This window comes from Streptomyces sp. NPDC021212 (assembly GCF_044332925.1).
Taxonomy (GTDB): Bacteria; Actinomycetota; Actinomycetes; order Streptomycetales; family Streptomycetaceae; genus Streptomyces.
Genome location: NZ_JBIRPZ010000014.1, coordinates 57,672 through 244,236, shown reverse-complemented (window position 1 = coordinate 244,236; position 186,565 = coordinate 57,672). Strand labels below are relative to the sequence as shown.

At 69.2% G+C, this 186,565-nt stretch carries 166 protein-coding genes, 1 tRNA gene and 18 pseudogenes; 90 read left to right on the top strand and 95 right to left on the bottom strand.

Going from position 1 to position 186,565, the window contains the following annotated elements; all coding sequences use genetic code 11:
- Positions 1-558: 558 nt before the first annotated feature.
- Together ACH4SI_RS33195 and ACH4SI_RS33190 are read right to left on the bottom strand one after the other, a co-directional pair.
- Complete coding sequence (locus ACH4SI_RS33195) at positions 559-1,008, bottom strand: hypothetical protein (protein ID WP_398302278.1); 450 nt, start codon at positions 1,006-1,008, stop codon at positions 559-561.
- A 254-nt stretch (positions 1,009-1,262) separates the two neighbouring features.
- A complete protein-coding gene (locus tag ACH4SI_RS33190; protein ID WP_398302276.1) occupies positions 1,263-1,454 on the bottom strand; it encodes a DUF6194 family protein in 192 nt (63 codons plus the stop codon).
- A 92-nt stretch (positions 1,455-1,546) separates the two neighbouring features.
- Between ACH4SI_RS33190 and ACH4SI_RS33185 the strand changes: the two are divergent.
- Positions 1,547-2,136 (top strand): annotated as a pseudogene (locus ACH4SI_RS33185) (MerR family transcriptional regulator).
- A gap of 1 nt (position 2,137) precedes the next feature.
- On the opposite strand, the gene ACH4SI_RS33180 reads toward ACH4SI_RS33185, so the two are convergent.
- Positions 2,138-2,590, bottom strand: coding sequence for a GNAT family N-acetyltransferase (locus tag ACH4SI_RS33180; RefSeq protein ID WP_398302274.1), 453 nt, complete (start codon positions 2,588-2,590; stop codon positions 2,138-2,140).
- 61 nt (positions 2,591-2,651) lie between these two features.
- Between ACH4SI_RS33180 and ACH4SI_RS33175 the strand changes: the two genes are divergently transcribed.
- The 6 genes and pseudogenes from ACH4SI_RS33175 (at position 2,652) to ACH4SI_RS33150 (ending at position 13,977) form a co-directional block, all read left to right on the top strand.
- Positions 2,652-9,938, top strand: a complete 7,287-nt coding sequence (locus tag ACH4SI_RS33175) for an SDR family NAD(P)-dependent oxidoreductase (protein WP_398302272.1) — start codon at positions 2,652-2,654, stop codon at positions 9,936-9,938.
- Complete coding sequence (locus ACH4SI_RS33170) at positions 9,935-10,747, top strand: thioesterase II family protein (protein ID WP_398302270.1); 813 nt, start codon at positions 9,935-9,937, stop codon at positions 10,745-10,747. The genes ACH4SI_RS33175 and ACH4SI_RS33170 overlap by 4 nt, the downstream gene beginning before the upstream one ends.
- A gap of 132 nt (positions 10,748-10,879) precedes the next feature.
- Positions 10,880-12,019, top strand: a pseudogene (locus ACH4SI_RS33165) (FGGY-family carbohydrate kinase); the annotation flags it as partial.
- Positions 11,970-12,938 carry a glycoside hydrolase family 3 C-terminal domain-containing protein gene (locus tag ACH4SI_RS33160; RefSeq protein WP_398302268.1) on the top strand — a complete coding sequence of 323 codons (969 nt, stop codon included), beginning with the start codon at positions 11,970-11,972 and terminating at the stop codon, positions 12,936-12,938. The pseudogene ACH4SI_RS33165 and the gene ACH4SI_RS33160, both read left to right, overlap by 50 nt.
- Positions 12,939-12,968: 30 nt before the next feature.
- The gene (locus ACH4SI_RS33155) at positions 12,969-13,106 is read left to right on the top strand and encodes a fibronectin type III-like domain-contianing protein (protein WP_398302266.1); all 138 of its coding nucleotides are present in this window, start codon (positions 12,969-12,971) and stop codon (positions 13,104-13,106) included.
- Positions 13,107-13,281: 175 nt separating this feature from the next.
- Positions 13,282-13,977 carry a type 1 glutamine amidotransferase domain-containing protein gene (locus ACH4SI_RS33150; protein ID WP_398302263.1) on the top strand — a complete coding sequence of 232 codons (696 nt, stop codon included), beginning with the start codon at positions 13,282-13,284 and terminating at the stop codon, positions 13,975-13,977.
- A gap of 49 nt (positions 13,978-14,026) precedes the next feature.
- Here ACH4SI_RS33150 and ACH4SI_RS33145 read toward each other — a convergent pair whose 3' ends face one another.
- The gene (locus tag ACH4SI_RS33145) at positions 14,027-15,016 is read right to left on the bottom strand and encodes an ArsR/SmtB family transcription factor (RefSeq protein ID WP_398302261.1); all 990 of its coding nucleotides are present in this window, start codon (positions 15,014-15,016) and stop codon (positions 14,027-14,029) included.
- Between the two features lie 233 nt (positions 15,017-15,249).
- Between ACH4SI_RS33145 and ACH4SI_RS33140 the strand changes: the two genes are divergently transcribed.
- Both ACH4SI_RS33140 and ACH4SI_RS33135 read left to right on the top strand, forming a co-directional pair.
- Complete coding sequence (locus ACH4SI_RS33140; RefSeq protein ID WP_398302259.1) at positions 15,250-15,645, top strand: peptidase inhibitor family I36 protein; 396 nt, start codon at positions 15,250-15,252, stop codon at positions 15,643-15,645.
- Complete coding sequence (locus ACH4SI_RS33135; RefSeq protein WP_398302257.1) at positions 15,621-16,283, top strand: L,D-transpeptidase; 663 nt, start codon at positions 15,621-15,623, stop codon at positions 16,281-16,283. Before ACH4SI_RS33140 ends, ACH4SI_RS33135 begins: the two co-directional genes overlap by 25 nt.
- Before the next feature lie 209 nt (positions 16,284-16,492).
- Here the strand turns inward: ACH4SI_RS33135 and ACH4SI_RS33130 are convergent, their stop codons facing one another.
- Entirely contained in the window at positions 16,493-16,837 is a 345-nt protein-coding gene (locus ACH4SI_RS33130; RefSeq protein ID WP_398302255.1) for a hypothetical protein, read from the bottom strand.
- A 630-nt stretch (positions 16,838-17,467) separates the two neighbouring features.
- Between ACH4SI_RS33130 and ACH4SI_RS33125 the strand changes: the two genes are divergently transcribed.
- Positions 17,468-17,824 carry a hypothetical protein gene (locus ACH4SI_RS33125; RefSeq protein WP_398302253.1) on the top strand — a complete coding sequence of 119 codons (357 nt, stop codon included), beginning with the start codon at positions 17,468-17,470 and terminating at the stop codon, positions 17,822-17,824.
- Here ACH4SI_RS33125 and ACH4SI_RS33120 read toward each other — a convergent pair.
- Positions 17,767-18,564 (bottom strand): alpha/beta fold hydrolase, encoded by a 798-nt coding sequence (locus ACH4SI_RS33120; RefSeq protein WP_398302251.1) that lies wholly within the window; start codon positions 18,562-18,564, stop codon positions 17,767-17,769. The genes ACH4SI_RS33125 and ACH4SI_RS33120 overlap by 58 nt on opposite strands.
- On the bottom strand, positions 18,548-19,537 hold the full coding sequence (locus tag ACH4SI_RS33115; protein WP_398302249.1) for a LysR family transcriptional regulator: 990 nt from the start codon (positions 19,535-19,537) through the stop codon (positions 18,548-18,550). Before ACH4SI_RS33115 ends, ACH4SI_RS33120 begins: the two co-directional genes overlap by 17 nt.
- Before the next feature lie 130 nt (positions 19,538-19,667).
- Here ACH4SI_RS33115 and ACH4SI_RS33110 point away from each other — a divergent pair.
- From ACH4SI_RS33110 to ACH4SI_RS33100, 3 genes and pseudogenes are all read left to right on the top strand, one after another.
- A pseudogene (locus tag ACH4SI_RS33110) lies at positions 19,668-20,623 on the top strand (CaiB/BaiF CoA transferase family protein).
- 45 nt (positions 20,624-20,668) lie between these two features.
- On the top strand, positions 20,669-21,835 hold the full coding sequence (locus tag ACH4SI_RS33105) for an acyl-CoA dehydrogenase family protein (RefSeq protein WP_398302247.1): 1,167 nt from the start codon (positions 20,669-20,671) through the stop codon (positions 21,833-21,835).
- A gap of 12 nt (positions 21,836-21,847) precedes the next feature.
- The gene (locus ACH4SI_RS33100; protein WP_398302311.1) at positions 21,848-22,378 is read left to right on the top strand and encodes a hypothetical protein; all 531 of its coding nucleotides are present in this window, start codon (positions 21,848-21,850) and stop codon (positions 22,376-22,378) included.
- Here ACH4SI_RS33100 and ACH4SI_RS33095 read toward each other — a convergent pair.
- The 3 genes and pseudogenes from ACH4SI_RS33095 to ACH4SI_RS33085 form a co-directional block, all read right to left on the bottom strand.
- Positions 22,373-22,498, bottom strand: a pseudogene (locus ACH4SI_RS33095) (MFS transporter); the annotation flags it as partial. The gene ACH4SI_RS33100 and the pseudogene ACH4SI_RS33095 overlap by 6 nt on opposite strands.
- Positions 22,499-23,060: 562 nt before the next feature.
- Positions 23,061-23,192: pseudogene (locus ACH4SI_RS33090) on the bottom strand (ATP-binding cassette domain-containing protein); the annotation flags it as partial.
- A 208-nt stretch (positions 23,193-23,400) separates the two neighbouring features.
- The gene (locus ACH4SI_RS33085) at positions 23,401-24,114 is read right to left on the bottom strand and encodes a TetR/AcrR family transcriptional regulator (protein ID WP_398302303.1); all 714 of its coding nucleotides are present in this window, start codon (positions 24,112-24,114) and stop codon (positions 23,401-23,403) included.
- 169 nt (positions 24,115-24,283) lie between these two features.
- Here ACH4SI_RS33085 and ACH4SI_RS33080 point away from each other — a divergent pair, with 169 nt between their 5' ends.
- The 3 genes and pseudogenes from ACH4SI_RS33080 to ACH4SI_RS33070 form a co-directional block, all read left to right on the top strand.
- Complete coding sequence (locus tag ACH4SI_RS33080) at positions 24,284-25,777, top strand: APC family permease (RefSeq protein ID WP_398302245.1); 1,494 nt, start codon at positions 24,284-24,286, stop codon at positions 25,775-25,777.
- A gap of 75 nt (positions 25,778-25,852) precedes the next feature.
- Entirely contained in the window at positions 25,853-27,508 is a 1,656-nt protein-coding gene (locus ACH4SI_RS33075) for an amidohydrolase (RefSeq protein ID WP_398302243.1), read from the top strand.
- A 173-nt stretch (positions 27,509-27,681) separates the two neighbouring features.
- A pseudogene (locus ACH4SI_RS33070) lies at positions 27,682-28,020 on the top strand (WYL domain-containing protein); the annotation flags it as partial.
- Between the two features lie 1,116 nt (positions 28,021-29,136).
- Here ACH4SI_RS33070 and ACH4SI_RS33065 read toward each other — a convergent pair.
- On the bottom strand, positions 29,137-29,430 hold the full coding sequence (locus tag ACH4SI_RS33065; protein WP_398302241.1) for a hypothetical protein: 294 nt from the start codon (positions 29,428-29,430) through the stop codon (positions 29,137-29,139).
- A 77-nt stretch (positions 29,431-29,507) separates the two neighbouring features.
- Between ACH4SI_RS33065 and ACH4SI_RS33060 the strand changes: the two are divergent.
- Positions 29,508-29,588 (top strand): annotated as a pseudogene (locus tag ACH4SI_RS33060) (hypothetical protein); the annotation flags it as partial.
- A gap of 209 nt (positions 29,589-29,797) precedes the next feature.
- Here the strand turns inward: ACH4SI_RS33060 and ACH4SI_RS33055 are convergent.
- The 9 genes from ACH4SI_RS33055 to ACH4SI_RS33015 are packed head-to-tail and all read right to left on the bottom strand — an operon-like array spanning position 29,798 to position 38,906.
- Positions 29,798-30,100 carry an NIPSNAP family protein gene (locus ACH4SI_RS33055; RefSeq protein ID WP_398302239.1) on the bottom strand — a complete coding sequence of 101 codons (303 nt, stop codon included), beginning with the start codon at positions 30,098-30,100 and terminating at the stop codon, positions 29,798-29,800.
- Positions 30,097-31,791 carry a bifunctional 3-(3-hydroxy-phenyl)propionate/3-hydroxycinnamic acid hydroxylase gene (locus ACH4SI_RS33050; RefSeq protein WP_398302237.1) on the bottom strand — a complete coding sequence of 565 codons (1,695 nt, stop codon included), beginning with the start codon at positions 31,789-31,791 and terminating at the stop codon, positions 30,097-30,099. The genes ACH4SI_RS33055 and ACH4SI_RS33050 overlap by 4 nt, the downstream gene beginning before the upstream one ends.
- Entirely contained in the window at positions 31,788-32,654 is an 867-nt protein-coding gene (locus tag ACH4SI_RS33045) for an alpha/beta fold hydrolase (RefSeq protein ID WP_398302235.1), read from the bottom strand. Before ACH4SI_RS33045 ends, ACH4SI_RS33050 begins: the two co-directional genes overlap by 4 nt.
- A gap of 1 nt (position 32,655) precedes the next feature.
- Positions 32,656-33,258, bottom strand: a complete 603-nt coding sequence (locus ACH4SI_RS33040) for an amino acid synthesis family protein (protein ID WP_398302233.1) — start codon at positions 33,256-33,258, stop codon at positions 32,656-32,658.
- Positions 33,259-33,300: 42 nt separating this feature from the next.
- Positions 33,301-33,864 carry a VOC family protein gene (locus tag ACH4SI_RS33035; protein ID WP_398302230.1) on the bottom strand — a complete coding sequence of 188 codons (564 nt, stop codon included), beginning with the start codon at positions 33,862-33,864 and terminating at the stop codon, positions 33,301-33,303.
- Positions 33,864-34,886, bottom strand: a complete 1,023-nt coding sequence (locus tag ACH4SI_RS33030) for a WD40/YVTN/BNR-like repeat-containing protein (RefSeq protein WP_398302228.1) — start codon at positions 34,884-34,886, stop codon at positions 33,864-33,866. The genes ACH4SI_RS33035 and ACH4SI_RS33030 overlap by 1 nt, the downstream gene beginning before the upstream one ends.
- Positions 34,887-34,931: 45 nt before the next feature.
- Positions 34,932-35,726, bottom strand: a complete 795-nt coding sequence (locus ACH4SI_RS33025) for an SDR family NAD(P)-dependent oxidoreductase (RefSeq protein ID WP_398302226.1) — start codon at positions 35,724-35,726, stop codon at positions 34,932-34,934.
- A gap of 22 nt (positions 35,727-35,748) precedes the next feature.
- A complete protein-coding gene (locus ACH4SI_RS33020; protein WP_398302224.1) occupies positions 35,749-37,299 on the bottom strand; it encodes an aldehyde dehydrogenase family protein in 1,551 nt (516 codons plus the stop codon).
- Positions 37,300-37,310: 11 nt separating this feature from the next.
- Positions 37,311-38,906: an acetolactate synthase large subunit gene (locus tag ACH4SI_RS33015; RefSeq protein WP_398302222.1), complete on the bottom strand. Its 1,596-nt coding sequence runs from the start codon at positions 38,904-38,906 to the stop codon at positions 37,311-37,313.
- Between the two features lie 268 nt (positions 38,907-39,174).
- Between ACH4SI_RS33015 and ACH4SI_RS33010 the strand changes: the two genes are divergently transcribed.
- Complete coding sequence (locus ACH4SI_RS33010) at positions 39,175-39,918, top strand: IclR family transcriptional regulator (RefSeq protein WP_398302220.1); 744 nt, start codon at positions 39,175-39,177, stop codon at positions 39,916-39,918.
- A 30-nt stretch (positions 39,919-39,948) separates the two neighbouring features.
- On the opposite strand, the gene ACH4SI_RS33005 is transcribed toward ACH4SI_RS33010, so the two are convergent.
- Positions 39,949-40,896, bottom strand: a complete 948-nt coding sequence (locus ACH4SI_RS33005; protein ID WP_398302218.1) for a hypothetical protein — start codon at positions 40,894-40,896, stop codon at positions 39,949-39,951.
- A gap of 62 nt (positions 40,897-40,958) precedes the next feature.
- On the bottom strand, positions 40,959-41,921 hold the full coding sequence (locus tag ACH4SI_RS33000) for a helix-turn-helix domain-containing protein (protein WP_398302216.1): 963 nt from the start codon (positions 41,919-41,921) through the stop codon (positions 40,959-40,961).
- A 487-nt stretch (positions 41,922-42,408) separates the two neighbouring features.
- Here ACH4SI_RS33000 and ACH4SI_RS32995 point away from each other — a divergent pair, with 487 nt between their 5' ends.
- The 4 genes from ACH4SI_RS32995 to ACH4SI_RS32980 all read left to right on the top strand — a co-directional run bounded on the left by ACH4SI_RS32995 (position 42,409) and on the right by ACH4SI_RS32980 (position 47,105).
- Positions 42,409-43,833, top strand: coding sequence for an APC family permease (locus tag ACH4SI_RS32995; RefSeq protein ID WP_398302214.1), 1,425 nt, complete (start codon positions 42,409-42,411; stop codon positions 43,831-43,833).
- Positions 43,834-44,040: 207 nt separating this feature from the next.
- Positions 44,041-45,978 (top strand): primary-amine oxidase, encoded by a 1,938-nt coding sequence (locus tag ACH4SI_RS32990; protein WP_398302212.1) that lies wholly within the window; start codon positions 44,041-44,043, stop codon positions 45,976-45,978.
- Complete coding sequence (locus ACH4SI_RS32985) at positions 45,971-46,477, top strand: hypothetical protein (RefSeq protein WP_398302210.1); 507 nt, start codon at positions 45,971-45,973, stop codon at positions 46,475-46,477. Before ACH4SI_RS32990 ends, ACH4SI_RS32985 begins: the two co-directional genes overlap by 8 nt.
- A 40-nt stretch (positions 46,478-46,517) precedes the next feature.
- The gene (locus ACH4SI_RS32980) at positions 46,518-47,105 is read left to right on the top strand and encodes a TetR/AcrR family transcriptional regulator (protein WP_398302208.1); all 588 of its coding nucleotides are present in this window, start codon (positions 46,518-46,520) and stop codon (positions 47,103-47,105) included.
- A gap of 303 nt (positions 47,106-47,408) precedes the next feature.
- Here ACH4SI_RS32980 and ACH4SI_RS32975 read toward each other — a convergent pair.
- From ACH4SI_RS32975 to ACH4SI_RS32965, 3 genes and pseudogenes are all read right to left on the bottom strand, one after another.
- Positions 47,409-47,732: pseudogene (locus ACH4SI_RS32975) on the bottom strand (transposase); the annotation flags it as partial.
- Between the two features lie 356 nt (positions 47,733-48,088).
- Positions 48,089-49,210: an epoxide hydrolase family protein gene (locus ACH4SI_RS32970; protein ID WP_398302206.1), complete on the bottom strand. Its 1,122-nt coding sequence runs from the start codon at positions 49,208-49,210 to the stop codon at positions 48,089-48,091.
- Positions 49,211-49,262: 52 nt separating this feature from the next.
- Entirely contained in the window at positions 49,263-50,594 is a 1,332-nt protein-coding gene (locus ACH4SI_RS32965) for an MFS transporter (protein ID WP_398302203.1), read from the bottom strand.
- Positions 50,595-50,759: 165 nt separating this feature from the next.
- Between ACH4SI_RS32965 and ACH4SI_RS32960 the strand changes: the two genes are divergently transcribed.
- Positions 50,760-51,344 (top strand): CGNR zinc finger domain-containing protein, encoded by a 585-nt coding sequence (locus ACH4SI_RS32960; protein WP_398302201.1) that lies wholly within the window; start codon positions 50,760-50,762, stop codon positions 51,342-51,344.
- Positions 51,345-51,442: 98 nt separating this feature from the next.
- On the opposite strand, the pseudogene ACH4SI_RS32955 reads toward ACH4SI_RS32960, so the two are convergent.
- Positions 51,443-51,748 (bottom strand): annotated as a pseudogene (locus ACH4SI_RS32955) (hypothetical protein); the annotation flags it as partial.
- 72 nt (positions 51,749-51,820) lie between these two features.
- Positions 51,821-52,651, bottom strand: coding sequence for a phytanoyl-CoA dioxygenase family protein (locus ACH4SI_RS32950; protein ID WP_398302199.1), 831 nt, complete (start codon positions 52,649-52,651; stop codon positions 51,821-51,823).
- A 129-nt stretch (positions 52,652-52,780) separates the two neighbouring features.
- Between ACH4SI_RS32950 and ACH4SI_RS32945 the strand changes: the two genes are divergently transcribed.
- The 4 genes from ACH4SI_RS32945 (at position 52,781) to ACH4SI_RS32930 (ending at position 56,192) form a co-directional block, all read left to right on the top strand.
- On the top strand, positions 52,781-53,599 hold the full coding sequence (locus ACH4SI_RS32945) for a helix-turn-helix domain-containing protein (RefSeq protein ID WP_398302197.1): 819 nt from the start codon (positions 52,781-52,783) through the stop codon (positions 53,597-53,599).
- Positions 53,600-53,998: 399 nt separating this feature from the next.
- Positions 53,999-54,523, top strand: a complete 525-nt coding sequence (locus tag ACH4SI_RS32940) for a hypothetical protein (RefSeq protein ID WP_398302196.1) — start codon at positions 53,999-54,001, stop codon at positions 54,521-54,523.
- A 28-nt stretch (positions 54,524-54,551) separates the two neighbouring features.
- The gene (locus ACH4SI_RS32935; protein ID WP_398302193.1) at positions 54,552-55,094 is read left to right on the top strand and encodes a hypothetical protein; all 543 of its coding nucleotides are present in this window, start codon (positions 54,552-54,554) and stop codon (positions 55,092-55,094) included.
- 303 nt (positions 55,095-55,397) lie between these two features.
- Positions 55,398-56,192 carry an SDR family NAD(P)-dependent oxidoreductase gene (locus tag ACH4SI_RS32930; protein ID WP_398302191.1) on the top strand — a complete coding sequence of 265 codons (795 nt, stop codon included), beginning with the start codon at positions 55,398-55,400 and terminating at the stop codon, positions 56,190-56,192.
- A 382-nt stretch (positions 56,193-56,574) separates the two neighbouring features.
- On the opposite strand, the gene ACH4SI_RS32925 is transcribed toward ACH4SI_RS32930, so the two are convergent.
- The 3 genes from ACH4SI_RS32925 to ACH4SI_RS32915 form a co-directional block, all read right to left on the bottom strand.
- On the bottom strand, positions 56,575-57,120 hold the full coding sequence (locus ACH4SI_RS32925) for a DoxX family protein (protein WP_398302189.1): 546 nt from the start codon (positions 57,118-57,120) through the stop codon (positions 56,575-56,577).
- A 266-nt stretch (positions 57,121-57,386) separates the two neighbouring features.
- A complete protein-coding gene (locus ACH4SI_RS32920; RefSeq protein ID WP_398302187.1) occupies positions 57,387-59,096 on the bottom strand; it encodes an IPT/TIG domain-containing protein in 1,710 nt (569 codons plus the stop codon).
- A gap of 201 nt (positions 59,097-59,297) precedes the next feature.
- Positions 59,298-60,050, bottom strand: a complete 753-nt coding sequence (locus tag ACH4SI_RS32915; protein ID WP_398302184.1) for an IPT/TIG domain-containing protein — start codon at positions 60,048-60,050, stop codon at positions 59,298-59,300.
- An 846-nt stretch (positions 60,051-60,896) separates the two neighbouring features.
- Here ACH4SI_RS32915 and ACH4SI_RS32910 point away from each other — a divergent pair.
- The 4 genes from ACH4SI_RS32910 (at position 60,897) to ACH4SI_RS32895 (ending at position 64,115) form a co-directional block, all read left to right on the top strand.
- Positions 60,897-62,261 carry a rhodanese-like domain-containing protein gene (locus ACH4SI_RS32910; RefSeq protein WP_398302182.1) on the top strand — a complete coding sequence of 455 codons (1,365 nt, stop codon included), beginning with the start codon at positions 60,897-60,899 and terminating at the stop codon, positions 62,259-62,261.
- Positions 62,262-62,297: 36 nt separating this feature from the next.
- Complete coding sequence (locus tag ACH4SI_RS32905) at positions 62,298-62,663, top strand: rhodanese-like domain-containing protein (RefSeq protein WP_398302179.1); 366 nt, start codon at positions 62,298-62,300, stop codon at positions 62,661-62,663.
- Entirely contained in the window at positions 62,660-63,403 is a 744-nt protein-coding gene (locus ACH4SI_RS32900; protein WP_398302178.1) for a sulfite exporter TauE/SafE family protein, read from the top strand. The genes ACH4SI_RS32905 and ACH4SI_RS32900 overlap by 4 nt, the downstream gene beginning before the upstream one ends.
- 136 nt (positions 63,404-63,539) lie before the next feature.
- Positions 63,540-64,115 (top strand): rhodanese-like domain-containing protein, encoded by a 576-nt coding sequence (locus ACH4SI_RS32895; RefSeq protein ID WP_398302176.1) that lies wholly within the window; start codon positions 63,540-63,542, stop codon positions 64,113-64,115.
- A 116-nt stretch (positions 64,116-64,231) separates the two neighbouring features.
- Here ACH4SI_RS32895 and ACH4SI_RS32890 read toward each other — a convergent pair whose 3' ends face one another.
- Positions 64,232-64,513 carry a metal-sensitive transcriptional regulator gene (locus tag ACH4SI_RS32890; protein WP_398302173.1) on the bottom strand — a complete coding sequence of 94 codons (282 nt, stop codon included), beginning with the start codon at positions 64,511-64,513 and terminating at the stop codon, positions 64,232-64,234.
- A 333-nt stretch (positions 64,514-64,846) separates the two neighbouring features.
- On the opposite strand from ACH4SI_RS32890, the gene ACH4SI_RS32885 reads away from it, so the two are divergent.
- Positions 64,847-65,884 (top strand): recombinase family protein, encoded by a 1,038-nt coding sequence (locus tag ACH4SI_RS32885; protein WP_398302171.1) that lies wholly within the window; start codon positions 64,847-64,849, stop codon positions 65,882-65,884.
- Positions 65,885-66,404: 520 nt separating this feature from the next.
- Here the strand turns inward: ACH4SI_RS32885 and ACH4SI_RS32880 are convergent.
- Positions 66,405-66,737: a hypothetical protein gene (locus ACH4SI_RS32880; RefSeq protein ID WP_398302168.1), complete on the bottom strand. Its 333-nt coding sequence runs from the start codon at positions 66,735-66,737 to the stop codon at positions 66,405-66,407.
- 143 nt (positions 66,738-66,880) lie between these two features.
- Here ACH4SI_RS32880 and ACH4SI_RS32875 point away from each other — a divergent pair, with 143 nt between their 5' ends.
- Positions 66,881-67,297: a hypothetical protein gene (locus ACH4SI_RS32875; RefSeq protein ID WP_398302166.1), complete on the top strand. Its 417-nt coding sequence runs from the start codon at positions 66,881-66,883 to the stop codon at positions 67,295-67,297.
- A 68-nt stretch (positions 67,298-67,365) separates the two neighbouring features.
- Here ACH4SI_RS32875 and ACH4SI_RS32870 read toward each other — a convergent pair whose 3' ends face one another.
- The 4 genes and pseudogenes from ACH4SI_RS32870 to ACH4SI_RS32855 form a co-directional block, all read right to left on the bottom strand.
- A complete protein-coding gene (locus ACH4SI_RS32870) occupies positions 67,366-67,941 on the bottom strand; it encodes a hypothetical protein (protein WP_398302164.1) in 576 nt (191 codons plus the stop codon).
- Between the two features lie 39 nt (positions 67,942-67,980).
- Positions 67,981-68,295 (bottom strand): annotated as a pseudogene (locus ACH4SI_RS32865) (transposase); the annotation flags it as partial.
- A 303-nt stretch (positions 68,296-68,598) separates the two neighbouring features.
- Entirely contained in the window at positions 68,599-69,702 is a 1,104-nt protein-coding gene (locus ACH4SI_RS32860) for an IS701 family transposase (RefSeq protein ID WP_398302301.1), read from the bottom strand.
- A gap of 280 nt (positions 69,703-69,982) precedes the next feature.
- Positions 69,983-70,555, bottom strand: coding sequence for a helix-turn-helix domain-containing protein (locus ACH4SI_RS32855; protein ID WP_398302162.1), 573 nt, complete (start codon positions 70,553-70,555; stop codon positions 69,983-69,985).
- Positions 70,556-70,658: 103 nt separating this feature from the next.
- On the opposite strand from ACH4SI_RS32855, the gene ACH4SI_RS32850 reads away from it, so the two are divergent.
- From ACH4SI_RS32850 to ACH4SI_RS32830, 5 genes are all read left to right on the top strand, one after another.
- On the top strand, positions 70,659-71,516 hold the full coding sequence (locus ACH4SI_RS32850) for an EamA family transporter (RefSeq protein ID WP_398302160.1): 858 nt from the start codon (positions 70,659-70,661) through the stop codon (positions 71,514-71,516).
- Between the two features lie 55 nt (positions 71,517-71,571).
- Positions 71,572-72,060: a prolyl-tRNA synthetase associated domain-containing protein gene (locus ACH4SI_RS32845; RefSeq protein WP_398302158.1), complete on the top strand. Its 489-nt coding sequence runs from the start codon at positions 71,572-71,574 to the stop codon at positions 72,058-72,060.
- Between the two features lie 172 nt (positions 72,061-72,232).
- A complete protein-coding gene (locus ACH4SI_RS32840) occupies positions 72,233-72,664 on the top strand; it encodes a hypothetical protein (RefSeq protein WP_398302155.1) in 432 nt (143 codons plus the stop codon).
- Between the two features lie 386 nt (positions 72,665-73,050).
- Positions 73,051-73,491: a VOC family protein gene (locus ACH4SI_RS32835; protein ID WP_398302153.1), complete on the top strand. Its 441-nt coding sequence runs from the start codon at positions 73,051-73,053 to the stop codon at positions 73,489-73,491.
- 136 nt (positions 73,492-73,627) lie between these two features.
- Positions 73,628-74,521, top strand: a complete 894-nt coding sequence (locus ACH4SI_RS32830; RefSeq protein WP_398302151.1) for an NAD-dependent protein deacetylase — start codon at positions 73,628-73,630, stop codon at positions 74,519-74,521.
- A 758-nt stretch (positions 74,522-75,279) separates the two neighbouring features.
- Here the strand turns inward: ACH4SI_RS32830 and ACH4SI_RS32825 are convergent.
- On the bottom strand, positions 75,280-76,107 hold the full coding sequence (locus ACH4SI_RS32825) for a calcium-binding protein (RefSeq protein WP_398302149.1): 828 nt from the start codon (positions 76,105-76,107) through the stop codon (positions 75,280-75,282).
- A 617-nt stretch (positions 76,108-76,724) separates the two neighbouring features.
- Positions 76,725-77,453 (bottom strand): 3-keto-5-aminohexanoate cleavage protein, encoded by a 729-nt coding sequence (locus tag ACH4SI_RS32820; RefSeq protein ID WP_398302147.1) that lies wholly within the window; start codon positions 77,451-77,453, stop codon positions 76,725-76,727.
- A 656-nt stretch (positions 77,454-78,109) separates the two neighbouring features.
- Between ACH4SI_RS32820 and ACH4SI_RS32815 the strand changes: the two genes are divergently transcribed.
- Together ACH4SI_RS32815 and ACH4SI_RS32810 are read left to right on the top strand one after the other, a co-directional pair.
- On the top strand, positions 78,110-78,640 hold the full coding sequence (locus tag ACH4SI_RS32815) for a GNAT family N-acetyltransferase (RefSeq protein WP_398302145.1): 531 nt from the start codon (positions 78,110-78,112) through the stop codon (positions 78,638-78,640).
- A 514-nt stretch (positions 78,641-79,154) separates the two neighbouring features.
- Complete coding sequence (locus ACH4SI_RS32810) at positions 79,155-80,090, top strand: LysR family transcriptional regulator (protein WP_398302142.1); 936 nt, start codon at positions 79,155-79,157, stop codon at positions 80,088-80,090.
- 249 nt (positions 80,091-80,339) lie between these two features.
- Here the strand turns inward: ACH4SI_RS32810 and ACH4SI_RS32805 are convergent, their stop codons facing one another.
- Positions 80,340-80,561 carry a helix-turn-helix domain-containing protein gene (locus ACH4SI_RS32805; RefSeq protein ID WP_398302140.1) on the bottom strand — a complete coding sequence of 74 codons (222 nt, stop codon included), beginning with the start codon at positions 80,559-80,561 and terminating at the stop codon, positions 80,340-80,342.
- A complete protein-coding gene (locus tag ACH4SI_RS32800; RefSeq protein WP_398302138.1) occupies positions 80,561-81,052 on the bottom strand; it encodes a DUF2975 domain-containing protein in 492 nt (163 codons plus the stop codon). Before ACH4SI_RS32800 ends, ACH4SI_RS32805 begins: the two co-directional genes overlap by 1 nt.
- Positions 81,053-81,177: 125 nt before the next feature.
- On the opposite strand from ACH4SI_RS32800, the gene ACH4SI_RS32795 reads away from it, so the two are divergent.
- On the top strand, positions 81,178-82,119 hold the full coding sequence (locus tag ACH4SI_RS32795; protein WP_398302136.1) for a hypothetical protein: 942 nt from the start codon (positions 81,178-81,180) through the stop codon (positions 82,117-82,119).
- 132 nt (positions 82,120-82,251) lie between these two features.
- Positions 82,252-82,998: a phosphotransferase family protein gene (locus tag ACH4SI_RS32790; RefSeq protein WP_398302134.1), complete on the top strand. Its 747-nt coding sequence runs from the start codon at positions 82,252-82,254 to the stop codon at positions 82,996-82,998.
- Positions 82,999-83,340: 342 nt separating this feature from the next.
- Here the strand turns inward: ACH4SI_RS32790 and ACH4SI_RS32785 are convergent, their stop codons facing one another.
- From ACH4SI_RS32785 to ACH4SI_RS32755, 7 genes and pseudogenes are all read right to left on the bottom strand, one after another.
- The gene (locus ACH4SI_RS32785) at positions 83,341-83,523 is read right to left on the bottom strand and encodes a hypothetical protein (RefSeq protein ID WP_398302132.1); all 183 of its coding nucleotides are present in this window, start codon (positions 83,521-83,523) and stop codon (positions 83,341-83,343) included.
- A gap of 320 nt (positions 83,524-83,843) precedes the next feature.
- On the bottom strand, positions 83,844-84,149 hold the full coding sequence (locus tag ACH4SI_RS32780) for a hypothetical protein (protein WP_398302130.1): 306 nt from the start codon (positions 84,147-84,149) through the stop codon (positions 83,844-83,846).
- 122 nt (positions 84,150-84,271) lie between these two features.
- A pseudogene (locus ACH4SI_RS32775) lies at positions 84,272-84,954 on the bottom strand (IS5 family transposase).
- A 4-nt stretch (positions 84,955-84,958) separates the two neighbouring features.
- Positions 84,959-86,491: a bifunctional 3-(3-hydroxy-phenyl)propionate/3-hydroxycinnamic acid hydroxylase gene (locus ACH4SI_RS32770; protein WP_398302128.1), complete on the bottom strand. Its 1,533-nt coding sequence runs from the start codon at positions 86,489-86,491 to the stop codon at positions 84,959-84,961.
- Positions 86,488-88,383, bottom strand: a complete 1,896-nt coding sequence (locus ACH4SI_RS32765; RefSeq protein WP_398302126.1) for an acyl-CoA synthetase — start codon at positions 88,381-88,383, stop codon at positions 86,488-86,490. Before ACH4SI_RS32765 ends, ACH4SI_RS32770 begins: the two co-directional genes overlap by 4 nt.
- Positions 88,380-89,321 carry a fumarylacetoacetate hydrolase family protein gene (locus ACH4SI_RS32760; RefSeq protein ID WP_398302124.1) on the bottom strand — a complete coding sequence of 314 codons (942 nt, stop codon included), beginning with the start codon at positions 89,319-89,321 and terminating at the stop codon, positions 88,380-88,382. The genes ACH4SI_RS32765 and ACH4SI_RS32760 overlap by 4 nt, the downstream gene beginning before the upstream one ends.
- A complete protein-coding gene (locus ACH4SI_RS32755; protein ID WP_398302122.1) occupies positions 89,318-90,463 on the bottom strand; it encodes a VOC family protein in 1,146 nt (381 codons plus the stop codon). The genes ACH4SI_RS32760 and ACH4SI_RS32755 overlap by 4 nt, the downstream gene beginning before the upstream one ends.
- A gap of 140 nt (positions 90,464-90,603) precedes the next feature.
- Between ACH4SI_RS32755 and ACH4SI_RS32750 the strand changes: the two genes are divergently transcribed.
- On the top strand, positions 90,604-91,251 hold the full coding sequence (locus ACH4SI_RS32750) for a TetR/AcrR family transcriptional regulator (RefSeq protein WP_398302120.1): 648 nt from the start codon (positions 90,604-90,606) through the stop codon (positions 91,249-91,251).
- 305 nt (positions 91,252-91,556) lie between these two features.
- Entirely contained in the window at positions 91,557-93,104 is a 1,548-nt protein-coding gene (locus tag ACH4SI_RS32745; RefSeq protein ID WP_398302118.1) for an MFS transporter, read from the top strand.
- A 265-nt stretch (positions 93,105-93,369) separates the two neighbouring features.
- Here ACH4SI_RS32745 and ACH4SI_RS32740 read toward each other — a convergent pair whose 3' ends face one another.
- On the bottom strand, positions 93,370-94,671 hold the full coding sequence (locus ACH4SI_RS32740) for a cytochrome P450 (RefSeq protein ID WP_398302116.1): 1,302 nt from the start codon (positions 94,669-94,671) through the stop codon (positions 93,370-93,372).
- 1,666 nt (positions 94,672-96,337) lie between these two features.
- On the opposite strand from ACH4SI_RS32740, the gene ACH4SI_RS32735 reads away from it, so the two are divergent.
- Positions 96,338-96,520, top strand: coding sequence for a hypothetical protein (locus tag ACH4SI_RS32735; RefSeq protein ID WP_398302114.1), 183 nt, complete (start codon positions 96,338-96,340; stop codon positions 96,518-96,520).
- 199 nt (positions 96,521-96,719) lie between these two features.
- Here the strand turns inward: ACH4SI_RS32735 and ACH4SI_RS32730 are convergent, their stop codons facing one another.
- Complete coding sequence (locus tag ACH4SI_RS32730; RefSeq protein WP_398302112.1) at positions 96,720-97,100, bottom strand: hypothetical protein; 381 nt, start codon at positions 97,098-97,100, stop codon at positions 96,720-96,722.
- A 361-nt stretch (positions 97,101-97,461) separates the two neighbouring features.
- Between ACH4SI_RS32730 and ACH4SI_RS32725 the strand changes: the two genes are divergently transcribed.
- Positions 97,462-98,316 (top strand): arylamine N-acetyltransferase, encoded by an 855-nt coding sequence (locus ACH4SI_RS32725; protein WP_398302110.1) that lies wholly within the window; start codon positions 97,462-97,464, stop codon positions 98,314-98,316.
- Positions 98,317-98,563: 247 nt separating this feature from the next.
- On the opposite strand, the gene ACH4SI_RS32720 is transcribed toward ACH4SI_RS32725, so the two are convergent.
- Positions 98,564-99,163 (bottom strand): TetR/AcrR family transcriptional regulator, encoded by a 600-nt coding sequence (locus tag ACH4SI_RS32720; protein ID WP_398302108.1) that lies wholly within the window; start codon positions 99,161-99,163, stop codon positions 98,564-98,566.
- Positions 99,164-99,278: 115 nt separating this feature from the next.
- On the opposite strand from ACH4SI_RS32720, the gene ACH4SI_RS32715 reads away from it, so the two are divergent.
- Entirely contained in the window at positions 99,279-100,100 is an 822-nt protein-coding gene (locus ACH4SI_RS32715; protein ID WP_398302106.1) for an SDR family NAD(P)-dependent oxidoreductase, read from the top strand.
- Between the two features lie 498 nt (positions 100,101-100,598).
- Here ACH4SI_RS32715 and ACH4SI_RS32710 read toward each other — a convergent pair whose 3' ends face one another.
- The 3 genes and pseudogenes from ACH4SI_RS32710 to ACH4SI_RS32700 all read right to left on the bottom strand — a co-directional run.
- Positions 100,599-101,105, bottom strand: a complete 507-nt coding sequence (locus ACH4SI_RS32710) for a hypothetical protein (RefSeq protein WP_398302299.1) — start codon at positions 101,103-101,105, stop codon at positions 100,599-100,601.
- Between the two features lie 650 nt (positions 101,106-101,755).
- Positions 101,756-101,836 (bottom strand): annotated as a pseudogene (locus ACH4SI_RS32705) (hypothetical protein); the annotation flags it as partial.
- A 289-nt stretch (positions 101,837-102,125) separates the two neighbouring features.
- A pseudogene (locus ACH4SI_RS32700) lies at positions 102,126-102,389 on the bottom strand (YncE family protein); the annotation flags it as partial.
- A 756-nt stretch (positions 102,390-103,145) separates the two neighbouring features.
- On the opposite strand from ACH4SI_RS32700, the gene ACH4SI_RS32695 reads away from it, so the two are divergent.
- The gene (locus tag ACH4SI_RS32695; RefSeq protein ID WP_398302104.1) at positions 103,146-103,286 is read left to right on the top strand and encodes a hypothetical protein; all 141 of its coding nucleotides are present in this window, start codon (positions 103,146-103,148) and stop codon (positions 103,284-103,286) included.
- Between the two features lie 144 nt (positions 103,287-103,430).
- Here ACH4SI_RS32695 and ACH4SI_RS32690 read toward each other — a convergent pair whose 3' ends face one another.
- Positions 103,431-103,595 (bottom strand): hypothetical protein, encoded by a 165-nt coding sequence (locus tag ACH4SI_RS32690; protein WP_398302102.1) that lies wholly within the window; start codon positions 103,593-103,595, stop codon positions 103,431-103,433.
- A gap of 163 nt (positions 103,596-103,758) precedes the next feature.
- Between ACH4SI_RS32690 and ACH4SI_RS32685 the strand changes: the two are divergent.
- Together ACH4SI_RS32685 and ACH4SI_RS32680 are read left to right on the top strand one after the other, a co-directional pair.
- Positions 103,759-104,166, top strand: a pseudogene (locus ACH4SI_RS32685) (transposase); the annotation flags it as partial.
- Between the two features lie 741 nt (positions 104,167-104,907).
- A complete protein-coding gene (locus tag ACH4SI_RS32680; protein ID WP_398302297.1) occupies positions 104,908-105,435 on the top strand; it encodes a GNAT family N-acetyltransferase in 528 nt (175 codons plus the stop codon).
- A gap of 152 nt (positions 105,436-105,587) precedes the next feature.
- Here the strand turns inward: ACH4SI_RS32680 and ACH4SI_RS32675 are convergent, their stop codons facing one another.
- Both ACH4SI_RS32675 and ACH4SI_RS32670 read right to left on the bottom strand, forming a co-directional pair.
- Positions 105,588-105,971 (bottom strand): hypothetical protein, encoded by a 384-nt coding sequence (locus ACH4SI_RS32675; protein ID WP_398302100.1) that lies wholly within the window; start codon positions 105,969-105,971, stop codon positions 105,588-105,590.
- Positions 105,972-106,068: 97 nt separating this feature from the next.
- On the bottom strand, positions 106,069-106,554 hold the full coding sequence (locus tag ACH4SI_RS32670) for a Ku protein (protein ID WP_398302097.1): 486 nt from the start codon (positions 106,552-106,554) through the stop codon (positions 106,069-106,071).
- Between the two features lie 357 nt (positions 106,555-106,911).
- Here ACH4SI_RS32670 and ACH4SI_RS32665 point away from each other — a divergent pair, with 357 nt between their 5' ends.
- On the top strand, positions 106,912-107,301 hold the full coding sequence (locus tag ACH4SI_RS32665) for a nuclear transport factor 2 family protein (protein WP_398302095.1): 390 nt from the start codon (positions 106,912-106,914) through the stop codon (positions 107,299-107,301).
- Between the two features lie 211 nt (positions 107,302-107,512).
- Positions 107,513-108,637, top strand: coding sequence for a hypothetical protein (locus tag ACH4SI_RS32660; protein ID WP_398302093.1), 1,125 nt, complete (start codon positions 107,513-107,515; stop codon positions 108,635-108,637).
- Positions 108,638-109,557: 920 nt separating this feature from the next.
- Here the strand turns inward: ACH4SI_RS32660 and ACH4SI_RS32655 are convergent.
- The 10 genes and pseudogenes from ACH4SI_RS32655 to ACH4SI_RS32610 all read right to left on the bottom strand — a co-directional run.
- A complete protein-coding gene (locus ACH4SI_RS32655; RefSeq protein WP_398302091.1) occupies positions 109,558-110,283 on the bottom strand; it encodes a hypothetical protein in 726 nt (241 codons plus the stop codon).
- Between the two features lie 23 nt (positions 110,284-110,306).
- The gene (locus tag ACH4SI_RS32650; protein WP_398302089.1) at positions 110,307-111,464 is read right to left on the bottom strand and encodes an NAD(P)/FAD-dependent oxidoreductase; all 1,158 of its coding nucleotides are present in this window, start codon (positions 111,462-111,464) and stop codon (positions 110,307-110,309) included.
- Complete coding sequence (locus ACH4SI_RS32645) at positions 111,461-113,476, bottom strand: LodA/GoxA family CTQ-dependent oxidase (RefSeq protein ID WP_398302087.1); 2,016 nt, start codon at positions 113,474-113,476, stop codon at positions 111,461-111,463. Before ACH4SI_RS32645 ends, ACH4SI_RS32650 begins: the two co-directional genes overlap by 4 nt.
- Before the next feature lie 533 nt (positions 113,477-114,009).
- On the bottom strand, positions 114,010-114,360 hold the full coding sequence (locus ACH4SI_RS32640) for an SCO4225 family membrane protein (protein WP_398302085.1): 351 nt from the start codon (positions 114,358-114,360) through the stop codon (positions 114,010-114,012).
- Between the two features lie 205 nt (positions 114,361-114,565).
- Positions 114,566-115,249: a response regulator gene (locus ACH4SI_RS32635; protein WP_398302083.1), complete on the bottom strand. Its 684-nt coding sequence runs from the start codon at positions 115,247-115,249 to the stop codon at positions 114,566-114,568.
- The gene (locus ACH4SI_RS32630) at positions 115,246-117,675 is read right to left on the bottom strand and encodes a histidine kinase (protein WP_398302080.1); all 2,430 of its coding nucleotides are present in this window, start codon (positions 117,673-117,675) and stop codon (positions 115,246-115,248) included. The genes ACH4SI_RS32635 and ACH4SI_RS32630 overlap by 4 nt, the downstream gene beginning before the upstream one ends.
- 151 nt (positions 117,676-117,826) lie before the next feature.
- Positions 117,827-118,459 (bottom strand): cation:proton antiporter, encoded by a 633-nt coding sequence (locus ACH4SI_RS32625; RefSeq protein WP_398302078.1) that lies wholly within the window; start codon positions 118,457-118,459, stop codon positions 117,827-117,829.
- A gap of 4 nt (positions 118,460-118,463) precedes the next feature.
- On the bottom strand, positions 118,464-119,906 hold the full coding sequence (locus tag ACH4SI_RS32620; protein WP_398302075.1) for a cytochrome P450: 1,443 nt from the start codon (positions 119,904-119,906) through the stop codon (positions 118,464-118,466).
- Positions 119,903-120,466, bottom strand: a complete 564-nt coding sequence (locus ACH4SI_RS32615) for an alpha-hydroxy acid oxidase (RefSeq protein WP_398302295.1) — start codon at positions 120,464-120,466, stop codon at positions 119,903-119,905. Before ACH4SI_RS32615 ends, ACH4SI_RS32620 begins: the two co-directional genes overlap by 4 nt.
- Before the next feature lie 74 nt (positions 120,467-120,540).
- A pseudogene (locus ACH4SI_RS32610) lies at positions 120,541-121,809 on the bottom strand (NAD(P)-binding domain-containing protein); the annotation flags it as partial.
- Between ACH4SI_RS32610 and ACH4SI_RS32605 the strand changes: the two are divergent.
- On the top strand, positions 121,768-122,091 hold the full coding sequence (locus ACH4SI_RS32605; protein ID WP_398302073.1) for a transposase family protein: 324 nt from the start codon (positions 121,768-121,770) through the stop codon (positions 122,089-122,091). The pseudogene ACH4SI_RS32610 and the gene ACH4SI_RS32605 sit on opposite strands and share 42 nt — an antisense overlap.
- Positions 122,092-122,294: 203 nt before the next feature.
- On the opposite strand, the gene ACH4SI_RS32600 is transcribed toward ACH4SI_RS32605, so the two are convergent.
- Together ACH4SI_RS32600 and ACH4SI_RS32595 are read right to left on the bottom strand one after the other, a co-directional pair.
- Positions 122,295-122,663: a hypothetical protein gene (locus tag ACH4SI_RS32600; protein ID WP_398302071.1), complete on the bottom strand. Its 369-nt coding sequence runs from the start codon at positions 122,661-122,663 to the stop codon at positions 122,295-122,297.
- Between the two features lie 704 nt (positions 122,664-123,367).
- Positions 123,368-123,985 carry a TetR/AcrR family transcriptional regulator gene (locus tag ACH4SI_RS32595; RefSeq protein ID WP_398302069.1) on the bottom strand — a complete coding sequence of 206 codons (618 nt, stop codon included), beginning with the start codon at positions 123,983-123,985 and terminating at the stop codon, positions 123,368-123,370.
- 125 nt (positions 123,986-124,110) lie between these two features.
- Here ACH4SI_RS32595 and ACH4SI_RS32590 point away from each other — a divergent pair, with 125 nt between their 5' ends.
- Together ACH4SI_RS32590 and ACH4SI_RS32585 are read left to right on the top strand one after the other, a co-directional pair.
- On the top strand, positions 124,111-124,659 hold the full coding sequence (locus ACH4SI_RS32590) for a hypothetical protein (RefSeq protein ID WP_398302067.1): 549 nt from the start codon (positions 124,111-124,113) through the stop codon (positions 124,657-124,659).
- An 11-nt stretch (positions 124,660-124,670) separates the two neighbouring features.
- Entirely contained in the window at positions 124,671-125,102 is a 432-nt protein-coding gene (locus ACH4SI_RS32585; protein ID WP_398302065.1) for a hypothetical protein, read from the top strand.
- Positions 125,103-125,420: 318 nt separating this feature from the next.
- Here ACH4SI_RS32585 and ACH4SI_RS32580 read toward each other — a convergent pair whose 3' ends face one another.
- Entirely contained in the window at positions 125,421-125,558 is a 138-nt protein-coding gene (locus tag ACH4SI_RS32580) for a hypothetical protein (protein WP_398302063.1), read from the bottom strand.
- Positions 125,559-126,364: 806 nt separating this feature from the next.
- Between ACH4SI_RS32580 and ACH4SI_RS32575 the strand changes: the two genes are divergently transcribed.
- From ACH4SI_RS32575 to ACH4SI_RS32550, 6 genes are all read left to right on the top strand, one after another.
- Complete coding sequence (locus ACH4SI_RS32575) at positions 126,365-126,856, top strand: hypothetical protein (RefSeq protein WP_398302061.1); 492 nt, start codon at positions 126,365-126,367, stop codon at positions 126,854-126,856.
- A 218-nt stretch (positions 126,857-127,074) separates the two neighbouring features.
- Positions 127,075-127,686 (top strand): RICIN domain-containing protein, encoded by a 612-nt coding sequence (locus ACH4SI_RS32570; protein ID WP_398302059.1) that lies wholly within the window; start codon positions 127,075-127,077, stop codon positions 127,684-127,686.
- A gap of 260 nt (positions 127,687-127,946) precedes the next feature.
- The gene (locus ACH4SI_RS32565; protein WP_398302057.1) at positions 127,947-128,324 is read left to right on the top strand and encodes a Tn3 family transposase; all 378 of its coding nucleotides are present in this window, start codon (positions 127,947-127,949) and stop codon (positions 128,322-128,324) included.
- A gap of 114 nt (positions 128,325-128,438) precedes the next feature.
- Positions 128,439-128,699 carry a hypothetical protein gene (locus ACH4SI_RS32560; protein ID WP_398302055.1) on the top strand — a complete coding sequence of 87 codons (261 nt, stop codon included), beginning with the start codon at positions 128,439-128,441 and terminating at the stop codon, positions 128,697-128,699.
- Positions 128,700-128,740: 41 nt separating this feature from the next.
- Entirely contained in the window at positions 128,741-130,288 is a 1,548-nt protein-coding gene (locus tag ACH4SI_RS32555) for a helix-turn-helix domain-containing protein (RefSeq protein WP_398302053.1), read from the top strand.
- Positions 130,288-130,872: a transcriptional regulator gene (locus ACH4SI_RS32550; protein ID WP_398302051.1), complete on the top strand. Its 585-nt coding sequence runs from the start codon at positions 130,288-130,290 to the stop codon at positions 130,870-130,872. The genes ACH4SI_RS32555 and ACH4SI_RS32550 overlap by 1 nt, the downstream gene beginning before the upstream one ends.
- A gap of 200 nt (positions 130,873-131,072) precedes the next feature.
- Here ACH4SI_RS32550 and ACH4SI_RS32545 read toward each other — a convergent pair whose 3' ends face one another.
- Entirely contained in the window at positions 131,073-131,777 is a 705-nt protein-coding gene (locus ACH4SI_RS32545) for an HNH endonuclease family protein (protein WP_398302049.1), read from the bottom strand.
- 191 nt (positions 131,778-131,968) lie between these two features.
- Between ACH4SI_RS32545 and ACH4SI_RS32540 the strand changes: the two genes are divergently transcribed.
- On the top strand, positions 131,969-132,544 hold the full coding sequence (locus tag ACH4SI_RS32540; RefSeq protein ID WP_398302047.1) for a hypothetical protein: 576 nt from the start codon (positions 131,969-131,971) through the stop codon (positions 132,542-132,544).
- 203 nt (positions 132,545-132,747) lie between these two features.
- The gene (locus ACH4SI_RS32535; protein WP_398302045.1) at positions 132,748-132,891 is read left to right on the top strand and encodes a hypothetical protein; all 144 of its coding nucleotides are present in this window, start codon (positions 132,748-132,750) and stop codon (positions 132,889-132,891) included.
- A gap of 118 nt (positions 132,892-133,009) precedes the next feature.
- Here ACH4SI_RS32535 and ACH4SI_RS32530 read toward each other — a convergent pair whose 3' ends face one another.
- Positions 133,010-133,582: an HD family hydrolase gene (locus ACH4SI_RS32530; RefSeq protein ID WP_398302043.1), complete on the bottom strand. Its 573-nt coding sequence runs from the start codon at positions 133,580-133,582 to the stop codon at positions 133,010-133,012.
- A gap of 14 nt (positions 133,583-133,596) precedes the next feature.
- Positions 133,597-134,589 (bottom strand): XRE family transcriptional regulator, encoded by a 993-nt coding sequence (locus tag ACH4SI_RS32525; protein WP_398302041.1) that lies wholly within the window; start codon positions 134,587-134,589, stop codon positions 133,597-133,599.
- A 198-nt stretch (positions 134,590-134,787) separates the two neighbouring features.
- Here ACH4SI_RS32525 and ACH4SI_RS32520 point away from each other — a divergent pair, with 198 nt between their 5' ends.
- Positions 134,788-135,657 carry a hypothetical protein gene (locus ACH4SI_RS32520; protein WP_398302039.1) on the top strand — a complete coding sequence of 290 codons (870 nt, stop codon included), beginning with the start codon at positions 134,788-134,790 and terminating at the stop codon, positions 135,655-135,657.
- 410 nt (positions 135,658-136,067) lie between these two features.
- Here ACH4SI_RS32520 and ACH4SI_RS32515 read toward each other — a convergent pair whose 3' ends face one another.
- Positions 136,068-136,916, bottom strand: a complete 849-nt coding sequence (locus ACH4SI_RS32515; protein WP_398302037.1) for a hypothetical protein — start codon at positions 136,914-136,916, stop codon at positions 136,068-136,070.
- A gap of 194 nt (positions 136,917-137,110) precedes the next feature.
- Positions 137,111-137,587: a hypothetical protein gene (locus tag ACH4SI_RS32510; protein ID WP_398302035.1), complete on the bottom strand. Its 477-nt coding sequence runs from the start codon at positions 137,585-137,587 to the stop codon at positions 137,111-137,113.
- A gap of 630 nt (positions 137,588-138,217) precedes the next feature.
- Here ACH4SI_RS32510 and ACH4SI_RS32505 point away from each other — a divergent pair.
- Entirely contained in the window at positions 138,218-138,787 is a 570-nt protein-coding gene (locus tag ACH4SI_RS32505; RefSeq protein ID WP_398302033.1) for a TetR/AcrR family transcriptional regulator, read from the top strand.
- A 202-nt stretch (positions 138,788-138,989) separates the two neighbouring features.
- Here ACH4SI_RS32505 and ACH4SI_RS32500 read toward each other — a convergent pair whose 3' ends face one another.
- The 6 genes from ACH4SI_RS32500 to ACH4SI_RS32475 form a co-directional block, all read right to left on the bottom strand.
- Entirely contained in the window at positions 138,990-139,475 is a 486-nt protein-coding gene (locus ACH4SI_RS32500) for a hypothetical protein (protein WP_398302031.1), read from the bottom strand.
- Positions 139,476-139,635: 160 nt separating this feature from the next.
- Positions 139,636-139,989 (bottom strand): peptidoglycan-binding protein, encoded by a 354-nt coding sequence (locus ACH4SI_RS32495; protein WP_398302029.1) that lies wholly within the window; start codon positions 139,987-139,989, stop codon positions 139,636-139,638.
- Between the two features lie 257 nt (positions 139,990-140,246).
- Entirely contained in the window at positions 140,247-140,822 is a 576-nt protein-coding gene (locus tag ACH4SI_RS32490; RefSeq protein WP_398302026.1) for an IS630 family transposase, read from the bottom strand.
- A complete protein-coding gene (locus tag ACH4SI_RS32485; protein WP_398302024.1) occupies positions 140,819-141,253 on the bottom strand; it encodes a winged helix-turn-helix domain-containing protein in 435 nt (144 codons plus the stop codon). Before ACH4SI_RS32485 ends, ACH4SI_RS32490 begins: the two co-directional genes overlap by 4 nt.
- Positions 141,254-141,387: 134 nt before the next feature.
- Complete coding sequence (locus tag ACH4SI_RS32480; RefSeq protein WP_398302022.1) at positions 141,388-141,936, bottom strand: CHAP domain-containing protein; 549 nt, start codon at positions 141,934-141,936, stop codon at positions 141,388-141,390.
- A gap of 210 nt (positions 141,937-142,146) precedes the next feature.
- Positions 142,147-145,929 carry a helix-turn-helix domain-containing protein gene (locus ACH4SI_RS32475; protein WP_398302020.1) on the bottom strand — a complete coding sequence of 1,261 codons (3,783 nt, stop codon included), beginning with the start codon at positions 145,927-145,929 and terminating at the stop codon, positions 142,147-142,149.
- Positions 145,930-146,240: 311 nt separating this feature from the next.
- Between ACH4SI_RS32475 and ACH4SI_RS32470 the strand changes: the two genes are divergently transcribed.
- The 3 genes from ACH4SI_RS32470 (at position 146,241) to ACH4SI_RS32460 (ending at position 148,426) form a co-directional block, all read left to right on the top strand.
- The gene (locus ACH4SI_RS32470) at positions 146,241-147,380 is read left to right on the top strand and encodes a GH25 family lysozyme (protein ID WP_398302293.1); all 1,140 of its coding nucleotides are present in this window, start codon (positions 146,241-146,243) and stop codon (positions 147,378-147,380) included.
- Between the two features lie 100 nt (positions 147,381-147,480).
- Positions 147,481-147,987 (top strand): hypothetical protein, encoded by a 507-nt coding sequence (locus tag ACH4SI_RS32465; protein ID WP_398302291.1) that lies wholly within the window; start codon positions 147,481-147,483, stop codon positions 147,985-147,987.
- Positions 147,988-148,021: 34 nt separating this feature from the next.
- Positions 148,022-148,426 (top strand): DUF2690 domain-containing protein, encoded by a 405-nt coding sequence (locus ACH4SI_RS32460; protein ID WP_398302018.1) that lies wholly within the window; start codon positions 148,022-148,024, stop codon positions 148,424-148,426.
- 235 nt (positions 148,427-148,661) lie between these two features.
- Here the strand turns inward: ACH4SI_RS32460 and ACH4SI_RS32455 are convergent, their stop codons facing one another.
- A complete protein-coding gene (locus ACH4SI_RS32455) occupies positions 148,662-149,672 on the bottom strand; it encodes a pentapeptide repeat-containing protein (protein WP_398302016.1) in 1,011 nt (336 codons plus the stop codon).
- A gap of 509 nt (positions 149,673-150,181) precedes the next feature.
- Positions 150,182-151,363: a helicase associated domain-containing protein gene (locus ACH4SI_RS32450; protein ID WP_398302014.1), complete on the bottom strand. Its 1,182-nt coding sequence runs from the start codon at positions 151,361-151,363 to the stop codon at positions 150,182-150,184.
- An 863-nt stretch (positions 151,364-152,226) separates the two neighbouring features.
- Between ACH4SI_RS32450 and ACH4SI_RS32445 the strand changes: the two genes are divergently transcribed.
- The 5 genes from ACH4SI_RS32445 to ACH4SI_RS32425 all read left to right on the top strand — a co-directional run bounded on the left by ACH4SI_RS32445 (position 152,227) and on the right by ACH4SI_RS32425 (position 156,958).
- Positions 152,227-152,697 (top strand): hypothetical protein, encoded by a 471-nt coding sequence (locus tag ACH4SI_RS32445; protein ID WP_398302012.1) that lies wholly within the window; start codon positions 152,227-152,229, stop codon positions 152,695-152,697.
- Positions 152,698-152,781: 84 nt separating this feature from the next.
- Entirely contained in the window at positions 152,782-154,245 is a 1,464-nt protein-coding gene (locus ACH4SI_RS32440; RefSeq protein WP_398302010.1) for an ATP-binding protein, read from the top strand.
- 61 nt (positions 154,246-154,306) lie between these two features.
- Positions 154,307-155,440: a tetratricopeptide repeat protein gene (locus ACH4SI_RS32435; protein WP_398302007.1), complete on the top strand. Its 1,134-nt coding sequence runs from the start codon at positions 154,307-154,309 to the stop codon at positions 155,438-155,440.
- A 522-nt stretch (positions 155,441-155,962) separates the two neighbouring features.
- Positions 155,963-156,292, top strand: a complete 330-nt coding sequence (locus tag ACH4SI_RS32430; RefSeq protein ID WP_398302005.1) for a hypothetical protein — start codon at positions 155,963-155,965, stop codon at positions 156,290-156,292.
- Between the two features lie 42 nt (positions 156,293-156,334).
- A complete protein-coding gene (locus ACH4SI_RS32425) occupies positions 156,335-156,958 on the top strand; it encodes a hypothetical protein (RefSeq protein WP_398302003.1) in 624 nt (207 codons plus the stop codon).
- Here the strand turns inward: ACH4SI_RS32425 and ACH4SI_RS32420 are convergent.
- Entirely contained in the window at positions 156,943-158,163 is a 1,221-nt protein-coding gene (locus ACH4SI_RS32420; RefSeq protein ID WP_398302001.1) for a hypothetical protein, read from the bottom strand. The two genes, ACH4SI_RS32425 and ACH4SI_RS32420, sit on opposite strands and share 16 nt — an antisense overlap.
- A 4-nt stretch (positions 158,164-158,167) precedes the next feature.
- Positions 158,168-159,274: an ImmA/IrrE family metallo-endopeptidase gene (locus ACH4SI_RS32415; protein ID WP_398301999.1), complete on the bottom strand. Its 1,107-nt coding sequence runs from the start codon at positions 159,272-159,274 to the stop codon at positions 158,168-158,170.
- Between the two features lie 1,065 nt (positions 159,275-160,339).
- Here ACH4SI_RS32415 and ACH4SI_RS32410 point away from each other — a divergent pair.
- The 5 genes from ACH4SI_RS32410 to ACH4SI_RS32390 all read left to right on the top strand — a co-directional run bounded on the left by ACH4SI_RS32410 (position 160,340) and on the right by ACH4SI_RS32390 (position 163,988).
- On the top strand, positions 160,340-161,110 hold the full coding sequence (locus ACH4SI_RS32410; protein WP_398301997.1) for an RNA polymerase sigma factor: 771 nt from the start codon (positions 160,340-160,342) through the stop codon (positions 161,108-161,110).
- Between the two features lie 123 nt (positions 161,111-161,233).
- A complete protein-coding gene (locus tag ACH4SI_RS32405) occupies positions 161,234-161,455 on the top strand; it encodes a hypothetical protein (RefSeq protein ID WP_398301995.1) in 222 nt (73 codons plus the stop codon).
- A gap of 149 nt (positions 161,456-161,604) precedes the next feature.
- Complete coding sequence (locus ACH4SI_RS32400) at positions 161,605-161,973, top strand: hypothetical protein (RefSeq protein ID WP_398301993.1); 369 nt, start codon at positions 161,605-161,607, stop codon at positions 161,971-161,973.
- Positions 161,974-162,973: 1,000 nt separating this feature from the next.
- On the top strand, positions 162,974-163,156 hold the full coding sequence (locus tag ACH4SI_RS32395) for a hypothetical protein (protein ID WP_398301991.1): 183 nt from the start codon (positions 162,974-162,976) through the stop codon (positions 163,154-163,156).
- A 10-nt stretch (positions 163,157-163,166) separates the two neighbouring features.
- Positions 163,167-163,988, top strand: a complete 822-nt coding sequence (locus ACH4SI_RS32390; protein ID WP_398301989.1) for a helix-turn-helix domain-containing protein — start codon at positions 163,167-163,169, stop codon at positions 163,986-163,988.
- Positions 163,989-164,164: 176 nt separating this feature from the next.
- On the opposite strand, the gene ACH4SI_RS32385 is transcribed toward ACH4SI_RS32390, so the two are convergent.
- From ACH4SI_RS32385 to ACH4SI_RS32370, 4 genes are all read right to left on the bottom strand, one after another.
- A complete protein-coding gene (locus ACH4SI_RS32385) occupies positions 164,165-164,359 on the bottom strand; it encodes a hypothetical protein (protein ID WP_398301987.1) in 195 nt (64 codons plus the stop codon).
- A 593-nt stretch (positions 164,360-164,952) separates the two neighbouring features.
- Positions 164,953-165,927 carry a hypothetical protein gene (locus ACH4SI_RS32380; RefSeq protein WP_398301985.1) on the bottom strand — a complete coding sequence of 325 codons (975 nt, stop codon included), beginning with the start codon at positions 165,925-165,927 and terminating at the stop codon, positions 164,953-164,955.
- Between the two features lie 288 nt (positions 165,928-166,215).
- Positions 166,216-166,875 (bottom strand): TerD family protein, encoded by a 660-nt coding sequence (locus ACH4SI_RS32375; RefSeq protein WP_398301983.1) that lies wholly within the window; start codon positions 166,873-166,875, stop codon positions 166,216-166,218.
- Between the two features lie 639 nt (positions 166,876-167,514).
- Positions 167,515-168,147 (bottom strand): hypothetical protein, encoded by a 633-nt coding sequence (locus tag ACH4SI_RS32370; protein WP_398301981.1) that lies wholly within the window; start codon positions 168,145-168,147, stop codon positions 167,515-167,517.
- A gap of 526 nt (positions 168,148-168,673) precedes the next feature.
- On the opposite strand from ACH4SI_RS32370, the gene ACH4SI_RS32365 reads away from it, so the two are divergent.
- From ACH4SI_RS32365 to ACH4SI_RS32355, 3 genes are all read left to right on the top strand, one after another.
- Positions 168,674-168,750 (top strand) — tRNA-Met (locus ACH4SI_RS32365).
- Positions 168,751-169,546: 796 nt separating this feature from the next.
- Entirely contained in the window at positions 169,547-169,750 is a 204-nt protein-coding gene (locus ACH4SI_RS32360; RefSeq protein ID WP_398301979.1) for a hypothetical protein, read from the top strand.
- Between the two features lie 589 nt (positions 169,751-170,339).
- A complete protein-coding gene (locus tag ACH4SI_RS32355; protein WP_398301977.1) occupies positions 170,340-170,462 on the top strand; it encodes a hypothetical protein in 123 nt (40 codons plus the stop codon).
- 361 nt (positions 170,463-170,823) lie between these two features.
- Here the strand turns inward: ACH4SI_RS32355 and ACH4SI_RS32350 are convergent.
- Positions 170,824-171,019 (bottom strand): annotated as a pseudogene (locus ACH4SI_RS32350) (IS701 family transposase); the annotation flags it as partial.
- Positions 171,020-171,061: 42 nt separating this feature from the next.
- Between ACH4SI_RS32350 and ACH4SI_RS32345 the strand changes: the two are divergent.
- Positions 171,062-171,196, top strand: a pseudogene (locus tag ACH4SI_RS32345) (IS701 family transposase); the annotation flags it as partial.
- 350 nt (positions 171,197-171,546) lie between these two features.
- Here ACH4SI_RS32345 and ACH4SI_RS32340 read toward each other — a convergent pair.
- Positions 171,547-172,581, bottom strand: coding sequence for a hypothetical protein (locus tag ACH4SI_RS32340; RefSeq protein WP_398301975.1), 1,035 nt, complete (start codon positions 172,579-172,581; stop codon positions 171,547-171,549).
- A gap of 189 nt (positions 172,582-172,770) precedes the next feature.
- Here ACH4SI_RS32340 and ACH4SI_RS32335 point away from each other — a divergent pair, with 189 nt between their 5' ends.
- The 4 genes and pseudogenes from ACH4SI_RS32335 to ACH4SI_RS32320 form a co-directional block, all read left to right on the top strand.
- Entirely contained in the window at positions 172,771-173,034 is a 264-nt protein-coding gene (locus tag ACH4SI_RS32335) for a helix-turn-helix transcriptional regulator (protein ID WP_067078083.1), read from the top strand.
- A gap of 169 nt (positions 173,035-173,203) precedes the next feature.
- Positions 173,204-174,043: a DUF6083 domain-containing protein gene (locus ACH4SI_RS32330; protein WP_398301972.1), complete on the top strand. Its 840-nt coding sequence runs from the start codon at positions 173,204-173,206 to the stop codon at positions 174,041-174,043.
- A 129-nt stretch (positions 174,044-174,172) separates the two neighbouring features.
- The gene (locus ACH4SI_RS32325) at positions 174,173-175,636 is read left to right on the top strand and encodes a UvrD-helicase domain-containing protein (RefSeq protein ID WP_398302288.1); all 1,464 of its coding nucleotides are present in this window, start codon (positions 174,173-174,175) and stop codon (positions 175,634-175,636) included.
- A 179-nt stretch (positions 175,637-175,815) separates the two neighbouring features.
- A pseudogene (locus ACH4SI_RS32320) lies at positions 175,816-176,967 on the top strand (IS701 family transposase); the annotation flags it as partial.
- 481 nt (positions 176,968-177,448) lie between these two features.
- On the opposite strand, the gene ACH4SI_RS32315 reads toward ACH4SI_RS32320, so the two are convergent.
- Genes ACH4SI_RS32315 through ACH4SI_RS32300 form a run of 4 tightly spaced genes read right to left on the bottom strand, consistent with a single transcriptional unit; the run spans position 177,449 to position 179,991 of the window.
- Positions 177,449-177,745 (bottom strand): MTH1187 family thiamine-binding protein, encoded by a 297-nt coding sequence (locus ACH4SI_RS32315; protein ID WP_067078085.1) that lies wholly within the window; start codon positions 177,743-177,745, stop codon positions 177,449-177,451.
- Positions 177,746-177,773: 28 nt separating this feature from the next.
- Positions 177,774-178,913 carry an MAB_1171c family putative transporter gene (locus ACH4SI_RS32310; RefSeq protein WP_398301970.1) on the bottom strand — a complete coding sequence of 380 codons (1,140 nt, stop codon included), beginning with the start codon at positions 178,911-178,913 and terminating at the stop codon, positions 177,774-177,776.
- Positions 178,898-179,497: a hypothetical protein gene (locus ACH4SI_RS32305; protein WP_398301967.1), complete on the bottom strand. Its 600-nt coding sequence runs from the start codon at positions 179,495-179,497 to the stop codon at positions 178,898-178,900. The genes ACH4SI_RS32310 and ACH4SI_RS32305 overlap by 16 nt, the downstream gene beginning before the upstream one ends.
- 14 nt (positions 179,498-179,511) lie before the next feature.
- Positions 179,512-179,991 (bottom strand): XRE family transcriptional regulator, encoded by a 480-nt coding sequence (locus ACH4SI_RS32300; RefSeq protein ID WP_398301965.1) that lies wholly within the window; start codon positions 179,989-179,991, stop codon positions 179,512-179,514.
- Positions 179,992-180,889: 898 nt separating this feature from the next.
- On the opposite strand from ACH4SI_RS32300, the gene ACH4SI_RS32295 reads away from it, so the two are divergent.
- The 4 genes from ACH4SI_RS32295 to ACH4SI_RS32280 all read left to right on the top strand — a co-directional run bounded on the left by ACH4SI_RS32295 (position 180,890) and on the right by ACH4SI_RS32280 (position 185,295).
- Positions 180,890-181,246: a hypothetical protein gene (locus ACH4SI_RS32295; RefSeq protein ID WP_398301963.1), complete on the top strand. Its 357-nt coding sequence runs from the start codon at positions 180,890-180,892 to the stop codon at positions 181,244-181,246.
- Between the two features lie 86 nt (positions 181,247-181,332).
- On the top strand, positions 181,333-181,500 hold the full coding sequence (locus tag ACH4SI_RS32290) for a roadblock/LC7 domain-containing protein (RefSeq protein WP_398302286.1): 168 nt from the start codon (positions 181,333-181,335) through the stop codon (positions 181,498-181,500).
- A gap of 147 nt (positions 181,501-181,647) precedes the next feature.
- Positions 181,648-181,782, top strand: coding sequence for a hypothetical protein (locus ACH4SI_RS32285; RefSeq protein ID WP_398301961.1), 135 nt, complete (start codon positions 181,648-181,650; stop codon positions 181,780-181,782).
- Positions 181,783-183,024: 1,242 nt separating this feature from the next.
- On the top strand, positions 183,025-185,295 hold the full coding sequence (locus ACH4SI_RS32280; protein WP_398301959.1) for a tetratricopeptide repeat protein: 2,271 nt from the start codon (positions 183,025-183,027) through the stop codon (positions 185,293-185,295).
- Here ACH4SI_RS32280 and ACH4SI_RS32275 read toward each other — a convergent pair.
- Positions 185,273-186,253, bottom strand: a complete 981-nt coding sequence (locus ACH4SI_RS32275) for a nucleoside hydrolase (RefSeq protein WP_398301957.1) — start codon at positions 186,251-186,253, stop codon at positions 185,273-185,275. The genes ACH4SI_RS32280 and ACH4SI_RS32275 overlap by 23 nt on opposite strands.
- Positions 186,254-186,565 lie beyond the last annotated feature (312 nt).

Below are 186,565 nucleotides of genomic sequence, written 5' to 3'. Positions count from 1 at the left end.
CGCTGGACGACCGGGAAGCCGCCTAACCCGACTACGAGGCCCGGTCGCGGGCCCCGATGGGGTACGCCGGCGGGTCGTGCGCCTCGAATTTGGCCCGGGGGGGGGGGGGGGGGGGGGGGCCCCCCCCAGCACGCCTCGACGATCTCCCGGCGGTGCGTCCCGAGGACGCGCGCGCAGGCCGCCGTCCGGTGCACCGCGCTCCGGCTGGTCCATGATGAGCGTGCGCGGCAGATCCGCCACCAGCGCGGCGGCTTCCGAGAGCGGCACCTCGGGGGTGCACAGGGACATCGCGGTACGCAGCCGCCCGTCGGCGAAGCGGACCTCCGCGACGTTTGATCAGCGCAGCCCCGCGGCGTGGGCGGAGGCTTCGGTGATCCGCCGGACGGTGTGCAACTCGTTCGGCAGGATGAAGCCCAGTCGGCTCGCCTCCTTGAGGGTGACGGCGTCACCGCGCCTTGCGACGGGCGCAGCGCGAGGAACATGGCGAAGGTGTAGCCCATGATTCGCGCGCTTTCAGGCCGAGGATCGCGAGGGTGGGAAGCATCGCGTCAAGCGGAACTAGTCGTCGTCGTTCTCATGGTCGTCTTCGTCCTCATGGCCGACTTCGCGTTCGTCCTCGTCGTCGCTCGCAGACGGGCTCGCTGTGTCGCTGGTGGGCGGCGGTTGAGGAGTGGTGGAGGTGGTGGAGTCGGCCGGGGGGGTTCCCTCGGGGGCAGATGAGGGGGTGAGCTCGTCCTCCTGGCCCGGCGGGGCGGTGACCGAGACTTCTCCTCCGGAGGGCCACCTATCGCCAGAAGAGGAGGAAGCCGAGTCGATGATCGTCGACATGGCCAGGAGACACCCGGTGAGGACCAGAACGGCAGCGACCGCGGTGAGAGCCGTGGTCTTGCGGCTCCCTGAGCGGTCCCGGACGCTTGCGTCGTCGTGTATCTCCTCGTCGGGTCCGTTGTGCGCCTCGGAGGAGTTGCTGGTCCTCCACGCGTGTGTGACAGCTCGGTCATCGTCCACGTGGTGGTCCGCCGACGGTGACGACGGGTTTCGGGCTCCGGGATCGGGTGGCACATCTCCTCCTGGTAGCCGATGTCACGTCGCTGTGCGCTTCGGCCTTCTCCGGTTCCCTCGCGGTCCGGGACGTCAACGCCACGGCGGATGGGGGGGCGGGGCCGCAGATCACCCTAGGAGGCACTGGTTCAGGGCAGGGACAGCGTTGCTCCAGCGCCGGTTAAGGCAGGACTAATTTTCGGTCCCAGCCGCTACCCGGCTCAGGTCCTGTCCGGGGGATCACACCTCTGCGGGGTCCGTCCTCCGCCGTCGGCGGCGGAACGTCGCCGCGCGAACCGGGCACGAGCGGCGTCGTGGGCACCTCTCAGTGGCTGCACGACTGTGTCCGTTGTCCTCTCGCCTGGATTGACGACAGAGATCCAGCTGAGCGCGCCGTATGCCGGATGCGGCATCACACGGTCGGCTGATGGGCGAGCCGATGAGCGGTGCGCAGCGAGCACCGCTCCGAACAGTCGACATCGCCGCAGAGTAGTCGGGGTACTCAGTGCAACAGGTGCGCGACCTGGAGCGGCTGGGAGTCATTCCCCCAGCCGCTCGATCAAGCAACGGCTACCGCTCCTACACAGCTGTTCACGTGCACGCTCTTCGACGCCTATCGAGGACTCGCGGGTGCCGTTGGGCCTGTCGCAGCACGGCAGATGCTCGCGCAACTGCGGACAGAGACGATCGCGACGGCAGCCTCGGCGATCAACGCGGTGCACGTTCGGCTCGCAGGCGAACGAGACGAGGTTACGGCTCTGGGAAGACGAGGGACTCCCCGAGCGAGTGACGTCTCTGCGAGCACGTCGCTACGGGCTTTCAGCGATCAGAACGGCCAGAATCGTCGCCGCCCACCGCGGCACCGGCTACGGCATTCCCGCAGTCCGCGAGATCATGGACTCGCTGCACCGGCTCGACGGCCTGGAAGAGACCCAACGCATCCTGCGGCAACGTCTTGACCAGATCGCCATACGGACCGTGGCGCTACTCCGCGCGGGTGCGGACCTGGCAGCCGTCGTTACGTCCGCTCAGGAACCGAGCTTGGCGCGGCCCTGGCGCCGCCCGCTGCTGACCACGCCGCGCCTTCGCCCGTGAATCACGCACGGGCGAAGGCGGGCTCGCGCACCATGAAGACGTCCACCGGGTCCTCGGATTCCGGCGAGAATCCGTGCCGCTCGTACAGCCGCCGGGCCGGACTGCCGCGCAACACGTTCAACCGGACCAGGGCGCCCTCGCGGTCGCACCGCTCCAGCAGCCCGCGCAGCACGGCCGTGCCGATGCCGCTGCCTTGGAGGTGCGGGGCGAGGTAGAAGTGCTCCAGCCAGTGGGCGTCCTCAGCCGGCCGTAGTGCCACGCAGCCTCCGAAGGCGCCCTCCACCTCGATCACCCACGTGTGTGCCGGCGCGAACCCGTCCCGCAGCCGCTGCCGCACCCGCTGCTCGTCGTACCGCCCGAGCCGCTCCAGATCCGCCCGCAGTACCACGGCCCGCAATGCGGCCACCGCCTCGACGTCCGCTGCCGAAGCCGCTCTCATCTCCCAGTCCGCCATGACCGGCAGGCTACTCACACAACCCACTGACCAGGCGCTGTCATTGGTAGGCTCGGCGATGATGGCGCAACAGGAGGTCTCCACGCTGCCCGCCCCGTTCGTCCGTGAAGAGCAGTCCGGCGATATCGCCATCGTCGGGCTCAGTTGCCGATTGCCGGGTGGCATCACGGCGCCCGAGGGGCTGTGGGCCGCGCTGGCCGACGGGCGCGATCTGGTCGGTGAGATACCGGCGGACCGGTTCGACACGCGCCGGTTCGTGGACCCCGATCCACGGCGGCCCGGCAAGGCGTACTCGGCAGCGGGCGGATTCCTCGAGGACATCACCGGATTCGACGCCGCGTTCTTCGGGCTGTCGCCCCGTGAGGCGAGCCGGATGGACCCGCAGCAGCGGCTGCTGCTGGAGATGGCCAGGGAAGCCCTCGACGACGCGGGTATCGACCCGGGGACCCTCGCAGGGTCCGGCTCAGGGGTCCATGTGGGCGTGAGCAACGGCAACTACGGCCAGCTCCAGTACGCCCGCCCGGAGGCGATCACGGCGTACACGATGGCGGGGGCGGCGCTGTGCAACACCGCCAACCGGATCTCACACCAGTTCGACCTGCGGGGGCCGTCCATGGCGGTGGACACCGCCTGCTCCTCGTCCCTGGTCGCCCTGCACCAGGCTTGCACACAACTGCATGCGGGAGACGGCGGAGTGGCGCTCGCGTGCGGAATCAACCTGCTGCTGAGCCCAGGGGATTTCATCGGGTTCTCCAAGGCATCCATGCTCTCCCCAAGCGGTCGTTGCCGCTCCTTCTCCGCGGACGCCGACGGATACGTCCGCGCCGAGGGCGGCGCGGTGGTGGTGCTCAAGCGCCTCGCCGACGCCAAGGCGGACGGGGACACCGTGCACGCCGTGATCCTCGGCACGGGAGTGGGGGCCGACGGACGCACACCCGGGCTCTCGCTGCCCAGCGCACAGGCCCAGGAGCATCTGATGCGCCAGGTGCACCAGCGCGCCGCGGTGCGCCCCGAGGACGTGTCCTATGTGGAGGCCCACGGCACCGGTACGCAGGCGGGTGACCCGATCGAGTGCCGGGCGCTGGGGCATGCGCTCGGCGCGGGCCGGCGTACTCCGCTGCCCATCGGCTCGGTGAAGTCCAACCTCGGCCACCTGGAGTCCGGGGCAGGCATGGCCGGTCTGCTCAAATGCGTGCTGATGCTGCGCCACGGTGTGATTCCGGCGTCGCTGCACGCCGAACCGCTCAACCCCGCGATCGACTTCTCCGCGCTGGGCCTGGAGCCGGTGACCGCGCCACGACCCCTCGCCCCCGGGGCCCTGGCGGTCAACTCCTTCGGATTCGGCGGGGCCAACGCACACGCCGTCCTCGGCCCGCCGCCCCTACCCTCCGTCACCCCGCCGCCGGAGGTGACGTCCTTGCCGGTGCTGGTCTCGGCGGCCACCCCGAAGGCGCTCACCGAGGCCGCCACCCGCACCGCCGCCCGGCTCAGGGACACCACCGACGCGTTCTACGACGTCGCCTTCACCAGCTGCCTCCGGCGCGGACACCACCGCGAACGGGCCGCCGTGGTGGCGGACAGCGCCGACCAGGCCGCCGCACTGCTGGAGACGATCGCCGAGGGCACCCCCGTGAGCGGGGGAGCGGCGGCGAGCGCGCGCCCGGGGCCGGTGGCGTTCGTGTACTCCGGCAACGGCGCCCAGTGGACGGGCATGGGCGCCGAACTGCTGGACAACGAACCGGTGTTCCGTGACGCCGTCGCCGAGGTGGACGCCGAACTGGCCGGACAGCTGGGCTGGTCGGTGCTGGCCGAGCTGAGGTCCGCCGAACCGGAGCTGCACCGGACCGAGATCGCCCAGCCGCTGCTGTTCGCCGTGCAGCTGGGGCTGACCGCACTGCTACGGGAGCGTGGCATCCGGCCCGCCGCGGTGGCGGGACATTCGGTGGGCGAAGTGGCCGCGGCGTACGCCTGCGGGGCGCTGGATCTGGCGGCGGCCTGCCGGGTCATCACCGAACGCTCCCTCGCACAGGCGGACACAGCCGGTGGCGGCCGGATGGCGGCAGCGGGGCTCCCCGCCGACGAGGCCACCGCGTTGATCGCCGGCCGGGACCTGGAGCTGGCCGCGGTGAACAGTCCCACCGATGTGACCCTCTCCGGGACCGCCCCGGAACTGTCCGCGCTCGGCGACGAGTTGCTCCGCCGCGACGTGTTCTTCCGGGAGCTGGACCTGGATTACGCCTTCCACAGCCGGTCGATGGAGCCGGTCCGGGACCGGCTGCACACATCGCTGGCCGGGCTGTCGCCACGAGCCGGTACCGCGGCGTTCGTCTCCACGGTCACCGGCGGGACACTTCCGGGCACCGAATTGGGCGCCGGATACTGGTGGCGCAACATCCGGGAGCCGGTACTGTTCGGACCCGCCGTCACTTCGCTGGCGGACGAGCACGGGTGCGGCACGATCGTGGAGATCGGCCCCCATCCGGTGCTGCTGGGCTATCTGCGCAGGCAGTGCGCGACCATCGACCGGCCGGTGACCACGGTCGCCACGCTCTCCCGCGAGGCGGCGGGCGCCGACGCGGTGCGGACCACCTGCGCGGCCGTGCTCGCCGCCGGGGCCGACGTCGACTGGGACACCTGGTTCCCGGTACGCGGCCGGGTGGTTCCGCTCCCCGCCTACCCATGGCAGCGCGAGCACCACGTCAACGGCGCCCCGCACTGGTGGACGACGGGACAGGGCGGCGGTGGGCAGGAGTCGGGCCACCAGTTGCTCGGCGAACGGTTGCCGACCGTGGAACCCACCTGGCAGACACCCCTCGAACCGTCGCGACACGGCTGGATCGGCGACCACCGAATCAGCGGGTCGGTCGTGATGCCGGGGGCTGCGTATCTGGAGATGGCGCTCGCGGCCGGCCGGACCCGCCACGAGGGGGCGGTGGAGGTCTCCGGCCTGGACATCGGCAAGGCACTGGTGCTGCCGTGGGACGACCCCGACATGGATGTCACCGTGCAGACCGACCTCGCCGGAGAAGTACTCCGCGTGGCCTCCCGCCGGGGCGACGAGGACTGGCAGGAACACGTGAAGGCGCGGGTGCGCCGACTCCCCGGCGAGCCTCCGGCACCCCTCGACGTGGCGGCCCTCCGCGAGGCCGCCCACGCCGAGATCTCCGGCGAACGGCACTACGCAACGATGCGGCAGGTCGAGCTGGCGTACGGGGAGGCGTTCCGCGGTGTCCAACGGCTCGCCGTGGCCGACGACACGGTGCTCGCCGACTACGCCAACCCTGCCGGGACGCAGGGGTTCCATGCCCACCCGGCCTTGATCGACTCCACGCTGCAATCCATCGCGGCGCTGCTTCCCCACGCCGAGAACGGGCAGGTCCACCAATTCCTCCCCGCCGAACTGGAACGGGTCCGGTTCTGGCGCACCCCCGCCGACCGGGGTGTGGCACTGATCCGGGCGCGCGAACTGTCGCTGCGCGAGGCGGTGGTGGACATCACCGTCGCCGACCAGGACGGCACCGTCGTCATGGAGTTGTGCGGCGTCCACGTACGCCGGAACAAGGGCGCGGCGAGCGGCGTCGACCGCATCGTCAGCACCCTGCGGGCCGCTCCGCTGCCCGGGGCCACCGGCCCGGCCGGGCTGCCGGCGGCCACCGCGCTCGCCGCCGCGCGAGCCCAGGAAGTGGCGGCGCTGACCGAGGCGTTCCGGCGCCACGACGGTCCCACGTTCCTCCACCGGGTCAAACAACTGACCGGCCACTTCGTGACGGCCGCACTCGCCGAACTGGAGGCGCGGGGCGCCCGGCCCGTCAACCGGAGGCTGTACGAGAACCTGCGGGCGCTTGCCGAAGGGGAAGGCGCGCTCGACCGGACCCCGGAACCGGACCGCATCCTCACCGGTCTGCTGCGCGACTTCCCCGCCATGGCGCCGGATCTACTCCTGTACGCGCGGTGCGGCCCACAACTGGCCGGGGTGCTCACCGGGGACGTGGATCCGATGCGGTTGCTCTTCTCGGACACCGAACGCCTCGCCGAGCTGCACTACACGACCTCCGTGGTGCACCAGCACCTGAACCGGGTGGCCGGGGAACTGCTCACCGGGCTGGTCGACGCCTGGCCCGCGGACCGGCCGCTGCGGATCCTGGAGGTCGGCGCCGGCACCGGGTCCACCACCGCCTGGCTCCTGCCCCGGCTTCCCGCCGATCGCACCACCTACGCCTATACGGACATCTCCAGCGCGTTCTTCCCCCGCGCCCGCCACCGGTTCGCCGACCACCGTTTCCTCGACTACCGGACCCTGGATCTGGACCAGGATCCCGCAGAACAGGGCTTCGCCCCCGCCTCCTTCGACCTGGTGATCGCCGCCAACGTCCTGCACGCCACCACCGACGTGCGCCGGTCCCTCGGTCACATCACCGAACTCCTCGACAGCAGCGGCCGCCTGCTCGCCGTGGAATTCCACGACAACGACCTCTTCGCCCCCTGCTACGGGCTGCTCACCTCGGCGAACGCCTTCACCGACACGGACCTGCGCGAGGACACGCTGCTCACGTATGAGCAGTGGCCCGAGGTGCTGCGCTCCGCAGGGTTCACCGACGTGGCGCAGCTCGGTCAGGAGCCCACCTGCTCGGTGCTCCTCGCCGACCGGGACGAACGCGAACAGCCCACGGCGACGCCCGCGGCCACCGCGCCCGGCCGCTTCCTGGTGGTGACCGACGGCCTCGACGACCTGGCCGAATCCGTGGTGGCACAGCTGCGCGGGCTGGGCCGCACGGCGCGCCACACCGACGCCTCCGACCACGCCGCGCAATGGGGCGCCGCACTGAACACCACCGAGGAGAGCACCGGGATCCTGGTCATGCTCGGTGACGAAAACGCCGGGAATGCCGATGACCAGGTCGGCCTGGTCGTCCGGCAGGCGGCGATCCTCAGAGCGATGGTCACCGCCTGCCGGGCGCTGCCCGAGACCCGCGAGGTACGCGCCTGGGTGCTGACCACCGGCGAGCACACCGCCGTCCCCGAACGGCCCGCCCCGGCCGCCGCCTGGGCGCAGGCGCGCACCCTGACCAGCGAAAACCCTTTGCTGAGGGTCCGCAGGATCGCGGTGGCCCCCGGCGCGACCGCGGCGGACGTCTGCGCCGAACTGCTCGCCGGGACCAACGAGGACGAGGCCGTGCTCACCGCGGGCGGACGCTTCGTCCCACGGATCACCGAGCGCCACCCCGTCACCCACGCCGTCCGTCCCTTCGCCCTGGCCGTGGCGGACGACGGACCGGCCTGGACGCTGGTGGCCGCACCCGAACCCGCACCGGGAGAAGTGGTCATCGAGGTGCGGGCGGCGGCGCTCAACTACGCCGACATCATGATCTCCCGGGGGCTGGTGCCGCCCATGGCCGAGACACCGGACACCGGAACCCCGCTGCTGGGCCTCGAATGCGCCGGAGTGGTGACCCATGTCGGCGCCGGTGTCACCGATCGGACCGTGGGCGACCGGGTGATGGTCGCCCAGTCCGGAAGCCTCGCCTCGCATGTGCGCTGCCCGGCCCGGCTCACCGTCCCCATCCCCGAGGGCATGCCGTTCACCGAGGCGGCCACCATCCCGACCGTCTTCGCCACCGTGCACTACGGTCTCGACTACCTGGCCCGGCTCCGCCAGGGAGAGACGATCCTGGTGCACGGGGCCGCCGGCGGGGTGGGGCTGGCCGCGCTGCGGTACGCCGAACACGCCGGGGCCACCGTCATCGCCACCGCGGGCACCCCGGCCAAACGCCAGCTGTTGCGCCTGCTCGGCCACCAGCACGTACTGGACTCGCGCAGCCTCGGCTTCGCCGATGACGTCCTCGACATCACCGACGGCCGCGGGGTGGACGTGGTGCTCAACTCGGTGGCGGGGGAGGCGCAGGGCCGAGGCATGGAACTGCTGCGCCCGCACGGCCGGTTCGTGGAGCTCGGGAAGCGCGACATCCTCGCCGACAACGCGCTCGCCCTGCGGCCGTTCTCTCGCGACCTTTCCTTCTTCGGGGTCGACCTCACCAGTCTGCTCCAGGGCGACAGCCCGGTGGCCGGGCAGGTGATCGACGAACTGGCCGAGCACGTCGCATCCGGGGTGTACCGGCCCCTGCCGCATCTCACCTACCCGGTGGACCAGATCGCCGACGCCATGGCGCTGCTGCGGGACTCCCGGCACATCGGCAAGATCGTCATCACGCTCGACCCCGCGGAACCGGTCCCCGTAACCGTTCCGCGGCCTCCCCTGGCCCTGGACCCGGAGGCCACATACCTCGTCACCGGTGGGCTGGGCGGCTTCGGCGCGGCCACCGCCGTCTGGCTCGCCCGCTGCGGGGCGCGCCACCTGGCGCTGGCCTCCCGCAGCGGCGCCGCCCACCCGGAGGCCGGTGCGGTGCTCGCCCACATCGCCGAGGAGGGGGCGCTGGCGACCCCCTACGCCACCGATATCACCGACCCCGCGGCCACCCGGGAACTGGTGGCCGCGATCGACGCCACCGGACATCCGCTGCGCGGTGTCATCAACGCCGCCATGGTGCTCGACGACGTCCTCGACGACGCCACCGCGGTGGAGCTCGACGACGAGCGCACCCGCGCCGTGGTGAGCCCGAAACTCGAGGGGACGGCACACCTGGACCGACTCACCCGCGACCGGCCACTGGACTTTTTCGTCTTCTACAGCTCCATCTCCGCGCTCGCCGGAAACCTCCGGCAGAGCACCTACGCCGCGGGCAACCTGGCGGGCGAGGCGATCATCCGGCAGCGCCGGGCCGCTGGACTGCCCGGACTGGCCGTGCAGTGGTGCGCCATCTCCGACACCGGCTACGCCGACCGGACCGGCATGGTCGACACCATGCGGCAGGCCGGATTCGGGGAACTCGACTCCACGACCGCCACCCGGGTTCTCGGCGAGCTGATCACCGATCCCGACGCGGACGTCGTCATGGTGGGGAACACGGACTGGGCGCAGACCGCGAAGCTCCTCCCCGCCGTCGCCGCGCCGCGCTTCGCCGAGATCCTGCCCGCGCCGGACGCCGATCCCCATGACGCCGGCCGGAACATCCCGGAGCTGGTGCGCTCGGCGGACGAGCCGGAGGCGCTGGGCATCATCACCGAGGTGCTGGTCTCGGCGCTGGCCACGGTGTTGCAGACCACCCCGGAACGCATCGACCCGGACACCCGGCTCGACCAGCTCGGCCTGGAGTCGTTGATGGCGGCTGAGCTGAGTTCCGTACTGCAGCGCAGGCTGGACTGCGTCGTCCCGACGATGGAACTGGCCACCGCGGCCGGTGTCCGGCAGCTGGCCCCGCGTCTCCTCGGACGGGTCAGGCGAGGCGCATGACATCGCGAGCGCAGTTCCCCGCCCCGGAGCTCAACCGGCTCACCGACCGGCAGACCGCGCGGATCCGGCTGTACTGCGTGCCGCCGTCCGGCACCGGATCGGAGTTCTTCCTGCCCTGGGTCGCCGCATTCTCCGAACTGTTCGACCTGGCGGCTGTCGACCTGCCGGGCCGCGGCACCCGTGCCGGGGAACCGTCGATCACCGATATCGGCTGGGCCGCCACGGGCATCGCGGAAGCGATCGCCGCGGACCTGCGGCACCGGCCACTCGCCGACGGCTTCTACGCCGTCTTCGGCCACAGCTTCGGAGCGCTGCTCGCCTACGAGGCCACCCACCGGCTGCGCTCGGAGTCGCGCACCGAGCCGGACCTGCTCGCGCTGTCCGCCGTTCCGCCACCGAACCGCGACGGTCTCGACGCCCACATCGCGCGCAACCTCGGCTCCGGAATCGCCGCCATCACCGAGGTCATGGGCTGGGAGGCGCCGACCGACGACGCGCTCACGCGAACCGTGTACACCCCGTTCCTCGCGGATGCGGTGGCCCTGCTGCAACATACGCGGCAGCCATGGCCGCCGCTGCGCGCCCGGCTGAGCGTCTTCGGCGGACTCGACGACCCGATGGTCGACCCCGAGTCGCTGCACGAGTGGAGCGCCTGCGCGACTGCCGATGCCCGGGTCCACCGCTTTCCCGGCGGCCACCACTATCTGCGCACCCAGGTGGCCGAGGTGGCCGGCCGGCTCACGGACGATCTGCTGGCCGCGTACCGGAATCCGGCGGGCAGTTCGGCTCGCGTCCACCGCGGCACGTAGACGACGGACTGGATCAGTGGGGCCGTGCCGCCTGGGAGGTCAGGGCGATCGGTCGTGGACAGCAGGTCGCAGGCGGCCACCAGGGCGCACCCGGCGCAGGTACTCGTGCGGCGTCGCACCGAAGTGCACCTCCCCGGCCGTGTCGTCGGGATCGGCACCGATTTCACCGCCTGCACGATGCTGCCCGCCCTGCGGGACGGCACTCCGCTGTGCCGGCTCCCGGAGTTCAGGGACCGTCCGCACGCCCGGCCGAAGCTGTGGAAGCACCACGCGGCGCAGCCCCGGGCCGAGCGGATCAACAACCTCGCGCACGAGAGCGGCGAACCGTGGATCGGCCGCTACGGCGGAAAGATCCCGGCCGAGTGGCAACTCGCCAAGGTGCTCCCACTGCACGCCGAGGACCCGGTGGTCCATGCCCGGACCGAGCGCGCTGGATCGAGGCGGCCGGGTGGACCGGGCTCGGGGAGGGCATCGCCGTCGCGGTCGGAAATGTCGACGCCCACGTCACCGCGGCCGCGGCGGACACCCTGGGAGCCGGGCAGCTGCTGGCCGTGATGGGCACGTCGACATGCCCCGTCATGAACGGCGACCGGCTCGTCGAGGTCCCGGGTGCCTGCGGAGTGGTGGCCGGCGGCATCGTCGAAGGGGCGTATGGCTACGAGGCCGGGGCAGAGCGGTGTCGGCGACATCTTCGGCTGGTGGGTGGACAACTGTGTCCCGGGCGACCACCGCGCCCGGGCCGGCGCCCGCCGGGAGACGGTGCACGAGGTGCTCACCGATGTCGCCGCCCGGCAGCGTGTCGGCGAGCACGGCCTGCTCGCCCTGGACTGGATGAACGGGAACCGCTCGGTGCTCGTCGACCACGAACTGTCCGGCGTCCTGGTGGGCCTGACCCTCGCCAGCACGGCCGCCGATGTCTACCGGGCCCTGCTGGAGGCGACGGCCTTCGGGACCCGCCGGATCATCGACGCCTTCGCGGCCGCGGGCTCGACGTCACCGAGCTGACCGTGGCCGGCGGGCTGACCAGGAACCGGCTGCTCATGCAGATCTACGCCGACGTGACGGGCCGGCCGCTGAGCCTGGTCGGTTCACCGCAGGCCCCGGCGCTCGGCTCCGCCATACACGCCGCCGTCGCGGCCGGAGCACCGCCGGGTCTACGACGCCCTGTACCGCGAATACACCCTGCTGCACGACCACTTCGGACGGAACGAGGACGGCGGCAATGACGTCCTGCACCGCGGAACGCGTCCGCAACGGCGACTGCCCGGTGGAACTGACGGACCGGGCCGTCCGCCGGATCCTGCGCCAGAAGCTCGACCTCGGCGTGTTCGCCGAAGCCGTCGACCCGGCCGAACCCGCCGACCTCGACCCGGCGGCCCACCGCGCGGTGGCGCGGCGGCTCGCCGAGGAGTCGGTGATCCTGCTCGCCAACGCTCAACAGGCCCTCCCGCTGCGCCCGGACGGACAGCTGGCGCTGGTCGGGCCGAACGCCGACTCCGCCGAGGCCATGCCCGGCAACTACAGCTTCACCAACCATGTCCGGACCCCGCCCGGTACGCCGATCGGCATCGCGCTGCTCACCGTGCTGGACGCCCTCACAGCCGAGCTGCCGGAGCAGACGCGGATGGTCCATGTACCCGGCTGCGCGGTCCGGTCCGACGAGGAGACCGCGGCCGCCACCCGTGAAGCCGACGTGTGCGTCGCCGTGGTCGGGGCCGCGCCGGCCTGTTCGGGCGCGGAACGGTCGGCGAGGGCAGTGACGCGGCGGCGCTGCGGCTGCCGGGACGGCAGCAGGTCCTGCGACGCGGTCCTCGACTCCGGTACCTCGGTGGTGATCGTGCTGGTCACCGGCCGGCCGTACCCGCTCGGGGCGTTCGCCGACCGGGCGGCGGCGGTGGTGCAGGCGTTCTTCCCCGGCGAGGAGGGCGCGGCCGCGATCGCGAGTGTTCTCACCGGACGGCTCAACCCGCGCGGGCGGCTGCCGGTGAGCATGCCACGCGACCTCGGCGGCCAGCCCCATGTCCACCGCAGCCACGGCTCGGTGGGCGCAGCCCGGTGTCCAACGTGGACCCGACACCGCTGTTCCCCTTCGGCCACGGCCTGTCCTACACCACCTTCCGTTACGGGGGCCTGGACGTCACCGGCGACCGGCTGGACACCGGCGGCACGCTGCGGATCCGCTGCCAGGTGACCAACGACGGCAACGCGCGCCGGAACCGAAATGGTGCAGCTGTACGTACGCGACCTCGTGGCTTCGGTGACCCGCCCGATGCGGCAGCTGCTGGGCTGGGCACGGGTCGAACTGGACATGGGCGCGACGGCCACCGATGATCACCGACTGCGCTGGCGCGAGCGATGACGCTGCGTGTGACCACCATCAGGCTACGGTGAGCCACTGAGTGCTGACAAAGAGCGATCGTCATCCCGGGCGTTGTCGCGCCGGCCCCTGCCCGTGAGCGCCACATGCGTCTGCCTCGTCGTGTACCTACGCTTTGGAGAGAAGGCGCATCACGCGAGGCCGGGAGGTGGGCCTGATGGCGACGGTGCTTTTCGTCGTGAGCGGTGCGACGTATTGGGTGCTCAAGGACGGCACCAGGTATGCGACCGGGTACTGGGCCGAGGAGTTCGCGGTGCCGTACAAGAAGGTCACGGAAGCCGGTCATGAGGTGGTCGTGGCAACGCCGGGCGGTGTCGTCCCGAACGTCGACATGATGAGCCTGCGCCCCTCGATGGCGGGGGGTGAGGACGGCGCACTGGAACTCGAGGCGATCATCCGTTCCGCTGAGGTGATGCGGCGTCCACTGGCGCTGTCGAACGTCCGCCTCGAGGACTACGACGCGGTGTACCTGCCGGGTGGCCACGGCCCGATGGCGGATCTGGCGTGGGATGCCGACGTCGGCCGGTTGCTGACGGCGCAACTCTCTTCTGGTGATCCGCTCTTCATCGTGTGCCACGCGCCTGCCTCGATGCTGGCCACCCGGATCCACGGTGAATCGCCCTTCAAGGGCTACCGGGTCACGGGCTTCACCAACGAGGAGGAGGAAGCCGTCGGGCTGGCCTCCAGGGCGACCTGGCTGCTCGAGACGGAGCTCAAGGAGAAGGTCGGCGTCGACTACAGCCGCGGCCCGATCTGGGAGCCCTACATGGTCGAAGACCGCAACCTTGTGACCGGCCAGAACCCACACTCTTCCGCGGTGCTGGCCGACCGGCTCCTGGAAGTTCTGAAGTGAAAGAACCCTGAACGGTTCAGGACGAGATCGACCCCGCGACACATGAGGCTCAGGTCTTGACAGGGCCGCCGTCGAGGAGCGCGGCTCCCAGCGGCGTGACCATGTGGATGATCGCGTTGCGGTGGCGCTGGCTGCGGACCAGACCCGCCTCCCACAGGACCGAGGCCTGCTGACTCGCCGTCGGGAGGGGCACCCGGGCCCGCTGGGCGAGTTCGGTGGTGCTGCACGCTCCCACGGCGACGGCCTCCAGGACACGGGCCCGGGTCGCGCCCAGCAGGGCGGCCAGCGCGTGGCGCCCGGGTGTCCCGCGCGGTGCGGCCCAGTCGAGGTCGCGTTCGACCGGGTAGACCAGCGTGGGCGGCAGCCCGATGTCGAGGAACGTCGTGGGAGCGCCCCAGCAGAAGAAGGACGGCTGGAGCGTCAGTCCGCGCCCGCCCAGATGGATGTCGTGGTTGGCGGGGAAGGTCAGTTCGAGGACGGGGTAGCTCCAGCGGGCGGAGGGGTGCAAGGTGGCGAGCACCGTCTCCCAGCCGCCCTCGGCCAGCGTGCGGAGGCGGGCGGCGCGGTCGCGGGCCACCTGGGACTGGATGCGATGCCACACCGGGTCCAGCGCGGTGCCGAAGTACCCGCCGACCGCCTTCGCCACCCGGTCCACCGACTCGGGCGTGCCCTGCGCCAGCTCGCGCGCCCAGCCCGGCAGGGGGCGGCCGGGGTGGCGTACCCCCAGCTCCTCCAGATCCCCGCGCAACCGGGCGCGGGGCGTCCTGCGCAGCGCTTCCAGTCCCTCCGGCAGGGACTGGCCGGCACCCGCGGGGGTCAGGAAGTCGACGGCGTAGCCGACGGGCGGCGCCAGGGTCGAGAGCAGCCGCACCTCCGGGCCCATGTCCAGACGGAGCCGTTGTTTCCACTGGCCGAAGACCACCGTCCCCTGTCTGTGCCTCAGCCGGTAGAGGCTGAGCAGCGTCTCCCACATCGGATCGGCTCCCGGAGCCAGAGTGATCCGGGCCAGGTCCTCGACGCCGAAGTGGATCCTGAGCACGGTGCTACCTGCCTGTCCCTCATCCCGCGTGACATGTCTACCGCGATGCCCAACCGGATCGTGAGGACTGTTTCTGCCAATACCGCGCAAGGTTTCCACCGGGGTATGCAGCGACATTTCACCTGGATGGAAAGGCCGTGCGCGGGGCTCCCGGCCTCGGCGAACCTCGTGTCGGTGCCGCCGGACACGGAGGCCGGCGGTCGTCCACATCCACACGGACAAAGGAGACAGCCATGCGCACCACACGCCTCGCCCTGGCGGCCGCCAACGCGGCGGCGGTCGTCGCCGTCCTCGCCCTTCCCGGCGCGGCCTCGGCGACCGAGACCCCCCACGTATGCCCCGAGGGGTACTTCTGCGCCTACCCCGAGAAGAAGTGGGAGGGCCAGGAGTGCAAGTGGGACGTCGCGGACCCCGACTGGACCTCGGGTACCTACACGTGCTCCTGGGCCGCGACCAAGCCCGTGAAGTCGGTCTGGAACAACGGGACGTCCAACGCGACCGGCGTGGCGTTCTACCTCAACAAGAACTACGGTCACCGCGTCGGCTGCACCCGGAAGCACTCGGGCGGAGACCTGGTCGGCGACTACAAGGTGAAGTCCCACAAGTGGATCAGCGGCTCCTGCGGCTGACCGGATCCGCGCAGCGAGGGGAATCGACCATCATGTCCGTACGTCATCACACCGTCCTCGTCGCGGCGGCCGCGGCGCTCGGGAGCGCCCTGGCCCTCACCACCCCGGCGCACGCCTCCTCCCATGAGGAAGCCGGGGCACGCCACGGGGCTGTCGCGGCCGCCGACCACACGTACCTGCAGTTCACGAAGCGCTCCAGTCCGCAGAACTCGCGGCTGAGTCTCGTGCTCGTCAAGGCGTCGGACCCGAGCCATCCCCGGACCCTGGGAAGCTGGCGCGCCGGGTCCGGCAACGGCAGCAAGGACACCTGTGCGAGCAACGCCGGGTGGCTGCCGAACGGCACGTACAAGATCAAGCAGTTCTTCAACCACCACAACGGCGGATCGCGTGGTATCAACGGCATCTCCTGGTGGATAAGTGACCACAAGTGCCACAGCGGTCGCTCCCGCACTGAGCTGTTCATCCACAGTGAGATGCTGCCCAGCGGCGGTGCCGGAAGCTCCGAGCCCTACCGGTGGGATGGGGACAGCGACTACAAGTCGAACGGCTGCATCAAGCTCAAGCCCTCCGACATCCGGAAGCTCCGCAGCCTGTACACCTCGGGCTCCCCGAAGCCCACGGAGCTCTACGTCCGCTGATCGCGGCACTCATGCCGACGCGCCGTTCCCGGTCGGTCAGCCGATCGGGAACGGCGCGGGTGTACGGGCTCACGGCCGGTGCCGGGCGACTCCTGGGGCCGACACTGTTCTCGTCGCTGTCAGCGATGGCAACCGGACCGGTCCGGCCGAGCCGAAGGATCAGCGGGCCAACCGCCGGCGCCGGGGGAGCCGAGGAGCCCGCGTCGTGCTCAGTCTGCTTGCAGAGCGTCGGCCCGCTTCATCATGTCGGCTGCGATGTCGTCCCAGTCCGGGCCATGCATCCACAGGCTCTCGGCAGCCTCTCGCAGCAGAGTCGGCTCGTCCGGCCGTTGCAAGAGCACCAGCCGATGGGCCAGATTCCTGATCCATACCGGCAGGTAGCCATCGGCCACATGCGGGCAGAGCTCATGCAGCATGGCAAGGATCGAATCCGCGTCGGCGAAAGTCAGCTCCTCGACGAAGTAGTGCTCCCGGTGCTCGAGACGACACTCCGGGGTGGGCCGGTACTCGTCTCCAAAGAGACACCGAGCGTGCTCCGTCAGGGTGGTGTGCATGACTTGGACACTACGACGCCGGAGGTCGCTTTGGATGGTCCGGTCCAGCCGGACCGGCCACCCGGGAGTTCGGCGCTGACACCGAGGGATTCCATCGCGGCGACGTGCGTGTCGAGGGCCAGGCAGGCGTGCCTTCCCCGGAGTGCGGTTCCACACGGTCGCCGGGTGCCCGGCGCGCTGGAACGCCCCGGCCAGCGGGATGGCCACGCACCCCTCGTCCGTGAGCCCGCTGGTCAGCCGCTCGCCGTCGCGCCCCAGTCGGCTACCGGGGGTGTCTTCGTGAGCTGGCGGACACCTACGTGTTGTAGGGAGTGTCCGGTGCGGATCGCGCCAGGATGTTTCGGGCGCGTTCCAGTACCGGTCTGTCGACCATGTGGCCGTCGACGGTGGTGACGGATCCTTCGCTGTCCAGGATCGCTCGTGCCCAGCGGAGTTCGCTTTCCGAGGGGGCGAAACCGTCGGCGACCAGGTCGAGCTGGGCTGGGTGGACGCAGAGTTTGCCCGTGTAGCCAAGCCGGCGGGCGTGGGCCGTGTCGGCGGTGAGGGGCGCGGGTCTCGTACGGCGGTGGTGACGCCGTCCACCGGGGAACTGACGCCCGCCGCCGAGGCGAGGACGAGACGGGAGCGGGCGTGGGTCAGGGCGAGGGTGTCGTCGTGCGCGACGCCGAGCTGCGCCGCAAGGTCCACATTGCCGAACGCGGCGCGTACGACGCCCGGCACCCGGCACACCTCATGGGCCCGTTTGATGCCGAGGACGGCGGGGTCCTGCATCGGCAGCGCGGCGCGCTGCCCGCCGAGCCACGCCCCGCTGACGACGGCGACCCGCTCCTCCTCGGTGGTGAGCGCGACGTCGTGGATGACGGGATCCCGCCGCGCCTCCCGGATGGCGTGGGAGTGCCCGGCGTCCGGGAGGGTGCCGGCCTCGGTCCTCAGCCGAGGAACTCGCGGACCAGGGCGTCGGCCTGGTCCCGGCACTCCTCGAAGTAGGCGTGCCGGGCTCCGGGGAAGAGGTGGGTCCGGGTGTCGGGGATGCGGGACGCGAGCAGCGGGACGTTCTCGGGCGGGGTGAGCCGGTCCTGCTCGCCGTGGAGGATCAGCGTGGGTGCGCCGATGGAGGGCAGAGCCTCCCAGGCGTCGTGCTCGTTGCTGGCGATCAGGTGGCCGCGTTTGGCGTGCGCGGGCATGTGGGGGTCGCCGAGGGTGCGGTACGGGCCGGGGTGCCGGGCGAGCCAGCCAGGGCTGTACATCAGGTCGATCAGGGCCTGCCGTGCGGCATCCGGGTCGGGCTGGGCCAGGGCCCGTCGTACCGAGGCGTCGCGTTCGACGGCCTGGCGCCCACCGGGCGAGGTGCACCCCAGGACGAGGCGCCGAACGCGCTCCGGGTGGCGGGCCGCGAGCCACTGGGCGACCCGGCCGCCCATGGAAGTGCCGTACACATCGGCCCGTTCGATGCCCAGGGTGTCGAGGACGGACACCACGTCCTCCGCGAAACGCGGGGTGGAGTAGCCCGATCGCGGTTTGTCGCTCGCGCCGGTGCCGCGGCAGTCCAGCGTGATCGTGCTGTGGGTGCCGTGGAAGTCGTCGCGTATGCCGTCCCACCAGTGATGGTTGTTCGCCTGCCCCGCCAGCAGGAGGAGCGGTCGGCCGGAGCCGCGGCGCTGGTACGCCACCGCGACCCCGTCGTCGGTATGGGCGAAGGCATCGGGGCGTTCAGCGGTGTGTGTCACAGGAGTCCTCGCGGAGAGGGAGCGCGGTGTTGTCCGGTTCGTCCGTCGCGTGCAGTTGGGCGGACGGCCATCGCCCCAGGCAGACGGCCGCATTGATCTGGCGGACCAGCTCCTGTGCGACGATCTCGACGGCCGGCGGCACGCGGCCGTAGCGCGAGGTCGCCAGGACGATCGACCGCCATACGTCGGGCTCGGACAGGGGAGCGGCGCTGAGGGCGCCTTTCGCGATGTCGTCGGCGATGCCGAGGCCGGGCAGGATGGTCCAGCCGTGTCCGGCCAGGACGAGCTGTTTCTGCACGCGCATGGAGTTGGTCTGCACCGTGACGTCCATGGTGTTCCCGGAACGGGACGCCGCGGCGTCGATCAGGGTGCGCAGGGCGTGGCCGGAGGCGGGCATCACCAGGGGGTGCGCCGTCACCTCAGCGAAGGCCACCGGGTGGTCGGCACACAGCCCGGCCGCCGGTGGGGCCACCGCCCACAGGCGCTCCCGCACCAGGGGGCGGGCGTTGAGGGACGGGGTGCTGTCCCGGTTGTACAGCAGGGTCAAGTCCAGGTCGCTGTCGTCGAGCCACTGCTGGAGATGGCCGGAGTAGCCGGTCATCAAGCGCAGCTCCACGCCTGGATGGGCCTGGCCGACGGCCGACACCAGCGGCTCGGCGAGCAGGTCGAGTGTGCTCTCCAGCAGCCCGAGGGTGACGATGCCGGTCACCTCACCGGGGCTGGGCTGTACCTCGGCGCGTGCACGCTCCAGTTCGTTCAGGGCCCGGCGCGCACGGTCGACCATGATCTCGCCCGCCTCGGTGGGCCGCATGCCCTGTCTGGTGCGCTGGAAGAGAGGGGCGCCCAGCTCCTCCTCCAGGGTGCGGATCTGCCGGGTGACGGCGGGCTGCACCAGGTGCAACAGCTCCGCGGCGCGTGTCACGCTGCCCACTTCGGCGACCGTGATGAGCGCCCTGAGTTGCTTGACGTCCATCGACGCTTCCCTTTCCTCACCATCCAGGGTCCGCAGGGCGGCATCACCGATGGTTATTCTACTCGGGACAACATAAGCGCCCATGATGTTACGCCGACCCGGGTCACCCACATCTGCCGGAGGTCAACACATGGCCGAACACACAGCGCCCGCCGATGGCCTGCCGCTGTCGGGCATCACCGTCGTGAGCGGCGAGCAGGCGGTGCGGCACCCTTCGCCACCCGCCAGCTCGCCGATCTGGGAGCGCGGGTGATCAAGGTGGAGCGCCCGGCCGGCGGCGACTTCGCCCGCCGGTACGACACCACGGTGCACGGTAAGTCCAGCTACTTCGTCTGGCTCAACCGCTCGAAGGAATCGGTGACCCCTGGACTTGAAGTCGAAGCAGGGGCGCGGAGTGCTGGAGCAACTCCTGGCGCAAGCTGATGGGTTCGTGCAGAACCTGGCCCCCGGCGCCGCCGCCCGCCTGGGGCTGGGCCGCCGGAGCGCCGGCCGAGCGGTTCCCCTCGCTCATCCCGTGCTCGATCTCCGGCTCCGGCACGAGCGGGCCATGGGCGGACCGTAAGGCGTACGACCTGCTGGTGCAGTGCCAGACCGGCCTCGTCTCGCTGACCGGCAGCGCCGAGGAGGCGGCCCGGGTGGGGGTGTCGATCGCCGACATCGCCGCCGGCATGTACGTCTACAGCGGCATCCTCACCGCCCTGCTCACCAGGGCACCCGGGGCCGCGTCCGGGCCGTCGAGGTCTCGCTGTTCGAGGCGCCGGCCGAGTGGATGGGCCAGCCCGCCTACTACGCGAATGGGCCGCCCGGTGCGAGGGCTTCCTGCGAACCCCCGGTCTGATCGGACACCATCGGCATCGCCAACGCACCGGTCAACGACGTCAAGGGGTTCCTGGAGCATCCCGTGCTGACCGGCCGGGACCGCTGGCGGCAGGTGCGGATCCCCGGATTAGAGGCGGTGTCGTGCCACCCGTGGACCTGGCCGGTGCCACCCCCCGGATGGATGCCGTGCCCTCCCTCGGCGAGCACACCGGACGCATCCTGACCGAGCTGGGCTACGAGCCCGACCGGATCGACGGCGCTGCCTGACCCCTCCGACCCCGACCAAAGACCGCAGCAAGGAGAAGCCCTTTCATGAGCACTCTCGACATCCTGCCGGAAGACGAGCAGTTCATCGTCCGCACGGTGCGCGACTTCGTCGACAGGGACGTCAAGCCGGTTGTGCAGGAGCTGGAGCACACCAACACCTACCCCGAGGCCCTGATCGAGCAGATGAAGGAGCTCGGGATCTTCGGCCTCGCCGTCCCGGAGGAGTACGGCGGCACGCCGGTGTCGACGCCGTGCTACGTCCTCGTCGCCGAGGAACTGGCCCGGGGCTGGATGAGCCTGGCCGGGGCCATGGGCGGGCACACCGTGGTCGCCAAGCTGCTGTTGCACTTCGGCACGGAGGAGCAGAAGCGGCGGTACCTGCCGAGGATGGCCACCGGTGAGGTCAGGGCCACCATGGCCCTGACCGAGCCCGGCGGCGGCTCCGACCTGCAGGCCATGCGCACCGTCGCGCGCAGGGACGACGGAGGGTATGTGGTCAACGGCGCGAAGACCTGGATCACCAACTCCCGCCACTCGCAGCTGATCGCCCTGCTGTGCAAGACGGACCCGCAGGCGTCCCCCGCGCACCAGGGCATCTCCATCCTGCTGGTCGAGCACGGACCGGGGCTCACCGTCTCCCGCGATCTGCCCAAGCTGGGCTACAAGGGCGTGGAGAGCTGCGAGCTGTCCTTCGAGGACCATCGCGCACCGGTGGACGCGCTGCTCGGTGGCGTCGAGGGGGAGGGGTTCGCCCAGATGATGAAGGGTCTGGAGACCGGCCGCCTCCAGGTCGCGGCCCGCGCGCTCGGCGTCGGCCGGGCCGCGCTGGAGGACTCTCTCGCCTACGCGCAGGAGCGCGAGTCGTTCGGCAAGCCGATCTGGAAGCACCAGTCCATCGGCAACTACCTCGCCGACATGGCGACCTCGCTCACGGCGGCCCGGCAGCTCACCCTCCACGCCGCCCGCGAGGCGGACGCGGGCCGCCGCGTGGACATGGAAGCCGGGATGGCCAAGCTGTTCGTCTCAGAGACGGCCATGCAGATCGCCCTCAATGCCGTCCGCGTCCACGGCGGTTACGGCTATTCCACCGAGTTCGACGTGGAGCGCTACTTCCGCGACGCGCCACTGCTGATCGTCGGTGAGGGCACCAATGAGATCCAGCGGAACGTGATCGCGAGCCAACTGGTCAAACGAGGAGGACTCGACGTGTGAACATCGTGGTGTGTGACGTACGTGCCGGTCAACGAGGTCACCGAGGCACGGCGGCCGACGCAGCGACAGTGTTGGTGCACTGCGTGGTGGACGGGGTTTCTGGCAGGAGCGTCGTCGATTTCGGTCAGTGATTCCTTGCCTGTCTCCGGCGCCCATGCCGAGCAGATGAGCCCGCCGAGAGTGAGAACGGCGACGCCGACTCCGGATGCCGCGGACTTCCGTCGGGAAGAGTTCCGGCGGGTAGACGAATTCGAGGTTGACCGCGGCGGCCAATACGAGCGCGAACAGTGCGAAGAGTGCGACGGCGATCACCGGGCCGGCGTCGGCGAAGGCGATGAGGGCTGCGAGCAGGGCCGCAGGGCAGACGTAGAACAGGGCGCCGACGGCGGTGTGTCCACGGTGTTTCGCGGTGATCAGCTCGCGCATGCCGCCCCGCCAGGCCCTGTTGACGTCCGGGCGCGGCAGGATACCGGGGCCGAGGTGGCGCCTGATGATGGCTGCGGCTTCCTCGGTGCGGCCGTACTGGGCGAGCCACGGCGGTGATTCGGGCACACCGAGCCGGAAGTCGAACGTCAGCAGGGCGGGGATCGCGCTGACGGCGAGCATGTACCGCCACGACTCGCCACCGGCCTGGCTGAGCAGGGAGCCGACGAGGTAGGCCACGACGTAGCCGGCGGGCCCAGACCACGGCGAGCAGGCTCATGAGGCGGCCGCGGGACTCCCGGGCCGTGCCGGGTGGGGGGTGGGAGTGCCACAGCGATACGCCGCTGCATCTCCGTGTCACTGCTGGGGGGTCGGCTGCCAGCCCTTGCGGGGGAGGGCCGCCAACAGATTGCGTGTGCAGGGGTGTTCATGCGCGGTCAACACCTGGTCGTCCGGGCCACGGTCGTCTTGCCGGAGCCGAGCCGGACTCGCCGACCACTCCCATCGAGCCGCCGGGCGGCGGGGTCAGGGACACGTCGTCGACGGCCACCCTGTCTCCGGGGAACTCCTTGCGCAGACCGTGGCTTCCAGAAGGGGGAAGGGTCGTCTCGGTCATGAGGTCGCCTCCAGGAGCCTTCCGTCGGCGGTGAGTTCGGCTGCGCGACGGCGTGCGACCAGGGGGGCGTGCGCTTCGAGCCGTGGGCGTTCCGTGCGACGCGCTCTTCGGCGAAGCCGCAGCGGTCGGCGAAGACGCGTCCCGGCCCGGCCTCGAAGGCCGACAGAGGTTTGGGCATCCCCCCTGCCGCGTGGTCACGTCAAGCGCGGTGGTGGGCTCGTCGGCGAACAGCAGCCGGGGTTCGGCGGCCAGGGCCGCGGCGATCATCACCCGTTGGAGCAGACCGCCTGACAACTGGTGCGGATGCCGCCGCAGCCGGGCCGGGCCAGTCGGCGGTGGCCTGCCGGGCACGCTCCTTGTCCTCGGCGGCGACGGCGTCCTCCAGGTCGACGATGACGAGGTCGGCGCCGGAGCCGCATCAGCTCCGGTGCCTGCACCTCCCATCGCGCGCCGCCCCTGCTGTGCTGGCGGCCACCGCCCAGTGCGGGTGACCGGCGGCCCGGTTCCGTCTACGCCTGGGGTGCGCCTACGCCCCCGGGCGGGCGGGGACCTGTGCCGCGAGCGCGGACAGCATCAGTTCGAGGGCGGGCTCGAAGGAGCTTTCCGCCAGCGCGTACAGGTCCTCACGTATGGCGGCCAGCATCGGATAGCTCTCGGCGGAGACCGTCTGATACGCCCGGGTGGACGCCTGGCTGTCGCCCTCCCGTTGGGCGGGGGGCAGCGCGAGAGCGGCCGCGTCCAGGGCGGCGTGACCGAGGACGGTGTCGATGAAGGCCAGATAGAGGCGGAGGGCGCGGGCGGGCTCGAAGCCCGCCCGTACGAGGATGCCGACACCGGTCTCGACCGCCCGGAACTCGTTCTCCCGGCGGGTCACCCGGTACGAGGCCAGCACCGCGGCGCGCGGATGGGCGCGGTAGGCGTCGCGGACCCTCAGGGCCATCTCCCGCAGCGAGGCCACCCAGTCCGGGCCGGGGACAAAGCCGTCCATCGAATCGCCGATAATCCGGTCGGCGACGGCGAGCAGCAGATCGTCAGTGTTGTGGAAGTAGCGGTAGACCGCGCTCGGATCGCAGCCCAGGGCCGCTCCGAGGCGGCGCACGCTGAGCGCCTCCGGGCCGTGCTCGCCGATCAGCCGTAGCGCGCAGTCGACAATCAGCTCGGCGGACAGCAGCGTGCCCGAGCGGGTGGGCCGACGCCGTCTGCGCTGATGAGAGACCCGGTCTCCCGCCGCACCGGTCATGGTGAACCCCTCTCCGCCGCCGTGTCGCTGGTTCGCGTCGTTGTTCATGGCAGTGAAGGGCGCCCGCAGTCTTATGTCAACACCATTGACGCAAGGTGGGTGGCCGTTATTCGATGCGCGGCATCCGTACGGCTCTTCCCCGTCACCTCCCTCAGTGAGGAGCCCCGACATGTCGCATCACCCCGCCGAGCTACGCCGTTCGCTCGGCGTCGTCGACGGCGTCGCCATCGCTGCTTCGAGTACGGCGGCCACCACCAGCATCGCCATCGGCATGGGCACTCTCGCCGCGACCGTCGGGCTCCAGGCCCCCATCCTCCTGCTGCTGGCCTTCCTGCCCATGCTCGGCATCGCCTGCGCGTACGCCCGGCTCAACCGGTCCGAGCCGAACTGCGGCAGCGGCTATGTGTGGGTCGGCACCTCCCTCGGGCCCTGGCCGGGCTTCCTCACCGGCTGGGTCAACATCGTCGGCGTGATCGTCTTCCTGGCGTACACCAGCGCCGTCACCGGCTCAGTGATCATCCAGTTCGCCCGCAAGGCGCATGTCACCAGCGTCGCCGGGATCGCCCTGGACCCGAACTCCACCGCCACGAGCACCGTCATCGGGCTGGTGGTCCTCACCGCCGTGACCGCCATGGCCGTCACCGGGGTGCGCAGCGCCACCCGTCTCCAGGCGGGCCTACTGATCTTCGAATACGCGGTGCTGCTGATCTTCTGCGGCTGGGCCCTGATCACCGGTGAGCACGAGCTGTCGCTGTCGTGGTTCAACCCCTTCGCGATCAAGAGCGGCACGGCGTTCGCCCAGGGCCTGGTTCTGGCGGTGTTCTTCTTCTGGGGCTGGGACGCGGCGTTCAGCCTCACCGAGGAGACGAAGGATGTCGGCAACCCGGCCCGCGGCGGCTTCATCGCCCTCTTCGCCATGCTCGGCCTGTTCGTCTTCGCCTCGGTCGCCTTCCAGCGGGAGATGAGCCTGCCCGAGTTGATCGGGAACGGCCCGCAGGCGCTTCCGTATCTGGGCGCCAAGCTGGCCGCCGAACCCTGGGCCGGTGTGCCCCTGCTCGCCCTGATGTTCTCGGCCGTGGCGTCCGTCCAGTCGTCGGTCATTCCCACCGCCCGCGGGCTGCTGGCCATGGGCCGCGATCGCACGATGGGGCCGGTGTGGACCCGTATCCACCCCCGGTACGGAACGCCGGCCATCGGCACCGTCCTCGTCATGGCCGTCGCGACCACCGTCGCCCTGCTCGCCCTGGCCATCCCCAAGCTGAGCGACATGATCCTGGCGGCCGTGAACTCCATCGGCCTCGTCGTCGCCCTCTATTACGGCCTGACGGCGATCGCCTGCGCCGTACGCTTCCGCTCCACCCTCCGCGCCGGGGCGCGCGAGGCGCTGCTCGCGGTGGGGGTGCCGGCCGCCTCCGGGCTGGCGCTGTTCGCCATCGGCGGTTATCTCGGCTACTCGTATCTGACCGGGACCGACCACTTCGAACTCAGCCCGGACAACGGGTGGTTCATGTTCTCCCTGCCCTGCGCGATCGTGGCCTCCGGCCTGGCCATGGCCGCATGGGCCAAGTACCGGCGGCACTCACCGTACTTCGTCACCGGGCGCGGCACGGATGCGGAGGGGCTGCGGCTGCCGATGGACCACCCTGCCGGGACCGCTTCCTGACCCCTTCGCCTCTCCTCGGGTCATGCCGGCCCCTCCGGCATGACCCGACAACCCTCGATCCCTGGAGCACATCTGATGTCCGACACCACCGCCGATCTCGTCTTCACCGGTGGCCCGGTGCACACCGTCGATCCGGAGCGCGGCCGCGCCACCGCCGTTGCGGTACACGGGGAGCGTGTCATCGCCGTCGGCCGGGAGGAGGTGCACGATCTGATCGGCCCCGGCACCGAGGTGGTGGACCTCGCCGGGCGGCTGCTGCTGCCCGGCTTCCAGGACGCCCATATCCATCCGCTGGGTGCCGGTATCGAACTCGGACAGTGCCATCTCGGGGACTCCACCGACGCGCAGGAGTATCTCCGGAGGGTGGCCGCCTACGCCGATCAGCACCGGGACGCCAGGTGGATCACCGGTGGCGGCTGGTCCCTGGAAGCCTTCCCCGGCGGCACGCCGACGGCCGCTATGCTCGACACGATCGTCCCCGATCGGCCGGTCTATCTGCCCAACCGCGACCACCACGGCGCCTGGGTCAACACCCGCGCCCTCCAGCTCGCGGGAATCGACGCCGGTACCCCCGATCCCGTGGACGGCCGGATCGAGCGGGACGAGCACGGCAACCCCACCGGCATGCTCCAGGAAGGCGCGGCCTCCCTGGTCGGCACGCTGCTGCCCGAGGTCACCCTCGCCGAGCAGACCGCCGCGCTGCTGCGCGCCCAGTCCGTACTGCACGCACTCGGGGTGACCGCCTGGCAGGACGCCATCGTGGGCTCATACGCCAACATGGCCGACCCGACGCCCGCGTACCACGCCGCCCTTGACGACGGCCTGCTCACCGCCCGGGTGGTCGGCGCGATGTGGTGGGACCGGGCGCGCGGCGACGAGCAGATCCCGGAGCTGCTCGCCCGCCGGGAGGCGACCGAGCGCGGCCGGGCGCTGCGCGCCACGACCGTGAAAATCATGCAGGACGGCGTCGCCGAGAACCACACCGCGGCGATGCTCGGCCCCTACCTCACCGGCTGCGGCTGTGCCTCCGACAACTCGGGCATCAGCTTCGTCGATCCGCAGGAGCTGAAGAAGTACGTCACCGCGCTGGACGCACACGGCTTCCAGGTCCACTTCCACGCGCTCGGCGACCGGGCCGTACGGGAGGCGCTGGACGCGGTGGAGGCCGCACGGACCGCGAACGGCCACCGTGACACCCGCCCCCATCTGGCACATCTCCAGGTGGTCCACCCATCCGACATCCCGCGCTTCGCAACGCTCGGCGCCACCGCCAACATCCAGCCCCTGTGGGCCGCGCATGAGCCCCAGATGGACGAGTTGACACTGCCCTTCCTCAGCGTCGAGCGCGGCGGATGGCAATACCCCTTCGGGGGACTGCTACGGGCCGGGGCCACGCTCGCCGCGGGCAGCGACTGGCCGGTCAGCAGCCCGGATCCGCTGGAGGGCATCCATGTCGCGGTCAACCGCCGACTGCCGGACGCCCCGGAGGGGACCGCGCCCTTCCTTCCCGAGCAGCGCCTAGGCCTGGAGGCGGCCATCGCCGCGTACACAGCGGGCAGCGCGTATGTGAACCACGCGGATGACACGGGCACCATCGCCCCCGGCCGCCTCGCCGATCTGGTCGTCCTCGACCGCGACCCCTTCGACGGGCCTGTTGAGGAGATCGCCGACTGCCAGGTGCTCCAGACGTTTGTGGGGGGTGAGCGGGTCCACGCGGCGGCCGACGCGTGATGGGCGCCTTTGACGTCGGTACGTCGACCAGGCCGTGGTGAGGTCGAGTTCCGGATCGCGCAGCGGGCCGCCCAGGTGTCGATGCTCGATCTGCTGGTCCACCCCGCTCCACCCCGCATAGAGGGATGGGCCGTACGCAACGCGGTGGATCTGTGTGACACGGTGGCGGTGCACGGCGGGTTGCGCCCGCCCACCATCTGGCCACCTGGCGTCAACGCTGGTACCTCGTGGCCTGGGACCTCGACCGTGAGGACCGGCGTACCTTCCGCGTCGATCGCATCCACCCCCGCACACCCACCGGCCCCCGCTTCACCCCTCGCGAACTGCCCGGCGGCAACGTCGCCACCTTCATCACCAGCCGATTCCGCGGCAAGGACGGCACCGCCACCGACTGGTCCCGCCTGGGCGAAGTCATCGGCTCATCCCAACTGACCACCGCATTCGCAGACCTCGCCGCCCGCTACGCCCGCGCCGCGGGCACCACAAGATCAGATACCGGTGCGACGCCGTGAGAACGAAATCCACCGCGCCGCGCAAGCCCTTCCAACGCGGCCTGACCTGGGGCCGGTGGGGCGGAAGAACAGCTGGCAGTTGGCCGAGCATGCAGGTCACCGCACTCCCGCCGGGTTGCAGCATTTGCTGAGCCGGGCCTGCTGCAACCCTGACGAGAGAGACGATGCCCTGCAACAACCGGACGCACTGAGAACTGCCAGACAGGCGTCTTCGCCGCCTACGCCTCGCCCAGGGGCCGAGCACTGGCTGTCCCGGTCATTGCATGTCCATCTGCCAGCGGCGTGCAGCGCGGCGACCGGCGTAGCGCACCTTGCGGTTGGCAGCCCTCACCCACCCCTGCCATTCCTTATACGCTGAGCGCTCCTGGGTGCGCGCACAGCATGCCCATGGGGAGGCCATTCCGGTGACGGTGGCCCATCGGCAGCGGGTGCCGGTGTCCTGCCGGGGCGGGTGTGGCGGAAGGTCGCAGGGACCGCGCCGGTGGTCGTGCAGGGGCAGGCCACCGTGCTCGCGGTGGCGTACCCACGATGGTTTCGTCTTGTCCGTGCGGGACATCTCGTTCCTCCGGAACCAGCCGCCCCGGGGTCCCGGGCTCTCCGGGCGGGCGGCTAGTGCAACTGCGTCATCACCATTGCCATCACCTGCTCTGTGCCTGTGCCGAGCAACGTAAGCGTCGGCCTGCTTCTTCCAAGACTAAGGCTGGTCTTCGCGCATTCCCAGGTGGCGTTCCGGTCGGGCGCCGGGATCGAGGTCGCCGCCGCACGGGGTTCACACCGCGCCGGCCAGCCCTGTCCTCCGTTCAACCAGCTGTTGTCTGTGTACATCGGTCTCAGGAACACTGGTTTGGCCGTTGCCTGGTCGGCGTAGTGCTTCTCTTCGCACTCGACCGGGCTGAGATAGCTGAGTCGTTTCTGGTATCCACGGAAGACGTCCCGGATGGCCGACAGCCACGAGGGTCCGCCGAGAAGTCGTGTTTCACCAGGTCCGGGGGCAGGTCAGCGTCTGGGGCACGGCGGGTGAAGCCCTCGCCTGAGCGGGGGCTGATCCCGGCCGGCCGGACTCTCGCATGAGCCGTTCGACTCGCTTTTCTCCCGCGTAACTGCCGCAGTCGCGGCTCACCTCCCCGCCCGCTCCAGCGCCCCGCGCAGCTCCGCCGCGCTCGCGCAGCCGATCTCGGGGTGCTCCCGCAGTGCCGTGTCGATGACCTCCGCGAGGCGTCGTGGGATGGCCGGGTCGCGGCGGCGAATCGGGATCGCCGGTTCCTGCAGGACGACCTGCCAGGGGTCCTTGGCGCGCGGAAACTCGCGCGGGGTCCTCCCGGTCAGCGTGTGGTAGATGCAGGCGGCAAATGCCCAGACGTCCGCGGCGGGGGAGGCCTTGCGGAAGTCGATGACCTGTTGGCGTGGCATGAACATCGGTTTGCCCACTGCGGTGCCGGTGCGTGTCAGCCCGCTCTATCACCGTCGACACGTTGGGCCTGCCCGTGATGATCACGGTGACGCTCGCCGACATCCAAGACCGCGACGCCGCCCGCGACGTGTTCTGGCGGCTGCGTCTCGCCCAGCCGCAGATCACCCAGATCTGGGCCGACCGCGGCTACGCCGGCGAACTCGTGGACTGGGCCCGCGAAACGCCTCTGGCTCACCCGGCGCATCCATGTCCTGGGTGCCACCGCCCAGCCAACCGGCGCATGGGGGCACCCAACTCGCCCGCAATCTGCTCATGGACCTCGGCGACAGAGCCGGGTGCTGCTCGATATGCCACCACTTGGGTTGCCTATGGCATGGCCGGCGTGAGGATCCGGCTTCTCTGGCGAATCAGCAGATCTTTGACCTGGCGGCGGAAGGCGGCGAAGTCGGGGTCGGCGGCGAGCTCGGCGCGCCTGTTGGCGCGGTCTTCGAAGCCGTCGTAGCGCCAGAGGTAGATCAGTGTGTTCAGCTCGCCCACTTCAGTGGCGTAGAAACCGAGCAGGTCGCCGAGGATACGGGTTTGTGGCTCCCTGCCGAATTCGTCCCACAGGCGGGCGTATTGGGCTGCCGTGCCTGGTTTGAGCAGGTACTCGCGTTCTTCGATGATCACGAAGCCCCCCGGGCGGTGGGCAAGGAGCTGAGGCGAGATACGGGCTGGTCCGCGCTGGCCTCCGGATTCACGGACGGCATGAGCAGGCGCTCGAACTCCCCGCTCACGGCGCTGAGTTCGAGAGGTTCGGCCACTGCCGCCAGATAGCGGTCCGGGCGGACTACAGCCACCGTTCCGGGCTGGTCCGCGAACCAGTCGCGCAGGGAGCCGTCGATGTCCTCCACCACGACCGAGTCTGTACCGGAGCGGAGACGCTCGCTGCGGGAGCGGCCGGAGCGGGATTCCACGACGGTGACGTAGCGGGTGCCGATGCGGTCCCAGAAGGCGCGGGATGCGGCATCAAGATGGATCAGCGGGTCAGTGCCATAGCCGAGGAGGGTGAACCAGGTGCCGAGCGCGTCGTCGAGGAGGACGGCGCGGCCGTCGGCGGTTTCGACCTCGGGCTGGATGAGCATCCGGCCCACCGTTGTGTTCTTCGCGGTGGGCCGGCCGCGGTGCAGGACGATGCCCCGGCTGTAGAGCGGCATCGGCTTGAAACGCATTTGGAGGAGCCAGTCGCGCACCGACGGGGCCCAATTGAGGCTCCGGAAGAGAATGTCGCGTGGACGGGCCATCCATGGTCTGGTCGAGGACAGGATCCGGCCGAGGGTGTCGGAGAGGTCCACCATCGCCTTGGCGTGCGTGCGTCGTTCGGTGTCGTAGGTGGACAGGATGCGGGGGTGAGCGCGACCGGTGACCGCCGCGGCGAGTTTCCAGGCCACGTTGGTGGCGTCGCGGATGCCGGTGTTCATGCCCTGCCCTGCCCATGGCGGCATCAGGTGAGCAGCGTCTCCGACGAGACAGATTCGGCCCTCCACGAAGCGGCCCGCCACGCGCGAGTGGTGGGTGTAGACCCTGGCCCTGATGATGTTGAGGGCGGTCGGGTCCGGTACGTGTCCGGTCAGCAGTTCACGCACCTTGTCGGGCCGGAGCATCGCCTCGGCGTCCTCGCCGGGGAAGAGCATGAACTCCCAGCGGCGGTAGTTGTAGGGGAGGTCCAGGCAGACGTAGGGCCGCTTCGGATCGCAGTGCAAGCCGGTATAGGGGGCGTCGAGCGGATCGTTGTCGCATTCGATCACCACCCACTTGTGCGGGTGTGTGTCCCCGGTCAGCGGGATGCCCAGCTGAGTCCGGATCGTGCTGCGTCCGCCGTCGGCCGCTACCGCGTAATCGGCGCGGACGAGGACGTGTTCTCCGTCCGGGCCGGTCAGGTGCAGGCGCACCTCCACGCCGTCCTGTTCCAGGCGGACGAGTTCGTGGCCGTACAGTGACCGGACCCGCGGATAGCGTTCCAGTCCCTTGCGCAGGGTCTGTTCGGCGAGCTGCTGCATGAAGATGTTCCGTCGCGGCCAGCCGAACTCCTTCGTGGCCGGGCGGATGTCGGCGAAGCAGTGACCGTCCGCCGCGAACATTTTCAGGGGCATGTTCTGCAACATGTCGGCGAGCATCTCGTCGGCGAGGCCGATGCCCTGGAAGCTGCGCAGGCTTTCGTCGTCCATGCCCACCGCGCGAGGGTAGTCGACGATGTCCGTGCTGCGGTCGATGAGCAGGGCCTGTACGCCGTAAAACCCCAGGTAGTTGGCGACGGTCACTCCGCAGGGGCCGGCGCCGACGATCGCCACTTGAGTGCGGAGCTCGGTGCGTGTGCTCATGCGGCGGCCTCCAGACTGATCAGGAACTCTTCGAGGTGGTCGTGGAAGGCGCCGGGTGCGTCGTCGTGGACGTAGTGGCCGGCGCCGGGAATCTCCACGGTCCGCACGCGCGGGTTGCGTGTGGACATCTCCGCGGCGGTGGCTGCCGGCAGGAAGTCGGAGGCGCCGCCGCGGACGACCAGGGTCGGGCAGCGCAGCGCCTCGACGCTGGGCCAGAGGTCGACCTGGCGGGCCGGGTCGGCATCGAGGCGGGCCGCCGCGATACCGGCGAGGTCGAACTTCCAGAACCAGCGGCCACACGCGCCCGGCCGCAGCGTGTGACGGATCCGGGACTCCAGCGCCTCGGCAGTGATGGAGGGGCGGATGGTGCGCCAGTACGCGCGGGCGGCGTCCAGCGAGGGGAAAGCGGGGGGCGTCCTGGCGACCTCGCGCTTGATGCGCTCCGCTCCCGCTCCGCTGAGCGACGACCCCGGACCGATGTCCTCGATGACCGCCGCGGTGATCTGCCCGGGGTGGCGGGCGGCATGGACGTACGCCGTGGCGCCGCCCATGGAGTGGCCCAGGATCACGAAGCGGTCCAGGCCCAGCTGGTCGGCGAACTGCTCGAGGTCGGCGACGTACGCCGGTGTGTAGTACTCGCCGTTCGGGTCCCAGTCGCTGTCGCCACGGCCGCGAGCGTCCAGGGCGAGGACCCGGTAGCGGTTCATGAGCCGGGTGGCCAGCGGCTCGAAGGTACGGGCGTAGCTGCGCAGGCCGTGCAGCATCACGATGGCCGGGCTGCGCGGGTCACCCCACTCCACATAATGGGCGCGCAGCCCGTTCAGCGTGATGAAGCGATCGTGGCCGATGATGCTGTCGGTCATTTCAGCGCAGCCCGTCCTGGCCCTGGATCTCGTCGGCCTTGATGCCGCCGAGCCGCGCGTGCAGCCGGCCCCGGGTGGCGAAGGCGAAGATGACGACGACCTCGTCGGGGCTGGGGGTGTCGGTGAAGGTCACCGTGACCGTGTCGTAGTGGGAACGGACGTAGAGCGCGTCCTTGTGCGCCAGCGGTATGTCGATGGCCGCACCCGGGGCACCGCGCTTCCCGGTCGAGGGCACCCAGGACGCGCCGCCGCCGACCGCCTCGCGTACCGGGTCGGCGAACACGGCGGTGAGGAAGGCGTTGCCATGTTCGTACTCACCGTTCGAGCCTACGAGGCACGCCTTGCCGTAGCTCTCGATCGGCCGGCCCGCGGCGGCCTCGGCGATCCGCCGGCCGAACTCCTCGCCGAGCTTGGGCGAGTCGGTGATGATCAGGTCCAGGTCCTCGCTGAACCGGCCGGCGTAGGGATTGTGGACGGCGGCAGCGATGACGATCTTGTGGATCGGTTCGCCGTCGGCGAGCGCGCCGGTCTCGTTGGCGAGGGTGCTCTCGAACTGGGTGTACCACTTGCGGACGTGGTAGGAGGCGAAGTTCGGCGTGCGCATGGGCGTACTCCATGAGGTGATGGCGGGCGGACGGGGGCGTGGTCAACCGTGCAGGGGTTCGACCTCGAACGGCTCGCTCGGGGCGCCGTGGAGGCCGAGGACGCGCTTGCCCTCCTCGTCGTCGGTGACGGTCTCGTGGAAGAACTCGAAGCGGTTGCCGTCCGGATCGGTGAAGTAAAGACCGAAGCCCACCTTGTGGTCGGTGGTCTTGATGACGTGCACGCCCTTGGCGAGGAGCATGCCGTACAGCCGTCGCCACTCGTCCAGGTCACCGGCGACCTCCAGGCCGTAGTGCTGGAGACCGACGCCGCCCGTCGTCGCGCCCTCCTCGGCGCGGATCAGGGCGATGTCGTGATGCTTCACGCCGAAGGACAGGAAGACCCATTGCGGCCCTCGTGCGGTGACCTCCATGCCGAGCACGTCCTGGTACCAGACGGCCGAGGCCTCGGGGTCGCGGACGAACAGAGACAGGTGCGTACGCACCACCCGGGGCTGGATGGTGCGGGACGCGTCGTCGCGCAGTGGCGTCGGCTCCTGGTGTTCCGCCAGGGTCCGTTCATCCGGGTCGATGCCCTGCTTGTCGGGGGTCTTCCGGTGGTCGCTCATCAGCGTCCTTCCGGGGCCGGGGCGGTGGCGGGGGTCCAAGCGACGTCGGTGATCTCGCTGAACTCGCGCCATTCCTTGGTCCAGGTACGTCCCGAGTCGGTGGAGCGGAACAAGTTGCCGTATTTGGTGCCGGCGAATGCGAGCCGTGCGTCGGCGGGGTGCACGCCGAAGGCCCACACGGTCGAGTTCGCGGGGGTGTCGAGAGACGACTCCTGCCAGGTCCGGGCCAGGTCGGTGGAGCGGAAGATCTTCGTCAGGGTGCCCGGCGTGGCGTCGCCGATGCCGAGCAGGAGCTCATCGGTACCGGGGATCTGCTTGACCAGACGGGTGTAGTAGACACCCCACTGCTTTCGGGTGTCGGTACGGGTCCACGTCCGGCCGTCGTCCTGGCTGACGAAGAGCGCGTTCACCACCGCGACCACGATCGTCTTGGGCGGTCCCTGGAGGACGAGGACGCAGTGGATGTCGGAGTTGGTGACGCCCTGCGGGAGGCTCGCGGGGGTGCCGTCGATCCGGGTCCAGCTGTCGCCGCGGTCCCCGCTGCGCCACAGTCCGCCCTCCTCGATGCCGAACCAGAGGTTCTTGGGGTCATGCCGGTCGACGGTGGCGGTGAGGACGCGGGGCTTGCTGACTCCGGCGCAGAACTCCGGTATCTCCGGGGGGAGCCGGTCCCACGTGGTGCCGCCGTCGGTGGTGCGGAAGACCGCGGCGCGGGACGGTGCTCCGGTACCGGTGATGAGGAAGTCGGGGTCGCCCGGGTCGATGGCCAGGGACCAGATCGTCTGGTCGTTCATCGGGGAGTCGACGCGGTGCCAGGTCGCGCCGGCGTCGTCGCTGCGGACGAGGCCCGCGTCGGCGCCCGCGTAGACCACATTCGGCTGCTCGGGGTGGACCGCGAGGCAGCGGACCACGGCGTCGAACTCAATGTCCTGCCCGAGGCCGAGGCGGTACCAGGTGCGGCCGTCGTCGCTGCTGCGCAGCACCCCCTGGCCCGCGGTGGCGACGAGGATGGTTCCTTCCATGGTGGGGCTCCTGTCCGATGTGTGGGGTCCGGTGCGGCGGACGGGTCAGAGGAAGATGCCGCGGGTCAGTCCGCCGTCGATGCCCAGCGACTCCCCGGTGATCGCCGCAGCCCGGGGCGAGGCGAGGAAGCACACGGCCTGGGCGATCTCGGTGGCCTCCAGAATCCGCCGGATCGGGGTGCGGGCGGCGAAGTCGGCCTCGACGGCGGCAGGTGTGGTGCCGCGTTTGGCGGCCTCCTTCTCGTACAGCTCGTGGATGTGCTCGGTTTCCACCACGCCGGGGTGCACGGTGTTGACGGTGATCCCGGACGGGCCGAGCTGGTCGGAGAGGGCCTTGGTCATATGGACGACGGCGAGGTTGCGCAGGCCGGACAGCGCGTGGCTGGAGCGGCCGGTGAGGCCGCCGATGTTGAGGATCCGGCCGTAGCCGTTCGCCTTCATATGCGGCGTGACGGCCTGCGCGCAGCGGAAGTAGCCCACGACCTTGGTGTTGATGTCGGTCAGTAGCAGCTCGGGGTCGGCGTCCTCGATGGAGTTGCGCACCAGGCCGGAGGGGGCGGCAGCGCCGTTGACGAGGATGTCGACGCGCCCCAGCTCGGCGGCGGCCGCGTCCATCATGCGCCGTACGGACGCGGTGTCGGTGGTGTCGGAGGCGAGGGGGATCACCCGGCGGCCGGTTTCGGCTTCCAGCTCCTTGGCGGTCCGTTCCAAGGCGGCCGGTCGGCGCGCGGTGATCACTACATCGGCGCCCTCTCGGGCCAGTTCGCGGGTGACGGCCCTGCCGATGCCGAGGCTGCCACCGGTGACGACGGCTGCTCTGCCGGTGAGTTCCAGATCCATGATGCTCCCAAATGACGAGGTGTCAGGCGAGGTTGACCCAGACGCTCTTGACCTCTGTGTAGAGATCGAGCACCTTGCGTCCCATTTCGCGCCCCCAGCCGGACTGCTTGACGCCGCCGAAAGGAGACGCGGGATCGGTGAGGTTGAAGCAGTTGATCCAGACCGTGCCGGCCTGGAGGTCGTCGGCGATCCGGTGGGCGTGACCGAGGTCGGAGGTCCAGATGCCGGCCGACAGTCCGAAAGGCGAGTCGTTCGCCTTGGCGACGAGGTCGTCCACGTTGTTCCAGCGCATCGTGGCGAGTACCGGGCCGAAGATCTCCTCGCGTACGATCCGCATGCCGTGGTCGGCGTCGGCGAAGACCGTCGGCCGCAGGAAGTAGCCCTCCGCGTAGGGCCCGGCCACCTCGGGCGGTCCGCCGCCGGCCGTCAGCCGTGCGCCCTGCTGCCGTCCGGACGCGATGTAGCCGGTCACCCGCGCGTGATGGTGGGCCGAGACCAGCGGGCCCATCTCGGTGGCGGGGTCGTCCCCCGGCCCGACCACGATCCTCTCGGCGCGTTCGGAGACCGCTTCGAGTACGTCGTCGTACAGCGCGTCGTGCACGTACAGCCGGGATCCGGCGGTGCACACCTGTCCCTGGTTGAAGAAGATCGCCTGGGCGGCGGCCTCCGCGACCGCCTCCGGGTCGGCGTCGGGCAGCACGATGTTGGGTGATTTGCCGCCGAGTTCGAGGGAGACCTTCTTCAGGTTCCCCGCGGCGGCCTGGACGATCGCGCGGCCCGTCTCGGTGGAGCCGGTGAAGGCGATCTTGTCCACGTCGTCGTGCGCGGCGAGGGCCGCCCCCGCGGTCGCACCTCGGCCGGTGACCACGTTGACCACCCCGTCGGGGACTCCGGCTTCGACCAGCAGCTCGGCCAGCCGCAGCGTGGACAGCGGGGTCTCCTCGGCAGGCTTGAGGACGACAGTGCAGCCGGTGGCCAGCGCGGGCGCCAGTTTCCAGCAGGCCATCGACATGGGGAAGTTCCATGGCACGATCAGCCCGACCACCCCGACCGGCTGATGGGTGGTGTAGTTCAGCACCCGCAGTCCGCCGCGTGGCGAGACCGGGATGGTGCTGCCTTCCAGCTTGGTGGGCCACCCTGCGAAGTAGCGGAACAGCTTGACGCTGGTGCCGACGTCGACCGCCCGGGCCACGGAGACCGGCTTGCCGTTGTCGCGGGACTCGAGCAGCGCCAGTTCGTCGGCGTTGGCCTCGATGACGTCGGCGACGTGGTGCAGCAGCCGGCCGCGGTCGAGTGTGCTCAGGCGGCGCCAGGACGGATCGGCGAACGCGCGGCGGGCGGCGGTGACCGCGCGATCGATGTCCTGACCGTCACCGTCGGGGACTTGGGTGAGCACCGAGCCGGTGGCCGGATCGACGGTGTCGAAGACGTGTCCGGAGACCGCTGACTCCCAGACACCGCCGATGAGCATCCTGCGCGGCGCGGACAGGAAGTGCCGCACTCTGCCCTCGGCCGTGGCGGTGGACGTGGTTTCGTCGAGGACGGGCGGTGTGTGCCGGGTGCTGGAGAACACAGGGGTTCCTTTCACAGGACCATCTCGATGAGCTGTGGACCACTCGCGGCCAGGGCACGGTTGAGCGCATGGGCCAGTTCGGTGCCGGTCTCGGCGCGCTGGGCCGGTACGCCGTAGCCCGTGGCGAGGGCCGCCCAGTCCAGTGGCGGGCAGTCCAGGCTCGTCAGGGCGGCGGACGCGGCTCCCACGGCGCTCTGGCCATGGCGATTCAGCTCCGTGCGCAAGATGCCGTACCGGCGGTTGGACGCGATGAGCGTGACCACGGACGCCTGCTCACGAGCCATGGTCCACAGCGCCTGGATCGTGTACTGGGCGCTGCCGTCCGACTGCAGGGCGATCACCTGGCGCTCGGGGGCCGCGATCGCCGCGCCAAGGGCGGCGGGCAGTCCTTGGCCGATCGCTCCGCCGGTGTTGGTCAGCGTGGTGTGGCGGGCGGCCTGTGCCGAGGCGGTGAAGAAGGGGTATCCGCAGGTGCCGCCCTCAACGGAGACGATCGCTCCCTCGGGCAGCAGGGCGGAGACGGTCCGGCCGACCACGGCCGCGGTCAGCGGGCCGGACGGGAGGCCGGTGTCATCAGCGATGTGCGACTGACGGCGCGGCGGTGCGGCCGGAGCGCCGAGCGCGTCCGCCAGGTCCTCCAGCGCCTGCTCGGCGTCGCCGCCCGGCTCGGAGAGCACCCGCACGGTTCCGGGCTCGGCCAGCACACTGGGCAGGCCCGCGTAGCCGAAATAGGCAACCGGCTCCAGGGCCCCGGCGAGGACCACGGTGTGTGCGTCGGCCAGAGCCTTGCACGCCGCTTCGGGGAAATAGGGCAGCCGGTCCAGGGCGGGCAGGTCGCCGCCGCGCTCGGCCGCTGCGGGGAAGGTCTCGCTGTAGAGGGTGGCCCCGGTCGCCTCGGTGATCCGGTGGGCTGCCCGCTGTCCGCGTTCGGTCAGCGCGGAGGCGCCGAGCAGTACGACGGCGGGCATACCGCCGCGCAACCGCTCGGCGATCTGCTCCACCGCCTCCGCGTCGGGCCGCGCCGGGGCAGGGCGCGGCGGTACGGTGGCGAGCGGCGCGTCGATCGTCTCCTGCTGGAAGTCCGCCGGGACGATCAGCGTGGCGCCGCACCCGGGCGGTGTCCGAGAGGCCGTGAGGGCCTCGGCGGTCGCCCGGCTCATCTGCGCGGCGGAGCCGACGGTGCCGACCCAGCCGGAGACAGGGGTCGCCAGCGAGACGATGTCGCTGGTCAGTGGGGCGTCGTAGGGAAGGTGCCAGCTGGCGTGGTCCCCGACGACATTGAGGACGGGGGAGTGGGCCCGACGGGCGTTGTGCAGATTGGCGAGTCCGTTGGCGAGCCCCGGGCCCAGGTGCAGCAGCGTCATCGCCGGCTTTCCGGTGATCCGCGCGTAGCCGTCCGCTGCTCCGGTGCACACGCCCTCGAACAGTCCGAGCACGGGACGTACGGCGGGGACTGCGTCGAGCGCGGTCACCAGCGGCATTTCCGTGGTGCCGGGATTGGCGAAGCAGACCTCGACACCGCCGTCGGCGGCGGTCTCGACCAGCACCCGCGCACCGCTCCTGCCGGCGGTGTCGCCCTCTGGCGCGTCGGTGACGGGATCGGTCATGAGGCGTGACTCCTCTCGTGGATCGCCCGGATCCTCCAGGCAGTGGCACAGGGGCCGGCCGTGGTACGCGGCTGGGGTCCGTCCCGGAGCCCAGGACCAGAGGCCAATACGTGCGCTTAGTGCACACTCGCTGTGCGCTTGATGCACACAGCTTGAGTGGTGTCGGCGTTCCCGTCAAGAGCGAGCCCGCGCATTCCTGAGGCGCGAGCCCTGCCTGTGAGCGCGGAGGCCGACCGCGTCGGCGGGCACGCCTGGCTAGACTCTTGCCATGAGTGGAAGTGCGCAGAGCGCAACGGAAGCGGGCGATGCCGGAGTGGTAGCGGCGAAGCGTCCCAGCCAGCCGGCCGCGCAGACCCTGGTCCGTGGTCTCACCGTCCTTCGCGCGGTGGCACAACGCCCGCAAGGACTGACCGCGACGGAGATCGCGACGCAGACGGGGCTGCACCGCACCGTGGTCCATCGCCTGGTCAACACGCTTACGGCGGAGGGGTTCGTCGCCAGGGACACCGCCGGGCACTACCGTCCCGGTCCGGAGCTGCACAGCCTCGCGAACATGTCGCAGCCCACGCTCGTCGAGTTCGTCCAACCCCATCTGCAGCGGCTGGCGGACCAGCACGGTGGTACGGCCGTCGTGTTCGTGGCCGAGCAGGACAGTGTGGTCGCCGTGGCCACCGCCGTCCCCTCCCAGGCCGACTACCACCTCGCGTACCGCAAGGGCAGCCGTCAGCCGCTGGACCGCGGAGCCGCACCGTGCGCGATCCAGGCCGGGCGCCCGGCCACCCCCGAAGACCCGGACGCGGTGCGTGAGGCCCGTCGCCGCGGCTGGGCCGTCAGCCATGGCGAGGTGGAGCCGGGAGCGCATGCTGTCGCCGCGACCGTGGCCCGCGACGGCGACGTCCTCGACGCGTGTGTCACGTTCGTCTCACACCGGCGTGATCGCGTCGAGGAGGCCACCCGCGAAGTTCTGGCGGTGGCCCAGGCGATCCGTGCCTTCTGTCTCGGGGCGAGGTGAGGGAAACCGGCTCTCGCCGCGGGGCGGCCGTCACCGGACCGCGCGTGCCCGTTCGTACGCGAACGTGCTGATCGGATCGCCGCCGAGCCGCCATGGCCAACCGGTCACCCTTCCCTCGAGCGTCGTGAAGACGCGAGCGGCCTGGTCTCTCCGCCCGGCGGAGACCAAGGCGTAGGCGAGGACGTTCAGGTCCGCCAGTGCTGCGGCGTGGCGCAGGTAACCCGGCCTCGGCCAGGTCTCGCCGGCCCTGCCCAGGGCCTGGGAGACCGGCCCGTGCTTCCAGAAGTCCCGGGCCATGAGAGCCTCGACTCCACCTCTGGCCACGACGCTCCGATACTGGCCGACGGCGGCGGTGAGTTCCACACCGGCCGTCGGGGCGTTGCCCGGTGCCTGCCCGCGCAGGGAGTCGACGAAGTCGAGGACCTGTATGAGCGAGCCGCCCTCCTCCGGCGAGAGGTAGCCGAGCATCTGCAGGTGGGCCTCACGATTCCAGCGGTCTCGCGCGATCGCCTCATGCCATACCGCCCGAACCCTGCGCGGTGCCCAGCGCGCCAGACGCGACGCGTCGAGCACGATCACCCAAGGGGCCGGGTCCTCGGGGCTCAGGTCCGCCGCCCGGTGGCAGGACGTGACGACGGCGTCCGTATCGCCGAGCCCTCCGGATGACCGGCCCCGTACCACCCGCGCCCAGGCATCCAGGAGCAGCGCATCGGCACGGCGCGGCTCGCGGGCGACCCAGGTGGACGGAACGCCCGAGTGGGCCGTGGTCTGTGCGAGTACGGACAGCCGATGGATGCGGCGGTCCCAGTCCGCGCCGGTATGCCTCAGCAGGTCGGAGACGCGTGACGCGTGGAGGTCCGTCATGCCGATCATGCCGGGGCGGCGTACGTCGTGCAGGGCCTTCACCACACGGCCCAGCTCGCCGTCGTCGAGTGCGGGAGCGAGATGTGGCTTGTGGCGGCTTGAGAACAGGGACATGAGAGCGGAGAGTATGAGCGTCGTAGGGGGACCAGTGTCCGGTGGGGACTGCCGCCCCGGGGTCAGGACCCGGGTCCATCGGCCAGGGCCCGTCGCCGGAAGTCCCGCGGTGTCTCGCCGTACGCCGCCTTGAACTGCCGGCTGAAGTGACGGCAGTCGAGGAGTCCCCAGCGCGCGGCGACCATGCTGATCGGCCGCTCGGCCGCGCCCGTGACCGACAGGTCGCGGGCACAGCGCTCCAGGCGCCGCATACGGATCCAGCCGCTGACGGTCGTGTCCTCGGAGGCGAACAGCTTGAAGAGATAGCGGCGCGAGATGCCATGTGCTTCGGCGATCGAATCCGGAGTCAGCGTGGGGTCGGAGAGCCGGGTTTCGATGTACGCGCGGACGCGGAGCATCATCGCCTCTTGCGGAGTGCTGGGTACGGTTCGTGCCAGCCGCTCCGTGACGAGGGCGGTGACGAGGGAGACGGCGCCGTCCATGAGGCTCCCGGTCGCCGGGCCCGCATGGCCGTGGCTCTGTTCGCCCAGCGACCGCAGGAATGGCCCGACGATCGCTCCGACGCCGCCGTCGGCAGTGATCCGCTGAGCGGTGAGGCCGCGCAGGGCATCGGCACGAACGGGCAGCATCGGACGCGGCAGCGCCATCAGCACGGTCCGGAAGTCGGTGGTGTAGGTGAACGAGTACGGACGTGAGGTGTCGCAGATCGTGAGGTCTCCGGGGCGGAGCGTACTGCGCACGCCGTCCTGTTCGACCATGGAGGTGCCGGCGAGTTGGAGGGCGACTTTGTAAAAGTCATCGTCGTGCCGGGCGACCAGCTGCTCGGTACGACGGACGCGCAGCGGGCCCGCGCTGATCGAACTCAGATGGAGCAGACCGATCTCCTCGGTGGCGGCGTTGCCGTGGAAGGGGGTCCGCGAGAGAGGCACGGTGTCAAGGCCGTGGAACACCTTGGACATCTCGAACGTCCAGTGATCGAAGCGTTCCGTCCTGGCGACGGATTCGGTGGTCACGATGGTTCGCATGGCGTGCTTCACCCGCTAGAGGTCTCTCGGTCACCAATGGCTCGCGTGCATTCATCGTCAGCTTCCTGAATGTTTCCTCACGCCATTCTCGATGGGAAGGTGTACGCACGGGCAGAGAACGACGAAACCTCTCCCGGCTGTGGCCACTGCCGTGCATGCGATGGCGGGAACGGGTGCACCCCACCGCACTCCGGCGGCCCGGGGCTGGCGCAGAGTACTCCGCATCAGGCTGAGGAGACTGGTGCCCGCTTGGCGGGCACCGCCCCCCGGCGGCCCGTGTTCTTCACTCGCTCGCGGGGTTCCGCAGGCCTCCGCTCCTGGCCGCCGACGAGCGGTCGAAACCCGCGGACGGGCCGGACCACGACCATCCGGCCCCGATCGCCCGCAGATGTCACCCTGCCTTTGCCCCGCCTTCCAGGGAGTTTTAGTGACCCGACAGTCCCCGAGCCCGGAACATCGCACCCACCTGCGGCAGGGAGCCGTGGGGGTGACCGGGATCCTGTTCTTCGTGCTGTCCGCGCAGGCGCCGCTCACAGGTGTCGCCGGAACCCTTCCCGTACCGCTCGGTCTGGGCAACGGCGGCGGAGCGCCCGCCGTCTACCTCGTGGTCGGCGTCATGATCGGCCTGTTTTCGGTCGGTTTCATCGCGATGAGCCGGCACGTGACCGATGCCGGAGCCTTCTACGCGTACGTGTCCCGCGGACTGGGGCAACCCCTCGGCGTCGGCGCGTCCCAGGCCGCCGTGCTGTGTTATAGCGCGACCCAGGCCGGCATGTACGGACTGTACGGCGTGGTGGTCCAGGGACTGTTCCAGAAGTATGCCTTGCTCGACCTGCCCTGGTGGTTCTGGACGGTGGCGACCGTCCTCCTCGTCCAGATGCTCGGGTCGCTGAACATCGAGTTCGGGGCGAAGCTCCTCGGCGCCCTCGTGGTGGCCGAGACGTCCCTCCTGTTGGTGTTCGCGGTCTACCAGCTGCTGTCGGGCGGCGGCCCCCAGGGACTGGATCTCGCCGGCTCCTTCACGCCCACGGCGTTCTTCGCCGGGGCGCCGGGGGTCGCGCTGACCTTCGCGATCGCCTGCATCCTCGGCTTCGAGTCCACCGCCATCTATGCCAAGGAGGCGAAGGACCCCGGCCGTACCGTGCCCCGCGCCACGTATCTCTCCGTCGCCGTGATTTCGCTCTTCTTCGCCTTCGTCTCCTGGATGTTCGTCAGCTACTACGGGTCGGACAAGGTGCAGGGGGTGGCGCTGAACGCACTGCGGAAGGGCGACGCCACCGCAGTGGTGTTCGACGCGGTCTCACACACCCTGGGGGGCTGGGCCACCGACGTCATGCAGGTGTTGCTGGCCACCTCGCTGCTGGCCGGAGTGCTGGCCTTCCACAACGGGATCAACCGCTACTTCCACTCCCTCGGCGCCACCGGCATCCTGCCCGGTTGGCTCTCCCGTACGAACCGCCAGGGCGCCCCGTACACCGCGAGCCTGGTCCAGACCCTTGTCACGATCGCGATCGTGATCCCGTTCGCCATGGCCGGAGCGGACCCGGTGATCACCTTGCTGACCTGGGGCGGAGGCGTCGGCGTCCTCTCGCTCTTGCTCCTGTACCTGCTCACCTCGGCCTCCGTCATCGTGTTCTTCCGCCGGACCGGTCTCGATCGCAGGCCCTGGAACACGCTGATCGCGCCGCTCGCCTCCATCGCCCTGCTGCTGGGTGCCACCGGGCTGGCGCTGTACAACTTCACCACCCTGATCTCCGCCTCCGGCACCACCGCGCTCGCCCTCGGACTGGCCGTCGTCGCCGTATTTGCCGGTGGGGTCGCGCTGGGGTACGCACGGCGTGGCGCGGACCCGGCACACTCCGGGAATCCGGTGCCGGGTGACAGCGTCACGGGCGTGTCGGCGTCCGCCTGACTGCCGAGGCCGGCGTGTGGGTGCCCGCTGGGGCAGGAGGCCCCCACAGGTCCGCCGGCGCGTGCACCCCGTTTCTCCTGTCCGTGCACCGGCCCGGGCCGCCGCGCGGAAAGTTCCCGCCGGGGGATGGACGGGGAACACGTCTCGGCTTTTTCCTCTACTGACGTAGAAAAAACCGCACCTCTGAGCGAATGCCTGGAGAGCACGATGACCGCCACAGTTCACCCGCTCGACCAACTGACCGCCGACGAGATCACGGGTGTCCGCTCGGTACTCGACGAGGCTGGGTACCTCCGGGACACGACACGCTTCGTCTACGTGGGGCTCGATGAGCCCACCAGGAGCGACCTGCGCGCCTTCGCCGAGGGGGCCCCGGTGGACCGTCGGGTGCGCGTACTGCTCCTCGACACCGCGGGTGCTCCGGACCGTGACGTCATCCTGTCCCTGACGGAAGGCGTCCTTGCCGACCGGACGGTGGATGCCGTCACGGACGGCCAACTACCGGTTCTGGAAGAGGAGTTCGGCGTCGTCGAGGAGGTCCTCGCGCAAGACGAGGAGTGGCTCGCCGCGCTGAGCGGACGGGGCCTGGACGTGACGAAGGTGCGCGTCGCCCCGCTGTCCGCCGGTGTCTATGCCGACGAGTACCCGGAGGAGGCGGGCGTCCGGATCCTGCGCGGCCTCGCGTTCGTACAGGAACATGCGGCGGACCACGCCTGGGCCCATCCCGTGGACGGGCTGGTCGGCTACGTCGACGTCCTCAACCGCAAGGTTCACCGCATTGTGGACCTCGGGCCGGTCCCGGTGCCCACCGGGACCGGGAACTTCGACGACCTCTCCGTCGCCGGTCCTGCCCGCACCACGCAGAAACCCATCGAGATCACCCAGCCCGAAGGCCCCAGTTTCACACTCCGGGGCAACCTTCTCAGCTGGGAGAACTGGTCCCTGCGGATCGGCTTCGACGCCCGCGAGGGCCTGATACTGCACCAACTGGCCTTTTACGACCGGGACAAGGGTCGCGAGCGCCCGATCATCCACCGCGCCTCGATCGCCGAGATGGTCGTGCCCTATGCCGATCCCTCCCCGGTGCGGTCCTGGCAGAACTACTTCGACACCGGCGAGTACCTGATCGGCCGGTCGGCCAACGCCCTGCAGCTCGGCTGCGACTGCCTCGGCGACATCACCTACCTCGACGCCGTCATCGCCGACGAGTCCGGCCACCCGCGGACCCTCCCCAACGCCGTCTGCCTGCACGAGGAGGACTACGGAATCCTCTGGAAGCACACCGACCTGTGGGCCGGCTCCAGCGAGACCCGCCGTCAGCGCCGCATGGTGCTCTCCTTCTTCACCACCATCGGCAACTACGACTACGGCTTCTACTGGTACCTCTACCTCGACGGCACCATCGAGTTCGAAGCCAAGGCCACTGGCGTGGTCTTCACCTCCGCTCACCCGGGCGACGACTACCCGTACGCCGCCGAAATCGCCCCGGGCCTCGGCGCCCCCTACCACCAGCACCTGTTCTGCGCCCGCCTGGACATGGCGCTCGACGGTACGGCGAACCGGGTCGAGGAGGTCGACGCCGTACGGGTCCCGATGGGGTCCGGAAATCCGCGCGGCAACGCCTTCACCTACCGTCGCACACCCCTGACCCGGGAGAGCGAAGCCCAGCGCACCGCCGACATGGCGGTCGACCGGGTCTGGCACATCACCAACCCCACTTCGCTCAACGCCCTGGGGCAACCGGTAAGTTATGTCCTCCACCCCGAGGGCAAGCCGACCCTGCTCGCTGACCCGGACTCCTCCATCGCCGCTCGGGCCGCCTTCGCCACCAAACACCTGTGGGTCACCGCCTACGACCCGGCCGAGCGTTACCCGGCCGGCGACTTCGTCAACCAGCATCCGGGAGGTGCCGGCCTGCCCGCCTATGTGGCGGCCGACCGAGACATCGACGGGCGGTCCCTGGTCGTCTGGCACACCTTCGGCCTCACTCACGCGCCCCGCCCGGAGGACTGGCCGATCATGCCGGTCGACTACACCGGCTTCATGCTGAAGCCGACGGGCTTCTTCGACCGCAATCCCACCCTCGACGTTCCCCCGAACACCTCCGGCGCACACGGTTGCTGCGACCACGGTGGCCATGAGTGAGTGGCTCGCGGTAGCCGGTCTGGCAGGGGCGGCTCTCTGCCTGGCCGGCCACCTGCCCGGTCCGGTGCACCGCTGGGGACCGCAACTGCTGGCGCTGAATGGCATGGTGCTCATGGCTGGTGGCAGGGCAGTGCCCGGTACCTGGATGGTGGCGGCGGCCTGCCTGTGGACTGCTGTCCGGGCTGTCGGGGACCGGCGCAGCCGGGCCGCGGCGGTCGACCTTGCCGCGATGACATTGCTCATCCTGGTCAGCACCGGCCACTCCGGCTCCGGGGCTCACGCCCACATGGCCAGCATGGCCGGCGCCCCGGCGGCGGGCCCCGCCGTACTCATCGTCGTCGTCTGGATTACCGCCAGGGCCGGTGAGATCATGCTCCGGCAGCTGGTGCACGCTCCTGCCCCCGCGGAGGGAGCCGCCCCCGCGGCACGCCGGGGCCAGGTGTGCCGGGAGTCCGGCGCCACACTCATGATCATCAGCATGGCGGCCATGCTCGTGTGACGCCGCACGACGGAGAGACGGCGGAGCGGGGAGCGACTGCATGCCGAAGATCGTTGATCACAACGCGCGCCGACGTCTGATCGTCAAGTCGGTCTGGGCACTCATCGGCCGCCGCGGCCTCGCCGCCGTGACCATGCGGGAGCTCGCGGCCGAGGCCGGCTTCGCCAACGGCGGGCTCGCGCCGTACTTCCGTGACAAGGACGAGATACTGCTGGCCGCATTCCAGTACGCGTGCGACGCCACTGAATGCCGCCTGGAGCCGGCCATCGCCGAGTCCCGCGGGCTGGCCGCCTTGCGCGGTCTCTGCCATGAGCTGATGCCGCTGGATGACACCCGGCTGCTGGAAGCCAGGGTGGTCATCGCGTTCTGCGACCGCGCGGTCTACGACCCGCGCATGTCGGCAGCATACGAAACCACCATGGACCGGTGGCGGACGCTGATGCACAACTGCCTCGCCCAGGCGCGGACACTCGGCGAGGTCACCACCGAAGCGTCGGACGTGCACATCGTCGAAACGCTGTTCGCCGTCGTATCCGGTTTCCAGGTCAACGCCGTACTGACACCGCAGGCCACCACGGCGACACGTCAACTGGAGGTTCTGGAGAGCCTCCTGGTCTCCTACGCCTGACGCGGCCCTACTCGCACCGCCCTCGCGGTGCACGCGTTGGAGGCACCCCGTGCACGCGCTGCGGACCGCGCGTCCGGCCGCCCACCTATCGCTCTTCCGTGTGCCACCCCGCCGAGCAACTGTGTTCGTCCCTGGCCTGGTTGCTGCACCGATGCCGAGTCGCTCCTCGCGGTCTTCGCCCCGGACCGTCCCGCCTGTCTGATCTTGGACCTACGGATGCCGCATACCAGCGGGTTCCGGGGGCTGGAGGGGCAAGGCGCGATGCCGGCCCGACTCGCTGCGCACCGGGCCCGCGGTCCCAGGCCACCGCGTGGGCGGTGCCGTGCGGCCGTGGATGGGCGGTCGCCCGTCCTGGGGATAGGACAGGGCGTACTCCTTGAGCGAGGGCGTCGGCCGTCGCATGACGCGGTCGGAGCGCATCCGCCCCAGCACCTCGACCGGGAGGCCGTCGAGGAGGTGGGTCATGCGCGGGGCGTCGTAGCCGGCGTCGAAGACGACGAGGATGTCGCTGTCCCCGATGCGCCAGCGGCCCATCTCGATCAGGTCCGTGACCACCCGGCGGAGCTGGGCGGCGGTGACCTCGGCGACGTCGTCCTCGGGCCCGAGACGAACGGCGTCCAGGAGCTGGCGACGACCCCGGCACGGACGGATACGGCCAAGCGGCCTGACTCCGCCCCTGCCGGGGCCGCAGCCCTTGACCTCCGTCAGCGCCGTGAGTGCCGGGCCGTTGGATCTACTCCATCTGGCTGAACCAGTGGCTGTTTGCCCTGGTTGGCGCCGCCCCTGACGCCATGACGGGCCGCTATGAGTACACGACGTGTCTCGCACCGTAGTGCTGTTCCGTCATTCGAAGGCCGACTCCTCGTTCGAGGGGGATGATCACCAGCGTCCGCTCGCCGAGCGCGGCCGTCGTTTTGCCGGTAACCCGGGGGACGGACAGGACCATCCCCTGGGCGCGGGCTTCCCAGGGGTGGCACGGACAGTCAGCGGAACAGGCGGAAGAACCCGCGCACCTGCTTGACCAGCGACTCCGGCTGCTCCAGCGCGGCGAAGTGGCCACCATGCGGCAGCTCCTCGAACCAGCGCAGGTCGGTGAACCGCAGTTCGGCCTCCCGCCTCGACGGGCGCGTTATGTCGCGCGGGTAGACCGACAGCCCGGATGGCACGGTCACCTTGTCCCGGAAGTTGGCGAAGCTCTCCCAGTACAGGCGCGCCGACGACGTGGCCGACGCAGTGAACCAATAGACCGAGATCTCGTCGAGGATCGTCTGCCGCGACAACGCGTCCTCGGGATGGCCGTCGTTGTCCGTCCACGCCCAGAACTTCTCGGCGATCCAGGCGGCCTGCCCCGCCGGGGAGTCGGTGAGGCCGTAGCCGAGCGTCTGCGGCCGGGTCGCCTGGATCGTCGAGTACCCCCGGCCGGTGCGCTGCATCTCCTTCTCGGCCTCGAGATTCGCCAGCTCCGCGGGCGTCGGGTCGTCGAACGTGCCCGCCGCCACGGATCCCAGGTTCAGGTGCACGCCGGCGACCCGCTCGGGCGCCACCTCGCCCAGCACCGCGGACACCGCCGAACCCCAGTCACCGCCCTGCGCGCCGTACCGTTCGTAACCCAGCGAGACCATCAACGTGTCCCAGGCGCGCGCGGTGCGAGTGATGCCCCACCCGGTCGTCGACGGCTTGTCACTCCAGCCGTACCCGGGCAACGACGGCGCGACCACGTGGAACGCGTCCGCCGGGTCACCGCCGTGCGCGCGCGGGTCGGTCAGCGGGCCGAGGACCTCCAGGAACTCGAGCACCGAACCCGGCCACCCGTGCGTGAGCACGAGCGGGAACGCGTCCGGCTCCGGCGAGCGGACGTGCAGGAAGTGGATGCCCAGCCCGTCGATCGTGCCGCGGTACTGCGGGAACACGTTCAGCCGCTCGGCGAACCCGAAGTCGTAGTCCTCGGCCCAGCTGCGGCACAGCTCCTGCGCATACGCCAGCGGCAAACCCTGTGACCAGTCGTCCACCGGCTCGCGCTCGGGCCACCGTGTTCGTCGCAATCGTTCACGCAGGTCCGCGATCTCGGCTTCGATGATGCTGACCTTGAACGGCTCGGCGGACATGGCAAGGCTCCTTACTGGTCAAGGCGTTATCGGATCAGATGCAGGTGGACCGTCATCGCGGGCTCCCACGCATGGCGTCGGGTTCGGGGCGGCGGTCGGCGGTAGGGCGCCGGGTCAGGCTGAGGACGAGTCCGGCCAGGGGGAGCGCTGCGAGCACGGCGAGGGCCACCGGCACCGGCACGATGCCGGACAGACCCGCGACAGCGGCCGGACCGATCCCGCCACCCAGGGCGTTCATGAAGTTGAGAAGGCCCTGTGCGGTGTCGCGGTCGTCCGCGGCGACCAGGTCCGGCGTGAGGCTTACCAGTACGGCTTGGGCGCCGGCGAACCCGCACACGGTCAACGCCGTGCCGACGACAATCGGGATCGGCCCGGTTAAGATCGCGACCACGAGCACGCCGACGACGGTGAGTGCCGCAAGCCCGGCCGACACCTGCCAGCCGGTGAACCGGTCGGTCAAGGTGCCGACCAGCCGCCCGGCCAGCACCGAGCAGGCGGCGGCCGGGACCAAGAGCACGCCGGCTTCCAGGGGGCCACCGCCCGTGGCCTGCTCGATCAGGGACGGGGCGCGGAACAGCACCCCGTAGTAGCCGGCGAAGACGGTCCCGCCGATGAGCCCGGCCGCCAGGAAGCCGCGGGATGCGATCACCCGCCGAGGCACGAACCCGTCGGGCGTGCTTCGCAGGCGCCACCACATTCCCACGGCGGCGAGCGCCCCGGCGGCAGCCACGACGAGAGTGACCGGAGCGGGCAGGCCGACCGAGTGTGCCTGCAGCAACGTGATCAAGGAGCCGGCGAGTACCGACAGCACGGCCGCGCCGACGATATCGAGTCGCCCGGTCGAGCCGTTTCGCTCGCCGCTACCGCTCCGCGTCAGCGCGCGCCTACTCGGCAATGCGGCCAGCAGGAGGGGCAGCGCGAGGACCGGGATCGCGAGCACGGCACGCCATCCGAGCCATGCGGTCACCGCCCCGCCCAACAGTGTCCCGCACCCCGACGCCGTCGCGCTGGCGGCCGCGATGATTCCCAGGGCGCGGATCCGTTGCCGCCCGGGAAGGGCGGTGGCCGCGGCAAAGACGGCGATCACGGTCGCGCCCGCCCCGGCGCCGCCGATCAGTCGGCCGACGATCACGACGGACAGTGTCGGCCCGGCTCCGGCGAGCACGGAGCCCGCGGCGAGCGCCACGACCCCGGCGACGAGGACCTGGAAGGGGCTCCACCGGACCAGCAGCCGACCCGCGACCGGCATCGCGAGCGCGGAGGTCAGCGACCACGCGGCGAGAATCCATGCGGTGGCCCCGAACGGCACCGCGAGTGCGCGGCCGATGGCCGGCAGGGCCACCGACGGCGCTCCCAGTGCCACGTACATCGGCAGCACCAGCATCCCCAAAGTCAGCCCCAGCCGACGCCCGTCCGGGGCGTCGGCTCGCTCCGGTGCCGGGGCCCCTCCAGGCGGGATCGTCTGCGGCGTCGTCCCCTGCCGGGTATGTTGTGACATGCTAAAGCTCCTTTGAGTGTAACATTACGGAGCAGTGAGGAGATACGTCAAATGCGAGATGCGTATTACAGCCCATTGGTGGTCCAGACGGCCGTCGACCTGGCCAACACCTTGAGGCCGATCAAGGGAGAGGACGCGCTCGAGACCGTGGAGCAGCTCCGGGACTTCCTTGACGACCATCCCGCGGCTGAGCCTCCGAGTTCGGCCGCGAACCAAGGGACCGGTCCGCGGCGTATCACCCGCGCCGACCTGGCGGAAGTCCGCGCGTTGCGCGAGACGGTGCGTGAGGTGCTCGAACGGGCGAACGCGGACGCGGTCCAACCTGCGGCTCTGATCAACGATGGTCTGCGTCGCAGCCGCGCCACCCCGGTACTGCGCCACGAGGACGACCGCTGGTGGACCGAGGTGATCTCCGACACCGACCGCTGCTCGGCGCACCTTGCCGCGACTACGCTCAGCGCACTGGCCTCCGTGATCGCCACGCTCGGTCCCGCTCGTCTCGGCGTATGTGCCGGACCGACTTGCCGGGCCACTTTCGTGGACCTCTCGCGCAACGGCTCGAAGCAGTACTGCACCCGAACCTGCGCACACCGGGCCAGCGTCGCGGCCTACCGGAGCCGGCGCAGCCCGCGTTGAGCGCCGGCACCTGACCCTGCCAGGCCGGCTCCGGGGTTTCGTCCGAGCCCGCCTTCGACGAACTCGTTCGGGCCTCCGAGACCGGTGGCCGTGGCGGTGTTGACGAGCTTCTCGAACAGGAACTCGTGCTTGAGGAAGGACACGTCGTATTCGTGGCCCGGGTAGGGCGGGATGAGCTGTGACGCCTGGAACAGCCGCCAGCCGTCGAGCAGTGCCGCCACGCCGGTGGCGTACGGCGGCTCGTCCCCGTCCCCGGCGGTGGGTGACGTGGCGCCCGTGCCGTCGTAGCGCGCCCAGCCGATGACGCCGCTGTCGAGGGAGGAGTTGTTCAGGTAGAGGACGAGCACCTGCTGCCGGACGGTGCCGGTGAGGGCGGGCTCGGTGGTCGTGGGCTGTGTGGTCACGGTGGGCAGCTCCTGGTGTGAGGCGACGGCGGGGGAGGGGGCGGGAGGCGAAGGCGGCGGGCGGGACGGCGCTCAGGCGTCGACGGTGGCCCTGCCGGGCCGGTTGGTCACCCGGGTCACCCAGTGGTCCAGGTCGAAGGACGGGTCCCCGGTCAGCGCCCGCCACAGCCTGATCCGGTTGTGCAACTCCAGCCGCCCGGTCGCCTGCTCGTACCACGGGAACCGGGTCCGCAGTTCCTCGGCCACCGTCGGGTCGCCGAGGTCGTCGGTGTTCCACAGGCGGACCTGCGGGACGGTCGGATTGAAGCGGATCTTGAACATGTAGCGCGGGACACCGCTGTCGTTGCGCCGGCCGCCGTGCCAGATGCCGTGGTGCAGGATGAGCACCGTGCCCGCCGGACACACCAGCCGCTGCTGGCCGAGCAGGTTCTGGTACCGGCCGGTATCGCTCTCGTTGGTGCGCCGCAGATGACTGCCCGGCACGATCAGGGTCCCGCCGGCCTCCAGCGTCACCTCGCGCGGGTAGTACATGAGCTGGACGTCGAAGGCGTCCGGCCGGACATCGATGATGGCGTCACCGTGCAGCGGCTGGGCCCGGCCCTCCTGGGGCTGCCGGATGTGCACGGCGTGGTGGTCGATGGTGGGGTCCGGGCCGACCAGGCTGTGGAGCGCACCGGCCACGGCCGGGAGGTCGAGCAGGCTGCGGGCGAAGGAGCCCTCGGGGAAGGCCTCGGCGACCGCGGTGCCGTGCGGGACGTCCGGCACGCCCGCGGCGAGCACATCGACGGCTTGCTCGTTGAGGGAGTCGGGGACGACGGAGTCGAGGCGCAGAAAGCCATGGGCCACGAACCGGGCCATGTGCGCCGAGGTCAGAAGTTGTTCGCGAGCGGGTCGGGCGGCCATGTTCTCCTCCGGTCGGGAGAGCGGGAGCGGGTGGTTTCTCGTGGTTCGTCTCCACGACGCTAGAACGCGGCCACCCTGGGATGCGTGGGCCTTGCTCACTACTACTGGTAATTTTTCACCATGACGGGCATGACGACCATGACGGGAGCAGCTCCCCGGTCCCAGCCGCAGCGGGTCCCGGTCCGGCTCGACTCGCCCCCGCACATCGAGGGGCTCGGCGTCGGCGTCCACGGCACGCGGAGCCCCCGCGACGTCTTCCGCCTGCCCGACCTGTGGCAGCTGCACCTGTACCGTTACACCGCCGAGCTCACGGTCGACGGCGTCGCGTACACCGTGCGGCCGGGTTACGTCAGCCTCGTCCCGCCCGGTGTCCTGGTGCGCTACCGCTATCGCGGGCGCTCCGAGCACCTGTACGCCCATCTGCGGCTACCCGACCGCGGGGCGGCCCGTACGGTGCCGGTGGTGCAGAACGCGGGGGCTCAGACGGCCCTGCTCTCCAGCCTCCTGCTCCAGGCCATCGCGGCCGCCCCCAGGGCCCCCGCGCAGGCGGTCGCCGAGGTGTGGTCAGTGCTGTGGCGCGTGGCGCAGCTGTCCGTCCCCACCGGCACGGGCGGCGGGCACCCCGCCGTCGCCGCCGCGATCGCGTATGTCGAGTCGCGTCTCGCCGAGCCGCTCACCGTGCCGGACGTGGCGCGCGGGGCGGGCGTCTCGCACAACCACCTCACCCGGCTCTTCCGGGCCGAGACCGGGGACACGGTCGTGGCCCACATCCGGCACCGCCGCATGGAGCGGGCCAGGCACCTGCTGCGCGAGACGACGCTGCCGATCGCGACGATCGCGGCTTCGGTGGGGATCGCGGACCTCCAGGCGTTCAACAAGGCCTGCCGCCGCGAGCTCGGCGCCTCGCCGCGGGCGATCCGCGACGGAGCGCCCGGCCCCGGCGCCTGAGGATGTTCCCCGACGCGGCGCGCTGCCGGAGGTGCCGGCCGAACTGGAGCGCAGGTACGGCGTGATGTGGCGGCGGCTCGGAAGGCGGCTGGAGCGGAACGTAACCGCGGCAGCGTGGTATGCCGTCTCCCCGTCCAGTTCATGATCATTGTTTGAGAGGCACGCCGTGCATTTTCACCGTCCGGGCCGCCCGGAGGATCTGCCGTCCCTCGAGGTGCTGTGGGCCAACGGCGCCGCTGTCGCGACCGTATGCGCTGCGGCCGGCGCGACGGAGCACTACTGGGCCGACGAAGTCGGGCTGCACCACGCCTTCGGAGGTGTGAGCTGGTGGAAACTCGCACGGGTCGAGGGCGGACGGGCCGTGCTGCTGGGATACGACCGGGATGCGGACACGCCATCGTGCACCACTCCCCACCCGTCGACCGCTTCGCGAACGCGCCCGACTGGCTGCCCTGGACGGGGCTGACCGAGATCGAGGACGCGGGCCACCGGGGCTACGCCTACTGGTGGGACGGGACGGCCTGGCGCCGGGCGCCGTATCCGGAGGATCTGACGGACGACGGTCTGGACATGGATCTGACCCGGATCTCCGATGAGCAGGAAGCACTCGGGGAGATCCTCGACGCCATCTTCGAGGCCGGCCCTGCCGGCGCGGACCAGACGGGTGCGGGCGGAATCGACATGGAGGCCGACGTCCGGCGCACCGGTCAGGACCTGCTACGGCATGCGCACGCGGGCACGGTTACCCCGGCGGTGGTCGAGGCGGTGCTGGGCCGGCTCGGGCAGACCGACGAGGTACCCGGCGTCCCGGCGGCGCTGCGGGCCGCCGAACGCGCCGGACTGGCGCCCGGGTCGGCGCTGCCCGAGTTGGCGGCGGGGGCGGGGCGCACCGCAGAGCCGTCGTGTTCCGCTGCTCAGCGGTGAGCAGTGGGGACGCCTGGTAGGAGCGGCGATGCGCGGGGCGCGTGAGCTGGACGGTCGCGCCGTACCGCCGGAGAGCCCGACCCTGCGCCGCTTGGTGCGCGGGATGCGTGAGCGGATTCCCGAAGGCGGTGGCGGGGCCGTCGTTACCGCGGCCTTCACCGAGATGTCCACGCAGGGGGCGCTCCGGGACCTGGAAGGTAAGCGGATGGAGGGTGGCGGCATCGAGCTTTTCGATCTGGTCGAGGACCTCCGGGAGATCGAGGCGGACGCGGAGTCCGGTCGCTATCCGTATCTGCGTGTGATCGTCACCCCGGACGAGACGATCGTCGACCGGGCGTATGACCACTGGCCGGACTGGGCCGGGTCAGGCTTTCTGGGCGATGCGGCACCGGTCGGCGATCTGCGGGGCGAGATGGCACGCCGCGCGGAGCGCTGGCGCCCCGAGTGGACCCGGCGGCTGGACGACGAGGTCCCGTACTCACCGGAACACGCGGGCGAAAGTGCCGTCCGAAGCGCGCCCCGCATGATCGCGAGACCGGCACTGACTCCCTACCGGCTGGCCGGCACGTGAGCCCGGTCCGAAGACCAGCCGAGGTCGGCTGGGTCCCTACAACTGTCTGCCCTTGACGGTCCGCCGCCCTCACAGGCGGCGGACCGCTCCTTACGCGGAGAGCAGGGTTGCCGTCATTTCCCATGAACATCCAGCGCCCCCAAGATCACCAAATGACTCCGGAACCGGTACACGAACGCTGTCCCTTGAAGGGTCTGGCTCATCTTTGTGGAGCAGGCACGCGCGTAATTACTGATCTTGATCCGCCTCGTGAACTTGCCTGTTCGACGGGAATGTCACAGGCGTGTCCTAGCCTGCCGGAACATGGATCTTAATCTTGCGGGGCGACGAGCGTTGGTAACGGCGAGTAGCGGGGGCATCGGTGCGGCGGTGGCCCGGCGGCTGGCCGATGAAGGGTGTGCTGTGTTGGTGCATGGCCGCGATCCCGTGCGTGCTGGCGAGGTTGCGGCGGAGTTGAACGCCACCGGCGGGGTGGCGGATGTCGTGCTGGGTGACCTTACTGAGGATGAGGGTGCCGGGAAGGTGGCCCAGCGGGCTCGCGAGTGGGGTGTGGATGTACTGGTCAACAACGCCGGTCCATTCGTTGAGCATGACTGGGAGAGCGCGGAGCCAGCCGCGTGGCTGGATGCGGTGAACGGCAACGTCGTATCCGCCGTGCGGATGATCCGGGCCTTGGTGCCTCAGATGCGCGAGCGGGGATGGGGCCGGGTTGTCAATGTGGGTAGCCGGGCCGCAACGACTCCGTTGCCGAACATGGTCGAGTACTCGGCGGCGAAGGCCGCCGTGGTCAACATGACCACCAGCTTGGCCCGGCATCTGGCCGGATCCGGTATCACCGCAAACACACTGAGCCCTGGGGTGATTGTCACCGACGGAATGCGGCAGATGTTCGAAGATGGGGCGGCTGCGCGGGGCTGGCCGGAGCAGTGGACGCAGTTGGAGCCGCTGGTGGTGGCCGAGTATGCCCCGAACCCGACGGGGCGGTTGGGCACTGCGGCAGACATCGCGGCAGCGGTTGCGTTTCTGGCCAGTCCGTTGGCCGGCTACATCAACGGGATCGACCTGCGCGTGGACGGGGGCATCACTTTTGTGCCGTAACGGCTTTCTCGGGACGACGTCTGGTGACCGTCGTAGATGCGAACCTGCCTTGTTTTCGGGCAACTTCGCGAAGGCCGACCCGGCACTCAGCTGTCACTCAACGTGCCGCGACTCATCTCCGCAGCACTCATCAGGTCCCTCCGCCGAGTCACCCTGACGGGACGCGTGATCGCCCGGACAGGTCCTGGCGGAGTGAGCGGAGCCGACCGGCCGGGACGACGCGGCGGCTGGACCCTGCTGGACCCGCTCATCAACACCAACCACCCGTTGATTACGAACGGCCCGAGCTACCGTCCCAGCAAGCAGCCGAAGAACCCCGCCGGCGGCGAAGGACCAGCCTCGATCAGCTCGTTGAGCAGCTTCGTCCTGCTCGAACGGACGGCTACTCCTCGGACAGCGCCTCCTGTTCCCCTTCCGGCTTCTGCCGCAGCCGCTTGGCCCGCGCCCCGACCACCAGGGTCGTGACCGCCGCCGTCACCGCGAATGCCGTCGGTACCATCCAGTCGCGGTTGAACGCGTGGCCGGACCGCGCGTCCAGGGAGAGCCGGCCGGGACCCGTGACCGCAAGGCTCGTCGCCGTCAGGCCGAGGGACGCCGGGTACTCGTAGCCGCCGTCCTGGGCGAAGAATCCCTGCGGAGCGTGCACGGCCGCCGCTCCCGCCATTGCGCCGGCCGCCGCGGCGCCCGCCGCCGGTGTGGCGAGGCCCAGCGCCAGCAGCGTGCCGCCGCCCGCCTCCGCGATCCCGGCGGCCAGTGCGCTCGGCTTGGCCGGCCGGTAGCCCACGGACTCGAAGAACTGCGCGGTCCCCTCGAGCCCGCCTCCGCCGAACCAACCGAGCAGCTTCTGCGCGCCGTGTGCGGCCAGCACTCCGCCGGTGCCCAGCCTGAGCAGCAGCAGCCCCACGTCACGTCGGTCGATACAGGTCACGATCACTCCCGTGGCAGGCAACTGGACCAGCCCCGCGTTCCCACCGTCCCACCCCTTACACGTCCCCGACCGGCCGCGAGCCCGCCGCATCCGGGCGTGGAGACCGGACTCGGCGTGCCCCGGTCGACCCTGCCGCGCGCGGCGGGCCGGGTGGCGGACGCGGTGATCAGTTGGATGACCCCGCCCGCTTACGTCACCGACCCACACCAGGCGTTGAATCCAGGGTCGCCCACGACAGCCAGTGCCAGGAGTCGGCCCGGAGGCGATCAGGTGTAGGTGTAGGGCTCTGGTGCGGTGGCGGTTCCGCCCGAGGTGGTGACGGTTACGGCTGCGGGGCCTGGGACGTGTGCGGGGGTGATGGCGTTGATCCGGGTGTCGGAGACGGTGGCGAAGGGTGCCGGGGTAGAGCCAAAGGACACGTCGGTGGTCTGGGCCAGGCCCGTGCCGGTGAGGACGACGGTGGTGCCTCCCGCGGCTGGTCCGGTGGCGGGGGCGATGGCGGTGAGGCCGGGTGTGGCGGTGTAGGTGAAGACCGCATCGTCGGCGACGCCGCCGACGGTGGTGACGACCACGGGCACAGTGCCGGGCGGCCGGGGTGGGGTGGTGACGGTGATCTGGCTGTCGGAGACGATGGCCGGGACGACGGCGGTGGTGCCGAAGCGCACCCTCTGGGTGGTGGCCAGGCCGGTGCCGGTGATGGTGACCGTGGTGCCGCCCGCGGTGGGCCCGGTGGTGGGGGTCAAGCTGCTGAGGTAGGGCGGGGGGATGTAGTAGAAGTGCACGGGGTTGCTGGTGCCGCCGGGGGTGGTGACGGTGACCTCGGCGACGCCGTGACCGGCCGGGGAGACGGCGGTGACCTCGTTGTCGTTGACCACCACCACGTCAGTGGCGAGCCGGTCGCCGAAGTGGACGGCGGTGGTTCCGGTCAGGTGGGTGCCGATGATGGTGACGTGGGTGCCACCGGAGGTGGGGCCCTGGTTGGGGTAGATGCCGCGGACGCCTGTCAGGACGCTGACGGTGCTGTTGCCGTTGTTGGCGACATACACCTCCAGCGTGTCGGGGGTGATGGCGAGCCAGTAGGGCACGTTCAGTCCGCTGTAGGTGGCGACGATCTTGTAGCTGCTGGTGTTGATGGCCCGTACGGTGCTGTCGCCATTGGCCGAGACGTAGGCCAGCTGCCCATCCCGGGTGATCGCGACGGCGAAGGGCAGGGAGAAGCCGGGGATGCTGGCGATGACCGTGTTGGTGGCGGTGTCCAGGACCTGAACGGTGTTGCCGCCGAAGGCCGGGATGAACAGCCGCCGCCCGTCCGGGGTCAGGGCCGATCCCCGGGGGAAGAGGAAGCCGGTGAGGTGAGCGGTGACGGTGTAGGTGGTGGTGTCGATGACGCTGATGGCGTTGGCGCCCTCTTCACCGACGTAGGCGGTCAGCCCGTCCGGGCTGATGACCACGTTCCTCGGCCCGGTGCCGACCGGGACCTCGGCGATGATCGTGTGGGTGGCGGTGTCCATCACGCGCACGGCGTTGGCCGCCTGGCAGGCGACGAACAGCCGCCCGCCGTCCGGGGTGAGGTCCAGCTGCACGGGACTGGTGAATCCCGGCACGGTGCCGACGACGGTGTTGGTGGCGGTGTCGGCCACGCTGATGGTGCCGCTGCCGTTGTTGGCCACGTACACGCGCCGGCCGTCCGGGGAGACCGCAACGCCCCACGGGCCGGCGCCGACGGGGATGGTGGCGGTTACCGCCTTGGTCGCGGTGCTGATGACCGAGACCTCGGCGGAGCCGAAATCGGTCACATACACGCGGCTGCCGTCCGGGGTGATGGCCACACCTATCGGGCCGTTGCCCACCGGCACGCTGACGGCGGCCAGCGGCGCGGCCCCGGCGCTCGGCGACCAGATCACCGGCAGACGGCTCCCGGCCGCGCGGACGGTTCCTCCAGCGGCGTGATCAGCTCCTGGCATCAGGGACGCCATCGGTCCCACTCTCCCTTCCAATTGGGCCGGCGGGGGCACGGCGCAGCGATGCGGCGCCGTGCTGGTGTTCTCGAACGTCTTCGGCCATGGCCCGGGCCGGATGTCCTGCCCGGGCGGGTCGGAGAAGCGAAGCCCGCCCCGGCAGGCGGCCCGGCCACACCGACCAAGTGGCTAAGGGCCGCCCGCGGGTGCCGATGAGCCTCAGATCCCCGGACTGGCGAGGTACTGGAACGGGGTCGGGGCATCGGCGCTGCCCGCCGGGTTGGTGACGGTGATGGTCGCGGGACCAGGCGCACCGTCGGCCGTGGGCGGGGAGACCGCGGAGACGGTCGTGGCGTTGATGACGCTGAACGGTGCCGCGATGCCGCCGAAGGTGACGGACTGCGTGGTGTCGAGGTTGGTGCCGGTGATGGTCACCGCGGTGCCGCCGGAGGCCGGTCCTGAGGTGGGGGCGAAGCTGGTGACAGTCGGCGCGTCCACATAGGTGTAGGACAGGCCGTTGTTGGTGCCGCCCGCGGTGGTGACGGTGACCCCGACGGACCCGGCGGCGGCGCCCGCGGGTACGGGGACGGTGATGGTGCTGTCGGAGACGACGGTGGGCGTGGCGGTGTTGGCGCCGAAGTGCACGGTGTTGGCGGTCGACAGGCCGGTGCCGGTGATCGTGATGGTGTTGCCGCCCGCGAGCGGCCCGGAGGTGGCGCTGAGGCCGGACTTGAAGGGCGCGCCGACGTAGAAGAACGTCAGCGGGTTGCTGGTGCCGCCCGGCGTGGTCACGGTCACCGGGACCGCGCCGGTGCCGGAGGGCGAGATCACGGTGACCGAGGTGGGCGTGTTCGCGGTGATGGTGGCGTTCTTGCTGCCGAACTTCACCGCGGAGGCGCCTGCGAGGTTGTTCCCGGTGATGGTGACAGTCGTACCGCCGCCACTCGACCCCTGGCTCGGGCTGATGGGCATGAGTCGTCTCCCTGGTTGACATGACGAGCCGCGCACCGGCGCATCCAGGACCGGCCCGGATGTCATCGCGGAGCAGACACCCGCCCTCCCTCGGCAATGCCGAGTCAGCCGGTGAGAGCCGAGACCGCGGGCTGAGCCCACAGCGGGGCGGTCAGCCAGCTCGGCCAGAGCGTGTCGGTACGCGAAGGCAGGAGAGCCCTGGCAGGTTGGCGCCGATCGCGGTGACCGGCGAGCTCACAGCCCGCCGGGAGTCCAGGGCGTCACCGCCGCCGCCGGCGCAAGACGCCGACCGGACAGCACGGCGCCCTCCTCCGGAGAGGATGGGCGACCCACCGGACTGGACGATTCCAGTAATCCCACCGGGCCACCGCTGTGCCAATACCCGTGACCGGGGAGTCACCCCAATGGCCGGGCGCGCGCAGCACGGGCCGTCACGCGTCACGCGCCGGGCCCACGACCGCCATCAAGGGCACATAGAACGAGCCTTGCGTTGGCCACTGCCCTGGCCTGCGCCGCTGAGTGGGAGGACCTGGAGGTATGGCCAGGAGGAACGTCCGGCGGTGCGGCCAGTGCGGTACCGAGCTGCCGGAGGGCAGCAGGCGGTCGCGCCGGTACTGCGGTTCGGCCTGCCGTACAAGGCGGGCGGGTGAACGATTCCAGCTGGTCGCCGGGGATCTCATGCCACAGCGGTTCGCCGGACTCGTCGTGGGGGGAGGCTGGTTGGCCGTCTGGACGGGCCGGACAGCGTGTGGTGCTTTCCATCCCTGGAATACCCCCCCGGGTATCACTGTTAGAGTGGGTGACCAATACCCCCGGGGGTACATCGTCCGAGAGGATTCGTGAGCCGTGTTCTTCGTCGACACCATGGAATTCGAGAGTCTGGGCAACCGCAGCTACCTGGCCGGCGGCCCCAGTGCCGCGGTGGTCATCGACCCGCCGCGCGACGTCGACCAGGTGATCGCCGCCGCCGCCAGGCGCGGGGTGCGCATCGCGTACGTGGCGGAAACCCACGTGCACAACGACTACGTCACCGGCGGCCTGGAGCTGGCCCGCGTCACCGGCGCCGCCTACCTGGTGCCGACCGGGGCGAACGTGTCGTTCGCCCACACCCCCGTCGCCGACGGCGACACCGTGGACGTGGACGAGGGCTTGGTCCTGCGCGCGATAGCCACCCCGGGGCACACCCCGCACCACACCTCCTATGCCCTGGCCGAGGACGGGCGGGGTGTGGCGGTGTTCACCGGCGGGTCGCTGCTGATCGGTACGGTGGGCCGCCCGGACCTGGTCGAGCCGCGGCTGACCGAGCAGCTGGCCCGCGCCCAGCATGCCTCCGCCCACCGGCTGGCCGACGAGCTGGACGACGAGGTGCCGGTGCTGCCTACCCACGGCTTCGGCAGCTTCTGCTCCTCCTCCCAGGCCGAGGGGGACGCGACCACGATCGGCAAGGAGCGCGAGACCAACGACGCGCTGACCCTGGACGTGGACACCTTCGTCGCCCGGATGCTGGCCGGGCTGGAGGACGTGCCCGCCTACTACGCGCACATGGGCCCGGCCAACGCCGCGGGCCCCGCGCCGGTCGACCTCACCCCGCCCAGGCGCGCGGACGCCGAGGAGATCGCCTCCCGGCTGGCCGCGGGTGAGTGGGTGGTGGACCTGCGCAGTCGCATGGCCTTCGCCGAGGGGCACGTGGTCGGGTCGTTCAACCTCGAGGGCGAGGGCAAGCTCGCCACCTACCTGGCCTGGCTGATCCCGTGGGGCAAGCCCGTCACCCTGCTCGCCGAGACGCCCGGGCATATCGCCGCCGCGCAGCGGGAGCTGGCGCGGGTGGGCATCGACCGGCCGGCCGCCGCCGCCACCGGCGATGCGGCCGCCTGGGTCCGTGAGGGCGAGCAGCTCGTCTCCTTCCCGCGTGCCCGCTTCGCCGACCTCGCCGATGTCCGTGAGCGCGGCGACCAGGTGGTCGTTCTGGACGTGCGCCGGGACTCGGAGCGTGCAGGCGGTTACATCGACGGCTCGGTCCACATCCCGATCCACGAGCTGCACGGCCGTATCGGCGAGGTGCCGGAGGGGACGGTGTGGGTGCACTGCGCCGGTGGGATGCGCGCGGCGATCGCCGCCTCCCTGCTGGATGCCGCGGGCCGCGATGTGGTCGCCGTCGACGACGGCTTCGACGCTGCGGCGGATGCCGGGCTGTCCCTGGCCTCCGGCTGATTCCGGCCGTTCTCCCCGCAAGGAAGGAAGCGTGTGATGTTCCTCTTTCGCCGAAACGGGCCCCGTGTCACGGTCGACGAGGCACGCAGCCGTACCAGCGGCGACCGGCCTGACGCGGTCCTGCTGGACGTGCGTGAGAAGCCCGAATGGACCGCGGGCCACGCCCCGGCCGCCGTCCACGTACCGCTGACGAAACTGGTCGCCGGCGGCACCCTGCCCGCTGAAGCTGAGGGGCGTCCGCTGGTGGTGATCTGCCGCAGCGGTCACCGCTCCCAGCAGGCGGCGAAGATCCTCGCCGAGCGGGGAGTGCAGGCGGTGGATGTCGAGGGCGGCATGAACGCGTGGGCCGCCGCCGGGCACCCGGTCGTCGACGAACGCGGGAACAACGGCCAGATAGCGTGACCGTACTCGTTCTCGCCCTCATCGCCGGGGCCGTCATAGGTCTCGCCCTCGGAGCCCTCGGCGGCGGTGGCAGCGTCCTTGCCGTACCGGCGCTGATCTACCTGCTCGGCTTCACACCGGCCGCCGCCACCACCGCCAGCCTGATCATCGTCACCGCCACCTCCGCCACCGCCCTGTACGCCCACACCCGCGACGGGAACGTGGCATGGAAGACGGGGGCGCTGTTCGCCGCGGCGGGCATCGTCCCTGCTTTCCTCGCCGGCGCTGTCGCCGGGCGCCTGCCCGAAGCGGTACTGACGGCGGCGTTCGCGGTCATCGCCGCACTGGCAGCCCTGCGCATGCTACGGCCGTCCGCGTCCGAGCCGCCGGACCGAATCCGTCCCGGCAAGGCGGCCGGCGCCGGTGCCGGCCTTGGCGCCGTGACGGGCTTTCTGGGGGTCGGCGGGGGATTCCTCGCCGTGCCCGCCCTGGTGAGCGTCCTGGGCCTGGCCATGCGCCGGGCGGTGGGCACCAGCCTGCTGGTCATCACGGTGAACTCACTCGCCGCGCTCGCCGCCCGCACCGGCACCAGTGGCGGGCTCCACTGGGAGATCATCGGCCCCTTCACCGGAGCCGCGATCCTCGGCGCCTGGGACGGCAAACGCCTCGCGACGAAGATCTCCGGCACCACCCTTCAGAAAATCTTCGCCAGTGTCCTGCTGGCAGTGGCGGCCTTCATGCTCGTCGACGTGATCGTCTGAACACCAGGGCCGCCACCGGCTCAGGCCAGGGACCAGGAGAGCTTCTCCAGCCCGTCGCGCATCTCGGGACCGCTTTCAGTCCGGCTCCCGTCAGATCAAGCTCAGCACACTCCGACACGCAAGGATGACATCTGCCATGACCACGCCCACGTCCCTCGCCACCGACGAGGCGCGCACCCGCCTGCACGAACTGACCGTCATCGACGTGCGCACGCCGGGCGAATACGCCAGCGGCCATCTCCCCGGCGCGCTCAACATCCCCCTCGACCAGATCCAGCGCGCGCTGCCCGACATCCGGCACGCCACCGACCGTGGCGACGTCCTGGTCGTCTGTGCCTCGGGCGCCCGCTCTGAGAACGCCTGCAAGATCCTCGCGGAGAACGGCGTCACCGCCGCCACCCTGTCGGGAGGCACCGGCGCCTGGGCAGCCGACGGCCACGAGCTCCACCGTCCCCAGAGCGCCTCCCGTGCCACCTGGGGAATGGAGCGGCAGGTGAGGCTCACCGCAGGAGTGATCGTGCTGCTCGGCCTGCTGCTCGGGTTCGTCGTCCACCCCGCCTTCCAGTTCGTCTCCGCCGGCGTCGCGGGCGGTCTGATCTTCTCCGCCCTGACCAACACCTGCGGCATGGCCGCCATGCTCGCCAAGCTCCCCCACAACCGCCCCCGCGCCGCCGACCTCGACAACACCCTGGCCGCACTGCGCAACCGCTGAACCACACCACAAAGGGGAGGGACCCGGCTCCGGGTCCCTCCCCTTTCATATGCCAGGCCATCATGGGGCCAACCGCTCCGAACCGGGCGGGTGATCCGGCGTCGCGGCACCACAGCTCAGGCCAGAGAAAGGAACAGCTTCTCCAGCCGGGTACGCATCTGCTCCCGGTCACCGGAAGCAGCCATGTCCGCATCGGTCAGGCAGTGCTGCAGCCCCGTGGCGATGATCGCGAAACCGGCCTTGTCCAGAGCCCTGGACGCCGCGGCGAGCTGGGTGACGACCTCCTCGCAATCCCGCCCCTCCTCGATCATCTTGATCACACCGGCGATCTGGCCCTGCGCCCGGCGCAGCCGGTTGACCACCGTCTTCAGTTCCTCAGCCGCCGTCGCCAGTTCCACAACCCACACTCCTTCGAGATACCCCCTTGGGTATCCTACCCAAGGTTGCAACCCCATCCGGGCAAAGGAAAATCCCCTTCGCTCCACCACCATCGCCCTCACTGTCGATCAGGCCAACGCCCGCCCGCACGAGCTGACCGTCATCGACGTGCGCACCCCCGGCGAATACGGGTGTACACAGTCGCGGTACGGGAAGTGCCACGAGCGAAGCGCACAGAGGGGCTCTCAGCGCTCTCACAAACGGTCCTTTGCGCGAGCAAGATCAATCACAGGCCGTCGGGCGCCCGCTGGACCCGGATTCGTTCGCAGAACCCGTTCTCACACAAAAGCGGGATGGACCCCCTTCTGAGACTTGCATTGTGCGAAAATCCGGGCCCATGCCCGACCCTCAGCAGCCTTCCCCGACCGCCCGGTCGGACGCCGACGACGTCGAACAGTACGCCTGTCCGAAGTGTGACGCCCAGCCCGGTTCGCCGTGCCGCTCGCGCGGCGGCGCGGTCGCCTCCGCCTACCACACCCGCCGCTTCACCATGGTGCCCCGGCTCAAGAAGGAGCTGCGAGTGCCGACCCCGGCCGACCGCGGCCCGGGCCGGCCGTGGCGGCCGGGCACCCCGCCGCCGGCGCCGATCGACCCGGACCTGCCGAGCGCGGACATCCATCGGGTACGCACGGTGCTCGACCCTCGGGCAGGAACTCGACTCCCAGCTCGACGCGCTCAGCAAGCACGGCATCCCCCGCGACAAGATCTTCAGCGAGAAGATCAGCACCCGGGTGCGGGTCCGCCCGAAGTTCGAGGAGGCGCTGAGGACCGCGCGGGAGGTCAAGGCGCACGCCCCGCACTGCCGGGTCATCTTCATGATGTACGAGATGAAGCGGCTCGAGCGCGACGCCGCCGAGCTCACCGCGCTCGCCGACCACCTCGCCGCCCACGGCCTGGTGCTGGAGATGCTCGCCGGGCCCCTGCCCGGGATCTACGACCCCACCGGGCCGGGCAAGCTGCCGTTCGCGTTCTTCGCCGCGATGGCGGAGACCGAGCGGGAGAACATCCGCGAGTCGACGCTGGAAGGGCTCGACACCGCGGCCCGCAAGGGTAAGCACGGCGGCCGGCCGCCGGTCATCACCGAGGACATGCTCCACACCGTGCTGCGGCGCCGGGCGAACGGGGAGTCGGTCGAGAAGATCCAGCCCGACCTGATCATCCCCACCGGCAAACGCAAGGGCCAGAACCATCCGTCGCCAGCATCTACCGGGCGCTGGCCGAGCACGCCAAGCGGGAGGCGTACCCGGAAGCCGTCGAACAGGCCCGCGCCGACTTCGCCGCCCTCACTGGCGGCGAGGTTCCTGAACCTCGCACAGAAGTCAAGGCCCTAACGACACGCTGAGTTACTTGTCACTTCGCGGCAGCTTCGGGAGAACAGGGCCTCCACGGACCGCCTCGCACCCGTTAGCGGACTACCGGTCCTGGCATTCGGCCGCGGCCCCGCGGGCGCCATCATGATCGCACTCGCCCGGCTGCACGGCCTGCACCCCATCGTCGCCGTCGAAGGCCGCCCCGGCCGGCGGAAACTGGCCGAACCCGCCGGGCGTTCGCGAACGATCTTGCGCACTCTCAGCTCGTCGCGGTCTCGGCTCGTTCCAACCGGTCGAAGGCCGACAAGGACCCCGCCGCGTGGCAGCCGCCGCTGGCCAGCTACCGCTGCACCTACAGCCGCGCCTGGATCTCCGTGAAGCACGTGTACGGCCTCACCATCGACACCGCCGAGCGCTCCGCCCTGGAGGGCATGCTCGCCACCTGCGCCTGAGCCTCTCCCGGTGCGCCGAACCGCGGCGCACCGGGAGCGTCCTCGGCTACCGAGGCCGGGCGGCAAACGGTGCCCGGGGGGCGAGGGACCTATGCCAAGGCGGTGGCGTTCAGATCGGCGATGCGCTGGTGGTGCTCTTCGGTGGCGGTGCGGCCCCATCGCCCGTTGGAGTAGTAGACGAAGGCCCCGGTGGCGGGGTCGATGAAGTCGATGTTGCAGGTGTCGTGGTCGTGGTCGCACTGGCCGGCGGGCAGGCGGCGGACGAGTCTGGTCACCAACTCATCGGCGACGTCGGCCAGATCGCCGCGCTGCTCCGCCAGGTGTTGCGGCAGCCGCAGCACGACGTGCTCCTCGCCACGGGTGAATAACGGCTCGCACTCGCCCTCGTCCTGGATCAGCGTCCACATCTGCGTCTCGTCCATGCGGGTCAACCTCGTACGCGCACTGGGGTCACGGCCATGAAGACGAACCGCCCCGGTGGTACGGGGGAGAACCACCGGGGCGGCACACACATCGCACGAACGCGGCCTGCTCAGGGCCCCCTTCGGAATTTGTCGAGGTTCTGATGCTGGCGGTGTCCGACCTCGTCCGGGAACCGTGGGACTACCGGTTCGCAGGGTTTCTCACCCAGCAGGACCAGAGCGTCAGGGGATGGGGCGTTGTCAGTTTCGAGCTGGAGGAGATCGACTGGGGGCACAACGACGCCGAGCAAGCCCGTAACAAGAAGTTCGTACTGCGAGTGATTGATCTTGCTCTGCAAAGGCACCGCTGGGACGAGTTGACGTACGATCCACCCTTTGCCCAGCGATACTTGCGGCAATTCAAGAGCATGGTGGAGGGATTCCCCCCGGCGACGGCCACGCCGGACCCGGGGTTCCCCGGCTTCCCTGGGCCTGACGATGCCGCCATGGCCTCATGTGCACGGCACCGCGTCCTGAGTGCCCTTCCGCACTGGGATAGCTGCATATTCTGCAGCCGCTGAGCCGGCCACCTCGTCAGCTGGCGCGCCCCTACCTTGCTGCTGGCGTGTGAAGTGAATCGTGGTGGCGGTCAGCAGCGCAGGCCGACGATGCCCCAGCCGCGGCGCTCCGCCTCCGTGACCACCTCTCCCCACTCGGTCAGGAGGCCGACAAACGATTCGAAGGTCGTGACCCACCCGCGAGACTCCGCAGCGTGCCGGGTGAACGGCTCACGCAGAGAGACCAGTTGGGGCGCCGCCTGCCGCCACCATCCGGCGATCAGCGGTACGTGATCCGGCGGACACCACAGCAACAGGTCCGCGTCCCAGGTGCACGGCCGCTCGGGGAGTCCCGAACCGACCCCGGTGGTGTCCTCCAGACGGTGCCAGAACAGCGCATCGTTGAACTGGTCCAGTACCTCGCGCACCTTCGGCTCGACGAAGTCGCGCATGTGTTCCCAGCGGTGACCGGCCCAAACGTGCGGTTTGTACGATCGGTTCCGCCAGGCATACCTGCCGTACCAGTCCTCACCCGGCTGCGCGGGCCACGACCAGCCATGCTCGAAGAGATCGTCGCTACGCGTCTCTCCGAAGGCGGCATCGAAGAGCAGATCTTCCCGATCGTCGGCCGCAGTCGCCTCCACCCGCGGCCAGTCCACGATCAGCACCTCTATCGCTACACCCACCACGCCAGCGTATAAGAGGTCCTAACAAAGGCGTTGGACGTGGCGGTGGGTGATCAGGCAGGTGGCGAGGCCGAGGAAGGCTTCGTGGATGTCGTCGCGTCGTTCCCAGCGGATGCGCAGGCGACGGAAGCCGTGCAGCCAGGCGATCGTGCGCTCAACCACGTATCGGAAGACGCCGAGTCCGGAGCCGTGTGGCTGCCCCCGTTCGGCGAGGACCGGGCGGATGCCACGTTCCCAGAGCAGCCGACGGTACTTGTCGTGGTCGTGGCCACGGTCGGCCAGGAGCGCGTCGGGGCGGCGCCGTGGCCGGCCGACGACCCCGGCCACGGCCGGTAGGTACCCGTGGCCTGCCCTCGACCGGTTTCGGACCCGGTTTGGGCAGTAACGGTTCGATCAGCGCCCACAGTTCATCGGAGACGATCCACGGCCGCGACTGTCTCTTCCCCACGCTCAGACCAACGAGCAACCAGGCCGACAGTCACATGATCGACAGCTTCTGTTAGGACCTCTTAGTACTCCAGTGCGGTTTCGTGATCTACCCAGCAGACTCGTTGGCGGTCCGTCGTCGGTAGTGGCTGCGTCGGGCTGTTGCCTGGTGGCGTCTGCGCCAGCTGGACCAGTGCAGCAGCCTGGCCGCGGTCACGGTTGGTGGGTTGAGGAGGGCGGCGAAGAGGCGGCGGATCTCCGGGAGGTCAACGCGATGGGGTCGATGCTGCGGGCGGGGTGGTGCGGATCGGCGGGCCGCTGCGGTGCCGCGTCGGCGGCGAGAGCGGTCAGGAAGGCCAGGGCGAGCATGGCGAGCGTGATGTGCCGGTGCCATGAGGTCCAGTGCCTGACCTGGTAGTGGTCGAGTCCGACCTGGCCCTTGGCGGCCTGGAAGCACTCCTCGACGCTCCAGCGGATGCCGGCGACGCGGACCAGTTCTGACAGGGATATTTCGGTGGGTGACCAGCACAGGTAGAAGGCGAGTTCGCCGGTGGTCCGGTTGCGGCGGATGAGCAGGTTGCGGTGGCCGCCGGTGCCGGTATGGATCCAGGCCCAGTCGTAGTACCGCGGCCCCTTCGCACCATTGTCGGCACTGTGCCGTTGCCAGGCCGTGGGGGGCAGGCGGCCGGCGATGATGTCCGCACGGACGGCAGTGCGGCCGTAGTTGATCATCACCCGCATCGAGCAGGCGACGGCCATCACGTAGCCGACGCCGCGAGCCTCGAGAGCGGCGCGGAGCCGGGGGTCCTGGCCGTAGGCTTCGTCGCCGGTCACCCAGGAGGTGGTGATCCCGGCCGCCAGGCGGCGTTCGGGATCGGAGCACCAGGAGTGCTCGGGTAGGTAGAGCCGACGGTCGATCAGGGCCCGTCCCCGGCTGGTGGCCAGGGCGAGGAACACGCCGACCTGTGCGTTTTCGATGCGTCCCGCGGTGCCGGTGTACTGCCTCTGCACGCCCGCCGAGGCGTGGCCCTTCTTCACAAAGCCCGTCTCGTCGACGACGAGAACGGCGCCGTCGGCGCCAAGGTGTTCGGCGGCGTACGCGCGGATGTCGTCGCGGACGGCATCGGCGTCCCAGCGGGCGTAGCGCAGCAGGCGCTGCATCGGCCCGGGCCGGCCATGGCCCGCCTGTTCGGCCAGCTGCCAGCAGTTCTTCCGCTCGACGTTCGACAGCAGGCCGAGCAGGTAGGCACGAGCGGTCGCCCGAGGTTCCACCCGCCGGAATCGGCTCGCGATCCGGGCCATGACCTGGTCGAACATCACCCGCCAGCGGGCAGGGTCTACGCTATGGCCCGCGGCCACCGCACGATCTTCAGGAGTCCACACAACCCCCGATGATCACGCGGTGGCCGTACCCGTTCCCAGCCGGGTCCGCGTGAGCCGAGGCTCAGTAGTTGTCACCAGCAGAGCCGGTTGAGCTGGTGAACGAGACCGGTGACGCAGTCTGGTTGTCACCCGTGAGGCACTCGGCTTGTCACAACTGCTCGATCAGCAATCCTTCTGTCACCTGGAGCTCGGGGAGTCGCCCAGTGATTGGTACTCATCGTGCGGGCGGGACGGAGATGGTCATCATCATCGTCGTGGGGGTGTCGCCGGCGTTGCTGTAGGTGTGGGCGGCGCTGGCTTCGAAGGAAGCGCTGGAGCCGGCCGGGACGTGGAACGTGCTGCCGCCGACCGTGAGGGTCAGTTCGCCGCCCGTGACGTGGATGAGTTCGAACGTGCCCGCGGGGTGCGGGTCGGAGGAGCTGCTGTCGCCGGGCATCAGCTGCCAGTCCCACATTTCCAGGGGGCCGGGGGCCTCGGCGCCCGCGAGGAGGCGGTTGTAGCTGCCGGCGTCGGTGTGCCACAGCCGTACGGCCTGCTCGGCGGGGACGACGCGGACCGCGGGCCCCTGTGCGTAGTCGAGCAGGGTGGTGATGCTGACCCCGAGGGCGTCGCCGATCTTGACGACCGTGCCGATGCTGGGGTTGGCGCGGGCCTGCTCGATCTGGACGAGCATGCTGCGGCTGAGGCCAGCCCGGGCGGCGAGCGTGTCCAGGCTGAGGTTGCGCTCTTTGCGCCAACGCCTGACGTTGCCCGCCAGGGACTGGGTCAACTGATCAAGGTCCGACACGGTCCACCCACGAAGTAGTTTACTATTTTGGACGGTCCAGTTACTTTATCGAACTGCACTGAACTGGCCTGACCGTCCATTAAACTACACTGCGAGGCGGATTGTGACCGCGTTGTTTGCCCTGGCCACCAGCGTCCTGTACGGGCTGGCCGACTTCGGCGGCGGGCTGCTGACGCGCCGCATCCCCGCCCTCACCGTGGTCGTGGTCTCGCAGCTGATCTCCGCGGTCGTGCTCGGCCTGATCGTCGCCACCACCGGGGCGTGGGGTGAGGCAGGGCCGCGGCTGTGGTTCGCCGTCGCGGCCGGACTGGTGGGACCGGTCGCCATGATCGCCTTCTACCAGGCGCTGGCCCTGGGCCCCATGGGCGTCGTCTCCCCGCTGGGCACCCTGGGCGTGGCCGTCCCCGTCGGCGTCGGACTCGCCCTGGGCGAGCGTCCCGGGCTGGTGGCGGTCGGCGGCATCCTGATCGCCATCACCGGCGTCGTGCTCGCGGGCGGACCACAACTCAAAGGCGCCCCGGTGCAGCGCCGGGCCGTCCTCCTCGCGCTGGTGGCCGCACTCGGTTTCGGCACGGTCTTCGCGCTGATCGCCGAGGCGTCGACGACCATCCCCGGACTCTTCCTCGCCCTGTTCGTCCAGCGCGTCACCAACGTGGTCGCCGGCGGCGCCGCACTCTGGGTCTCCGTCCGGCGCGGCACCCCCGCGCTGCCGGACACCGGCTTCCCGTGGGCCTCCCTGTCGGCCTTCGCCTTCGTCGGCCTGGCCGACGTCGCGGCCAACGGCACCTACTCCATCGCAGCCCAGGGCGGTCCCGTCACGGTCGCCGCCGTGCTGGCCTCGCTCTACCCGGTGGTGACCGCACTGGCCGCACGCGGCTTCCTGCGCGAACGGCTGCAGGCACTGCAAGCGGTCGGCGCCGGCCTGGCACTGGCCGGAACAGTGCTCCTGGCCGCCGGATGACCCGAAACCCGACCGACGCGACGAATCGCCACGCACGCACCACGCAGGAGTACACATGATCACCCGCAGCGACATCACCGGGGCGCTCGACGCCGCCGGCATCACGTTCTCGCTCGTCGAACACGAGGAGGCGCGAACAACCGCGGAGGCCGACGCCTTCATCGAGGGCTACGAAGGCGTACGGACGAAGAGCCTGTTCCTCGTCAACCGCAAGCGCACGGCCCGATACCTGCTAATCATGGACGACCAGAAGGAACTCGACCTGAACAATCTGGTCACCACGCTCGGCGAGAACCGGCTGTCGTTCGGCTCCGCAGAGCGGCTGGCGACCGCGCTCGGACTCGAACCCGGAGTGGTCTCACCGTTCGGCCTCATCGACCCGCACCACCGCGAGGTGACGCTGCTGTTCGACACCGAGATGCTCGAAGAGAAAACCCTCACCTTCCACCCCGGGGACAACAGGGCGACGATCTTCATCGCCACCAAGGACCTGCTCGCCTTCCTCGAAGGACTCGGGGTCGAGTACCGCATGATCAAAGTCTGAGCCCCGGCGAAGCCGGTCCGCGTGCCCGTCAAAGCCCACACCGAGCCACCTCGTGGACACCAGAACAGCAGCACCCAGCCCTGTAGGTGACAAGAAGCCTGCCTATGTGACAACTAACGCCCTTCGGCTCACCGCAACAAGATCGCGAAGTCAGACTGGAGTATTAGCCGCGTTGGCGGCGGCCACAGTGCAGTCGCCGAAGCGGCTTGTTCCTGCTGTCGGTGCGGCGATCCTGCCCCCGGCAAAGCCGACGGACGTCCGCGACCGGCTCGACGCATGCTTCACGGGGGCCTGCGGCAGTGCGACGTTCACGTTCAAGAGCAACGGCTCGCAGGCAACGAATATCGACATGTCCGTGAAGGACAACAAGTGCGACAGCCACCCGGTCTACCTCCGCTTCCGTGTCTACGAGGGGGACGGCGGGAACTGGAGGACGGGCAAGCGCTGGAACAGCAGCGGGTGCGACGCCAACTATGCCGAGTGGCACAACAAGCACATCAACGCGGAATGGCGGATCTACGCCCTGAGGGTCGAGGTTTGCGTGGACGACGCGGGTACTGACACCTGCCGCGCTTCGTCCCCGGCCTACAACCCCTACTTCTGAGCACCGCACGTCTGCGTATCAAGGCCAGGGCCCTCCCCGAAAAGCTTAGCGCTCGGGGAGGGATCTGGCCTTGATACGGCGCGAAGCGCGCCTCATCTCCCCGCCTGAACCGGGCTTCGCCGACCGCAGCCCTCACCACCGCGGTCACTTCGCCCGCATCCCTCCACTCCGGTGCTTGGGCGGCACTCACCGGCCGGTCGAGTGCACGATCGTGCGCTGCACGAGCATGCCACTGTCCTGTCGGTTCGGAGGTCGAGCCAGCGGTCGAGGGAGCGGGGGCCGTGGCCGACGCCGGTTTCGCAGTGCGTTGTCGAGGACGGCTTGTACGCTCCGTCTCAGGGGCAGAAGCCGGCCACCGTGGCCGTACCACGCGAAGGAGGTCCAGCATGGCAATCCAGCGGATGGACAACGTCCTCTTCGTCGTCGACGACCTTGATGCCGTCATTGCGTTCTTCGTCGAACTCGGCATGGAGCTGGAAGGTAAGGGGCCTCTCGAATGGCGCGGGGCGGAGCGTGTCATCGGGCTCGCTGACGTCCAGCAGGACATCGCCATGCTGCGGGTCCCGGACGGCCCCGGGCGAGTAGAGCTGGCCAAGTTCCACAGACCGAAGGCCATCACCCCCGAGCCGAAAGACGCGCCGGCAAACACGCTCGGCCTTCGTCGCATCATGTTTGCCGTCGACGACATTGATGATGTCGTTGCCCGCCTGCGGGCCCATGGTGCCGAACTCGTCGGCGAGATCGTGCAGTACGAGAACATCTATCGGCTGTGCTACGTCCGCGGCCCGGAGGGCGTCGTCGTCGGACTCGCCGAGCAACTCAGCTGAGCGGCCGGAGAAGGGGACGCGTGCCCCCAGGACCAAGGTTCGGTGGCCGAGACACCACCCGGCGCGCGACCGTTCAGCGACGCAGCAGCACGAAGGCGGAAGCAGGCGGTCGCAGCTTGTTCCGTACTCTGGCCGCATGCGCATGCGGCCAACTTTGAGCTGGACCCCTACTGAGGACCTGCCGCCGGGCAGCACGGATCTGGAGCCGGTCGCCGATGCGCTGAGCACCGGCGGTGTGCTGGTGCTCAGCGGGGCGGGCATCTCCACGGAGTCGGGCATCCCCGACTACCGGGGGGAGGGCGGGAGCCTGAGCCGGCATACTCCGATGACCTACCAGGACTTCACAGCCGACGCCCAGGCCCGGCGCCGGTACTGGGCTCGCAGCCACCTCGGCTGGCGCACCTTCGGCCGCGCCCGCCCCAACCCTGGGCACCGGGCCGTGGCCGCGTTCGCGCGGCACGGCCTGCTCTCGGGTGTGATCACCCAGAACGTCGACGGCCTGCACCAGGCCGCCGGCAGCGAGGGTGTCGTGGAACTTCACGGAAGCCTGGACCGGGTGGTCTGCCTTTCCTGTGGCGCCTTCAGCCCGCGCCGCGCACTTGCCCGGCGACTGGAGGAGGCCAATGTGGGCTTCGAGCCGGTGGCGGCCGGAATCAACCCGGACGGTGACGCCGACCTCACCGACGAACAGGTCGGGGACTTCCGCGTGGTGCCTTGTACGGTCTGCGGCGGCATCCTCAAACCAGACGTGGTGTTCTTCGGCGAAGCCGTTCCGCCGCGTCGGGTCGAGCACTGCCGCACGCTGGTCCGTGAGGCCACTTCGCTGCTGGTCCTGGGCTCCTCACTGACGGTGATGTCCGGGCTCCGGTTCGTCCGCCAGGCGGCCCAGGACGGGAAACCGGTGTTGATCGTCAACCTGGGCCCGACCCGGGGCGACCGGCACGCCGTCATCCGGGTCGCCCTTCCGCTGGGGACGGCCCTCACCGCCGTGGCAGGCCGGCTGGGCATCCCGGAGTCGGCACAGACCTGACGCGGAGCTTGAGCGGGAGGCCATCCCTGTCCGACGCAGGTACGGATCGCGGGGCATCGGTACTGGAGGCATCACCTCGGAGTCGGCTCGCTCAGCGCGGGCTTCCGCGTCGCCAGACGGGTCTTGGACCAGTCGGGCTCGTGGTAATCGACCTATGCCGGCAGGGCGAAGACGGCGACCAGGACGGACACCAGGCACGCGGCCGTCATGTACCAGCCGAAACCGATGTCATCGCCGGTCAGGTCGTACAGCCGGATCGCGACCAGGCCGGCGGTCGAGCCGATCAGCCTGCTCGTATGTGTCCGTCTCGGTGTCGATCGCCAGCCGCACGACGCTCCCCGTTGTGAGCGCTGCCGGCATTCTTCCTCAGGACGGTGAGGTGCTTGCTCTGCACACCGGGCTTGAGGGGTTCTGGAGGCAGCCACCCGTGGAGTGAATCCCCTGAGCTGGGCTACGCGATGGCCGGGTCCGGGCAGGGTGGTGGGCATGATGATGCGCCGCTGGGCCACTGCTCGTGGCCACCGGGCTGGCCACGAGCAGTCTCCTCGCCTTCGGTTCACCGAGCTGGGGCGGCCCCAGCGCTCCTTACTCGGCCACCGCTTTCGCCGAGCTTCCCGACCCCCGGCCGCCGATGAAGCACGGGCGGAATCGGTCGAGTTGACCGTCTGCCCGCTCCGCGGGTGAACGCCCCGGGGCGTCGGCCCGGGGCGTCTTGTGGTTCAGGTCGCTGAGGTCCCTTGCGATCCCTTGAGGTCCCCTCAGAACCCCTCAGGCATGGATCCGTCCTGGTCGATGACGTTGTTGCCGGGGCCGCCGTCGATGCTGTCCTGGCCGGGGCCGCCGAAGAGGTAGTCGTTGCCCGGTCCTCCCTTGATGGTGTCGTCGCCCTCTTCGCCGTCGATCGAGTCATCGTTGCCGGCGCCGTCGAGATAGTCGTTGCCGGGGCCGCCGTAGATCTCGTTGGCCACGTCATCGCCGATGACGATGTCGTCGCCGTCCCCGGCCCATACCGCGAACGATTCGGTGATGGTGTCGTTGCCGGCGTTGCCGTTTGCGTTCGTGGCGTGGCTGATGGTGTCGCTGCCGTCGCCGCCCACCGCGACGGATGCGCCGGTGATGGTGTCGTCCCCGGCGCCGCCGTCGACGTTCACATCGCCGCCGGAGATCTTGACGCTGTCATTGCCTTCGCCGAGTTCTACGTTGCCCTGGTCGCCGCCGTGGTCCGGGTCGGGCACGGGCACGGTGCAGGTCACATACGTCAGGTCGGTGGTGGTGGGGTGGGTGCAGTCGGTGCCGGCGGTGATCTCGACAACGTCGTCGACGCCGAAGGCCAGCGTGGTATCGGTCTCGCTGACCCGCTTGATGATGAGCTTGTTGGTCTGGCCGTCGGCCGCCGTGTAGGCCATCGCTCCGTCGGTGACGGTCACGGTGGCCGACGACGCGGCCGGCGACACTGGCGACGACGACGCGGGCGAGGTGGCGGCCTGGGCGTTCCAGGCGAAGAGTCCGGTGCTGGCCGCGACGGCCAGTAAGGCGGCGACGCCGACCGGGCGGACGCGGCGGGAGCGCGGGCCAAGGGTGGACACGTAAAACCTCCGTGGGGAGTGGATCTGATTTCCGATCACCCCTTTCGACGTGGAAAATCCACGCGAGGTTGTGCCGTTCCCATGCCCTGTTCACCGATCTTTTCGAATCCCCATTTCGCGTTCAGCTCTACGACACCGGGAATTCTCCCTACGTTGCCGAAGCGTGCGTTCTGTGAGCGGCGGGAATTCCGATGAGTCCCGTCCATGCCCCTGCCGGCACCGCCCGCCGATGCACCGCTCGGAACATCCGCTCCCTGACAACTGGCTCATAGATATATGCTTAATACATCTACCAGGCCGGGCGCTTCGGCGCTTAATCCGTGCCACACTGAATATGGCCCTCACCGCATCCCCCGTCGGTGAGGGCCCTTCGTTGTCGCCCCAGGCATAGCTCGAGCTCACTGGGCGGCGCCGGACGGGCTGCCATCCCTCCCATGGCCTGAAGGAGACAGCCACCTGACGCCGTGGTGCGCAGATCGCGGATGCTGCGTCGCGCCATCGCATTCCGAGAGGCATCGCGCAGAACCGCTATACCGCATTCCGGCGTGGGCATCGGGCGGGTACCGACACGGTGATCACGTTCGAGACGCCACGCGAAGGACCCACGGCGCGAGCGGCTACCACCCCTCGCCCGCCAGGAACGTTCGTGCCTCCTGCACGAGTGCGACGTTGTCGGCTGCTGTGGTGCCATCGGGCAGCACCAGGGCGTCCTCCAGGCCGATCCTCGCATCCAGCCCCAGCCGGGCCGCTACCCGCAGCACCGGCCACGCTCCGCCCTCTTCTCCATGCAGCAGCAACGGAGTCAGGCCGACGGGGGCCAGCTCCTCGACCAGAGCCACGGCTGTTTGTGCGGCTGTGGCCGCATTGGTATCGGTGACTTCAGCAAGCACCCGCAAGACCCGACGGGAAAGTGGCGAAGCGCAGAACCGGCCTGCCGCGCCGGTCCCCGAGTAGATGCCTGCTTCCACGCCAACTCCGTGGTCAAGCAACACCGCGGCCACCTGCTCGGCGCCTGCTTCGTGCCAGTTCACCGAAGCATGGTCCGGCAGCACGTACCAGGAACGCACCAGCGCCGTACGTTCCTCGGGGCCTGGGGTCGCCCACGCTCCGGTGGTGACCCCGATGGGCACACCGGACGGGACGGCACGCCGCACCGCGGTGACCGCCTCCGCTACCACGTGGGGATCCAGCGAATCACGCCCTTCGGAGTCTTTAGGGTGAAGGTGGATGTCGTCGGCGCCTGTGGCCACAGCGCGTGCGGCTTCCGCAGCCAGTTCGCGGGCCGATACCGGGAGAGACCGGCACTCCATGCGTGTTCGCGCCCCGTTCAGACATACCTGCAGCATGGTCGCGACTATGCCAGCAGCCGCCGACATCACCGCTCAAGGCCGCCCTCGCGCACTACGCCGTCGTTCCACTCGAAATCGAAGGAACCGGCAATTCACCTCCGCTCGCGTGAGGAGGGGGCAGGCTTGCCGTTCGGTTCGGCTCTGCCTGCCACGCCAGCGCTCGGACCTCCGACGGAAGAATGGTATTGCTGTGCCATAGCTCCGGCGGCATGTGATCACTGCGGACGACTCAACTGATGCCGCTGTCGTCGTCCCCGTCAGTGTGCGCGACCTCCTGCCCCGAGACATGCCCGCGTGCACGTGGTCTGCCTCAGCTCCGCGTGGAGCTGTACGAGGGCCGGCCGAAGACGGTCTGGTGACCACCCGCCCGGTCGACGGGGCGCAGCACGGGCCCGCCACAGCATGCAGGGGACGGTCACAGGTATGACGGACGAGCGAGCTTCGCCGCCCATCGAGGCGATCAGTTTCCACTAGAAGGGGAAACCGTCTCCTTACGGCTCGGTCCGCGATTGATGGTGGGTGTAGCTCTGCCTCGGGGGCAGCTGATCTGGGATGCTGCGACGACCGTTGACCAGCCCGGGGTGTTGTGAGGGGCGGTGCTCGGTCGGGATATTCGTTGGTCGCCGCTTCTTGATGGTGGTCATACTGCCGCGATGGAGCCAGTGACTCTTGAGACCGACCGTCTGGTGCTGCGGGCCTTCACACCTGACGACGTGGATGCGGTGTACGAAGCCTGCCAGGACGAGGACATCCAGTTCTACACCCCGGTGCCAGTGCCGTACCGGCGTGCGGACGCGGAGAAGCTCGTCGGCGAGAAGCTGCCCGCTCAGTGGGCGGAGGACAGGGGCTACACCCTCGGCGCGTTCCGCAAGGACAGCGGCGCCCTGGTCGGCTCGTACTGCCTGACCCTCGTCAGCCGCGGCGTCTGGGAGCTTGGTTACTGGGCGGTTAAGGAACAGCGCGGGCGCGGGTACTCGGTGGAGGCCGCTCGGGCCCTGTGTGACTGGGGCTGGGCCACCCTCGACGTCCACCGCATGGAGTGGTGGGCCATGGCCGGGAACACCGGCTCGCGTGCCGTCGCCGAGAAAGTCGGCTTCACCGTCGAAGGGACACTGCGCAATCGCGGCATCGCCAACGATGGCAAGCCGCACGACTGGTGGGTGGGCGGACTGCTGAGGCCCTGATGCTCGGGCCGGTGCTCGGCCGGCTACGTTTGCTTTCCTGCAGGGAAGTTCCCAGCTCGGACAGTTCCCACAGAAGAGCCGCAGCCAATGATCATCGTCGGGCAGCCGTGACGTGGCAGTGGCCGCACGGGTTCTTCGAGTGCACCCTGAACGGGGCCATCTCGGCGGCGGGCCCACATTTACGACTGCATCGCTTCCAGCAGCCCGCGCAGCCGCGGCGTTGAGCGCGGCCGCTTTCGCGGTCTTCACCCAGGGCGCGGCACCTCGTGGAAATCCGACAGCCGCGACGGCACGCAATATCAAGCGCGCTGGTCCCGTGCGACCCCAGAGCCACCCGAACTGCCGCCTCAACCGGTGCCCCAACCGGGCTCACTCCTCCTGCCCGACGCCCGCTCGCCATTCGTCCGCACAACCAATCCGCGTTCAGGGACATCAAAGCGAGCACCATGCACAGGGACCAAGCAACCGTAGGGCCACATGTCACAACTATCGGTTGTGACAATAGAGTGTCGGCGTGGATCTCGACACCGTCCGTACCTTCGTCGTCGCCGCCGACACGGGGCAGTTCCAAGAGGCCGCCGCCGAGCTGGCGGTCACCCAGCAGGCCGTCTCCAAGCGCATCGCCGCGCTGGAGCGCGACCTCGGCGTGCGGCTGTTCACCCGCACCGCGCGCGGCGCCGAGCTCACCATCGACGGCCAAGCGTTCCTGCCCCACGCTCGGGAACTGCTGCGCGCTGCCGAATCCGCGGCCGCGTCCGTGCGCCCCGGTCGCCGTCCACTGCGCGTCGACGTGATCGCTTCGCGTGGTGCGGCGTCGGGCCTGATGCGAGGCTTCCACCACGCATACCCCGAGATCAGCCTTGACGTGGTGATGCTGCTCGACATCGAGACGGCCGTCGCCGCCATCCGCTCCGGTGCGATCGACGCGTCCTTCCGCGCCGTCGCCGCGCCCGGTCGGCCCTTTGGCGAGGACATCGAGTCCGTCCGGGTGCTCGACGAGCCGCTCCAACTCCTCACCGGCCCCGCCCACGCGCTGGCGGGCACCCGGTCGGTGACCGTCGCTCAGCTCGACGGGCACCGGATCTGGATGCCCGGCATCGTCCCCGGCGCCGAGTGGACCGCCTACTACGACGACCTCGTCGCCGAATTCGGCCTCACCATCGAGACGACCGGCCCCAACTTCGGCTCCGACGCACTCCTCGACACCATCGCCGACACTCCGGCCCTGGCCACCTTCATGGGCGAGCACACCCGCCTCATCTGGCCCGCCGACCACGGCCTGCGCCGCATCCCGGTGACCGATCCCACGCCCGTCTACCCGCACTCGCTCCTGTGGCACCGCGACAACCCCCACCCATCGCTGGCCACCCTCCGCGCCCACCTCGCCGCCACAACAGCCGACCACGACGCCGCCGGGGCTTGGACACCGGACTGGGTGATTCCGCGCTGAACACCGACAGCCGACCACGACGGAGACGCCGCCGACCTGACGAAGCGACAATCTCGTCCGTCGGGCGGTATGGCGTACGCGGGTCTCACACGCCCCCCGGACTCTCGCAATCGAAATCTCTCGTGGGCGCCGACCCCTGCTTACGTCGACGTTCATCGGGTCGGCTGCACTCACTCCGCCAGTCGGGCGGCAAGGAGTGGCCTGTCGAGGACGTCGGCGCGGGCGATTTCACGCCCGCCCCGGGGCACGTCATCCGCCCGCGGCGTCCTCGGCCTTCCAGCGCAGCAGGTCGCCCGGCTGGCACTCGAGCACCTCGCAGAGCGCGGCGAGCGTCGCGAAGCGCACCGCCTTGGCGCGGCCGTTCTTGAGTACCGCCAGGTTGGCAGGCGTGATCCCTACGCGATCCGCAAGCTCACCCACAGACATCTTCCGCCTGGCCAGCATCACGTCGATGTCGACGGCGATCGGCATCAAATCACCTCCTCCAACTCGGCCTGCATCTGCGCCGCTTCGCCGTCGCGCGCGACCGCCTGGGCGAGCAGCATCCGCAGCACGAGCACGATGAGCGCGACCCCCAGGATGGCCACGCCGATCCCGCCCATGATGACGGTGACGCCCGGGTCGTCCCGCTGGCCCGGCGCATTGAGAGCCGTGACCGCGAACCATACAAGGGCAGCCGCCACGATCGCGCCGATCACGCCGTCCACGTACCGGAAGGCGGCGTGGGAGAACACGGTTCCGTGTCGCACCATCGTCACCAGCCGCCATACACAGACCAGCGCGACCTGGACCGACACCATGCCCAGGATCGTGATCACGCGCAGCGGGGTCAGTGGGAGCGACCCGCCCTCCGGGTCACTCCCGCTGACCAACGCCCACACCATCGATGCCTGTACGAACACGGTGCCGGCGAGCACCACCACGAGCACGGCGCACAGCGCACGTACTGCCAGCTTTCCCATGCCCCATCCTTCCATCGAGTTACGATGGGAATCTATCGAATCTCGATAGGCGAAGCAAGGGCAGGCATGGCGAATGGGCGGCGGTTTCGCACCATGGCACCGAGGCGGTCGACTTCTGGCGGACGGTGAATGCGGACAGTGCGCTCGGCTACGCGGAAGACGTCCGGATCGTGTGCCGGCTCGAGCCGGGCCACGAGCACGAGCGCACCGGTGCGGGCCTCGAGCGGCTCGCCGGGCCTATGCGGGAGGCGGGCCTGCCGCTGACAGACGGCAGGTCGCCCTATGAATGCGGTCTCGACGTGGAGCAGCCCGAACTCCGGGCCCTGACCCTGGCCGAGTCGGCGTTCGGGCTGGACCTGCCCCAAGCGCTCGAGGACCACGCCGACCCACCTGCGGGCGGCATCGGCTACACCTGCCCTATGGGGATCTGGAAAGACGAGTTCATCGCACCGGCACAACCGGTGCTGGTCGCAGCCGAAGCGTTCGCCGCACTGGCAGCGGACCTGGTGCGCGAGCGGGTGGTGCGCACCCCGTGGCTGCTGGCCGCGGGAGACCTGTGCGCCAACGCCGAACTCCCCTATATCGGTGTCCTGGGACGAGCTCGCTGGGACGATCCCCCGGTAGGAACCCGGCTGAAGTCCGATCTGCCGCCCTGGGCCGACGAGGACGACGAGCCGCCGCCGTGGGGCTGGGCCCGGGAATCGGCAACGCTCCTCGCCAAAGGCGACGACGTCGACACGCTGCCGGAGGCCCTCGCCTCGGCGCCGTACGGCGCCGAGGACATCGGGCTCGCCTTCCACAGCCTGGACTTCACCAACCGGGACATCGACGACCACTACTTCGGCGACGACAACCGCATCCTGCTCGCCTGCTTCGCCCTGGCCCACCCGCAGAAGCGTCCGATGGACACCAACTCCTGCCACAACCCCAGCGGCCCGTTCCATCCGGTACGCACCTTCGTCTCCACCGGCTTCAAACTCGGCCGCGAGGGGCCTTGCCCACCCCTCGCAGCCGTACTGCGCCGCCACCTCGGCCCGGACCTGGTCTGCGGGAGAACGCGCGGCTGAGCGAGCCTGGCCCGCGGCCCCGTCCGCCATGCTTCGCGGGCTCTCTCCGCAGTAGCGGGACGCGGTCAGCCGTGTCATCGCACGCGATAAACCCGGCGACGCCGGCGATCATCCCCGGGATACTGGTCGCCCATGGATGAGGTGAAAGTCGTCGTCGCCCATTCCGAGCGCGCGACTCTGCGCGTCGGTGGCGTGTTCTTGAAGGTGGACGCCGACCAGGCGCGCATCGACGTCGAGGTCGAGGCGATGTCCCTCGCCCCGGTCCCGACGCCTGAGGTCCTGTGGCGCAAGCCGCCCGTGCTCGCGATCGCCGCGATCCCGGGGACGACGCTTGGGCGCCTCGGCGGGCCGTCGACCGGGTCGCCGACGGCGTGGGCCGCGGCGGGCGCCGCCATCCGGAAGCTGCACGAAGCGCCGCTGCCGCCCCGGCCGGGCCGCGGCGGCCGGAGCATCGTCGCGCTGGCGGCGGAACTCGACGACGAGTGCGAGTGGCTCGTGACGAAGCGCGTCCTGCCCGCCGACCTGGTCACCCGCAACCGCCAGGTCGCCGAGGCCGCGCTCCGGCCGTGGACTGCGGCGTTCACGCACGGCGACCTGCAGGTCGCGCACGTCTTCGTCGACGACGAGGAGGTCACGGGCATCATCGACTGGTCCGAGGCGGGCCAGGGTGATGCCCTGTACGACCTCGCCACCTTCACGCTCGGACACGAGGAGCACCTCGACGACGTCATCGCCGGCTATGGCACCGACGTCGACCTCGACGTGATCCGCGCGTGGTGGTCGTTGCGAAGCCTGCTGGCAGCTCGCTGGCTGGGCGAGCACGGCTTCGACCCCTTCGCGCCGGGTTGTGAGGTCGACGTGCTGAGATCCCGGATGTGAGGCGGCGCGGGCCTGACTGCCACGTATGCGTGTCGACGTATCGAGCAGGCCATCCCGGTGGGGCGCATCGCCTGCTCTCGACACGGTTCGGTGCGCAGCCGTCGCCAAGAGATGACGGCGCAGCCGAGGGTGACGAACGCGTGGTGGATGCCGTCGCGGATCTCCCGGCGGATGCGCAGGCGGCGCGGCGGAACCAGTGCGGCAGCGCGATCGCTCCTTCCACGACCAGCGGTACACGCCCAGGCCGGAGCCGTGCGCGGTGCCGCGCCGGGCGATGTGCGGGGTGATCTGGAACCGGCGGACCTTGTCCCGGTAGGCCTCGTGGTCATAGCCGTGGTCGGCTTACAGGTGCTTGGGGCGGCGCAGTGGCCGGCTGCGCTTGCCGCGGATTGGCGGGACGGCCTGGATCAGCGGGATCGGTTGGGTGGCGTCGTTGCGGTTGCCGTCGGTGGTGATTGCCGCGAGCGGGATGCCGTGGGCTGCGACGATCAGGTGGTGCTTGCTGCCGGCCTTGCCCCGGTCCACCGGGGACGGACAGGTGCCCGGTCCGCCCTTCACCGCGCGGGATGTGGCTGGAGTCGACCGCTGCGCGGGAGAAGTCCAGCAGGTCTGCGTCCCGCAGCGCGGGGAGCAGCAGCTCGTGCAGGCGCTTCCAGAGCCCGACCTCGTTCCGGTCCCGCAGCCGTCGCCGGCAGGGCATCTTCGAGCCGAAGCCCAGCTCCTGGGGCAGAAACTCCCGGCGGATCCCGGTGTACAGCACGAACTGGACGCCGCGGATCGGTGATCTTATGCAGCCACGGAGGAGAACTGCCTACCGGGCAGCCTTCCCGGGCGCAGCGCCTTACTCAGCTGATGTCTCGGCCGTCGGTGCCGAGGTGTTCGGCAACGTAGGAACGGATGTCGTCACGGACAGCGTCGGCGTCCCAGCGGGCATAGCGCAGCAGACGCTGCATCGGTCCGGGCCGGGCGTGACCGGCCTGTTCTGCGAACCGCCAGCAGTTCTTGCGTACGGCACCCGAAAGCAATCCGAGCAGATAGGCACGGGCGGTTGCCCAGGGGTCCACCCGCCCGAACCGTCCCGCGATCTGGGCCATGGCTTGGTCGAACATCGTCCGCCAGCGGGCAAGCTCTACGCTATGGCCTGCGGCCACCGCACGATCTTCAGGAGTCCACACAACCCCCGATGATCACGCGGTGGCCGTACCCGTTCCCAGCCGGGGCCGCGACAAGATCGCGAACGAGACTGGAATACTGGGGCCCGTCTGACAAATGATCACCGACGGGGTTCTCGCAGCCACAAGATCAGAGCTGCTATGACGTTCCCAGCCCGGTAGCGATCGGCGAGCTTGTCGAACCTCGTCGCGATCGCACGGAATTGCTTGAGACGGCGAAGCATCGTTCGACTACGTTGCGGGCGTGGTAGATGTTCCTGTCGAAGGCGGGTGGGCGACCGCCCTGGTCTCCACGACGTCGCCGGTTGGCCATCTGGTCGCGGCGTTCGGGGATCGTGGCAGCGATGCCCCGGCGCCGCGGCAAGTGGCGTATCGCCCAGCTGGAATACGCTTTGTCTCCCAGCACCCGTGCCGGTGTCGTGCGAGGTCGGTCCATCACAGCGCGCGGGATGCGGATGCTGTCGAGGACCTGGCCGAAAGCGGTAGCGTCGTTGATGTTGCCCGGCGTGAGCACAATCGACAGCGGAAGGCCACGGCCGTCGACGGCGAGGTGGACCTTGGTGGTCAGGCCTCCACGGGAGCGGCCGAGAGCCTGGCGCGTCTTCTGCCATGGCCCGTACCGTTCCGGGAGATCGCGCCAGGGAGCCCCGGTCCGCAGCCGCCACAGCACACCGTTGACCACCTGGCGGTGATCACGCCATGGACGGCCACGTCCGCCCCGCTTCGGCAACAGAGGTCCAATCCGCTCCCATGCCGCGTCCGTCAACTCGCCTCGCACTGACACGGAATCACCCTCGGACACGCCCGCAGGAGCTCGGCGCGGGCAGGAGCCCGCACAGGGCCTTCGGGTCGGATGTGGTGCGTTGGACGGTGCCGTCGGGGCGGACCAGCGCCGCTGCGGTGCGGCCCCGGCGGAGCCAACGGTGCAGAGCGGTGCCAGGCGAGGCGGTGACCAGCACACCGCCTCGGCCGTGGACCTCGGAGCGCAGCGCGGGGGTGACGGCTGCCGAGGTGACCAGCGCGTAGCGGCCCGCGGCCAGGTCGTCGAAGCGTCGGCCGTCCGGCAACGGGGCGTTGGGACACAGACGTCCCGCGAGGCCGAGCCCGAACCGTCCGCGGTCGACCAGGGCTGACCGGTGCAGGGCCGGGGTCCGGCTGTCGAGAATGCGGTTGCTCAGGCCGGGAAGCCGGTGCAGGCGGGGTGCGAGCATGCGGCGAAGGGCGCTGCCTGTGTCCCCGCCGCCGGTCATCGCGGTTCCGACCAGCTTGGCCAGGGTGATCATCGAGCGGGCGTGGGGCTTGCGTTCGGCCTCGTAGCTGTCCAGCACGTGTTCGGGGAGGTGGCCGTCGAGGACGGCGGCGAGCTTCCAGGTGAGGTTGGCGGCGTCACGCAGGCCCGCGCCCATGCCCTGGCCGATGAAGGGCGGCGTGAGGTGGGCGGCGTCGCCGAGCAGGAAGAGCCGCTGCTTGCGCCAGCGGTCGGCGATCTGGGCGCGGAAGGTGTACTCCGCCGTGCGCACGATCTCCAGTTGCTCCGCGGGGAGGTCGCCGGTCCAGGGCCGGACGAGGGGGTGCAGGCGGGTCATGTCGCGGTAGTCGTCGGCGCGTTCATCGGGAAGGAGCTGGAACTCCCAGCGGTAGCGGCGCTCGCCGATGCGCATGTAGGTGGCCGCACGCACGGGGTCGCAGACCTGGTGCACGCCTTCCCACTGGGCCAGGTCGGCGTCGGTGGCGAGGTCGACGACCAGCCAGCGTTGCGTGAAGGCCAGGTCCTGCATGGTGGAGCCGATCGTCGCGCGGGCCAGGCTGTTCGCGCCGTCGCAGCCGAGCACGTACCCGGCCGTCACGGTGCCGGCTTCGCCGGTGGTCCGGTCGGTGAGCCGGATTCGCACCGGGCCTCCGTCGGACTGCTCGATCGCGGTGACCTCCACGTTGCCGCGCAGGGTGACGGTCGGGTGCCGTTCGAGGCTGGCGCGCAGTAGCTCCTCCAGTTGGGGCTGGTCGAACATGTTGGCCTCGGGGTGGCCGTGGCGGCCGAGGTCGGCGCCGCGCCGGAACTCGGCCAGCACCCGCAGGTCGCGGTCCAGGAGCCGCAGGCCGTGGGCGGGGCGGGAGATCGCGGCGAACTTCTCGGCGACGCCGAGGCGGGCGAGCAGCCGGTAGATCTCGTCGTCCAGGTGGACCGCCCGCGGAAGTGGGTAGACCGATTCCCAGCGGTCCAGCACGAGGGTCTCGATGCCGTACTGGCCCAGCAGTGTCGCCGCGGCCAGCCCGGTGGGGCCGGCGCCGATGACGACGACCGGGATGGTGCGGGCGGTCATGACGTCACCGGTCCTGGCGTCGGCCGGGACCAGATCCAGCGCAGGGCGTACTGGTCGAGGACGGCGCTGATGGCCTCGCGGTCGCCGGTGCCGGGGGTGATGGACACGAGGACGGAGCCGTCCTCGATCGCCGCGTGGACGTGGGTGTCGGGGCCGTGGCCGGCCAGGGCCTCCGCGACGGCGAGTCGGGTGGCGTCGGCCCGCAGGGCGAGTTTGTAGGGCTTGCCGACATCGGTCACCGGCAGCGCGGTCAGGATGGTGACGGACTTCGGCGCGGCCGCGGCTTCCGGGACGTGCTCGGCGGCCCACTGGCGGAGTTCGTCCTCGCTCACGTCCGCTTCCGGTGCGAGGGTCGCGTACGCCACCGGGACCTCGCCCGCGTGCGGGTCCGGGCGTCCGACCGCGCCGGCGCCGGTGACGTGCGGGTGGGCGAGCAGCGCGTCCTCGATGACGGCCGGGTCGATGTTGTGGCCGCCGCGGATGATCAGGTCCTTGGCCCGGCCGGCCAGGCGGACGAACCCATCGGCGTCGAGCCGGGCCAGGTCGCCGGTGTCGAGCCAGCCGTCCACGAGCTTGCCGAGGCCATCGAGGACCGGACGGCCTCGGTCGTCGCGGCCGGTGACGTAGCCGGCGAACACGGTCGGGCCGCCGATCGCCAGCAGCCCGGTCTGCCCGGTGGGCAGCTCCGTCCACGAGTCCGGGTGGACGACCTTCACGCGCTGGTAGGGCATGCGCTGCCCGACAGCGCCGGGGCGCGGCGCGTCGGGGAAGCCGCGGACGCTGGCACAGGTGGCCTCGGTCAGGCCGTACCCCTCGACCAGCGTCACCTTGGTGCGGGCCTCGAACGCGGTGCGGACGGCGTCGGGCAGCGGAGACGCGCCGACCATGGCCTGCCGGAGGCTGCTGATGTCCGCCGCGCCGACCGGGCATTGGGCGAGCACCTGGTAGACGGTCGGTACCGCGCTCATGGCGGTGATGCCGTAGTGCTCGACGATCGACCAGAACTCCTTGTAGAGGGCCGGTTCGCGATAGCCGAGTGGTCCTGCCCACACCACCTGCTGGCCCTTGAACAGCGGCGCCAGCAGCGTGACGACCAGGGCGTTGACGTGGAACAGGGGCAGGGCGGCGAAGACGACGGCGTCGCCGTCGAGCATCGAGTTCGCGGCAATCATCCAGGCGTTGACGACCTCGCCCGCGTGGGTGTGCGCCGCGAGCTTCGGGGTGCCCGTCGTGCCACCGGTGTGGAAGAACGCCGCCAGGTCACCCGCCGCGGGCGCCTCGCCCGCGAAGCCGGACACGTCCTGTTCCAGGGACAGCTCCGCCAGTTCGCCGACCAGGACTCCGGCGAGTTTCGGCAGCGGCGCCGCAGGGGCCTGCGCGCCCGTGGGGCGCAGCACCAGGACCGCGTCCAGTGCGCCGGTCAGCTCGGGGACCTTCGCCCACACCTCCGGGGCCAGCTCGGGACCTGCGGTGATGAGGACCCGGGCACCGGAGCGCCGCAGCAGCTCGCGCAGGTGCGCCGGGCCGAGCGCGCCGTTGAGTGGTGCGGCGATCCCGGCGAGCTGCGCGGCCAACACGGCCGGTATGAGCTCTGCGCAGTTGGGTGCCATCAGTGCCACCGCGTCGCCGCGTCGCACCCCGAGACGGTGCAGCAGGTTCGCGTAGCGGTGCACCCGCTCCAGCAGCCCGGCGAAGGGCAGCCGTACCGGTTCGCGCCACCGGGCGGCCTCGGGCAGTACCGTGAGCGCGGTGCGGTCCGGCCACCTGCTCGCCGCGCGGACGAGCAGGTCGTACGTGGAGCCGGGCAGACCGCGTGCCTGGAGCGGGACGGCCTCGATGGAGGGCAGGTCGTCGGGGCCGCGATAGCGGGGCCACAGTAGGTCTTCGTTCATCGCGCGTACCGCACCGTCGTGCGCTGGCGGCCCAGGTCGAGGCTGCCGTCGTCGGTGGCGACGGCGGCCTCCACCAGGTCGCCGTCCCGCAGGTACTTGGGGTTCTTGGCCTGGGACTTGAAGAACAGGCGCCACTTGGTCGCGGCCGGCAGCAGCGAGCCCAGGATCTCAACCGGCTTGGGCGGCGCGCTGAGGGCGGTGCCGACGGGGGTGCCGGTGAGCAGCACGTCGCCGGGGTCCAGCCGTTGGAAGCCGGTGAGCGCCTGGAGGGCCTTGAGAGGCCGGTGGATCATGTCGGAGGCGGGCATGTCCTGCCGCAGTTCGCCGTTGACCCACAGGCGCAGACGCAGCTCGGCGAACCGGTCGAGGTCGCCTTCCTCCAGCAGCACCAGCGCCGGCCCGGTGGGGGTGAACGTGGGGTAGGACTTGGCCTCGTAGAACTGGGTCTTGGGCAGCTGCAGGTCCCGGGCGGAGACGTCGTTGGTGATGACGAGGGCGGCGACGTGATCGGCGAGGTTCGCGGCGGAGACCCGGGTGCCGACCGGGAGCGGTGCGCCGATGACGAGCCCGATCTCCACTTCGTAGTCGAGCAGCCGGACGTGGGCGGGCTTGACGATGTCCTCGTACGGGCCGCTGATCGACCCGGACGCCTTGCGGAAGAACGCGAGCGGGACGCTCTTCGGAGCAAGGCCCGCATCGGCCGCGTGCGAGGCGAAGTTCGCCATCTGGGCCACGACCCGGCATCCCGGGGTGACGGGGGAGAGCACCGCGAGGTCGGCGACCGGAAGACCGGCGGCGGTGCTGTGCACGGCGCTGGTGACGGCATCGCGGTCGGCCAGCAGTTCGGCGGTGGTGACGGCCGCGGTCCGGACGTGGACGGCGTGCTGATCACGGAGGGCGTACCAGCCGTCGGCGGTGCGCAGGACGTTGACGCTCATCGGTTCATCGCTTTCATCAGGCCCAGCAGGCGGCCGGGGTCGATCTCGTTGTCGGCGCGCAGTGCGCGCACGACCTCGCGGATCAGGGCGGGGGTCGGGCTGGCGCCGAGGAAGTCGCGGGTGGCGGGTGGGCCCCACTGGGCCAGGCCGCTCGCGGACATCGGGGCCCAGCCGGGTTCCAGGTCGCAGTCGAACAGGTCGCCGTCGGCGAAGTGCTCGACCATCAGCTTGTCCGGGTCACGCCAGTAGTCGAAGAGCTGGCTTCCCTGGATGTGCCGACCGATGCCCCAGCTGCGCTTGTATCCGCGCTCGGCGAGGTACTGCCCGCCGGCGGCGATCGCGTCGAGGTCGGTGACCTGGTAGGCGGAGTGGACATAGCCCGTGCGGGGGCCCAGGTGCATCGCGAGAGTGTGGTGGTCGACCGGGGTGCTGCCCTGGTCGCAGCGGATGAACGCCATCGTGGGCCCCCGGTCGCGCCGGCCGTCCAGGAACAGGAAGTCGCTGACGATCAGGCCGAGGGTGTCCAGGTACCAGTCCAGGGCCCGGGTGAACCTCGGCGTCTCCAGGACCACGTGCCCCAGCCGTTGGATCCGGGCGGGTTCGCGGGGCGGGCGCTGGGTGGCGTTGGTCCGGGCCCGGCGGCCGCCGAAGTTGAGCGAGAGCGGGGACTGTTCGGGCAGGGCCGGGAGCTGCTCGGTGCCGTGGACGACGCGGACCGGGAAGCCGGACGGGTCGGTCAGGTCCACGACCCGCCCACCGCCGAACTCCTCGAGCTCGCGAACCGGATGGCCGGTGGCGCGGGCCAGGCGGTCCAGGTCCGCGCGCTCGGCGGCGCGGAACGCCGGGCCCAGGAACCGCGAGGTGCGGCCGTGGCGCACGACGACGCACGCCGAGCCGGGCAGGGTGCCGCGCAGATACAGCGCCCGGCCGTTGCGCGCGGCGACGGCGAAGCCGAAGTCGCGGGCGAACACCTCGGCGCGGACCAGATCGGGTTTCTCGAACTCCAGCCATGCCAGGTCCGCCACTTTGATCACGGGCTGCCGTGCGCGCCCGGGATGCTCACCGCGCAGCGGCCCGTGCTCGCTGTGCAGGTCCTGGTGGGCGGTGGTGGGTCCGGGCGGGCGGGCTCGATCGTCCGACATAGGGGCTCCGTCAGTGGTGGCTCGAACGGACACGCTTCTGATGAGAAGCTCTGAATTGATAGAAGCATCAGACTTGGCGGAGCAATCGTCAAGCGCCTAGTGATGGAATCATCAGATCTGAATGCATCTAGACTGGTGGCATGCCGAACAAGCTCGACACCCCTGACAGCCCCGCGAGTGCGAACCGCTTCGAGCGCCGTCGGGCGCGCACCCGCCGGGCGCTGATCGGCGCCGCGCGGCAGATCCTGGCCGAGACCGGCGAGACCCAGGCCAGCATCCAGGAGATCGCCGCCCGCGCCGATGTCGGCTTCGGCACGTTCTACAACCACTTCGAGACCAAGAACGACCTGTTCGACGCCGCGGTCGGTGACGCCCTGGAGGAGTACGGGCAGCTGCTCGACAGCGTCACCGAGGACATCGACGACCCGGCTGCGGTCTTCGCCGCCAGCGTCCGCCTCACGCTGCGGCTGGCGGCCTCACATCCCGAGATCACCCAGATCCTGCGCCTGCGCGGCCTGCCGCACATCAACGCCGCCACCGGGCTCGGCCCGCGCGCCCTGCGCGACCTGGAGGTCGGCAAGGCATCTGGCCGCTTCACCTTCGAAGACCCGATCGTGGCCCTGTCGGCGGTCGGCGGCGCGCTGATCGGTCTGATCCAGCTCAATTCGGCGCGCGATCTCGACGCCGCGGCCGGTGAGCAGATGGCCGAGATGATCCTGCGCATGCTCGGACTCCCGGCGAACGAGGCCCACGAGATCTCCACCCGCCCGCTGCCTGAACTGCCCTGACCTCGGCGGGCCCCGCCGGCCGCACGCCCGTCCAGGCCCCCGCACCGATTCCCGGCGCGGGGGCCTGCCACACTCCCGGTCGCATGGGACGCACCGGTGACCTCCGGCTGATTGAAAACTCGTAATTGATGATGCCATCAGTTACGGTGAAGCGGGACCGCACGGAACGCAGGCGTTCCCCGGCGCCCGAAACGGTGACAGCGGACGACGGGGCACGCCCGGTCACGCTCGAATCCATCGGCATTGCTGCTCTCAACGTGATCAAGGTTCGCCGCTCCGTCACCCTGATCCAAGGGACGTACCCCATGACGACGACTCCCCGCCCTTCCCTTCAGCCGTCCGAAGAAGCCGCCGCAGGCCGGGCCGGCCACCGCGGCGTCCTGTTTTCCATGTGCCTGGCCCTCGTCCTGGTGGTCGCCTCCGTCTCGGCCCTCAACCTGGCCCTGCCCGACCTCGCCGTGGACCTGTCCGCCACCAACGCATCACTCACCTGGATCGCCGACGCCTACACCGTCGCGCTGGCCGCGCTGGTCCTGCCGCTCGGCGCGATCGGCGACCGCATCGGCCGACGCCACGTCCTGGTCGCCGGGGCCGTCGTCTTCGGCGCCGCCTCCTTCGCCGCCTCCCTCGCCGACACCACCGCCCACCTGATCGTGTGGCGGGTCGTCATGGGCATCGGCGCGGCCATGATCATGCCCGGCACCCTCTCCACGATCACCGCCGCCTTCCCGGCCGAGCAGCGAGCCAAGGGCGTCGCGGTGTGGTCCGGCTTCGCGGCGGCCGGCGCCATCATCGGCATGCTCGCCGCAGGCGCCCTGCTGGAGCAGTTCTCCTGGCGCTCCATCTTCGTCGCCAGTGCCGCAACCGCCCTGGTCGCGGGGGCTGCCGCGGCAGCACTGGCCCCCAACACCAAGGACCCCCATCCCCACCGACCCGACGTCATCGGCGCAACCTGCACCGCCCTCGCCATCGGCTGCCTGGTGTTCGCCATCGTCGAGGGCAACGAACAGGGCTGGACAGAACCCGCCGTCATCGCCGCCCTGGCCGTCACCGTCGCCGGCTTCGCCGCCTACGCCTTCTTCGGGCTGCGCAACGACCAACCGCTCCTCGACCCGCACCTGTTCGGCATCCCCGGCTTCCGCGCCGGCGCCGTCACCGTACTGGTGCAGTTCATGGCCGTCTTCGGGTTCTTCTTCGTCGGCCTGCAGTACCTCCAGCTCATTCTCGGATACAGCCCCCTGAAAGCCGCCGTCGCCCTCGTCCCCGTCGCCGTCGTCGTCCTGCCCACCTCCCACATCACCCCCCACCTCGTCACCCGGCTCGGCATGGAAGCCGTGATGGTCGTCGGCCTGACCCTGCTCAGCGGCGGTCTCTTCGCGATCTCCCGGGTCCACGCCGGCTCCGGCTACCTGCCCTTCCTCGGCGGGCTGGTCCTGTGCGGCCTCGGCATCGGACTGACCGGAGCCGCGGGAACCGCAGCCATCACCGGCTCCCTCGGCCGCGGTCAGCAAGGCGTGGCCTCCGCGATGAACGACACCACCCGCGAAGTCGGCTCCGCCGTCGGCATCGCCCTCATGGGCTCCGTCTACGGCAGCCACTACCGCGACGCCCTGCCCTCCAGCATCGACCAGCTCCCGCCCCAGGCAGCCGAGTCCGTCCACGACTCCGCGGCCGCCGGTCTGCAGGTGGCTGAACAAGCCGGCTCCCAGGGTCCCGCCCTGACGCAGGCCGTCAAGGACGCTTTCATCAGCGGTCTGTCAGCTTCCCTCCTCGTCGTCGCCGTCATCGTGCTCGCCGCAGCCATCGGGTGCCTCTTCCGCGCCCCCCGCCAAGCCCCCCGCGCCGATTCCTGAACCCCGAGCACGGGCCCGCCCCAGGAACCGCCGACCCCCGACCGGGGCTCCGAGGCATGAACTCCCTGAACGGCACGGGCTGTGCGAGCCCCTCTCCAAGCGAACGTCTACCGCAAACGCTCGAACGGTGCTCCGCCACCTCAAGCAGCTCCGAACTGGCACAACCCAGTCGACTGCTCACCGATCGCTACCACGCCGGAGTCGTTCTGGCTCGATGCTGTTCTGGCTCCGCGAACCCACACGGTGATCGTTTGTCAGACAAGCCCTAGCCCGCATTGATGTGTGTGGGGGTGAAGGTGACGGGGAGGCTGGATGGGGCTCGGCACCACAGGGAGTCAACCCACTCGAGCTCCTCGGGCTCGACCGCCAGGGTCAGATCCGGAACCCGGTCGAGCAGCACCTCGATCGCCGTCTCCGCCATGGTCTTGGCCAGGTCGGACGCGCCCGCCGGGCATCCGTAGTCGCCGCCGGTAAAGGACAGGTACGCGTTGTTCCCGGCGAAGCCCGCCGTGGTGTCGGCCCACAGCAGCGGGTCCGTGTTCGCGGCGGCGAGGCTGAGGACGAGGAGGTCACCGGTGCGGATGCGCTGGCCTCCGAGTATGGTGTCCCGAGTGGCGAAGCGCCCGATGATGTTCGGGACGGGGGATTCCGCCCACAGCACCTCGGTCATGGCCTCGCCGATACTCCTTCGGCCGCCCGCGAGGGTCACGGCGAACCGGGCGTCGGTGAGCATCAGCCGGACGGTGGTGCCGATCCAGTACGACGTGGCAGGGAAGCCCGAGACCATCATCACCATGATGTCTCCGACCAACTGCTCGTCGGTGAGGTCCGGGGCGCTCTGGATGAACCGGGAGGTGACGTCCAGGCCCGGCGCTTCACGCTTGGCCGTCACCAGCCGCCCCACTATCTCGGCGGCCCGCTGCTGGGCCGGGATGGGGTCCTCGTTGGAGTCAAGGCTTGCCGTCAGAGCCCACGCCAGGTCGTCGAGCTGGTCCTCGGGCACGCCGAACATCATGCCAACGGCGAAGGCGGGCAGCGAGTAGACGTAGTCGGCCACCAGGTCCGCCTTGCCGCTGCCGACGAACTGGTCGATCAGAGCGTCGGCGAAGCGCTCGCAGTGCGCACGCAGTTCGAAGGGATCGACGATGGAGAGAGCCTCGCTGACGGTCGCCGAGCGCCGCCGGTGCTCGTCCCCTTCAGTGCAATGGATCATGGGGCTGTAGGCGACCCAGGGCATCAGGGACCAGTCGGGCGGAACCTCGTCCCAGCGGTTCCAGCGGCGGGGGTCACGGCCGTAGGTCTGGGTGTCGCCGAGGATCTGGCGCGTCTCGCGGTAGCCGAGGACGAGCCACGCGGGTATGTCGGCCTCGAGCAGCACCGGGGCGACCTGCCCGTGGTCGCGCCTCATCCGCTGGTAGCTCTCGGTCGGATCCCGCAGAAACCGCGACCCGTACAACGGCGAGGCGCCGCCGTGGGCGGGGCAGCCGGGAGGCGGCGCCACCGGGCCCGTGCCGTCAGGCGTGTCCTGAGGGTCCGGAATATCCTGCGGGTCCTGGAGATTGGTCACGAGGTCTTCCTGGGAACGGTGGATCAGCACGGCCGCTGGTATGGCGAGGGGCACAGGCTAACCGTGGGACCCGATCGGACCAACCGTCAGGGTGCCAACGGCCGCACATCTAAGCAGGTTGCTCCCTCGGCGCGCGGGCAAGCGCCGTCGCCGCCGCCACGCGAGGGGCGCTGTTCTCGGGGCAGCGGAGAGTGTGACGGTGTGCGCCAGAAGTGCCAAGTAGCAGCTCCGAGGCGCGGCCTTGCACCATGGCCGGAGAACGCCCAGCAGCGGCCCGGGCAGTGCTTCGCAGCAGCCGACGAATGGGCAGAGGACCTACTGCGAAGAAAAAGTCGTCGCTGCGCGTCACGCTGCGTATCGGTACTCGCTGATGAGGCCGCCGAGGATGCGGGTTCGCAGCAGTCGGTGAGCGCCGGTGTCCGTTGCAGCAGGCTGATTCTGGGCATCGGGTGGCAGTTGGGTGCGGGCCTGGTAGGGCCGGTGCTCGTGGCGCGCTCTTGACCACGTCCAGTTCCTCGGCTTTGAAGACGGCGTTGGCGTGCCGACCCGGCCCCCTGCACGTCGTCGTCATTGCGTTCCACCTGGATTGGGCTGGTCCGGCTCTGGTCCGATGCCCAGCGGGCGGCGCCCCGGCAGCTGTGTCGGGAGCTGTTCCTCGTCGGACGGAGCGGGCGGCTCCGCGGTGGCCCGCTCCGCAGCCATGCGGGCGCGCTCGGGGCGGTCGATTGCCGACGGCTGCGGCGCGTCGGGCCGGGGACCGGTGCCCAGAGGACGGCGGGGGGTGCTCACTTTTCAACCCCCCCCATACGCCGCGGTTGCGGAGGTCGCCCAGGCGCGGCAGCCGGATGGCTGGCAGTTCGGCGTCCAGGTCGGCCTCAGCAGCACCCTTCCGGTGCGGGGAGGTCGTAGCGGGTGCCGGGATCGGTGCCGGGGACCGGGCCCGAGCGCACGACGAGCGACTGTCACGTTGATGATCCTACGGCGGGTTCGGGGCCGCGTCCTTCAGACGGAATGATGGTCCCGGACCATTCCCCCTCCCAGCCGCTCGTACCGGCGGCCTCCGCGGCATGCTTCGAAGCCAGAGCCGTAGAGCAACCTCGGGGGAGCGTCCCGGCCAGGATCTCGGCTGGGGCGCAGCCGGTGGTGGTGCTTCTCGTGCAGCCGGGACTGGTTCAGGGGTAAGCGGTGAGCCCCTCGACTGGCGCGCGCAGCTGCAGCACAGTGTCCTCGCCGACATCAGCGTGCGCCTGGTCGAAGGCCTCGGAGGCCGGAGCGAGGACATGAGCAGGCGGCCGGACCGTACGGCGGCTGGCACCTCACGCAGCGCGGTACGGAAGAACAACGAGTCCCACGCGCCTCGGGCCAGGTCCTCGGCGAACTGGCGTTCCTTCGACGCGGAGACTCACGTTCCGGCCTGGTACGCCTCCAGCAACGCGGCCGCGTCGCGGCGCAGCGCCTCGGCAAGTGCGGGCATCGTCACGCACTGCCCAACGAACCGGTGCAGCGCACGGCACGGCGCCGGCGCGGACCGCGGCGGGATCACCTAAGGGAGCCGGTCGGTCCAGCGCGGCGGCGCCCCGCGGCGCAGGGGCCAGGGAGTCACCACTGCTCTACCGCCCACCTCCCGCATGCGGCTTGCGCATGCCTGATCCCAAGGGGAATTCCCGTGTCCACGTTCGTTCTTCTGGTTGTTCTGCTGCTGTTTCTGGTCGGCCTGCTGGTTGTCGGCGGTCGCGCCTACGCGGTGTACCGCCGCCTGGTACTCACCCAGCCGCTGATGGTCGCGATGGCCGCTGCGACGGTGCTGGTCGCTATGGTCACCCCCGTGGTCGCTGTCGGCGCCCCGTGACCCGGGCCGCTCGTGCGTGGCCGGGCGAGGGCCACGTACAAGGAGCCCAGATGCCTCGGGGCTGGCTGAGGCCGAAAGCCCGTAGCCAGCGCCGCCTTCGGTGCTGGCTTCCGCGTCATTCCGGCGGCATCCGGTTATCGCCCGTGCCGCGGTGGCCGACGCTGGGCGCGGTGTCCATGCACGCCGGGCCGTCTGGCGGTCAGCAGAGGAGAGCCCGGTCGGGTCGGCAGACATCGCACGGAATCTGCGCGATGTCATCAGCTTCGACGCTGATCGGGGTGGGCGCACCGATGGCCTTGGTGGTGCCGTCAGGGCCTTGGTGCCGAGCGGGGAGGAGGGCGTCGCACTCGTACCACCAGCGGCCGTCCGCGGTGCGGGCGCGGCTGACGACCACGACGCCCCGCTGCCGGCCGCCCGCGAGCGTGGCCCCGGCCCACGGCCCGGCCTTGACTCGCCACGCCTCCTTCGCGTCCACGAGGCGCATCCCCTCCGGCGTTGGCCCAGGGCTGGAGCCGTGGAGGGTCTCGTGGCTCGTGTCCCATGACGACGCCGTGACCTGCGGCTTCTCGCGGTGCCTCACGCAGGGTCCAGCCGTTCAGTCTCACGTCGTGTCCAAATCCTCGGGACGCCCCGAAGCCGCAACCTGCTGACCTGCGGAGTCTCGCCAGAGGTGCCGGTCGGCGCGGTCACCCGTCCCCTCACCCGCCAGCTGGGCGGCGACAGCACCCTGGTGCAGGTGCAGCGCCCTGGCTGGTGACGGGCGAGCGCGAGCTGGGACAACTGAAACAAGACGACGTCGAGCTGAACGCGCGTCGCGGAGGAATGCGGCCGTGGGGCCGCATGTTGGCGTATGGGCGGCCGCCGGCGACCGCTGACAGAGAACCGCCCCGGATGCGATACGGGTACGCGCGCACCCAGGCGTGCGACGGAAGGAGACTGCCGTGTGGCACAGCGAAGAGCTCGACCTCGACGCCTATCTGGCACACATCGGGTACGACGGCGACCGCACACCGACCCTGGGCACCCTCCGCACCCTGCAGCGGGCGCACGTCCTCTCCATTGGCTGGGAGAACCTCGACGCCTTCTTGCACGGCCACGTGGCGCTGGACCTGGCAACCATCCAGGACAAGCTGTTGCGCCGGGGGCGCGGCGGCTACTGCTATGAGCACGTGACCCTATTCGCCGCCGCCCTGGAGGCACTGGGCTATCGCTTCACCGCCGTCTCCGGCCGGGTACGGATGGGCTCCGACAAGATCCTTCCGGCCACGCACGCCATGCTCATCGTCGAGCTGGAGGGGCGCCGCTGGCTGTGCGACGTGGGTTTTGGGGCGAGCCTGTTCGAGCCGATCGAGCTGGCGGACGGCGCCACACTCACCACCGGCGCGTGGGAATACCGCGTGCAACATGAGGAGATCACCCCCGGCGCCGACGGATGGGCCGTGTACCAGCGGAGCGGTGACAGCCCCGACGGGTGGCTGAGCCGGCACGCGACGACCCTTGACCCGCAGTACCCGATCGACTTCGCCGTCGGAAACCACTTCGTCGACTCCAACGGCCGCTCCCCGTTCGTCACCCGTCCGTTCATCCAGCGGATCCTCCCCGACCGGCTGCACATTCTCGACGGGCTGACCTGGACCACACAGTTGGCGGACGTCAGCATCCCACCCGAGACCCAGACGGTGCGCGCCGAAGAGGTGCGCAAGCTGCTGGACGACGCCTTCGGCGTCGTGATCAGCGACGAGGACGCCGCCCTGCTGGAGACCAAGCTGACGGACCTGCCGGCGAACGGCGCCTGACTGCACAAGTTCCCGAACCGCTGGTGCCGGCGCAGGGCACCCAGGTTCTGACGCAACACGGGCGGTGACCCAGTCGCCGATGTAGCGGCAGTGCACCGCCTCTCCGGCATCCACTCGGTGGGGTCCCGGTCGCTCTTCTGCCGGTTCGCGCGCTTGGTGACCGCCACCGGGCGGCGCGGCACGGATAGCCGCAGGCCCGGCGTCTGCGGGATGGAACGCTGCTCTGCGGGTGTGGTTTCGCTCCTGTTCAGGGGCCGAAAGCTCTGAGGGTCGCGTCGACAAGTGAGTCGGCGTATGCGGCGGTCAGCGGACCGCTGCGGTGCAGCCACCGCTGGAAGAGGGGGGCGTAGAGCACTTCGAGGACCAGGTCGAGGTCGGCGTCGGCGTCGAGCTGGCCGACTTCCTGGGCGCTGCGCAAACGTGCTTTCTTCGCTTCTTCCAGCGGCTGAGCCAGCTTCTCGCGGTACTCGGCCGCCAGCGTGGCATCGTTGGCGATCTCGGTGTTGAGGGCCCGGATCAGCCTGTCGAAGGATGGGTCGGCGAACTCCTCCGCCGTGGCACGCATGACAAGCTTGAGGTCTGCCCGAAGGTCGCCCGTGTCCGGCAGCGCGACCGAGTGCCCGCCCGCACCCTCACTCAGAGCCAGAAGGGCGGCGAAGACGACCGCGCTCTTCGACGGCCACCGCCGATAGATCGTTTGCTTGCCGACGCCGGCCCGGGCAGCGATGGCTTCGACAGTGACCTTCTCGTACGCCTGCTCTGCGACCAGGGCGCGGGTAGCCGCGAAGATTGCCTGCCGCGACCGTTCCTTGCGCCGGGAGTGGTCCGGGCCCTTCTCGTTGGACATGTGCCCAGCCTACCCCTGAGCGAAACGAGACGGACCGTATTGCTGAATCCCGAGTGATGCCCTAGGCTCAAAACGAATCGAGACGAACCGTTTTCTTTACTGAGAGTGAGGCGCCGTGGCGAATGCAAGAGTCTGGCTCATCACCGGTGCATCCCGCGGCCTGGGCAGAGCTTTCGCCGAGGCCGCCTTGGCGGGCGGCGACCGAGTAGTGGCCGCCGCCCGCAACGTCGGGCCCCTGGAGGAACTGACCGAGAAGTACCCCGGCCACCTGGTCCCGCTTTCGCTGGATGTCGCCGACCGGCAGGGCGTATTCGACGGGGTGGAGCGGGCGGCAGCTGCGTTCGGCAGACTGGACGTTGTCGTCAACAACGCAGGCGGAATGCTCTACGGCATGGTGGAGGAAGCCACGGGAGAACAGATCCGAGCGCATATGGATGTGAACTTCTTCGGCGCTGTGTGGGTGGCTCAGGCGGTCCTTCCTCGCTTACGCGCCCAAGGCGGGGGACAGCTCCTCCAGGTCACCTCGATGGGCAGCGGCGGCGGCATGGCCACCGTCGGCTTCTACGGCGCGGGCAAGGCCGCGCTGGACTCGCTCAGCGAGGCCCTTGCGATGGAGGTCGAAGGGTTCGGGGTCAAGGTCACCAACGTGCAGATGGGCGGCTACAACACCGGCCTGTTCACCACCGGCACCACGACCACCGAACCCCTGGCGCAGTATCAGCCCCTGCGCACCGAGATGGAGGCGATGTGGGGCGATGCCGTCGGGCCGGAACCGGAAACCGCTGCCCCGGTGATCATGGAGCTGGCCGCACTGCCGGACCCGCCCCGACGGCTGATAGTCGGCAGCCAGTCCTTTGACCACGTCTTGGAGATGGGCCAGGCCCGAGCGGATCTGTACCGGTCCTGGGAGCACCTTAGCCGTATTGCCCCTGGCTGACCGGGTTGGCACGACCGTCCCGCGCGCTCGCCCAGCGGTCAAGAGCCTCTGCCGGGCCGCCACCGCTCTCCGGCATCGTCCGCATGTCTGATCTTGCAACCGATGAGTTGATTGGCCTGCAGAAGCCCGCAGATGTGGAGTACCAGGGACTATCCGGGCTTGATGGTGAGGAGCACCGGGCGCGGTGGGAGCAGTGGCGTGGCTCAGCTGAGCGTGTGCAGGCGGCGGTGACGGAGCACGCCTCCTCGGCGGGGCTCAACCGCTATGAGGTGGAGCATGCGGTGAAGAAGGCGGCATGGCATCAGAATCCGGAAGGGCCGGTCGGGGGTAGCGGCGCAGGGTCTTCTGGAGTGTCATTCCTCTGCGTAGTTACGACACCGACATCCTCACTCGGCTCTGCCGCCTCACCGGCAAGCCTGCCCGCCGGGCCGAACTGCCCCCCCGTCCCGACCGGGCCGGCTGGCCCTGGCCGCTCTCCTCACCACCAGTCCGCTCAGGTCATCGGATGAGGTGGACGGTGACCTGTGTTTCGGTGTTGTTGGTGTTGACGGCGTGGATGTAGCCGTGGGCTGTGCGGTACCGTCCCGTCCCTCCGGTGATTGCCAGGGTGATGTCACCGGGGCCGGCACTGGTGATGGTGAATACTCCCTGCACCGTGATCTGGCCCTTGGTCAGCGACAGAGTGAGCTGGCACTGCAGGTCGCTGGTATCCATGGGTCCGGTGCGGGTAATGGTGCAGACCTCGTCGAATCGGCCCACCGTGGTGGTGGAGCGAAAGAGGTCCCCGGTGACGATGAGCTCGTCGCCCTGGCTGTTTCCAGGAGGCGCCACATCGACGAAGTTGGTCTGAGTCGGTCTCGCTGTCAGGTTGAAGACTTCCTCCTGTCCATGGAGGGGTCCAGGTGTGCCGGGAGTTGGTGTGGCGGCTGATGCCAGGGGTGAGCAGTAGAGGGCGGTGGCCAGGGCGGTGAGCGTGCCTAGACCAAGCCGTTTGACGTGGCGCATGGTGCGTCTCCTATGAGCAGTAATGGGGGGCAGGTGACGGTGTGTCGGCTGAGGTGCCGCTTCCCAGGGGCAGCTTCCGGTGGATGGTGCTGCCGCGGCCACCTGAACCGGGCATCTAGGTGAGCGCTGGGCGGCGGCGGTGGCACTGGCGCTCACCGGATCGGTGGATGGCCCGCAAGGCGGTGACCGGCGGGTGGGCGGACCAGGTGAACGGTGCCCGGGCCGGGGTGTCCGGCCTGCGGCGGGGTTGACCTCGCAGGGTGGGAGCGTCGAGGTAGGTGAAGGTGAGACCGTCGGCGGTGCCGCCAGGGGTAATGACGGTGACCGGGACGGGGCCGGAGGAGGGGCGCCGGGGATACTGACGGTGACGGCGGTGTGGGTGGCCGACTGGACGGTGGCTCGGGTGGGACCGAAGCGTACGGTCGTGGCGCGGGAGAGGTTGATGACGGTGATGACCGCGGTGCCTCCGCTGCCGATGGGGCCCATGGCGGGTTCCGCACCGCTGTGCGGGTTGCTGGTGGTGGTGATGTCGCATAGCAGCGGGGCGGGGCGGTAGTAGAAGGTGCCCAGTCGGCTGGTGCCGCCGGGGGGGTGACCGTGACCGGGACCGCGCCCGATCCGGCCGGGGTTCTGGCCGTGATCGAGGTCGCGGTGTTGGACAGGATCGTGGCGGCCTTGCTGCCGAAGTACACGGCGGTGGCCGGCGCCAGGTTGTGGCCGCGGATGGTCACGATGGTCCCGCCCGCCGTGGGGCCCTGGCCGGGTCCCAGGGTCAGCGCGATCACGCTGACGGTGCTGTCGAGGGAATTGGTGACATACAGCCGGGTCGCATCCGGGGAGACCGCGACGCCGATCGGGCCGTTGCCCACCGGGATGGCGTCGACGACGGTGTTGGTCGCGGTGTCGATCGCCGGTGACGGTGTTGGCGCCGAGGTTGGCCACGTAGGCCGCGTTCCCGTCCGGGTTCATAGTCACCATGCGCGGGCCGTTGCCGACGGAGATAGAGGCCGTGAGGGTGTTGGTGGCAGTGTCGACCACCGCCACGGTGTCGACGCTGGCCACATAGACGCGGGTACCGTCCGGAGAAACCGCTGCCCCGGTCGGCCCGCTGATACCGGGAATTGTGGCGGTCACCGCGTTCGTGGCGGTGTCGATGACGCTGACGACGTCGGCGTTCTGGCAGGTGACGTAGGCGCGGCGGCCATCGGGGGTGAGCGCCGCCTGGGCGGCTCCGGCGCCGACCGGGATGGTGGCGGTGATGGTGTTGGTGGTGGTGTCGAGCACGACGACGTTTGCCGTCGTTGACCAAGGTCACATACGCACGGGCGCCGTCCGGAACCACTCCGAGCGGTCCGCCGCCGACGGTGACGGTGACGCCAGCAGAGGCCGGCAGCACGGAGCTTTCCGGTGCTGCCATGCCGACTGCCAGCAGCGGATGAGGCAAGGTCAACGTTGTCATGTCCAAGGCCCCCTGAGCACGTACGGGAAACAAAGCCCAAGGCTGGCGGCAAGAGCACAAGTCCAAGCAACTGCATGGGGCGGGCTCCGCCGAGTGCACGTGCTTCAAGTAAGACGCAACGCCAAACGGGTGGCAACGGCCAGCCGCACCACATCACCCAAACGGACCAGCACTGCGGCGCGGCAGAAGAGAGCGACTGGGTGCCCGGGAGACAGCAGCTTTCCGCTCCCCGAACGTCTTTTGACATCCAGCCAGTCATCCCCGATGTCATCGTCGCCCAGGTCGTGCGGGCCGGGGTGGTTCGGCGGTAGTGGTTTGAGCCAGTTGGCGTGGGTGACGGGACGCAGTCTGTAGGCGCCTACACGGCGGCTATCCCCTGCTCGTAGGTGTCCGTCTCGGTGTCGATGGTCAGCCGCATGACGCTCCCCTTAGTGATCGCTGCCGACATTCTTCATGACGCATGCCGGTGGTGTGCCTGCTCTGCACACCGGGCTTGAGGAGTTCTGAAGGCAGCCACCCGTGGGGGTGAATCCCCCCGAGCTGAGGCCCCGCGATGGCCGGGCCCGGCCACGGTGGTGGGCATGACGATGATGATGCGCCGCTGGGCCACTGCCGTGGCCACCGTGCTGGCCACGAGCAGTCTCCTCGCCTTCGGCTCACCGAGCTGGGCCGCCCCCAGCGCCCCTTCCTCGGCCACGACTTCCGCCGAGCTCCTCACCTGAATGGACCGCTGTAGCAGGTGTGGCGAGTGCCCCTCGTGTGGTTCGTACATGCGTGGCGCGGTCCGGTGGCGTACAACCCGCGTCGGCGAGCTGTGCGAAGGGCGGGCCGCCCGAGCGCGGATGGCCCGCTCCCGGAGGACCGGGTCAGCGACCGTAGGCGTCTCTGCGGGGCAGGGGGGCCACGTCTGCGTGGCAGCCGGGGCGGATGGCGGCGTGGCGTTGTCCGGGACCGGGGCCGCCTCGTGCGGCGAGGGCGTCGGCGATGGCGCCGGAGGCGAAGGCGTGGACGGCCTTGTGCAGCACGTCCACGATCAGTTCTTTGCGGGGCCAGGTGGGCGGCGGAGCACCGACGCTGGTGGCAGCGGGCCGCCCGGCTTCCGCGCCGGGGGCGCGCTAGACCGAACCACAGGCGTGGCGTGTTTCCAGCTTCAGTACAGTCCGTTTGTGTCCTGCTGATAGGTGTTGTCGAGGACGGCCCCACTACGGTGCCCAGTCGCGCTTCACCGACGCCGACGGGATGCGGCTGACTTGCTTCGCGACAAACACGACCGGCACCCCGATCGCGGCCCTTGAGCTGCGGCACCGCCAGCGGGCGCGGGCTGAGGACCGTATCCGTGCGGCCCGCGACACCGGCCTGCGGAACCTACCCCTGCACGACGCGGCCCAGAACCAGATCTGGCCGGAGGTCGTCCATCTCGCCCTGACCGGCGAATCCCGCAGGTGGGAACCCAAACGCCTGCGGCTGCGGCTGTTCTCCGCCGCCGCCCGGCTCGTCACCACCGGCCGTCGGCGCTGGCTCCGCCTGGCCCGCCACTGGCCCTGGACCCGGGTGATCAGCGTCGCCTTCGAACGACTGCAAGCCCTACCGCACCCCAGCTGACCAGCAACGACGCACCACCCCGACCAGCCACCCACACACCCGGAGCAGTGGAACCCGGCGCCCACCCGACGCGACGGCCGGGCCACAGCCGTGCCGACCACCCGCCCGATCAGCCGAAATGGGCCGCCCGGGCAAACCGACGGACCGTCACGAAACATCGAGGCTAGCCCGCAGCAGAAGAATACGCCCTGGGATGCAGTACGTGGGTGACGGATTGTCAATCCTCAGTTGACCTAGCTTCCGAAGGTCCGGTCGGCTGTTGCGGCTCTCTTGGAAGGTAGACAAGGTCAGACGATGGCCAGGACCATCCCGCCAGATCGAGTAGCCGACAATTGTCACGTCCAGGCGACCCACGTTCGACATGTTGCTCCGTACCCACCACCGGCCCTCCGTCCGGGTGAACCAGACCTTCACCCGCCCGCCCGTGAGGCGGTGACTCCATATCTGCCAGCCCAAGCCACCAGCGCCGGTGACAGTGCCGAAGACCGCCAGGACGTTCGTCCAGTTCATGGTCGGAGCTACGACGATGACGCCGACCGGCTTCAGAAGCTGCGTGCCATCGCAAAGGGCAGCACCACGCCCATCAGCGATGTCCGGCCGTGGTCATTCTCCGCCTTGGAAGAAGCAATCACGGCCTGCCTGACCGCGGCCTCCGCAGGCCGGCCCACCGCCCAGGAGCCGGCCGCCGCATGGTGACCCTGCGCGCGCTGGCCCTTCGATGACGCCCCGGCTCTCCAGCGCATCTACAACGGCGGCTCGGTCTGCTACATCACCGGCAGGGCATGCACGCTCGGCGAAGCGCGGGACAAGAATCGTACGGCCCTCGCAAGGGCGGCCGAAAAGCCCTGCCAGCAGCGGACGTGGGGGATCGACGTCGATGGTGATCTGATCGGCCGGATCGCCCTGCGCCGAAGGGCCCCGGTCATGGCCAGCCTCAGCTACATCCTCCGTGAGGACACCTGGGGCAACGGCTACGCCACCGAAGCCGCCAAGCGCGTCGTCCAGTTTGCCTTCACCACTGTCGACTGGGACCGCCTGGAGGCCACGCACCATCCCGCCAATCCGGCTTCCGGCCGTGTCCTGGCCAAGGTCGGGTTCACCCGCACCGGCACATCCGATCGACACATCGAGGACGGAACCGCCGTGCCGCGCCGTCACGCAGGGGTCGGCTGGAGCCCGCTCGACATCACGATCACTTTCGTGGACATCAACAAGCCGGTCACGGTGCAGGCCCGCCCGCGAGCGACACCTTCGACGTGGTCGATCTGACCCGGGGCCTGGAGGGCTGAGCCCCGGTTTCGAAAACCTGCCGCCATCGGGCCCGGCACTGTGCATCCGCGCAACGCATCCGCGCAACGCGCGACCTGAGACTGACGGAAGGGCCGGGGCCCCTTCCCGGGACCCCGGCCCGCCGGTACCGCCTACTCGTTCAGCGACAGGCCCAGCAGGGCCGTGTCCTGGGGGATGTCGTGGGTCTGGTTGCGGTCGAAGGGAAGGTCCCACTCCCTGGAACCGGTCTTCAGGTGCAGCGAGCCGCGGTTGTTCGCGGTGTGCACCTGGCGGAGTTCACCGCCGTCGTGGTTGGTGGCCCGGCCCGAGCCGCTCCAGCAGATGCTCTGGTCCGGGGCGTCGTCGTTGATGGTGTCGAAGTCGAGGACCAGGGACCCGGCCGGTGCGACGGAGCAGTAGAACCAGCGGTCGGGCGCGGCGGCGGACCGGTCCGAGGCGGCGGCCGATGAAACGGTCGCTCCCAGGCAGCCGACGGCAGCGACGATGGTCAGGACGGCGGATGCCTTGCGGCGCATTGTGTCGGTGCCACGTGTACAACCCTGCCTCCCTCCACGGGCGAAAGCGAAGGACATCCTGATAAGTGTTGAAGCCGTATCGATAGCCTTTCGCTTATCAGGCACGACACACGACCGGTCCGTCCGGTCCCGGAGTCGGCCACCGGATTGGGTCGGCATGGGCCGAGCCAACAATCTTGAAGGACACGAAAACGCCCCGGCTCTGCCCGGGCTTCGGGCTCCGGGGCGGACCCATGGACTGGCGCTGCGGAGAGGGAGCGTAGTGAGGTGGAGGGCACTGCCTCCGTCTGTGCCACGAGAACTTCGCGACGGCCACCTTGTCGCTGCGCTGGAGCGCCTCGCGTAGCGGGGTGTAGGGCTTGGCGGCGACCGCGCCGTCGCCCTGTAGGTAGTAGGGGCGCCCGAACCGGATCGGATCGAGCAGTTCGGCCGGCACGAATGCCTGCACAGCGATGGCCCGCGCGGTGGGCAGCGGCAGATCGTCCAGCTCTTCGTCCATGATGGGGACGAGCTGGTCTTTGCTCTCCTCGTCGGCGCGCCCGATCTCGTCCGGCTCAAGCACGCGGTCCTCGATCTCGCACACCTTGCGGTACCGGATCCGGCCGCCGTCCGCGGTGTGGATCTGCCGGAAGCTGATGCTGTTTGGCGGGCAGGCAGTGGGTGCTCGAGAAATTGCACCAATACGGCGACGACGACGCCAGTCGACGGCCGCATCGCCGCGACTGCTGGCAGGCCCGCGAGAGCCACACCCGCGTCACCACCGAGGAGGCCGCAGAGCTGGCCCCCGCTGCATCTCTCGTCGGCAGGGGCCGCTTCACGCCCCGGCGTTGTCGGCGGCTCCGTACTCAGCGGTGCCGGGCCCACCGCGGACATCGGCGACGCGATCGGCTGACGGCAGAATCACCTCCCCTGGCGCCGTCGTGAGGTCTAGCGTGGCCGTATGGACAAGCCCGTACCGGAGGCACAGGTCGAGGTGCTGCGCCGGATGTACGACGTGTTCCAACACCCCGGACATCCGGAGATGGTCGCGATGATGGCCGAGGCCCTGCACCCGGAGGTGGACTGGCCGAACGTCGCCGAGAACACCCGGCTGCGCGGCCATGAGGAGGTACGGGCCTATTGGCAGGCTCAGTTCGAGGTGGGGCATCCGCTGGTGGCCCTCGAAGGGCTGGCCCTCGGTACGGACGGCCGGACCGTGGCCACGGTGCGGACGGGGCTGCGCGACGCGGAGGGCGACCACTGGGCCGAGGAACCGGTCGAGCACGTCTACACCTTCGAGAAAGGGCTGATCACCCACATGGAGGTACGGTCGGGCTCAGGCCGCCGCTGAGCGGTACGTCTCGTCCACGGCCGAGCGCAGGCAACCACGGACACCGCGATCGCCGGTGGGGCCAGGTGCGGCGCGTCCGGGGTAAAGGTTCTGAACCGTATTGACGTCGGGAGCTACGCGCAGACGGTATGGCCCTTGACGCCCGGCCGGCGATCCGGGGCCTGAGTCCGCGTACGAGAGGATCGTCCACTTCACCCGTGCCGCCGTCGATGTGCCGTACGACAAGAAGATCGCGATATTCGACGCCTCCGCCGTCAAGGGGGTCGAGAACACGCTGGGCCGCCTCGGCGCCGCCGTCCTGGAGACCGCGTGGGGCAACGGCGGCGGGCGGGCGCAACTTCCGGAACTGGCCGCCGTCCCCGAATTCCTCCGTACCGACGGCACCTGGCACGTCGCCCGACTGCGCCCGGAATACGACCTCGGACAGATCCACTCGGGCCGCGGCCCCATCGTGGCCGCCGCCGTCGCCGACTACGAGCGGGTGGGGCACGGGTACGCGGTCACGGCGCTCCTCTACACCCCGGACGGCCCCGACCCGCTCCTGTTCACCCGCAACCGCGCCGTCGAGCTGCGGACCTGCCGCGGCTGGGGCGACCCGGACCGGCTCCGGCGGGCGCTCGACCTGATCGCCGAGAACGGCCCGCCGCCCGTGGACCGGGAGGCGACCGTACGGGCGTTCGCCGAGGCCACCGGCCTTTCACCGGCCCAGTGCCTGATCCTGCTGTCCACCTCGGCCCGCACGCTCTCCTGGCCGGACGGCTGGGCGCGGGGCCGTGTCGCCGCCTTCCGCGAGGGCGACACCGCCCGCGCCCGCGAACTCGACCTGACCGAGATCGAACTGCGCATCGCCGCGCTTTCCCTGGAGGCGCTCACCACCACCGACGAGGCCGTCGAAGTCGTCGAGTTGCTCATGCCCGACGACCCCGCCGACCTCTGGCGTACGGGCCCCGACCTGGACCGGGCGGTCGCGTACTGGACGGACCGCCACCCGAGGCTCACTCCGCTCACCACCGAGCAGTGGGTCACTGTCGCCTCCGGTGCCGAGGACGCCCTGGAGGCGCTGATCGCCCTGCTCGGCGAGCGTCCGTCCGTACCGCCGCTGGGTCACATCGCCCGCGCTGTAAGGCTCCTGGCCGACCGCCTGCCCAAGGACCACCCCGCCCGTACGGCCGCGCCGCCCGCCTGCGTGACCTGCACGAACACATCACCGGCCCGGACACGACACTGCCCATCGCCGCCGCGGTCACCTCGGTCACCGCCCTGGAACGAGCAGCCGGAGCGACCGCGGCCCACCTCCCGGAGAGCAGGCTCGCCATCGGCGAAGCCCTCACCCTGAAGCCCGCCGGAGACGGCTACCGCGTCCGCCTCCGTCCGTCCCGCTGGTCCGACCTGGACGCGCTGGCCCCAGCCCTCCGCCGCGGCGGCGCCACCGATGTCGCGCTGGTCATGGAGGACTTGCGCTTCCTCCGTTCGTCCGAGCCACGGGAGGCCGCGGCCCAGCTGGAGTGACGTTCCCGGAGGTGTGCGGGTGGTGGCAGGCGATCCAGTGTTCCGGGGCAAGCAGCCGCACCTCCGCTGCCAGGAATTCGGCTTCCGGAAGTGAAACCTCCGCCCGCCCTTGTCCGTTCCTGCCTTGTTGTGGATCACGCCCGACGACCATGATCGGCCGCGGTGGCGCGGCACAGACAACGGGGATGAGCGAACGAAGCGCAGGTGGACCACCGCCATGGCGGCCATGGTGATCGTCACGGGGGCGGCCCGCTGTTCCGGGGGAGACGGCGATGAGGCTGCCGACCGGGCGTGTGACAAGGGCAGTTACGAATGGTTCAACGTCTCCCGGCAGTCGGTACTGACCGACCTGGGCCGGACGCGCCACTACGACAAAACGGGTCGTCCGCCAGGACCACCGCCAATGACCGCTCGAGCTACGCCCTGTACGAGGCCGAGGCGTCCGGCCGCTATGTCCCCGCCCGTGCGGTCTCTCCGGTCGAGGCCGATTTCCGGTACCGCTGTGCGGGCGGGGGCAGGGCTAGGCGCCGCCGCCCGCGGGCGTAAGCCGGAAAAGCGGCTGAGTGACGGGGTGCGCGAGGCCGCGCCGCTGGGGTGCCGGCCGGGGACCCCGTCGCCTCCTGAGAGTCCGGCCCATTGCGCGAACCGCAGGCCGTCCGAGCCTCCGCCGACAATGATCTGCCCGTCAACGACCAAGCCCGCAACGGCGCTGGGGACACCGCGGATGCCGCAGCCGTCGTCGACGACTCAGTTGTTGAGGCTGGTGTGGTTCCACCAGCCCTGCCGACCTGCCTTGAAGCTGATCGACGCACCGGCTCCGTTGATCTTGGCGTCGTACCTCTGCCCCCTCTTCAAGGGGCTCTCGGTCACGACACCGTGCGGGTCCTCGATCGACTCGATGGTGATCTCCGGAACTTTGCTCAGGAGGGTGGGGTCGATGTCTCGCGGCTCAGTGACGGTGATGACCTCGTCCCAGTTCGGCTTCTTCGCGAGCTGGTGCGCAATGTGTACCTCGTCGCCCTCGCCGAACATCAGGCAGGTGAGGTAGGTGGGGTATTCCAGCCCTCCCAGCTTCCGGAAATACCGCACGTCCTCGGCTCTGCAGGCCGCCTCGGTCTGCTGCCCGTTCAGCATCTTCTGGAATTCCCGTGATCCGTCAGGTTTGACGATGACCCGTTCCAGCTGGACCTTGAAGGTCTTGCCCTGTTTGAGGTCCGCGAGCGGAAAGTGGTCTGGGGAGAAGAGGCTGTAGAAGACCTTCTTGCCCTTGTTCACCTCCAGATCCGCGAGATACGCCTCGCGCACGGCGTCTGCGAGGCTGAGGGTCACGATTGCCTGGAAGGCATGCGCCTCCACGTTGTAGAGCGCCAAGTGGTAAGAGAAGATCCGTCTCTTGCCGATCAGCAGAAACCGGTGGAGACCATGCAGGGCTCCGCTGGTGGGGTCGGCTTCATGTTCCCTGCTCGTGCTCATGATGCGCTGCTCCTTTCCTGCGCTCAGAAGGAAGAGTTGGGGAGGTCGGCCAGGCGCCGCGCCCAGAAAGAGCGGTGGGCCCAGCGGACCTCCTGGGCGTGAATGAGACGGTGGCCGCGCAGATACGCGGTCCGGGCGGCCGCGACCTTGTGTGCGTAGGCGGCGAGGGCCGGGTCCTCGCCGTCATGCACGCGACTCAGGCAGGCGTCGACGGCCCGGCCCGCGCTCATCCCGGTGTAGAGGGCCGTGAGGACGCCCTGGGAGGAGAGCGGGTCGAAGGCGACCGCGGCGTCCCCGGCGGCGGTCCAGCCGTCTCCGTACACCCGGTCCAGGTGCGCTGTGTGTGCGGCGGCCCGGCGGGGCCCGGCGGGTGGCGTGGGTCCGTGTCGGCGGGCCCGCTGGGACACGTGCCGGGTGGCCAACATCCGTCGGCGGAAGTGGCGCGCGGTGTACGGGGCGGCAGGCAGGTCGGTGTCGGTGAAGTAGGCGACCAGGCGCCCCCCGGAGGGCTGCGGCGCGGTGTACCACCAGCCGTCCTCGTCGGACTCGACGAGCGAACAGCGGTCGGTGTCCCGCGGGTCCGCCTCCAGGAGCGCGAGGAGGGCTGTGAGCCGGTCCCGGACCAGGCGCCGGGCCCCGCACCGAACGGCGATCGCGGCGGCGCGGCCGGTGGCGTCGATCACCCAGCGGCAGTGCACCGTACGCTCGCCACCGGCCCCGGAATCGGCGGGGTCCGTGCCGCCGCGCAGAGCCAGAGTCCAACCGCGGTCCGGCTGCCGCGCCGCTGCGCGTACGGCCGTGCCCTCGGCGACCTCGGCACCCGCGGCGCGGGAGGCGTCGCGCAGTCGCCGGTCGAACAGCCGCCGGTCGAGGTGCCAGCCATGGCCGTGTGGATCGTTGATGAAGTCCACGGCGTGCAGGTGGGCCGAGCCCCACGCCGAAAGATTGCCATAGCAGGGCAGATGCCCCGACCCAAGGGCGCGGTCGGCGACGTCGAGGTCGCCGAGCAGGACCCGCCCGGCGGGCACGAGCGTCTCGCCGACCTTCGGCGGCCCGGTGTCGGCGTCCGCCAGCAGAACCGTACGGCCGGCCCGGGCGAGTGTGAGCGCGGCGGCGCATCCGGCCGGGCCGCCGCCGGCCACCACGACGTCGTAGGTTTCCGTGCCGGGGGCGGGGCTCACAGCCCCTCGTGGAAGGGGTCGAGTTTCTCGAGGTAGCCGGCGGCGATCTCCTCTTCGCGGTAGCCGGTCGCCTCCACCGCCTCGCTGACCGCCCGTGCCACGTACTCGGCCTCGACGGTTTCGGGGGTGGGCCTGTCCGCGGGCCAGGTGCCGTCTGCGGCGGCCAGCACGGGCGGACCCGCCTCGGGCACCTGCAGGTTGACGAGGTTTGCCGTGTCCAGTGCCTGGTCGAGCGGTGCTCCCGGGCGTGACTCCACATGAATCCGTTCGGGGAACTTCCCGTCGCCCACGGTGTAGTCGCGCACCTCGACGATGCCGAGCTTCGGCCAGTCCGTGATCATCTGTGTGCGCTGCTCGTTCATGCTGCCGTTCAGGCCGCGCAGCCAGGTCGCCCGCCGCTCGAACGCCTCCTCCCGGGCGCTGTCGTCGCTGCCGGTCGGCGGCGTGTTGACCTTCTCGAAGTCCTCCAACATGAGCACATGGTTGGGAACCTGGGCAGGCCAGAAGGTCGGCAGGTACGGACTGTAGCGGGGCCCGAGGTTGGCCAGTACCTCGTAGCCGGAGCGGCAGCTCGCGGTGTCCGCCTGCCACGGGGCGGCCATCCAGCGGGTGAGGTCTCCGGGTCCCTGCGCGTACAGCGGACCGTTCTTGGCGGCCGCCTCCTGCGGGGTGAGGGTGGGCCCGAAGTCGGGTTCCGGAGTGCTTCGGTGCAGGATGCGGAAGGGCTCGCTGAACATGCTCGGGGTCCTGATCGGCCAGGTGACCTCGCACCCCGGGTGGAACGCGTCGGCGGCACAGTTCTCCAGGGCCGCCCGGTCCAGCAGCCCCGGCTGCTCGGCGACAGGGGCGTCGTCCACCGTGGGGCGGGGCTGTCGCAACGGTCCCGCCTGGAACGCGCCGTCTGCCCAGCGCTGCAGCATCCAGTCCTGGGTCGGGGACAGCGTGATGTGCTGACGCACGGACTTGGGCTTACTGGCCATGGCGTCGCCGTAGAGCCACGGCCACGGCAGCGGGGACTTTCCGTCCCGGTAGTAGTCGCGCAGGGCGACGTACGTCTGGCGGCGCAGTTCCCGGTTCCGGTTGGACGGATCGGCGAGCCGCTTCCGCATCGCGGGGGAGAGGAAGAAGTTGGGGCCGTTCCAGCCGAACTGCGTGGCGAAACCCTTGTTGACCCACTGCAGATCGCAGAACCGGCGCAGCATCGGTTCGATGTGATCGGTGAACGAGATCTGCTGCGGGCGGGTCAGCGAACCGGCCTTGACGAAGACATCGAAGAGCAGGTCGTAGAGGGTGCGGATGGGCTTCACGCCAGGGGCGTAGTGCGGAGGCCCCACCACGACCCAGGCCGAGGTGGCGGTCAGTTCTCTGCCGTCGATACGGACCTTCGCCGTCACCGGGCCGTCGGACACGTCGTCGTACCAGGTGTCGTTGTTGGCGACTCCGGTGATCGGTTTGTTCTTGTAGGAGGCGGAGATTCCCCTGCCGCCGAGCACCACCAGGCGGCCGTCGGAATGGGTGGAAATCTCTCCGAGGTACACCGCCTTGCCCATGATCTTGCCGGAATCGAACTTCTGCGTCTCGGTCATCGAGCCGCGAACGGTGCGGCTTCCGGGGTCGTTGACCAGCTTCTGCCGGTCGGCGCCCACGACGTCGGCATTTCGCCGAGCGTATTGCCCGGCCGTGAGCGCATTGCCCTCGGGAATGTCGAGCGGCAGATGGAACTGGTACCAGGCGGGCTTTTTGTTGGCCAGGTGCACAGTCCACTGAATCTCGGAAACACCCGCGTCGCCCGGCTTCAGCTCCCGTACGACCTCGCCTGCGGCATTGTATCCGTACACCCGGAAACGCGCAGCCTGCCTCCGGATTGCCCCGGAACCATCCTTGTAAGAGCCGAGGTCCGCGGGTTTCTTGTCCGGTGATTCCGGGCCGATGAAGGGTGTTTCGGTGCTGTTGCCCACCCGGGCGACACCGATCGCAGGGTGAATCTTCACCTGCACGATTTGACCGTCCATCGCAGCGCCTTCCCTATGCGGAGCGGTCCAGTCTCCATCGTAAGTTTTGGCGATTCCGGCCGCATATCAAGACTGGTAGCACAGCCGCGGCCCCACCTCGCACACCGTCGGGAACAGGGGAAGTCGACAAGACAGCGCTGCCTTGGAGGCGGAACGTGCGCTCCACGTACGTCGTCACCGACCGGCCCTCGTCGCGCGCACGTCGGATGGCGGCGCACGGCCGTCAGCCCCACCCACTCCCTGTACTCGCTGGTGGAACTCGAAGCCATCTGAACCCGGTTCCGCGTACGATCCTGCAGGGCCGGGCCTTGCGGGTGTAACCCCCGAGGCGATGGGATCGCCGCCCAGTCGTCGATCTCGGAGAGGTGAGAATCCGAGCGTGTGAGCGCGATGCCGTCTTCGCGGGGCGAGGACGGTGACGGCCAACCGGTACACCGACGTTGTCCTGACAGGCTTCCGGGCAACCGGCTGAGAGGGACGGCCACCGGTCAGCGCACCCGTCTCCCGGCCATCAATGGTCAATGCACCCGGGCTCAGGACGAAGGGTCCGGCCTGTCGCCGCGGCGCAGTGCGCGAGCGCACCATCCGATGACCGCGGCGTTGACCAGCGCCCCGACAGTGACGGCGGCGACGAACATCGCGTCGTGGTCCGGCAGCACGAGCAGCACGAGACTGGCCGAGGCGGTGGCGAGCAGCGGGATGACACCCGCCATGGACTCGCCCGAGCCGTCGCTGACGGTCACCACGAGCGCCCACGCGAGCAGGACGGTACAGACCGCCAGGTAGACGCGGGCGACGACTTCGCCGAACGCGTGGCGCAGACGGTGGACGAAAAATCGGCCGGAACCGGTCACGACGGTGGACTCCTCAGGTGTGGTGGTCATGGGTGGTGCGGCGTCTCCCGTTACGCCGGAACGGCGGCCCTCGTGCGGCCCGCGCGACGGGTGGGGACGGCGGGTACGGCACCCCGGCCGCCGGGCGGGGACGTCCAGGCGCACCCTGGCGGGGCGCGGCCTCACGGCATGTCCGGTGAAGGACTTCATCTCGAAGCCCTGCAGCCCGCCTTGTCCGGTGGCCGCCGGGGGGCCGTCAGATGTGGGTGTCGGGCGGGTTCGGGCGAGCGAGGCCGAGGTCGTAGGCGAGGATCGTCGCCTGCACCCTATCGCGCAGTTCGAGCTTACGGAGCAGCGCGTTCACGTGGGACTTCACGGTGCCGACGGTGATGCCGAGCTGTTCGGCGATCTCCGCGTTGGTGAGTCCGGAGGCGACCAGGGTGAGGACGTTCCGCTCACGGCCGGTCAGGCTGTCCAGTTCGCGGGGGGCGCGCCCGGCCGCAAGGGCGGTTCTCGCTCCGGAAGCGTAGTGGCCGATGAGCCGACGGGTCGCGGACGGGGCGAGCACGCTCTCGCCGGCGGCCACCACCCGGATGCCCTGCAGGAGTTCGCCGGGATGGACATCCTTGAGCAGGAAACCGGAGGCACCGGAGCGCAGCGCGTCGAAGACGTTGGCGTCGAGGTCGAAGGTGGTGAGGACCAGAACACGGGGCGCGTCCTCCCGGCCGGCGATGATCCGGGTAGCGGCGATGCCGTCCAGCTCGGGCATCCGGACGTCCATGACGACCACGTCGGGCGCCAGTTGCTCGGCGAGCCGTACTGCTTCGGCGCCGTCGGCGGCCTCGCCGACGACCGTCATGTCCTCCTCGGCGTCGATCAGGGCGGCGAACCCCGCCCGTACGACGCCTTGGTCGTCGACGACCAGCACGCTGAGGCTCATCGTTCCCTTTCTCCATCTTCCTGGTCTGCCTGCTCCGGCACTGGAGCGCCGGCGGTCGCAGGTCCGCCCCCGTGGGTGGGTCCGCCGCCGGTCCCCACCGCATCATCTCCGGCCGTTCCGCCCGGAGCGAATGGCAGCCGCAGGCGCACCGGGCCCGGCGGAGCGGTGGTCAGGGTGCCGCCCAGCGCCGCGACCCGCGCCCGCAGCCGCTCCTGTACGGCGGGGAGCGCGGTGCCCGGCACTCCGGTGGCCGTGAGCGTCAACGTATCGTCCTCGGCGTCGAGTTCGAGCTCCGCGGGTTCCGCCCCGCCGGCCGTGAGCACCGTCTCGGCGGCGTGGTAGGCGGCCAGGTCCACCGCGGTGGGCAGCCGCTCGGGCACGCGGTCGGTCAGCCGTATCTCGACGTCACGGCCGGTGGCCCGGACCTGGTGGGCGAGCAGGTCCAGAGCGTGGAGGGTGGGCTGCGGCCGCAGTTCGGGCGTCGTCTCGGCCTCGTGGACGGCGTCGAGCAGGGCGCGCATCGCGGCCAGGGCCTCGCGGGCGCGTTCGGCGGCCGCCTCCAGTCGGCCCGCCTCCGCCTCCGCGACCACGTCGGCGGTGCGCGCCAACGCGGTGGTCTCCAGCCCGGTGGCGATCCGGCGGCGCTCGGCCCACGCGTCCCGGACCGCCTCCTCGGTCCAGACGGCGAAGCGTTCCTCCCGTGTCCCGCGGGCGGCCCGCTCGCGCCGCCCGCGCAGGGCTCCGCCCCGCCATGCAGCGCCGACCGCCAGGGCCGCCCCGGCTGTCGCCCCCGCGGCGACCGCCCAGACGGGGAGGGTCGTGCCACGGTTCAGGACGGCGGCGGCCGCGGCCGCCGCATGCGCCACCACGGCCACGACCGGGCCGGCCGGCAGAGGCAGGCGCCGACGGTCTTCGGCAGAGCAGGATCCGGCGGCGCTGCCGGCCGCGGTACGAGCCGCGTCCGCGGCGAGGGCCGCGCAGGTGGCGAGCATGCTCAACGCGGGCGGGAGGACCACCGGACCGGTGTACTCGCCCGTGGCCATCGCCACCGGCCAGAGCAGGGCAAGAGCGAACAGAACGCCCTGAGCGGCGCGGGGTGCCCGACGCAGCCAGAGCAGCGCGAGGGCCTGTGCCGCGGCCAGCAACGCGAAGAGCACGCCCGCCGATACCTGCGGCCCGCTCGACGTCGTACCGGCCCGGATGACCAGCGCGGGAAGCAACGGCTGCAGGACGAGACCGACCGCGGCCGTCACCTGCGCCAGGCGGTAGCTCCGCGGAACCGACCGCTCCGCCGGGACGGCACTCCGGCCGGGCAGGACGGCGCGCACCTCCCAACCGCCCTCCGCCGTCGGGCCGCTGGTCAGGGTGCCGCCCGCCTCCCGTGCCCGGGACCGCAAGAAGCCCTGGCCGCGTCCTGAGCCGAGGCCCGCACCGTGCGCCGCCGACCCGGTCGGCGGCGCCGCGCTCGTGACCACGACGTCCGTGCGGATGTCGCCGTACCGGCACCGCACCCTCGTATGCGCACCGGGCGCGTGTCGTGTCACGTTGGTCAGGGCCTCGCGCACAATGCCGTACACCGCGTCCGCGACGGCACCGTCCGGCAACGGATCGATCTCGCAGTCCACCCGCTGGCCCAGCCGGCGAAACCCCGCGACCAGGTCGAGCAGCCGCTCCTTGGGCGAGGGCTGTTCTGCCTGCGAGGGCGCCGGAGCCCGCACCGCTCCCAGGGCCCGGGTGACCTCGCGGCCGGTCTCCGCGGCGAACCGAAGGGCCTCGTCGGCCAGTTCCGGGCGACGGTCACGCAGGCCGAGCGCTGCCCCCGCCGTGACCACCACGGCCGTCAGATGGTGGGCGCTGACGTCGTGCAGCTCCCGTTCCATGCGGCGCCGTTCGACCGCAGGGAGCCGGTGGCGCTCGGCCTCGGCCCGCTTCAGCAACTGCTCGGCAGCTTGCCGCGCGCGACTTCTGTGCCGCACCAGCAGACCGGCGCCGCACGTGGCGGCGTACAGCACCGTGGTCAGGACGAGGTCGAGTCCATCCCGGTCGCTGAGCCCGTGGAGGCTGAGGCCCTGCAGCAGCTGCCAGGCGGCGAGCGCCATGACGCACAACACGGCGGTGAAGGTGTCGCGTTTCGCCGCCACGGTGAACAGGGCCAGCGCCACACCCGCGGTGCCGAATACCGCCATCGCCCCGGCGGGCAGCGGTCCCGCGCCCACCGCACAGGCGGCGGCGACCAGAACGAGGCTGGCCACCGGGCGGGCGCGGCGTAGTGCGAGCGCGGCCGTCACGAGTCCGGCGACCAGGGCAGCCACAAAGAGGGCGGACGCGGGCGGGACGGCCCCACGCACCAGTTCCGCGCCGGGCCACACAACGGCCTGGGCACAGGTCAGCAGGACCGGGATCACCCGGTCGTCTTTTCGATTCATGACGGATCAAGGCTATGGCCGCAAGCGAACGGCCCCCTCCCGCTGGAGGCGGATTCCGTTCTCTTACCTGGGTTGCACATGCCGTGGTGAGCGACGCGACGCCGGTTCCCTCTCTACGGAGAGATGGAGCGAGCGGTGCTGAGTGCCGGTGTCACCTCGGACGGGTGGACGCAGCGGAAGCGTCCTCTACCTTCGGTTCGACGCGGCAATCATCCCCGCAGCCCGAGGACCGCGCCCCGCCCCGGCCCATAAGCTCGGTGACATCGAGAACAGCGCTCGAAGACCGGTTCTTCCACGCTTTTCGCTTCGGTTCTCTACCCGTGCACCTGTCCGGAGAGGCGAGAGCGACCCCGACGAAGGCCGCGGTCACCCAGACCGGCACCCCGTCCACGAAGATGGGGACGTGGCCATGGGAGGAGAAGGTCAGTCCCACGCCCAGCAGAAGCGGCACCACCACCCCGGCCGAGGAGACTGCCACCGCCGGCCCGGCCAGCCCCCGGTCGGCGTGGGCCCGGAATTCGTACCCCGCGTGGAACATCAGGGCCACCAGGCCGATCTGTCCGGCCACGTACAGCACCGGTGTGAGCTCCGGTGGGAAGACCGCGCCCGACGCGTCCGGCGCCACAAGACCGAAGAGCGACGGGCCGAGCACCACGCCGGCGATCATCTCCCCGACCACCGGCGGCTGGCCGAAGCGGCCCAACACCAGCACCACCAGACGGCAGGTCAGCAGGATCACCACGGCGGCGATGAAGAAAGCGGGGGCGAGCTCTGTGGGAGTCATCGTCTCACCCTCCTCCTCGGCTGCCGGCGACGGCGGGTACGGCGGTGTCACCGGACGCGGTGGCGAAGTAGTTGCGGCACAGCCCCTGGCGCCGGGCGTCCCATAGCATGTAGCCACCGAGCACCAGCTGGGTGACGCTGCGGGGGACCGCCTCCCACCGGTCGCCCAGCCGCATCCCCGCGAGCCGCGCCGCCCGCCTGACCTGTTCCCAGGCCACCGGGGTTCGCCGGGTGGAGTGCGGGATCAGCAGACAGGGGCCGCGGCTGGGCAGCGACCGGGTGTGCTCGGCCGTGGAGGCGAGCCGGAAGCGCCGCAGGACCTGCTCGGCCGCGACCCGCATGGTCAGCACGGCGAAACCACGGGCCGGACAGGGCCGGTTGGCGGTCACGCCGAACGGGATGAAGGCGGTGGGCCGGGTGTCCGCGGACAGCCAGCGGCCGGGGTCGAACCGCTGAGGGGCGGTGGCCCCCGACCGCTGATACTCGGGGTAGTTGAACAGCAGGACCGAGCCCGCCGGTATCGGAGGTCTCCCGGCCCGGGGGATCTCGTCGGTGGTGATGCGGTGGGCCACGCCGAACAGTGGGAAGTGCTGGAGTGTTTCGTTGATGACATGGTCCAGATAGTCGGCGTCCTCCTCGCCGGACAGCAGACGCTCCTGGACGTTTCGATGCGTGGCGAGGGCCAGCAGCAGATGGGCCATCGCCTCCGACGTCTGCACCACGGCGGTGTTGAAGAACGTGCCCTGCAGGTAGTACGCCCGCTCCCGCTCGGTGAGCAGTGACGGCAGCGGCACCGGCGGGGAAGCACTCGCCAGCCGCTTGCGCAGATACCGAGTGACCCGGTCCCGCCGGTCCATTTGGCGCAGGCTGGTGCACTTCAGAGCGCTGACCACGTTGTCGGCGTTGCCGACGATGAGGTCCCGGACGTGGCGCGGACACGGCTCTCGGAAGACCACCTCGTAGTAGACCTCGGCCCACACCGGCATCATCAGATTGCGCAGTCGCACCCGGTACTCCCGGGCGCCGTATCCGCCGGTCCGTGTCTCGAGTTCATCGAGCACCCGCCGGGTGCAGCGGCCGACCAGTTCGCTCCACCGCTCCCGGGAGAGCCCGGCGAGGATCTGCCGGGTCGTCCTGGCCACGTCGTCGTAGCGGGGGCCGGGTTCCAGATGCTCCTGGTGGACCTCGGGGCCGGGGGAGAGCCAGTACCAGAAGAGATCGGACAGGGCGGCGCCACGGCTGCGGCCGTTCGCGGCCGGATGCCCGTAGACCTGCTTGAACTCCTCGACGGGCACCTCACGGCCGGGCGCCGGGATGCCCTCCTCGCCGTTGACCCGCGCGAACAGGCGCACCCGCAGGGCGATCACCAGCTGGGGCAGCCAGTACGGCAGGCCGGCCGTCAGCGCCACGGCCGCCGCACCGGTGGCCGGACGTCCCAGGCGGCTCATGAGACCGCTCCACCGGGCCGGGCGGCGTACGCGGCGGTGTCCGGCCAGGCAGGGGCGCGCACCAGGTCCGGGGTGAGGTCCCGGACGCCGCAGGCGCCGCACAGCGCCAGGGCCCGGTCGACCTCCTCGCGCAACAGCTCCAGCAGCCGCCGCACACCTTTCTCCCCGCCCTCGGCCAAGGCCCACATCACCGGCCGGCCGATGCCCACGGCGGACGCGCCGAGCGCCAGCGCCTTGACCACATCGGTGCCCCGCCGCACCCCGCCGTCCAGCACGATCGGGATGCGTCCGGCGACCGCCGCGTGGATCTCGGGGAGCAACTCGATCGTGGCGGGCACGGTGTCCAGCTGACGGCCCCCGTGGTTGGAGAGCAGCAGCCCGTCCACACCGTGGCGCACCGCCAGCCGGGCGTCCTCGGGGTGCAGGGCGCCCTTGAGCAGGATCGGCAGCGAGGTGGCTCCGCGCAGCCAGTCGATGTGCTGCCAGGAGATCTCCGGCGACATGGCGATCGGCCGCACCCGGCCGCCCTCGCGCGGATCGACCATGTGCTCGCAGCGCAGCCCGTCCGGCAGATCCAGGAAGCCGTTGCGCAGGTCGCGCTCGTGGGCGCCGCGCAGTAGTCGACACCCGCCGTCAGAGGGGATTCACGGGCGTAGGCGACCGGCACCTCCTCGTGGTAGCGGCTCTGGTCGCCGTCCACCGCGACCAGCAGGTCGCCGATCACGCCGAACTGTTGCCACAGCGCGGAACTCCGGTTGACCCGCGCCACCACGGCGTCCGCCAGGGCGGACGGCTCGGTGGCCAGCGGCTGGTGCGGCCAGGGGCGGTCATGGTGGCGTTCGTCCAGGATGCGGCTCAACGCCCGTACGCCGTAACGGAATCCGTGAATGAAGCCGTTGGTCGAGTGCTTGAAGTCGCGCTGCTGGGTGAGAGTGCCGGCGAAGTACAGCCCGGGCACGTTGACCGACTCGTACGCCGATGTGAAGGCGGCGAAGCGGTCGTTGATGACCAGCTCGGGGCGGCAGTCGGGGTCGAACGACGAGGCGTCGAAGCGGAAGCCGGTGCAGACGATGATGCGGTCGTAGATCAGTTCCTTTACGACCTCGTCCGCCCGGGAGAAGCTGAACCGCACACGGTACCGGCCGCCGTCGCCCGGCTCCTTCTCGATCGCGAGCACATGGCCGTCGAGCACGGCGTTCTGCGACTTGAGCTGATAGGTGTCGAGGAAGTTGTTGTTGACGGCGCGCAGATGGCCCACGTAGTGGGTCTTCCAGGCCAGCCGCAGGGTGTGCGGTCCGGCCACGTGGATGACGGCGGCCGTCTCGATGACGTTGTCGGCCGTCTCCAGCGCGGAGTTGCCCTTGCCGAGGATCAGCACCCGCTGGTCGGTGAAGTCGTCGGGGTCCACCGAGACGACGGTGTAATTTTCGGCGGTCTCGATGCCCGGCACGTCCGGGATGTAGGGGAGGCTCACTCCGGTGGCCATCACCAGCCGGTGGGCGCGGTGGTCGGTGCCCTGCCGATCGGTGACGGTGAAGCCGTCGTCGTCGCGGCGGATCCGTACCGCCCGGGTGTCATAGGCGATGTCGAGGTCGAACGCCTCGGCGAAATCGGCCAGATAGCGCACTGAGTCGTCGGCGGCCGGGAAGTAGCGCTTGCTGTAACGGGTGAAGAGCAGCTCGGGATCCGGGGACAGCAGGGAGTTCCAGTCCATCCGGAGGTTGAACTCGGGGTCGTCGATGCCGGTGTGCACCTTGTTGCTGGAGATCAGCTGGCGGTGGCGGGGGAATGTGCGGAAGAAGGTGCCCGGTCTGTTTCCGGCTTCCAGGATCCGGTAGCGGCGCTCCGCCGTCGCCAAGAGGTGCCCGAGCTGCAGGCCCGCGGGGCCGGCGCCGATCACCAGGTAGTCAAGAGCCTCGGGGGAGTGGAGGTGCTGTCGGTGAACGTAAACATCGAGGTAGTACGCGTTGACGCGCGATGTACCGCGGACGGCGCCGTGTGCCCGGCCTGCGGGGTCTGGTCGAACCAGGTTCACGGTGCCTACCTGCGGTTTCCCGCTGATGTTCCAAGCGGTAAACGAAGCGTTGTTCTCCATCTGAGGGTCCGTCGGTTCCTCTGTGGGAACTCGGGGTGCGCACGCCGCACCTTCGTCGAGCAGATACCCGGCCTGAACACGCCGACATAGTCGGCGGACCGATCGGCTGCGCTCGGCCCTGGCGGCGGTCGGTCTGGCCCTCGCGGGCCGGGTCGGAGCCCGCATTGCCCGCGTCCTCGGGGTGTCCGTGAGCCGCAGTACGGTGCTCCGTCTGGTCGGCGCTCTTCGCGAGCCGGAGGTCGCGCCCCGCGTGTGGTCGACGTTGACGAGTACGCCACCCGCAAGGGCCGCCACTACGGCACCGTCCTCGTCGACATCGAGACCCGCCGTCCCAACGAGCTGCTGCCCGACCGGGAGGCATCCAGTTGGCGGCCTGGCTCGCCGACCGGCCAGGCGTCGAGATCATCTGCCGGGACCGAGCACCGTTCTTCGCTGAAGACGCCGCCGCGGCACCCCAGCAGGCCGTCCAGGTCGCGGACCGGTGGCACCTCTGGCACAACCTGAGCGAAGCCGCCGAACGGTCCGTCGCCCAGCACCGCCACTGCCTCCGAGTCCTCGTGCCTGCGGCCCCCGAACCCGAGCTGGAGCCCGACAGCAGAAGAGAAGCCGTCCAGCTCACCCTGGCCGACAGACCACCGGTTGGCGTTGGGGTGGTGGCGCATCGACGTGGCGGTGGAGTTGTTCGCCCAGTAGATCGTGGCGTGGGTGAGCAGGTCGTCCTTGGTGAAGACGGATTCGAAGTCGCCGCTGTTGTCGCTCCCGCAGTTCCAGCGTTCCAGGAGTCAGGCGGGGAGCCCGGCGGGTGTGTTGCTGTGGTCGTGGGCGAGTGTGGCGCTGTGGGGTATGTGGATGGAGGGGGGACGGTTGAGTGGTGATCGAACTCGATGATGCGGTTGCGGATCTCCGGGGGTTGGTTGTCGGTGAGGGGGGAGCTGGTGAGTGGGCAGGAGTGTTCATAGGGCGGTTCCTTACCATGAAGGCGGTGCAGGTGGCTCGCCGTCGCGGCGGGGGGCTGGGCGTGGCCCCTTTCTGCAGTGTCGGGAGTGCGGCGAGGTGATCGATTGCCGGTGACCCATGTCGAGGTGGACGGGGGGCAGGGTGGGTAGGCGGTCAAGTGCTCCTTTCGGTGCCCCCGGCTGCCGTGGTGTGTACCAGTCAACGGGGGGGCAACGCCTGCTCGTTCTCGTTCACGCGTCTGCCGTTCCGTCGAGTGGGTGCTGCGTGGGCCGCTCGATCGGGCGGTGATGGCCTGGAGGGGTGATCGCCGAAGTCGGCACTCGAGGTGTATATGGGCATCGAGGGCCCGCCTCGATGCCCTGTGGCGTCGTGTGAGCCGGTCGCGCGGAAGTGGCGCAGTCGTCGCTCATCACAAGATCAGCCCGGCGCGCAGGTCGTCTGCGAAGCCGGCTGTGTCCGTGAGTCCGAAGCTCACGCGCTGGAGCAGGAATCCGTGCAGCAGCCCCATCACCACGCGGGCTCCGCGGTCCGGGTCCACGGTGGTGGGGACGGCGCCTGCGGCCCGGCCGCGGCGCAGCGCGTGGGCGATGCTGGATCGGACCTTCTCGAAGCCCTCCGCGGCCGGGCGGCGCAGTTGGTCGTTGCGCAGCACCTCCGACCACGTCTGCACGACGCAGCGCAGCAGTTCGTCGACTGCGACGGTGTGCCCCGCCGCGTCCTGTACTGTCTCGCCGCTGATCGTGTCGAGCGCGGCGGCCACCAGTTCCGCGACGGTCGGGGCGTCCGTGCTGTTGGCCAGGCGCTCAACGGGTTCGAAGATCAGCCGGAACGCGTCGCCCGTGATAGCGAGGATGATCTCGTCCTTGCTCGTGAAGTAGCGGTAGGGCGCGCCCGCCGAGACGCCTGCCTCGGCGGCGATGTCCGGCATCGTGCTCTGGTGGAATCCGTCGCGGGAGAAGCAGCGGCGGGCCGCCGCGATGATCTCGGCGCGCTTGGCTTCGCGGCGCTCGGCTGTGATGCGCGGCATGGCGACCCCTTTCACCGTGAATGAGCATTCACCTTGACGGCCCGGCTGCTCCGGGACCACTATAAAAGTGAACGATCATTTACGGAAGCGGGCTCCCTGCGAACTCTGAGAGAGGAGATCCACTGATGAGTGCGAAGCTGAGCATCGGCGTCTACGCCTATGAACACACCGAGGCACTGTTCGACGGCCGGGTCGTGGTCGACGGGGCGGAGGCGGAGTTCGAGACGGCACCCCTCGTATCGGACATCTTCCGTCGCACCGTTGAGGGGCACTACGACCTTGCCGAGCTCGGTTTCACCTACTTCCTGCGCACCTTCGACCTCGATGATGCGCCGTTCCTGGCGCTGCCGATCCTGCCCAACCGCAACTTCCGCCACTCGGCGATCTTCGTGAACACCGCCAGCGGCATCGAGAAGCCGCGGGATCTCGTCGGCCGGACCGTCGGCGAGTTCACGCTCTACGGTCACGACGCCGGGGTCTGGCCGAAGGGCATCCTGGCCGACGAGTACGGCGTGACCCCCGACCAGTGCCGCTGGGTCATCGGCGGCACCAACCACCCGATCCCTGCCTGCGACTGGATCCCGCAACCCGTCCCGGACGGTGTCGACGTGCGCCACGCGCAGGACGGCCAGACCCTGGGTGCCATGCTCGATCCGGCGAGATCGACGCACTGATCTCCATCGACGTGCCGCATGCGGTGCTGGACGGCTCACCGAAGGTCGCCCGCCTGTTCCCCGACTACGAGGCCGTCGAGCGCGACTACTACCGCCGCACCGGTATCTTCCCCCCGATGCACATCGTCGCGATCCGCAGGGAACTGGCACAACAGTCGGGCCTCGCACGCGCCGTCTACGACGCCTTCACAGAAGCGAAGGAGCTCGCCGAGCGGAAGTACCTCGTCGGCGCCGCGAAGCAGCACATGAGCGTCATCACGCCGTGGTTCAGCGCGCTGTTCGAGGAGAACCGCCGGCTCCTGGGCGACGACTGGTGGCCCTACGGGGTCGGTGCGAACCGCAAGGCCATCGACACCTTCTTGCGCTACCACCATGAGCAGGGCCTGTCGAAGCGCCGGCTGAGGTGCGAGGACATCTTCGTGCCGGAACTCCTCGACACCTGAGTCCAGTGGCAACGATGTTTCGGATTGCGCCGATCCCGGAACCTGCCGCCCACTACCCCGCGACCGCGCTGGCCGCAGCCATCACAGAGTGGCTCTCACCAGGACTTTCACAACACGCCCTGGTTGGCGAGGAGTCTGTCTGGGGGCCGGTCGTCCGCGGCAGGTGGGCCGGCATGGTTCAGACACCTCGCGGCCCCGTGTCAATGAACCGGAACACATTCCAACGGTGCCCTCGTCAAAGGCCCGGATGGCCGCCCGGTATCCAGGCAGCCGCCGAGGCTGCCATCGATACCCCGTCCGCATCGGCTGCCTCGTTTCCTACTGGGCCCAGGTCCCGCTGCCCGCCACCGGCACGTGGAACGCGCCCGGCAAGCACGGCGCCCGGACCGACACCACGCTCACCGCCCCGCAGCTGGCCAGGCGCCGCTGCTGGTCACCGAGGCCGGCAACTGCCATGAGGCCACCCGGAGGTCGCCGACAAGCCGACAAGCCGACAAGCCGGCGGGGTTACGCCCGGTTCTTCCCGCGGAGGATGAAGGACGCCGACGGCGAGGAGCGCCCGATGCGGCGCACCCGCTAAGCGGCCTCCGTGGGCCGCCCCGACGCCGCGCACGCCCGTAAAAAACACTGGCCTCCTTCCGGAGTGCGAACCATGGCCACAGCCCGACGCCGGGACACCTCCGCCCTCCCGAAAAGGGAAAAACGTGCCCGTGTGGACGGGGAAAATACGCGACACCCAACCGAACGAGCCCCTCGGCCGGGTCGCCGGCGCCGTGGCCAAGGCGGTGGCGCCCCTGTCGATCCCCGGGCAGCGCCAAACGGGTGACAACGGCCAGTCGCACCACGTCACCCAAACGGCCCAGCACTGCGGCGCGGCAGAAGAGAGCGACTGAGCGCCCGGGAGACAGCAGCTTTCCGCTCCCCGAACGTCTTTTGACATCCAGCCAGTCGCCCCCGATGTCATCGTCGCCCAGGTCGTGCGGACCGGAGTGGGTCGGCGGCTGGTGGTTCGAGCCAGTTGACGGGGTGACGGGACGCAGTCTGTAGGCGCCTACACGGCGGCTATCGCCTGCTCGTAGGTGTCGGTGTTGATCGTCAGCTGCATGACGCTCCCCTCCGTGATTGCTGCCGACATTCTTCTTCAGGATGGTGGTGTGCCTGCTCTGCACACCGGGCTTGAGAAGTCTGAAGGCAGCCACCCATGGGGGTGAATCCCCCAGAGCTGGGCCCCGCGGTGGCCGGGCCTGGCCATGGTGGCGGGCATGACGATGATGATGCGCCGTTGGGCTGCCGTGGCCACCGGTCTGGCCACGAGCAGTCTCCTCGCTTTCGGCTCACCGAGCTGGGCCGCCCCCAGCGCTCCTTCCTCGGCCGCCGCTTCCGCCGAGCTCCCTGACCCCCCGGCCGTCGGCGAAGCACGGGCGGAACTGGCCGAGTTGACCGTCGCGCCCGAGACGGACGTCCCCGGCTACAGCCGAGCGAAGTTCCCCCACTGGATCATTCAGCAGGGCACCTGCGATACCCGCGAGAACGTCCTCGCCCGGGACGGCGAAGACATCGCCCGGGACGGCCAGTGCCGCGCGCAGTCTCCGCCCGCTCCAACAGGTCGAAAGCTGACACGCTGGCAGCCGCCGCTCGCCGACTACCGCTGTACCTACGGCCGGGCCTGGATCTCGGTGAAATATGTATACGGCCTGATCATCGACACCGCCGAGTGCTCGGCTTTGGAGGGCATGCTCGACCCCTGCGCCTGAGGAACCTTCCCGGCACGTTGAGCCTCGGTGCGCCGGGGGGAGGGGGGCACGCCACCGCGTGGGCCAAGTCGCGGTCGGCGGAAGGGGGCGGGGTGGCTGCTCGCCGGGGTGTTGCCGTCGAGATGGCCTCACGATGTGTTCGACCCTCTGCCCACTCTGCCTCAAGTGGACACGGGAAACCTCAAGCATCAATTCCGGTTTCGCTACAGGAGGTCTCTGTGCTCATCCGCCGTGCCCGTACCGCTCCCGGCCACGGGGCCGCACGCGCTCACACCCGACTACTCCGACGGCGCGTCCTGACCTTCGGTGCCGCGGTCGCGGCGCTGCTGAGCCTCACCCTCACCGACGCCGCCCACGCCACCGACGCCGCACCGGCAGCCCCGGCCGCGCCGGGCTATCCGGTGGTGATCACCAGCGTGGCGCATACCAACTACCTGATCCCGGACGACGGTGCGGGCAACGAGGGGACCTACCTGCAGGTGTACTACCGCGCCGATCATCCCTTCCCTCGTACCTTCGAGTTCACCCCTGTCGCCACCGCGCACGGCCAGACGGTCTACAAATGGACGATCACCAGGACGGGAAACTGCGCCGAGGTCAGGGGAGATGCCGGCACGTCGGTCTACCTGGCCAAGTGCCAGGACCGGAAGTCCGCGCAGTGGTGGATCCTGCGGCCCACCACCGACGGATCTGCCTGGGCCCTGGTGCCCTACGTCAACGAGAACCTCGCCGTCACCGCCACCTACGGCGACGACAACTGGGCTCCCTTGAGGGAGATGCCCGGCGGCAACGCCACCGCTTCCCAGTTGTGGTATCTGGCCGGCGCATAGCCGACGGCCACCGGACTCCCGGCCCACGGCGGCCAAGGGCCCGGTAGCGGTTCGGCTGACCCGGGCGCCCCGTCCCCGCTGAAAGCGGCCGGGGCGCCCGATGGGAGTTGTCTTCAACCGTGTGATGCTCGCTCTCGCCTACGACGCCGCGCTGCGGCGAGGAGCTGTGCTCGCTGCGGACGCTCTCGGTGAGGGCCTTGACCTGGGCGGTCAGGCTGACGACTTGGGTCTTGAGGTCCTCCAGGTCCTGGAACATCCCCATGGGGACCTCGAAGTCGGGGTCATCGGCCACAGCGGACTGCCTTCCGCTCCTCGTGCGCCGCGACGGCTCGCTTGGTGATGGCCTTCTCCTCCAGCGCCGCCTGTTGCTCGCCCTGTTCGCGCTGGGCACGAATATGGGCATCCGCGCGATCGTGGCCACCGGCGAGCACGGCGAGAGCGAGGCCGCGCTGCGGCACGTGCGCCGACACTTCATCACCGTCGACAACCTGCGGGCCGCGGTGACCAAGCTGGTGAACGCCACGTTCGCGGCCCGCGACAGCTGTGAGGGTGTGAGGTACGCGTCGGCATTCACGCTCTCGCGCCACCCAATCCGGCCCTCGTCAGGCCCGTCGACGCAGCGCACGTTGGGAGCGTGAGCGGGCACGACTAGGACCGGGGCGTCGGCGCCGAAGCGGCGTCCGGGAGTTCGGCGCGGCCGCCGTACGGGCCGTCGTCAGCTCGCCGCCGACGTCCTCGCTGTCGGCGAGCTGATGCTCGAAGTCGCCCCCGTCTACCTCTCCGAGAGCCAGGCCGCCGATCGCCTCGCCCCGCTGTGCGACGAGATCGGCGAACCCCCTGACCGCGGACTCGCCGCCCGACGCTACGCCCTCACCGGCAACCGCCGTGCCCTGCACGGCACCGTCCTGTGGTCCACCCTCCTGACCTCCGGTCCCACGGGCTGCGGCCGGAGGCCGATCAGCGCGGACCAAGCCATCAGCCGCCATGCAGATCGATGCCTAATGACTGCCTAGTAGTTTGCCACTTTATGCCCAGCAAGATGTAGCATCAGGGTATGAGTGATGAGCAAATCGACAGTGTGGAGGCGTTGCTGGAGGAAGCGCGGCTGACGGCGCGTATGCCGGAGCCAACCGAGCGTCTGCGGCTGCGACAGGCCGCCGGTCTCTCCCGCGCGCAGGTGGCCGCAGCCGTAGGTGTCGGTCGGCAGACGGTCGCCAACTGGGAGGACGGCACCACCGATCCGCAGCCACCAGGGCGCTTTAGGTACCTGCGGCTGCTGGAGGGCCTGGCCCAGATCCACCCCGCCCCCGCCCCGGCCGAGACCCCCGTCCCGGCTGCAGAGTTCGCCATCCCTGAGACCGCGTGGGGCCCCACCGGGCTGGCCGTTCAGGGCGTGCCCGCCCCCTGCCTCCGCTGCGGCGTCACGACACCTTACAAGGCCACTGACGGCCGTTCCCTGCACCCCGGTGCCATGTGCCAGTCCCCTGCCGCGGCGACCCAGGCCGCCTCCACGCCTGCGCCCGCCCCCGTCAGCGCGCCCTCACCCCTTCCGGCTGCTGCGCCGTCGCCGGTTCCGTCGCCGGTGCCCTCCCGACCGCAGCGTCGGGCGAAGTCCGCAGCCCGCGCCCAGGCGGAGACCACCGGCCTCATCAGCCGGGCCGTGCACGAAGAGCTCGAGCGCGCCGAAGGCGACACCGACGCCGCCATGAAGGCCCTGATCAAGCGCGCCATCCCAGATGTCATGCGCCTGTTTCAGGAGACCCGGGCCACCGCCCGCTACACCTACACCGCCTACCCGGCCCTGCCCGACATCCTCAAGAAGCCCTCGAAGAAGGAGCCGGACCAGATCTGGGAAGCCCGCCCCAACTTCCACCACCCCGACTACTCCCTCAAGAACTCCGGGAGCATCGCGGTCACCGCCCTGGACGTCAACGCCGCCTACCTCTCCGCCCTCAAGACCTGGCTGCCGATCGGGAAGCTGGAGCACTCCACCGGCGAGGACGGTGTGGACCCCAAGCGCTCCGGAGTCCACCTGATCACCCCCTCACCCTGGCACCACCCCCACCTGCCCGACCCTCTCGGCGACCGCGACCAGCCCGGCCCTGTCTGGGTCACAGGCGCCACCCTGCGCCTTCTGCTGCGGCTTGCCGGGCCGAAGCACGGGCTTCTGGAGGCACCGGTGGTGCACGAATCGTGGACGTCCGGCGCGACCGAGAATTTCCTGGACGCCCTGCGCAAGACGCTCACCGCCGCGCGCGAGACGGCTATCGCCGAGAACGACACCATCACCGAGGAGTACATCAAGGCGATGTATTCGAAGTTCATCTCCACGATGGGCGAATCAATCCACAACCGCGAAATCATGCGCCCGGACTGGATGCACATCATCCACAGCCAGGCGTACGCCAACCTTTGGGGCAAGGCATATAAGGCCCATCAGGCCGGTCTGGACGTCATCGCCATGATGGGCACCGACGAGCTGCACGTCACCGGCGACTGGCGGCGCGTCTTCCCCGAGGGGCGGGGTGTCGCCCAGATGAAGATCAAGCACAGCGACGCCAAGGCGTCCGGTGAGTACACCGTCAGCAAGGCGGCCCGCTGATGGCCTCCGGAAGCCGCTGGAGGGACCTGGGCGCCTTCCGCGCCCGAGGCGTCCATGGTGGGGTGGCCCTGGCCGAAGGCATCGACCGGATGGTCACCGGCATCGAATCGCCCGTCGACTCCGAGCGCGGTCTGGCCGCCCGCCTGCGCTACCTCACCGCCAGCGACGCCGGATACGAGGCCATGGACCGCGCAGGCGTCCACGTCCACCCCCGCACCCTCATCGCCTGGCTGGCCGAAGAACAGACCCCCAGCAAGGCCAACTTGGCTCGTCTGGACGCCGCGTACTGGGACCTGCGCCGCCACAACGTGGTCGCCGACCTCAAGCGCCGGCTCAACAACCGCGGCCGCGGAACCCGCATCGAGATCGACCCTGCCGACCAGTCCCGCGTCGACCGCAGGCACCAGCGCGACCTGGAGACCCGCAGCGTCAACGTCCGGGGAATGTGGGACCGCGCCGTCGACGCCTGGATCGCCGAAGACACCGAGGAACTCGAAGCCGTCTGGGACGACATCATCCAAAGCACCCTGGGCACCGACTGGGACGCCTACACCCACGTCTCCTCCATCGGCTGGGCCGCCTGACCCGGCCCCCACACGCGGCCTAAAGTCACCGCAACGCGCCGAGGGCCAGATGAACACGTACGGCGCTGCCCAAGCCCGACCCTGACACGAGGCCGCTACAAAGCACGCTGTCGCGCCTGAGGATGCCGCACCTGCCCCGCGTTCTGGTGAGCCAACGAACCGGCATTCGACTGACCGCGAGTCGGAGGAGGGGCCCGTATTCAGGGTGCGGGTGTGTACGTCACGGTCGCGTCCTTACACTCCTTGGCGGCCTTGTGGAGGGCTTTGGCCTCGGCGTGGTCGGCGTTGAGGTTCCAGCGGAGTTTGGTGCTGACCCAGTCGGTGGTGTAAGTGCATAGCGCGTCTGTGGCCGGTGGGAGCCATTCGGAGGGGTCCTGGTCGCCCTTGGAGCGGTTGGGGCCGCGGCTGACCGCGACCAGTGAGCGCTGGGCGTCGAGGTCGTTGGCGTAGGTCTCCCGCCGTTCCGCGGTCCACTTCGAGGCGCCCGAGTCCCATCCCTCGGCCAGGGGCACGACGTGGTCAATGTCGAGCTTGCCCGCGTCGGTGACGGTCTTGTCATCGTAGTGCGAGCGCCAGGTGCCGCCGGTCAGTTTGCAGTCCTTGCCCTGCCGGGGCTGCCTTGACCGCCTCGGCCAGGAGGACTTCCTTGCGGGTGTCGCAGCCATCGTGGTCGTCGTCGACCCACAGCTTGGACGTTCGTACCCCACCCGGGACTCGCGGGCCACCTTGAGCTTCCCGATCGCCTCGGTCAGGGATAGCTCGCTGCCGTTCTTCCCCTCGGATGAACCGGAACTCGCCGCAGAGGCCTTGGCGTCGTTGGGGGAGGAGCCGGCGTGGGTGCAGGCGGTTACAGTCAGCAGCAGGGCGAAGCAGGCCAGGGCCCTCAGGCAGCGGGTGCGGTGCATGGAACTCCCGTCAGGTGATGCTCATCAGACATCTGGACCTACCACCTCCCACACGCTGGCCAACCAGCAATCCCCCAGAAGCGCCCAATGCAGGAGCACCCGGTTGCCCCGATCACCGTTCCATCACGTCCCTCGCGCGTTACCCTCACCAGGCCGCATGATGCACCCCTACACCATCCTTGGGGGGATTCATGCACGTCCGTACCACCACTGTCGCCGTGCTGCTCGCCGCATGCGGCAGCAGCGACAACACCAACGCCAAGACCAAGTCCAGTCCCAGCGCGGCCAAGTCGACAGCATCCGAGTCCACCGAAGAAGCATCGCCCGAGCCCGACGAGCCCTACTCGTTCGGCACTCCGATGGACTGGGGCAACGACGCGGGCAGCCCCACCGGCACCACCACCGTCCTCGGCTACGAACAGCCGATCAGCAGCGTCGGGTCGGCCGCGGAAGAGACCGGTGAGAAGGGCCATGTGTGGGGCGCCCTGGAAGTGAAGGTCTCCACCGACAAGGGCAAGCTCCTCGTCACGAACACCGACATGACCCTGGCGTACAAGGACGGTGCTCGCGTCGAGGCGTCCTCGTCGACGTGGGATGACTTCCCGAAGCCGGAATTCCCCATTGAGACCCAGGTCCGCGCCGGGGACTGCGTACGGGGGAAGACCGTGTTCCCGGTGCCGGGATACCAGCGGCCCGTGAAGGTGATGTACGCGCCGGGCGGCGCGAGCCAGACGATCGCTGAGTGGACTGTGCCCGCGAAGGGGTGACGCGCTGCTCGGCGGGCCCTGTCATCGGGGTCGACCGCCGAGGCCGCCGAATGGGTCGGGATCGCAGCCCAGGCGGCCGCCCGCGTCGGCGCCCGCAAGACCTCGACGATCGGCATCCTTCAATCACAAGCCCCGAGAGGGTGGGGGCGAGCTAGCCGGTGACTAGGCGTTCTGCTGGCGTCCGGGCGACGAGGACGCTGCGCTTGGCGGCTGCCGCGAGGAACAGCTGGCACCGGGGCCGCGTCCACGTCGTCGAGGGCTTCGACGCCCACCCCACGCAGGTGCTGCACTTGACCGACGCCGAAGCTGCTGTGTGGTTGACCTTCACGGAGGCCGGGGAGCAGTGATCCGGCTCGGACAGGCCAGCAAACGCCGTCCCTCTCCCTGACGGACGTACAGCGGCTGTGGCCGATCAGCAAGAGGCCCACCGGCCACGGCCGGGGGCCTCGCCGTGCACGGCGTCGGTCAGGGCAGGAAGTTGTTCTGCCATTCCAGCGAGTTCATGCTCAGTGCGGCGTCGGCGAGGGCTTTCGCCGAGGGCGTCTTGAGTGAGGCGAGGCTGGTGTCGATCCAGTTCTGGGTGAGGCGGTAGCCCTGCTCGCGGTACTCCACTGCCTGGACCAGGCATTCCAGCTTGTCCGCGTCGCGGGCGACGATCGCCTCTGGTGTCTGGCTGGCCTCGTACTCGTCGACCGCGCTCTGCACGCCGGTACGCACGGCCGGGTGGGCGTTGGCGACCTGGTCGGCGGTCACCTCCTGGTTCGGGGCGGCGCGCAGGTACTTCCGGCCGATGTGCGGGATGTCCCCGACGCGGGTCTCCTGGCTGTCGTGGAACAGGCACATCAGCGCGACCCGCGAGGGGTCGGCGCCTTCCATCATCGCCAGCACCGAGCCGATCACCCCGACCCGGAAGGAGTGCTCGGCGACGGACTCCGGAGCCTCGTTGCCGGTGAACCACCAGCCGGTCCGTGCGACGCGCTTGAGCACGCCCATCTCGGAGATGAAGCTCGCGGTGCCCCTGGTGGTGTCGTCGGCCATGCCGTCCTCCATCGTCAGCGGTTGTGATCGAAGACGTAATGGACGCGGGCGAGTTCGCGCCGCGATCTCGCCGAGAGCGGCACCTCATCCAGCAGCCGAGAGGTCCGCTCGCACAGCAGCCCGGCGAGCTGCCCGGAGGCGTGCGGCAGCCACGGGAACGCCGCCAGAAGCGCCCACAACGAGTGCCCGTACAAGTCGACGTACCCGGGGGCCAGATGCAGCCCGAGGGCTAGCCCACGCAGCAGGGTCACCGGATCCCACCCGGACAGGTCCCGGTCCTGCATGAAGGCGTCGTCCGGCTGCGGCACCGGCAGCACTCCGAGCCACAGCGCCCAGTAGTTCAAGTTCGCGGGCCTCGGCCGTGTCGTCGTCGGCCAGAGCGCGGTCGATGAAGTCCAGCAGCGGCTGCGGGTCACCGAGCCGGGCGAGCGCCGTGGCGGTCGAGCGGGCCTCCGCCCACTGTGAGGACCGAAGACGTCGCGCCGACGGTGGAGGGCGCTCGCGGTCCACGCGGCCGCGTCCGGCCCCTGGTCGTACGAGGCCAGGTACAGCGCCTGGCGGTGCAGCAGCGCCCTGGCCTCACCCTGCCGGGCCGCGTCTTCGGTCGCGCTGCGCAAGTGACCCAAGAACGCCGCCCGGTCCGCCGCGGCCAGCTGCGACGCGGCAGCGCCCGGCCCGCGCCGGGGCCTGGGTAACCGCCCGGCGAGCGCCGACGGCGCGGTGCCGGTCAGCGCCCAGGCGAGCAGGTGCGCGGTGTCCCGGGTATGTACCCACCCGGCCAGCGGATGAGGACCGCCGATATCGTCGCCGAGCCCGGCCGCGATGATCCGGTCCGCGTCCAGCCACTGCACGAGCGTCGCGTCGGCGCCCAGCGCGGGCAGCCGTCGGCGCAGCCCCAACCACGCCCCGGCCCGCACGTTCGCCAGCCGCCGCCCGCACTCCCAGCCCTGCAACGTGTCCAGCTCCACGCCCAGGGCCGCCGCCAGCCCAGCCTGCGTGCGCGGCATCGACTCGCGGACCAAGCGCACACGAAACCGGTGACAACAGCTGGACCGCGACTTCCCTCACGTCCTGATCTCCGCAGGCACCGGCGGCGGCAAGTCGACCATCCTGCGGTGCATCTGCTGCCAGTTCATCCACCACGGCGCTCTGGCCTACGTCCTGGACTACAGATCTCCCACCTCTGGGCCCGCGGCGTCCCCGGCGTGACGTACTGCCGGGACACCGCCGAGATCCATGACGCCCTGATCCACCTCGTTCAGGAAGGCCGGCGCCGTATCCGGCTCGCGGAGCAGCTGGGCGACGACGTCCTGGAGAAGGAGCCCTGGCGCGTCGGCCCGCGGCTGGTGATCCTGCTCGAAGAGGTCAACGCCACCATGGCGCAGCTCAAGCGCTACTGGGAGCGGATCCGCGAGAGCGGCGATGCGAAGGTCTCCCCGGCCGTCGACGCACTTGCGGAGATCCTGTTCATGGGCCGCGCGGTCCGTCTCCATGTGCTGCTGGTCGCCCAGTCCGCCACGGCCCGCGCGATCGGCGGGCCGGAGATGCGCGAGAACTTCGCCACCCGCATCCTGGTCCGCTATACCCTCAACGCCTGGCGGATGCTGGTCCTCGAGGTCAGCCCGGCACCCGCGCCCACCCGGCGCCCCGGCCGCGTCCAGGTCGTCCTCGGTGGCCGCGCCCAGGAGACGCAGGTGCTGAACCTCTCCGACGCCGAAGCCCGCGAGTGGGCGATGTCCGGCGTCCATTCCAGCGGCGAGGCCGGCCCACTCCTGCCCAAGCCGACCACACCCGAACCCGCGCCCGTCCTGCCTGTCCCGGCACCGGCCGACCGACCCCGACGTCCTCACCGACGTCCAGAACGCCACTCCAGAGGCACCGGCCCCCGAGCCGCCGGCCGCCGCGCTCCCAGCGCCGGACGACGCCGTCGTCGGGCTGCGCACAGCCCAGCAGGAGCACCTGCCGCAGCTCACGCTTGCTGCGCTGCGCTGGGCTCGCGTCAACGACCCGGACTTCCCGGCCTCGGTCGACAAGCTCGACAAGCGGGGCGCCGAACTCCTCTACCGCGTCGGTGACCTCAAGCGCTGGGCGCGCAACCGCCCCCGCGGCGCCATCGGCCCCACCGACCCCTCCTGATCCGATCTGGGCACGCAACGATCCCGGGGACTCCGCACGTCAACCCCGGGGCCCGGATTGAGCTCTTCCGCGCCCCGCAGCAGCCGGACAGAGGGTTGCACCGTGGCGGATGCTTCAGACGGTAGTACCCCAAGCCGGAAGCGGCACTTCGCGTAGTACGGTCCGGCTGACCTGCGCGAAGGCCGTACGCCGCGGCCCAAGGCCGGCGAGCACGGCGAGCTTGTCGGCCGCGAGCTCCGCGCGCCTGCTTTACCTCGCCGTCGACCACCACGGTCGGGCGGCCTTGCTCGGATTCCGGTCTGCGAGAGCGGTCCACGACAACTGCTTCTCCCCTCCTGCTGGCGTCCTGTCAGAGGTGTCGGCTGTTGGCCAGCCGACGGATGACGGCTGCCTGGGCCTCGACTTTGTTCTTGATGGCGGCAAGGGCTGAGCGGTTCTCTGTGATGGCCGCCTTTTGGTAGTCGGATTCGACGGCGTACCAGACGCCGGCGAGATTGGTGTCTTTCTTGCATGCGGTGTCGGCCACGGCACGGGAGATCTCTTCAGCACTCGGCGCGGGGGAGCGGATCGAGGCCAGGTCGGCGGTGACCTGAAGAGGGGACCGCACCTCATAGCCATGTGACTTCATGCAAGAAGCCCAGGCGTGGAATACGGTGGTCACCCGGGAGTCATGCATCGAGTCCGCGAAACTCTTCCGCTTGATCCGCGATACCAGCCCGCCCGGCTCGGATCCTGGGCCCTGCGGACTGGCGGAGGAACTTTCCAGCCGGCGGTACGCCTCGCCTGCACAGCCCCCCGGCGGCACGGTGCGCTCACCAGAGGGTGTCTGTACGACCTTGTGTGCTGTGGACGCGGCACCCAGCAGGACAAGTCTGGCGGCCGGTGGGTAGTCCATGAGTTTCTTGCCGGTTGCGGTCGCTCCGCGGGAGCGGGTACTGGGAGTCTGACGTGGTCGGTGGTAACCCCACGTGCGAGCCTCGGCATCGTCCGTCAGGCCGTACCTGCGATAGAGGATCGTATAGCCCAGCACGGCCGTGCTGTTGCGCCCGGGCAGCGGGGCCACGGGATAGTCGAAGCCGAAACGCCGCATGCAGTCGCCGAGCAGCAAGTGGCTCAGGTGGTCGTACTCGACGGTCTCGTATGGGGTCAGCATGTACGTTTCGACGGGAAGGTGAAGCCTGGCAATGTCGAAGACCACGGGCGTAGCGGTGGGTGGCTCGTAACGGTGTTCCTGGGACGCCGAGCAGGCGCTGAGGACTCCCAGGGCGACCAGTGCGGCCGGCACTGTCTTCCAGCCGAGGCCAGGGGCACGTGTCACAGCAACTCCCTGAGGTGGAGGTAGAAGCGGTAGCGGTGGGGTGCCGCGTCAGCGCGGCACCCCACCGGTCGAGATCAGCCCTCGCCCCTGCCGGGGCAGTAGGTCGAGTCCCAGACCGCGATCGAGGCCTCGTCTTTGCTTAGCTGGCCCAGATTGCCACCCCTCCAGTGGCTCAGGACGTCGTAGTTCCCGCTGGTGAAATGGTAGTTGTTGAAGTTGGGATACTCCCAGATCCCGACATTGCAGTCGGAGGCATCCTCGGCGGATTCGGCGTTGTTGCGGATGACCTGACCGCTTCCCGCGCCGTCGTTGCTCGGGAAACGATAGTTGCCGAGGTCATGGACGTTGGCATCAGCGTGCGGGTAACCCCAGCCGGCCCCCTGAGCGCCCGTGTAGTAGTACAGGCAGAACCAGTTGACGGTGTTGCAACGCTCCGTCCCCCAGCTGGAGATGTTCACTCCTCCAGCGTGCGCTGGAAACGCCGACATACCGAGGGCCAGGATTGCCGCACCGGAGACGCCGATGCGCACAGCCTGCTTCTTCCACTCCACGTGATGGTCCTTCCTGGTCGAGGTGTACGAGTGGCCACGCACCAGGGTTTCGAGCCGACGCGTTGTTGCGCACCCTCGTTCCACGGCATGCAACAAAAACTCCAAGGTGTTCCGGCACGTGGTGAAGTGACGGAAAACCGCAAGTCATCATGGTTGTAGCGGATTGACGATCACGCTTAGGTTGGGTCCGCCACGTTGCGCCGATGGGGGAGGCGAGGCAGGGATGGGCCGTCGCCGCCCGGCACCGCCGGACCGCATGGAGGCGCTGTCCGGGCCCGGATCGCCGGGACGTCGCCGGGTCCCGACCCTGCCGCCGGCCGTCGGGGGTGAACTCGGCCACTCAGGGGCACCCAGGGCATCGCGCATGGCGGCCTGTCCAGCCGGTTCCCGGGGCTGGCCGCTTCTCGTACCGAGCTGGGCCTCTGGCCACGGCGCTCAACGGCACGCTGGACCGGATCGAGCCAGGTAACGCCGCGCGGGGTCGCCACCACGTCGCCCATGCCCCGCCGCATCGCGGACACCGGCCACGAGCTCACACCCCTCCCCTCACCAACGGCGACGGAATCCGGCCACAATCACTACTGCCTCGCCGTAGCCGGAGAAGCCGTAGCAGTCGAAGAAGGAGCCGGAATGACCGAGGGGTTCGAGCGCCGCACACCGAGCCGGTGGGGAGAGGGCGGCGCGTTGAAGGAGGAGATCCTCGCCGCCGCCGCGCGGATGCTGACCGAGTCCGGCAGGGAAGGGGACCTGTCGTTGCGCGCGGTCGCGCGGGAGGTCGGGATCTCGGCCCCCAGCGTGTATCTGCACTTCAAGGACCGGGCGGAGCTGGTGCGCGTCGGCCAGCGGTTCGCCGCGTTGAGGAAGGATGCGCACGAGGCCGCCAACGGCAGTCCACCGCGTGAGCGGGTCGCCGCCAGGACGAGCAGTACGCGCAGCGCCAGCTTCCGCGTGAGCCCGGACGAGGCGCACCGCACTGAGCGGTGCCACTTCGGCGGGGTGGGCGCACCATCGAGCGCCGGGAGTCGCCCTGCCGTAGCCAGCGCTTGGTTCTCGCCGCCGAACCATACGTCGACCGCACCGTGCTCGCCAGCAGATCGCCCGAGAGGAACAGCAACGCCGCGCCCTGGACGACTTCAACGGCCGTTGGGGCGCGGCGGGCGGAACGAGCGAGAGGCCGTCCTAGCGCTGTACGGAGCCTGAGCGAAGTGCAGCACGACCGCCTTGGCTGCGGCAGCAACCTGTTCTTCACCCAGAGCATGGAGAGCTTGATGATCTGGTCGACGTCGCTCGGGCGCAGCAAAATCGCGTCGCCGATGTGCAGGGGCTCAGGAGACTTGTGCTGCTTCAGCCGGTAGAAGCGGCCGTCGTCGTTGAAGCCCAGGTGCGAGGCCGTTGCTGCTGGTCAGTGGCCGAGGTAGACGTATTCGTAGCCTTGGTCGCCGTTCCACCAGCCGCTTCGCTCCCAGGCGGACCATGCGCCGGTGGTGCAGCTTCGGGCGAAGACTCGTGGGTAGGCGCTGTTTTTGTCGTTTCCGATGTCGCCTCGGCCGAATGCGCACATGCCGTCGTTCGTGGTGTCGATGACGCGGATCTTGATGCTGCTTTGGATACGGCCCCCGTATGTGCGGCGGCATTCGTAGTACTGCATCTTGGCGCCGCCGGTGGTGTGGGTTCCCCCGTACCAGCAGTTTTGGCTCGTGGTGGTGGTCACCGGGCTGGCGAGGGAGCTGGCTGTGGGGATTCCGGCAGCCCCTGTGCCCAGAGCAAGGCCGGCTACTGCGGCGACCATGCCTTTACGGATGTTCATTTTCTGCGTCTCCTTCGGACTCGGCTGGAACAGGTGTTTCCGCGTGTTGCTGGCTGCTTGGTCGCTATCGATGACCGCCAACCGCAGTCGCCTTCGGTCGCAGCTGATCAAATGCCAGGCCCCGGCAATGTGCGGCTGGAGAGTGGCTTGGACGAGCGCTGTGAGAGGAGTGAAACGGCGACGCCGGTCGGCACCAGTCGCCCTCGGTGCGCGTGTCCGGCCCCTGTGTGGCTGTGCGCTCTTATTCGCGGCACCAGTGCAGGAGGGCGTCCCAGGTTCTGGCGCCTACGATGCCGTCTGTCTGCAGCCCGCAGTGTTCTTGGGTGACGACCACTGCGTGGTGCGTCTGATGGCCGAAGATGCCGTCGGCAGGGACGGCGAGTTTGCTCTGCAGATACTTCACACACGTGCCCGTGCTGCCTTGCCTGAGAACGTTGGTGGGCAGGCTGCTGACCCAATGACATCCATGGGCTGTGGAGGAGGATGCTGCACCTGCGTCGGTGGCGCTGAGAGCGCCGAGGAACACGGCGCCGACCAGAGCGGCGGCGGCAAGGGCTCGCCGTATGGCAGGTGGTTTTCGTGTGAGATCTTCCATGGGGGATCCCGTCAGGTGAGGGGAACGTAGATAAGCCGTGGCCTCGTCGCCTCGCGCTTGAGATCGACTGGGCTGCTGGTGGTCCGCCGGGCGAGCTCATGACTCGGCACACGTGCTAGAGACACGGGCGGTGCCGGAGGCAGCGGCCGCCCGTCTGTCGCTGTGGGACGGCCACGCCTCAGGGCCGAAGGAGGGGTAGTGCGCGGGCGTCCACCCCCGTGGGGCGCCCGGTCGGCAGGTCACTACTGAGTTTTTCGTTAGTTCTGTGGTGTTTTGGAGTGGATTGTTAGGCCGGTGTGGGTGAGGAAGGACCATGGGAGTTGTTCGCTGGAGCAGATTCGGTGGATGCCGCGCTCGGCTGCGTCGGCGATGTCGGCGAGATGGTCTGCGGCAAGGTTGGCGAGCTTGCGTGCTTTGATGGCCGACCACAGTAATTCCACGGGGTTGAGTTCGGGTGCGTAGGCCGGCAGTCGCTCCAGCGTCAGCCACTCCTGTTCGTCCGCCCAGGCCCGCATGCGCCGGCTCCAGTGGGCGGACAGTCCGTCCCAGACCAGCACCACCCGGTCACCGGCGTAGAAGGTTTTGATCTGTTCCAGCACGTGGATCAGGGAAGTGGTGTCGTAGCTGCCCGGCTTGAGGTGGAAGCACAGCCGCGGCCCGCGTTCAATGTCGGCGGCGTGGTAGCCCAGTGCGGCGGCCATACCGGCCCGTTTCCAGTTCAGCCGGTGCCGCAGGGTGGGAGTGCGACCGCGGGGCGCGTAGGTGCGGCGTATCTGGGGCAGCAGGGACACGCCCGATTCATCGAAGAAGACGATCCAGGCACGTTTCTTCACTGCCCCTTTTTGATGCGGGGCCACTCGTGGGCGATCCACCGGGCGATCTCGGCGTCGTCCCGCTCGACGGCCCGGCGCTGGGGGCGCTGCAGGCTCCAGCCCATCCGTCCGGTCAGCAGCCGCCACACCGACGCCCGCGCCAGCTGCACCCCGGTCAGCCGCTCCACCACCACACCCACCCGTTCCAGAGTCCACAGATCGGCCTCGAACCCGTGCGCCTGGGCGCCCTGCACCAACGCTGCTTCCACGGCCGCGACTTGAGCGTCGTCGAGTTTGGGCGGGCGGCCGGTAGCCGGGCGCCGTCGCAGTGCCTGCATCCCGCCCTGCTCCCACACCCGTTTCCAGCGCCGGACGCTCTCCAGGCAGACTCCCACCGCCCGCGCGACCTCGGCCTGGGCACACCCCCGCTCGAACATCTCGGCCGCGCGCATGCGACGGGCCTCGGCCAACTGCGGCCGCGTCAACGGCGGAACAGATACAGCACAGACATCAGACTCAGCGCGAGAGGACACCACTGGATACTCACACCACTGAAGCCCCCGCACCCACAGAACTAACGAAAAAGTCAGTAGTTCCAGGCGGGGTGGCCGTAGCCCCAGATGAGGTGGCTGGTGCGGGGGTACTTCAGCCGCTGGACCTGGTCGGAGCGGTTTCCTTCGACGGTGTAGACGTGAGTGTCGTCGTAGGACGTCACGATCCCGATGTGGTCCTCGCCGTCGTGACCGTTGAAGTCGAAGAAGATCACGCAGCCTTCGCGCGGACCACCACCAGCGGCGCCCCGGCGGTAGAAGCGGTGCTGGTTCTTGAACCAGGTGAGGTGGTCGGGGACGTACTTGTGCTTGCCGCCGATGGCCGCCAGCTGGCCCGCCTGGTGAAAGACCCAGCTGACGAAGACGTCGCACCACTCCTGACCGTCGGCGCCGTACCACCGACCGTACTTGGTGTGGTTGGTTCCGCTTTCCCGGTATCCCACCTCCTTCTTGGCGATTCGGGCGACCTTCGCCGAGGGGGCGTTCGTGTCCCGCAGCGCGACGGCGTCCAGTACGGCCAGTTCGGCGGGCGTCACCTCCTGGCTGGCATCGACCGGCTTGGTCTCGTCAACGGACTCGGTCACGATCACTCCTTCTTTCCCTTCTTGCGGTGTCTGCGAAACCGCGAGCGACTGCTCGGGCAGGGCGGGTGCCGCCGCCGTTCGACGGCCCGCCGAACACCAGGTTCCGAGCCGCCCGGTTGTTGCGCAGGCCCCTGCCGCAGCACGAAACAAACGCCGGCACAGCACCTTCAGCACAGGTCAAGGCAAGTGGGAAAGAAGGGGTAGGGATCGTCAGGCGCGGCAGGACTGGGCGTAGGGGCGTTCCCGTACGTAGTTCTGCCATTGCACCGAGGTGAGTTGACCGGCGGTGCCGGCGCAGATCCGCCGGATCGCCGGGCCGAGCCTCAGGGACGTGAACTCGATCGTGCCGTCGGATCCCGCTGTGGCCAGGAGCTGCCCGTCCGGGCGGTACGCGCCCGTCGCTATCGCTTCGGTGTGTCCTGCGGTGAGCGCCCTGCCCCAGGGAGCTGGTCGAGCAGGGTCGGTCAAGTCCCACAGCAGGACGCTCCGGTCCTCACTGGTGGAGGCCAGCGTGTGACCGTCCGCGCTGAAGCCCACCCAGGTCACCCGACCGGTGTGCCCGGTCAGCGATCTGCCGACGGCCGAGGCGTGCGCGGGAGTGCGGACATTCCACAGTCGTACGTCGTGGCCGACGCCGGCGGTGGCCAGCAGCCGTCCGTCAGGGCTGAAGGCGCCCCATAGGGTGCCGCCGGTGTCGCCTGTTCGGATGTCCGGCAGGGACCTGGGACGGACAGGGTCGCGGATGTCCCACAGGCGGACCTTGTCGTCCTCGCTGGTGCTGGCCAGGGTATGGCCGTCCGGGCTGACGCCTGCCCAGTGGACGAAGCTGATGTGGCCGGTCAGCGGGCCGCCGAGGCTGGCGGGGCGTGCGGGGTCGGTGACGTTCCACAGCCGGAGGCTGTACTTGGGGCCGCCTGTGACCAGCAGATGCCCGTCAGGCGTGAACGCCAGCACGCCATCGGCCTGGTCGGCGCCGCCGGTGCGGATCAGGCCGGCCCGCCGAGGGCGGCCCGGAGTTGAGACGTCCCACAGCCGTACGGTGCCGTCACTGGCGGCGCTCGCGAGCAACCGACCTCGCGGCTGGAACACCATCCGGATGGCGAGGTGCTGACCGGGAAGCTCGCTCAACTGCCTGCCGCCCGCCGGATCGCGGACGTCCCACAGCCGTACCCTTCCGGCGCTCGCGCTGGCCAATACACGGCCGTCCCGGTTAAACGCGATGCCGGTGACGCTGCCAAGATGGCCGGCCAGGAGCGCGCGGGGAAGATGCCACAGACGTACGCTGTGGTCGTCGCTCACGCTGGCCAGGGATCGCCCGTCGGGGCTGAACGCCAGCCAGTTGACGAATCCGGCGTGCCCGATCAACGGCTGCCCTAGGGCGGCCGGATGCCGCGGGTCGGAGACGTCCCACAGCCGGATGGTGTGGTCCGCGCCGCCCGTGGCGAGCGTCCGCCCGTCCGGTGAGAACGCCACCGCGAGCAGGGTGCCGGTATGACCGGTCAGCGGTCGGCCCAGCGGCTCGGCGTGCTCCGGCTCGGAGGTGTCCCACAGCCGCACCTTGTGGTCGTTGCCCACGCTGGCCATGAGTTTGCTGTCCTTGCGGAAGGCGACCGCGTAGACGACGTCCGGGTTGTTCAGCGGTTTCCGCCACTGCTTCGGCTGGACCCTGCCGGTGACGTTCCACAGGCGGATCAGGTGATCGTGGCCGGGAGCCGCCACCGTGCGGCCGTCCGGGCTGAAAGCAGCCGAGGAGACGGGTTCGCGGGAACCGGTGAGCGAGTGACCCATCGGTTTGGCGTGCGCCGGGTCCGAGACGTTCCACAGCCGTACGGTTCGGTCCTGACTGGCGGTGGCCAGGGTGCGTCCGTCGCGGCTGAACGACACGGAGAAGACGAAATCGCGGTGGCCGGTCAGCGGTCTGCCGAGTGCCTTCGGGTGCAGCGGGTCACGAACGTCCCACAGCCGTGCCGTACGGTCCCGGCTCGCGCTGGCCAGGGTGCGGCCGTCCGGCGAGAACTGCAGCCAGTACACCCAGCTCTTGTGCCCGGTCAGCGGTCTGCCGAGCGGGACGGGGTGCGCGGGGTCGGCCAGGCTCCACAGCCGGATGGTGTCGTCACCGGCCCCCGTCGCCAGCGTCCGTCCGTCCGGTGAGAACGCCACCGCGTACACCGGCTGGGAGTGACCGGACAGTACGGAGGACAGTGCGATGTTCTGCGTGTCCAGCAGTCCTGCGGCGGCTTCGCGGTCCGACCGCAGCCGGTGCGCCGCCAGATACATCCGCGCCGCCAGCGATGGATCGGTCGCATTCAGCTGGCCCGCCTCGGCGACCACCTGCTCGGCCACCGCGCGGTCGCGGCCGGCCCGAGCCAGCGAACGCTGTTGGAAGGCGATGACGGCGGCCGTCGATGCGAGCAGGAGAAGGGCGGTCACCGCGGCCAGCAGTGAGCGCATACGCCGGGCGGTGCGAGCCGCCGCCCGCCGCTCCTGCTCACGGGCGGCGACGCTGGCGTCGAGGAACGCCGCCTCGGCCTGGGTGAGGTCCGAGCGATGCCCGGTGAGGCACTCCTCGGCCGTGGCCAGGCGGGTGCCGCGGTACAGGGCCCCGGTGTCCCCGTCGAACGCCTCCCAGGCGCGGGCGGCCTCCGTGAGCTGGCGGTGGACCCGAAGCCTTTCGCGGGCGCCGTCGATCCAGGACTGCAGCCGTGGCCACGCGGTGATCAGTGCTTCGTGCGCCAGGTGCACCATGTCGCCGTCGAGTGTGACCAGCCGGGCGCGGACCAGTTGCTCCAGTACCCGAGCCAGGTCGGTGGGCTGGCCGGTGGCGCTCAATTCCCGCAGTTCGGCGTGCTCGGCGGGACGGCTGGTGTCCTGGGCCCCTTCCCCGGGCGTGATCAGGCGCAGCAGGATGCGCCGGGCGACCTCGGCCTGCTCCGGCGAAAGGCCGGCGTAGAACTCCTCGGCGGTGCGGGTGAGAGCACCGTGGACACCTCCCGCGGCCTCGTAGGCGGCAAGCGTGAGGGTGCGCCCTCTGCGGCGGCGCCAGGTCTCCAGCAGCGCGTGGGACATGAGCGGCAGTCCGCCCGGCTCCTCGGCGACGTCCTCGAGGACCCTCGCCGTCAACGTGCGCTCGACGATCAGCCGTGCCGCCATGGCGGGTCGGACGATCGCGTCGCGCAGTTCGTCCGGTCCCATGGGTCCGAGGAGGAAGGTGGCGTCGGTGAGGGCGGCGGCGAGCGGACGGTGCTCGGCACAGCGGCCGAGAAAGTCCGCCCGTACTGCGATCACCACCCGCAGTCTGCTCTCCGGTTCCACTGCACTCACCAGCAGATCGAGGAACGCCGCACGCTCGGCCGGGTCCGAGCACAGGGTGAACAGCTCCTCGAACTGGTCGACCACGACCACCGTGTCACCGGCTTCCTCACTCGCCGTCAACGCGCGGGAGTGGGCGGACGACGGGTGCGGCCCCGGGGTGAGGATCCGGATGGCCGCCAGCCGGCACTGCGCCGACTGCTCGGTTTGGAGGGACGGAAGTAGCCCCGCGCGCAGCAGGGACGACTTGCCGCTTCCGGAGGCGCCCACCAACGCGACCACGCGGCAGGACCGCACCCGCTCGGTCAGCTGGGCCACGAGTTGCTCGCGCCCGAAGAACAGATGCCGGTCGCCGGTTTCGAAGCGAGTCAGTCCCCGGTATGGGGCGTCGGTGTCATCGGCGGCCTCCGCCTCCACGGCCGCTTCCCCGGCCACTTCCCGCCAGCGCCGCTCCCAGTCCTCGGGATCCGCACCGCATGCCCGCACATAGGCCAGTACCACCTCCAGCGAGGCAAGTTGGCCACCTGCGGCCGCCCTCGACAAGGAAGTGACCGAATAGTTCGTGCGCTGCGCCATGGCTCGGTAGGTCAGACCTCCGGCCTCCTGACGCAGCTTGCGTAAGTCGAACGCGAAACGCTGGACCGGCCCGGCCGCCGGATCCAGCGGTCTCTCACGACGCCCCACTCCGTCCCCCTTGGTCAACGAGAGCAACAGGCCAACAGTGGCACCAGTGTCGTCGGCATCGCACCCCTGAACAGCCCCTTCCGGCCGATTGGCGCCCACAGCCGGGCCGCGGCGGCGTTTGTTGCACCTGGCAGTGCCGGGGTGCGCAACAACGCACCGGCCTACAAACATGTGACGGGACGACAATCCGCAGGTCGGCAACCCGTGAAGGGAATCCACGAATGACGCTTCTTGACCGAACTCCTGTTCAGGGAGTTATCCCTCGCATCAGACGCGGTGTGCGGGCGGGGACGCTCGGCGCGTTGGCCGCGGTGACCGTCACAGCGGCGACACTTGTCACCTCGCCCGCCGCATCGGCGACGGACCGGGAACCGGCGACGCTGCAGACAACGGACGCCACCGTGCGAGGGCTCGACGTCAGCGCCTACCAGGAGAGCGTGGACTGGTCCGCGGTCGCCGCCGACGGAGCCTCCTTCGCCTTCGTCAAGGCGACCGAGGGCACCTCCTACATAAGTTCCCGCTTCGCTCAGCAGTACGACGGTGCTGCGGCGGCCGGACTGATCCGCGGCGCCTATCACTTCGCCAGGCCGGACAAGGCCTCCGGCAGCGCCCAGGCCGACTACTTCGTCGACCACGGAGGCGCCTGGCGCCCCGACCGCAGGACCCTGCCCGGAGTCCTCGACATCGAGGCCACACCGGGCCTGCCTACCTGCTACGGGATCAGCCCTAGTGCCATGGTCGGCTGGATCGCCTCATTCGACGCCGAATACCGGCGCCGCACCGGCCGCCACCCGGTGATCAACACCAACACCTCGTGGTGGTCGCAGTGCACCGGAAACTCGTCCGCCTTCGCCGCCACCAACCTGATCTGGATCGGGAGCTGGACCGGAACCCCGCACCCACTGCCCAATGGCTGGTCCACGTACGCGTTCTGGCAGACCTCCGACTCCGGCACGTTTCCCGGTGACCAGGACGTCTTCAACGGCACCGAGCAGGACCTGCGGAACCTCGCTGTCCAAGGCACCTACACGCCGCCGCCACCACCACCGGCTGGCGCATGGCCGGTCGTCCAGCAGGGCTACAGCGGCCGACAGGTGACCACCGTCCAGTACCTCCTCAACACCCACGGCACGGCGCTGGCCATCGACGGCTCTTTCGGAGCGGCCACCCATGACGCGGTGGTCGCCTTCCAGACCCGCAACCAGCTCACCCCCGACGGCATCGTCGGCCCCAAGACCTGGCAAGCCCTCATCACCACCGTCAAGGAAGGCGACCACGGCCCGGCCGTCCGCGCGGTGCAGGCCGAACTGAAAGCCCATGGCGCGGCGCTGTCGATCGACGGCTCTTTCGGAGCGGCCACCCATGACGCCGTAGTCGCCTTCCAGACCCGCAGCCACTTGACCCCGGACGGCATCGTCGGCCCCAACACGTGGCTGGCGCTGGTCAACTGACTCAGCCATGGCCGAAAAATCCCTGCCGGTCCGCGAACCGCAGCTGTCGGACCGGCACCAGACCAACAAAGGAGAATTCGCCGTGCCCAACATTCGCACCATGCGCCGTCTCGGCCTCACCGCAGGGGCCCTCGGTGTCGCCACCGTGCTTGCCCTGCCCGGCAACGCGTTCGCCGTCACCAAGCTCTCCCAGTCGGCCGCCGCCTCCCAACTGCGCGCAGCCGGGGTCACTTGGTCCTCCAGCGGCAACTGCACCACCCGCTCCAACCCCAGCTGCACGTCGTTCGAACAGATCAACCAGGCCACCGTCAGCGGTCTCAAGACCCTCAAGAGCGCCAGTGGCTGTGCGATCAATGTCACGGGTGGCACCGAGGTGGGGCATGCCTCTGGCACGTACAGCCACTACCACGGCTACAAGGCCGACATCACGCCGAAAACCTGCATCAGCAACTACATCACCAGCAGTTTCACCCACATCTCCAACCGGGGTGACGGCGCGGTGCGCTACCGCTCCTCAGCAGGCAACGTCTACGCCCGCGAAAGTAACCACTGGGACATCACCTACTGCGGCGGCAGCTCCGCCTGCACCTCCGCCGCCAGCTCCTGACCCTCCGATCCGAACCGAAGCGGAAAGGCATCCCATGAAGCACCTCGCAGCCGTCCTCCTGGGCACCGGAGCACTGCTGGCTGGCGGCCTGGTCTCCGCGCCCTCCGCATCCGCCACCACCAGTTGCTACGGCTCCTCCTGCAACGGCCTGAACCCCGTCAGTACGACCTGCGCCAACGACGCCCGCACGGTGGCCGAGGGCAGCGGCCCGATCACGGCCATGGAACTGCGCTACAGCCCCTCGTGCCGCGCCGCCTGGGGCCGCTTCGTGATCAGCGCCCCGTCCGGCTCCAAGATCCAGATCAAGAACGACCAGGGCAAGCAGTACACCACGTACGGCAGCGGCCACTTCTTCAGCGTCATGGTCAACGACAAGGACGTGAAGGCGTGGGCGTGCGGTACGTGGAGCGGGAACGTCGACTGCACCCACAGCTACTGATGCTCGCCCCGGCCCCGGGTTCGTCCACGCGGGGCCGGCGGTTGCAGGGAAGACGGGTACCGGGATGACGCAGGGCGCAAGGGTCGGTACCTCTCGGGGGAAGGCACCGACCCTCGTGGCAGAGTGGGCGCTCAGCTCAGGCCGACTGGAGTCCTGTGAGGTAAGCGGGCTGCGGGTGTTGACGGTCACGGCAAGGCGGTAGGAGCGGGGCGGTGCGTACGCGCGCCTGTCGCCGTCAAGAAAGCTTGATTTTCGTACCCTTCCCCGTATGAACATGGTTGAGAACCGCGTGTTGGAGCTGAGCCCCGGAGAGATCGGCCGACCGGAGGTTCGCGCCCGTCAAATTTGCATACCTCAAATCGGCGTGGGTAAGGTCAGAACCTGTCAGATCGATGTTTTCCATCGAACTTCCTTGAAGGCTAGCTCCAGATAGATCTGCACCCCTGAGGTCCGCCTGCTGCCAGATGCCAGTAATATCCGCCTCAGCTATTTTTGCTCGTTCAAAGTAGGCGCAAGAGAAGTCGGGGACGGGGTCGTCGTTGGAGATGGCGGCGAGGTTGATTCCTTCCCCCGAGGAATACCGGAAGTCCGCCGCGCTAATTACTGCTCGGCGGAGGTCCGATCCGTCCATGCCTGCTCCGACGAGGTTCGCGCCTGAGAGGTCAACGCCATTGAGGTTCGCCTTTGTGAAGTCGGCCTGGCCAAGGTCGGCGCCAGACAGAATGAACCCACGAAGATCTAAATTTGAAAAATCCATTCCCCTTAGAGAGGTCGACGTTAGATCCACGTGGACATTTCCATCACGCGGCCGCTCCCGCTGAGCGAGTGCCGTGACGGCGGCACGAATGTCCGTGGCAGGAGGTTTCGCATCTGCCAAGAAACTTGAATCACATACTCCGTGCCCGCCTGTAGCCGGACCTGACGAGGGAAGTTTCTTCTCCATCGCTGCCCCCTCCGGTGCGCTCTTTGCAGGCTGGCGCTCACGGACGAAGGCGGCAAGAATCTGGATCACCGAGAATTCATCCCGGGGGGAGTCAGTCATGATCCGCTGTAGCGCGTATATGCCGCCAAGGCGCACGTCAAGGACGTTCGAGGCCAGATGCTCAACTGCGGCATTGAAACGATCCGTGATCTGTCCTTGCTCGCTTATCCGCAGTTGCTCTCCGTTCTGATCGACTGACACCCAGGTGAAGACCAGCGCCGCCACAGCTGCCAGTGCAGGCAATGTGGTGCTTGCCAGGGTCACCCATTGCTGCCACCTTCCACCAGTCTCGGCAGGACTCGCTGTCTGTCGTATAGGCGCTATCCGCCGTAGCTGCGCAAGGAGACGGCGTGTCTCCGACCGTCGCGGGCTGGCCAAAGCCCGCCTTGTTGCCCCAGTCCGCATCCGGCTGCGGCGTTGCCTGATCCGCTGCAGCTGTGCGCGGCGTGCGCGCGTGCGTGGTGCCCTTCCAGTCACTGCTCCATCTCACCGGAAGCCAGTGCGTCAGTGGAAGAGGGCGACAAAGGCTGATGGCAGTGATGTTGTGGCTGTTCTGGTCTGTTGTTTCGTCTTTCGTTTGGGATTTGGGGCTGGGGGCGGGTTGTGTTTCTGGTGTGATGGGCGTGGTCTGGTGGCGCGTTCGGTTTGATTGTTCGACTGGTTGGCCTGCGGTTTTGTATCTCACCCCGCAGCGGAGCGACGCGAAAAGCACCTGCAGCCAGCAATAGCCCCTCCCACACCGCCTCTCGGAAACCAGCCCATCCACCACTGGGTCAATCAAGCACCCCCAGATCCGCCAGCTGCTGCCGCTGCACGTCGGACAGCGCCGCCTGTCGACTGCGCATGTTGCTGCGCCATACCCCGAGCCTCACAGAATGCTCTTGGCCGTTGACCACGACCGTCTCTATGTGGGCCCTGGGAACCTTCACCGAGCCGGTGCGGGCCTTGTACTGCGCCAGGGCCGCAATGCCCCGCTCGAAGGCTCCCAAGGCGCCCTTACGGGCCTTGGCAGGCGGTTCTTCCGGCTTGGGGAGCGGCGTGACACCGAGCCGCGCCAGGCGCTCGCGCTGCCCGTCGCTCAGCTGCTCCCAGCCCTCGCGCTGCGCCTTCAGCCACGCGCCGATGTCCTGGTCGCCGAGGGTTACGCCGGGCAGGAGTTCGGCCAGCGTCGCCTGGTCCGCGATCAGGCTGGCCAGCGCCGCGTACCGGCGTTGCCAGTCGATGGGCCAGTCCGGGTTCCAGTCAGGGTCGATGGCTTCCAGCGCCCTGCGGCGGTCGGCCGCCCGTTCTTCGTCCCGGCCCAGGCCGCCGGCTTTGCGGAGATTGGCCAGCCACTGGCCCACCGCTACCCCGTCCACGACCGCGTCCTTGGGCGCGGCGAGCGTCCCGTGGACCGTGTGATAAACCCGGGCCGCGGCCAGGTTCTTCCAGAACCGGGCGTCGGTGACCGACCAGACCATGTCCAGCTCCTCCAGCAGCTCGGCGCGCCACGGCTTCAGCGTGCCGAGGCGGAACTGGCGCCGCTGCTCGCTGACCCAGGCCCCCAGCGCATACGTCCCGCCGTCACCGTCGCCGCCATCGCTTTCGGTCGTGCTGATGGGGACGACCGCGTCCAGCGGCACCTGCGCATCGCCGCGGGCTTGGACCCACTTGCGCAGGGCGTTGTAGCCGGTCAGCCACACCTCAGAGTCGGGCCGCAACACGCGGGTGCGCAGGAAGGCGGCGATGACGTTGGGGTTGCGCGGCAGGGAGAACCGCAGCAACGGCACCCCCGCCGCCTCCGCCCCGGCTTCTTCCTCCTGGCGGCCGCCGTCGGCCTCCGCGCGCTCGACGCCCTCTTCCAGGTGGTCTTCGCCGTGGTCCTCGGCGGTGCTGGCGCTGTCGTCTGCTCCCTCTGCGGCCTGCTCGTCCTCGTCTTCGCCGGTGTCCTCGTGCTGCGGGTCGAGCGCGACCACGGAGGTGGCCTGCCCGCTGGCAGTGGAAGTCCGGAGGTGATGGTCTGCGTGTGATTGTCAGTCGGTGATCGTCACTGTGATGTCAGTGGAGAACCCTGCTTGAACAGGGACAAGCTGCTGACATCCTTCGCCGATTACGTATGACACAAGTGACGAAAGTCGGTGTCATTTTCGTGCAGACCGGTATGCATGCGCTGCCAGGGTGGGGAGTGGCAAAGAAGTAGCAGGCATTAGCACTTGGCACCCCGAGGACGGTTCCTGTCTTTGCTCGGCCATGACCAGGTGCTGCTGCGGTCCCGTCTCGTCACTGATCCGACCCCCTTCATCCTCAAGCTAGGAATCCCCCGCCGTCGAGATGCCGTACGACATCGTTCTGGACGGCGAGGGAGGTCCAGACAGTGATCGAGCAGTACCTGGCCCGGAGGCACGCCGCACCGCCTGCGACCTGGTGGAACACGCACTGCCTACCGGCGAGATCAACATGGACGGAAAACATCACCCCTGCTGCAGGACGATGACGCAAACGGGGCGGGCAAGGCCGATGGAGATGGGGGAACAGCGGCGGCGCAAGGAGTAACGGCGTGAGCCCCGCTGCGCGGGGAGGCCGGCTCCCGGGCAAGCCGGGAGGTTGATGTGCCCGGTGGCTGCGGATGCGACCGCCGAGACCACGCGTCACAGCCCGAGAGATGACCAGCTGCGGGGATGCGCAGGAAGCGTCGGCCAGCGACCGAGCGAACGTGTCCCGGGCCTCGGCGATCCATGTGCTGCTGGCTGTGGGAGCGAGGATGCGGGCGTTTGGCATCCGGCGGAGACTGTTGTTGGGGCTGGGAAGTTAGCAGGGCATACGATCAAGGAGGCGCTTGATGCTGGAAGAGCTTCAGGCTCTCGCCCTGTCCGGCGCCACGACCCTGGTGGGCGCCATGGCGACAGACGCCTGGGAGACTGCCCGAAACAGGGCCGCAGGACTCCTCGGCCGTCACGATCCGGCTCAAGAATCGGCCCTCAAGGCTCAGCTGGATAACAACTCCGTGCTGGTGTCACGTGCCGAGAACACCGAACAGGCGCGCCAGGCTCTAGTCCCCATGTGGCACATGCAACTGGAGCAGCTCTTGCAGCAGGAACGCGATACTGCGGGTGAGCTCACGGTGCTGATCAACGACATCTGCGCGGCCCTCCCAGATTCTCAGAAGAGCTGGGCGCAGAAGGTGCAGAACAACATCGCCAGCAACGGAGGCCTGGTGATCGCTGCCCAAGACGGCAATGTCTTCATGCACCAAGCGGCAACCAGTCGGCAGCCGCCTAACACGTCTCCTGAGGACTTCGGTGGTACGTAAGTGAGTCAGCAGGGTACCGGCCCCCAACAGGGATCTGGAGGCTCCCTGCAGATGGTACGTGTTGTCAACGGATTCGGGTACGGAGTGGTCGGCGCCGACCTACATGTCTTCCCGGACCGTGGCCCGGTCTATCTGCTCACCGAACACCGCTCCGCCCGTCCGAGTCCGGACGATAACTGGCTGACAGCGCAGCCCAGCCGTCTCCTGAATGCACGGTTCCAAGTCGTCGACTTCACCGGCCGCGATCGGGAGCTGAGTCGACTCGAAGCCTGGCGCGACCGGCTCGGTCCCAGACTTTCGGCCCTGTGGCTGCATGGCCCAGGCGGTCAGGGCAAAAGCCGTCTAGCTGCCCAGTTCGCCGCCAGGAGCGCAATGGCCGGATGGAAAATTGTTGACGCAACCCACAGTGCGGTCACCGTCCTGCCACCCCCTGCCAGCCAGGACATGCGGCTAGAGAGTGCCACTGGCCTTCTGATGATCGTCGACTATGCCGACCGGTGGCCACCCTCACATCTCGCCTGGCTGTTCAGTAACGCTCTACTCCACCGGCAGATACCCACTCGCCTGCTCTTGCTGGCTCGCTCGGTCAAGGCCTGGCCCGCAGTCCGTGCTTCTCTGGAACATATGCAGTCGGACGCCGTCGATCTTCCTCTTCAACCGCTGACTGACCAAGCCGGCCGGAGTGATCGAGACCGAATGTTCACCGTGGCGCGCGACTGTTTCGCCGCGGGTTACGGCGTCGCCGATGCTGTGATCGGGCCACCCAGCTCGCTCCATCGCCCGGAATTCGGCCTCGTCCTCGCCCTCCATATTGCCGCCTTGGCCACCGTGGATGCTCACGTCCACGGCGATAGACCTCCGGAGGACATGGCCCATCTTTCCTCGTATCTACTGGATCGGGAACGTAAGCACTGGACTCAGCTGCACACCAACCAGTATGAAGGACTGGACTTCCGCACGTCGCCGTCGGTGATGAGCCGCACAGTGTTCACGGCCGCCCTGTCCGGTGCCACCACACACCCCAAGGGCGCCTCGCTTCTGAGCGCCCTCCACCTTGACTCAACGGACAGGGTGCTTGCCGATCACGCCATGTGCTATCCGCCCACCGAGACCGGCACCGTCTTGGAGCCGCTCTACCCCGATCGGCTCGCCGAGGACTTCCTCGCACTAGCCCTGCCCGGCCACAGCGTCACCGGCTACTCGGCCGAATCATGGGCTCCATCGACTGTCGAGGCTCTTACCCGCCGCGATGCCAACGGTGAGCCACCAGAGCACATCCTCCGGGCTCTCACCTTCCTGACCGCCGCCGCGGCGCCCGGCCGCTGGCCCCACGTCTCCACGCACCTTCGTGCGATCCTGCGCGCTGACCCAACGCTGGCCGTCACTGCCGGAAGCGCCGTCCTCACGGCTCTTGCCGACATTGACCTCGACTCGGGGCTCCTGGAAGCCGTAGAGGCCTCTTTCCCTGAGGATCGTCACACTGACCTGGACAACGGGTATCGCCGCCATCACAGCGCGGCTCAGTGTGGAACGCCTGAGCAGAACTGAAAATCCAGCCGATCGGGTCAGAATTCACCACAAACTGGCCAAACGGTTCGGATATGCCGGGATGGCCAAAGAAGCCTTGTCAGCCACGGAGGAAGCGGTGGGTATCTGCAAGGAGCTGGCGGATGAAGACTTCACGCAGCACGGCGCGAAATTCGCGTTGATGCTCAATAATCGCGGAGCGTACTTGGCTGACCTAGGGCAACCGGACCTGGCGCTGCAGGCTATAAGGGATGCAGTGGAAGTGTATCGCTCCTTGCCGACGCCCGACGAACCCGGAATAGCCCGCGCCCTAACGAACCTATCGGCGCACCTATCTGACAGAGGAGACATCGGCGATGCTCAGGCCGCTATAGAAGAAGCGATGAAGATCAGAAAGCGACTTACTGTACGGGACCCAAGTCATGCGCCAGGACTCACTGATTCGCTCCTGACTCTTGCTGTAATGCGATTCCGCCGTGGGAACGTAGGGGGATCGGCGAGAGCCACGAAGCGCGCCGTTGACATATCGCGCCAAATGGCATCTCGCAACCCAAAGACACATGAACCTATCCTGGCAAGGGCCTTGATTCACTACTCGGACGACCTGGTAAGTCTCGGCATGGCCAAGCCGGCGTTGAATGTGGCACGTGAAGCAGTGAGCGTAACCAGACGGCTCGTAAGGGAAAACCCCAACCTATTTGAACCAGACTTCGCGAGCGCCCTAAGTAACCTAGCTGCTCGTTTGGGTGACAACGGGAAGAGCGGCGAAGCGTTCCCCGTGATCAGTGAGGCAGTGGAGATCCGGGAGCGTCTCGCGAGCAGCAACCCGGTCCTTCACGAAGCGGCTCTCGGTCGATCGCTCAATAATCTAGGCACCACACTATGGTCGTTGAAGCGATTTTCTGACGCTGAAGACGTCCATCGGAGGGCTCTGCGGATACGTCGTCGACTTGCCGTAGATAACCCGTCGCTACACGAGGCGGATGTCGCTCAATCCCTCTTCAATCTAGGGCAAGTAATCGAGTGCCTGAAGCGGCCCGGCGAGGCGCGAGCATGTTTCCGGGAGGCGGCGGAGTTGTATGGGAGATTGAGAAGAGATAATCCGGCAATGACATCTCGGTATCTTGACGCCATGGCACCTCTCGGGCAACGCCAGCTCAACGAAGACGTCGAGTCCATCTGCGCCGAACTCCGACGCAACCTCTATAAGAAGTAGCGGGCCTTGCAGCTGCCGGTTCTGTGCGGTGAGTTCACCGACGCGAGCGCCCAGGTCGGCGGAGCCGAGCTGGGCCGACTTGCTGGCCCAGGTTTCGGCGGACCGCCGTCTTGAACCGCTCGACCTCGGCTCGCAGGCACCGGTTCTCCTCGCGCACGATCTCCTGTTCGACCTTCCACCCCGCCGGGGCCTTGGCTCGGCCGCGGGCGTCGCCATGCGCTTTATGTGTTCGCGTGCCCCGTCGGCGTAGACCAGCCAGTGCGAGACGTTCGGTATCCCGATGGTCGAGGGCTAACGGCTGAGGACGGGCTAGCTGTGAGCGCATCCGGTTGGCGGCCGCTGCGGGGCAAGTGACCGGGGGTGGCTCGGCGGTTCAGGGTGACCCGGATGTCGGCGAACCGCTGGCGGCGGGCGTTGGATTCGGACGGTCGGCAGGCCCTGGTTTCCAGGGCCCCGGCGGTGCCCGCTGACAACCCGGGCCTCGGCGTTGACATTCACTCTTTGATTAGCGAATGATGAATCATGTCTCAAGAGGTCTTGGAACGGCTGCGTGAGGCGTCCGTACGGGTCTTCGGCAACCGTTACCGGGCAGAGCTGATGTGGGCGCTCGCGTCGGCCGATGACCGGGGCGTGTGTCTGGGAGACCTCGCCGCCGCCCACCACGCACCGGCGAGCGTCTACCAGGCGCCGATGCGGGCACTGGTGGAGGCGGGTCTGGCCGAGAGGCTGCCGCGGACGCCGGGGGAGCGGCGACGCTGGTACCGGCGCAGCGACAACGAGGCACTTTGGCAGTGTCTTGGAGACCTGTTGAGCTGTTTGGCAGAAGAGACCGTACCCATGCGGGTTGGATAGTCGGCGGGGCCGCTGCGATCTCCCGGCGCCCGGTGAGGCAGGGTGGAGGCCATGATGACCTTGGCGAGCTCCGTGATCGGCCGTTCCGTATGGACGGCTTCGGCTGCCCTGCTGGAGGCTGACACCCAGGCCAGGGCGGCTTCCCTCCAGGGTGTGGAGGCCCTCTTCTTTTACCGGACAGACGCCGCCGAGCGCCTCAGGCGTCAGGACGCTGCCGCAGCCAGGCTGGATCAGATGGAGGTGCTGGAAACGCTTCTGGCGCTTCCGGTGGGCATCCCCGTTCCCCTCGCCTCACTCGATGCCGACCAGCGCAGGGCGGTTCGTGCCCTGCCCTCAGGGGCCGCAGACCGCGACCGCGAGACCGTGACCCGGCGTGCGGTGCGGCCGGTACGTGTGGACCTGGCAGTAGTGTCCGCCGCCGGATGGCGCCAGGGACTGCGGGACGCGGGCCGGTTCGCTCCGTTCTGCCGTCGTGCCATGGTGTTTACCCGGCGCCCTGCCCGCTTGGAGGAGCTGCTGGCCGAGGCCGACTTCTACGGCATCGGCGTGTTCCTCGCCGCCGAGCATGGTGTCGAGATGCTGCTTCATCCGGGGGAGTACCGGCCGCTGCGGCACACCGCGGCGGCATGGTGCTTCACCGAGGAGCTGTATCAGCTCCTGCGGTGATCCTCCGCTTTCGTCTGTCCCTTCGCCCCGTCCGGAGCCGATACCGGGGCGGCCAGTGCCCACCGCTTCAGCTGTTGGGGCACCTTGAAGGCATCCGGCTGCCGCAGTTGTGCGTTCACCAGCGGGTACTGCTCCACCGCCGCACAACAGCGCTCATGCCACCACTTCTGGCGCGCCAGCCCGGGAGCGGTAGCGGTGAGAGTGCGCAGCCACCCCATCAGCACCGCCACATTGTGCGCGGCCGCCCTCGCCGGCCGCTCACCGGCGTTTTTGGCGAACGCATCCAGCGCCCACTGTCCGCCACATGCCGCACAGCCGCAGACGGGAGCCGGGGCGGCGGCGAAGCGGTCGGCCAGAGTCTTACCGAGGAAGAAGTCCATCAGTTCGGGAAACAGTACGTGCGGCGACGTTGAGAAGCCCTTGCTGGTCTTGGCCTTCTCGCCGGGGGCGACGATGTGCCGCAGCCGACTGCCCGCGCCGAACGCCGTGAATGCTGCCCCCGCAGCCAGCGCACCGAAGGCAGCCAGATCGGTGCGCAGCAGCGCGGCGCCCGGCACCTCTTCGATCACCTGCTGCAGGTGGCCGACGGCCTTGGCATGACGGGCGAGAGGGTCCATCTGCCCGCCCAGCATGATGGCCTTCGGTCCCTTCACCAGCCGCAGGCAGGCGATCAGCTGCCGCACCGTGTCTTCCTCCCGTAGCCAGCCCACGTCGACCGGAACGGCGAAGACGACATCGTCCAGTTCGGCTACCCGCTGCGCCGCCGCCTTGAGCGCGTCGGAGTCCTCGGCCTGGATGTAGCCGGTTGGAGTCACGGGCGCCGTAACCCCAACCGCCCGCTGCTCGGCCAGTGACACCGTAAGTGGATCGTCGAAGGCGAAGGTGTCCTCGGACGCGTGCGGGAACGGCTCCTCCTCGCTGGCCGCCCGCGACTCGTACACGGCCGGATCCACCAGCAGCGGCCCGCTGAACTGCTCTTGGCCACGCAGCTTCCTGGCCTGCCGCAGCGCGTTCTTCCCGCACAGCACCAGTCCGCTACGGCTCGCATCGAGCTGCGTACGCAGATAGCCGACACGGGCAGGAGTCACCTGCAGCAGCATGCGCCCCTGCAGAACGCTCAGCGCACCGGACAGGGGCTGCGGTGTGTCGGGAGGCTGAGCGAGATCGGAGCGCGGGCGCGGCAGCGGAGCATACGGGTCGATCATGTCCTCACCTTCGAAGCGGCTCAGGGGATAGCGAGCGGTCGCCTGCCACGTACAGGCGCTTGAAGTCCTCGGGTAGCAGGCGGGCGCACGCGGCCGCCTGGTCGACTGTAAGACCACGCACCGACAACAGGGAGTCCACCAGCGCCCGGACGTGCCGTGGCCGCTCCGGCGCCACCTCGACCGGCTCGGCGGTGCGGTAGCCGAGCGCCGACATCTCCACCATCACCGTGCGGTACTGCCATTCAGTGATGGCGTTCAGGGTGAGCGCACGCCGCAGCAGCGCGCTCATCGACACCCGCCAGACACGCTTAAGCTCCGCCAGTCGGGCCAGATTCACACCGTCGGAGAACGCCTTCCGGATGTCGGCCGCAGGCATCAAGAACTCTGCCGCGAAGGCGTCGGCCTGCTTTTCCTGCTCGCTCGGGGTGCCGGGACCAGCATGCATCACCAGGTGCCCCAGCTCGTGCGCGACACTGAAGCGGCAACGATCGCCCGGCGCATGGTCGTTGACCAGCATCAGCGGGACCTGCAGGTCGTCCCACTGACTGACCGCATCCAGCAGCTCGCTGCCCAGGTTCCGCACCACGACCCAGCCCCCGGCGTCTTCGATCGAGGCGATTACATCTGCCACCGGCCCCGGCGGCAGATCCCAGGCGCGGCGCACCTGCCGGGCTGCGTCCTTGGCGGTCGTGAGGTCGTCCAGGGCCACGCGCGGGAACCGGTGCGGGCTGTTCGCCGTCGAGGCGGCCTGCGTGATTCCCGTCATTTGAAGCCGCACCAAGGCGAGTTGGGCGTGGATACGACGCAGCGCCGACGCCGACAGCGCAGCCCGCTTGCGGTGGTGGATCAACCCCACCCCCACCCCGCTCACCTGAGGATCCAGGCAGAGCAGATCTGGCGGGTAGCCGAGGGCGGCGGCGTACGACTCCAGACGGCCCTCGCCGACCGTGAGGCGCCCCGATTCCGCCCGGCTGACGTACCCCTGGGACACCGCTGCTGCCCCGGCGGGAGCCATCTTGGTCATGGCAGCGGCGACGTCGACCTGCGTCAATCCCCGCGACTCGCGCGCCAACACGAGCATCCCGGGATGTGCTTGCAGGGCACCGGTCACTGACACGTCATACCACCTCAGATCAGACCTCAAAACATTAACACGAAATATTCCCCGACTGATTCGGCTTCAGCGCACGCTGCTGGCTCTCATGAAGGCGAGCCGTGTCTTGGAGTGCGGTGTAGACGTGGCCGAGGTGCACGTAGTGCTTCTGCTCGCCGTACGTCAGCCACATATCCGACCACTCGCCCTCGGGAAGCCGTTCGATGAGGGGTGTCGGCGGCTGCGAACGCGGAGCGGACCTGCTCGAGTTGGTCGCTGAGGATGTACCGCACGGGCGGCTACGGCGGCCCGCAAACGTCGCCGCAGCCGTGGGGAGCTGCCTGGCTGCGTGGCGGGCTGTTCGGCGAGGCCAAACCACGGCCTTCGGTGCGCCGTAGCTGAAGCAGGGCCATCGCCTCGCGGGCCCGGACCCAGACGTACAACTGCTCGTTGCTGGATTCGTCGGCGGTCCGGGCTGCGTAGCGAACCCGACGCGGGACTACTGGTGTTGTCCAAGTCGTGTAGGACGATCGCGGTCATCCCGGCCATCTGCCCGGCCGTACCGGCACAGCCGCGCTTGTACCGGGGTAGGCTCCGAGGCGGTGAGTAGCGGGCGCTGGCTGGCGAAGTCGCCGACGGGGCGGGCGCCTGTCCGCGATAGCCATAACTCCCGGCAACGGTCTCCAGAGTTGCAAGTCCCAGGAAGGCACCGGGAATGCGCAGCCCGCCGACGATGCGGCACTCAGGCGGGTGACGGCGGTGAGCCGTCCACAAGTCCCCCTGAAATCGCGTCGGATGACAACCTGTCCGCCCAATGACCACCCCCGTCACGGGATTATTGCCGGTGCCTACCGGTGGTTGTACAGGGCTCTGGACCGGGCTGTCAGATGCCGTGAGGGGCCCGCACTTCTTGTGCTGGAGGCTTTCGCGCAGGTGAGGGGCAGTGTGCGGAAGGTGGTGAAGAAAATTCGGTGATGATCTTTCATTTGGCTTCCGCTGAACGTCGAGTTCCTGGAGGCCCTGTGCGGTGCTGGATGAGCCGGCCGGGGTGAGGTTTCACGTAGAGGAGCGCGGATGGCCGGCATGGCTGACCGATCCCCCAACGGCGCGGGCGGGCGTCGGGGCTGGCGGAACAAGGACCAGGACCGTCGTGAGGCGGCGTACACGGCGGGCGTCCGGCCGGAGGAGGTGCTGTCGCCGGAGATCGCCAAGGTGTGGCAGGAGGCGGTGGATTCTCAGTCTCTGGTTCAGGTAATGCTCATGCGTTCGGTCGCGCGACCACACGCCGAGGACATCACGCAGCAGACGCTGCTCGAGCTCTGGAGGTACCTCACCTCCGAGGACCCGAAGCCGGTGGGCAACGTGCGGGCATGGATGCACCGGGTCAGCACGAACCGGCTGATCGACCACATTCGGGGGCTGCAGCGCAGGACCGAGGACCTCGTCGAGAACGTCGACGGCGCGGTCCGCAATCGCGGGATGGCAAACGGCATGACCGAGGCCACGCCGGAGAGCATGCGCGAACTTCACCGCAAGGCGAGCGAGATGGCCAAGGCTCTGGACGGTCTTGTCTCACCGCTGGAAGCCGAGACCGTGGTCCTTCACAAGGCGTACCTCCTGACCGCCAAGGAGGTCGCCGAGATGCTGGGGACCACCGAGGGTGCGGTCAGGTCGGCGACGTACACCGCGGTGAAGAAGCTCAGGCCCCAGAAGCGCAAGGTGCTGTTCCGGTTCGGAAGGGCGGACTCGGACAAGCCTCCCGCGCCGAAGAAGCCCCGTGTGCCGGGAAGCCGGATGGAGGTCGCCCCCCTCGAGAAGCTCCCCGGCCGTCCGAGCGAGTCGGTCACTGACTGACGCGGGTCGGCTCCTTCGCGAGCTCGTGAGCTGTGCGTGCGCCCGCATGGTTCACGGGCTCGAGTGGGAAGCCGAGCAGCTTCTCAGTCCAACGTAGGGCCGGGGGATGGAATGGGAGACAGCGTGAACACCAATCGAGGTACAAACCACTGGGCGACGTTCGTCGCTCTCGCGATGGCCGCCATCGGGATCATCACCCGTGCATGGGACCGCCTGCTGACCGCTGTCCTGCCCAGGCTGTCCTTCGGCCCGGCGTCCGCACGCCGTGTGAAGGACGAGGCGGTGGCACGACGGGCGACGTCTGCACCGCAGCCGCTCGGGGAAAGCACGCAGCTGATGTCGTGATGTAGGCCACAGACAGAGCCGGGATCCGATATTTCGGAGCCCGGCTCAGTCATGTCCGGTATCGGTTCACAACACCGTCGTCCGTCACTCATCGGGCCCTACCCCGGGGAGCGGCAGAAGGGCGGCGGCACCCAGAAGGAGCCCGGCCCATGACCAGCTTGCCTCAGCCGTACGGCGATGACCAGAGCACCCAGCTCGACGCCCACCTGCTCGCCGCCAAGGACGAGCTCGCCCGCCGCGCGGAGGAGAAGAAGGAAACCCGCCGTGCGGTGCGCTGCCTGCGTCGCGCCCGGCGCGCGCACCTGCGCCGTCTCCGCCGCGTCCGTCGTGCCGAGATGGGCCGCCGCGCGGCGGCCCTGACACGCGATGCGTCTCCGGCTGGTCTTGTCGGGCTGGGTGTCGTCGCCTTCGGGGCCGCGATCGTGATGTTCGTGTCGGGCGACGCGCAGGCGGCCGACATGCTCAGCGCGGCCATCGGCTTCTGGGCTCTGGCGTTGGCCTTGAAGCGCTCGAAGTAACGATGCCAGCACACTGCTTGCAGGTGGCCCCGACCGGTTCGCCGGTCGGGGCCACCGTCATGTCCCGCCCGCAAACAGGCCGGCGGTCCCGACGCTGTTCTCCTGCGGCTGTTCCTCACCCATAGGTGAGGCGGGAGAGCCCCGCGAGACGGAGATACCGCGGCGATCGTCCGACTCCTGGGCAGCCCGCTGTCTGACCGCGGGCTGTCGACCACCCCCGAACCCCCGAGGCCCGAAGGTTGCTTCACAGCCGGCGGGACGCCGCCTGGGGTCCTGTGCACCGCGAACCGGCGACCGGCATCGTCCTGGCGGAGGCCCGGGTCGCCATCCCGCACCAGCGGTAGCTGCCGACCGCCCGGCCTGCCAGCCGCTGCAACAGCGCACTGTTGCCCCCCTGACCTGTAGAGCAAGGTCAGAACGGGCAGGTACGTCGACATGGGGGATGCCTGCCCATGTGACGGCCCCGGGTACGCGTGCGAAGACCGACGCCATACGTTCATGGCGTCGGTCTTCGGTAGGGATCGTGCGGCAACACGGATCCCTCAAGCCCTGGTGATCAACGGTTGGAGCCAGCAGCCATCAGGGACTTTCTCAGCAGAGGGTGTACGAACTTCGTACACTCTGGGGATCGTGACAGCGGTGCGTACGCGGCGCAACAGCGATTGGGGCACCCGCGCATCAATTCGCGCTACCACGGTTTACCGTCAGCGATGCCCTGGCCTGGTCGCGCCGCAGACCAGGCGCTTTGAGTTGGTCCTACTTATTCAAACGGGCTCTTGCGGCTTCTTGCGGGCTGACGGGGACAGCGACGCATCAAAACCGCCGACCGTGCCTGCATGCGGACCGGCTGTCAGCTGCGAGGTGTCACCATCTTGTCCACCACCTCACGCCAAGGGCGGCGGCAACCGCCCTGTGGAGTGCACCGAGTTGGAGCCAGCAGCGACGTCCGGAGCACGGCAGCCCGAACGGCACGCGCCGTCTCAACGCCCCTGAAGCAGTCGTGATCATCGTCGTCGTCGGTCTCTCCGCAGTTCTCGTGGCCCTCGCCGCAGTGCCCTGCGCTGAGGTCCTGCAGCTGCTCGCGGGCGCCGGTCTCATCGCGGGCGCTGTCATCGCGCTCAGCACTCGGCTCTCCTTCCGGGCTGTCAGGGCAGCGCTCAAGGCTGCCCTGGCGACTGCCTGAGGAGGAGGCGATGGGACGGACCGAGAAGGACATCACGACGGCCAACGCGGCGTTGCACGAACTGGCCCAGTGGCTGCGCGACCAGCGTCGCTCCGCAGGGTTGAACTACCGGCAGTTGGCCGAGCGCGCAGGGCTCCACGCCACCACGCTGCAACGCGTCGCCTCCGGCAGCTCCGTGCCTCCGCGACAGTCAGTGCTCGCATACGCACGTGGATGCGACGCGCTGGCCGAAGAGGCCCTGCGGCTGTGGATACGGGCGCGGCAGGAACACATCCGAAGCCACGGCCGCCGCGGCCGCCAGCCCGCTCCCTCGCCTGCGCTCGTACGAGACTTCGCGGATCTCAGTGCAGCCATGCGCGAGCAGTACGAGAACGCCGGCGGGCCGCCGCTGCGGGTCATGGAGGAGCGGGCGGGCGGCTTCGGGGCACTCCCGCGCAGCAGCGCACACCGCATGGTGAACAAGCAGGCCGTGCCGCACTGCCTGGATCAGTTTCGGGCCTTCCTGCGGGCATGCGAGGTGCCCGAGGACGACTGGAAGGCGTGGGAAGACGCGTGGAGCCGAGCCTGGCGTTTCGAGAAAGAAGGAGAGGCTGGTCTACCCGAGGTCGCTGGCGGTCATCAGGGCATCTGGTCCAAGTCGCCGACTCCTCCCGTCCCGCGCCGCGCCGACTGGCCAGCGACCACGGTCAGGGGCCTCGACTACAAGACGGCGATGACGGTGAGGAGGGGCAGACCCCTACGGGCCTACCGTCGCGTGGTCGAGCACACGGAGCCGCTTTTCACACTGGAGGAGGAGAAGGCGCCCGGTACCGCCGCCGCGATCAGCGCGTAGTGGGGTTGCGTGCGCAGATTTGAATGAGCGGCCAAGGCCCGTTGGGCGGGCCCGTCCCCGTTGGGCGGGCCCGTCGGAACCCTTTGCCACGCGGCGTCCCTGGGCACCGCCGAGCCCACGGTGGCTGTAGTCGTGGCGCCTTCCGGCGTCGACGCTGTCACGACGATGCGTCTGGCTCACCATGGTCGGCGGAGGTCGAGGTAGAGGTCCTCGGTGAGTGCCCGGTGGATCTCGGTGTTCGCGTGCTCCTCCAGCGCGGCATACAGGCGCTCTTGCGGAGACCCGGGCGGCAGTGTCGCGCGGACCTGCGCGGCCCGGTCTCGCAGGTCCAGATCGCGTGGGTACGGCTGGCCGGGCGAGGTCGTTTTCACTCCTGAGGTGACCGATCTGAACGGGCTGGCGCCCCACCTCCCGGTAGAGTTCTTGCGAATGCTGGGCTGCGGCGAGGAGCAGGTCGGTGATGAACTGCGGCTCTTTCCAGACCAGATCGCGAGGGGCGCGGGCCAGCAGGGGAGCGACGCGGGCGATCCTCACCGCTGTGGACGGTTTCGGCTATCACCTCGCGGACGTCGGCATCGCAGGTGTTGTCGGCGACAGGCGAACAGATCCCCGCCATACAGTTCTCGGTGCCAGGGGTGGTCACGGTCGGCTGCCAGCCACTGTCGTAGCTGCCGCAGCAGCACACCGCGGCAGGGGCTGCGTCCGAAGGCCAACGCGGCGCTCCAGCGGTAGGGCAGTGGTTCATACTCGGCCCTGGGGGGGGGCAGGATCGTTCTCCCAGGCTTCCACCCGCCGCATCAGGACATCCAGTGCTTCGTCCTCGTGTGTCGCGAACAAGGCGGCCAGCGCCTTCTGCGCACGGTGACCCCGCAGCATCGGCGTGCCGACCAGTTGGCATATGCGCGATATCAGTCTGTCCTGCGCGATGGCGGCCTGGCTGCACGCGAGTTCGGTCGGGGCGCTGCTACTTGCCCCGGAGTTCATCGATCCGACGCTGCTCCCAGTAGTCCAGGATCATGTCGAGGCGCCTGACGGACGGTTCGATGCGGTTCAGGTCTCGGTCCAGGTTGATGAACGGAATCATCAGTCCGGTGAGTGACGACGTCTTGGACTTCAATTTGTCCGCCTGTTTCGCCCAGGACGGCAGGTGTTTGGATACGTGGCTGAGGCCGGTCAGCATGCGGGCCATGTCGTCATCTAGGAGGGAGGCGTCCGCTTCCCCGGAGCTGTTGACGCCCAACAGTTGCTGCGCGGTGGCTACGGCCGCGATGACGGCTTGCACACGCTTCACTGCGTGATCGTGGAATCGGTGGGCCATCGCTTTGACATCGACGTTGACGCCTTCGACGAGTCGACCCCGAAGCTGCTGTGGCGTCACGGCGGGAGCTGGGTCCGACGACGCCATCGTCCACGCGATTGGCTTGTGCCGGCCGACAAGTTCGTCGGCCAGAACCCTATAGGCCAATACAAGATCTGAGATCAGGTCCGGCTCCAGCGTGTCTCGGTGGTATGCCGCGTTGCGGTACTGGTGCAGCCGGTCGAGCACTTCGCGTTCATGGGCTGTCAGCACGCCCCTCTGCATCAGGAACTTGGTCTTTTCGTGCAGATGGTTGTCCATAGCCTTACGGCGATCCGGTCCCACGTGCTCATCGACCAGTCGGCTCAGCCGCTCGTCCAGTTCTCCGCCGCTGTCACGGAACTCGCGCATCTCCTCAATGACGCTGTCAGCGATCTGGAAAGCCAGCTGGGCGTTGACCTCACGGCCGACGACGACCTCAACCAGGTGGTCAAGAAGGATGAGAGCAAGACGGTCGTGTGCCTGATCGCCTGCCTCGACGCATCGCTGGATCTCGGCTATCTCGACCGCAAGCCAGTTCCACTGCTCGGCTTGCTGTATGGTCACGCGGTCCCAATCGGACGCGAAAGGCTGCATAGGCATGGCACCAGCCTCCCACCGTCTGACCGGACGACCACCGGTGACGCGTGGCCGAAACGGCCGCCATCGTGCAGCGTCGGCAGCGGGGGGCTCCAGTCTTGCCGTGTCGAGGGCCCCGTCGGCGCCACCGGGGACACGCTCGCGCACCGCCCTGTGAGGGACAGGCGGGCTGATGCCTCTGCCGGAGGCCTGCAGGGACGAGGCTCCAGCAGAGACATCAGCGCTTTCGGGCTGCGCATCCCCCCCCCGCACACGAGGTGCTGCGGCGCCTCCGGGCAGGCCGCCCGGCCGTCAGGCCTCGACGTCGGTGCCGTAGTCGGTGACCAGGCCCGCGAGGCCGGTGTCGTAGCCCTGTCCGACAGCGCGGGCCTTCCAACCGGTCGTATGGCGGTAGAGCTCCACCGCGATGGTGACGGTCTCGTCCGAGGCAAAGTGTCCGGGAACGAAGGACAGCCGGGATCCGGACGGCTGGGTGATGTCTGCTTGCCAGAGGGTGTGCTGGTCGAAGACCGCCGTGGACTGGGCCTCGAGGTCGATGCTCACGATGATGGCGATGGAGGCGATGTCGTCGGGGATGAGACTCAGTTCAGCGACGACAGTGTCCCCTCCGACGCGGACTCCGCCGTGGCTTGGGTGGTTGTAGAAGACGAGGTCTTGGTCGCTGCGTACCTTGCCGCTGCGGGTGAGGAGTACAGCGGACACATCAACTGGCGCCCCAGTTGCAGTGATGCGGACCGTCGTCGGCTCAGTGGCCAAAGCCGTGTTGGCGCCCTTGGCCAGCGGCTTCCGAATGCCGTTTTCCTCGCTGAGAGGCGGGGCGGTGGGAGGGTGGGGTGCGGTCGCCGACAGGTCGGTGCCGGTGAATGTGGCGAGAACATGCTGGAAGATGGGCCAGCCTTCGGCTTCCTCGCCGGGCCAGGGCACGTCCTGCGCTTGGTCGTGGTTCACCACCCGCATCCGAATCGTCAGCCGCCCCGTCCTCACGGCCGTCTGCCCACGCCAATACGACGCTGTTCTCCTCCACTGCGTCCTCGGCCACCCCATCAAAGAAGCCGCCGCGCTCTTGGGTGAACATCCCAGCAGCGTGCGCTACTTGACCAGTCGGCATCAGGAACCGCACATCCAAGCCCCCCTGCGACCGCTGGTTCAGGCATCGCAGGAGAACCGCTGATTCTCCCCTGCACACGCCGACTCAGATCACTGCCGCAGGTTCGGCGACCTGCTGGAGAGCTTCATCCTGATCGGAGAGATCTGGGCGACGCCCCGGCTGTGGCGCGATCTCTCCGAGGATGAGGACATGTGCGAGGCGCACGCCGCTTCCAGGAAGAGGTCGAACAGCGCGTGGACGCCACCCTGAAGGCCATCGAGGGCGACACCTCTTTCTGCTGCCTTCGCCGGAGACGTCTGCGCCGATGTGTGGTGCCGCCCGGCGGCGGCCAGCCGTTCGGGAGCCCACCGGGGCGGCACCACGTCGGTAAGGTGCCGTTGTTCAGCGGCCGGGCCGCTGCCCATAGGAAATGGTCCGGGAGCCGTCGGCCCCGACCTCATGGCGGCCGGCTTGTTCGAGATCGGCGACGGCACCGTCAGGGTTCAGCTGTCAGAGCCTGCAGCTTGCTGCTCTGCCGACTCGCTCTGTGTGTCAGCTTCGGTGGCTTCCGGGGCGGTGTAGAAGACGGACGCGCCCTGCTTGGTGCGCTGGGCCTGGTTCTTGGCCACGAGGTTTTCGAGCGTGGTGCGCACGACGGTGGTCTTGACGTTGCGCTCGGGGTGCTGCTTGTCGAGCGCGGAGGTGATTTCGGCTGCGGAGCGCGGCTCGCCTTGGCCTGTCAGGTGCTCGCGGACCAGATCGACGAGGGTGGGATGGGCCGACGGTACGACGGATGCCTCAGGCGCGTTCTTCTTGCGGGACTGCTTGGGAGCCGGGGTGGTGGACTTCCTTGCCTGCGGCTGCTTGCCGGCCTTCGACGCGGCAGTCTTCTTCTTGCGGGCTGCGGGCACCGCGGTGCTGGACTTGGATGCAGCGGGTGCTGCCGACGCCCCGAGGGCCTGCTGGACGTTCACCAGGACGGTGTGGTCTTGCTCCAGAGCGACCAACTGTGCCTTCAGCCCTTCGATTTCACCGCTGATTCGTTCCTGTTCCTTACGGTTGAGGTCAAGGTCATCCGCCACCTTCGTGCTGTACTCCGAGGTCAACTGGGTGGGCGGCGCAGTGGTTTTCGACATGTGTTTACATCCCTTTCCGGGTGCCACGGCCGACGGAGCGAAGCTCGCGGCGTGTGCGAATCTCATGCGTGTGCTGTCAGGGCATGCTGTCACGTGTGTAGGAGCAGGTACTCCCGCCCGGCAATGTCGTAGTGATGTACGGAAAGGGCATGTGGTTTGCTCCGCCGTGCGACGCCAGACGCAGCGCATCCGAAGTCTGGTGATGGTCAGCGCGCACCTGTGACGGCATAACGGCTGGCCTGCTCCGCAGGTTGCCTTCCTCTCCGGCACTGGACACCAGGGCCCATCCACACAGGCGCTTGCACGACTCGGGTGGCGGCACAGCCGCGTTGCACACCTGAGGCGTGCGAAGAGGATTTTCTGACGTCGGCCCATGCCGTCCGCTTCATGAGTAGTTGAGTTCGGCTCTTTGATTCGGCTGTATCCGTCAGGCTGCCAGAGCCAGGGAGGTGCTCCCGCACTGAACACCGGGGGTGTGGAGTACGTCGAACCCCTTCGCCCGCGCCGTGTAGGGTGGGCGGACCGACGCGGGGTGGAGCAGCTCGGTAGCTCGCTGGGCTCATAACCCAGAGGTCGCAGGTTCAAATCCTGTCCCCGCTACCAGCGCACCGGCCCTCTCGACGCCATGTCGAGGGGGCCGGTTGCGCTTCCGGGCGTTACCCTACGGAGCCGCCCCCGTGGCGACCCGACGTGGTGCAGCGGCGGGACCAGGCACAGCCATGGTGCAGGTCCCGAGACCAGATGCTGGCGAAACGGCGCGTACGCCGAGCGCCAGCACGCCGTATTTGCCGCATCTCTCCAGCAGCGAGACTTGACCCTGCTGGCTGGCCGCTCTTGCGCATGCCTCACCGCTCTATCTCCGAGTCGGCCACGGTGGGCAGGCTTGCCGGGCCAGGTACGTGCGACGTCTGGGCCATCATCGGAACGGAGTTGACCGTAACAACCGTGCATGGATCCCCGGCCGAAGGGCTCGGGCTTTCACTGTTGCCGACCCGAGGCCGGGACCACGGCAACAAGACACTCCCTAGGCGAACGGCACAGTCGTCCTACGGATGAGCGTGCCGACAGCGGCTGTTCCGCCCGGACCCCGCTCGAGTCATCGTCGACTTCATCACCTACGAGGCCGAGCTCGGCGAGGTCACGCGCAGCCTCTCCACTCGATGGCGTTGACCGGACTGGCACCTCGCGGCCCCGCCGTGGCGAGGCCTGTGCCGGCGGACATCACCTCAGCGCAGAAAGGCTGTTCCGGCCCGGGCGGTGACGCAGGCCATTGGGGGGACTGCGGGGAATGCCCCGCAACCAGGCGGCTGGTTCGCTACTGTCCCGGTATGGGATCCGTCTCCGGCGCTGGCCGCAGCCGGAGAAAGGGGACGCCGGAGCCCGAGGGCAGGGGAGCAGCGTGCTGAACGACAAGGACGTCCTGGAAGCGGTACGGCGATGCCTCGAAGAGCGCGGTGACGGTATGAAGTTGGGACTGCCGGACACTGCGAAAGTCACCTGGCACCTGCTCCTGGAGGGCCAGATCGTGCGGTGCATCGAGACCCGTATGCAGGATGAGCGGCTGCACTACGGCTCCATCGACCTGTCGGACCGGCCGGAGTAGACACCCTCCCCGAGAACCTGGCTGACGAATTCCGAAACTTCGCACAGCCGTATCTCACGCCCCACGAAGGCGAGATCGAGCGCAAGGCCACCTTCAAGCACCTGTGGCTGGCTCGCGTCGAGGTGCCCCAGCACCCGCACAGGGTCTACTACGTCTTCCCCACGGACGGACACCTCCCCTCAGGTACTGGTTCTGCCCTCGCAGCAGCGAACCTGGCAGATCGCCGCAGCTGCTCTGGGAACCCTGCTGGTGCTCTTCCTTCTTCTCCGGCTCGTGTCGTAGCAGGCCATATCCGAAGACGCGGACGACCAATGGGGGAGAGCAGGGCCCTGGTCAGAAGAGAATGTGCAGTTCGTCAGTCCCCCAGAGGTGGTACTCGACGTTTTCGCGGCTCATGCTGCTTCCGGGAAGAAGCCCGGAGGAACCAGGGCCGCTGGTAGCGGGGGGTGCGATAAGGCTCGGGGGCTGCTGCCGAGTGCGGAGTGACGGTGGCACAGGCCTGGCAGGTGTCAGCCAGGCGCCAGAGTCCGCCACTGTGATCGCAGGGGAGGAGTAGCACCAGAGGGCCGTCGCAGCCTCGGTGCCGGGGATGCCACCGACAGGAGTGTTCGTCACCGAACACGGCCTGCTCCTCCGCGAACTCGCCGAGGACGTGAGCGAAGAGGAGGTCCGCGCCAAAACGGAAGCGCCCCTGGTACCAGCCTTCTCCTGACCGCCCTGCCCAGCCGTTCCCGCAGGCCGGGTGCCAGGGAGGGGCTTGGCAGACCCCAGCGTCGTTGGGGCAGGCCGCTGCATGGCAACCAGGGGTGCCGAAGCGGACACCCGCGCATCGCGACGGGCGCACCCGCACGATGCCAAGACCGCGTCGGGACCTGGCTGCCAGAACTGTTTTCAAAGAGGGTCGGGGCCTTCCACTCCGGACGGCCCTCGACCCATGCCAGCGGTGGACACCATACTCGGCTCCGCGTCGTCTGTAGTGACTCAGGCGGGTCTGATATTGGCGTCGTCGGCGCCAGGTTGACCATTGCAGGGTGTGCTGGATCGGGGCTGGCTGGCGGCCGTGAGGCGGGTGATCAGGCGTCGCATTCCAGCGAGGCTGAGGTGGAGGAGCTGGGAGGGTCCGATTCTGCTTTGTCCTTCTCCAGCTGTCGGGCCCGCAGGACGATCAGGCAGGTGTGGGGTCGCCATGGCCAGTGTCATGTGGCGGTGCCAGCCGGGATAGCGGCGGACCTGGTAGTCGTCCAGACCGCATTCCTGCTTCGCACTCTGGTCGGGTAGGACCGCCGCAGCAATGCGGCGGTCCTACCCGACCAGGCGGCGAAGAACGAGTGCGGCCTGGACCCGTACGAGGTCCGCCGGTATCCGGGCTGGTACCGGCACATCACCCTGGCCATGCTCGCCCACTGTTTCCTCGCCGCGATGGTCGCCCACTCCGTTGAAAGGGGGGCCGGAGAAACGGTCCAAGCAGCCTCGTTTCCTTCCCCCTGGCAGAAGTGCGACGGCTCATGGATCTTGCTCATCTCCCAGCAGCCCACCTACTGCGGCCCGAACACAGGCTCTGCTGGTCGTACTGGAGACGACACCACCAAGCCGTCGCCCGCCACTTCCACTATCAACGCTGCACGCACCCCGATTGGGTGAGTCACGAACCACCGCCGCCATGACCACCCGCCAACCCACTACGCTCGAAGAAGGCGCTGTGATCAGCGAAAATGGAGAACTGCGACTGGAGTACTAGGGGCATGTCCTTTGACAACCTCGGTGCTTGTGGCCGCCGGCTCGGCAGGCGGGGCCGGTCATGCGTCAGGGGGTGGCTCTGGGGGCAGATGCCAACGCAGCTCACCGGCCTCCGCAAAGCGTTGCCAGCCGTCCAGGAGGCGTGCGCGGACGAGACGGTCGAGCAGCTCTTCCACCTGCCCCAGGGAGAGCCCGCACAGGCGGGTGAGCAGGTCCACCTCCACGCTGCCCGACCGGCCTGAGGTATGCACGGCCAGCGTCAGCGTGGTGAGCTGCACCGCAGGCGGCGCCTCGCGCGTGGCCGCGAGTGGGGTCGGGTGCAGGGCCCAGTGGGCGGCTCGGGCGCGAGCGCGGCGGGGAGGGGCCTGGTCAAGGACGGCCGCATCCAGCAGCTGTGCCACAACGCCGCCGTATGTCCGCCGTGCGGTGGGGGAGAGGCAGCTCAGCCACCCGGCGTGGGTGAGTTCGTGCCAGGGCGCGGCGTATCCGGCCAGCCGCATGCTGCGCAACAGGCCGGCCGGCAGGCGGACCCGGCCGCCGGCATCGGCACGCAGTGCGCATTGCACGGCCAGAAGCCGGGCGGTGGGCGAGGAGAACCGGGGGAGCGCGGCACCGAGGTAGGTGAGCATCTCCCGCACCCGCACCTGCTCCTGTGGTCCGGGAGTGTAAGGCCTCCGCGGACCGTTGATCCGGGCACAGCATGCCGCCGGGGGAGCGGTGACAAGGATATTCGGGACCACGGATGCCTGTTCGGTGGCGGCGGCGCAGGCAGCGCAGGCATCGGCCAGGCGCCATCGGCGCCCGCTTCGGTCGCCCGTCAGGACCAGGAGGACGGAGCCTGCGCAGCCGCGGTGGCGTGGGTGCCAGTGGCAGCCGCGGGCCTGACACTGGCAGGTGCGCAGATGATCCGGTACGGCGTTCTCATGGGCGTGCCGGGACAGATGGGCCAGCGCGACTGATCGTGCCGAGATCGCTGCGACAGGGTGCGGTTGGGGCGGGCACTGGGAGCAGGCCAGCATCGGTCCGCCCGGCTGGGGGCGCAGTTCCACGGTCCAGGTGCGCCGCACCGCGAAGTCGGTGGGGGAGAGCCTCATCGGGTCCTCCTGTTCGGTCCGCAGTGGTTGATAACGCCCCGTTCCCGGGGCTGTCGGGGCGGAGGTCGGCCGCACCCGTGGTGCAGACCCCCGCACTCTTGCAGAGCCGGTCGAGACCGCTCCGCACCGGCGCAGATAGTGCAGAAGTCTGCACTGACAGGACGAGGTTCTGCGCCGTCGGATGGGGCAGTGACGATCTTCCCGCCCGATCCCAACCTCACCGCGCTGCGTGTGCAGCTCGCCCGGCTGAGGGATGAGCGCGGCTGGACCTTCGACGAACTCGCCGAGCGCAGCGGCCTGTCCCGTCGCACCGTCATCGACCTCGAACACGGCCGCACCACCGGGTCCGTCACCACCTGGCACGCTCTCGCCCACACCTTCGGCGTCCCCCTGGGCCCCCTGCTGGGCACCCTCTGCGACGGCCACACCCCACCCGCCGAACCCCCAGCCTGACCCTGCCGCGTCGACCCGCCCGCGCCGCGCACGCATCACCCGAACCGACGAACCATCGCCGAACGCCCAATCGATCCTCGTACGCACGTCCCAGCGTAATTGGGCTGTCCGCGCGAATCGCATGGTGCCACCCCGCCCTTCCGGCGCGGCCTCTGGCACGGTCACTGCCATGCAGCCCACCCCCGCCACCGGGGGCCGTCACCGGGACGGCAGCCCCCGCCACCGCTCCCTGCGCGTCGCCCCCTACAGCCCCAGCCGCCTGCTGCGCGCCGGACAAGGCGCCCGCTGCCGGCACTGCGGCCACCGCCTGGAGTGGTTCCACACCAGCAACGGCCAGCCGATCGCCCTGCACCCCGCCGAAATCCCAGCCACGACAGTTCCGGAATCCTGCCGCTGGCATCTCAGCTGCGGCACCGCCTACCCCAGCGGCGACGGCAGCGCATGGTGCCGCATCCCGCACACCCTGCTCTGCCCCCACCACACCGCCCCCACCCCGCTCAGCGCGCCCCTGCAAGCGGCCCGCCGTCAGCTCGCCGTCCGCACCCGCCGCCTCCAGGCCCACACCTTCACCCCACCGCCCTCGCCCCCTGCCACCAAGCCGCGTCCGCAGCCCTGCCGCCCGGCCCGCCCGGTCGTACAAATCCTCTACACCCGCTACCTCGCCGCTCACCCCATCGAGGAGCTGCGCTGCGTGGCCCAGACCCGTCACCACCACCGCTGCCCCAGCCCCATCCTCACCACTACGCCCGGCACCTGGACCCTGCTGCCCACCGGACCAACCCACGGCCAACTCGCCCTGCGCCAGCAGCTGATGGCCGTATACAACCTCAGCCACCTGCCCTACACCGAGCAGATGCGCTGGCGCACCCAGCGCTGCCCCGCCCACACCGCCGCCCCCGGCGCCGCCGACGTCACCCTCCCCGGCTGGGAAGTCTTTGACCCGCTCCTGCACCACCAACACATCCACAGCCGACTACCCAACGCCGCCCGCCAACACCACCCCCGCTGACGACCGCACCACCCGCCAACCACCCTCGGCCATCGCCGTCCGCCGAGACTTGACCACCCGTCCGCCCCAGGCGCCGCACCCCCAGTACACATCGCCGGCGCCGCCCCGCCAACCTGGACCGCCTTCGTGCTGAACCCCACCGATGAACAGGCCGCCGCAGCCGACGTTTTCCGCGCCGGGGACCACCTGGTCCTCCAAGCCGGCGCCGGCACCGGCAAAACCACCACCCTGGCCCTCCTGGCCAAGGCCACTACCCGCCGCGGCCGCTACCTCGCCTACAACCGCGCCATCGCCCAAGAAGCCGCCACCCGCTTCCCCAACACCGTGATCTGCAAGACCGCGCACGCCATGGCCTACGCCGCCATCGGCCACCGCTACGCCCGCCGCCTGGGCAGCCCCCGCCAGCCCAGCTGGCGCACCGGCCAGGCCCTGGGCATCACCAAACCCATCCGTATCGGCGGCCGCGACATCAGCCCCCGCACCCTGTCCAACACCACCCTGCGCACCGTCACCCGCTACTGCCACTCCGCGGACGACCACCTGCACCCCCACCACGTCCCCCGCCTGCGCGGCCTGGAAGGCGACGACCACTACGCCCAGTTCGCCGAGACGATCGTGCCCTTCGCCCGCAAGGCCTGGGCGGACCTGCAGCACCCCGAGGACGGCGTAGTCCGCTTCGACCACGACCACTACCTGAAGATCTGGGCCCTCACCCGCCCGCAGACCACCGCCGAGTACCTGCTCCTGGATGAGGCCCAGGACACCAACCCCGTGGTCGAGCAGATCTTCACCGCCCAGCGGGATCACGCCCAGCTGGTCATGGTCGGCGACTCCGCCCAGGCCATCTACCACTGGCGCGGCGCCCGCGACGTCATGACCGGTTTCGACGGCACCGCCCTGTCCCTGTCCCAGTCCTTCCGCTTCGGTCCCCGTCTGGCGGCCGAGGCCAACCGTTGGCTCGCCCTCGCCGACGCCCCGATCCGCCTGACCGGCAGCGAGACAGTGCTCACCGAAATGGGGCCGGTAGAGCAGCCGGAGGCGGTGCTCTGCCGCACCAACGTCGGAGCCATGGCCACCGTCATGGACCTCCTGGCCACCGGCCACCAGGTCGGCCTGGTCGGGGGAGGGGGCAGCCTCCAGGCCCTGGCACTGGCCGCCCGAGACCTGAAGGAAGGCCGCCGCACCGGCCACCCGGAACTGGTGCTGTTCACCTGCTGGGGCGAGGTCCAGGACTACGCCGCCCACGACCCGGCCGGCCGCGACCTCCAGCCCCTGGTCGACCTCGTCGACACCCACGGCACCGACGCCCTGCTCACCGCCATCAGCCGCATCCTCCCCGAAGAGCAGGCCCAGGTGACCGTCTCCACCGCACACAAGGCCAAGGGCCGCGAATGGCTCCGCGTCCGCATCGCCGACGACTTCACCCCGCCCGAAGACAGCGATGACCACGACGAGACCGGCGCTTCGGTGCCCGGCCCGATCGACGACGGCGAAGCCCGCCTGGCCTACGTCGCCGTCACCCGAGCCCGCCGGCAACTGGACCTGGGCGGCCTGTCATGGATCAACGATCACCCCGCCGGAAATCCGCAGTGATCGTACTGCCCCCGCACCAATGCCACCGAGCACTTGTCGATCCACCCGTTGGGCTAGTACTCCAGTTGCAGTTCGCTATCCCTGCTGGTCAGAAGCCTGTTTCCGAGTGTAGCGAGCTGAGGGTACGTCATGTTGCGGGAGTTCGTGACCGGTGCTCCTCGTTCGCCGTTGTTCTAATCGTGCAAGCTGATGTGTGCCCAGATGTGTGGGCGGGAGAGCTGAACGAGGTCTTGTTGCGGGTTGGCCACCGGTTCGGCCGGGCTGACCTTCGGCGGCGAATGCGGGACTACGTGGGGGCATTGCTTGGCCCGTCGGGCGCAAGAACAGCTGGCTGCTCGCCGAATACGCAGGTCACAGTGCCCCTCATGGATTCCAGAACCTTCTCAACCGTGCGCAGTGGGACGCGGACGCGGTCCGCGACGACGTGCAGGCATACGTGGCCGAGCGGCTTGGCGAGCCCGACGGTGTCCTGGTCATCGACGAGACAGGGTTCCTGAAGAAGGGCGATACCTCGGCCGGTGTGCAACGGCAGTACTCAGGCACTGCAGGTCGCACCGAGAATTGCCAGGTCGGCGTATTCGCCGCGTATACCTCCCGGCGAGGCCGGACGCTGGTGGACCGGGAACTGTACATGCCGAAGTCCTGGATATTCGACCGGGAGCGGTGCCGGGCAGCGAAGGCGCCCGGCAGTCGTGGCTTCGCTACCAAGACCGAGCTGGCCCGGGTCCTGGTCGCCCGGGCGCTGGCCTCGCCGCTCACCATCTCCTGGGTGACCGCCGATGCCCTCTACGGTCAGGACTGGCACTTCCGCCACATGCTTGAGGAAGCCAGCCTCGGATACGTCGTGGCAGTGCCGAAGTCGCAGCAGATCAAGTCTCTCGCCGGTTGTTGGCGCATCGACCAGCTCATCGGTGAAGCCCCCGACGATGCCTGGGAGCGGATCTCGTGCGGGGACGGCGCCAAGGGGGCCCCGCCTCTACGACTGGGCAGTCGCCCAACTTCCCGGCGTCCCGTTCTTCGACGGTGACGAGCCCAGCCATCACAGGTGGGTCATGGCCCGCCGCAGCATCTCCCGGCCGGACGAGATTGCCTGCTACCTGACCCATGCTCCCGCTGGCACCACCGTCAACCAGCTGGTTGAAGTGGCAGGAAGCCGATGGGCCATCGAAGCCTGTTTCCAGAGCGCGAAGAACGAGTGTGGCCTGGACCAGTACGAGGTCCGGCGATACGTCGGCTGGTACCGGCACATCACCCTGGTCATGCTCGCTCACGCCTTCCTCGCCGCCATGGCCGGAACGGAAAGGGGGGCCGCAGAAACGGATCAGCCCTCGCCCCCCTCACCTTGGCAGAAATCCGAAGGCTCCTGGCAACTTGCAGCCCCAGGACAAGACACCCCCACCGCCACCTTGATCAGGCCTGAACTGGTCCCGGTGGCGCCGACGACACCAAGCCGTCGCCAGACGCTGCCACTACAAACGACGCACCGCCGGTCATGAACTCCCGCCACATGACGGGCCCTCAGCTCGCTACACTCGGAAACAGGCTCCTGACCAGCAGGGATAGCGAACTGCAACTGGAGTACTAGCTCGCTGCCGACCATGCGACACCGAATGGAATCAACGAACGCATCCGTACCACGTGGTTCGACACGGCCAACTCCGACGCTCTGGGGAAGGCACTTGACGCACTTCTCTCCGACCTCAGGTAGTCATGTGCACGGACGGGCAGTCAGCGATATGTTGCCGCCGCTGCACGTGACAGTCTGGGCTCAAGAGATCGTCCGCTTCACGGAAAGTGCCGAAGAGCGACGATTCACTGGCCGTTGACACGCTGTTCGAGAAGTGCGATCTTGCCATCGAGCGGATGGTGCATGTCTGGCCATATATCAGCTTTAAGGACGAGCTGGACGCGGGGGGCTTTAGCAGTGACGGCTTCGGTAGCGCGTCTGACGACGTCCATTACCTCGTCCCATTCTCCTTCGATCATGGTGTACATGGAGTCGGAGCGGTTCGGGAGACCGGATTCGCGGATGATCTTCACTGCGTCGGCGATGTAGTCCGCGACGGTTTCTTCCACGCCCATGGGGGTCAGGGCGAAAGCGATGAGCACAGTGCTTCTCTTTCCTCTTCGTCCTCGCTTAGGCCGTGCCGAGGAGGGATGTTCTGTATGCGTGATTGGTTGGTGACTGGTAGGCGGCTGCGACCCGGAGCAGATAGTTGATTTCGTCGGTGAGGTCGAGTGCACCATGGCCGGCGAGGTTGACGCTCTGGGGCTGCGGCGGGTGACCGCTGTGCAGTGCATGCAGGGCGGCGGTGAGCCAGCACGCGGTGACGTGGGCTTCGGCCACGGGCTCGGGGAGGGAATGGTCGGTGACGTGCCGACGGGCCAGATCAAGGGCGGCGGGGGTGACGTAGTTGCGCAGCGCGATCATCGCGTCGCGGATCTCGATAACACGCCGGTACAGACGCAGTTGGAGGGGGGTCGCCGCGGCTCGCAGACGATTGCTGGGCCCGAGGATTACGTCCGGGGTGGCGACGGTGAGATCCCGCCACAGGACGTCAAGGCCCCGATATGCCTTCTGATGCTGCCATCGGGTGTGGATCTGGGCCAGGACGGGAAGTGCGGCACCGGCCGCCATGAACAGGGCTTCGATGCCGGTGACGGGCGAGAACAGCGGGACGAAGAATGGCGAGCGGGTGTGCAGGTAGCCGAGTTTGAGGACCCACAGCAGTGACGCCAGGAGGATGCCGGTGCCGAACAGGCGCAGCCCGTAGCGCAGCAGCCGGGGTGTCTCGCGCCGGCCCTGGCTCCAGCACACGAGTCCGCAGGTGGTGTCCGCGACCAGATGGAAGGCGAAGAAGATCCACCAGTAGGCGTTGGGAACACTGCGGATCGCCAGAGAAGGGGCGATCTGGTTACGGGCGTGCGGGGGCGCACTGATGTCCAAGATCAGCATTGTGGCCATGACCGCGAGGGCAGCTCCGAAAACCAGGGTGGTGGGGCGATGCCGTCCGGCGGCGTGGAGGACGAACCACAGCACGGCGGCGGCGTCGATGATGCTGAACAGGTGCGTGGTCAGGTCGATCCAGTGCGCGCTGGGTACCAGGTGCGCCAGAGTGGCGGTGACGGGGTCCAGGTGCATCGACATCGCGAGCGCGGTCATGACGATCGCGAACCATAAGGGCCGCTGCTGTCTGGTGCGGATGGCCTGGGGGGCCCGGGCGAGAGTCACCGCCCACAGGGTGGCGATGCCGACGGTCTCTATCCACGCGGGCACGACGCTCCCGCAGGTCGGGTGTTCCGCAGTCCCATGGCGGACTCCAGCCCGCCCAGCATGCCGGACAGAAGTGTGGGAGGGGGGACACGACCGGCGGCTTCCAGGAGAAGACTTGCGATCATCTCTGCTTCTTGTTCCTGCTCGTCGGAGTACCGCAGGCGGGGCAGTGCCTGCCGGATAGAGTGCGGGTCCGCGAGGTCGATGTGCCGGTACAACCGCTGATCGTCGCCTGCGGACCGGTGACCGCACACCATGTGTCCGATCTCGTGCACGATGATGTGTTCTTGGTGCAGAGGGCTGGTCTGCGCGTCATAGAAGATGTAATCGCCGCGTTCGGCGGCCAGCCACATGCCCGACGGCGTGCCGGGAACCGTCGGCGTAGGCAGCGGCAGCAGATGCAGCGGACGGCCTCGCTCCTGCGCGAGGCGAGCGCATAACTCCTGGGCGGAAAAAGGTTCGGGCAGACTGATGCCGCCGATTACCTGCTGGCATCGGCGGCGCAGACGTCTCCAGCGCATCTGATGCGGTTCTCCAGGGCTCGTCGAGGCAGGGGGACAAATGATCAGGTAATCGCGCGACATCATGCCACCTCGCTGTCTCAGGACCGCGGCGGAGACAGCGGCGTGTTCACGTTCTGCTCCAGTTCACGGATCTGCCGGATCATGTCTGCGGCCATCCGCTTACCTTCCGGGGACAGGGCCGCGAGATCACCCCGAAGATAGACCGCACTCACCCCGGCCTCGGCCATGGACTCATCCAACTCGCGGCTGGCCAAGAGGTCTTGGTCGATCACCCTGTGAGCCACATCGTCGTCCGTGAAGTACGACACGGGTACGCCGAAGTACGCGGCCAAGGCGCGCAGATGCCGCAAGGTCGGGTTCGTACGCTCCCCGCGGTGCAACTGCCACAGGTACGCACCGGAGAACGACTCACCTGACTGCGCAGCAATCTCCGCCGCCAGTTTCTTGTAGGACGGAATACCGTCCTCACCCAGCCTGGCACGCAGCTGGAGTAGGTGCTCAAGTTTCTCCGACACCGTCAACTGGCCCTCGATCGGGCGATCTTTGTCTGAGTTCATCGTCCACACACCCTCATATGCGGCGTCAGCGAGTATCTGACAGTACAACCAACGTGAGACTCAGTCTGTACAAGATCGTGATCTGTTTCAGACCGCGTTGATCGCCTCCCTGCACCGTTGCCCCTCATGCCACCGCGAGCCCGATGATCTCACCAGTCCAATCGAGGACCATGACCAAGCCCTGTGTTGCGTAGAGACCTTGGTGATGCGGCCCGGCCCTCCTGGCCGGTCCGGGTGCGTGCTTCCTGGACAGACTGGTCGAACTCAACGGGTGGTTTCCCGTCGGCCGAGCTGTGCCGCCACTTGATGTTGCAGAAGTCCGGCCGCGATCCATGTAGCGATCTTGAAACGGGCCTGGACAGGCCACTTTGCAAGATCTTGATGATCTTGCAAAGTGGCCTGCGCGTTCCGGCTTCAACTTACCGCCCTGGGGTGGCCGTTGACAGCTGACGAGAACGGATTGGCGAATCTTGTTCGTTCTTGTTCATACCAGTTGACGTTCTTCTTGGGCCGTGGGTAGCATCGCCGACCGCTGGTGATCCACTGGCCGTGCACCGCAACCTGCGCCACCGAGATATCGGTGCTTCGGCATCACCCTCGGGCCCTTGCGAACCCACCGCACGAGGGGGGCAGTCGGGGCTCCGGTGATCACAACCTGGCAATCGCAAGTCATCGATCAACCTGAGCGCAATCCAGGCCCCATGCACATCAACAGGCAGTAATGCCAGGAAGAGCAGGGGTATTGTGTACAGCCCTCTCACGCGAACTTCAGTTGCCAACCAGCGACTGCCGTATAGCGGTGCTTTGCATGATTGCCGCGAGCAATCCATTCACCCGCGAACATTAGAGGCCCATCCTGTGCCCGACACCACAACGAACCACGAGTAGCACCGTCGGCGTGCTCTCCTTCTCCAGGTCGACAACGAACAGGAAGAAGATGTTGCAGCCGCACCACCCGACTATCGCCGACTACACAGAGGCCGAGTTCGGCGAGTATCAGCGCCTCATCGCAGTCTTGCTCTCGGGCGCCAAAAGGGTCGTGGACGAGCACGGCCCTCGCGGCGCGTGGATCCCGGTTTCAAGTGAGCGCCCGGATCAGGTTGCTGAGGCCAGGGGCTTGATCGCCGACCTCTCAAGGATTCTGAACACCTCCCGCAACGGACTCCGGCAACTCGACAACCGTGTGCGGATGCGGTTAGACACAGATCACGGCCGTAACTCCGGCCTGCGTGGTTCGGGGTGGCTGCACAAGTGATTGCAGAGGGCTCCCGCTCGAACAGATACGTGTCGGCATGCGAAAGATCGTCGGCAGGGTGGGTGAGTTTCTATACCTTCCACAACATGTTTGTCGAAGGCGATGGCGAGTGCTGTCCCTTAGACCAGCTTGCTCATACTCCCGGGGCGCTCCACGCGCTGCTGCTGTCGGCAGACGGCGGCAGCCTGGCGAGCTCCGACGGTATCCCTGCTGATACAGCTGAACGAGTGGCCGCTGCACTGTCGTCCGTGTAGGCGGCCAGTCGGCATGCATCGGCGCTGTGCTCCATCGAAGGGACCTCCTGGGAACAGACCTGGATTCAGTTCGGGGACGGCTCCCTGTATTTGACCGCAGCCGGTAGCGACACGTACATCGCGGTCGCGTCGGCCGAGGAGGCCGACATGGGCGTCATCGCGGACAGTACTACCAACACCCTTAAACAGCTCCGGTACCGCCAGGAGAAATGGCCGAATGACCTCGATACACAGTTCTTCAAACCGCAGCGCTTCGCCGCTCCGCGTCCTGCGGATACGTGACGCGGTGAGTGACGTGACTCTAGCCAGGTAAAGGCTGGCCTTAAATGACGGCCATGGACAGGCATTAAAGATATGAGATGACCGAGCTGGGAGTATGCGGCGGGCCGACCAGATGCTGCCGCACTGCATGTGTGGCAGCCGCCCCTGGAAGGGCCGCACGGACAATGCCTCGGCATGGCGAGGCTCTCAGCGACTCATTTTTTCATCGGGCGGGCAGGAGATCGGTCGCTACAGAGGAAACATGAGGTGGCGCAGTCGTCCTGCGGATCCTCGCTGTGATGGTGACGTGGGCCCAAATCCGAGGGAGGCCATCTCCTCTGCGATGCAGGGGAGCTTGGCATAACCTCCCCGCCCTGCCTCCGAGACACGGGCACAGCTCGGCGCCTCGGCCCTTGTTAGTTCGAAGAAAGGTCACTACAGCACCGATCTGAGATCCGCGTGCCGCGCCGGCCTACCTGCGCAGCTGCGGTATCTCGTCAGGGCCAGCCCCATCGTTTGCGTGCAGCAGCTAGAGGGCCTCGCCTTCGGAGACAGGTCGACGGCCGTCGTGGCCTACACCGCGGTGCTGGATCAGACAGTTGGGAGGGCCACTCCGCGTGGTGCCGAGACACGACGACTGCTGGAGCGGACCCGTGATCACTGGAGAGCCGTAGCATGACCGACATCGGCGTGCGCGCGCATGGAGCGCAGCTGCACGCGTACTTCTTTGAGGACAGGAGAGATAGCTGGCCTGGTGATCTGACGCAGGCCGAACGGTTTGGGCAGCGAGTGCCCAAATTGTGCACCATCGTCCGCAACCAGCGCCAGTTCGTGCTGCTACCAGACAGCGCCGATCCGGCAGGGACTATCGAGCGGCCGGCATGCGTGCTGTCGTCGGGCAGCTATATCGCCCTCAGTCAGGGCGCCTACGACTACGACCACCGCCCCGGTCGAGATCTTGACGCGCATGTACGCCGAAGGCGTCGTCAACGTCGCACCCCGCGGCAAGGGCGCCATCGTAGGGTTCCCCGACCGTGCGGGCCTGGCCGTTCTCGCTCCCGGAATCGTTGCCACAAGCCGCTCGAGACTCGGTCCCGACACCCAGTCGTGCCCGGAGGCCGAATCCTGATCCATGCGGCCTCGCATACAAGTCGGCCCAATCAGCAGCGGCCCACACGGCAGGCCCGTCAAGACCGCCACCCAGGGCCCGGTCGAAGGCCACGACGTTGGAGTGAGGAATGTGCCAAGAGAGGAATATTCGCCATGGCCGGACAGTTCAACGCCGCATTGCGCCACCTTCGGTCTCAGCGAGGCCTGTCGCTGCGTCAGTTTGCCCGCATAGTGCATTACAGCCCGGGGTGGCTCAGCCGGATAGAACGAGGGCAAGCTGCGCCCACTTTGGCACTAGCACGTAGCTGCGATGACGCCCTGTCAGCGCGGGGCAAGCTGCTGGAGCTGGCTCGGCTGGAGACCCGTATCCGATTACGTCCGGCTCAGTTACCTTCTGCGGTTGCGGACTTCGTGGGCCGTTCCGATGCGTTACGTGAGCTCGATGAAGCCCTCGCGAAGGCCGAGCGGGCTGGCACAGCCCTGACTGTGGCGATCGACGGGCCTCCCGGCGTGGGCAAGACCGCGCTGACCACCCAGTGGGCACATCGTGTAGCCGACCGCTTTCCCGGAGGAGTGCTATTTACCGACCTCCAAGGGCACTCTCGCCAAAGCCGCCCGGCTGATCCTATGCAGGTGCTTGAGGACTTCCTCGCTGCCCTGGGAACAAAGTCGGTACCTGACGAGTTTGAAGCAAGGTCCGCGCTGTTCCGTACTGTGATGGCCGACCGGCATGTCCTTGTTGTGCTAGACAATGCAGTCGACTCGCAGCAGGTCAAGCCGCTGCTGGTGGGGGCCCCTTCCTGCGCAGCGATAGTGACGAGTCGGCGACGTCTGACCGGGCTGGGCGTCACAGCCGGAGCCCGGCGTCTGTCCCTCGCCCCGTTGGAATCCCAGGAGTCGCTCAAGTTGCTTCGCGGGGTTGTCGGAGCGAAGCGGGTGGACGACGAGTACGACGCGGCCCGGTCGGTGGCGCTCCGGTGCGCGCAGCTGCCGTTGGCCCTGCGGATCACGGCAGAACGGCTGGCGACCCACCCGCATTGGCCGCTATCGCATGTAGCCGACGAATTGGCCAGTGAGGACCGCCTTGATGTGCTGGCTGACCGCGACGACGACGACCTGTCCGTGCGTAAAGTGTTCGACTTGTCCTACGAAGCGCTGGCCGAAGATACGGCGCGGATGTTCAGGCTGCTGGGCCTCTACCCGGGCGCGCGCATTAGCGCAGCCGCCGCGGCGGCATTGACCGGACACTCGCTGGACCGCACTCGCGAACTTCTGGATGACCTGGTGACCGTCCACCTGGTAGAGGGGACCGGGCTGGACCGGTACTGGACGCACGATCTGCTCCGCGACTACGCAGCCGATCGGGCCGCAGCTCATGAATCGGACGCTGAGCGGCTCACGGCGGTCCGCCGGCTGACGTCCTGGTACACGCGCAGCGTAGATGCCGCCAACATCGCGTTGGCCCCGCAACGGGAAGTCCCGCCGCTAGAGCCGCCGCCCGCTGGAGTCACGCCATTGACCTTTACCAGCGATACCGCGGCGGAAGAAGCACGGGCCTGGCTAGACGAGGAAGTGCGGGACTCAGCTGTCCCGATGGTCCGACTCGCCGCACAATATCGACTTCCAGAGGCGTGGCACATCCCGGTGCGGCTGTGGAACTGGTTGCTATTGCGCAAGCCTTGGAGCATGTGGATCTCCAGCCACACGATCGGGCTGGAGGCCGCGGCGGCGTACGGTGGTCCCAGCAATCAGGCCTGGGTCGAGATGAATCTCGGAGAGGCATACCGTCAGTCCGGGTGCTACGACCGAGCCGAACAGCACGTCACACAGGCCCTGACGCTGCGCCGCCGCATCGGCGACCGACAGGGCCAGGCATGGTGCCTTGAGGTATTGGGGTTCATCGCCGCCGATCGGAGGGACACCTCGCTGGCACATTCGTACTTCAGCCAGGCTCTGGACGCCTTCCGGAAGACTGGTGACGCGCATGGAGAGGCCGTGGCGCGATGCAGCCTCGCTGAAGCCGATGGTCTGCTCGGGAACATGGCGGCAGCGCAGGCTGGATTCAAGCAAGGGCTGGACTTGCATCGCCGGATGGGTGACCTCTTCGGGGAGGGATTGCTCTGGGAGCGGCGCGCTCATCTGCATCAGCAGCATGGGGAGCTGATGCAAGCAGTGCAATGCCTGGATCGGAGTGCCGAGTGCCACTCCCAAGGAGGCAATGATTGGGGGCAAGCCGCCGCGCACGACCTCCGCGCTCAGCTCCTCGTGAAGCTATCCCGGTGGGAGGAGGCGCGAAAGGCGTGCGAGCGGGCGTGGGAACTGTTCGACCGGCTTGACGACCCCCGGGCTGTCCGTCTGCAAGGCCGTCTGCTTGAGTGGCGCCAGGCCGAGGAGCCTTCGGCTACTGGCCGGCCTCAGGAGTGAGCAGAGCCCGGTGCACGCGGTCCATAGCGGTGGAGGCATCTACGGTGGCTGTTATCCGTACCGGCGGCCGATGATCGGGGATACCCCCTTGACTAATACTGAACCGCCGCTCATCGACCAGCGTGGCGCCACGAGTATATCCGGCAAGCTCGACCACGACTTGGCGCTCCCTGTAAGTGGCCAAAGACTCGTCAACCATGATGGCCGCAGCGATTGGGTCGTGCATGAGGCAGCCGGCAGTGTTGCGAGCGTTGCTGTAGATGGCGAGGTAGGTGTCGAGCACCGATGATGCGAAGCGGGCCGCAGGCGTGGCCGCATCCGCGACCCGCTTCAGCCAGGCTTCGTCGACCCATGCCTGTTCGGTTATGTCCATCGGCACCATGGTCAGGTCGAACCCCGCGCGCAGGACTTCCTCGGCTGCTTCCGGATCGTGGGCGGTGTTCGCATCAGCCCAGGCAGTGACATTGCCCGGCACGCGGAACGCGCCGCCCATGAACACCACGCGACGCAGGAGCTGAGGGAGATTCGGCTCCATCCGAAGGGCGAGGGCAATGTTGGTCAGCGGTGCCAGGGCGAGCAACGTCAGCTCTCCTGGCTGTTGCCTGGCTAGGCGCACCAACTGTTTCGCTGCTGATTCTCCGCTGGTTTGGCGTGGTGAGGGGGGACCAGCATTGCCGCCGAGGCCATCCTTGCCATGGACGAACTCGGCAGTCTGCAGGGGCTGCTGGAGAGGGGTTGGATGCCCGACGGCAACCGGCACGTGGTCCAGGCCAACGACGTCGAGCACGCGTAACGCGTTGGCCGCCGCCACGGTGGTGGGAACGTTGCCGTGCGCTGCTCCGATGGCGACAATCTCAACGTCCGGCTGGGCAGCCAGGAACAGGATCGCCCAGGTGTCATCAACCCCAGGGTCCGTATCGATGACAACGGACAGCCGCTTGGAATCGGTAGGTGGCATGCGGCCCTCTCTTGTAGTGGTCTCTCCGCTCGGGAGTCTGGCGTTAACTTTTCCCTCACGCCAGTGTTTCGCCGATCGGGCAACAGCGAAACTCTGTACCCAGGCTGCAGGATGCTGAAGAGTGGAGGAAGCCGGTCACCGGGAGATCACGGCGACCGCCCTAAGGAGTGCCCCCTTCGCTGTCGACCAAGTTTGAGGATCCGATGACGGACGCACTACTGGGGTGCCTGTTGGCGGATTCGGCAGCTATCGGCTGCCTAGCCGCACAGCCGCACCGCTTCACTGCCCAGCGCGGCACGCTGAGCGTCTGCT

Excerpts from the sequence above, each read along its gene's own strand:
- ACH4SI_RS32755 (WP_398302122.1), bottom strand. The coding sequence starts at position 90,463 with ATGTCGGACGATCGAGCCCGCCCGCCCGGACCCACCACCGCCCACCAG.
- ACH4SI_RS32445 (WP_398302012.1), top strand. The coding sequence starts at position 152,227 with ATGCTGGAAGAGCTTCAGGCTCTCGCCCTGTCCGGCGCCACGACCCTG.
- ACH4SI_RS32880 (WP_398302168.1), bottom strand. The coding sequence starts at position 66,737 with ATGGACGAGACGCAGATGTGGACGCTGATCCAGGACGAGGGCGAGTGC.
- ACH4SI_RS32885 (WP_398302171.1), top strand. The coding sequence starts at position 64,847 with ATGGACCCCCTTCTGAGACTTGCATTGTGCGAAAATCCGGGCCCATGC.
- ACH4SI_RS32720 (WP_398302108.1), bottom strand. The coding sequence starts at position 99,163 with ATGTCCAACGAGAAGGGCCCGGACCACTCCCGGCGCAAGGAACGGTCG.
- ACH4SI_RS33140 (WP_398302259.1), top strand. The coding sequence starts at position 15,250 with ATGCGCACCACACGCCTCGCCCTGGCGGCCGCCAACGCGGCGGCGGTC.
- ACH4SI_RS32305 (WP_398301967.1), bottom strand. The coding sequence starts at position 179,497 with ATGATGTCGCGCGATTACCTGATCATTTGTCCCCCTGCCTCGACGAGC.
- ACH4SI_RS33155 (WP_398302266.1), top strand. The coding sequence starts at position 12,969 with ATGGTGCAGCTGTACGTACGCGACCTCGTGGCTTCGGTGACCCGCCCG.
- ACH4SI_RS32895 (WP_398302176.1), top strand. The coding sequence starts at position 63,540 with ATGACCACGCCCACGTCCCTCGCCACCGACGAGGCGCGCACCCGCCTG.
- ACH4SI_RS32565 (WP_398302057.1), top strand. The coding sequence starts at position 127,947 with ATGGGGACCTCGAAGTCGGGGTCATCGGCCACAGCGGACTGCCTTCCG.
- ACH4SI_RS32620 (WP_398302075.1), bottom strand. The coding sequence starts at position 119,906 with ATGAGCCGCCTGGGACGTCCGGCCACCGGTGCGGCGGCCGTGGCGCTG.
- ACH4SI_RS32275 (WP_398301957.1), bottom strand. The coding sequence starts at position 186,253 with ATGCCACCTACCGATTCCAAGCGGCTGTCCGTTGTCATCGATACGGAC.
- ACH4SI_RS32770 (WP_398302128.1), bottom strand. The coding sequence starts at position 86,491 with ATGACCGCCCGCACCATCCCGGTCGTCGTCATCGGCGCCGGCCCCACC.
- ACH4SI_RS33160 (WP_398302268.1), top strand. The coding sequence starts at position 11,970 with ATGACGTCCTGCACCGCGGAACGCGTCCGCAACGGCGACTGCCCGGTG.
- ACH4SI_RS32695 (WP_398302104.1), top strand. The coding sequence starts at position 103,146 with ATGACGATGATGATGCGCCGCTGGGCCACTGCCGTGGCCACCGTGCTG.
- ACH4SI_RS32645 (WP_398302087.1), bottom strand. The coding sequence starts at position 113,476 with ATGGACGGTCAAATCGTGCAGGTGAAGATTCACCCTGCGATCGGTGTC.
- ACH4SI_RS32835 (WP_398302153.1), top strand. The coding sequence starts at position 73,051 with ATGGCAATCCAGCGGATGGACAACGTCCTCTTCGTCGTCGACGACCTT.
- ACH4SI_RS32970 (WP_398302206.1), bottom strand. The coding sequence starts at position 49,210 with ATGTCCGCCGAGCCGTTCAAGGTCAGCATCATCGAAGCCGAGATCGCG.
- ACH4SI_RS32820 (WP_398302147.1), bottom strand. The coding sequence starts at position 77,453 with ATGCTGCAGGTATGTCTGAACGGGGCGCGAACACGCATGGAGTGCCGG.
- ACH4SI_RS32655 (WP_398302091.1), bottom strand. The coding sequence starts at position 110,283 with ATGAGCACGAGCAGGGAACATGAAGCCGACCCCACCAGCGGAGCCCTG.
- ACH4SI_RS32410 (WP_398301997.1), top strand. The coding sequence starts at position 160,340 with ATGGCTGACCGATCCCCCAACGGCGCGGGCGGGCGTCGGGGCTGGCGG.
- ACH4SI_RS32710 (WP_398302299.1), bottom strand. The coding sequence starts at position 101,105 with ATGCGCCACGTCAAACGGCTTGGTCTAGGCACGCTCACCGCCCTGGCC.
- ACH4SI_RS32790 (WP_398302134.1), top strand. The coding sequence starts at position 82,252 with ATGGATGAGGTGAAAGTCGTCGTCGCCCATTCCGAGCGCGCGACTCTG.
- ACH4SI_RS32875 (WP_398302166.1), top strand. The coding sequence starts at position 66,881 with ATGCTGGCGGTGTCCGACCTCGTCCGGGAACCGTGGGACTACCGGTTC.
- ACH4SI_RS32545 (WP_398302049.1), bottom strand. The coding sequence starts at position 131,777 with ATGCACCGCACCCGCTGCCTGAGGGCCCTGGCCTGCTTCGCCCTGCTG.
- ACH4SI_RS32280 (WP_398301959.1), top strand. The coding sequence starts at position 183,025 with ATGGCCGGACAGTTCAACGCCGCATTGCGCCACCTTCGGTCTCAGCGA.
- ACH4SI_RS33030 (WP_398302228.1), bottom strand. The coding sequence starts at position 34,886 with ATGGAAGGAACCATCCTCGTCGCCACCGCGGGCCAGGGGGTGCTGCGC.
- ACH4SI_RS32560 (WP_398302055.1), top strand. The coding sequence starts at position 128,439 with ATGCTCGAAGTCGCCCCCGTCTACCTCTCCGAGAGCCAGGCCGCCGAT.
- ACH4SI_RS32435 (WP_398302007.1), top strand. The coding sequence starts at position 154,307 with ATGGCCAAAGAAGCCTTGTCAGCCACGGAGGAAGCGGTGGGTATCTGC.
- ACH4SI_RS32285 (WP_398301961.1), top strand. The coding sequence starts at position 181,648 with ATGGGCGTCATCGCGGACAGTACTACCAACACCCTTAAACAGCTCCGG.
- ACH4SI_RS33150 (WP_398302263.1), top strand. The coding sequence starts at position 13,282 with ATGGCGACGGTGCTTTTCGTCGTGAGCGGTGCGACGTATTGGGTGCTC.
- ACH4SI_RS33115 (WP_398302249.1), bottom strand. The coding sequence starts at position 19,537 with ATGGACGTCAAGCAACTCAGGGCGCTCATCACGGTCGCCGAAGTGGGC.
- ACH4SI_RS32550 (WP_398302051.1), top strand. The coding sequence starts at position 130,288 with ATGGCCTCCGGAAGCCGCTGGAGGGACCTGGGCGCCTTCCGCGCCCGA.
- ACH4SI_RS32590 (WP_398302067.1), top strand. The coding sequence starts at position 124,111 with ATGAGTGCGAAGCTGAGCATCGGCGTCTACGCCTATGAACACACCGAG.
- ACH4SI_RS33010 (WP_398302220.1), top strand. The coding sequence starts at position 39,175 with ATGAGTGGAAGTGCGCAGAGCGCAACGGAAGCGGGCGATGCCGGAGTG.
- ACH4SI_RS33040 (WP_398302233.1), bottom strand. The coding sequence starts at position 33,258 with ATGCGCACGCCGAACTTCGCCTCCTACCACGTCCGCAAGTGGTACACC.
- ACH4SI_RS32430 (WP_398302005.1), top strand. The coding sequence starts at position 155,963 with ATGTCTCAAGAGGTCTTGGAACGGCTGCGTGAGGCGTCCGTACGGGTC.
- ACH4SI_RS32805 (WP_398302140.1), bottom strand. The coding sequence starts at position 80,561 with ATGCCGATCGCCGTCGACATCGACGTGATGCTGGCCAGGCGGAAGATG.
- ACH4SI_RS32985 (WP_398302210.1), top strand. The coding sequence starts at position 45,971 with ATGAGTGAGTGGCTCGCGGTAGCCGGTCTGGCAGGGGCGGCTCTCTGC.
- ACH4SI_RS32980 (WP_398302208.1), top strand. The coding sequence starts at position 46,518 with ATGCCGAAGATCGTTGATCACAACGCGCGCCGACGTCTGATCGTCAAG.
- ACH4SI_RS33105 (WP_398302247.1), top strand. The coding sequence starts at position 20,669 with ATGAGCACTCTCGACATCCTGCCGGAAGACGAGCAGTTCATCGTCCGC.
- ACH4SI_RS33180 (WP_398302274.1), bottom strand. The coding sequence starts at position 2,590 with ATGGCGGACTGGGAGATGAGAGCGGCTTCGGCAGCGGACGTCGAGGCG.
- ACH4SI_RS32860 (WP_398302301.1), bottom strand. The coding sequence starts at position 69,702 with ATGTTCGACCAGGTCATGGCCCGGATCGCGAGCCGATTCCGGCGGGTG.
- ACH4SI_RS32485 (WP_398302024.1), bottom strand. The coding sequence starts at position 141,253 with ATGCGCGCGGCCGAGATGTTCGAGCGGGGGTGTGCCCAGGCCGAGGTC.
- ACH4SI_RS32595 (WP_398302069.1), bottom strand. The coding sequence starts at position 123,985 with ATGCCGCGCATCACAGCCGAGCGCCGCGAAGCCAAGCGCGCCGAGATC.
- ACH4SI_RS32525 (WP_398302041.1), bottom strand. The coding sequence starts at position 134,589 with ATGCCGCGCACGCAGGCTGGGCTGGCGGCGGCCCTGGGCGTGGAGCTG.
- ACH4SI_RS32640 (WP_398302085.1), bottom strand. The coding sequence starts at position 114,360 with ATGACCACCACACCTGAGGAGTCCACCGTCGTGACCGGTTCCGGCCGA.
- ACH4SI_RS32800 (WP_398302138.1), bottom strand. The coding sequence starts at position 81,052 with ATGGGAAAGCTGGCAGTACGTGCGCTGTGCGCCGTGCTCGTGGTGGTG.
- ACH4SI_RS32580 (WP_398302063.1), bottom strand. The coding sequence starts at position 125,558 with ATGGCAGTTGCCGGCCTCGGTGACCAGCAGCGGCGCCTGGCCAGCTGC.
- ACH4SI_RS32290 (WP_398302286.1), top strand. The coding sequence starts at position 181,333 with ATGTTTGTCGAAGGCGATGGCGAGTGCTGTCCCTTAGACCAGCTTGCT.
- ACH4SI_RS32390 (WP_398301989.1), top strand. The coding sequence starts at position 163,167 with ATGGGACGGACCGAGAAGGACATCACGACGGCCAACGCGGCGTTGCAC.
- ACH4SI_RS32760 (WP_398302124.1), bottom strand. The coding sequence starts at position 89,321 with ATGAGCGTCAACGTCCTGCGCACCGCCGACGGCTGGTACGCCCTCCGT.
- ACH4SI_RS32665 (WP_398302095.1), top strand. The coding sequence starts at position 106,912 with ATGGACAAGCCCGTACCGGAGGCACAGGTCGAGGTGCTGCGCCGGATG.
- ACH4SI_RS32815 (WP_398302145.1), top strand. The coding sequence starts at position 78,110 with ATGGAGCCAGTGACTCTTGAGACCGACCGTCTGGTGCTGCGGGCCTTC.
- ACH4SI_RS32745 (WP_398302118.1), top strand. The coding sequence starts at position 91,557 with ATGACGACGACTCCCCGCCCTTCCCTTCAGCCGTCCGAAGAAGCCGCC.
- ACH4SI_RS32635 (WP_398302083.1), bottom strand. The coding sequence starts at position 115,249 with ATGAGCCTCAGCGTGCTGGTCGTCGACGACCAAGGCGTCGTACGGGCG.
- ACH4SI_RS32920 (WP_398302187.1), bottom strand. The coding sequence starts at position 59,096 with ATGGCGTCCCTGATGCCAGGAGCTGATCACGCCGCTGGAGGAACCGTC.
- ACH4SI_RS32300 (WP_398301965.1), bottom strand. The coding sequence starts at position 179,991 with ATGAACTCAGACAAAGATCGCCCGATCGAGGGCCAGTTGACGGTGTCG.
- ACH4SI_RS33085 (WP_398302303.1), bottom strand. The coding sequence starts at position 24,114 with ATGACCGGTGCGGCGGGAGACCGGGTCTCTCATCAGCGCAGACGGCGT.
- ACH4SI_RS33015 (WP_398302222.1), bottom strand. The coding sequence starts at position 38,906 with ATGACCGATCCCGTCACCGACGCGCCAGAGGGCGACACCGCCGGCAGG.
- ACH4SI_RS32765 (WP_398302126.1), bottom strand. The coding sequence starts at position 88,383 with ATGAACGAAGACCTACTGTGGCCCCGCTATCGCGGCCCCGACGACCTG.
- ACH4SI_RS32530 (WP_398302043.1), bottom strand. The coding sequence starts at position 133,582 with ATGGCCGACGACACCACCAGGGGCACCGCGAGCTTCATCTCCGAGATG.
- ACH4SI_RS32965 (WP_398302203.1), bottom strand. The coding sequence starts at position 50,594 with ATGCTGGTGCTGCCGATGTACGTGGCACTGGGAGCGCCGTCGGTGGCC.
- ACH4SI_RS33190 (WP_398302276.1), bottom strand. The coding sequence starts at position 1,454 with ATGCCGCATCCGGCATACGGCGCGCTCAGCTGGATCTCTGTCGTCAAT.
- ACH4SI_RS32340 (WP_398301975.1), bottom strand. The coding sequence starts at position 172,581 with ATGAGGCTCTCCCCCACCGACTTCGCGGTGCGGCGCACCTGGACCGTG.
- ACH4SI_RS32600 (WP_398302071.1), bottom strand. The coding sequence starts at position 122,663 with ATGCGCCACCACCCCAACGCCAACCGGTGGTCTGTCGGCCAGGGTGAG.
- ACH4SI_RS32420 (WP_398302001.1), bottom strand. The coding sequence starts at position 158,163 with ATGATCGACCCGTATGCTCCGCTGCCGCGCCCGCGCTCCGATCTCGCT.
- ACH4SI_RS33175 (WP_398302272.1), top strand. The coding sequence starts at position 2,652 with ATGGCGCAACAGGAGGTCTCCACGCTGCCCGCCCCGTTCGTCCGTGAA.
- ACH4SI_RS33050 (WP_398302237.1), bottom strand. The coding sequence starts at position 31,791 with ATGAGCACACGCACCGAGCTCCGCACTCAAGTGGCGATCGTCGGCGCC.
- ACH4SI_RS32505 (WP_398302033.1), top strand. The coding sequence starts at position 138,218 with ATGACCGAGGGGTTCGAGCGCCGCACACCGAGCCGGTGGGGAGAGGGC.
- ACH4SI_RS32625 (WP_398302078.1), bottom strand. The coding sequence starts at position 118,459 with ATGACTCCCACAGAGCTCGCCCCCGCTTTCTTCATCGCCGCCGTGGTG.
- ACH4SI_RS33000 (WP_398302216.1), bottom strand. The coding sequence starts at position 41,921 with ATGCGAACCATCGTGACCACCGAATCCGTCGCCAGGACGGAACGCTTC.
- ACH4SI_RS32945 (WP_398302197.1), top strand. The coding sequence starts at position 52,781 with ATGACGACCATGACGGGAGCAGCTCCCCGGTCCCAGCCGCAGCGGGTC.
- ACH4SI_RS33045 (WP_398302235.1), bottom strand. The coding sequence starts at position 32,654 with ATGACCGACAGCATCATCGGCCACGATCGCTTCATCACGCTGAACGGG.
- ACH4SI_RS33170 (WP_398302270.1), top strand. The coding sequence starts at position 9,935 with ATGACATCGCGAGCGCAGTTCCCCGCCCCGGAGCTCAACCGGCTCACC.
- ACH4SI_RS32540 (WP_398302047.1), top strand. The coding sequence starts at position 131,969 with ATGCACGTCCGTACCACCACTGTCGCCGTGCTGCTCGCCGCATGCGGC.
- ACH4SI_RS32845 (WP_398302158.1), top strand. The coding sequence starts at position 71,572 with ATGATCACCCGCAGCGACATCACCGGGGCGCTCGACGCCGCCGGCATC.
- ACH4SI_RS32950 (WP_398302199.1), bottom strand. The coding sequence starts at position 52,651 with ATGGCCGCCCGACCCGCTCGCGAACAACTTCTGACCTCGGCGCACATG.
- ACH4SI_RS32630 (WP_398302080.1), bottom strand. The coding sequence starts at position 117,675 with ATGAATCGAAAAGACGACCGGGTGATCCCGGTCCTGCTGACCTGTGCC.
- ACH4SI_RS32495 (WP_398302029.1), bottom strand. The coding sequence starts at position 139,989 with ATGGAAGATCTCACACGAAAACCACCTGCCATACGGCGAGCCCTTGCC.
- ACH4SI_RS33075 (WP_398302243.1), top strand. The coding sequence starts at position 25,853 with ATGTCCGACACCACCGCCGATCTCGTCTTCACCGGTGGCCCGGTGCAC.
- ACH4SI_RS32370 (WP_398301981.1), bottom strand. The coding sequence starts at position 168,147 with ATGTCGAAAACCACTGCGCCGCCCACCCAGTTGACCTCGGAGTACAGC.
- ACH4SI_RS32460 (WP_398302018.1), top strand. The coding sequence starts at position 148,022 with ATGAAGCACCTCGCAGCCGTCCTCCTGGGCACCGGAGCACTGCTGGCT.
- ACH4SI_RS33005 (WP_398302218.1), bottom strand. The coding sequence starts at position 40,896 with ATGTCCCTGTTCTCAAGCCGCCACAAGCCACATCTCGCTCCCGCACTC.
- ACH4SI_RS32380 (WP_398301985.1), bottom strand. The coding sequence starts at position 165,927 with ATGCCTATGCAGCCTTTCGCGTCCGATTGGGACCGCGTGACCATACAG.
- ACH4SI_RS32960 (WP_398302201.1), top strand. The coding sequence starts at position 50,760 with ATGCGAGATGCGTATTACAGCCCATTGGTGGTCCAGACGGCCGTCGAC.
- ACH4SI_RS32935 (WP_398302193.1), top strand. The coding sequence starts at position 54,552 with ATGCGCGGGGCGCGTGAGCTGGACGGTCGCGCCGTACCGCCGGAGAGC.
- ACH4SI_RS32750 (WP_398302120.1), top strand. The coding sequence starts at position 90,604 with ATGCCGAACAAGCTCGACACCCCTGACAGCCCCGCGAGTGCGAACCGC.
- ACH4SI_RS32330 (WP_398301972.1), top strand. The coding sequence starts at position 173,204 with ATGCAGCCCACCCCCGCCACCGGGGGCCGTCACCGGGACGGCAGCCCC.
- ACH4SI_RS32930 (WP_398302191.1), top strand. The coding sequence starts at position 55,398 with ATGGATCTTAATCTTGCGGGGCGACGAGCGTTGGTAACGGCGAGTAGC.
- ACH4SI_RS33080 (WP_398302245.1), top strand. The coding sequence starts at position 24,284 with ATGTCGCATCACCCCGCCGAGCTACGCCGTTCGCTCGGCGTCGTCGAC.
- ACH4SI_RS32905 (WP_398302179.1), top strand. The coding sequence starts at position 62,298 with ATGTTCCTCTTTCGCCGAAACGGGCCCCGTGTCACGGTCGACGAGGCA.
- ACH4SI_RS32915 (WP_398302184.1), bottom strand. The coding sequence starts at position 60,050 with ATGCCCATCAGCCCGAGCCAGGGGTCGAGTGGCGGCGGTACGACTGTC.
- ACH4SI_RS32575 (WP_398302061.1), top strand. The coding sequence starts at position 126,365 with ATGACGATGATGATGCGCCGTTGGGCTGCCGTGGCCACCGGTCTGGCC.
- ACH4SI_RS32830 (WP_398302151.1), top strand. The coding sequence starts at position 73,628 with ATGCGCATGCGGCCAACTTTGAGCTGGACCCCTACTGAGGACCTGCCG.
- ACH4SI_RS33025 (WP_398302226.1), bottom strand. The coding sequence starts at position 35,726 with ATGGATCTGGAACTCACCGGCAGAGCAGCCGTCGTCACCGGTGGCAGC.
- ACH4SI_RS33065 (WP_398302241.1), bottom strand. The coding sequence starts at position 29,430 with ATGCCACGCCAACAGGTCATCGACTTCCGCAAGGCCTCCCCCGCCGCG.
- ACH4SI_RS32400 (WP_398301993.1), top strand. The coding sequence starts at position 161,605 with ATGACCAGCTTGCCTCAGCCGTACGGCGATGACCAGAGCACCCAGCTC.
- ACH4SI_RS32465 (WP_398302291.1), top strand. The coding sequence starts at position 147,481 with ATGCGCCGTCTCGGCCTCACCGCAGGGGCCCTCGGTGTCGCCACCGTG.
- ACH4SI_RS32355 (WP_398301977.1), top strand. The coding sequence starts at position 170,340 with ATGCCACCGACAGGAGTGTTCGTCACCGAACACGGCCTGCTCCTCCGC.
- ACH4SI_RS32555 (WP_398302053.1), top strand. The coding sequence starts at position 128,741 with ATGAGTGATGAGCAAATCGACAGTGTGGAGGCGTTGCTGGAGGAAGCG.
- ACH4SI_RS33035 (WP_398302230.1), bottom strand. The coding sequence starts at position 33,864 with ATGAGCGACCACCGGAAGACCCCCGACAAGCAGGGCATCGACCCGGAT.
- ACH4SI_RS33130 (WP_398302255.1), bottom strand. The coding sequence starts at position 16,837 with ATGCACACCACCCTGACGGAGCACGCTCGGTGTCTCTTTGGAGACGAG.
- ACH4SI_RS32990 (WP_398302212.1), top strand. The coding sequence starts at position 44,041 with ATGACCGCCACAGTTCACCCGCTCGACCAACTGACCGCCGACGAGATC.
- ACH4SI_RS32675 (WP_398302100.1), bottom strand. The coding sequence starts at position 105,971 with ATGCGCCGCAAGGCATCCGCCGTCCTGACCATCGTCGCTGCCGTCGGC.